This is a genomic window from Salinarchaeum sp. Harcht-Bsk1 (genome assembly GCF_000403645.1).
Classification (GTDB): domain Archaea; phylum Halobacteriota; class Halobacteria; order Halobacteriales; family Salinarchaeaceae; genus Salinarchaeum.
Genome location: NC_021313.1, coordinates 1,475,388 through 1,706,073, shown reverse-complemented (window position 1 = coordinate 1,706,073; position 230,686 = coordinate 1,475,388). Strand labels below are relative to the sequence as shown.

At 68.0% G+C, this 230,686-nt stretch carries 201 protein-coding genes and 2 tRNA genes (2 of these 203 only partly in view); 101 read left to right on the top strand and 102 right to left on the bottom strand.

Translation table 11 applies throughout. From position 1 onward, the window contains the following. The 4 genes from L593_RS07675 to L593_RS07660 form a co-directional block, all read right to left on the bottom strand. Positions 1-639, bottom strand: the beginning of a protein-coding gene (locus tag L593_RS07675) for an Hvo_1808 family surface protein (protein WP_144060728.1). It extends 1,023 nt beyond the left edge of the window; 639 of the gene's 1,662 nt are visible here — the first part of the coding sequence; it begins with the start codon at positions 637-639; its stop codon lies off the left edge, out of view. Positions 640-1,115: 476 nt separating this feature from the next. Beyond that, positions 1,116-1,856 carry a GNAT family N-acetyltransferase gene (locus L593_RS07670; protein WP_020446377.1) on the bottom strand — a complete coding sequence of 247 codons (741 nt, stop codon included), beginning with the start codon at positions 1,854-1,856 and terminating at the stop codon, positions 1,116-1,118. A 58-nt stretch (positions 1,857-1,914) separates the two neighbouring features. Next, positions 1,915-4,911 (bottom strand): hypothetical protein, encoded by a 2,997-nt coding sequence (locus L593_RS07665; RefSeq protein WP_020446376.1) that lies wholly within the window; start codon positions 4,909-4,911, stop codon positions 1,915-1,917. 185 nt (positions 4,912-5,096) lie between these two features. Continuing rightward, entirely contained in the window at positions 5,097-8,195 is a 3,099-nt protein-coding gene (locus L593_RS07660) for a hypothetical protein (RefSeq protein ID WP_020446375.1), read from the bottom strand. 216 nt (positions 8,196-8,411) lie between these two features. Between L593_RS07660 and L593_RS15955 the strand changes: the two genes are divergently transcribed. Further along, positions 8,412-8,576, top strand: a complete 165-nt coding sequence (locus tag L593_RS15955; RefSeq protein ID WP_020446374.1) for a hypothetical protein — start codon at positions 8,412-8,414, stop codon at positions 8,574-8,576. A 27-nt stretch (positions 8,577-8,603) separates the two neighbouring features. Here the strand turns inward: L593_RS15955 and L593_RS16145 are convergent, their stop codons facing one another. The 8 genes from L593_RS16145 to L593_RS07620 all read right to left on the bottom strand — a co-directional run bounded on the left by L593_RS16145 (position 8,604) and on the right by L593_RS07620 (position 17,601). After that, the gene (locus tag L593_RS16145) at positions 8,604-9,131 is read right to left on the bottom strand and encodes a hypothetical protein (protein WP_020446373.1); all 528 of its coding nucleotides are present in this window, start codon (positions 9,129-9,131) and stop codon (positions 8,604-8,606) included. Next, positions 9,128-10,789 (bottom strand): FAD-dependent monooxygenase, encoded by a 1,662-nt coding sequence (locus L593_RS07650; protein ID WP_049894389.1) that lies wholly within the window; start codon positions 10,787-10,789, stop codon positions 9,128-9,130. The genes L593_RS16145 and L593_RS07650 overlap by 4 nt, the downstream gene beginning before the upstream one ends. 76 nt (positions 10,790-10,865) lie before the next feature. Next, on the bottom strand, positions 10,866-12,545 hold the full coding sequence (locus L593_RS07645; protein WP_020446371.1) for an electron transfer flavoprotein subunit alpha/FixB family protein: 1,680 nt from the start codon (positions 12,543-12,545) through the stop codon (positions 10,866-10,868). 2 nt (positions 12,546-12,547) lie between these two features. Beyond that, on the bottom strand, positions 12,548-13,405 hold the full coding sequence (locus L593_RS07640) for an electron transfer flavoprotein subunit beta (RefSeq protein ID WP_020446370.1): 858 nt from the start codon (positions 13,403-13,405) through the stop codon (positions 12,548-12,550). A gap of 106 nt (positions 13,406-13,511) precedes the next feature. After that, entirely contained in the window at positions 13,512-13,841 is a 330-nt protein-coding gene (locus tag L593_RS07635; RefSeq protein WP_020446369.1) for a ferredoxin family protein, read from the bottom strand. Between the two features lie 404 nt (positions 13,842-14,245). After that, on the bottom strand, positions 14,246-15,496 hold the full coding sequence (locus tag L593_RS07630) for an LEA type 2 family protein (RefSeq protein WP_020446368.1): 1,251 nt from the start codon (positions 15,494-15,496) through the stop codon (positions 14,246-14,248). A 251-nt stretch (positions 15,497-15,747) separates the two neighbouring features. Next, entirely contained in the window at positions 15,748-16,170 is a 423-nt protein-coding gene (locus L593_RS07625) for a CBS domain-containing protein (protein ID WP_020446367.1), read from the bottom strand. Between the two features lie 207 nt (positions 16,171-16,377). Beyond that, a complete protein-coding gene (locus L593_RS07620) occupies positions 16,378-17,601 on the bottom strand; it encodes a CBS domain-containing protein (protein WP_020446366.1) in 1,224 nt (407 codons plus the stop codon). A 401-nt stretch (positions 17,602-18,002) separates the two neighbouring features. Here L593_RS07620 and L593_RS07610 point away from each other — a divergent pair, with 401 nt between their 5' ends. Further along, positions 18,003-20,231: a hypothetical protein gene (locus L593_RS07610; protein ID WP_020446364.1), complete on the top strand. Its 2,229-nt coding sequence runs from the start codon at positions 18,003-18,005 to the stop codon at positions 20,229-20,231. Between the two features lie 260 nt (positions 20,232-20,491). On the opposite strand, the gene L593_RS16405 is transcribed toward L593_RS07610, so the two are convergent. Next, positions 20,492-20,626 carry a hypothetical protein gene (locus L593_RS16405; protein WP_255347045.1) on the bottom strand — a complete coding sequence of 45 codons (135 nt, stop codon included), beginning with the start codon at positions 20,624-20,626 and terminating at the stop codon, positions 20,492-20,494. A 269-nt stretch (positions 20,627-20,895) separates the two neighbouring features. Then, complete coding sequence (locus L593_RS07605) at positions 20,896-21,756, bottom strand: polymer-forming cytoskeletal protein (protein WP_020446362.1); 861 nt, start codon at positions 21,754-21,756, stop codon at positions 20,896-20,898. A gap of 423 nt (positions 21,757-22,179) precedes the next feature. Between L593_RS07605 and L593_RS07600 the strand changes: the two genes are divergently transcribed. Next, complete coding sequence (locus L593_RS07600; RefSeq protein ID WP_020446361.1) at positions 22,180-23,589, top strand: Na+/Ca2+-exchanging protein; 1,410 nt, start codon at positions 22,180-22,182, stop codon at positions 23,587-23,589. A 30-nt stretch (positions 23,590-23,619) separates the two neighbouring features. Here L593_RS07600 and L593_RS07595 read toward each other — a convergent pair whose 3' ends face one another. After that, a complete protein-coding gene (locus L593_RS07595; RefSeq protein WP_020446360.1) occupies positions 23,620-24,819 on the bottom strand; it encodes a PQQ-binding-like beta-propeller repeat protein in 1,200 nt (399 codons plus the stop codon). Positions 24,820-24,935: 116 nt separating this feature from the next. Then, on the bottom strand, positions 24,936-27,032 hold the full coding sequence (uvrB, locus tag L593_RS07590) for an excinuclease ABC subunit UvrB (RefSeq protein ID WP_020446359.1): 2,097 nt from the start codon (positions 27,030-27,032) through the stop codon (positions 24,936-24,938). A 248-nt stretch (positions 27,033-27,280) separates the two neighbouring features. Here uvrB and L593_RS07585 point away from each other — a divergent pair, with 248 nt between their 5' ends. Further along, the gene (locus tag L593_RS07585; protein WP_020446358.1) at positions 27,281-28,444 is read left to right on the top strand and encodes a Fic family protein; all 1,164 of its coding nucleotides are present in this window, start codon (positions 27,281-27,283) and stop codon (positions 28,442-28,444) included. Positions 28,445-28,468: 24 nt separating this feature from the next. On the opposite strand, the gene L593_RS07580 is transcribed toward L593_RS07585, so the two are convergent. Both L593_RS07580 and L593_RS07575 read right to left on the bottom strand, forming a co-directional pair. Beyond that, positions 28,469-29,488, bottom strand: coding sequence for an AI-2E family transporter (locus tag L593_RS07580; protein WP_049893961.1), 1,020 nt, complete (start codon positions 29,486-29,488; stop codon positions 28,469-28,471). 130 nt (positions 29,489-29,618) lie between these two features. Continuing rightward, complete coding sequence (locus L593_RS07575; RefSeq protein WP_020446356.1) at positions 29,619-32,099, bottom strand: ATP-dependent DNA helicase; 2,481 nt, start codon at positions 32,097-32,099, stop codon at positions 29,619-29,621. Between the two features lie 126 nt (positions 32,100-32,225). On the opposite strand from L593_RS07575, the gene L593_RS07570 reads away from it, so the two are divergent. The 4 genes from L593_RS07570 (at position 32,226) to L593_RS15310 (ending at position 35,156) form a co-directional block, all read left to right on the top strand. Next, positions 32,226-33,176, top strand: coding sequence for a polysaccharide deacetylase family protein (locus L593_RS07570; RefSeq protein WP_020446355.1), 951 nt, complete (start codon positions 32,226-32,228; stop codon positions 33,174-33,176). Next, a complete protein-coding gene (locus L593_RS07565) occupies positions 33,169-33,996 on the top strand; it encodes a formyltransferase family protein (protein ID WP_049893959.1) in 828 nt (275 codons plus the stop codon). Before L593_RS07570 ends, L593_RS07565 begins: the two co-directional genes overlap by 8 nt. Positions 33,997-34,101: 105 nt before the next feature. After that, positions 34,102-34,548, top strand: coding sequence for a DUF2085 domain-containing protein (locus L593_RS07560; protein ID WP_020446353.1), 447 nt, complete (start codon positions 34,102-34,104; stop codon positions 34,546-34,548). Between the two features lie 98 nt (positions 34,549-34,646). Continuing rightward, entirely contained in the window at positions 34,647-35,156 is a 510-nt protein-coding gene (locus L593_RS15310; RefSeq protein ID WP_020446352.1) for a TM2 domain-containing protein, read from the top strand. A gap of 10 nt (positions 35,157-35,166) precedes the next feature. On the opposite strand, the gene L593_RS07550 is transcribed toward L593_RS15310, so the two are convergent. The 6 genes from L593_RS07550 to L593_RS07525 all read right to left on the bottom strand — a co-directional run bounded on the left by L593_RS07550 (position 35,167) and on the right by L593_RS07525 (position 40,793). Then, positions 35,167-36,834, bottom strand: coding sequence for an MATE family efflux transporter (locus L593_RS07550; RefSeq protein WP_020446351.1), 1,668 nt, complete (start codon positions 36,832-36,834; stop codon positions 35,167-35,169). Further along, on the bottom strand, positions 36,831-37,445 hold the full coding sequence (locus L593_RS07545; RefSeq protein WP_020446350.1) for a TetR/AcrR family transcriptional regulator: 615 nt from the start codon (positions 37,443-37,445) through the stop codon (positions 36,831-36,833). The genes L593_RS07550 and L593_RS07545 overlap by 4 nt, the downstream gene beginning before the upstream one ends. A gap of 664 nt (positions 37,446-38,109) precedes the next feature. Then, entirely contained in the window at positions 38,110-38,712 is a 603-nt protein-coding gene (locus tag L593_RS07540; RefSeq protein WP_020446349.1) for a YIP1 family protein, read from the bottom strand. A gap of 251 nt (positions 38,713-38,963) precedes the next feature. Further along, complete coding sequence (locus L593_RS07535; protein ID WP_020446348.1) at positions 38,964-39,737, bottom strand: Zn-ribbon containing protein; 774 nt, start codon at positions 39,735-39,737, stop codon at positions 38,964-38,966. An 18-nt stretch (positions 39,738-39,755) separates the two neighbouring features. Beyond that, positions 39,756-40,148, bottom strand: a complete 393-nt coding sequence (locus L593_RS07530; protein ID WP_020446347.1) for a DUF2073 domain-containing protein — start codon at positions 40,146-40,148, stop codon at positions 39,756-39,758. Between the two features lie 3 nt (positions 40,149-40,151). Next, positions 40,152-40,793 (bottom strand): Era-like GTP-binding protein, encoded by a 642-nt coding sequence (locus L593_RS07525; protein WP_020446346.1) that lies wholly within the window; start codon positions 40,791-40,793, stop codon positions 40,152-40,154. Between the two features lie 319 nt (positions 40,794-41,112). On the opposite strand from L593_RS07525, the gene L593_RS07520 reads away from it, so the two are divergent. Next, complete coding sequence (locus tag L593_RS07520; protein ID WP_020446345.1) at positions 41,113-42,264, top strand: DNA primase large subunit PriL; 1,152 nt, start codon at positions 41,113-41,115, stop codon at positions 42,262-42,264. A gap of 78 nt (positions 42,265-42,342) precedes the next feature. Here the strand turns inward: L593_RS07520 and L593_RS07515 are convergent, their stop codons facing one another. Together L593_RS07515 and msrA are read right to left on the bottom strand one after the other, a co-directional pair. Beyond that, positions 42,343-42,603 (bottom strand): hypothetical protein, encoded by a 261-nt coding sequence (locus tag L593_RS07515; protein ID WP_020446344.1) that lies wholly within the window; start codon positions 42,601-42,603, stop codon positions 42,343-42,345. 221 nt (positions 42,604-42,824) lie between these two features. After that, positions 42,825-43,358: a peptide-methionine (S)-S-oxide reductase MsrA gene (msrA, locus tag L593_RS07510; protein ID WP_020446343.1), complete on the bottom strand. Its 534-nt coding sequence runs from the start codon at positions 43,356-43,358 to the stop codon at positions 42,825-42,827. Positions 43,359-44,063: 705 nt separating this feature from the next. On the opposite strand from msrA, the gene L593_RS07505 reads away from it, so the two are divergent. Continuing rightward, positions 44,064-45,620 carry a Cdc6/Cdc18 family protein gene (locus L593_RS07505; protein ID WP_020446342.1) on the top strand — a complete coding sequence of 519 codons (1,557 nt, stop codon included), beginning with the start codon at positions 44,064-44,066 and terminating at the stop codon, positions 45,618-45,620. Between the two features lie 51 nt (positions 45,621-45,671). Here L593_RS07505 and L593_RS07500 read toward each other — a convergent pair whose 3' ends face one another. Then, positions 45,672-46,469: a S26 family signal peptidase gene (locus L593_RS07500; RefSeq protein ID WP_020446341.1), complete on the bottom strand. Its 798-nt coding sequence runs from the start codon at positions 46,467-46,469 to the stop codon at positions 45,672-45,674. Between the two features lie 145 nt (positions 46,470-46,614). Here L593_RS07500 and L593_RS07495 point away from each other — a divergent pair, with 145 nt between their 5' ends. The 5 genes from L593_RS07495 to L593_RS07480 all read left to right on the top strand — a co-directional run bounded on the left by L593_RS07495 (position 46,615) and on the right by L593_RS07480 (position 51,600). Further along, positions 46,615-48,198 carry a DNA-directed DNA polymerase II small subunit gene (locus L593_RS07495; RefSeq protein WP_020446340.1) on the top strand — a complete coding sequence of 528 codons (1,584 nt, stop codon included), beginning with the start codon at positions 46,615-46,617 and terminating at the stop codon, positions 48,196-48,198. A 107-nt stretch (positions 48,199-48,305) separates the two neighbouring features. Then, on the top strand, positions 48,306-48,434 hold the full coding sequence (locus L593_RS16400) for a hypothetical protein (protein WP_255347044.1): 129 nt from the start codon (positions 48,306-48,308) through the stop codon (positions 48,432-48,434). Between the two features lie 59 nt (positions 48,435-48,493). Continuing rightward, a complete protein-coding gene (gene rnhB, locus L593_RS07490) occupies positions 48,494-49,171 on the top strand; it encodes a ribonuclease HII (protein ID WP_020446339.1) in 678 nt (225 codons plus the stop codon). Positions 49,172-49,325: 154 nt separating this feature from the next. Further along, positions 49,326-50,645 (top strand): amidohydrolase, encoded by a 1,320-nt coding sequence (locus L593_RS07485; RefSeq protein WP_020446338.1) that lies wholly within the window; start codon positions 49,326-49,328, stop codon positions 50,643-50,645. A 160-nt stretch (positions 50,646-50,805) separates the two neighbouring features. Then, entirely contained in the window at positions 50,806-51,600 is a 795-nt protein-coding gene (locus tag L593_RS07480) for a hypothetical protein (protein WP_020446337.1), read from the top strand. A 659-nt stretch (positions 51,601-52,259) separates the two neighbouring features. Here L593_RS07480 and L593_RS07475 read toward each other — a convergent pair. Further along, complete coding sequence (locus L593_RS07475) at positions 52,260-59,405, bottom strand: CARDB domain-containing protein (protein ID WP_020446336.1); 7,146 nt, start codon at positions 59,403-59,405, stop codon at positions 52,260-52,262. A 322-nt stretch (positions 59,406-59,727) separates the two neighbouring features. Here L593_RS07475 and L593_RS07470 point away from each other — a divergent pair, with 322 nt between their 5' ends. Further along, the gene (locus L593_RS07470; protein WP_020446335.1) at positions 59,728-61,029 is read left to right on the top strand and encodes an adenosylhomocysteinase; all 1,302 of its coding nucleotides are present in this window, start codon (positions 59,728-59,730) and stop codon (positions 61,027-61,029) included. 547 nt (positions 61,030-61,576) lie between these two features. Here the strand turns inward: L593_RS07470 and L593_RS07465 are convergent. From L593_RS07465 to glyA, 4 genes are all read right to left on the bottom strand, one after another. Then, the gene (locus L593_RS07465; RefSeq protein ID WP_020446334.1) at positions 61,577-62,446 is read right to left on the bottom strand and encodes an alpha/beta fold hydrolase; all 870 of its coding nucleotides are present in this window, start codon (positions 62,444-62,446) and stop codon (positions 61,577-61,579) included. A gap of 64 nt (positions 62,447-62,510) precedes the next feature. After that, on the bottom strand, positions 62,511-63,356 hold the full coding sequence (locus L593_RS07460) for an alpha/beta fold hydrolase (RefSeq protein ID WP_020446333.1): 846 nt from the start codon (positions 63,354-63,356) through the stop codon (positions 62,511-62,513). Between the two features lie 159 nt (positions 63,357-63,515). Beyond that, complete coding sequence (locus L593_RS07455) at positions 63,516-64,076, bottom strand: bifunctional 2-polyprenyl-6-hydroxyphenol methylase/3-demethylubiquinol 3-O-methyltransferase UbiG (RefSeq protein ID WP_020446332.1); 561 nt, start codon at positions 64,074-64,076, stop codon at positions 63,516-63,518. Next, positions 64,073-65,536: a serine hydroxymethyltransferase gene (glyA, locus tag L593_RS07450; RefSeq protein WP_020446331.1), complete on the bottom strand. Its 1,464-nt coding sequence runs from the start codon at positions 65,534-65,536 to the stop codon at positions 64,073-64,075. Before glyA ends, L593_RS07455 begins: the two co-directional genes overlap by 4 nt. Positions 65,537-65,583: 47 nt before the next feature. Here glyA and L593_RS07445 point away from each other — a divergent pair, with 47 nt between their 5' ends. The 5 genes from L593_RS07445 (at position 65,584) to L593_RS07425 (ending at position 70,398) form a co-directional block, all read left to right on the top strand. Next, on the top strand, positions 65,584-66,354 hold the full coding sequence (locus tag L593_RS07445) for a DUF6293 family protein (protein WP_020446330.1): 771 nt from the start codon (positions 65,584-65,586) through the stop codon (positions 66,352-66,354). Positions 66,355-66,472: 118 nt separating this feature from the next. After that, positions 66,473-67,483 carry a hypothetical protein gene (locus tag L593_RS07440; RefSeq protein ID WP_020446329.1) on the top strand — a complete coding sequence of 337 codons (1,011 nt, stop codon included), beginning with the start codon at positions 66,473-66,475 and terminating at the stop codon, positions 67,481-67,483. Position 67,484: 1 nt separating this feature from the next. Then, a complete protein-coding gene (locus L593_RS07435) occupies positions 67,485-68,552 on the top strand; it encodes an ABC transporter permease (RefSeq protein ID WP_020446328.1) in 1,068 nt (355 codons plus the stop codon). Continuing rightward, the gene (locus L593_RS07430) at positions 68,552-69,307 is read left to right on the top strand and encodes an ABC transporter ATP-binding protein (RefSeq protein WP_020446327.1); all 756 of its coding nucleotides are present in this window, start codon (positions 68,552-68,554) and stop codon (positions 69,305-69,307) included. The genes L593_RS07435 and L593_RS07430 overlap by 1 nt, the downstream gene beginning before the upstream one ends. A 221-nt stretch (positions 69,308-69,528) precedes the next feature. After that, entirely contained in the window at positions 69,529-70,398 is an 870-nt protein-coding gene (locus L593_RS07425; RefSeq protein WP_020446326.1) for a hypothetical protein, read from the top strand. 21 nt (positions 70,399-70,419) lie between these two features. Here L593_RS07425 and L593_RS07420 read toward each other — a convergent pair whose 3' ends face one another. Both L593_RS07420 and L593_RS07415 read right to left on the bottom strand, forming a co-directional pair. Next, the gene (locus L593_RS07420; RefSeq protein ID WP_020446325.1) at positions 70,420-70,770 is read right to left on the bottom strand and encodes a hypothetical protein; all 351 of its coding nucleotides are present in this window, start codon (positions 70,768-70,770) and stop codon (positions 70,420-70,422) included. Between the two features lie 374 nt (positions 70,771-71,144). Continuing rightward, entirely contained in the window at positions 71,145-72,023 is an 879-nt protein-coding gene (locus L593_RS07415) for a DUF4097 family beta strand repeat-containing protein (RefSeq protein ID WP_020446324.1), read from the bottom strand. Between the two features lie 260 nt (positions 72,024-72,283). Between L593_RS07415 and L593_RS16285 the strand changes: the two genes are divergently transcribed. The 3 genes from L593_RS16285 to L593_RS07400 all read left to right on the top strand — a co-directional run bounded on the left by L593_RS16285 (position 72,284) and on the right by L593_RS07400 (position 76,131). Further along, positions 72,284-74,362: a DEAD/DEAH box helicase gene (locus L593_RS16285; protein WP_020446323.1), complete on the top strand. Its 2,079-nt coding sequence runs from the start codon at positions 72,284-72,286 to the stop codon at positions 74,360-74,362. A 104-nt stretch (positions 74,363-74,466) separates the two neighbouring features. Next, positions 74,467-74,919 (top strand): N-acetyltransferase, encoded by a 453-nt coding sequence (locus L593_RS07405; RefSeq protein ID WP_020446322.1) that lies wholly within the window; start codon positions 74,467-74,469, stop codon positions 74,917-74,919. 102 nt (positions 74,920-75,021) lie between these two features. Further along, entirely contained in the window at positions 75,022-76,131 is a 1,110-nt protein-coding gene (locus L593_RS07400; RefSeq protein ID WP_020446321.1) for an AI-2E family transporter, read from the top strand. 147 nt (positions 76,132-76,278) lie between these two features. On the opposite strand, the gene L593_RS07395 is transcribed toward L593_RS07400, so the two are convergent. After that, positions 76,279-76,485, bottom strand: coding sequence for a hypothetical protein (locus tag L593_RS07395; RefSeq protein WP_020446320.1), 207 nt, complete (start codon positions 76,483-76,485; stop codon positions 76,279-76,281). Between the two features lie 187 nt (positions 76,486-76,672). Then, complete coding sequence (locus tag L593_RS07390) at positions 76,673-77,215, bottom strand: CDP-2,3-bis-(O-geranylgeranyl)-sn-glycerol synthase (RefSeq protein ID WP_020446319.1); 543 nt, start codon at positions 77,213-77,215, stop codon at positions 76,673-76,675. 158 nt (positions 77,216-77,373) lie between these two features. Here L593_RS07390 and L593_RS07385 point away from each other — a divergent pair, with 158 nt between their 5' ends. Further along, positions 77,374-78,207: a proline dehydrogenase family protein gene (locus L593_RS07385; RefSeq protein WP_020446318.1), complete on the top strand. Its 834-nt coding sequence runs from the start codon at positions 77,374-77,376 to the stop codon at positions 78,205-78,207. 13 nt (positions 78,208-78,220) lie between these two features. Here L593_RS07385 and L593_RS15615 read toward each other — a convergent pair whose 3' ends face one another. Next, complete coding sequence (locus L593_RS15615) at positions 78,221-79,507, bottom strand: hypothetical protein (protein WP_049893953.1); 1,287 nt, start codon at positions 79,505-79,507, stop codon at positions 78,221-78,223. Continuing rightward, positions 79,504-80,919, bottom strand: a complete 1,416-nt coding sequence (locus tag L593_RS07375) for a tail fiber domain-containing protein (protein WP_020446316.1) — start codon at positions 80,917-80,919, stop codon at positions 79,504-79,506. The genes L593_RS15615 and L593_RS07375 overlap by 4 nt, the downstream gene beginning before the upstream one ends. A gap of 377 nt (positions 80,920-81,296) precedes the next feature. Between L593_RS07375 and L593_RS07370 the strand changes: the two genes are divergently transcribed. Further along, on the top strand, positions 81,297-82,031 hold the full coding sequence (locus tag L593_RS07370; RefSeq protein ID WP_020446315.1) for a DUF502 domain-containing protein: 735 nt from the start codon (positions 81,297-81,299) through the stop codon (positions 82,029-82,031). A gap of 151 nt (positions 82,032-82,182) precedes the next feature. Here the strand turns inward: L593_RS07370 and L593_RS07365 are convergent, their stop codons facing one another. Both L593_RS07365 and L593_RS07360 read right to left on the bottom strand, forming a co-directional pair. Continuing rightward, entirely contained in the window at positions 82,183-83,112 is a 930-nt protein-coding gene (locus tag L593_RS07365) for a branched-chain amino acid transaminase (RefSeq protein WP_020446314.1), read from the bottom strand. Between the two features lie 122 nt (positions 83,113-83,234). Further along, positions 83,235-84,854, bottom strand: coding sequence for an ATP-binding protein (locus tag L593_RS07360; protein ID WP_081638672.1), 1,620 nt, complete (start codon positions 84,852-84,854; stop codon positions 83,235-83,237). An 86-nt stretch (positions 84,855-84,940) separates the two neighbouring features. Between L593_RS07360 and L593_RS07355 the strand changes: the two genes are divergently transcribed. From L593_RS07355 to L593_RS07345, 3 genes are all read left to right on the top strand, one after another. Further along, positions 84,941-85,684 (top strand): TrmB family transcriptional regulator sugar-binding domain-containing protein, encoded by a 744-nt coding sequence (locus L593_RS07355; protein ID WP_020446312.1) that lies wholly within the window; start codon positions 84,941-84,943, stop codon positions 85,682-85,684. Between the two features lie 97 nt (positions 85,685-85,781). Then, positions 85,782-85,865 (top strand) — tRNA-Leu (locus L593_RS07350). Between the two features lie 340 nt (positions 85,866-86,205). Beyond that, a complete protein-coding gene (locus tag L593_RS07345; protein WP_020446311.1) occupies positions 86,206-87,342 on the top strand; it encodes a DUF63 family protein in 1,137 nt (378 codons plus the stop codon). Positions 87,343-87,370: 28 nt separating this feature from the next. On the opposite strand, the gene L593_RS07340 is transcribed toward L593_RS07345, so the two are convergent. Continuing rightward, the gene (locus L593_RS07340) at positions 87,371-87,556 is read right to left on the bottom strand and encodes a hypothetical protein (RefSeq protein WP_020446310.1); all 186 of its coding nucleotides are present in this window, start codon (positions 87,554-87,556) and stop codon (positions 87,371-87,373) included. A gap of 298 nt (positions 87,557-87,854) precedes the next feature. Here L593_RS07340 and L593_RS07335 point away from each other — a divergent pair, with 298 nt between their 5' ends. Further along, positions 87,855-88,283: a hypothetical protein gene (locus L593_RS07335; protein WP_020446309.1), complete on the top strand. Its 429-nt coding sequence runs from the start codon at positions 87,855-87,857 to the stop codon at positions 88,281-88,283. A gap of 143 nt (positions 88,284-88,426) precedes the next feature. Here L593_RS07335 and L593_RS07330 read toward each other — a convergent pair. Together L593_RS07330 and L593_RS07325 are read right to left on the bottom strand one after the other, a co-directional pair. After that, positions 88,427-88,499: transfer RNA gene (locus tag L593_RS07330), tRNA-Gln, on the bottom strand. A 113-nt stretch (positions 88,500-88,612) separates the two neighbouring features. Next, entirely contained in the window at positions 88,613-90,949 is a 2,337-nt protein-coding gene (locus tag L593_RS07325) for a glycoside hydrolase family 3 C-terminal domain-containing protein (RefSeq protein ID WP_020446308.1), read from the bottom strand. Positions 90,950-91,193: 244 nt separating this feature from the next. Between L593_RS07325 and L593_RS07320 the strand changes: the two genes are divergently transcribed. Next, a complete protein-coding gene (locus tag L593_RS07320; RefSeq protein WP_049893950.1) occupies positions 91,194-91,439 on the top strand; it encodes a hypothetical protein in 246 nt (81 codons plus the stop codon). Positions 91,440-91,664: 225 nt separating this feature from the next. Here the strand turns inward: L593_RS07320 and L593_RS07315 are convergent, their stop codons facing one another. After that, on the bottom strand, positions 91,665-92,519 hold the full coding sequence (locus tag L593_RS07315; protein WP_020446306.1) for a hypothetical protein: 855 nt from the start codon (positions 92,517-92,519) through the stop codon (positions 91,665-91,667). Between the two features lie 319 nt (positions 92,520-92,838). Next, a complete protein-coding gene (locus L593_RS07310; RefSeq protein WP_020446305.1) occupies positions 92,839-93,609 on the bottom strand; it encodes an RraA family protein in 771 nt (256 codons plus the stop codon). Between the two features lie 665 nt (positions 93,610-94,274). Between L593_RS07310 and L593_RS15950 the strand changes: the two genes are divergently transcribed. The 3 genes from L593_RS15950 to L593_RS07300 all read left to right on the top strand — a co-directional run bounded on the left by L593_RS15950 (position 94,275) and on the right by L593_RS07300 (position 96,757). After that, positions 94,275-94,439 carry a hypothetical protein gene (locus tag L593_RS15950; RefSeq protein ID WP_020446304.1) on the top strand — a complete coding sequence of 55 codons (165 nt, stop codon included), beginning with the start codon at positions 94,275-94,277 and terminating at the stop codon, positions 94,437-94,439. 113 nt (positions 94,440-94,552) lie between these two features. Beyond that, positions 94,553-95,758, top strand: a complete 1,206-nt coding sequence (locus tag L593_RS07305; protein ID WP_020446303.1) for a mandelate racemase/muconate lactonizing enzyme family protein — start codon at positions 94,553-94,555, stop codon at positions 95,756-95,758. Between the two features lie 66 nt (positions 95,759-95,824). Further along, positions 95,825-96,757: a VOC family protein gene (locus tag L593_RS07300; protein ID WP_020446302.1), complete on the top strand. Its 933-nt coding sequence runs from the start codon at positions 95,825-95,827 to the stop codon at positions 96,755-96,757. 102 nt (positions 96,758-96,859) lie between these two features. Here L593_RS07300 and L593_RS07295 read toward each other — a convergent pair whose 3' ends face one another. After that, entirely contained in the window at positions 96,860-97,168 is a 309-nt protein-coding gene (locus L593_RS07295) for a hypothetical protein (RefSeq protein ID WP_020446301.1), read from the bottom strand. A gap of 807 nt (positions 97,169-97,975) precedes the next feature. Here L593_RS07295 and L593_RS07290 point away from each other — a divergent pair. After that, complete coding sequence (locus L593_RS07290; RefSeq protein WP_020446300.1) at positions 97,976-98,722, top strand: TrmB family transcriptional regulator sugar-binding domain-containing protein; 747 nt, start codon at positions 97,976-97,978, stop codon at positions 98,720-98,722. A 39-nt stretch (positions 98,723-98,761) separates the two neighbouring features. On the opposite strand, the gene L593_RS16280 is transcribed toward L593_RS07290, so the two are convergent. From L593_RS16280 to L593_RS07280, 3 genes are all read right to left on the bottom strand, one after another. Beyond that, positions 98,762-98,980 (bottom strand): hypothetical protein, encoded by a 219-nt coding sequence (locus tag L593_RS16280; protein WP_236608605.1) that lies wholly within the window; start codon positions 98,978-98,980, stop codon positions 98,762-98,764. A 12-nt stretch (positions 98,981-98,992) separates the two neighbouring features. Further along, positions 98,993-99,253 carry a hypothetical protein gene (locus L593_RS16275; protein ID WP_236608604.1) on the bottom strand — a complete coding sequence of 87 codons (261 nt, stop codon included), beginning with the start codon at positions 99,251-99,253 and terminating at the stop codon, positions 98,993-98,995. A gap of 129 nt (positions 99,254-99,382) precedes the next feature. Next, positions 99,383-99,703, bottom strand: coding sequence for a hypothetical protein (locus L593_RS07280; protein WP_020446299.1), 321 nt, complete (start codon positions 99,701-99,703; stop codon positions 99,383-99,385). Positions 99,704-99,793: 90 nt separating this feature from the next. Here L593_RS07280 and thiC point away from each other — a divergent pair, with 90 nt between their 5' ends. The 4 genes from thiC to L593_RS07260 all read left to right on the top strand — a co-directional run bounded on the left by thiC (position 99,794) and on the right by L593_RS07260 (position 109,088). Beyond that, complete coding sequence (gene thiC, locus L593_RS07275) at positions 99,794-101,245, top strand: phosphomethylpyrimidine synthase ThiC (protein WP_020446298.1); 1,452 nt, start codon at positions 99,794-99,796, stop codon at positions 101,243-101,245. Between the two features lie 669 nt (positions 101,246-101,914). Next, complete coding sequence (gene ileS, locus L593_RS07270) at positions 101,915-105,193, top strand: isoleucine--tRNA ligase (protein WP_020446297.1); 3,279 nt, start codon at positions 101,915-101,917, stop codon at positions 105,191-105,193. Positions 105,194-105,384: 191 nt separating this feature from the next. Next, positions 105,385-107,514, top strand: coding sequence for a hypothetical protein (locus tag L593_RS07265; RefSeq protein ID WP_020446296.1), 2,130 nt, complete (start codon positions 105,385-105,387; stop codon positions 107,512-107,514). Between the two features lie 212 nt (positions 107,515-107,726). Continuing rightward, complete coding sequence (locus L593_RS07260; protein ID WP_020446295.1) at positions 107,727-109,088, top strand: PGF-CTERM protein-sorting signal; 1,362 nt, start codon at positions 107,727-107,729, stop codon at positions 109,086-109,088. A 47-nt stretch (positions 109,089-109,135) separates the two neighbouring features. On the opposite strand, the gene prs is transcribed toward L593_RS07260, so the two are convergent. After that, the gene (gene prs / locus L593_RS07255; protein ID WP_020446294.1) at positions 109,136-110,014 is read right to left on the bottom strand and encodes a ribose-phosphate diphosphokinase; all 879 of its coding nucleotides are present in this window, start codon (positions 110,012-110,014) and stop codon (positions 109,136-109,138) included. A 615-nt stretch (positions 110,015-110,629) separates the two neighbouring features. Here prs and L593_RS07250 point away from each other — a divergent pair. The 3 genes from L593_RS07250 (at position 110,630) to L593_RS07240 (ending at position 114,079) form a co-directional block, all read left to right on the top strand. Beyond that, on the top strand, positions 110,630-110,926 hold the full coding sequence (locus tag L593_RS07250) for a hypothetical protein (protein ID WP_020446293.1): 297 nt from the start codon (positions 110,630-110,632) through the stop codon (positions 110,924-110,926). A 46-nt stretch (positions 110,927-110,972) separates the two neighbouring features. Further along, on the top strand, positions 110,973-111,947 hold the full coding sequence (locus tag L593_RS07245) for a TRC40/GET3/ArsA family transport-energizing ATPase (protein ID WP_020446292.1): 975 nt from the start codon (positions 110,973-110,975) through the stop codon (positions 111,945-111,947). Between the two features lie 236 nt (positions 111,948-112,183). Further along, positions 112,184-114,079: a carbon starvation protein A gene (locus L593_RS07240; protein WP_020446291.1), complete on the top strand. Its 1,896-nt coding sequence runs from the start codon at positions 112,184-112,186 to the stop codon at positions 114,077-114,079. A gap of 115 nt (positions 114,080-114,194) precedes the next feature. Here L593_RS07240 and L593_RS07235 read toward each other — a convergent pair whose 3' ends face one another. Together L593_RS07235 and L593_RS07230 are read right to left on the bottom strand one after the other, a co-directional pair. Next, a complete protein-coding gene (locus L593_RS07235) occupies positions 114,195-114,827 on the bottom strand; it encodes a hypothetical protein (RefSeq protein ID WP_020446290.1) in 633 nt (210 codons plus the stop codon). Next, positions 114,824-115,198: a cupin domain-containing protein gene (locus tag L593_RS07230; RefSeq protein WP_020446289.1), complete on the bottom strand. Its 375-nt coding sequence runs from the start codon at positions 115,196-115,198 to the stop codon at positions 114,824-114,826. Before L593_RS07230 ends, L593_RS07235 begins: the two co-directional genes overlap by 4 nt. Before the next feature lie 609 nt (positions 115,199-115,807). On the opposite strand from L593_RS07230, the gene L593_RS07225 reads away from it, so the two are divergent. From L593_RS07225 to L593_RS07215, 3 genes are all read left to right on the top strand, one after another. Next, positions 115,808-116,896 (top strand): DUF4397 domain-containing protein, encoded by a 1,089-nt coding sequence (locus tag L593_RS07225; protein WP_020446288.1) that lies wholly within the window; start codon positions 115,808-115,810, stop codon positions 116,894-116,896. A 239-nt stretch (positions 116,897-117,135) separates the two neighbouring features. Then, positions 117,136-117,369, top strand: a complete 234-nt coding sequence (locus tag L593_RS07220; RefSeq protein ID WP_020446287.1) for a hypothetical protein — start codon at positions 117,136-117,138, stop codon at positions 117,367-117,369. A 59-nt stretch (positions 117,370-117,428) separates the two neighbouring features. After that, entirely contained in the window at positions 117,429-118,133 is a 705-nt protein-coding gene (locus L593_RS07215) for a DUF5828 family protein (protein ID WP_020446286.1), read from the top strand. A gap of 42 nt (positions 118,134-118,175) precedes the next feature. Here L593_RS07215 and L593_RS07210 read toward each other — a convergent pair whose 3' ends face one another. Then, a complete protein-coding gene (locus tag L593_RS07210; protein WP_020446285.1) occupies positions 118,176-118,592 on the bottom strand; it encodes a hypothetical protein in 417 nt (138 codons plus the stop codon). A gap of 142 nt (positions 118,593-118,734) precedes the next feature. Here L593_RS07210 and L593_RS07205 point away from each other — a divergent pair, with 142 nt between their 5' ends. After that, on the top strand, positions 118,735-119,925 hold the full coding sequence (locus L593_RS07205; RefSeq protein WP_020446284.1) for an inorganic phosphate transporter: 1,191 nt from the start codon (positions 118,735-118,737) through the stop codon (positions 119,923-119,925). A gap of 128 nt (positions 119,926-120,053) precedes the next feature. On the opposite strand, the gene L593_RS07200 is transcribed toward L593_RS07205, so the two are convergent. Continuing rightward, on the bottom strand, positions 120,054-121,415 hold the full coding sequence (locus tag L593_RS07200) for a hemolysin family protein (RefSeq protein WP_020446283.1): 1,362 nt from the start codon (positions 121,413-121,415) through the stop codon (positions 120,054-120,056). Positions 121,416-121,541: 126 nt separating this feature from the next. Next, positions 121,542-121,901: a DUF4260 domain-containing protein gene (locus L593_RS07195; RefSeq protein ID WP_020446282.1), complete on the bottom strand. Its 360-nt coding sequence runs from the start codon at positions 121,899-121,901 to the stop codon at positions 121,542-121,544. A gap of 100 nt (positions 121,902-122,001) precedes the next feature. Between L593_RS07195 and L593_RS07190 the strand changes: the two genes are divergently transcribed. Then, positions 122,002-122,946 (top strand): hypothetical protein, encoded by a 945-nt coding sequence (locus L593_RS07190; RefSeq protein ID WP_020446281.1) that lies wholly within the window; start codon positions 122,002-122,004, stop codon positions 122,944-122,946. A gap of 57 nt (positions 122,947-123,003) precedes the next feature. Here L593_RS07190 and L593_RS07185 read toward each other — a convergent pair whose 3' ends face one another. Next, on the bottom strand, positions 123,004-123,852 hold the full coding sequence (locus tag L593_RS07185) for a phosphatase PAP2 family protein (RefSeq protein ID WP_020446280.1): 849 nt from the start codon (positions 123,850-123,852) through the stop codon (positions 123,004-123,006). A gap of 105 nt (positions 123,853-123,957) precedes the next feature. Here L593_RS07185 and L593_RS07180 point away from each other — a divergent pair, with 105 nt between their 5' ends. From L593_RS07180 to L593_RS07165, 4 genes are all read left to right on the top strand, one after another. Further along, the gene (locus tag L593_RS07180) at positions 123,958-124,197 is read left to right on the top strand and encodes a hypothetical protein (protein WP_020446279.1); all 240 of its coding nucleotides are present in this window, start codon (positions 123,958-123,960) and stop codon (positions 124,195-124,197) included. 103 nt (positions 124,198-124,300) lie between these two features. Beyond that, the gene (locus L593_RS07175; RefSeq protein WP_020446278.1) at positions 124,301-124,681 is read left to right on the top strand and encodes a helix-turn-helix domain-containing protein; all 381 of its coding nucleotides are present in this window, start codon (positions 124,301-124,303) and stop codon (positions 124,679-124,681) included. A 620-nt stretch (positions 124,682-125,301) separates the two neighbouring features. Continuing rightward, on the top strand, positions 125,302-126,561 hold the full coding sequence (thrC, locus tag L593_RS07170; protein WP_020446277.1) for a threonine synthase: 1,260 nt from the start codon (positions 125,302-125,304) through the stop codon (positions 126,559-126,561). 146 nt (positions 126,562-126,707) lie between these two features. Further along, positions 126,708-126,974 carry a hypothetical protein gene (locus L593_RS07165; protein WP_020446276.1) on the top strand — a complete coding sequence of 89 codons (267 nt, stop codon included), beginning with the start codon at positions 126,708-126,710 and terminating at the stop codon, positions 126,972-126,974. A gap of 109 nt (positions 126,975-127,083) precedes the next feature. On the opposite strand, the gene serA is transcribed toward L593_RS07165, so the two are convergent. Further along, positions 127,084-128,673, bottom strand: a complete 1,590-nt coding sequence (gene serA, locus L593_RS07160; protein WP_020446275.1) for a phosphoglycerate dehydrogenase — start codon at positions 128,671-128,673, stop codon at positions 127,084-127,086. Between the two features lie 125 nt (positions 128,674-128,798). Between serA and L593_RS07155 the strand changes: the two genes are divergently transcribed. After that, positions 128,799-129,605: an N-acyl homoserine lactonase family protein gene (locus tag L593_RS07155; RefSeq protein ID WP_020446274.1), complete on the top strand. Its 807-nt coding sequence runs from the start codon at positions 128,799-128,801 to the stop codon at positions 129,603-129,605. A 40-nt stretch (positions 129,606-129,645) separates the two neighbouring features. Here L593_RS07155 and L593_RS07150 read toward each other — a convergent pair whose 3' ends face one another. Beyond that, entirely contained in the window at positions 129,646-129,930 is a 285-nt protein-coding gene (locus L593_RS07150) for an amphi-Trp domain-containing protein (RefSeq protein WP_020446273.1), read from the bottom strand. Positions 129,931-130,053: 123 nt separating this feature from the next. After that, entirely contained in the window at positions 130,054-130,473 is a 420-nt protein-coding gene (locus tag L593_RS07145) for a deoxycytidine triphosphate deaminase (protein ID WP_020446272.1), read from the bottom strand. A gap of 111 nt (positions 130,474-130,584) precedes the next feature. Between L593_RS07145 and L593_RS07140 the strand changes: the two genes are divergently transcribed. Together L593_RS07140 and L593_RS07135 are read left to right on the top strand one after the other, a co-directional pair. Further along, positions 130,585-130,788 carry a DUF5800 family protein gene (locus L593_RS07140; RefSeq protein ID WP_020446271.1) on the top strand — a complete coding sequence of 68 codons (204 nt, stop codon included), beginning with the start codon at positions 130,585-130,587 and terminating at the stop codon, positions 130,786-130,788. A gap of 71 nt (positions 130,789-130,859) precedes the next feature. Then, positions 130,860-131,774, top strand: a complete 915-nt coding sequence (locus L593_RS07135; protein ID WP_020446270.1) for a DMT family transporter — start codon at positions 130,860-130,862, stop codon at positions 131,772-131,774. A 76-nt stretch (positions 131,775-131,850) separates the two neighbouring features. Here the strand turns inward: L593_RS07135 and L593_RS07130 are convergent, their stop codons facing one another. Next, on the bottom strand, positions 131,851-132,519 hold the full coding sequence (locus L593_RS07130; protein WP_020446269.1) for a hypothetical protein: 669 nt from the start codon (positions 132,517-132,519) through the stop codon (positions 131,851-131,853). A gap of 163 nt (positions 132,520-132,682) precedes the next feature. On the opposite strand from L593_RS07130, the gene L593_RS07125 reads away from it, so the two are divergent. After that, positions 132,683-133,393 (top strand): 2,5-diamino-6-(ribosylamino)-4(3H)-pyrimidinone 5'-phosphate reductase, encoded by a 711-nt coding sequence (locus tag L593_RS07125; RefSeq protein ID WP_020446268.1) that lies wholly within the window; start codon positions 132,683-132,685, stop codon positions 133,391-133,393. A gap of 46 nt (positions 133,394-133,439) precedes the next feature. Here the strand turns inward: L593_RS07125 and L593_RS07120 are convergent, their stop codons facing one another. Continuing rightward, complete coding sequence (locus L593_RS07120; protein ID WP_020446267.1) at positions 133,440-133,673, bottom strand: hypothetical protein; 234 nt, start codon at positions 133,671-133,673, stop codon at positions 133,440-133,442. Between the two features lie 359 nt (positions 133,674-134,032). On the opposite strand from L593_RS07120, the gene guaB reads away from it, so the two are divergent. The 3 genes from guaB (at position 134,033) to L593_RS07105 (ending at position 137,214) form a co-directional block, all read left to right on the top strand. Then, on the top strand, positions 134,033-135,541 hold the full coding sequence (guaB, locus tag L593_RS07115) for an IMP dehydrogenase (RefSeq protein ID WP_020446266.1): 1,509 nt from the start codon (positions 134,033-134,035) through the stop codon (positions 135,539-135,541). Positions 135,542-135,655: 114 nt separating this feature from the next. Beyond that, positions 135,656-136,378 carry a helix-turn-helix domain-containing protein gene (locus L593_RS07110; RefSeq protein ID WP_020446265.1) on the top strand — a complete coding sequence of 241 codons (723 nt, stop codon included), beginning with the start codon at positions 135,656-135,658 and terminating at the stop codon, positions 136,376-136,378. Between the two features lie 41 nt (positions 136,379-136,419). Continuing rightward, entirely contained in the window at positions 136,420-137,214 is a 795-nt protein-coding gene (locus L593_RS07105; protein WP_020446264.1) for an alpha/beta fold hydrolase, read from the top strand. A 19-nt stretch (positions 137,215-137,233) separates the two neighbouring features. On the opposite strand, the gene L593_RS16395 is transcribed toward L593_RS07105, so the two are convergent. After that, the gene (locus L593_RS16395; RefSeq protein ID WP_020446263.1) at positions 137,234-137,359 is read right to left on the bottom strand and encodes a hypothetical protein; all 126 of its coding nucleotides are present in this window, start codon (positions 137,357-137,359) and stop codon (positions 137,234-137,236) included. A 362-nt stretch (positions 137,360-137,721) separates the two neighbouring features. Between L593_RS16395 and L593_RS07100 the strand changes: the two genes are divergently transcribed. The 3 genes from L593_RS07100 (at position 137,722) to L593_RS07090 (ending at position 140,732) form a co-directional block, all read left to right on the top strand. After that, positions 137,722-138,891: an ABC transporter ATP-binding protein gene (locus tag L593_RS07100; protein ID WP_020446262.1), complete on the top strand. Its 1,170-nt coding sequence runs from the start codon at positions 137,722-137,724 to the stop codon at positions 138,889-138,891. Next, positions 138,888-139,841, top strand: coding sequence for an ABC transporter permease (locus L593_RS07095; protein ID WP_020446261.1), 954 nt, complete (start codon positions 138,888-138,890; stop codon positions 139,839-139,841). The genes L593_RS07100 and L593_RS07095 overlap by 4 nt, the downstream gene beginning before the upstream one ends. 117 nt (positions 139,842-139,958) lie before the next feature. Next, entirely contained in the window at positions 139,959-140,732 is a 774-nt protein-coding gene (locus L593_RS07090; protein WP_020446260.1) for a TMEM165/GDT1 family protein, read from the top strand. A gap of 47 nt (positions 140,733-140,779) precedes the next feature. On the opposite strand, the gene L593_RS07085 is transcribed toward L593_RS07090, so the two are convergent. Then, positions 140,780-141,421: a helix-turn-helix domain-containing protein gene (locus L593_RS07085; RefSeq protein ID WP_020446259.1), complete on the bottom strand. Its 642-nt coding sequence runs from the start codon at positions 141,419-141,421 to the stop codon at positions 140,780-140,782. A 267-nt stretch (positions 141,422-141,688) separates the two neighbouring features. On the opposite strand from L593_RS07085, the gene L593_RS07080 reads away from it, so the two are divergent. Then, positions 141,689-144,253: an RND family transporter gene (locus L593_RS07080; protein WP_020446258.1), complete on the top strand. Its 2,565-nt coding sequence runs from the start codon at positions 141,689-141,691 to the stop codon at positions 144,251-144,253. 153 nt (positions 144,254-144,406) lie between these two features. Here the strand turns inward: L593_RS07080 and L593_RS07075 are convergent, their stop codons facing one another. Beyond that, positions 144,407-145,714, bottom strand: coding sequence for an MFS transporter (locus tag L593_RS07075; RefSeq protein WP_020446257.1), 1,308 nt, complete (start codon positions 145,712-145,714; stop codon positions 144,407-144,409). 3 nt (positions 145,715-145,717) lie between these two features. Further along, a complete protein-coding gene (locus L593_RS07070; protein WP_020446256.1) occupies positions 145,718-146,830 on the bottom strand; it encodes an MBL fold metallo-hydrolase in 1,113 nt (370 codons plus the stop codon). A 91-nt stretch (positions 146,831-146,921) separates the two neighbouring features. Here L593_RS07070 and L593_RS07065 point away from each other — a divergent pair, with 91 nt between their 5' ends. Further along, entirely contained in the window at positions 146,922-147,656 is a 735-nt protein-coding gene (locus tag L593_RS07065) for a helix-turn-helix domain-containing protein (RefSeq protein WP_020446255.1), read from the top strand. 33 nt (positions 147,657-147,689) lie between these two features. Here the strand turns inward: L593_RS07065 and L593_RS07060 are convergent, their stop codons facing one another. Continuing rightward, positions 147,690-148,013, bottom strand: a complete 324-nt coding sequence (locus tag L593_RS07060; RefSeq protein ID WP_020446254.1) for a DsrE family protein — start codon at positions 148,011-148,013, stop codon at positions 147,690-147,692. 258 nt (positions 148,014-148,271) lie between these two features. Between L593_RS07060 and L593_RS07055 the strand changes: the two genes are divergently transcribed. From L593_RS07055 to L593_RS07040, 4 genes are all read left to right on the top strand, one after another. Next, positions 148,272-148,664: a transcriptional regulator gene (locus tag L593_RS07055; protein WP_020446253.1), complete on the top strand. Its 393-nt coding sequence runs from the start codon at positions 148,272-148,274 to the stop codon at positions 148,662-148,664. A 286-nt stretch (positions 148,665-148,950) separates the two neighbouring features. After that, positions 148,951-150,081, top strand: a complete 1,131-nt coding sequence (locus tag L593_RS07050) for a sulfatase-like hydrolase/transferase (protein WP_020446252.1) — start codon at positions 148,951-148,953, stop codon at positions 150,079-150,081. Next, positions 150,081-151,550: a polysaccharide biosynthesis C-terminal domain-containing protein gene (locus L593_RS07045; RefSeq protein WP_020446251.1), complete on the top strand. Its 1,470-nt coding sequence runs from the start codon at positions 150,081-150,083 to the stop codon at positions 151,548-151,550. The genes L593_RS07050 and L593_RS07045 overlap by 1 nt, the downstream gene beginning before the upstream one ends. A 176-nt stretch (positions 151,551-151,726) precedes the next feature. After that, complete coding sequence (locus L593_RS07040) at positions 151,727-154,351, top strand: PAS domain S-box protein (protein WP_020446250.1); 2,625 nt, start codon at positions 151,727-151,729, stop codon at positions 154,349-154,351. Positions 154,352-154,453: 102 nt separating this feature from the next. Here L593_RS07040 and L593_RS07035 read toward each other — a convergent pair whose 3' ends face one another. Continuing rightward, a complete protein-coding gene (locus L593_RS07035; RefSeq protein WP_020446249.1) occupies positions 154,454-154,714 on the bottom strand; it encodes a hypothetical protein in 261 nt (86 codons plus the stop codon). Positions 154,715-154,822: 108 nt separating this feature from the next. Further along, positions 154,823-156,169 (bottom strand): sulfatase, encoded by a 1,347-nt coding sequence (locus L593_RS07030; RefSeq protein ID WP_020446248.1) that lies wholly within the window; start codon positions 156,167-156,169, stop codon positions 154,823-154,825. A 523-nt stretch (positions 156,170-156,692) separates the two neighbouring features. Between L593_RS07030 and L593_RS07025 the strand changes: the two genes are divergently transcribed. Continuing rightward, positions 156,693-157,754 (top strand): glycosyltransferase family 2 protein, encoded by a 1,062-nt coding sequence (locus tag L593_RS07025; protein WP_020446247.1) that lies wholly within the window; start codon positions 156,693-156,695, stop codon positions 157,752-157,754. Between the two features lie 22 nt (positions 157,755-157,776). Here L593_RS07025 and L593_RS07020 read toward each other — a convergent pair whose 3' ends face one another. Beyond that, on the bottom strand, positions 157,777-158,730 hold the full coding sequence (locus tag L593_RS07020) for a hypothetical protein (RefSeq protein ID WP_144060726.1): 954 nt from the start codon (positions 158,728-158,730) through the stop codon (positions 157,777-157,779). 2 nt (positions 158,731-158,732) lie between these two features. After that, positions 158,733-159,356, bottom strand: coding sequence for a hypothetical protein (locus L593_RS07015; RefSeq protein WP_020446245.1), 624 nt, complete (start codon positions 159,354-159,356; stop codon positions 158,733-158,735). Between the two features lie 140 nt (positions 159,357-159,496). Here L593_RS07015 and L593_RS07010 point away from each other — a divergent pair, with 140 nt between their 5' ends. Continuing rightward, positions 159,497-161,299 carry a glycosyltransferase family 39 protein gene (locus L593_RS07010; protein WP_020446244.1) on the top strand — a complete coding sequence of 601 codons (1,803 nt, stop codon included), beginning with the start codon at positions 159,497-159,499 and terminating at the stop codon, positions 161,297-161,299. A 15-nt stretch (positions 161,300-161,314) separates the two neighbouring features. Here the strand turns inward: L593_RS07010 and L593_RS07005 are convergent, their stop codons facing one another. Then, positions 161,315-162,319 carry a hypothetical protein gene (locus L593_RS07005; protein ID WP_020446243.1) on the bottom strand — a complete coding sequence of 335 codons (1,005 nt, stop codon included), beginning with the start codon at positions 162,317-162,319 and terminating at the stop codon, positions 161,315-161,317. Between the two features lie 261 nt (positions 162,320-162,580). Continuing rightward, a complete protein-coding gene (locus L593_RS07000) occupies positions 162,581-163,639 on the bottom strand; it encodes a lysylphosphatidylglycerol synthase transmembrane domain-containing protein (RefSeq protein ID WP_020446242.1) in 1,059 nt (352 codons plus the stop codon). Positions 163,640-163,943: 304 nt separating this feature from the next. Here L593_RS07000 and L593_RS06995 point away from each other — a divergent pair, with 304 nt between their 5' ends. The 6 genes from L593_RS06995 to L593_RS06970 all read left to right on the top strand — a co-directional run bounded on the left by L593_RS06995 (position 163,944) and on the right by L593_RS06970 (position 169,432). Then, the gene (locus L593_RS06995) at positions 163,944-165,053 is read left to right on the top strand and encodes a glycosyltransferase (RefSeq protein WP_020446241.1); all 1,110 of its coding nucleotides are present in this window, start codon (positions 163,944-163,946) and stop codon (positions 165,051-165,053) included. Positions 165,054-165,184: 131 nt separating this feature from the next. Beyond that, positions 165,185-165,379, top strand: coding sequence for a hypothetical protein (locus L593_RS06990; RefSeq protein WP_020446240.1), 195 nt, complete (start codon positions 165,185-165,187; stop codon positions 165,377-165,379). 48 nt (positions 165,380-165,427) lie between these two features. After that, entirely contained in the window at positions 165,428-166,204 is a 777-nt protein-coding gene (locus tag L593_RS06985; RefSeq protein ID WP_020446239.1) for a DUF2797 domain-containing protein, read from the top strand. 831 nt (positions 166,205-167,035) lie between these two features. Continuing rightward, positions 167,036-167,338, top strand: a complete 303-nt coding sequence (locus L593_RS06980) for a hypothetical protein (RefSeq protein ID WP_020446238.1) — start codon at positions 167,036-167,038, stop codon at positions 167,336-167,338. 290 nt (positions 167,339-167,628) lie between these two features. Further along, positions 167,629-168,126: a cation:proton antiporter regulatory subunit gene (locus L593_RS06975; protein WP_020446237.1), complete on the top strand. Its 498-nt coding sequence runs from the start codon at positions 167,629-167,631 to the stop codon at positions 168,124-168,126. Positions 168,127-168,220: 94 nt separating this feature from the next. Continuing rightward, entirely contained in the window at positions 168,221-169,432 is a 1,212-nt protein-coding gene (locus L593_RS06970) for a cation:proton antiporter (RefSeq protein WP_020446236.1), read from the top strand. Positions 169,433-169,468: 36 nt separating this feature from the next. Here L593_RS06970 and L593_RS06965 read toward each other — a convergent pair whose 3' ends face one another. The 3 genes from L593_RS06965 to L593_RS06955 all read right to left on the bottom strand — a co-directional run bounded on the left by L593_RS06965 (position 169,469) and on the right by L593_RS06955 (position 173,976). After that, entirely contained in the window at positions 169,469-170,305 is an 837-nt protein-coding gene (locus L593_RS06965; protein WP_187292652.1) for a PKD domain-containing protein, read from the bottom strand. A gap of 6 nt (positions 170,306-170,311) precedes the next feature. Then, the gene (locus tag L593_RS06960) at positions 170,312-172,543 is read right to left on the bottom strand and encodes a choice-of-anchor D domain-containing protein (protein ID WP_144060725.1); all 2,232 of its coding nucleotides are present in this window, start codon (positions 172,541-172,543) and stop codon (positions 170,312-170,314) included. 347 nt (positions 172,544-172,890) lie between these two features. After that, positions 172,891-173,976 (bottom strand): S1C family serine protease, encoded by a 1,086-nt coding sequence (locus tag L593_RS06955; RefSeq protein WP_049893941.1) that lies wholly within the window; start codon positions 173,974-173,976, stop codon positions 172,891-172,893. A gap of 330 nt (positions 173,977-174,306) precedes the next feature. On the opposite strand from L593_RS06955, the gene L593_RS06950 reads away from it, so the two are divergent. From L593_RS06950 to L593_RS06940, 3 genes are all read left to right on the top strand, one after another. Next, the gene (locus tag L593_RS06950) at positions 174,307-174,663 is read left to right on the top strand and encodes a hypothetical protein (protein WP_020446232.1); all 357 of its coding nucleotides are present in this window, start codon (positions 174,307-174,309) and stop codon (positions 174,661-174,663) included. Positions 174,664-174,835: 172 nt separating this feature from the next. After that, complete coding sequence (locus L593_RS06945; protein ID WP_020446231.1) at positions 174,836-176,287, top strand: ATP-binding protein; 1,452 nt, start codon at positions 174,836-174,838, stop codon at positions 176,285-176,287. A 78-nt stretch (positions 176,288-176,365) separates the two neighbouring features. After that, the gene (locus tag L593_RS06940) at positions 176,366-177,037 is read left to right on the top strand and encodes a glycerophosphodiester phosphodiesterase family protein (RefSeq protein ID WP_020446230.1); all 672 of its coding nucleotides are present in this window, start codon (positions 176,366-176,368) and stop codon (positions 177,035-177,037) included. 51 nt (positions 177,038-177,088) lie between these two features. On the opposite strand, the gene L593_RS06935 is transcribed toward L593_RS06940, so the two are convergent. The 3 genes from L593_RS06935 to L593_RS15945 form a co-directional block, all read right to left on the bottom strand. Beyond that, the gene (locus L593_RS06935) at positions 177,089-178,720 is read right to left on the bottom strand and encodes an HVO_2922 family protein (protein ID WP_020446229.1); all 1,632 of its coding nucleotides are present in this window, start codon (positions 178,718-178,720) and stop codon (positions 177,089-177,091) included. Between the two features lie 173 nt (positions 178,721-178,893). Further along, positions 178,894-179,394 carry a DUF371 domain-containing protein gene (locus L593_RS06930; RefSeq protein ID WP_020446228.1) on the bottom strand — a complete coding sequence of 167 codons (501 nt, stop codon included), beginning with the start codon at positions 179,392-179,394 and terminating at the stop codon, positions 178,894-178,896. 63 nt (positions 179,395-179,457) lie between these two features. Continuing rightward, a complete protein-coding gene (locus L593_RS15945; RefSeq protein WP_020446227.1) occupies positions 179,458-179,634 on the bottom strand; it encodes a hypothetical protein in 177 nt (58 codons plus the stop codon). 290 nt (positions 179,635-179,924) lie between these two features. Here L593_RS15945 and L593_RS06925 point away from each other — a divergent pair, with 290 nt between their 5' ends. Next, positions 179,925-181,037 (top strand): mandelate racemase/muconate lactonizing enzyme family protein, encoded by a 1,113-nt coding sequence (locus L593_RS06925; RefSeq protein WP_020446226.1) that lies wholly within the window; start codon positions 179,925-179,927, stop codon positions 181,035-181,037. Positions 181,038-181,078: 41 nt separating this feature from the next. On the opposite strand, the gene L593_RS06920 is transcribed toward L593_RS06925, so the two are convergent. The 4 genes from L593_RS06920 to L593_RS06905 form a co-directional block, all read right to left on the bottom strand. Continuing rightward, on the bottom strand, positions 181,079-181,579 hold the full coding sequence (locus tag L593_RS06920) for a DNA-binding protein (protein WP_187292650.1): 501 nt from the start codon (positions 181,577-181,579) through the stop codon (positions 181,079-181,081). A gap of 92 nt (positions 181,580-181,671) precedes the next feature. Beyond that, on the bottom strand, positions 181,672-182,358 hold the full coding sequence (locus L593_RS06915) for a nucleotidyltransferase domain-containing protein (RefSeq protein ID WP_020446224.1): 687 nt from the start codon (positions 182,356-182,358) through the stop codon (positions 181,672-181,674). Positions 182,359-182,455: 97 nt separating this feature from the next. After that, positions 182,456-182,944, bottom strand: a complete 489-nt coding sequence (locus L593_RS06910) for a cupin domain-containing protein (protein ID WP_020446223.1) — start codon at positions 182,942-182,944, stop codon at positions 182,456-182,458. A 52-nt stretch (positions 182,945-182,996) separates the two neighbouring features. Then, the gene (locus tag L593_RS06905; protein WP_020446222.1) at positions 182,997-183,494 is read right to left on the bottom strand and encodes a hypothetical protein; all 498 of its coding nucleotides are present in this window, start codon (positions 183,492-183,494) and stop codon (positions 182,997-182,999) included. Positions 183,495-183,675: 181 nt separating this feature from the next. Between L593_RS06905 and L593_RS06900 the strand changes: the two genes are divergently transcribed. The 11 genes from L593_RS06900 to L593_RS06845 all read left to right on the top strand — a co-directional run bounded on the left by L593_RS06900 (position 183,676) and on the right by L593_RS06845 (position 198,639). Continuing rightward, on the top strand, positions 183,676-186,018 hold the full coding sequence (locus tag L593_RS06900) for a type II/IV secretion system ATPase subunit (RefSeq protein ID WP_020446221.1): 2,343 nt from the start codon (positions 183,676-183,678) through the stop codon (positions 186,016-186,018). A gap of 134 nt (positions 186,019-186,152) precedes the next feature. Beyond that, a complete protein-coding gene (locus tag L593_RS06895) occupies positions 186,153-188,075 on the top strand; it encodes a type II secretion system F family protein (protein WP_049894369.1) in 1,923 nt (640 codons plus the stop codon). Further along, positions 188,072-188,911 (top strand): hypothetical protein, encoded by an 840-nt coding sequence (locus L593_RS06890; RefSeq protein WP_144060724.1) that lies wholly within the window; start codon positions 188,072-188,074, stop codon positions 188,909-188,911. The genes L593_RS06895 and L593_RS06890 overlap by 4 nt, the downstream gene beginning before the upstream one ends. Next, on the top strand, positions 188,908-189,405 hold the full coding sequence (locus L593_RS06885) for a hypothetical protein (RefSeq protein WP_020446218.1): 498 nt from the start codon (positions 188,908-188,910) through the stop codon (positions 189,403-189,405). Before L593_RS06890 ends, L593_RS06885 begins: the two co-directional genes overlap by 4 nt. 50 nt (positions 189,406-189,455) lie before the next feature. Beyond that, positions 189,456-190,154, top strand: a complete 699-nt coding sequence (locus L593_RS06880; protein WP_020446217.1) for a hypothetical protein — start codon at positions 189,456-189,458, stop codon at positions 190,152-190,154. Then, positions 190,151-190,597: a hypothetical protein gene (locus L593_RS06875; RefSeq protein WP_020446216.1), complete on the top strand. Its 447-nt coding sequence runs from the start codon at positions 190,151-190,153 to the stop codon at positions 190,595-190,597. The genes L593_RS06880 and L593_RS06875 overlap by 4 nt, the downstream gene beginning before the upstream one ends. Further along, positions 190,585-191,181 (top strand): hypothetical protein, encoded by a 597-nt coding sequence (locus tag L593_RS06870; protein WP_020446215.1) that lies wholly within the window; start codon positions 190,585-190,587, stop codon positions 191,179-191,181. Before L593_RS06875 ends, L593_RS06870 begins: the two co-directional genes overlap by 13 nt. Before the next feature lie 194 nt (positions 191,182-191,375). After that, the gene (locus L593_RS06865; RefSeq protein WP_020446214.1) at positions 191,376-192,536 is read left to right on the top strand and encodes an ATP-grasp domain-containing protein; all 1,161 of its coding nucleotides are present in this window, start codon (positions 191,376-191,378) and stop codon (positions 192,534-192,536) included. Positions 192,537-193,012: 476 nt separating this feature from the next. Beyond that, complete coding sequence (locus L593_RS06855; RefSeq protein ID WP_020446212.1) at positions 193,013-194,527, top strand: NosD domain-containing protein; 1,515 nt, start codon at positions 193,013-193,015, stop codon at positions 194,525-194,527. 455 nt (positions 194,528-194,982) lie between these two features. Further along, the gene (locus L593_RS06850; protein ID WP_020446211.1) at positions 194,983-197,496 is read left to right on the top strand and encodes an RND family transporter; all 2,514 of its coding nucleotides are present in this window, start codon (positions 194,983-194,985) and stop codon (positions 197,494-197,496) included. 84 nt (positions 197,497-197,580) lie between these two features. Next, entirely contained in the window at positions 197,581-198,639 is a 1,059-nt protein-coding gene (locus L593_RS06845; RefSeq protein WP_020446210.1) for a Gfo/Idh/MocA family protein, read from the top strand. Between the two features lie 24 nt (positions 198,640-198,663). Here the strand turns inward: L593_RS06845 and L593_RS06840 are convergent, their stop codons facing one another. Then, a complete protein-coding gene (locus L593_RS06840; RefSeq protein WP_020446209.1) occupies positions 198,664-199,173 on the bottom strand; it encodes a hypothetical protein in 510 nt (169 codons plus the stop codon). Between the two features lie 62 nt (positions 199,174-199,235). Further along, complete coding sequence (locus tag L593_RS06835) at positions 199,236-200,060, bottom strand: MBL fold metallo-hydrolase (RefSeq protein WP_020446208.1); 825 nt, start codon at positions 200,058-200,060, stop codon at positions 199,236-199,238. Between the two features lie 342 nt (positions 200,061-200,402). On the opposite strand from L593_RS06835, the gene L593_RS06825 reads away from it, so the two are divergent. Next, positions 200,403-201,107, top strand: a complete 705-nt coding sequence (locus L593_RS06825; protein WP_020446206.1) for an SDR family NAD(P)-dependent oxidoreductase — start codon at positions 200,403-200,405, stop codon at positions 201,105-201,107. 85 nt (positions 201,108-201,192) lie between these two features. Next, positions 201,193-202,542: an ABC transporter substrate-binding protein gene (locus L593_RS06820; RefSeq protein ID WP_020446205.1), complete on the top strand. Its 1,350-nt coding sequence runs from the start codon at positions 201,193-201,195 to the stop codon at positions 202,540-202,542. A gap of 43 nt (positions 202,543-202,585) precedes the next feature. Here the strand turns inward: L593_RS06820 and L593_RS06815 are convergent, their stop codons facing one another. Genes L593_RS06815 through L593_RS06800 form a run of 4 tightly spaced genes read right to left on the bottom strand, consistent with a single transcriptional unit; the run spans position 202,586 to position 206,781 of the window. Next, the gene (locus tag L593_RS06815) at positions 202,586-203,299 is read right to left on the bottom strand and encodes an ABC transporter ATP-binding protein (protein WP_020446204.1); all 714 of its coding nucleotides are present in this window, start codon (positions 203,297-203,299) and stop codon (positions 202,586-202,588) included. Beyond that, positions 203,299-204,234: an ABC transporter ATP-binding protein gene (locus L593_RS06810; RefSeq protein WP_020446203.1), complete on the bottom strand. Its 936-nt coding sequence runs from the start codon at positions 204,232-204,234 to the stop codon at positions 203,299-203,301. Before L593_RS06810 ends, L593_RS06815 begins: the two co-directional genes overlap by 1 nt. Next, on the bottom strand, positions 204,227-205,678 hold the full coding sequence (locus L593_RS06805) for a branched-chain amino acid ABC transporter permease (protein ID WP_020446202.1): 1,452 nt from the start codon (positions 205,676-205,678) through the stop codon (positions 204,227-204,229). The genes L593_RS06810 and L593_RS06805 overlap by 8 nt, the downstream gene beginning before the upstream one ends. Next, on the bottom strand, positions 205,675-206,781 hold the full coding sequence (locus L593_RS06800; protein WP_020446201.1) for a branched-chain amino acid ABC transporter permease: 1,107 nt from the start codon (positions 206,779-206,781) through the stop codon (positions 205,675-205,677). The genes L593_RS06805 and L593_RS06800 overlap by 4 nt, the downstream gene beginning before the upstream one ends. A gap of 107 nt (positions 206,782-206,888) precedes the next feature. Between L593_RS06800 and glp the strand changes: the two genes are divergently transcribed. Continuing rightward, positions 206,889-208,154, top strand: coding sequence for a gephyrin-like molybdotransferase Glp (gene glp, locus L593_RS06795; RefSeq protein WP_020446200.1), 1,266 nt, complete (start codon positions 206,889-206,891; stop codon positions 208,152-208,154). Next, complete coding sequence (locus L593_RS06790) at positions 208,151-210,076, top strand: molybdopterin biosynthesis protein (protein WP_049894364.1); 1,926 nt, start codon at positions 208,151-208,153, stop codon at positions 210,074-210,076. Before glp ends, L593_RS06790 begins: the two co-directional genes overlap by 4 nt. Positions 210,077-210,183: 107 nt before the next feature. Here the strand turns inward: L593_RS06790 and L593_RS06785 are convergent, their stop codons facing one another. The 3 genes from L593_RS06785 to L593_RS06775 form a co-directional block, all read right to left on the bottom strand. Further along, the gene (locus L593_RS06785) at positions 210,184-210,921 is read right to left on the bottom strand and encodes an HAD family hydrolase (protein ID WP_020446198.1); all 738 of its coding nucleotides are present in this window, start codon (positions 210,919-210,921) and stop codon (positions 210,184-210,186) included. A 95-nt stretch (positions 210,922-211,016) separates the two neighbouring features. Continuing rightward, positions 211,017-212,114: a histone deacetylase gene (locus tag L593_RS06780; RefSeq protein ID WP_020446197.1), complete on the bottom strand. Its 1,098-nt coding sequence runs from the start codon at positions 212,112-212,114 to the stop codon at positions 211,017-211,019. A gap of 105 nt (positions 212,115-212,219) precedes the next feature. After that, positions 212,220-212,501 (bottom strand): 4a-hydroxytetrahydrobiopterin dehydratase, encoded by a 282-nt coding sequence (locus L593_RS06775; protein ID WP_020446196.1) that lies wholly within the window; start codon positions 212,499-212,501, stop codon positions 212,220-212,222. Between the two features lie 738 nt (positions 212,502-213,239). Here L593_RS06775 and L593_RS06770 point away from each other — a divergent pair. Further along, positions 213,240-213,800 (top strand): KH domain-containing protein, encoded by a 561-nt coding sequence (locus L593_RS06770; protein WP_020446195.1) that lies wholly within the window; start codon positions 213,240-213,242, stop codon positions 213,798-213,800. A 113-nt stretch (positions 213,801-213,913) separates the two neighbouring features. Here L593_RS06770 and L593_RS06765 read toward each other — a convergent pair whose 3' ends face one another. Next, the gene (locus tag L593_RS06765) at positions 213,914-214,615 is read right to left on the bottom strand and encodes a PIG-L deacetylase family protein (RefSeq protein WP_020446194.1); all 702 of its coding nucleotides are present in this window, start codon (positions 214,613-214,615) and stop codon (positions 213,914-213,916) included. Positions 214,616-214,827: 212 nt separating this feature from the next. Here L593_RS06765 and L593_RS06760 point away from each other — a divergent pair, with 212 nt between their 5' ends. The 4 genes from L593_RS06760 (at position 214,828) to L593_RS06745 (ending at position 218,726) form a co-directional block, all read left to right on the top strand. Next, the gene (locus L593_RS06760; protein ID WP_020446193.1) at positions 214,828-216,036 is read left to right on the top strand and encodes a PLP-dependent transferase; all 1,209 of its coding nucleotides are present in this window, start codon (positions 214,828-214,830) and stop codon (positions 216,034-216,036) included. A 167-nt stretch (positions 216,037-216,203) separates the two neighbouring features. Continuing rightward, positions 216,204-216,584: a Rid family detoxifying hydrolase gene (locus L593_RS06755; RefSeq protein ID WP_020446192.1), complete on the top strand. Its 381-nt coding sequence runs from the start codon at positions 216,204-216,206 to the stop codon at positions 216,582-216,584. Between the two features lie 612 nt (positions 216,585-217,196). After that, positions 217,197-218,312 carry an ATP-binding protein gene (locus L593_RS06750; RefSeq protein ID WP_020446191.1) on the top strand — a complete coding sequence of 372 codons (1,116 nt, stop codon included), beginning with the start codon at positions 217,197-217,199 and terminating at the stop codon, positions 218,310-218,312. A gap of 96 nt (positions 218,313-218,408) precedes the next feature. Further along, entirely contained in the window at positions 218,409-218,726 is a 318-nt protein-coding gene (locus L593_RS06745; protein ID WP_020446190.1) for an RPA12/RPB9/RPC11 RNA polymerase family protein, read from the top strand. Between the two features lie 72 nt (positions 218,727-218,798). Here the strand turns inward: L593_RS06745 and L593_RS06740 are convergent, their stop codons facing one another. Beyond that, the gene (locus L593_RS06740) at positions 218,799-219,116 is read right to left on the bottom strand and encodes a DUF5783 family protein (RefSeq protein WP_020446189.1); all 318 of its coding nucleotides are present in this window, start codon (positions 219,114-219,116) and stop codon (positions 218,799-218,801) included. A gap of 133 nt (positions 219,117-219,249) precedes the next feature. Here L593_RS06740 and L593_RS06735 point away from each other — a divergent pair, with 133 nt between their 5' ends. Together L593_RS06735 and L593_RS06730 are read left to right on the top strand one after the other, a co-directional pair. Further along, on the top strand, positions 219,250-219,471 hold the full coding sequence (locus L593_RS06735) for a hypothetical protein (protein ID WP_020446188.1): 222 nt from the start codon (positions 219,250-219,252) through the stop codon (positions 219,469-219,471). A 197-nt stretch (positions 219,472-219,668) separates the two neighbouring features. Beyond that, a complete protein-coding gene (locus L593_RS06730; protein WP_020446187.1) occupies positions 219,669-220,805 on the top strand; it encodes a thiolase family protein in 1,137 nt (378 codons plus the stop codon). 626 nt (positions 220,806-221,431) lie between these two features. Here the strand turns inward: L593_RS06730 and L593_RS06725 are convergent. The 9 genes from L593_RS06725 to L593_RS06685 all read right to left on the bottom strand — a co-directional run. After that, positions 221,432-222,472, bottom strand: coding sequence for an MBL fold metallo-hydrolase (locus tag L593_RS06725; protein WP_020446186.1), 1,041 nt, complete (start codon positions 222,470-222,472; stop codon positions 221,432-221,434). Positions 222,473-222,594: 122 nt separating this feature from the next. Next, positions 222,595-223,011: an RDD family protein gene (locus L593_RS06720; protein ID WP_020446185.1), complete on the bottom strand. Its 417-nt coding sequence runs from the start codon at positions 223,009-223,011 to the stop codon at positions 222,595-222,597. A gap of 191 nt (positions 223,012-223,202) precedes the next feature. After that, a complete protein-coding gene (locus L593_RS06715; RefSeq protein ID WP_020446184.1) occupies positions 223,203-224,267 on the bottom strand; it encodes a 3-oxoacyl-ACP synthase in 1,065 nt (354 codons plus the stop codon). Positions 224,268-224,325: 58 nt separating this feature from the next. After that, positions 224,326-225,675 carry a branched-chain amino acid ABC transporter permease gene (locus tag L593_RS06710; protein WP_020446183.1) on the bottom strand — a complete coding sequence of 450 codons (1,350 nt, stop codon included), beginning with the start codon at positions 225,673-225,675 and terminating at the stop codon, positions 224,326-224,328. Continuing rightward, complete coding sequence (locus L593_RS06705; protein ID WP_020446182.1) at positions 225,665-226,750, bottom strand: branched-chain amino acid ABC transporter permease; 1,086 nt, start codon at positions 226,748-226,750, stop codon at positions 225,665-225,667. The genes L593_RS06710 and L593_RS06705 overlap by 11 nt, the downstream gene beginning before the upstream one ends. After that, entirely contained in the window at positions 226,747-227,445 is a 699-nt protein-coding gene (locus L593_RS06700) for an ABC transporter ATP-binding protein (RefSeq protein WP_020446181.1), read from the bottom strand. The genes L593_RS06705 and L593_RS06700 overlap by 4 nt, the downstream gene beginning before the upstream one ends. After that, a complete protein-coding gene (locus L593_RS06695; protein ID WP_020446180.1) occupies positions 227,442-228,440 on the bottom strand; it encodes an ABC transporter ATP-binding protein in 999 nt (332 codons plus the stop codon). Before L593_RS06695 ends, L593_RS06700 begins: the two co-directional genes overlap by 4 nt. Further along, complete coding sequence (locus tag L593_RS06690) at positions 228,440-229,891, bottom strand: ABC transporter substrate-binding protein (RefSeq protein ID WP_020446179.1); 1,452 nt, start codon at positions 229,889-229,891, stop codon at positions 228,440-228,442. The genes L593_RS06695 and L593_RS06690 overlap by 1 nt, the downstream gene beginning before the upstream one ends. Before the next feature lie 165 nt (positions 229,892-230,056). Continuing rightward, positions 230,057-230,686, bottom strand: the 3' portion of a protein-coding gene (locus L593_RS06685; RefSeq protein WP_144060722.1) for an SDR family oxidoreductase. 222 nt of this gene lie beyond the right edge of the window; the window shows 630 of its 852 coding nt (coding positions 223-852); the start codon falls outside the window, past its right edge; its stop codon occupies positions 230,057-230,059.

The window sequence follows — 230,686 nt, the reverse complement described above, 5'->3', positions numbered from 1 at the left end:
CGCGTGGCCGACCTCGTGGACGAGTACGGTCTCGTCGACGGCCGAGCCCGTTCCCTCCTGCTCGATCACGACGATCCGATCGTCCTCGATACTGTAGTAGCCGGCGACGGTCTGAGAGCGGGAATCCTCGCGGACGCCGACGGAGTCGTTCGTCTGCCCGACGAGCAACATCGTCGAGAGCATGGCGTTGTCGAACCGGCGGGCGTCGGCGGAGACGTTCGCGAACTGTTCGCCGGTCGTGTTCGCGTACTCCTCGCGGGAGACGACCTCGACCGGTGGGACCTCCTCGAAAGTAAGACAGCGCAACGCCTCGGCGCGGGCGGACGTTCGGGCAGTCAGCCGCTCGAGTTCGGCTTCTGAGAGCCCGTCGCTCGCGGTGACGTCGATCGGTTCGTCGTACCAGTAGCCGTCGACCCAGCCGATCGTCCCGGACGTGCCGCCCGCGGGGTCGGCGTAGTCCGATGGCATCTCGGCGGCGCAGGAGGCCACGAGCGGATCCTCGCCGTCCTGTGTCGCTTCTGCTGTCGTGACGCCCGTGGCAGCGTCACTCGCCGCGACGCCCCCACCGAGCAATCCGATGGCAGCGACCGCGAGCACGGCGATCAGTAGCCAGCGAACGTGCGTCGTTTGGAAGGGCACGTTGTACATGTAGAAACGCTGGAGGAAATAGCCGTCGCCAAGTTGCGGACAAGTAGTCACCCGACTTTCACTCACACGAGGGGCGGGAAAGTAAACAATACTATCATTCAAATATAGAAAGATATAAGTATTTAATTCATGGATACTGAAGTGCATGGAACCGGCAATGTACGACAGCCTGGCGCATATGGCAGAAATCATTCCCCCTGCAATCGAATTTATTCCGATCAAGCTCGAGGGGAATCCCGGAATGTGCGGGCCGATGATTCTACTTTGTGGGTAGCCACGTGTAGCATTCAGCCAGCACAGGTATCTTATTGCTTCAATCCACTCGGGGGGTAGTCGTATCTGTCAGTGCGGTTTCAGCGCCACCAGGCGGTGCGGAGATATCGGCAGTAATTCGAGTACCCTGGTTACAATGGTATGTTCTGGTTCACAAAAGAGTGTGAGCCAAGGATGACACAACTCCTCCCTTCTCAGAGCTCCACCGCCAGCATCGTCTCGTCGACGTACTCCCCGTCGATGACGTAGTGGTCCTCCCGCACCGCCTCGATCGCCCAGCCGTGCTCCTCCAGGAACGCGATCGCCTCCTCGTTCGTCGCCGGCAGCGACTGGTACACCTTCTCGTACCCGCGACTCGCCGCCCACTGCAGCCCGCGCTGGAGGAGGTGGCTGCCGATACCGTTACCGCGGTACTCCTCGAGGACGCCGAGGGTCAGCTCGGCCGTGTGAGCGAGTTTCTCCAGTTCCGGGGAGCGAAGGTGGACCCATCCGACGACCTCGTCGTCGACGGTCGCGACGAAGAACATCCGTGACTCGATCTCGTTGTGCCGGAGCAGTGCCTGGTCGTGATCGACCTCCTGGGCCACCGACTCCGCGACGATGTACCTGCCGTCCTCGACGACCTGGCGCATCGCACCGACGATCCCGGTGAGGTCGGCCTGGCGTGCGGGCCGCACCCGGAAGGAGAGGTCCTCGCGGTCGTACTCCTCCTCGGTCTCGTCGGAGTCCACGGCGACCTCGAGGTGGCCGTCGTCGGTCCGCGCGAGGTAGCCGTTGCGCCGGAGGATCGCGACGTGGTGCCGGAACCCGCCGGCGTCGTGCGGCAGACAGTCGGTCTGCGCTACGTCGGGATCGACCGCGCCGTGTTCCTCGACGTACTCGTAGATCGACTTGCGATCGTCGTGGTCGAACTCAAGGGGCCGGCGAAGCGTCATGACCGTGTGATAGCGTCACACGCACATATAGGTTGGTGACGATTAGCACAGTTCGAGGTCAACCCAGCGTAACCACGTCGACCGAGACGTCGACGTCCTCAGGCGGCGTCGGGCCGCCGGGGAGCGTTCCGTTCGCCCCGGGGGCGTAGACGTCCGGCGCCCCCGAACTCGAACTGTTCGTGATGCTCCCCGGCGATATCGTCGTGTTCGACGGGGCGGTGACCGAGGGCGAACCGATCACGAGTCCGGTGCCGTCGTCCGTGACCTCCATATCGACGGGGACGGCACCGTCGGGCGTCTCGAACTCGACGATCGCGATGACGTCGTTGTAATCGGGGTCCTCCCCCGGGTCGTCGTCTGCCTCCGCCCAGGTCGCCGTCCGATCGGACAGTTCGAAGAGGAACACGGCCTCGTTGGGCCCGAGGTCGAGCGTTCCGTCGTCGTCCACCCTGTCGGCTGCACCCTGGTTGAGGATCTCCGCGGCGCTGCGTTGCTGGTCGCCAGCCGCGTGGACCCCCGGGACGTCGTCGCCGTCGAGCAGGACGCGGACGTTCGACGGGTTGTCACCGGAACTCGCGTTGACCTCGTTGTACGCGTCGTCGTAGGCCGAGGCCTCCGCCTGGTAGTCCTCCCACGTCTCGCCACCGTAGGTCCGCGTGTTGGCGTACTCCCACGGGCCCGACCGGGACCAGAGCGTCGAGGCGACCGTGAGCGTCGAGGTTTCTCCTGCCTCCTGGGTCCAGTCGTACGAGTAGGTCGCGTTCTGCGTGTCGTAGGAGTTGAGGTTGGTGAGCGTGTGGAGGCTGCCCGGATCCTCGGTCTCGTCGTTGGTGAAGGTGTGGTGGGACTGGCTCCCGTCGACGGTCAGGACCGAGGTCACGCTGATCGGGGCCCAGTACTTCCTGTCGTACCAGTCGTTGGTGCCGGAGACTTCGGTTCCGAGGACGCGCACGGTGCCGTTCCCGGCGCCGCTGATCGCCACGTCCCCGTCGCCCCCCTCGAGCGCGCCGAGGTTCACCACGTCGCTCCCCGTCTCGTTGCCGTAGTCGACGGAGATCGTGTAATTGCCACCGAGGGAACTCCCGTCGAACTGGAAGCTGACGGTCTTCGTCGCGCCCCAGCGAACCGAGACCGTCCGCGTCGGCGTCTCGGCGAACGTTACCTGATCGCCGGAGCCGTTCGCCTCGTACATCGTCAGCGTCGCGTTGTCGGTAGCGTTCGCGAGGCCGTCGTTGTCGAGCGTGGCGTCGACCGTGACGGTGCCGTCGTCCTGCGTCGCGTTCAGTGCCTCGACGCCGAGCGCGCTCCCGGACTCGCCGAGGTAGAACGCGCCCGTCACCGTCTCGGTGTCGTTGCCCGAGGCGAGTTCGATCTCGTACTCGTGCGTCTCGCCGGTCTCCAGTGCCGACACCTGACTCGGCGAGAGGGAGAATGAGTTGCTTCCCAGCTCGCCTGGGTCGAGACTGACCGGGACGTTCGCGTTGGGGCCGCCCTCGAGTCGGAACGCCACCCCGCCGTTCGTGGGGTCGCCGCCGACGTTTTCCACGGTCGTATCGACGGTGAAGGCGTCGTCCTCGGTGACGGTCGTGCCGGCGGTCGAGACGTTTCGCAGGCGGAGGTCGCCCGCGATCGGCGTCGTTTCCGTGCGGTTGCCGATCACGAACGCCGAGTGCAGCGTCCCGTTGGGGCCGTGGACCGCGTACTCGTAGTGGCCGACGGGGAGTGAACCCACGTCGAGTTGGAAGCCCACCGTCGTCGTCCCGGTGCCGTTGACGCGGATACCACTCGCCGTCCGGTTCGGTGCCGCGACGACCGGATCGGTGAACTCGAGTGTGACCGATCCCGTGCCGTTCTGGAGCCCGTAGTTCCGGAGGGCCGCCCCGATCGTGAGCTGTTGCTCACTTGTGTCCATCGTCTCGTTCAGCCTCGTGAGCCGGACCATCGGGCCGTGGGTGCCGGCCACGAACGAGCCGTTCCTGGCGTCGACGGTCGTTCCAGTGTCGTTCCGAACGGCGACGGTGTAGTTGTAGGTCTCGCCGACGGTCAACGACGCGTTGATCGTACTCGAGGAGACGTTGAAGCTCGTGCTCCGGTTGACGTCGAAGGCGTCGACGGAGACGGGCCGAGTTCGGGTTATCGACGTGCCGTCGATCCGAAGTTCGACGGTGCCGGTCGTGGCGGAGTAGTTGCCGTTCGCGACGTGGACCTCCGGCGTAAAGTGTTCGCCGGGCGACACTGCAACGGCCGCTCCGACGTACGGGATCGCGAGTCCATCGAAGTCGCGGGGCTCGGTGGCGTTCTCGATCGTGGCCTGGACGGTGTCGTCGTCCAGGCGAGTGACGGTGACGTTCGACGTCGTGTTGACCCGTTGCTCGAAGTGACGCTCCCAGCCGTCACTGTAGGGGCTGGAGACGGTGATGCGGAGGTCCGTGTAGTCCCGGGCGGGACACACCGTCAGGAGCGAGGACGTCTCCTCTGCGAGCCGCCGACGCGCCGATTCGTTCGGTCGCGCGACGAGCTGCCCGTCGTCGGTCGTCGTGGCCGCCGACACGGAGAGCACCGAGATGCGCGTCGTCCCACCGTCGTAGCTGATCGGCGGTGCGCGATCGACCGCGAGCCCAGCCTCGGTCTCCGCCCAGATCGCACCGCCCTCGTAGATCACCGCACGATCGCCACCCTGGTACCGGAGCGCGCCGAGCTCTTCGCGAACCGCTCTCGAACAGGTGTCCGGCCCGTCGTGCATCGAGATCGTGAGCGTGCCACCGTCGACGAGCCGACCGTCGACCGGGCCCTCGCCCATCGGGATCGCCTGGGGATCGCCAGTGACCGCCGCCTCGGAGAGCGCCGCGTGCGCCTGCTGGGCGGTGTCCTGCGTGAGCCCTCCCTGTGCGTTCTCCTGGACCGACTGGAGCGCCATGCCGCCGATCGCGATCGTCAGGAAGGCCCCGATGAGGATCGCACCGAGCAGCAGGACCAGCCCGATGATCTCGGACTGGCCCCGGTGCCGGGCGGTTCGCGCTTCGGTCCCGCCGCCCGCACCTGATCTCCTACTCATGGGACTGCAATTTAGGACTCAGGGCGTATAACTGTATTGTACGGGCCGAGACAGTTCGAATGAAAATAGTCTTCAGCGGCAATTTTGGATGGAAAATGAGGAATACGTGGTCTCGATACCGACGGCAATTGACCCACTCCAGTTTGACTACAACTTCTTCGCCAGCGAGGCCGATCCAGCGGGGGTTACCCGATCACGATCCCGCCGACGTCAACGTCGACCTCGTCAGGTTCGGACGGACTACCGGGGTCGGGGTTCTGTGGCTGCGGTGGCGAGGGTGCGCCGCCAGATCCGGGGCCTTGCGTGGTTCCGTTGACGTTGACCTGTTGTTCTCCCGTGTCGTTGACGTTCTGGGGATCGTCCGGCGCCGGTCCGATCGAGAGCGAGTGATCGCCGATGTGGAACTGAACGTCGCCGGGGTTGTCGGGGTTGAAACTCACCAGTGTGATGACGTCGTTGTAGTCCGGGTCCCCGTTCGTGTTGTGTGCAGCCTGCCACATGTCGCCGTAGTTGGCGGGGTCGTCGGTCATCTCGAAGAGGAAGATGGCCTCGTTGGGGCCGAGGTCGAGCGTTCCGTTGGGGTGGACGCGATCCGCAGCACCCTGGTTGAGCACCTCGGCGGCGCTGCGCTGGTCGTCGGAGGCGGCGTTGACGTTCGGCACCGCGTCACCGTTTCCGAGGACGCGGACCGATTCGACGTTGGAGCCCTGGCTGGCGTCGACCACCCGTGCCGGGGAGTCCCACGCACTCTCCGGCGGGTGTTCGTCGTGGATGTCGGGCGTCGACGGGTCGTTGTCGCTCCGCGTGTGCACGTGCTGGTAGCCGCCGGTCGTGAGCGACCAGATACGCGAGCGGACGGTGAGATTCGCGGTCTCGCCCTCGTCGAGCGACCAATCGTACGTGAACGTGTCCGTCTGGGTGTCGAACGTGTTGAGATTGTGCTCGTCGTGGGTGTACTGGTCGTCGTTCGCGTGATTGACGAACTGGTTCGCGTTCTCGGTGCCGTTGATCTCGAGAACGGTCGAGACCGTAATCGGAGACCACTGCTTCTCCGAGGGGGTACAGTCCCAGTTGCCGAACCAATCCTGCCAGCAGTACCCGTCGTCGTAGCCAGACACCTCCGTCCCGAGCACGGTGACCGAACCGTTCCCAGGCGTGGTGATCGAGACGTTACCGTTGCCGAGGTTCGTCCCGTCAACGGTGAATTCGCCGGTGGCGACGCCACGCGGATTGGAGCCGTACACGACCTCGTACTCGTAGGATCCACCGAGTTTGGATTCGTTCAGACGGAACGGAAGTACCGTGGCGTTCGCGCGACCCAGACTGATCTCGTCGGTGACCGTGCTGCCGAGCAGGTCGCCGGTGTCGGCGTCGTACAGTGAGAACGTCACGTTGTCGCCGTTCGGTTGCATACCGTGGTTGGCGAGCGTGACGTTGATCCAGCGGTCGTCGCCGATCCGCGTCGTGGAGTTCTCCTCGATCAGCAAGTGTGAGCCGGGGTAGAGCAGTACGAAGCTTCCAGGGAACCCCTGCTCGTCGTTGCCGTGCTCGATGGTGACGTTGTAGTCGTGGCTCTGTCGGGTCGGGAGATCGTCCACGTCATTGGCGGGGATCTCGAGCGTGACCGTGCGGCGGTCACCGCCGGGGATCTGTACGGACTGTTGCTGGCTCAGACTTGCGTCGCCCGGCAGATCGAGCGAGACGTCGGCGGTCGTCGCGTTCTGCGCGGTATTGTACAGCTGGAGGCTGACGTTGAACGGATCGCCGACGGTGACGTACTCCGCGGATGGGTCGATCGACTCCACCCGGAGGTCGCCGACGACAGTCCCGCTGCCCGAGAGGGTCGAGATGGTGAACGTCCGGTTGAGCGTAACGCCGCGATGACGGAGCTGGTAGTCGTAGGTGCCCGCTGGAAGACTCGAGACGTTGACGTCGAAGGAGATCTCCTTGGTGCCGCCGTACGCGGGAACGTCGAGGGGCGCAGTGACCGGCGACGGCATGTCGACGTCCTCGTCGGTGATCTGGAACTCGACGGTCTCGCCCGTCGCGTTCGAGGGGAACGTGTTGATGAGCGTTGCGTTCACGCTGAGGGTCCGCTCGCCGTTCGAGAGCGTGTGACTGTCGTCGAAGAACGTCACGTTGCCGCCCCCACCGTCCTCGAGGAAGAACCGTCCCGTGGTCGTACTGACCACGTCATCGTCGTCGTCCAGCAATCGGACGGTGTAGGGATGGCTCTGGCTGGGCTGGAGTCCCAGTAGGTTGACGAGATCGGCCTGCCGGTGGAGCGGCGATGCTGGCAGGCTCGTGGTTACGTTGCCGGTCGTCGGGACCTCGAACTCGCTGCTCGTCCAGACGTTTCCGTCTATCACGAGTTCGACGGTCGCGTTGCGTGGGCGGAAGTCGTCGTTCGTGACGGACGCAGTGACGTTGAAGTGATTGGGCAACGGCGCCGGACCGTTCGGCCCGACGACACGTGGAGCGTGGAAGCCGTCGAACCGGAGTCCTCGAGAGGCGTGGGCCGTCGTCGCGTTCTCGATCGTTGCGAAGACGGTGTCGCCCCTCGTCGAGACAGTGACGTTCGGTGTCGTGTCGACCTGCCGGTGGAAGTGCTGGGCCCAGAGCTCGTGGTACGGACTCGTGAGCGAGATGTTCACCTCGGTGAACCCGTTGCTGGGGCACTCCCGGAGCATCCGCGTCGTGTTCCGGGCCAGCGCCCGCTGGAGCCGCTCGTCGGGTCGTGCGATCTCGCCATCGAGGGAGGTGGCGTTGGTTGAAACACTCTGCACCGCGATGCGCGCCGTGTCACCGTCGTAGCTGATCGATGGGCTCCGCCGCACCGACAACCCGGCATCGGTCCGTTCCCAGACTGCGCCACCCTCGTAGATTACTTCCCCCTCTGGCGTGTCGTAGACGATCGATCCGAGATCCGTCTCGACGGGGTTGACGTTCGAAACCGTGCCCGAGCACGCCGCGCCGGCAGCGTTACGCATCTCGACCCGCATCGAACCGGTCGTCCTGACCTGGACGTCGACCGCGTCGGTAACCGAAAGTCGTCTCGCCTCGCCACTCGCCAGCGCCTCCGCGATCTGCTGGTGCGTCTGGACTGCACTGTCGACGGCGAGGTCGTGGCGTGACTGATCCTGCACGCTTTCGACCATGAAGCCGCCCATCAGGATCACGGCCGTCGCGCTGATGAAGATCATGCCGAGCAAGAGGACGATCGCGATGACGTCGGACTGCCCCCGCAGCCGATCGCCAGACGAATCGGCGTTCGTTGGTTCCAACGTGCGGGGGCGTTTATTCATGTTCGAAGTGCTTGTTCAGCCGTTAACTTAATATTAGCCAAATAATACCTACTTGTTACCACTTACATCATGGCCATTTTCACTATAATTTCATTATATTCCTATGCGTTCCAACTTCCGTTCGGAGGGGCTGGTGAGGAGTAAAAACCGGCTGCCGTCGAAAGGGTCGTGGTCGCGGACCCGATGTGTACCAGTATGGCCCGGTGTGCGGAAGCAGACTGCGACCGCCCGGCCGCAGTACGCGTCCACGTTCCGTGGGCCGAGGACAGAGACGTCTGTGCCGCCCACGCCCGGACGATCGCCTCGAAGGACGGCGTGGTCGCTGCGCCACTCGAGGACGCCGAAGACGAGTTCCCTTGAGAAGCGGATCCGGACAGCCCCGCCGACCTAGCGCTCCGGCACGTCCGTCAACAGTTGTGCGACGTCGAGCACGTTGTGGGTCGAGACGAACAGTTCCGCGGCTTCGCGGACGCTGAAGTCGAACGAGTGATCCCCGCCGTAGCTCCGCGCGTACAGTTCGAGCCAGGTGTTCAACGCTACCTCCAGCCGGTCGTGGTGGGGCTGGCCGAGCGCGGCACCGGCGCCGCGACGGTCGACGTACACCGCCAGCACCGGCCAGAGGCCGTGGCGGCAGTACGCGAGCGCACGCTCGGCGGCGTCCTCGGGCGGTTCGAAGGCCTCGCGAGCGTCCTGTGCAACGTCGTGGAGGTCGTCGACCCGCTCCTCCAGGCCGTCGGCGTCGCCGCGGAGGACGTCTGCACCGATCTCGGTGGCGTCGGGGACGCCTGGCGGCGGTGGTGGAGCGTCGGCGCTGCTCGCCGCGTCGGCAGCGTCGGTCGCCGCGTCCGCAACGCCGTTCGCCGCTGCGGCGCGCCTGCCGTCGGCACCCGTCGACCCACCGCCGTCGTCGGTCATCCCTGCTTGTACTCGACGCCCTTGCCGCCCGCGGGGTGTTCCCAGTGGGTGTCCGCGACGACGGCACAGGTCCCACACTCGACGCAGGGCTGGGTGTCGAGGCTGACGACCCGTTCGGTGTCGCCGTTTGTCTCGATCGTCTCCGAGCGGTAACAGCCGCCGCCGAACTCCTCCGCGGAGACCGGGCAGGCGGTGACCGCCGTGCCGCTGGCCTCGTAGGAGTTGTCGAGCACTTCGATGTGGGGGTCGCCCACGTCGTAGGTGAGGTCGCCGATGCGATCCGCGAGGTCCGGCGGCTCGATCTCGTGCTCGGCGGAGACCGGCTCCCCGAGCACGTCGCCGATTACGGTCGGCACCGTGACGTAGGAGATCTTCGTGTCGGGGATCATCCCGAGCACGAACGGCGAGTTGAAGGACTTCTCGAGCAGGCCGTCGAACGTCTTCACGCCGAACCGGCCGACCGGCGAGTTCAGCACGGCCGAACCGATCGAGGTCATGACGGAACTCTCCGACAGCCAGCTCGTCGCCTCGTAGCGCGTGGGGCGGAGCTTGTCCATCACGCCCTCGTCGTTCAGTTTCTGCTCGTAGAGCTGCCCCGCCGCGCTGGGATCGCCGCGAGTCTTGGCGTCCTGGAACGCCTCAGCGGCGAGTCCGCCGGCGGAGACGGCGTGGTTCATCCCTTTGATGATCGGGCCCTGGGCCTGCATCTGCCCGGCGGCGTCGCCGACGAGGAGCAGGCGCCCCTGGTGTGGCGAGGGGTTCGCGACCTTCTTCGAGTCGGGTACGAGCTTCGCGGAGTACTCAAGTTCGTCGTACTCGCCCTGGAACCACTGGTCGAGTAGCGGGTGGGTCAGCAGGGCGTCCAGCAGGTCCTGGGGCTCCGCGCGCTCGTCGGCGATCGAGTCGAGGTGGAAGACGGTCCCGATCGACAGCGAGTCCTCGTTCGTGTAGAGGAAGCCACCGCCCCGGACGCCCTCGAAGAGGTCGCCGGAGAACAGGTGGGCGGCGCCGTCGTCGGGGCCGTCGAGGTCGAAGCGCTCCTCGATCGTCTCCCGATCCATGTCGACGACGGCCTTGACGCCCTGGAACCAGTCGTCGGGCTCCTCCCAGTCCATCAGGCCCGCGTCGCGGGCGAGTTCGGAGTTGACGCCGTCGGCCGCGACGATCAGGTCCGCGGTGATCGGGTCGAGTTCGTCGCAGGTGACGCCGACGATCTCGCCGTTCTCGCGGAGGAGACCGTTCACGCGGACGTCGGTGAGCAGGCCGCCGCCGGTCTCGCGCGTGCGCTCGTGGACCTGCTCTGCGAGCCAGGAGTCCATGTGCCGACGGAGGACGGCGTCACACCACTCCGTGCCCTTGTTGTGGATCGACTCGAGGTCGAAGGTCGCGACCTTCTCCTCAGAGCAGTTGTGCATCTTGTACTCGACGGCGGGCCGTTCCGTGGCTTCCTCGCGGAAGTCGGGGAACAGGTCGTCGATCGTGTACGGCGCCGACTCCTCGGCGTAGATCAGCCCGCCGGAGACGTTCTTCGAACCGGCGTCGACGCCCCGTTCGAGCACGAGCGTCTCGACGTCGTTCGCTGCCAGTGCCGCTGCCGCCGCGGCGCCGCCGGGGCCACAGCCCACGACGATCGCCTCGTAGTGTTCGTGCTCGTCCATGGATCCTCCGTCCGTCGCGACGCGCTGCGTCGCGGTCCCGCCGTCCGTACGCACGTCGTCGTCCGCAGCCGCTCGCTCAGTCATCGTCACCACCCGCGGCCGGCACCGCACCGAACTCCTCGAGCGCCGAGTCCACGCTCCCGGATTCGACCGCCTCGGTGAACGCGGGCAGCACGTCGAAAAGGTCGCCGTGGATGTAGTAGTCCGACCAGTCGCGGATGTCCGCGTGCTCGTCGGTGTTGATCGCGACGATCGTGTCCGACTCCTCGCAGCCGACCTTGTGCTGGATCGCCCCGGAGACGCCCGCGGCGATGTAGAGGTCCGGTTCGACCTCCTGCCCGGACTCGCCGATCTGGCGGTCCTCGCCGGTGTACTGCTCGACGTGGCCGGCGAACTGGAAGGAGGAGGTGATCACGCCGCGCGTGAGGCCGAAGGCGCCGTCCTCGAACGCTTCGGAGAGTTCGACGCCGAGTTCGATCCCCTCGGTCGGATTGCGGTCGATCCCGCGACCGACGCAGACGACGACCTCGTGGTCGGTGAGGTCGACGCCGCCCTCGAGGCGGTCGTGGTCGGTGACCTCGACGTCGAGCCAGGCGTCGTCGAGGTCGAAGCTGTGCTCGACGACCTCGCCCTCGCGCTCGGGGTCGGGGTCGGGCAGTTCGAACTTGCCCGGGATCACCGACGCGCCCTGCGGGTGGAACTCCCGTCGCGGGGAGTCCAGACAGAGGATCGTCGAGTACTCGAACCCGGAGAAGTCCGGGCGGGGCATGTGGAGCACGCGCTCGAACTCCACCTTGTCCTTCGCGCCGGTCTTGACGGGGTTCGAGATGACCTCGTTCTCGATGTAGAGGTCCGAACAGTCCGAGGCGAGCCCGGAGTCGAGTTCGGCCTGGACCAGCGCGGAGAGGTCCCGACCGTTGTGCGTCGCCGGGAAGATGGCGTAGCGTGGCTCGTCGTAGTCGTGCCAGTCTTCGTCGGGGCGGTCCTCGCGGCCGTAGGGGTGGCCGGCGCCCCGCGCCATGTCGCAGAAGACCTCGGAATAGGGCTTGTGTCGGAACCGGTCGAGGCGCTCGTCATCGTAGTAGACCGCGAGGTCGGCACCGTACTCGATGGTGTCCTCGGCGATCGGCTCGGCGTCGTCGCCGATGACGACCGCGACGACCTTCTCCGCCTCGTCGTAGTCCTCGTTGTACCCGTCCATCAGCTCGCGGGCCTTCCCGAGCATCTCCTTCGAGACGTCGAGGAGTTCGCCGTGCTGGGTCTCACAGTAGACCCACATGTCGCGGTACTCGCCGTCCTCGAGGGCGCGGACGTGGCGCTTGTCCGCCGTCGGGTGGTCGAGGTCGGGGTGGGCCTCCTCCGGCGGGAGGATCTCTTCCTCCTCGCCGTCGTCGTCGCTGCCCTGGACGGAGTCGATGCGCTGGTTGATCAGGCGCTTCACCGAGTCGCGGTCCTCGCCGCTCTCCTCCTGTTCGAGCAGCGCTTCGAGGTCCTCGACCTCGTCGACGTCCCGGATGAGGTTCCCGACGTCGGCGGTGGTCTTCTCGCTCAGGTCGACCTCGCCGGCGTCTTCGGGCTCCTCGTCCTCGGCTTCGAGCGTCTCGATCCGGCTCTCGATGAGGGTCTTGACCGGGGTGCGGTCCTCGCCGCCCTCCTCCAGTTCGAGCATCTCCTGGAGTTCGTCGACGTCCTCGACCTGGTTCACTTTCGGGCCGAGTTCGGAAATCTCGTGCTCGGTGGGGTCGATCTCGGGCATCGTCAGTCACCCCCCGCAGCGAACTGCGTGATCTCCTCGACGACCTCGCGCATCCCCTCCTGGTCGTCCTGTTCGATCACGGTCGCCTCGCGCTCGTCCGGTGCCTTGGGGATCGGGTCGACGCCGGAGACGATCGTCGGCGAGCCGTCGAGCCCGATGTAGTCGGGGTCGAGGTTGAGGTCCTCGTGGTCCCAGACCGTGAGGTGCTCCTCGGCGTTCTCGACGCGCTCCTGGGTCTCGGCGCGGAGGTCCTTGTGCTTCAGGCGGTGCTCGGCCTTGCGGTAGACCGGTTCGAACTCGGGGTCGGTCACGATCGCACACGGCATCGGCGCCTCGACGGTCTCGATCTCGGAGACGTCGCCCTTGACGAGTCGCTTCGCGCGGACGATCTCCTCGTCGGGGTCGACGTCCAGCGAGATCACGTGCGTGATCAGCGGCCGTTCGAGCGCCCAGCAGGTCTGTGGGCCAGTGTGACCGGTCTCCCCGTCGGCAGTCTTGAAGCCCGCGAACACGATGTCGGGCTCCTCCTCCATCTGCTCGATCCCGGTCGCGACGGTGATCGCCGTCGCCCAGGTGTCTGCGGCGGCCATCTCCCGGTCGGAGAGGAGGTACAGTTCGTCGGCGTAGACCGACCGCATTCCCTCTTCGAGGATGTCCTGATACCCCGGCGGCCCCATGCTCATGAGGCCGACGGTGCCGTCGTGGCGGACCTTGGTCTGCAGGGCCGCCTCGAGTGCCTGTTCGTCGTTCGGATTCATCACGGTGGGTGTGTCCCCCCGCTCGAGGTGGCCGTCCTCGTCGAAAGAGACGGCGCCCTCGCTGAAGTCCGGTACGCCCTTGGTGAGTGCGAGTAGCTTCATCTGTCAGTCAGCGTCGGTGCGTTCGTACTCGGTGCCTCCGTCGTGATCGAGCGCTCGCGACCCCGCTGCGACGGGTCGCGAACGCCCGACGCGCTCCCCCGACCGCTCACTTGCGACCCGCTCGACCTGCGTCGACGTCGATCGCGTCCACGGGGCAGACGTCGACGCAGAGCATGCAGTCGATGCACTGCTCCTCGTGGGTGGGATCGGCCTTGATTTCGCTCTCGGGGTGGTCCGGCGAGTCGACCCACTCGAAGACGTCCACGGGACAGTCTTCCAGGCAAGCGCCATCGGCGATGCAGATGTCGAAGTCCACGGCGACGTGGGTGCCGTGAATCCCGAGTTCCTCGGGCTCGTCGACTGGCCCCCACACGTCGTGGCCTTCGTGCTCGTCGACGACCTCGCGGTTCTCCTCGAAGTTCGGGTCTATCGCCATTGGTGGCTAGGACGGGGTTCAGCGACCACTTAAATCGCTCGCTGTGACATCTCATACCAAGGGCTCGCCGCCCCCGATACCGCGGCCACGCGTTCCGATTTCGAGACGCGTCACGATGGCGATTCAGTCCCCAGGAAACTGGCGGGGGCGCTGCCCGACGATTCACGTCGATTGCCTGGAAATGAATCACCGTCGCGGGCTGCGTGAGTCGCGCGCGACGCAGGATTGATATAGCAGCGAAGGATCGATCGGGGGATCTCGACGCCCCGGTACGAGCGCAGGGACCGATTTATCGATTCGAGCGCGGATCTCGAAGCAACGGTCTCAGCGGGTAATCGCGAATCGACGATTGGAGATGCGGATCCCGCACGCAGTGACGCGAACTCGTCCCTGCACCGGGTCGCCTAGCCGAGGAAACCGCCGTCGTCGGAATCGTTGCCACCGGAGCCGTCGGTCGTGTTGCCGTCGTCGGTGGTACCGTCGTCGGACGTATTCCCGCCCTCGGAGCCGCTCCCGTCGCCCGACTGCTCGCTCGGCGGCACGCCGACCGACCCGCCCTCGTCGAAGAGGTCGGTCGTGATCCAGTCCTCGTACGCGAGGTCGTCGAGCGGGACGACCACCGTCTCGCCGGTTGGGAGTTCGACGACCGCGGTGAAGTCGATCCGGAACTGGCTGACCTGGTGGCCGTAGACAGACTCGTCGAGGTGGGACACCCACCACTCGTCGAGGCGCTGGTTCTGGATCGCCGTCGTCGCGTGGAGCGTGTTGCGCGTCCCGCCCGGGATAACGAAGGGATCCTCCGTCGCACCCTGGCTCACGAGCACGTCGTTCATCGTGACGTTGTACCGGAGTTCGGAGATGGCGATCGGCTGCGTGTTGGGGTTGTACATCGCGAACGACATGTCGATCGGCGTCTCCTCGCGGGAGACCGTCCCCCAGCTAGCGTCGGTCTCCTCGACCACCAGGACAGGGTCCGAGATCAGCGGCTGGTTCGCGTCGATCGGCCGATCCTGGGTGGAGGAGAAGGAGCCGAGGATGTCGGTATCGATTTCGCGCTGCTGGCTGATCGACCGGGTGAACCCGTACGCGTCGATGGTCGCGTCGATGTTCACGGCGGTCCGCTCGTCGTTGCGGACGTGGCTCGCGAACCACGGCGGGATCCGATCGTTGTAGAGCGTCGTCTCGAGACGCATCGTCGAGTTCCCGCTCCCCATCGAGACGCCGTTCTTCGTCCCGTTCGCGACCCGAACGTCGTTCATCGAGACCTGGTAGTCGATGGTGACGCCGCCCAGCGACAGGCCGATCGGGTTCGGGTTCTGGACGGACACGTTCGTAAGGATGGTCGTCTCGTCCTCGGTGACGTTCCCGAAGTCGTTCTGCACCCCGTTGACCGCCGGTGCGCCGAGCACGCCCAGTGCGAAGCCACCGCCGAGGAGCCCGCCGGTCGCGACGAGGAACAGGAGGAAGATCCGGAGCTTCGAGGCGACGAGCGGGGCGAGCGCTGCCTTCGCGGTCCCTGCGGCAGCACCGAGCGCACTCTCGCTCGACGCACCGGCCGCCTGGCTCGCTGCCCCGGCGTCCGTTCCGGTTCCACCTCCCGCGAGGGGGTCGTCCGCGGCGTCAGCGCCCTCTCCGGGCGATCCGTTATCGGACATTGATTACCGAATAGATCCGCTCGGGTAGGATAAGGCTGCGGGCTTTGTATCGAGCGGTAGGCACCGCTTCAACAGCGGCCTCGGGCGGTTGGCGGCAGCAGCCGCGTCGGGCGGCCGAGGTCAGCAACGACGTCGGGCGGTACAACGGAAGTGAGAGATCGGGCGGGGTGGTTCGCCTGCCGCGGCCAGCGATGCTTCGGCGGAAGCGGCGGACGAAAACGGGGCTCGATCCGTGCGATGGCGATCCCGCGTCAGTACGAGGGGCGCTGGGCCTGGAGCACTGTCGAGAGCTCCTGGTGTTCGTCCGCGAGCAGTTCGTTGAGGTCGTCGGACGTGATGATCCCCACGAGCGAACCGTCGTCGTCACAGAGCGGGAGTCGTCGGATGCCGTTCGCGCGCATCTCCTCGGCAGCCTGGTAGAAGCCCGTGTCGGGCGTGGCGGTGTGGAGATCCGTCGACATGACGTCCGCCGCCGTGTGATCGGCCGGGTTGGCCGACTCCGCGACGACGCGAAGTGCGAGGTCGCGGTCGGTGATGATGCCGACCGGCTGGTCGCCTTCGGTGACGACGACGCTACCGACCGTCTCTTCGTCCATCATCCGAGCGACGTCCGGTACTGGCGTCTCTGGTCCTGTGGTTACGACGTCCTCGCGAGCGAGGTCCTGAATTGGCATTTGAAGATCCTCCACCACGGCATAGGGAACACCCCGCTATTGTTAGCGAGCCGTTGTCCACCGACAACCCGAACGTGTCCCGTGGTATCAGGGTTTTTCGGTGCTGCGAAGTCGGCGAAAAGCGGCTCCAACGAGACGGCCGGGGTCGATTCGGGTGACGGCGTCTCCTCCGGCGTCGCTCGACGAACGATGGGCCCGTCGGGCGTCTCAGGGCGCTTCCTCGAGCAGCCAGCCGAAGCGCTTCTCCCAGAACGCCTCGTCGCGGTGCTTCTTGCTCTTCCCGTGGGTCTTCTGGTCGCGAATCTGGCGCTCGACGACGTCCTGCGCCTCGTTGAGCGCCTGGCTCGCACCGTAGCCCTCCCCCGACGCGACGAAGAGGCCGCGGTCGGTGTGCAGCCGGATGCGGGCGAGCAGGAGCGGCGTACCCCGGTGTTTCTCGTCGTGTTCGTGGAGGTGGACCTTGGCCTCGAGGACGTTCATGTCGTCGTCGCGGCTGTCGAACGTGTCGATCATCGCCACGACGTCGTCGTAGCTCACGTCGTCGATTAGCTCCGTGCCGTAGACCTGAACGCCCCTGTTGCCCCCGGCCTCCCACGTCAGCGATTCGAGGACGTCGGTCTTGGTGACGATGCCGTGCGGGCTCCCGTTCCTGGTGACGACGAGCGAGGAGCCGCCGACGTCGAACATCTCCTCGACTGCCTCCTCGAGCGTCGCCTCGGGGTGGATAGTCCGGACGGGCGAGACCATGAGGTCACGGACCGGGAGGTCGAGCAGCCGTGCGGACTCGCCCTCTCTGGCCCCGAAACCGCCGCGTCCCGAACGGCCGCTGCTCGCGGAGATCTCGCCGCCGAACGCGTCGGTACCGCCCGCGTCGCCGCCCTGGCTCTGGGTCACCGCCCGGACCGTGACGTCGGTCACGTCGTAGAGACTCAGGATGCCGATCGCCTCGTCGGCCTCGACGACCGGCAGGTGCGTGATCCGGCGGTCGCGGAACTCGTGGATGGCCTCGCCGACGGTGGCGTCGGGGTCGAGCGAGACGAGGTCGGCACTCTGGGCCTCGGCAACGGTCGCGGCGTCGAGGAACTCCTGGACGGCCTCGAGGATGCCGTCGACGTCGACCACGCCGATCAGGTCTCTGCCCTCGAACACGGGGAGGACGCGAGAGTCGCTGTCGATCATGAGCTGGGCGACCTTTCGGACGTCTTCGTTGGGGGCGAGCTTGGGGACGTGCCACACTAGCGAGCCGACGGTCTCGTTGGGCTGGAGGTGCGAGGTGGCGAGCTGTCGGCGGGTCACGACGCCCTCGAACTGGTCGCCCCGCACGACGACGCCCTTGACGCCGGGATCGTCGAACGTGCCAGCGAGTTTCGAAACGGTGGTATCCGGAGTGAACTCGACGAAGTCGTCGGAAACGATAGATGCGATGTCCATGGATTGTGAGCGGCCTGTGGCCGTGTCCGCGTGGTCGTGGTTCGGCCAACGGAGGTCCGCCGACGCTGAGGCGTCGGGCGATCTCGCGAACGAACGCCCGACGGCGAGCGCGACCGATCGCCACCGTGGCCGGACGATAACCGCCGACTGCAGTATCGACGTCGGGCACGGGCCGACGTCGTGGCTGACGCACTGTGCGGCCGAGATGTGATAGTAGGCCCTCCAGGCCAAAGTGTTCGTGGGTCGTTCCCGCGGTGTGGGAAGGAACGCGTCGCCGGACGGGGTGGATTTGCGGCACCGAGAGGCAGCGCTCGAGCGCCCGAGACGGGTGCCGAGGCTCCGACCGACCGTGCCGTAGCCGGCACCCTTTTGCTGTCGGCGGGCCATCTCCAAAGTCACCGATGGCACTGCCGGAGCACCAGCACGAAGCCGGCTTCACCGCCGTCTTCGAGTCGCTGGATTCGACGCCCGGCGTCGAGATCATCGACCCGATCGAGCGTCGCAGGCGGTCGCTCCACACGCCCTCGCAGGTCTCCCCGGAGCCGCTGGATCCCGGGGCCTTTCCGATCCCCGTCGAGACCGCGGTCGCGGTCGAGACCGCGTCCGTGACGACGCCCACCGCCGAGCAGGTCATCGTCCGGGACGCAGACGGGCAGATGCTCGCCGAGGTCGACCACGGCGAGACCGCCTCGTTTTCGGCCGACGCCTACGTCCTCGAACCGACCGGCATCCTCCGAACGTACCTCCGCGTCGAGGGGCCGGTCTCGATCGCCCCCGACGGACACGGGACCGCGATCGACTTCGGCTCGCCGGCCCGCGTCGGGATCGGCTGTCGATCGGCCCACGAACGGCCGGCAGCGACGGTCACGACGACGTCGGATCCCGAAGACGTCCTCGCGGCGATCTCGACGTTCGGGTCGGCGCTCAAGACGACCTCTCCCGAGCGAGCGTTCGGCAGCTTTCGAGGCCACCCGCCCGCTGTCGAGGTCGGGTCCGAGCTTTCGATTCCCGAGGGGCTCGAACCGCCCGCCGACGACCTGCGGATCGAAGTGCCACCCGAGTACCGCTACGCGTTCCCGGTCGCGCCGCTTGCGTACTACCTCGGCGCGCCGGTGGAGCCGGGCCCGGAGCCGCGGCTCCTCGGCGACGGGCTCGACCACCGCCTCGAGCACGCCGGCTCCTTCGAGGACGGCGTCGAGCGCACACTCGAACGGATCTTCCTCCTCGAGTGCGTCACGCGGACGGAGGGGCTCTACCGCGTCGACCTCCACGAGCGCGATCTGCTCGAGGAGCGCCTCGATGCCCGCGGGATCGAGCTGCCGTTCGCCGACCTGTACGACGCGCCCCAGGCCGAGCGGATCGCCGCGTTCCTCGACGTCCCCCACGACCTGATCGCGGACCTCCTGCCGGACTGGCGCAACGCGGCACAGCTCGCCCCGTCCGCCGACGGCGTCGAGACGCTCCCGTACCTCGTCGACGACCTCGCCGTGCTCTCCGTCGGCGAACCGGAACGCGTCTCCGCCGCCGTCGTCGAGTCCGGTGGCGTCCAGGGGCTCCTCCGTGGCGGCGACGGGGGCGAACCGACTGCTCCCGCACTCGAGACGGCCGGCGCTGCGCTCGCGGACGCCGCGGTCGCTCACGACGAGAGGGTACGTGACGAGGGAGCACACGACGGGGAGGCACGCGACGAGGGCGCGTTCGTCCGTGGCTCCGCGGCCGCCGATACGACGTTCGTGAATCCGACCGGACTCGACGCACTCGAGCGGACCTGGGTCGGCGGCGGCACCCCGATCGGTGCGACGAAGGCCGTTCCCGAGGCCTACGAGAACCGCATCGGCCGGACGCCCACGACCGGCGACGTCGACATCGCCGTCGTCTGCAACGCCGACGAGATGGCCGCGGAGGGCGACCTCGTCGACGAGGTCTACGGCTCCCGGGCGAACCTGCCGTTCGACGTCACCGTCCACCGTGACCTCACGACCGACGAACTCGCCGACGTCCTCGCCGAGGAGCGGGAGTTCCTCCACTACGTCGGCCACATCAGGGCTGACGGCTTCGAGTGCGCCGACGGGCTGCTCGACGTCGCGACGCTGGACTCGGTCGGCACGGACGCGTTCTTCCTCAACGCCTGCCAGTCCTACGACCAGGGGATGGGGCTGGTCGAACAGGGAGCGATCGGCGGCATCGTCACGATTCGCGACGTCGTCAACCACGGCGCGGTCCGCATCGGTCGGGCCGTCGCCAAACTGCTCAACTACGGATTCCCGCTGCGCCCGGCGCTGGAGCTCGCACGCGAGGAGAGCGTCGTCGGCGCGCTCTACATCGCGCTCGGTGACGGTAGCCTCTCGATCGTCCAGACCGCCGGCGGGACGCCGATGTTGATCGACGTCGAGCGCCGCGGCGACGAGTACGCCGTCACGCTCGACATGTACGGTGCCGAGACCGGGATCGGCGGCCTCACCATCCCGCACGTCGAGGGGATCGACGAGTACTACCTCGCCTCCGGTCGCTCGAAGGAGATCCGCCTCGACGGGGAGTCGCTCAAGGCGTTCCTCGCGCTGGACGACGGTCCCGTTCGCTTCGACGGGCAGCTCACCTGGCGCGACGAGATCGACCTCGACGCCGGCTGAGTGACCGCGGCGACGGAACTGGCTGCTCGCGGTTTCACCGCTGCCGATGCTGCAGCCATCGACGAGTCTGCAGGCGTCGCCGAGGCTCGCGGGTTCTCACCACGAGTCGCCGGTCGACGAGGCCTCGGCTACTCCGGTAGTTCAGTCAGCTAGCCGCGTTACTCGAGACCGTTGCGTGCCCCGTCGGCGTGGCTCCAGGGGCGACCGCTGCCGAAAAATCCGAGCGGCCGCGAACGATGCAACCGTCGCTAGTCGCTCGATCACCCGATCGTCGAGTTCTGGTTGGCAGCGACGCTGCCGACCTGGGAGAGGAGCAGGAGGATCGTGAACAGTGCGCCGACCATTCGGGGGTGCTCTGCGAGGTACGCCGCCATTCGGCCATTGGTTTCGGACATGGCGAATGGCTATTGATTGGGCACAAAAGTATTATTATCTAAAACTTTCAGAGACTATAACATTAGCCGCAATAAGCATTCATATTTGGTACTTCTGGTAGTGAAGCTACAAATTCGTAGACAGCGCCGGGGTAGCGGTGCGGCGGCACCCGGTCGGGCTGTCGATACCTGTGAATCCTACCAGCAGCGGCGGAGCGCACTGCCCGCTGGCACCACGGTCGCGCCGCTCGGGGCGGTGGAGTCCTCGACGAATCGACGACGGACGCCGCTCAGTCGCTGAGGTGGGGCATCGCCGCGCCCTCGAGAATCTTGACCTCGCCGCTGGCGCGCATCGTGCCGTCGACGTCCGCGCCACGGCTCACCGCGAGATCCGAGCAGGCGACGTCGCCGAGCACGCGGGCGTCACCCTCCAGCGAGACTGTGCCGTTCCGCGTCGAGAGGTCGCCGTGGATCGTCGTGCCGTCGCCGACGACGACGTCGCCCTTCGCGCGGAGGCTCCCGAACACGTCGTTATCCTCGCCGACGGTGATCTCCGTCGCTCGGACGTTGCCGTGGAGTCGGCAATCGTCGCCGATCCGGGCCGGCGTGTCGGTCTGCCAGGTCTCGTCACCGACGCGGGCGCCCCGCGGGATGACCAGGGGCTCGGCGTCCATGCTGTCGCTCTCCGTGAGGTTGCCGACGAGTTCCTGGGCGGCGTCCTCCTCACCCATCCGCAATAGCTGGGAGAGGTAGACGAACAGGAAGACGATCGTCGGCATCGGGTTCCGGATGACGATCCAGCCGTTTGCCTCGAATCCCTCCTCGATCTCGACGTCGTCGCCGATGTCGAGGTCGCCAGCGACCTTCAACTCGCCGTCAACGTGCACCCGCTCGCCGAGGTAGGCGTCGCGACCGACGAGGACGTTGCCGGCCACGTCGGACCACATGTCCAGCCGGCAGTCCGCCTCGGCTTCGATGTCGCCGCCGAACTCGGTGCCCTCGCCGGCCAGCACGTTCCTGCCCCGGACGCCGAACTCGACGGTGCCCCGTCCACCGACGACCACGTCGCCCTCGGTGACCAGGTCGTGCTCCTCGACGGTCGTCTCGTCGGGAATCACGAGTTCGTCGAGCGGCCGATTCCGGAGCGTCATACCACCTACGTGGGCATCTATAGTAATAAACGGCCGTCAGACATCCGTATGACAGAGGGCGATTTCGAGGCGAAATCGGCCGGGTCGATCCGCCCCGATCGGCGCTGCACTGGGGAGCCTCCACCGGTCCAGCGTGCGCGACGATCCACAAGGAATCGGTCGATTCGGCATTCTTCATCGGGTGGGGACTGGAAGGGGCCGACCGCTCGCCCGCTTAGGCGAAGAAAAGCACCGCAGGCGGGAGGCGGAGCCGTCCGCCGAGGAGCGCAGCGAGCGTAAGCGGGCGAGCGGTCGGGGGCTTTCAAGCGGTCGGCTGTCATCGCAACTCCAGCGGTCGCGGTTCGGCAAATGCACCCCGAAGCAACGCAGTTCGATCGACCGGCTTCAAAAGAGTAAGGACCCTCCGCGGGGTCACCCCGGATAGTGGTATTCGATCGTCTGCGGCATCCCATCTGGGCGCTCGTCTTCGCACTCGGACTGACCGTTCCCTGGGTGCTCATCTACCTCACGGGCTCCGTCCACGCCATCGGCGTCGGCCCACGCGTCGCGCTCAGCGGGATCGCGGTGCTGGGCGCCTCCTTCCTGCTCGCGTGGGGTGCCGAGACCGCCGAGAAAGACGTCCCGAGAGCGTTCGCGATCGCCGTCCTCGCGGTGCTCGCCGTCGCGCCGGAGTACGCCGTCGACGCACTCTACGCGTGGCAAGCGGGGAGCGGCGGGGCGACCGCGGAGGCCTGTAGTGGCGTCTCGAAGTCCGCGATGGAACAGGGGTCGACCGAACTCGCCCGGGCCTGTCACGACGCGAACCTCGCCGTGGCGAACATGACCGGGGCGAACCGGATCCTCATCGGCCTCGGGTGGTCCGGTATCGCCCTCTTCACCGTCTGGAAGGCCTGGCAGGGCCGCGCGGACGCCAACGTCGCCGACACCGACCGCTTCCGCGACGGCGCCGTCAGCATCGATCCGGACCTCTCCCTCGAGATCCTCTTTCTCCTCCTCGCGACCGCCGTCGCCTTCACCGTCCCGTTCATGGGCGGCATCGACGCCCTCGACACGATCGTCCTCGTCGGGCTCTACGTCGTCTACATCTCCGTCGTCATCCGGGGCGACGTAGAGGAGCACGACGAGCAGGTCGGCGTTCCGCTCTACCTCCAGCGCAAGTCCTTCCCCGTCCGCTCCGCCGCCTCGATCTCCCTCTTCCTCTACTCCGGGATCATGATCTTCACCGCCGTCGAGCCCTTCGCTCACGGCCTCGAGGAGATCGGTCTCCAGTACGGCGTCCCCGAGTTCTTCATGATCCAGTGGATCGCGCCGCTGGCCAGCGAGAGCCCCGAACTGATCGTCGTCGCCTACCTCGTCAACAAGGCCCGCTCCACGGCGGCGTTCAACGCGCTCATCTCCTCGAAGCTCAACCAGTGGACGCTGCTGATCGGGACGCTCGCGGTGGTCTACTCCATCGCCCTGGGCCAGTACGGCACCCTGCCCTTCGACTCCAAGCAGGCCGCCGAGATCTGGATCACCGCCGCCCAGAGCCTCTTCGCCATCGCAATTCTCGTGAACTTCCGGATCTCGGTGAAGGAGGCCGTCGGGCTGTTCGCACTGTTCTTCTCCCAGGTCGTGATCGAGTTTGGCATTATCCGGCTCGTCGGCGAGCCCGAGGCGACGGAGTACTCGATCCTGCTGCTGGAGGGGTACACCGTCGTGTATCTCCTGCTGTCGGCCTGGCTGTTCTACCGCCGGCGCGGCGCGCTCCGGGAAATTGCCGGGCGCTCGAAGCGGACGATCGCGGACGCGTACGGGTTCGGCGGGACGGGCGAGGAGACGGCAACAGACTGAGCCGGCGACCGCGAGTTCGTCGCTCCCCCCTCACTCTAGGCGAATCAACGTCCCTTCAGCCGTGCCGACGAACACGGCGCCGTCGGCGACGGTCGGCCCGGTCACCACGTCGCCCTCGGCGTTCCAGCTCCAACGAATCGCGCCGTCGGAGCGGTCCAGCGCCACGACGTCGTCTTCGGCCCGCGTCACGTAGACCGTCGACTCGGTGAGCGCGGGTGCGGCGGTCGGGCGGCCCCCGACCGCCGTGAACCAGTCCGGGCCGGGGCCGACCAGTTCGTTCGGGAAGACGTACCGACCGGTCGTCCCGGTGTAGTAGAGCTCCCCGTCGGTTGCCGGCGAGCCGATCACGTGGCCGCTGAAGGAGTTCCGCGCACGCAGCCGTCCGGTGTGGCCGTACACCCTGGGGCTGAGATGGGGCGCGAGGACGAAGTCCTCGGTCGCCGTCGGTGGCTGCATCCGAGCACCCTCTCGGTGCCACTGCTCGGTGCCGTCGGCGGGGTCGAGCGCGTGGAGGTGGCCCTGGAGCCCCGCGGTCCACTCCGCGCCGAAATAGACGTTGCCGCCTGCGACCGCCGGGTAGTCCACAGCGTTCTCCGCGATCTCGACGGACCACGCGAGCTCGCCACTCTCGAGGGGCACCGCGCAGGCGTGAGGAGTTGTCCCCGTCTCTTCGTCCGCTGCGGTCCCGACGAACACCGTGTCGCCGGCGATGGTCGGCCCCGAGACGGGGCCCGGGAGATCGGCGCTCCACTCGGAGTCGCCGGAGTCGAGGACGAGCGCGTAGAGGGTGCCTGCGTCGGTCCCTACGACGACGAGGCCCTGCGCTACCGCTGGACACTGCCCGCTGGCGCCGTCGAGTTCTCGGGACCAGACGTCCTCACCCGACGCCGCGTCGAGGGCGTGGACAGTCCCTTCCTCCGTGACCGCGATCGCGAGCCGGCTGTCGGGCGCGTCGACGACGGCGGGCTGGTCGCTGAGGCCGCCGGAGAGCGAGCGATTCCAGGACGCGGCAGGCTCGCTGGTGGGCCTCGCCTCGTCCTCGACGAAGCCGCTGTTAGTGATCGTGCGTTGGAAGCCGGGCCACTCGTCGGGGGCAACGTCGTTCTCGAGGCTCGAGGGGCCGGAGTCGGAGTCGTCGCCGAGCAGCGGGACCGCGTCCGTGCAGCCGGCGAGCGTCCCGATGCCGAGGGTGCCGGTGGTAGCGAGAAGATCCCGGCGGGTGTAGTTCATTGGAATCAGTGACCGCAGGTCGTACAAAGAATCGTTCGGTGTCCAACCGCCGTCAACTGCCGGCGCTTCATGAGCTGGGCCCACGCCGCAAGACCCGACGAGTAGCTGCGGACTGCTCAGAACTCCGCGTCCGGCTCCGGCGCGATGCCCTCCCCCGCCGACGCGTCTAATTCGAAATCCTCCCGGATCTCGCGAATCCGATCCCGAATGTCCGCCGCCAGCTCGAACTCCAGGTTCTCCGCGGCCTCGGCCATCCGCCGTTCCAGCTCCTCGACGTGGCGCTCGGCCTCGTCCATGTCCTCCGGCCCGACGCCCGCGACGGAGCTCGTGTCGGTCTCCGCGCCGGGCAGATTCGTCTCGCCGATCGGCTTGTCGATGGTCGTCGGCTCGAAACCGTGCTCCTCGTTGAACTCCCGCTGGATCTCGCGACGGCGGCGGGTCTCGTCGATCGCGCGATCCATCGAGTCCGTGACCTCGTCGGCGTAGAGCACGACCTCGCCGTTGACGTTCCGGGCGGCCCGGCCCATCGTCTGGACGAGCGTGGTCTCGGATCGGAGGAACCCCTCTTGATCGGCGTCGAGGATCGCGACGAGCGAGACCTCGGGGATGTCGAGGCCCTCCCGGAGCAGGTTGATCCCGATCAGCACGTCGATCTCGCCGAGGCGAAGCGAGCGGATCAGCTCGTGGCGTTCCAGGGTGTCCGTCTCGTCGTGCATGTACGCGACGTCGTAGCCCGCGCCCTCGAGGTACTCCGTGAGGTCCTCGGCCATGCGCTTGGTGAGCGTCGTGACGAGCACGCGCTCGCCGGTGGCGTCGCCGGCCTCGTCGGTGGTCGTCCCCTCGGCGTTCACTCGCTGATCGATCCGATCGATGAGGTCGTCGACCTGGCCTTCCGCGGGCGAGACCTCGATCGCGGGATCGACGAGGTGGGTCGGACGGACGATCTGCTCGACGACCTGCCCGCTGTGCTCGCGCTCGTAGTCGCTGGGCGTCGCGGAGACGTAGAGCGTCCTTCCGGTCTTCTCCTCGAACTCCTCGAAGGTCAGTGGGCGGTTGTCGAAGCTGGTGGGCAGGCGGAACCCGTTCTCGACGAGGGACTGCTTCCGGGAGCGGTCGCCCTCGTACTGGCCCTTGATCTGGGGGACGGTCCGGTGGGACTCGTCGATGACGGTGAGGAAGTCGTCGGGGAAGTAATCGAGCAGGCAGTTCGGGGCGTCGCCCGACTCGCGATCGGAGAGGTAGACCGAGTAGTTCTCGATCCCGGAGCAGTAGCCCGCCTCGCGCATCATCTCGAGGTCGAAGGTGGTGCGCTCCTCGATGCGCTGGGCTGCGACGTGGTTGCCCTGGCGCTCGAAGTACGAAATCCGGTCCTGCAGGTCCGACTCGATCTCCTCGATCGCCTGCTCCAGCTGGGTCTTCGGGATCGAGTAGTGCTCCGCGGGGTGGAGCAGTGCCACGGATTCTTCCCCGACCACCTCGCCGTCGAGGGGATCCACGCGGACGATCCGGTCGATCTCGTCGCCCCAGAGCTCGACCCGCATCGCGTAGCGGTCGTACATCGGGAAGATCTCGACCGTGTCCCCGCGCACCCGGAACGTGCCCTGGGTGAAGTCCACGTCGTTGCGGTCGTAGTTCAGGTCGACGAGCCGCGCCAGGAGGTCCTCGCGGTCGATCTGCTGGCCCTCCTCGACCTGCAGGCTCATGTCCCGGTAATTCGCGGGGTCACCGAGTCCGTAGATCGCCGACACGGAGGCGACGACGATGACGTCGTCTCGGGTTAGCAGCGAGCGGGTCGCGGAGTGGCGCAGCTTGTCGATCTCGTCGTTGACGGAAGCGTCCTTGTCGATGTAGGTGTCCGTCTGCTCGACGTAGGCCTCGGGCTGGTAGTAGTCGTAGTAGGAGACGAAGTACTCGACGGCGTTGTCGGGGAACAGCTCCCGGAACTCCTCGTAAAGCTGTGCCGCGAGAGTCTTGTTGTGGGCGATGACGAGCGTGGGCTGCTGGAGCTCCTCGATCGCCCACGAGACGGTGTTGGTCTTCCCGGAGCCAGTGACGCCCAGGAGGGTCTGGTCGTCGTAGCCGTGGGTCTCGTAGCCCTCGACGAGCTGGCGGATGGCGGCGGGCTGGTCGCCTGCCGGCTCGAAGGGTGCGTCGACCCGGAAGGGGCTCTCGGCGTCAGGGCGGTCGGCGGAGAGGGGACCGCTGTCGCTCATTGACGGTCGCAGGGGAGGGAGTCACCTGAGGGTGTCGGTCGCGGGTACGGGGACGAATCGCCGCGAAGGCGCCGGTCCCCTGCTCGGTCAGTCACGCTGCCATGCTGCGCGAACTGTCGAAGCCGGTTTTCCGCCCACAGGCAACGAATCGCCGTCTATGGCTACTACTGCGTCCAAAACCGGCGACATAGTTAGATATTCTATCTTCCGCTAACTTGAAGGCCCCTCCACCCCACGCGTAGTTCACCGTGGACACCACCGACTTCGCCGACGGGCCGGGCTCCTTCGACGACTACGACGGCCTGGCCTGTCACCGCCCGCCGACGCTCCCGCCCGATCTCACCTACACGGACGACCTCTTCGACGTGTACGGCGACGCCCAGTACGCGCTCGGGCGCCTCGCCACGCTCCACCGGGATCTCGACAACCCCACGCTGCTCATCGCCCCGTTCGTCCACCGCGAGGCGGCGATGAGCTCCCAGGTCGAGGGGACGAACGTCACCATCTCCGACATCTACCAGCACGAGGTCGACGCCGAGCCGGCCCGCTCCGCGGCCGAGCACGCCGACGTGCGAGAGGCCTACAACTACGTCGACGCGATCTCCGCGGGGTTCGACCATCTCGACGGGGCGGACGAGGGCCGCGGGGACGGCGGCGGTTCGATCGACGTCGACCTCGTCCGGGAGCTCCACGAGCGCCTCCTCGGCGGCGTGCGGGGCGAGGCCGACGCTCCGGGCGAACTCCGCGACGTCCCCGTCTACATCGGCTCGCCCGACGGGACGCCAGAGACGGCAGCGTTCATCCCGGCCAGTCCGGACGTCGTCGAGATCCTCCTCGACCAGCTACTGGCCTACGTTCGGCGCGGTGAGTACCCGCCGGTCGTCGACGTCGCAATCGCGCACTACCAGTTCGAGGCGATCCACCCGTTCCGCGACGGCAACGGCCGGCTCGGCCGGCTGCTGATGATGCTCCAGCTCTACGACGCCGGCCTGCTGCCGGGCCCGTACCTCTACCTCAGCGCGTACTTCAAACGGCACGGCGACGAGTACCGCGACCGCCTCCTGGCGGTGAGCCAGGAGGGCGACTGGGAGGGCTGGTGCACCTTCGTCCTCGACGCCATCGCCGAACAGGCCATCGACGCGCACGACTGCGGGATCGAACTGACCGACCTCCGCGAGGACTACCGCTCCCGCTTCCCCGCCTCGCCGGTCGCCCGGGAGCTCGTGGACTACGTGTTCGAACAGCCGTACCTGACGGGACCGCGCGCCGTCGAGGCGACCGACCGCTCGAAGCCCGCCGTCTACGACGCGATCGAAGCGCTCGAAGCCGAGGGGATCGTGACGGAGACGACCGGCAAGCAGCGGAACAAGGTCTACGAGGCGTCGGCGGTGCTGGACGTGGTGCGGTCCTGATCGAGTGGCGGCGGACGGCAGGAGCTACTGCGGCGGGTCGGCCGAGTCCGGCAGCTCCGACTGCTGGCCGTTCCGTAGCTCCTCGGCGAGTAGCTCGACGGCCTCCGCGAGCAGCGCCACCACGAGCGGCCCGGCGATCACGCCAACGGGCCCGAGGCTCAACAGGCCGCCGATGAAGCCGACGAAGTACAGCGTCGCGGGCATGTCCGCCGCCGCGCGGGCGAGGTACGGCCGCACGACGGCGTCGGGGAGGATCGCGATGAGCACGCCGCCCAGGCCGATGATGGCGATCGCGTCGGCGACGTCGCCGTGGGCGAGGTGGTAGCCAGCGAGCACCGCGAGGACGACGCTGGGGCCGATGATCGGGAAGAACTGCAAGAGGCCACAGATCACGGCCAGGGTGACGTAGTACTCGTAGCCGAGGACGTAGAACACCGGCACCGCGACGACGAACGTCGCGATGCCCGTCGCGAGCTGGAGGACGTAGATCGCCTGGAGCGTGTGGACGGTCCGCTGTTTGAGCGCGGCGTAGACGCGTTCGTAGCCGGCCGGGACGATCGCGTCGACAGCCTTGCCGACCTGGCGCTGGCCGAGCAGGACGCCGAAGACGACCACGGTGAACAGCGTCAGCAGGAGGACGAGTTGCGGCGCGTTGCCGAGGACTTCGATTGCGACGTCGCTGACGATATCGGTGAGGTAGGTCTGCACGTCGGCGGTCTCGACGGTGTAGCTCGCACCGCCGTACGCGAGCGTGAGGTCGTCGGGCAACGTCTCGATCGCGTCCTCGATGTCGCCGCGCCGGGCGTAGAGGATGAACCCGATCGGCGCGGCGACGACCACCACCGCCACGAACACCGCCAGGGTGGTGATCGCACTCGCGACGTGGCGCTGGATGCCCAGGTTCAGGAGCCGGCGGTAGAGCGGGCGGGCCACGACGACGACGGTCAGCGCGAGGAAGATCGTCGTCAGCACCTGCCGGAGGACGAGCGCCGCGAGCAGCGCCGTCGCGACGAGCACTCCGGCGAGAACGGTCGTTCGACGCACTGGGCGGTGAGAATGCGTCTGCGGGCAAAAGCGTGTTCCCCGGACAGGGACGTCGTGGCGGGGCAATCTCCACTCGAAATGGAGGGGTCGTAGGAGCCGTCTTCGGCTGGTAGGAGGCTGCTATCGACGCTCAGGAACGGTGCCGATCCCAGAACCGATCCAGGCCGAGGTCGAGCATGTCCGGCGACACGGCGTCGAACTCCACGGGGAGGTACTGGCGGACGCTGTCCCAGTCCTCGCGCGCGTACCGCTCGTCGACGAGTACCCGGACGCCGACCTCCTCGGGGCCGCGGATCACCCGACCGATCGCCTGCCTGGCCTTCCGGACCGCTGGGATCGTCAGCGAGTACTCGAAGCCGACGGAGCGCTCGCCACCGCCGAAGGCCCGATCGTAGGCCGCCCGGATCGCCCGTGTGCGGGGGCTGGATGTGTCGACGATCGGCACGCCACAGACGACCGCCGCCGCGAGCCGGTCGCCCCGGTAGTCGACGCCTTCCGTCAGGGTGCCTCGGAGGCTCGTGACGAGCACCTTCGACGGTCCCGCGAAGAACTCGTCCTTGAGGGCCTGCGTCTCGGACTCGGCGCTCGATTCGTCGAGCAGGACCGGTTTGTCGACCCGGGTATCGCCATCGATGGCGGCCGCCGCCCACTCCGCTTCGGCGTAGCTGGGCATGCCGACGAGGACGTTCCCGGGCGCGTCGGCGACCGTCGAGATCGCGTCGAGGTACGCCCGGCGGACCGCGCGGGTCCCCTCGTCGCCGACGCCGTCGAAGCCGTCCGACGACGTCGCGCCGCTGCCGGTCGCCGCCCGACTGCCGTCCGCCGCCGCGTCGCCAGCCGCGCCGTCGGGCGGTCCGCCGAGCCCACCACGAGCGGGTGGCGGGCCGCGGTTGTCGTAGGTGAACTTCGGGGCAGCGACGGCGTAGCTCTCGCGGTTCTCGACGGGGAAGTCGAGCCCGTACTGCCGGGTCTCGACGGGGCGGTCGTACTCGGCCTGGAGGTGCGCGAGGCCGGAGACCTCCGCGAAGACGTCGAGTGGCGCGAGGGTCGCGCTCATCAGGACGCCGCCGCCGAAGTCCGCGAGACGGTCGCCGATGGCGTCGCCGGGGACGCAGTTGTGGAGGTTGAGCCGGCCGTTGTACGCGCGTCGCCAGGATTCGGGCGGGTGGGTGGCGTCCCAGGTCCGCTCGAGTGCAAGCGACCGGAAGTAGTGCTCGTGGTCGCAGCGGGCCCAGGCGGCCAGCGTCCGGCCCGCCGCGGGCGCGGCGCGCTCGCGTTCCTCGTCCTCGTGCTCGTCGAGGAGTCGGCCGACGAACGCGCCGACCGCCTCCGCGCGGTACCACGCCTCCTCGTGGCCGTTCCGACTCGCCCACTCGGTGATCTCGTCGGTCTGGGGCGATTCCGGCGGCCGCAGGGGGATCTCCTCGTCGGGGAGCCCCTCCAGCGAGTCGCGCCAGCCCGGGTGCTCGCGGTTGAGGTGGTCGACGACGCGCCGATCGAGGGACTCGCGAAGATCGCGGACGAAGGAGCGGACCGACTCGAGGTCCGACCGGGTGAGGTCGACGGACGCCAGCTCGTTCTTCACGAGCTGCTCGTCGGCGCCACCCTCGGTCCGGCCCTCACGCAGTGGCTCGATCACGCGGGTGAGCTCCGCCTCCGCGTCGCGCAGCGTTGCGTCCGCGACGCCGTCGGAGACGAGGTCACGGACGCGGGGTTCGAGCATGTGGGCCTCGTCGCAGATCACGAACGTCTCGGAGTCCAGGATCGGGGCCGTGAACGCCGTCGACGTCGTCGGGTCGAACGCGTGGTAGTAGTTCCCGAGCACGACCTCGACCTCCCCGAGCAACGCCCCCATCATCGAGTGCGGGCAGGTGCCGTGCTCGACGGAGAGGCCGACGAGGTCCTCGGTGTCCATGAGGCCGCGCTCCCGGAACTCGAAGGGGATCGCCTCCGCGGGGTCGCTGTCGGCGCCGTCGGGAAGTTCGTCGAGGAACTGCGCGTAGAACGGGCAGTACTCGACCTCGTCGTCGTGCTCGGGAAGCTCCCGTGGATAGGGCGCCGGTTCACCGGCCGTTTCGAGGTAGGTCGCTGCCGCCGCACCGCGGGTCGCGCCGTCGTCGAGGCCGATCTGCTGGCGGCGAGCAGCGCTGACGAGCTGGCTCGCCGACGTCTCGCCGTCCTCGCCGGTCAGCCCGCGGGTGCGATCCCGGAGACCCTCACAGCGATCGTAGACGTTCTCCTCGTCGATGCCGCCGGCGTGCTCGCGGCTGTAGGGGCAGACGTCGGCCTTGCCGACGAGCGTGAGCCCGGAGTAGGGCCGGAATTCCTCGGGCAACTCCTCGTTGATCAGTCGCAGGTCGTCCTCGAACTGGCGAAGTTGCTGTTTGACGCTCGTGAGCACGAGGACCCGCGAAAAGTCGCTCTCGGGGTCGCGAACGAGGTGCAGGCCCGCGGTGAGCGCGAGCATCGTCTTGCCCGTCCCGCAGGCGCCCTCCAGCGCGAGATAGCCGCCCTCGCGCGCGGTTGCGAGCGCGGTCTCGACGCCGTCGACCTGGGGCTCGTAGGGCTCCTCGTGCCCGAAGATCGCCCGCCAGTCCGACGGCTCGGTCATGGACGTGACTGACGCGCGATCGGGTAAAGGGCTGTGGAGTCGTGGCCGGCTGTAGTACTGTCCTACTCCGGGCCGTTCCGAGGGAAACTGCCACGTTCTAAAGAGGGGCAATGGTCTTCCTGGGGCATGGCAGGCGTCGTCACGCTGAGCATCGAAATCGAACTCGGGTGGGGCGTCCACGACATCGACGAGTTCGCTCACCTGAGCGATCGTGGGCGATCGGAACGTCGGTACCTCACTCGGCTGCTGGACCTGACGGAGACGCTCGACCTCCCCATCTCCTTCGACGTCGTGGGGCACCTCTGTCGGGTCACCTGTGACGGCGTCCACGACGGTCCGCACGAGCCGGGGTGGTTCGAGTCCGATCCCGGCACCGACGTCGCAACGAACCCACTGTTCTACGCGCCCGACGCCATCGACGACGTCGCCGCCAGCGCGGTCGACCACGAACTCTGCACGCACACCTACTCCCACGTGCCCTGCCACTCGGTGGCGCGGGAGACGCTGGCGTGGGAACTCGAGCAGGCCCAGTCCCAGTTGCAGGAGTTCGCCGGATCCAGGACCGTCTCGATCGTCCCGCCGCGACACTACCGACCGCCAGCCGACGCGCTCCGCGAGGCCGGCATCGAGACGATGCGGATCTGCCGGGACACCAGCGACCGCAGTCGGCCAGCGCGAGCGAAAGAACTGGTCCTGGGCCCGCATCCGGTGTTCGAGCCCCGCGTCGTCGACGGCGTCGTCGAGACCTACTGCACCAGCTACCCGTCGCTCACGTCCGCGGCGCTCCCCGCTGGCCAGCGACGCGCGGCCCGGCCCTTCTCCGCCATGCCCGTTCGGACGCGCCAGTATCTCCAGCGGCGCTACCTCCGGCGGGCCGTCGACGACGCCGCGGCGAACGACCATTACACCCATCTCTGGTGTCACCTCTACGACCTCTCGAACCCGTACCAGTGGGAGCCCATCGCCGCCTTCCTCCGACACCTCGCTTCGCTGCGCGAGCAGGGCGAGATCGAAGTGCTGACGATGGCGGCGCTCAACGAGCACGTCCGCGATCGAGGGGTGGCGATGCGTGCCTGAGTCGTCGACCGCGGTGGCACTGTTGACGCCCGGACCGACGCTGCCAGCCTGGGCGGCGACGGCCGTCCAGACGATGATCGATGAGACGGACGCCGAGATCGCGCTCGTCGTCCAGGACGGCTCGTCCGACGATCGGGGAGCCGTAGAGACGGTACGCCGGCTCGTCGAACTCCGGGAGTGGGGGCTCGTCGCCGGGTCGCGAGAGCTGTTCGGCGACGACCTCGACCACCAGTCGCGAACGCCGGTGACGGCGATCGACGGCCTCGTCGAGGCCGAGCGGTTCGTCTGCGAGCCCCGGCAGGTCGACGGATGGAAACACGCGCTGCCGTCCCGCGCCGTCGACCGACTCGGAGCGACCGACGTCGCGGTCCGCATGGGGTTCGGCTTCCTCGTCGGCGACGCGCTGACCGCCCCGACGCACGGCGTGCTGAGCTACCACCACGGCGACTTCCGCGAGTACCGCGGCCAGCCTGCGGGCTTCTGGGAGTACGTCCACGGACGGGATATCGCCGGCGTGACGCTCCAGCGGATCAACGAGACGCTCGACGGCGGCGAGGTCGTCGCCGAGCGCGACGTCGTGATCGCCGACGCGCCGACGTGGGACGAGGTGCGCCGGCGGCTGTTCGACGCCTCGACCGATCTGCTCGCCGAGGGCGTCACGCGGCTGGAGCGAGAGTCGTTCGAACCAGAACGACTCTCCCAGGAGGAACTCGGCGACCTCTACTCGCTCCCGCGCGGACGGCCGGTGCTGACCTACCTCGAGAAGAGCGTCCGCGGGAAGCTGCGCAGGTGGGAGTCCCTCGGCGAGAAGGGGCAGTGAGACGACGGGGTCTCGGTAACGCCACCGCCAACCGTGTGCTTCGTGCCACGTCCGCCGCCGCTCTCCACGGGAACAGCTACCTGTGCGCAGCCGTTTGGCCGCACCATGGTGGACTGGGCGGAGCTTCGGGCGGGGCTGGCCGAGACCCGCATGTACCTCCTCTCCCACCACGAGCCCTCGGACTACGATCGAACGTACGCGGTGACCGTTCTGGGCCGACGGGAGCGCCTCTGTGCCCGCTGTACCGGGATCTATCCGGGGATCGCGGCTGGGCTCCTCGCACGTGGGCTGGGCGTCGGCCCGCTGACGGAAGTGTGGCTCCTGCTCGTCTTGCCGCTGCCCGCGCTGCTGGACTGGACAGTGACGCGCGTGGGGGATCGGTCCGGTTCGAACTCGGTCCGTACCGCGACCGGTGCGCTGCTCGGCTACGCCTATGGGGTCGGCCTCGTCGCGCTCTTCCTCGACGGCGACCTCCGGGTGTCCGCGATTGGCGCTGGGTACGGACTGCTCGCCGGTGCGTTGCTCTGGCGTCGCGAGCGATCGGCTCCATAGCGGTACGTCCGACTCCAGGACCGGTGCGCTCCTGCGTCGGTGCGCTCGAACGGAGCGCCGAAGCCACTTATTAGGCGATCGCCGGAGAACCGTACGGTATGTCGAACGAGGACGGTCCAGAGGATTCCAGCGGCGATGAGACCGGCCCGGAAACGGGTGACGCCGGTGGCCGAGACGACGACGCCGGCGGAACTGACGACGGCGGCGAGGCGGCGGGCGCGAGTGCCGTCAACGGGGGCGACGGGGATACACCCGGCGCCGACGACGCGGGAACAGACGACGATCGGGAGACCCCGGGACCGGACGAACAGTACTGCGCAAGCTGTGGGGAGATCATCGAGCGACGCGCCGAGATCTGCCCGCACTGTGGCGTCCGGAACCGAAACGCCCCGTCGACCGCCCGAACGGACCGGACGACGGCCGGCATCCTCGCGATCCTGCTCGGCGGGATCGGCGCTCACAAGTTCTACCTCGGCGAGACCGGGCTGGGCATCCTCTATCTGTGTTTTGTCTGGACAGGCATCCCCGTGGTGATCGGGATCATCGAAGGCATCCTCTACCTCACCAAGACCGACGAGGAGTTCGAGCGCAAGTACCTCGACGAGTAGGGCCGCTCCGTCACTCCGCAGGCTCGGCGGTTGCCCCCGTTCCCGCCTGCTCGGGATCCGCGTTCGCCTCCGGGTCGGCGTCGACGACGCTGTCGAGCCAGCCACCCCAGGCGAACACCGCGGTCCCCGCGAGCGCGGCGATGACGTTCGCGGCGGCGACGCCGATCCAGGCCCCGGTCGCGCCCATGCCGACCCAGACGATGAGCACGGCAGCGATGACGGTCTGGGCGCCCCAGAGCGCGAAGAGGCCGAGGCCCATCGAGAGTCGCGTTGCGCCGGCGCCGTGGAGCCCGCCGTTGATCATGTGGAAGATCGCCATGATCGCGTAGGTCGGCGCGACCCAGCGGAGGTAGTCCGCGCCGTGGCCGACGATCGCGGCGTCGTCGCCGGTGACGAAGAGCCCGGTAATCGGCGCGGCGTAGACCGCGATGACCGCGCCGACGACGACGAACGCCGCGACGAGGATCGCACTCGCGTACAGCACGACGCGTTTCGCGCGGTCCGGCCGGCCGGCGCCGACGTTCTGGCCGGCGACGGTCTCGACGGCCATCCCCATGCCGACGAGCGGAAACCAGACCAGCGTGGTGACCCGGTTCGCGATCCCGAAGCCGCCGACTGCGTCCGCGCTGACCAGGCCGAGCAGGGCAGTCATGATCGTGATCGCGAGCGCCTGGGTACTCTGTTCGACGCTGATCGGCGCGCCGACCCGGACGATCTTCCGGACCGACGCGAACTCCGGTCGGAGATCCGAGAGTGCGACGGTGATCCCGACGTGATCGCCGAAGAGGAGCCACATCCCGACGGCCGCTGCGAGGCCACGGGAGAGGATCGTCGCGACCGCCGCGCCGACGACGCCCCAGCCGGAGAAGCCGGTCGCGGCATGGAGCGTTTCCCCGAGTCCGCCGAGTCCCACCCAGAGCAAGAGCGGGTTGTCCGCGAACCCGAGGATGAAGAAGGGGTCGAGCACGAGGTTCAGTCCGACCGACCCGATCGTGAGGTACATCGGTGTCTTCGTGTCGCCCCAGCCACGCAGCAGCGCCTGAAACACGAAGAACCCGAACATCGCCCAGAGGCCGAGGAACGTGACGCGGGTGTAGTCCGTCGCCATCGCGTGGACGGCGCCGTCGGGATCGGCGCCGAGTAGCGTGATGAGGTGGGGAGCGGACACGATGCCGACGATCGAGATGCCCAGCGAGAGCAGGGCGACGAACCCCAGCGTCTGGCCGGCGACGTGCCCGACCGCCTCGTCGTCCCGGGCGCCGGTGTACTGCGAGACGAGGATCGTGCCGGCGGCTGTCATCCCGCCGCCGACGCTGATCAGGAGGAAGACGATCGGCCACGCGAAGGAGACCGCGGTGATCGCGTCGGCGCTCACCTGGCCGACCCAGAACGCGTCCGCGAGGTTGTAGAGGGTCTGGAGGATCTGCGTCGCGACGAGCGGACCGGCGAGCGTGAGGAGCGGCCAGACGAGCGTCCCCTCGGTGAACCGCTCGGCTTGCTCGTCGGCGTCGGTCCGATCCGCTGCTTCGGATTCGGTGGCTCCGTCGCCGCCGGTCCGGTCTGCCGGTTCGGCGTCGGTCACCTCGTCGGCATTGGTCGTCTCCTCGGCGTCGATGACATCGTCGCCGTCGGTCCCACCAGTCGGTTCGGCGGGCGATGACTCGTCGCCGTCGCTCATGCGACCAGCCACTCCTGGATCAGCGTCTCCATCGCCTCGACGACGAGCTGGTCGCGAGCCTCCTCGCCGTAGATCGCGGCCCACGTCTGCGCGCCGCCGACCGCCGCGACGAGCAACGCCGCCGTCGCCTCCGGGTCGATCGAGGCACGGAAGCGCCCACGTTCGATGCCCTCGCGGATCGTCGACTCGACGGCGTCCCAGAAGTACCGGCGGTCGGCGTCCATCGCCGCCCGGAGGTCCTCGTCCGTGAGGGCCTGGGCTTCGAGCCAGAGCAGGCCCCGCTTGAACGCGATCGCGTCCTCGAGGGTGTCCTCGCCGTCCGTCGCGTCGGGATCGGCCCAGACGAGGTAGGTGAGGAGCGCCTCGAGGCGGTCCGCTGGGTCCTCGGCGTCGGCTGCGGCAGCCAGGTGCTCGTCGGCGATCTCGTGGAGGTAATCGAACAGGGCGAGCACGAGGTCGCGCTTCGTGTCGAAGTAGTAGTGTACGAGCGACTGGTTCCGGCCGGCGGCTTCGGCGACCGCTGCGGTCGTGAATCCCTCGTACTCGGGGCTCACGAGCACCTCGTAAGCGGCGTCGAGCAGCTCCTCGCGGGTCGAACGGTCGTCGCTCACATTTTGATTGATCGATCAATCAACTGTAAGCGTTGTGGTTCGGGGCAGCGTTACGGGTCGAGAAGACTGACTGGGACAGTCCTCGTGTAGAGCGGCGACTGGGCAGTCGCTGCTGGGTGCTCGGCGATTTGTGGACCGCTTGGAATGCCAGTAGGGTATCGAGCGAGCGTGGCACGGGCGCAGTCGCTCGCCGCCCACGCAGAACACTCCTCGAGATAGCGGTCAGAACCGATCGCAGTGACCCGATCCTCCCCACGGCGGCCGCATCAGTCGGCCACGGATTCGGGCGGTCGTTCCACGCTGTAACTCCCGCATTCGGGGCAGGTGTAGTACTGGACGGCGAACGCCCGCCCGCAGCCCCGACACTCGTACTCGGCCGGCGGTGTCGTCCCGACCAGCCGTTTCAGTCTGCTGATTGCTCCCACGGGGGACCCACTCCAGTTGTTTGCACGTTCCATGCGTACATAATGGGGGTCAATCGTTCAATCGTACGACTGAACCGGCTGATCGGCGATCGTCGTACCTGTCTGAATGGCTGAAATCGACGGCGATCGACACGTCGCATCGCGGAGACTGTCCGACCGCAGCACTGATCGTCCCGGTGCCGTCTGGCACATTTGGTCGGATCAGGTGTGCCGAGTGTCGATCGTGAGCCGGGCCACGGTCACAGGAAGCCGAGGTCGTGAGCCAGCGTCTCGGCCGCAGCGATGGTTCGGAACGCGTAGCCGTATGCTACGACCGCCGGAATCGCGCCGAGAAGCAGCGCTCGCGACGGAGCGAAGTCGTGGACGGCGGCGAGACCGACGAAGTAGAGGGCGCCTGCCCACAGCCCCACGACCACCTGCAGCGGAGGAAAGGGGACGCCCGCGAGAACGCACGGCGCGCTCGCGTACGCGAGGATCTGGACCGTCTCGCTCACGCCGCCGCGGTCCTCGGCACCCGCCGCGAGGATGACGGTCTGGAGCGCTCCGACGACGTGCAGGACGACCGGTGCGATCAGGACGGCCACGGCGACGAGCCAGAACGCACCGGAGAGTATCGGCCGGCCATCGACGACCGGGTACGGATCCGTACCGAAGGCGAAGCGCGTGCCCTGGGCGACCAGGACGACCGCGATCGCGAACGTGAGCCCTGGACCCTGGTCGCCGGGGGCGATCCCCTCCGCGAAGAAGCGCCGCGGACGGACGAGGACCTCGACCCAGGCTTTCGCGAGCCCGCGGAGCCCGCGCTGGCGGCCGCCCTCGACGTCCTCGACCCACTGCGTCACCGCTGCTCGACCCCCTGCATCTCGTGAGGTCTTCGGACAGCGGACCTATGGGCGTGTCCATTCGCGCTGGCTTCGCCGTCGCTCGAACAGGGCTGGCCGGTCGTCGGTGCAAGCGGCGGTCGGAAGCGTCGCCGCAGAACGAAACGCGTGGCAGTATCGACGGTGAATGAAGTGTGCGGTAGCCGCGGCGGAGAACGAGACTCGGGAGAGCGTTGACGAAGAACGAGGCGTGCGGGAGCGTTCAGAACCGATCAGGAGTCGCCGCGCCAGGTCTCGGGCACTTCGATCGCGTAGCGACCGTCCTCCATCAGGGAGATGATGTACTCCTCGCGGTCGTAGAGCTCCATCAGGTTGAGTTCGTACTGGCCGCGCTCGACGATCTTGATGCTCTCGAACTGGTCGTTGAGTTCGGCCCGGAGCTCCGAGAGGTCGGGTGTCTCCTTCTCGCGATCGCCCGAGCCGGTGAACGGGGCGCTGCCGGGTTCCTCGGCGTCTGCCGCCTCGGAAGCGGTCGCGGAGAGGGCCCCTTCCTCGGCCGTCGACGCCGGCTCGGGGGCCTCGGAGTCCGCGAGCTTGCTGTCGACGACGTCGTGATCGGGCAGCTCGTCGGGCGAGACGGTGGCGGAGCGGGCGCCAGCCTGGGCAGCGTCCTCACTGGGCTGCTTCGGGGTGGCGTCCTCCCGGCCGACGGCCGGCCACTCGTGGTCCGACGGCCCGTCTCCGGTCGCGCCGGCACTCGCACGCTCGGGCTCGGAGTTGCCAGAACCGACCATGTTCTTGACACTCTGGGCGGCACCGGCGACGGTTTCGGCGACGCTGCCGCCGGGGCTCGGCGGCTCCGGTGGCTCTGGGGGTTCCTCGCTCGGCGCGGCGCCAGCGTCCGCTCCACCTGCAGGATCCCCACCGCCGGTCGCGCTGCTGGGCTGGAACTGGAACTTGTTACCGCCACAGTCCGGGCACCCCGAGAGCATCTCCTTGGAGCCGTCGGGGAACACGTGCCCGCAGCCGGTACACTGGTGTGGCATTGATGCTGTGGCGATTGGTTACTTCCGGGAGACCAGCGCGCTGATCAGGGTCTCGTCCTTGTGCAGCGTCTCGATCTGGTTGGCCGGTCCGATGACGGTGAGTTTCGCGGTGTCCTCCTGGCCCATGATGCGGCCCAGGAGGCTCGTGTCGCGAGCGTCGTTCTGCGGATAGGTCTCGATCTCGATCCCGTTGAACCCGTCCGGATCGATCTCGGCCATGGTGACCTCGATCAACCGGCTCTCCTCCTCGGGCGAGAGCCCCTCCTCGAGGATCACGATGTTGCCGTCGTGGACGCCGTCGAGGATGATCCGGATCTTCTCCATCGAGGCCAGACCGTCCATCCGCTCGCCGCTGATCAGGTCGATCTGGACCCCGTTGCCGTCGTCGGTTGGTGCGGTTGCTTCAGGCATGGTTCACCCGAAGTACTCCGCGATCTTGTCGTACACTTCGTCCATGTTCTCTCCCTCGAGTGCCGACAGCGGCACGGTCTCGTGCTGGGGGAACGCCGAGGAGACGCGCTGGATGTTCGACTCCTCGAGGTCGATTTTGTTCCCGAAGATGAGGACCGGCAGGTCGCGGCTCTCGATGATCCCGACGAGCATCGTGTTGACCTGCGTGAAGGGGTCCTCCGTCGAGTCGAGCACGTAGATCACGCCGTCGACGTCCTCGCGGAGCCAGTGCATGGCCTCCGCGACGCCCTCGGTGGCCTCGCGGGACCGACGCACGGCGTCCTCCTCCTCGATGTCGAACTCGAGGAACTCCTCGTAGTCGACCTTCGTCGTCACGCCCGGCGTGTCCACGATGTCGATCGTCACGGACTTGCCGTTGCGCTCGATCTCGACGTTCTCTTTGCGGCGTGCGCGACGGGTCTCGTGGGGCACGTGGCTCTCCGGGCCGATGGCGTCCCCCGTCCAGTCGCGTGCGATGCGATTCGCGAGCGTCGTCTTGCCAGCGTTCGGCGGGCCGTAGATCCCGATCCGCTTGGGGTCCTCCTCCGAGAAGAGGCGGTCCGTAGCCCGCGTAATGCTTGCTTTGAGTCCTGTGAGCAGTCCCATCCTTGCTCCCGCACCTGGTGGTGCTATGCAACTCGCCGTCCCGCGTTCACTTAATCCTACGTCAGACACATGTTTCAGAACGGAGTAGTTTCGCCTGCAGATAGCTGCAGATTCGGGGTTCGAGGCGTCGTGTGGTTCCACGATGTTCGTGATTCGGTGGTTCCGGCGGTCTGTGAGGTCCACCCGAAACGGAGGGGTGCCCGAACGGCACCCCCACGGTGTACTATCTGTTACCGACGCGTTACCCTGTCTGGTACGGACACGTACCCAAGGATAGCCACCGCGCGATTTAACCGCACACGCCCGAAACCCACGGCCGATGAATCGGCGCCACGCTCGCTACCCGTTCTTCGAAAGCGCCCGCGAGGCCGTCGAGGCCGCGGGCGTGGACCTCGGCGAGCTGGTCGGCGCTGGCGACGTCGAGGAGACGGACGAGGAGGGAGCAACGGCCGACGATGGGGGAGCGGCGGTCGACGAGGGAGACGCGATGGTCGTCGCCCGTGCACGCGAGCGCGTGGAGACCGCACTCTCCGAAGGCCACATCGGGACAAACGGCGAGACGGGGATGCACCGCTCGACGCGGATCGAGCTCCTCTCCTACCCGATCGCCCGAATTCTCGTCTCCCTGCTCGACGAGCCGATGGCGATCGAGGCGTACGCGAGAGCCGAGGCGTCGACGGCTCGCCAGCGGCTCGCTGCGGATTTGCCGGAGTCGGCACCAGCCGACGGTTTCACGGGCGGCGGGCTCGGCGAAGAACTCGGCAGCCGAGGTGGCACGGCCGGAGCCGACGACCGACTCAGCGTGCACGACCTGCTGGGCGAATTCGGACTCGGCGACGCGATCGAGGGACGCGACCCCTTCCTCGTCGACGTCTCCGTGTACCTCGAACTCGCCCGCGACCTCGAGGGGCAGGACTGGGCGCTCGTCGAGCGATCGCTGTCGGCCGGTCGGGTGCCCGTCGATCGGAGCGAACTCTACGCGCTCCTGGAGCGGGCAGTCGCGGACCGCGTCGCGGACGGGCTACCGCTGTCCGTCCCCGAGCCGATCGCCGACGGACTGGCCGAGCCCCGCGACGACATCGAGGGAATGCTCGCCGACGAGGAGATCCCGCTCGCGTTCGATCGGGTCGAGCCCGCGCAGTTCCCGCCCTGCGTCGACGCCCTGCTGGAGCGCGCTCGCGACGGCGAGTCGTTGCCCCCGCACTCCCTGTACGCGCTCGTCGGCTTTCTCGGCGCGACGGGGATGGACGCCGCGGCGATCGCCGACCTCGCGGGCGGTGGGCTCGACCGCGAGACGGTCGAGTACCAGCTCGCACACGTTCGCGACGATCGCGGCCTCGAGTACGCGCCGCCCTCCTGTGCGACGATGGACGCCTACGGCGACTGCGTGAACACGGACGAGCGCTGTGACACGGTCAACCACCCGCTCTCGTACTACGAAGCAGCGCTCGAGGACGTCGGTGGCGACTGAGGAGCGGACTTCGCTGCAGAGCGAACCGAACTGGACTGAGAAGCGGACTGTACGACGGAGACGATCGAACTGCGTCGGTCAGGCGCCGCTGGAATCGCCGTCGTCCGCCCTGGCTTCCGGCACCGTCACCGTCTGGATCAGCACGACGCCGACGATCGCCATCAGCACGATGAACGCGATGATGCTGTAGACGACCAGCTCGCCGCCGGAGGGGCTGAGGACCTGGTGGCCGTTGGCCTCGCTCGTGTGCGTCGAACCGATGTAGTAAAGCAGGGCGACCATGACGCCGACGCCACCGACCGAGACGGCGATCTCGATCAGGCGTTCGCGCTCGAGCATGGTCGTGATCGGCGAGTGGCGGCCAAAAGCGTGTCGGAGGGCGCCGAAGCGTCGAATTCCGGAGTGCGCGCCGGGTGATTCCCCGAGCACTGGTTAGAACCGCAGCCACAGGCCGGCCACGGACCACCCCCTCGTTTCTGGTGGAGAATCGGTAGCAAGCGACGAGGTAATTCGTTTTGTACCGTCGATACGAGACGGAGGCTACTCGGCGTAGCAGGTGCCTATCGCGCCGTCAATGCGTCGAACTCGGTGCGAACCTTCTCGACCTTCGGGAGCACCTGCGCTGCGCAGTAGGGCTTGTCCGGGTTCTTCTCGAAGTAGTTCTGGTGGTACTCCTCGGCGACGTAGAACGTCTCGACGGGTTCGATCTCCGTGACGATGGGATCGTCGTAGACGCCCGCGTCCTCGAGGTCGGCGACGAAGGCTTCGACGATCTCCCGCTGGGTCTCGTCGTGGTAGTAGACCGCCGAGCGGTACTGCGATCCCACGTCCGGGCCCTGTCGGTCCTTCGTCGTCGGATCGTGAATGCTGAAGAAGACTTCGAGGAGGTCTGCGTACTCGACGCGATCCGGATCGTACTCGACGCGCACCGCCTCCGCGTGGCCGGTCGTCTCCCGACAGACTTCCTCGTAACTCGGATCCTCCACGTGCCCGCCCGTGTACCCCGAGGTCGTCGACTCGACGCCGTCGAGTTCCTCGAGCGCCGCGTCGATACACCAGAAGCAACCGCCGGCGAACGTGGCTTGCGCTGTCATGGGCGTGATTGGCGCCGGATCCGGTTAAGCCTGCGGCGTCGATTCGGCAGTCACGGTTGGCCCAACGACGAGATCCAGCGTCCCAGGTACCCCTCGTCGTGGACGGAATCAGTCCGACGCTGTGGCTGCGTCTCGCTCAAGTCCCGTGAAGTATCTCACCACGCCGGCTGAGGGGCCAACCCCTCCGTTTCAACTGGAGCGGTCCGGCGTTGCGGTCGGAACGATGGTGGAACGAAGCCGACCTGCTAGATTACCTAACAACAAAACCGCGCAGCCCCAGCTATATACGGGACTGTAGTGGATTACGGGTATGGTTTCTCAGTATATGTGATAAAGCTATCCCTATTCATTTGTCGGTTCACCGCCCCTGCCGTCTTCGCGTTCCAGTTGAAACGAAGGGGTGCCCCGCCGAGATTACGCTGCGTCGCACCGCCGTGCTTGTTACCGTTCCACATGGTTTTCAAACGCGAACGATCCCATCGACCTGGATCTCGACGATCCAGTCCAAAATCGCGTCGGTGATCCAAACTTCGACGTTCGTTGAAGGAAGCGTTTAAGTCACTGGTCTACCTCGGATTCCGCTGCACCGACGACGCTGGGGCGACTACACGTGGACGGAGAAATTCGGCGATCTGACGGGCCTACCTGCGTTCCACGAGCGATTGCCCCGCCAATTCCAGGCGAAATAGGGGGGTCGATTCACCAGTGAGCGACGATCCCGACGCCGAGCCAGAGCCGCTGACCGACGTGGACGGCTCCTCCGAGTTCGAGTTCGACGTCGCCCAGACGGTTCTGGGCGAACACGAATCCGAGGCCGCTACGGACGGTTCGGCGAGTGATCCCGCCGACGATGCTGGCAGCGACGATCCCGCAGAGGAGGGGCTGTTCGACGACCTCCTCGCCGGCGATCCGATCTTCGTGAGCAAAGAGGTCCTCCGCCCGTCCTACACGCCCCGCGATCTGCCCCACCGGAACGAGCAGATCAACAAGATGGCGACGATCCTCGTCTCCGCACTTCGCGGCGACACGCCCTCGAACATCCTGATCTACGGCAAGACTGGAACCGGCAAGACCGCGAGTGCCAAGTACGTCAGCCAGGAGCTAGAGCGCACCTCACAGAAGTACGAGGTACCGTGCGACGTCGAGTACATCAACTGTGAGGTCACCGACACGCAGTACCGCGTGCTCGCACAGCTCGCCAACCAGTTCAACGACCAGAACAGGGACGCGATCGCCGCACAGCTCGACGACCTCGAATCGCTTCGCGACCGCGCCGAGGCGGATCCAACCGTCCTCGCCGAGAGCGATTTCGACGTGTCCTCGATCGACGACGTCGACGACCGCATAGAGGAACTTGAGGCCGACCGCGACGACATCGAGGAGGTCCCGATGACCGGGTGGCCGACGGATCGCGTCTACAACGTGTTCTTCGACGCCGTCGACTACCGCGAGCGCGTGGTCGTTATCATGCTCGACGAGATCGACAAACTCGTCGAGAAGTCCGGCGACGACACCCTCTACAATCTCTCGCGGATGAACTCCGACCTCGAGAACTCGCGGGTGTCGATCATCGGCATCTCGAACGACCTCAAGTTCACCGACCTCCTCGACCCCCGCGTGCGATCCTCGCTGGGCGAGGAGGAGATCGTCTTCCCGCCCTACGACGCCACGCAGCTCCAGGACATCCTCGAACACCGCTCGGAGGAGGCGTTCGAACCCGACGCGCTCTCCGACGACGTCATTCCACTGTGTGCGGCTTTCGCCGCGCAGGAACACGGCGACGCCCGCCGAGCGCTCGACCTGCTCCGCACGGCGGGAGAGCTCGCAGAGCGCGATCAGGTCGAACAGATCGAGGGCGACCACGTTCGCAAGGCCCAGGAGAAGATCGAACTCGACCGCGTCGTCGAGGTCGTTCGCACCCTGCCGATGCAGTCCAAACTCGTCCTCTACGCCATCATCCTCCTCGAGAAGCGTGGCGTCGCAGCGATCAACACCGGCGAAGTCTACAACGTCTACGACCAGCTCTGTACCGAGATCGACGCGGATCCGCTCACGCAGCGCCGCGTGACCGACCTCATCTCCGAACTCGACATGCTGGGGATCGTCAACGCCGTCGTCGTCTCGAAGGGGCGGTACGGCCGGACGAAGGAGATCAACCTCTCCGTGCCACGCGAGGAGACCGAGGCCGTCCTCACCTCGGACTCGCGGCTCGGCGAAATCGAGGGCACGCAGCCCTACGTCCAGTCGCGATTCGACGGGTAGTGCGCTGGCTGGCGAGTATTCGATCCCTCGAGAAGCAGCAGTTCTCGACGCTCAGGCTCCACAGACCCCGCCTTCGGAGAGCGCGAGCCGGATGCAGCCGAGATACGGCGTCCGCGAGACCGCCCGGCCGCGGATCCATCCCGGTTTGACGACAGTGCTCTGGCCGGCGACCTGGTCGTACTGGGCGTTCGCGTCACCGCGCGTGATGTAGCCGTCGTAGTCGGCCGGACAACTCGCGACGTCGGTACACTCGTCGACGTTGCCGAGGTGGGCCGAATCCGCCATCGCGACCCAGTTGTCGCCCTCGTCGACGGCGAACGCGACGCGGTGGATGATCGGCGTACCGCCCTCGCCGTTCGGCCGATAGACGATCACGCTCCCCGGCTCCCCGAACTGTTCGTGTTCCGTGCCACTCGCTGCTGCCGCGGTGACGATCCCGTGCTCGTCGGCCAATCTTGAGCTGAATCGATCCTCCTCGACGACGAGGACCAGATCGCCGCGTTGCATGTTCGGCTCCATGCTACCGCTCTCGACGGCGACGAGCGGTGGCCAGACCCCGCTGACGGCGAACAGCGCGAGTCCGAGGATCGTGACCAGCAGGACGCTCGAAAGGATGTCCCTTGAGGCGACGACGAGCGGCCGCTCCGTCTTGAGGTACCACAGGATCGGCCGCTCGGATGGATCCGGGACAGTTGCTGCCCTTCCAGCGCGGGGCGGCGGCCCCGCGTCCGGGGGTTGCGCACTCGCTCCGTCGCCTTTGGGTGCGACGCTCGCGGCGTCGTCTGCGTCTTGAGCGTCGGAACTCACGTCGTCGCCCCGGTGGGGGTCTGGGCCCCCGGAGTCACTCATCGCTCGCGGCTTGCTCCCCGAGCGGAATCAACGTTTCCGTTGCTTCGGTGAGGCCTGCCCCTGCCCCAGCGACGGGGCCTCGCTCGACGGTCGCACGTCGAAATCGTCCGGCACGCTTTTGCGCACCGACCGGGGAGTGAGTGACGTGCCACTGGAGACGTCGGCCAGGATCGTTCGCGAGCTGGCCGGCCACGGCTACAACGTCGAACGCGAGGCCGTAACCCTCATTGCCAGTGCGCCGGACCCCGCGGCGACGCTCGCCGCCGCCGTCGAGGCGACGCCCGACGACGAGCCCGTTGTCGAAACAGACGTCGTTCGGGCGGTACGGGACGATGCACGGGAAGATTCCGGGAGTTCGACGGGACTTGACGACCCCAACGTTTCCACTGGAGATCACACCACCGGTCATCAGGTCCAGGGGGAAGTTGCACCCGAAACGGAGGGGTCCGCGCCCCCGTCCACGACTGGTACCGCGGCGACTGCCCAGTCGACGCCCACAGGCGACGCCGATCGCTCGACCACTGGTCGCTCCCTCGAGATTGCTGGCGACATCACTGGTGAGAGCACGGGGACTGGCGACTACGCGGACTTCGTCTCACTGTTTCGCGATCGCTACGACAAGCTCTCGAAGCAGCTCAGGGGACGGGTGAACCACCGCCCGACGGACACCCTCGAGTCGATGCCGGGCGGGAGCGAGGCCGCGATCGTCGGGATGGTCGACGACGTTCGCTCGACGGCGAACGGCCACCACTTGCTCGACCTCGAGGACGCCAACGGCACCTTCCCCGTCCTGATCACCAAGGACCGGGACATCGCCGAGCACGTCGACGAGATCCTCACGGACGAGGTGATCGCCGTCGAGGGGACGATCTCCGACGACGGCGGGATCCTCTTCGTCGACGACCTCTACTTCCCGGAGATCCCGCGTACGTTCGAGCCGACGACGGCCGATCGGCACGTCCAGGCCGCGCTCATCAGCGACGTCCACGTCGGCAGCCAGGAGTTCGAGGCCGACGCCTGGAACCGCTTCGCCGACTGGCTCCACACGGCCGAGGCGGAAGCCATCGAGTACCTCCTCATCGCCGGCGACATGGTCGAGGGCGTCGGCGTGTACCCCGATCAAGACGAGGAACTCGACGTCATCGACGTGTACGAGCAGTACGAGACGTTCGCGGAGCACCTCAAGGCCGTCCCGGGGGACGTCGAGATCGTGATGATCCCCGGCAACCACGACGCCGTCCGACTCGCAGAGCCCCAGCCTGCCTTCGACGAGGAACTCCGGGACATCATGTCTGCCCACGACGCGCGAATCACGGGTAACCCCTCGATGGTCACCATCGAGGGCGTCTCCGTCCTCATGTACCACGGCGTCTCCCTCGACGAGATGATCGCCGAGTTGCCCGAGGAGAAGGCCAACTACGACGAGCCACAGAAGCCGATGTACCAGCTCCTGAAGAAGCGCCACGTCGCGCCGAAGTACGGCGGTCACATGCGCCTCGCGCCCGAGAAGGAGGACTACCTCGTCATCGACGAGGTGCCCGATATCTTTCACACCGGCCACGTCCACAAACTCGGCTACGGCAAGTACCGAAACGTCCTCGCGATCAACTCCGGGTGCTGGCAGGCCCAGACCGACTTCCAGCGCAGCGTCAACATCGATCCCGACGTCGCCTACGCCCCGATCGTCGACCTCGACACCCTCGACGTGACGATCCGGAAGTTCATCTGAGCGGCCGTTCCCGCACTCCTAGCGCGGTACCGGTCCGACGCGGGTTCCGAACGCGCCCAGATTTTATGATCTGCCGTGCGGTACTGTACCATGGAGGGGATACCCCCATGTGCCACCACTATGAGAGGGAGCAACTGACCACCACGGAGCCGATCGGTGCCGAGGACGTCGACGAGGACCGGGACGACGAACTCGACGAGCGCACGGCCGAGGTCCCGCCCGCAGCCGACGACTGAGTACACCCACACTCATTCTTCGGAAAGGCATTTGCTCCCGGCAGTTGCATCTCGACAGTATGCACGTCGGGATCGACGAGGCCGGCAAGGGGCCGGTGCTCGGACCGATGGTCTGCGCCGCGGTGGGCGTCGCCGACCGGTCCGTCCTTCCCGACGGCGTCGCGGACTCGAAACGCCTCTCCCCCGACCGACGGGAGGCCCTCGACGCGGAACTCCGCGACGACGACCGCGTCGCCGTCGGCGTCGCAGCGATCGACGTCGAGCGCATCGACGATCCCGAGACCGACATGAATCGGCTGACCGTCGCGGGGCAGGCCGAGGCCGCGGTAGGACTGCTCGGCGACGCACCCGATTCGACCGCGGAGTGCGCCGTCCTCGCCGACGCTGGCGACACCAGCGAAACGCGATTCGCCCGCCGACTCGCCGACGCCGTCGACGAACGCTATTCGGGGGATCTCGACCGCTCTGTGGATGCTCGTCACGGCGCGGACGACGACGATCCGGTCGTCGCGGCCGCATCGATCGTCGCAAAAGTCGAGCGCGACGCGAGGGTCGCCGAGATCGCGGCGGAGTACGGCGACGTCGGGAGCGGCTATCCCAGCGATCCGACCACGCGAGAGTTCCTCGAAGCGTTCGTTCGGGAGCAGGGCGCCCTCCCCGGCTGTGCCCGAACGAGCTGGCAGACGTGTGACGACGTGCTCGCGGATGTCGAGCAGGCCAGTCTCGGTGAGTACTAGTGAGAATATGGTATCACTCAGTGGAAACCACCAGGTCCCCGTTCTCACCCTGGCCACGTGCTGGGATCACGATCGCCGCGGCGCTCGATAGCGATACGTCCCATACGATGACCCCATCGGCGGACTGAAGGCGTCCCACTCCACAGCAACGAACATGACCACGCTTCGCATCACGGGTGGACAGGTCCTCCGCCCCGACATGACGATCGAGGAAGCCGACGTGCTCGTCGATGAGGACGAGGGTACGATCCTCGCGGTCGACGATCCGGCCGCGATCGACGACGTCGAGGGCGCCGACGTCGCGGCGGAACTCGACGCCGAGGGTGACCTCGTGATCCCGGGGCTGATCAACGCACACACGCACGTCGCAATGACGCTCCTCCGCGGCCTGGCCGACGACAAGCCCCTCGACGCCTGGCTCCAGGAGGACATCTGGCCCGTCGAGGCCGAACTGACACCCGGGGACGTCCGCGTCGGCGCCGAGCTCGGCATCCTCGAGATGATTCGGTCGGGGACGACCACGTTCTCCGACATGTACTTCGAGGTCGACCGGATCGCCGAGGCCGTCGAGGCGGCCGGCGTGCGCGCAGTGCTCGGCCACACCGCGATCACCGTCGGGAAGGACGACGACGCGGCTGCGGCGGACGTCGAGGAGAGCGTCGCCGTCGCGAAGGCCCTCGACGGTGCCGCAGACGGTCGCATCTCGACGACGATCCAGCCCCACAGCCTCACGACGGTGAGCGAAGACGCACTCGGGGAACTCGCGGAGGCCGCGGCCCAGGCCGATCTCCCCCTACACTTCCACGCCAACGAAACCGCGGACGAGGTCCATCCCTTCGTCCGCGAGCACGACGAGCGACCGCTCTCGGTCGCCGACGACCTCGGCTTGCTCGGTGAGAACTCCGCGCTCGCCCACTGCGTTCACGTGGATACCACCGAGATTGAGCTGCTCGCGGAGACCGGGAGCGGCGTCGTCCACTGCCCAGCCTCGAACATGAAGCTCGCGAGCGGCATGGCCCCGATCCAGCTACTGCTCGACCACGACGTCCCCGTCGCGATCGGCACCGACGGCGCCGCGTCGAACAACGATCTCGACGTGTTCGACGAACTCCGCGACGCGGCGATGATCGGCAAGCTGGCGGCGAACGACGCTTCGGCCGTCGCCGCCGAGGCTGCGGTGGCAATGGCGACCACCGGGGGCGCCGACGTCCTTGGGATCGACGCCGGTCGGATCGAGCCTGGCGCGGCAGCCGACCTGGCAGTGATCGATCTCGACGCCGCCCACCTCACGCCTGCCCACGACCTGGTGAGCCACCTCGCGTACGCCGCCCGCGGCAGCGACGTTCGCCACACCGTCTGCGACGGTCAGGTGCTGATGGAGGATCGCGAGGTGACGACGCTCGATGCGGCCGGCGTGCGCGAGCGGGCGGCCGAGCACGCGGCCGCACTGGTCGATCGCGCTGGCGACGATTGAGCGGCCGGCGTCGCTGTGTGCGATCGCGAACTACTCCCGATTGAACGCTCAGAACGTCGTATAAACGCTACAAACGATTCTGGAGGGATAATCCAGTCCGGTTCACTTTGGTAAACGAGCTGCCGGGTTTATGCTCTAATCGTGGCGTGGATCGGGTAGCATGACGCGAACGTCAACGCTCCTCCTCGTGACGGCGATGGCGATCCTGGGACTCGCGGTCGCCCCTGGTGCGGTCGCTGCCGACGGGGAGCTCGAACTCGAGGTCGAACAGGCCGACGACGGCTCGGCCACCGTAACGGTCACTCACGACGACGCCGCTGCCGCGAACGCTTCGGTCGCCGTCGGTACGGTCGACGAAAACGCGAGTTACGACGGCACCGGCGAGTACACCACCGACGCGAACGGGGCGGTCTCGCTGGTCGCGCCAAACGAATCCGTCGGGATCGTCCTGAACGCCACGGCCGCGAACCACTCGACGTCCACGACTGCGACCCTCGAACTCCCGGAGGACGAGGATGCCAACGAGACCGAGGAGGACGAGGATGTTAACGAGACCGACGAGGACGAAGATGCCAACGAGACCGACGAGGACGAGGCTGCAAACGGCACGGAGTCCGGCTTCGGCCAGCTCGTGTCGGATTTCGTGAACAGTCTCGACGCAAACGAGAGCGAGGGCGGCATCGGGTACGCCGTCGCGGCGTTCGTGCTCGATAATAACCCCGCAGCCGATCACATTCCGGACTTCGCCGGCCCGCCAGCGAATGCGAGCGAGCGAGGCGGTCCCGGTGAGAACGGCCCCGACCACGCAGGCCCGCCGGCGAACGCGAGCGATTCCGCTGGGAACCAGACCGCTGGCGGACCGCCCGAGGGTGCCGGCGAAACCGGTGACGGCGGCCCGCCCACCAACGCGGGCCCCGGCGATGACGACGGTGGCACCGAAACCGAATCGGACTAGCGAATACTGCGACCGTAGCGTCCAGTTGTTCACGTTGTCGCGTCGGGAGACCTCCGGCTATCGGCTCGTTCTCGCCCGTCCGGCGAGGAGCAGCCCACCGACGATACCCAGCAGCGCAACGATAGGCCCGGAGCCGGGCATGCCGCCACCACCGCTCCCGCCGTTACCCGACGAGTCGTTGGAACCAGTCTCGGATGCGACCATGACCGCCCCGCAGTCTCGCCCCCGACTGCGACGAGTTGCTCGCCAGCCGTGTCGAACGGGTGCCCCAAGGTCGCGGTCTAGGAGCTGTCGGCCGCTACCGTGACCGACGAACTCGTCACGTGATCGCCGTCGACGACCAGTCTGCGGTCCGTCGACCAACCGGCAGAGCCGTCGTTCGCGGGAGTGGCGGTCACCAGGACGCCCTCTCCGGGTGAAACGTCGGTCTCGTCAGCGACACGTCAGTGACGTCGAGATCGGGCTCGCCGGTCACCGTGCGGGTGCCTGCGGACTCACCGTCGCCCCGAGTTGGTAGGCTCGGGCTCGTCGAAGCTGGCCGAGAGCCCCGGCAGTGTCGTGCTCGGTCACGACCGTTTCCACAGGTCCGAACTGAGTCGCTGGCACCGACACCTGGAGGGTTCGGGCCGACGGCGAGGAGACCGACCGAACTGCGACCGTTACTCGCCGAGCAGTTCGGCCAGTTCGTCGCCGTAGACGAAGAAGCCGATCGAGCCTGCGGCGACGAGCACGCCGAGCACACCCAACACGAGCAGAACCGGGAATCCGCCGTCGTCTCCCCCGCCGTCACCGCCTGCACCGCCATCGCCGTCACCGCTCCCGTCGTCGGCCTGAGACTCGGAGACCTCGACGGTCTGGAGCTGTTCGCCACCGAGACTGACGTCGTAGCTGCCCGACTCGGCGAAGGTGTGCTCGAGGGTGACCGTGGCGGACTCCCCGGGCGCGAGCGTGACCGTCTCGGAGGCGACGGTTTCGCCCCCGACCACGAGTTCGACCGTCCGACTCCCCTCGCCGCTCCCCTCGTTCGACACGATCGTGGTCACGGTCACCGACTGGCCGGCGTCGACCTCGGTGGCGTCGATACGCCGATCCGTGACCACGAGGTCGGCAGCGCCAGTCACCGTGACGGTACCTGCAGACTCGCCGTCGATCGCGAGCTGGTAGGTGCCCGCCTCGTCGAAGGTCGCCGAGAGCGTGAACGTCTCGTGCCAGTTGGCGTTGATCGACAGGGTCTCGCTGTCGACCGTTTGACCGTCGGCGGTGAGCGTGGCGGTGTACTCGCCGTCCTCGTTGCCGTCGTTGTCGACGCGTACGTCCACGCTGACGGACTCGCCGACGCCGACCTCGTCGCTGGCAAGATCGATCGACGTGATCGTGAACGACGGGCCGCCGTCGTCGCTCGGCGGCGGGAGGAAGACGCCGCCTCCGCCGCCACCGCCACCGCCGCTGCTCTCGGCGTTCACGGTCAGATTTGCGGTCGCGACGGTCTCGTTCGCGGTCCGGATCGCCTGGGTGTACTCGCCGGGCGTGCCGTTGGTCGCGGAGAACGTGACCTCGACCCTCTCGCTCGCGTTGAGGCTCACGTTCGTCTCGGTCGTCTGCACCGTGCCACCCAGCAGGTAGGAGACGTTCTGGGTGGCGTTCGCCGAACCGACGTTCGTCACGTTGGCCGTGACCGTGTAGCTGTCGCCCTCGGTGATCGATCCCGGCGCGGAGACGTTCGAGACCTCGAAGTAGACGGCCGCGTCCTGGATCTCGACGGCCACGGTGTCGTTGCCGTCGTCGGAGGCCACTGTCGCGGTGTAGTTGCCGGCGTCCCGTCCGTCGGTCGTCCAGTTCAGTGCGATCGCAATCGCGTTGCCGCCGTCGAGCGTGACGTTCTGCGACGCGACGTCGCCGGTTCCATTCAGTTCCAGCGTGACGTTCTGGGTGGCGGCCACGTCGCCGGTGTTGTTCACCGTCGCGTTGACCTGCAGGGTGTCGCCCTCGGTCACTGGCGAGTTCGACCCGGTGACGTTCACCGTGAAGTTCGCTGGCGCGAGCACCTCGACGGGGCTCGAAGCGCTGGCGTTCGCCGAGTTTACGGTGGCGGTGTAGTTGCCGTTGTCACCGCTGCCGGTCGTCCAGTTGAACGTGTGCGTCGTCGATTCGCCGACGTCCAGCGTGATGGTCTGGTTGTCAACCTCGCCCACGCTGCCGTTGATCGAGAGGTTGACCGTCTGGCTGCCGTTTCGGTCCCCCACGTTCTGGATCGTCGCGTTCACCTGCAGCGTGTCGTTCTCGACGACTGGCGAGTTCGTGCTGTCGACGGTGACGCTGAAGTTCGCGGGCTCGTCGACGCGGACGGACGTCGACGTGGACTCGTTCGAGGAGTTCACCGAAGCAGTGTAGTCTCCCACGTCCCCGTCGGCGGTGGTCCAGTTCAGCGCGATGGTGGTCTGACTCTCGGCGCCGAGCGAGACGGACTGATTGTCGACGACCCCGACCGACCCGTTGAGTTCGAGCGTGACGTTCTGGGTCGCGCTCAGGTCGCCGGTGTTGTTGATCGTCGCGTTCACCTGCAGGGTCTCGCCTTCGACGACCGGCGCGTTCGGTGACGTGACGCTCTCGACCGCGAAGTAGGCTGGCGCGTCGACCCGGACGCTCGTCGCGTTGCTGTCGTCGCTCGCGTTCACCGTCGCGTTGTAGTCACCGGCGTCGCCCCCGGCGGTCGTCCAGTTCAGGGTCAGCGTCGTCTGGTTCCCGGCGCCCAGTGACACCGACTGGTAGTCCTGGACCCCCACGCTGTCGTTGAGTGCGAGTGTGATGTTTCGCGTCCCGCTCACGTCGCCGACGTTCTGGATCGTGGCGTCGACGGTCAGGTTCGCTCCCTCCGTCACGGGCGCGTTCGAACTGATCGCCGTCACGGAGAAGTTTGCGGGCTCCTGGACGGTGACGCTCGTCGTCGCGGAGTCGTTCGAGGTGTTCACGGCGGCGGTGTAGTCTCCTGCGTCGCCGTCGGTGGTACTCCAGTTCAGCGTCACCGATTGGTTCTCGCCCCCGTTCAGCGAAACCGACTCAGAGTCTTCCTGCGTGCCGTTCAGCGCGAGCGTGACGTTCTGGGTCGCAGTCGTCCCCCCGGTGTTGTTCACCGTCGCGTTCACCTGCAGGGTGTCCCCCTCGACGACGGCCGAATTCGTGTCGTCGATCTGGACCGAGAAGTTCGCCGGCGTCTGGACCGTCACGGTCGTCGAGGCGGAGTCGTTCTCGGAGTTGATCGCGACGGTATGCGTGCCGTTGTCCCCGGCGGTCGTCGTCCACGAGAGCGTCTCCGTCGAGGACTCGCCGGCGTTGAGCGTGAGCGACTGGGTGGTCTCCTCCGTGCCATCGACGGTGAGATTGATCGTCTGGGTCCCCTCGACGTCGCCGACGTTCTCGATCGTGGCGCTCACGTCGAGCGTCTCGCCCTCCGTTACCGGAGCGTTCGTCGTGACGTTCGTGACCGAGAAGTTCGCGGGCTCCTGGACGGTGACGCTCGCTCCGTCGGTGTCGTTCTCGGAGCTGACGTTGGCGGTGTAGTCGCCAGCGTCACCGTCGGTGGTGGCCCACTGGAGCGTGACGTGCTTCGACTCGGTGGCGTTCACCGTCAGCGACTGGCTGTCGCGCTGCGTGCCGCCGGCGGTGAGGTTCACCGTCTGGGTGGCGTTCCGGTCACCGACGTTCTCGATCGTCGCGTTCACGTCGAGGGTCTCGCCTTCCTGCACTGGCGAGTTCGACCCCGTGACGTTCACCGAGAAGTTCGCCGGCGCATCGACCCGCACGGCCGTCGAGTTGGTGTCCTGCGCCGTGGTGACCGTCGCGTCGTAGTCGCCGGCCTGCCCGGACTGGGTCGTCCAGTTCAGCGACACCGTCGTTTCGTTGCCGGGATCGAGCGTGACGTTCTCGTGATCGACGGTGCCGACCGAACCGTTGACGTCCAGTGTGACGTTCTGCGTCCCGGATCGGTCGCCGGTGTTGTTGATCGTCGCGTTCACCTGGACCGTCTCGCCCTCGAGAACGGTCGAGGCGTTGGACTCGACGCTGGTGACGTTGAAGGTCCCCTGCGTTTCCTCAGCGAGTGGTGCGAAGGTGCTGAAGCTGGTTACCGAGGCCCAGACGTCGTTCGTTGCGGTGTCGACGCCGGTGGTGGAGACAGTCTCCCAGCCCGTGCCGTTGTACCGGTGGACTTCGAGGGTGTCCTCGCGGAGCCCCGAGGCGTCGGCGTCGTCGTAGGTGACGTTGACGTCGATCTGCGAGCCGGGGCCCTCCTCGCTCAGGTTCAGGAACGCCCCGATGTCGCCATAGTCCGCCGGGAACGTGCTGTTGGAGGGATCCTGACCGAGCTCCAGGCTCGCGTTGTGTCCCGAGGCGTCGACCCTGGTCCCGTCGGCCAGCGAGAGGTTCGTGACGTCGACGTCCTCCGCTGGAACGTCGGCGATGTGGACCGTTCCATTCGCCGTCGTCACGTTCGCGTCAGCGAATGTCACGTTGGTCGGTGTGTATCCAAACAACGAGGACGTCTGGAATACGAGACCGACGTCGGTGAACGTGGAGTGTTCCGATCGAACGTTGCTACTATTTCTGGTGACGTCGAATCCGACCGGGGCGTTGGTAACGGTGTTCCGGCGGGCGGTGACGTTCGCGCCGCTTTCGACGCGGATTCGCCCATCAGAGACGTTGTTGTCGACGATCTCTGCGTTGCCCAGTTGGAACACCAACACGGCCCGGGACGTGTGGCCGCCCGACGGGTCGACGTTCACGATGGTATTGTTAGAGATCGTCACGTTGCTGTCGGACGTGGGGCCGTTATCCCTAATTTCGATCCCGAACTGGCCAACTCCATCGATCGTGTTGTTGTGGAAGACGGTGTTGATGGAGGGATCAGAGACGATTCCTTGCAAGTCCACGTTCCGGATGTCGTTCTCCGCGACGGTCGCGCTGGACCGGTAGGTCCAGCCGACCGAAATCCCGCGCCACTGGGTGTCAGAGATCGAATTGTTTCGAATGACGTCTGCGCCGGGGTCTCCGACCTCGATGCCGACGTACCCACCCGAAATCACGTTGTCCGCGATCGTCACCGTCCCAGTGCTCTCGGGTGCACCGCCTGTAGCGATTCCGTCCGCTGACGAGCCGTTCAGGGTGATCTGGTTGCCGGAAATCGACGAGACGTTCGTCGAGGCGTTAATTCCGGCGGTGGCCCCGCTGTCGATCGTCAGGTCGTTGTCGGCTATTGTGGTGTTCGGCGTCCACGAGTCCGGGAGATGGATGCCATGGTCCGCGATTCCAGTCGCAGTGTTGTTGTCGACCGATCGGACGTCGCCGCCGTCGGCGTACACCCCGTTCAGGAGGTTCTGGAACCTGTTGTTACTGATCGCATCCGTGACACCGGTTCCGAGGTAGATCCCGTCGGCGCCGTCGCGGATCGTCGCATTGCGGATCTCCGCGCCGGTCGCCTCGACGTCGAGCACGCCGGTGGCGCCGTTTCCATCGAACGTAATTCCGGTGACAGACGTGTCGGGCTCGGAGACGAGGAGGCCGATGTCGACGAGGTGCGTGACATCCGTGAAGTTCACTAGCGGATCGGCACCGTTGGCTGCTGCCAACGAGACCCGATTGCGCAGTATGATCGCCGTGTAGGTGCCACTACCGAGGTAGGTACCGATCTGCTCCTCGTACGTCGTGGTGTCGTTGAGGACGAGCGTCGTGTTCTTCTCGACGTAGTCTATCGGGGTCTGAAGTGCCGAGGGGTTGAGGTCTTCCGGAATCTCCACCGGATCGTCGTGGTAGGTACTCGGTCCAATCGTGTCAGCAACCACGCCCGATCCACCTTCTCCGTAGAAGGACTGCTCCAAGCTGAGGATCCCGAAGTAGCCGTCGTTGGTCGTCACACTGATGTTAACAGTCGTCGGCCCGTCGATTCCCAGCGAGACGTTTTGGCCGAACGACACGGCATTTCCGTCAACGCGCAACGTTGCAGTGCTCGGCGTGGGGAGCGGATTGTGGTAGAAGAGACTGGAGTTGTAGTTCCCAACGTTCGCCACCCTGTAGCTCACGTTCAATCCAGCCGAGGAGTTCGTGTAGCGAGCCTGTCGCTCGACGATTCGGGCCTCGACGATCTCAGTGGACACCGTAATGTTCTGCTGGACGGACGCCTGGCCGGTCGCGTTGACCGCGGTGCCGTTCGCCTCGAAGCCCAGCGGATCCGCGGTGATCGTCTGGTTGTTGCTCGGAACTTCGAACTCGTAGTAGCCCGTCGCGTTCGTCCGCGTCCGGAGGCCGTACTCCGTTTCCACGAGTGCGTCCGCGATGCCCGCTCCGGAAGTTGCGTTCGTCACCCAGCCGGAGACGGTCGTGTTCCGGGTGACGCTCGCGGTGGCGTTGAGCGCGTCCACGACCCCGGTGCCGTAGCGATGGTCAGGCTCCTCGTAGTTGTGGGGTTCGAACGCAGTCTCGGAGATCGTTCGTTCGACCTCGCTGTCGTTCAGCGTTCCGTTCACAGAGAGGACGAGTGCCGCAACGCCAGCGACGTGTGGCGTCGCCATACTCGTCCCGTTAAATTGTTCGTACGCACCGCTCGATCCGTTGATGCTCAGAACATCGACCCCGGGGGCCACGACGTCCGGGACCGTGTATCGACTCGGCCATGAGTCGGGTGCGTCACCGTCCCACGCTACACTCGTGTCGATCCATTCGCCGTTGGAGAAACCAGCTACGTCGAGGCTGGAGTCGACGGCGCCCACGCTGATGCTCTCGTAGACGTTCCCCGGTGAGTCGCTGTTCCACTCTCCCACGTTTCCGGTTGCGACGAAGAGTGGAATGCCCGCATCACGGACGTTTCTGACCGGCGCGATCAGTTCGGAGTGGTAGCCAGTCGCGCCCAGACTCATCGTGATCACGTCGCTATCGGTGTCGTTCGTAGCCCACTCCATCCCGCCAACGATCTGTGCGAAGCTCCCGCCACCGCCGGGAATCACCTGCCCGTGCTTCAGCGTCGCGTTCGGGGCGACACCGATGTATTGTCCGCTCGCATTGCCCCCAGCTACGGTACCCGACACGTGGGTCCCGTGTCCGTCGGAATCCGTCGCGTTCGAAACGTTCGTATCGACCACGTTTCCGTACCCATCGACTTCGGCCCAGGCCGAGATGTCGATGTCAGTACTCGTCGTGTTGACGCCGGTATCGAGAACGGTTACGTTGACCCCACCGCCCATCGTACCGAACTCTTCCCACGTACGCGTAGCATTCACGACGTGGAGACCGTAGGTCCCGTTGTACGGAGCGGTTCCACCGTGTGCCGTCGCCGACGGCTGGTCGGTACTCGACGGCAACGGGTCTGCCTCCGTGGAAAGTGCACGAACCTCGAAGTTTCGGTGGACCCGCTCGACGTTCTGGAACTGCAGCAACTGCCCCGGCGGCAGCTCGCTGGCATTCATCTGCACCAGCATCGCATTCGTGATCCAGAAGGAGCGCTGGATCTCGACGGCGTCGGTAGTCCGTGCGTACCGCTCGAAGCTACTCTGTGTCTGCTCTGCGTGATTTTGGAGCTCCGACACGGAGTTCGCCGACGCGCCTGGCGTGTTCCGGGCCTCCTCGAAGCGGACGATCACTTCAGTCTCGCCGGTCGCGTTCTCGAGCGCTGGATCGACCGGCGGCCCACCGGCGCCGTCTCCACCGGCCAGGTCTTCACGACTGGTGGTCCCCGACTCCACGCCTGCGTCGCTTCCGACTTCGGCGGTCGCGTCGACCGCCGATCGAAGGCCTGTACTCCCCTCCTCCAGGGTCGGCACTGCGTCCCCCGGGTCCCCCGGTCCACCCGCGACCGCGCCAGCGGGCGCAACCACCGCCAGCAGCGCGAGTAAGGCCAGTATACCCGCAGTCGTTCCCCCCGATCTCCACCCTATAACGTTCGGAACTTCTCAGCACATCTACCTAAACGATTATTAATAATTCAATCAGGAATAGATCGAATTAAGACGTGATTACCGCTCTTACCCCCGTAACTAAGGAATACGATATTGCCAACTCCGGTGGAGATCCGTTCGGCAGCGGCAGATCACGAATCGTCTCGCCATCGCTACCGTTTAGGGCCCCGTCGCCGTCGCATCGGCCATGACCGCGTATCCGCCGATCCGAGAGCAACTCGCCGAATCCGGCGACGACCCTGCGCCGGACGAGGCCGTCGAATCGGGCGAGCGAAAGCTCGAGTGGGCCCGCCAGCACATGCCGATCCTCGCCGAACTCCGCGAGGACGTCCGGGCGAACCAGCCCTTCGCCGGCCAGACCATCGGGATGGCGATGCACGTCGAGGCCTCGACGGGCGTCCTCGTCGAACTGCTCGCGCTGGGCGGCGCCGAGGTCGCCGTCACCGGCTGTAACCCGCTCTCGACCCACGACGACGTCTCCGCCGCGCTCGACGCCATCGACGGGATCAGCAGCTACGCCCGCCGCGGCGTCGACGACGAGGAGTACTACGCTGCGATCGAGGCCGTGCTCGCCCACGAGCCGACGATCACCGTCGACGACGGGATGGACATGGTCGCGGCCGTCCACGAGGACTACCCCGAACTGATCGAGACCATCGTCGGTGGCGCGGAGGAGACGACCACCGGCGTCCACCGCCTCCGCGCGATGGCCGACGACGGCGCGCTCGACTACCCCGTCTTCGCCGTCAACGACACGCCGATGAAGCGCCTCTTCGACAACGTCCACGGCACGGGCGAGTCCTCGCTGGCCAACATCGCGATGACGACGAACCTTTCCTTCGCGGGCAAGACGGTCGTCGTCGCCGGCTACGGCTACTGCGGCAAGGGCGTCGCGAAGAAGGCCGCCGGGCAGAACGCCGACGTGATCGTCACCGAGGTCGAGCCCCGCCGTGCCCTGGAGGCGCACATGGAGGGCTACGACGTCATGCCGATGGCCGAGGCCGCCGCGGAGGGCGACGTGTTCGTCACCGCGACCGGGAACCGCGACGTGATCACCGCCGAGTCCTTCGAGGCGATGGACGACGGCGTCGTGCTCGCCAACGCCGGCCACTTCGACGTCGAGATCGACCTCGAGGGCCTCGAGGACATGGCCGTCGACACCTACGAGGCTCGCGACGGCGTCCAGGCCTACGAGATGGCCGATGGCCGCCGGATCAACGTCCTGGCGGAGGGCCGCCTCGTCAACCTGGCCGCGCCCAACGCCCAGGGCCATCCGATCGAGGTCATGGACCAGAGCTTCGGCATCCAGGCCGTCGTCGTCCGCGAACTGGTGGAGAACGGTGATTCCTACGACGCCGGCGTCCACGACGTCCCCGACGAACTCGATGAGGAAGTCGCGGAGATCAAGCTGGCTGCCGAAGGAGTGGAGCTGGACGCGATTTCGGAGGCGCAGGCCGACTACATGGGCTCCTGGGACCACGGAACGTAGACGCTGAAAGTTGGGAATTCGTCTCGGCTCGATTCGGAGCGATCTCGCCAGCTAACCGCTTGGAAGCCCCCGACCGCTGGCCGCAGCTAACTCGCTGCGCTCCTCGCTCGGTCACTCCGTTCCCTCGCTGTGGTGCTTACTTCGTTACCAACGGCCAGCGGTCGGCCCCTTCCAGTCCCTCCCTCATGATGTTCTACCGATCACGAAACCCCGGTGGACCACGTCGGCGCGCGCTGCCGCTGACTGCGAGCCCCGGAGCGGGCGAGCAGTCAGTCGCGCGAAACCGTGCGAGGGCCGAGCAGCACAGTGGTGAGCGAAGCGAACCCGAGCAGCGCAGAAGGCTGGGGAGGATTGAGGCTGCGGGCGGTGGGACTGGAAGGGGCCGACCGCTCGACGATATCTGACGAAGCAAGCACTGGACCGAGCGTAGCGAGGGAAGCGCGCAGCGAGTCAGGATCGCCGAGCGGGAGGGGGCTTCCAAGCGGGATGCTGTGCGGGTCGACCCCTGCAGAATTCCCTCTTCGCCCGTCGAAACCGTGCTCGAATTTCACTCCCGCAGATACGCGACGAGCAATTTCTCCAGCCGGTCGGGCCGGTCCCGCGGGAGCCAGTGGGCGGCGTCCTCGAAGACTTCGACCTCGCCCTGCGGGGCGATTCCAGCCGCTCGCTCGGCCCACCGTGCTGGGAACACGTCGTCCTGCCCGCCGTGGACGAACAGCGCCGGACACGTCAGGTCGTCCAGCCGGGTGTAGTAGTAGGTGTTCCAGCCGCCGTAACCGACCTCCTGCTTTCGCCAGCTCCGATACGCCTTCCCCGCTTTCGGGCGCTGCAACTCACGGAAGAACGCGTCGACCAGCTCCTCGGGCAGCGCGTCGGGATCGCTCACCACGCTGTCCAGGCTCGATGTTGCGATCGAGCGGTTCTTCGAGGCGAGCCAGAGCCCAATCCGGTTGAGAAAGCCCAGCTGCGAGAGGAGCCAGGTCCGGCGACCGTTCGGGAGCTCGGTTCCGAGCCCGAACGCGCTGACCGGCACCAGCTTCTCGACCTTTTCGGGCTGCTCCAGCGCGAGCTGGATCCCGATCCCGCCGCCCAGCGAGGTCCCGACGAGGTGGGCCGAATCGAGGCCGACGACGTCCATGAATCCCGCGACGGTCTCGACGTGACGGTCCATCGTGTAGGGAACGTCCGGCGCGTCGCTCAGACCGTAGCCCAGCAGGTCCAGCGCGTAGACGTCGTGGTCGGCGGCGAGCGGGCCGATCGCGGAGCCCCAGGAGAGGTGGGCGGCGTCGACGATACCGCCGTGGAGCAGGAGGACTGGGTCGCCGTTCCCCTCGCCAGTCCGGATGTAGCGGAGTTCGTTGCCGCCGACGTAGACCCCCGATCCGGTGACGTCGTCGTGCTCGACAGCGGGGCGCATAGCGACGGGGTTTGCGGGGCTCCTTCAAAGTGGTATCGGGCGAGGCGGCCGGCGCGCGTGCACCTCACTCCACGAGTCCGTCGAGAAACGCTCGCAGCTCTTTGGTGGCCGTCTCCCGATCGTCACGGAACACGGTGTGACCCGTCCCGTCGACGTGGACCAGTTCGACGTCGGGGAGGTGACTCGCGTGCTCGCGATTGCGCTCCCGTTCGGCGTCGTCCCCATCCGCCTTCAGGATCAGCGTCGGCACCCGAATCTCGGAGTATGTTTCGCCGGTATCCACCCAACCACTCGCGAACACCGCCGAAATACGGGCGCTCACGCGGAGCCGTGCGTCTGCGAGGCGCCGCGCCAACTCCGCACGCCCGTCGGCGACGTAGCTGCTGATCTCCTCGTCCGCATCGAGCAGCTCCGCCTTCGAGTGGCCGTGCCAGAATTCGATCCGATCGCTGGCCCACGCGGCCAGTTCTTCCGGACTCTCCTCGTGGGCGAGCATCCCCGCGGGATCCTCCATGACGACCGCCCGCGGCAGATCGGGGTGGGCCGCTGCCGTCGCCGCGACCGTATCTCCGCCCATCGAGTGGCCGAACAGGATCGGGTCCGCAAGCTCCAACGCCTCGATCACGCCTCCGAGGTCCGCGACGCGCTCGGCCATCGCGTACCCCTCCGCCGGCGCGTCCGAGCGGCCGTGGCCACGGGCGTCCACGAGCACCACGTCGAACTCGTCGGCGAATTCCCTGGCCAGCGGCGTCCGGCAGGGGCCGTCGTCGAAGACGCCGTGGCAGATCACGAACGGCGGATCGTCACTCGTCCCGTCGTTCGTCCGCGTGTAGTGCACGTCGATGCCGTTGCTCCGGACCGTACCTTCGGTCCAGCCCTCGGGGAGTGGCTCGGGTTCCTCGGGATCCATTGGGCTGGAATCACGCGGCTGTCGCAAAAGGCCCGTGAAACGGGCCGCCCATGCCGGGAGCAAGCCGCAGCGGCGATCCCCTCGAAGCCACTCTGTCCGCGTTCGTCCGGGCCGTCCAGTCAGCATTCGACCGGGCTGTCCAGTCTGCCTCCGTCCGAGCTACTCCCGTGGCGTTCGACCGCGCAAACAGAGCACGTCAGGCGGCCGCTGTACGTAGGACTCGTACGCGTCCGGCCACCGCTCCCGGAATACCTCGTCGGGGGCTGGTTCCTCGATGCCGTCGATCGCGAACCCGGCGTCGAGTAGCGCCGAGACCAGCGCGTCGAGCACCGGACCGAGTTCCCGAACGTGGGAGAGCACCATCTGACAGCAGACGACGCCGAAGCACCCGTCCTCGAAGGGAAGGCCATCCAGCAAATTCGCTCGCTCGAAGGCGAGCGAGTCGGCGCCGGCGCCGCCGAACTGTCGGTCGCCGAACTGCTCGCGCGCGGTCTCGAGCATCCCCTCGCTGGCGTCGAGGCCGACGACGTTGGCGCCTTCCTCCGCCAAATCGGCGGAATGCTCGCCGGTGCCACAGCCGGCGTCGAGGAGTCGCTCTCCCGCGACGTCGCCCAGCAGCGACCGCGTCGCCGGCCAGACGACGTGCTGGCGAAGCGGAAATCTCGCGATCTCGGTGTAGAACTCGGCGAGGTCGTCGTAGTAGGCGAGGATCTCGCTCATCGATCCGCCTCCGGCGCGTCGTCGAGGCCGTCACTCGGGCCCTCGACCGACGCTGCCGACGTCGCCGGCGTCCAGCCGTCGTCGTAGATCGGGTGCTCGAGGCAGCATTCCCTGACCTTCGCCCGCGTGCCGGCGATCACGGCCTCGTTCTCGGGCGCATCGAGGACGTCCGCGATCCAGTCGGCGACCTGTCGCACCTCCGGGACGCCGAGGCCCCGCGAGACGAGCGCCGGCGTGCCGAGGCGAATCCCGCTCCCGACGTGGGTCGGGCGCTCGTCGCCCGGCACCGCCGAGCGGCTGACCACGAGGCCGGCACGCTCCAGCGCGTCCTCGGCCGCCGTCCCCGGCAGGTCGGGATCCGTTGGGCGGAGGTCCACAAGCGCGAAGTGACAGTCCGTGCCCTCCGAGACGAGCGCGTAGCCCCGCTTTTGGAGCCGTTCCGCGAGGGCGTCCGCCGTGTCGAGGACTCGCTCGGCGTACCCCTCGAACTCGCCGCGCAGGGCTTCGCCGAAACCCACTGCCTTGCCGGCCATATTGTGGACGAGCGGGCCGCCCTGGACGCCGGGAAAGACGGCGGCGTCGAGGTCGTCCGCCAGCGAGTCGTCGTCGGTCATGACGATGCCGCCCCGCCCCGCGCGGATCGTCTTGTGCGTCGAACCAGTGACGACGTCCGCGACGCCGACGGGCGAGGGATACTCGTCGGCGGCGATCAGCCCCGTGAGGTGCGCGATGTCCGCGAGGAGCCACGCGTCGACGGCGTCGGCGATCTCGCGGAAGCGCTCCCAGTCGACGGTTCTGGGGTACGCGGAGTAGCCCGCGACCACGAGATCCGGGTCGGTGTCGCGGACCGTCGCCTCGACGGCGTCGTAGTCCAGATAGCCGGTCTCGGGATCGACATCGTAGGTGGCGACGTCGTAGTGGCTACCGACGAGCGTGGCGGGGTGGCCGTGACTGAGGTGACCGCCGTCGCCGATCCCCAGCGAGCAGATCCGGTCGCCGGGTTCGAGCAGCGCCTCGTACGCAGCGACGTTCGCCTGCGTGCCGGCGTGGGGCTGGACGTTCGCGTGTGCGACGTCGAACAATTCCTCGGCGCGGCGCGTCGCGAGCCGTTCGAGGTCGTCGACGTGTTCGCAACCGGCGTAGTAACGGTCGCCCGGTTCGCCTTCGGCGTACTTGTTGGTGAGACACGAGCCCTGGGCCGCCATGACGGCCCGCGAGGCGCAGTTCTCGCTGGCGATCAGCGACAGCGTCGATTCCTGCCGTCGGCGCTCCTCGCCGACGATCGAGGCGACGTCGGGATCGGCGTCCGCGAGTGCCGAGGCGGTGCGGTCTGCGGCGCACTCGGAGGCACGGTCGGATTCGGGGGAAGGGTCCCGCATACTCGAACCGTCTGGATCGCCGGTCATCAGTCCGATCACGTCGGAAACGACCCGATCGACACTGTGACGATAGAACCGCATCGAACTGACTAACTGGCTGGCCCGAAACTGCTCTACCGACTGCACCCATGGACGACCTCGCCGTTCCGGATCGGATCCACGTCGCGCCGGTGGGTTACGAGAACGACAGGATCGTACTGCCCGCCGCGGAACTCGCCGCGGACCGCCTCGTCCTCCTCGTGTACGACGACGAGACCGATCACCCCTCCTACCTCCCGGAGGTCCGCGAGCGTCTGGACGACCGGGGAATCCCACACGAATCGATCCCGTGTGACATCTTCGACTTCTACGACTCTATCGGTACCGTGGGGCAGGTCGTCAGCGAGTTCGCCGACGCGGACGTCTACGTCAACCTCGCGACGGGGACGAAGATCACTGCCATCGGCGGGATGATCGCCTGCATGGCGACCGGCGCGACCCCCTACTACGTCCGGGCGGAAGCCTACGGCCCGCTGACGGAGGCCGACGTCGCGGAGGGCGTTCGATCGCTCGTCGAACTACCGACCTATCCGATGGAGTACCCCGACCCACAGCAGGTCGCGACACTGCGCCACCTCGCTGCGGAGGGCGCCGCGACGAAGAAGCAGCTGATTCGGTTCGCCGAATCCGCGGACCTGCCGGCGCTCGCCGATCACGAAGCCCGGAATCGCAAGGGGAAGTACCGACGACTCGACGCTCGCGTGCTCGACGACCTCGACGACAACGGGTACGTCTCGCTCGACCGGAGCGGTCGATCGACCCGCGTCTCGATCACGGACGCCGGCCGCGACGCGCTACGGGCCTTCGCGTATCTCGACCCGACGGGATCCGTGGACGATCGTAGCGACGCATCGGGGTGAACGGCGCCGGGCGAGTGCGTCGTTCGTCCGGGGGTACCACGACGGTGAATTATCGGGACTGATTCCACGCCAGTCGGACACCAAACTTACATAGGTTGCCCTCGTTTATCCGCCGATTATGAGCCTAGGCAAGGCGATCACCCCCGAGCGGACGACGCTTCGGAAACTCGGCATCGTGCTGCTCGCGCTCGCCCTCGTGGCCGGCGCCGGTTGTTCCGGCGCGGTCCTGGGCGGCGACGGCGGCGGATCGAGTGACGAAGCCCTGATCGAGTACGTCCCCCAGGACCAGACGATCGTGATGTCCTTCGACATGGACGTTATGCAGGACCAGACCACGATGGAGCTCCTCGCGTCCAGCGAGAACGACGAGGCCAGCCAGGAGGACCTTCAGGAAGGCTTCTCCGAGTTCGAGTCCGAGACCGGCCTCGATCCCTCCGGCTTCAACTCGATGCTGATCTACGGGCAGGACACCGGCATGAGCGCCTCCGTCGGTGACACGTCCCAGGAGGACGTCGGAATTCTCGTCGACACGGACTGGTCGACCGAGGACCTCGTGTCCGCCATCGAGTCCAACGACTCGGTGAGCCTCCAGGAGCAGGACTACTCCGAGAGCGGCGTCTTCTACAAACTCGTCGACGAGACCTCCCAGTCCGACGAGGAGACCTACGTCGGCGTCCACGGGAACGGCGTCTACGTCATGGGCACCGAGGGGCCGGTGCGGAACTCCCTCGACGTCACGTACGGCGACGGCGAGGCCCTCAGCGGCACCCTTCGCGATGCCTACGACGACACCCGCGACGGCTACATGTCCTTCGCGATGACGATGCCCGAGGACACCGGCACGGGCGGCGGCATGGGGTCCTCGATGACCCAGGACATCCAGGCCATGACCGGCGTCTACTACACGAGCGGCGACACGGTCGGGCTCGAGGGTCGGATCATCATGTCGAACGAGCAGTCTGCAGAGCAGTTCAGTAGCACCGTCCAGATGGTCTTGACGAGCTACGGTCAGGACCCCCAGATGAGCCAGTTCGTCGAGAACCTCGATGTCGGCCAGGACGGCTCCGACGTCACGTTCACCTACGAGTCCGACGTCCAGACGCTGATCGAGGCATCCGAGTCGCAGTAGCGTGGACCTGATCGCCCTGCTGTACAAGGAGGCGATCACCGTCCGGCGGAATCTCGCGCCGATTCTCCTGCTGGTCGTCCTGTTGCCCAGCGCGTTCGCGCTCGGGACCGTCGTCTACCAGAACACCGTCCCGCAGGACGTCCCGGTGGCCGTCGTCGCGGAGGACGACTCGACGACCGAGCACGACATGCAGATCGTCCGCGAGGGCGTCCGGATCTTCGGCGAGCCCCGCGAGTACGAGCGTACGGAGGCCGCCGTCGACGCCCTCACACGCGAACAGGTGTACCTCGTGATCGAGGTGCCGGGCGGCCTCGACGATCCGAACGCGACGGCGAACTTCACCGTCCACGCCGACCGGGGAATCGTCCCCTTCCACGAGCCCTCCGAGGTGGCGACCGACATCCTGAACGAGGAACTCGACGCGCTCCTGGCAGCCGACGTCAATGCTCGCCTCGAGCGGGTGGGCCGCGATCCCTCGCTCTCGGAGTACCTCGTCCCCACCGCGACGATGTTCTTCGTCGTCCTCTACTCGCTGGTCTTCCTCCCGCGGCAAGTCCGCTCGGAGCGACAGGTGTTCGATCGCTTGCGGACGGACTCCTCGCTGGAAGCGGTCCTCGCGAGCAAGTTGATCGTCTGGGGGCTGTTGCTCGGGGTGGGGATCGCCTCGATCGGTCTCGTCACGGGCTATTTGGGGTACTCCGTTGCCGTGTTCTCCCCACTGGTGTTCGGCTCGGTTGCCCTGAGTTTCGTCTACCTCGCTGCGACGGGGCTCGCGGTGTTGTTCGCGATGGACTGCTCGGAGTCGGCGATCTACGTCAACTTCACCATCGCGGGCGTGACCTTCGCGGCGTCGAGTCTCTTCTTCCCGGTGGGCTTCTTCTCGTCGCTCCGGGCCACGATCGCCCGACTCCTCCCGACCCACTACTCGACGGTGACGATGCGCAGCGGGATGCTCAAGTCCGTCGATCCAACGCTGTACCTCGATTACTTCGGGTACATGCTCGTCGCCTCGATCGTCGCGCTCGCGTTGCTCGAACTGTCCCTGGTGCGGTACCGGAGGGCAGCCTGATGCCCGCCGTCACCGTCGAGGACGTCGTGAAGCGGTACGGCGGCGGCCGCTTCCCGCGTCTCGGTGGATCGTCGCGAGGCGATGCATCCGGGGACCGAACCGCCGGAGACGACGCGTCGGACCGCGACGGTGCCGGCGCGGTCGTCGCACTCGACGGCGTCTCCCTGACGCTCGAACGTGGCGAGTTCCGCGGACTCCTCGGCCCGAACGGCTCGGGCAAGACCACGCTGTTCCGGCTGATCGCCGGCCTCGAACGCCCGACGGCGGGAACGATCTCCCGGCCGGACGCCACCGTCGGCTACAGCTTCCAGCGCCCATGCTTCTTCGCGGACCTCACGGTCAGCGAGAACCTCCGGGTGTTCCACTCGCTGCAGGACGACCCGCCCGGCTGGGACTGGGTCGAGGACCTGATCGACGGGCTCCGACTCGATCCCGCCGTCCACCGCGTCGCGGCCGACCTCTCCGGTGGCTTCTCGACGAAACTCGACCTCGCGCTCGGGCTGTTGTCCCGCCCGGACGTCCTGCTCCTCGACGAGCCCTTCACAGACGTCGACGACTACTCCCGCCGGCGGATCCGGGCGTTTCTCGAGGACTACCAGCGCGACGACCGCACGATCCTCGTCTCGACGCACAACGTCGAGGACTTCGCACCGGTGCTCGACCGCGTGACCGTGATCCTCGACGGCACCGTCCGCTTCGACGGCGAACCCGCCGAGGACGTCCTCGACCAGTACCGCGACATCCTGGACGGCTGAGGCGGATTCGCGGCTCGTCTGTGAGCACATCGATCTTTCCGGCGCGGTACGATCAGATAATGAGCCGCCGTCCCGGAGTTTCGGCGCTGTAGGCACGACGACGGTAAGCTCGGCGTCGGTCGTCGCTTCGACGAGGTTACCGAACTGGACGCCATCGGCGGGGTCCGCCCGCAACAGGTAACGAGGTGCTGCTATTGGGATACCGCGTACTCGGTGCGGGTATGGTTCGCACGATTTCCACTCCGGGGTCCGAGCGATCGGTGCGGCGGCCCTGGTGGCGGCGCCTGGCGACGGTCGCTGCCCTCGCCATCGTGGTCGTCGCCGTCGCGGTCGCCACGACCGGATCGGCCGCCGGCGCGGCGCAGGCGGACGCCAACGAGTCGACGACCAACGAATCGATCGAGACGACCGAACTGGTCCCGCTAAATCTGACCGCCGCGGCGGCCAACGACTCGACCGCCGTGACGATTTCCGGAGAGGGCCAGACTGTCACCGACCCGTTCGTGCTCGAGGGCGGCCTGCTGCTCGTCGGGTACGACCACGCTGGCGAGTCGAACTTCCAGCTCGTCCTCTGGAACGAGAGCGCCGACGAGGAGGTCGCCTACCTCGCGAACCGGATCGGCACCGTCGACGGCGTCGGGGCGACCGGGCTCCCCGCGGGCGAGTACTCCATGGCCGTCACCGCCGATGGGCCCTGGAATCTGACGCTGCTCCAGCCGAACGCGACAGCGACCGCGTCGGCTGCTCCAGCGAACGCGACCGACGGCGGCGCGACTACAACGGACGGGCGTTCGAACGCCACGCCCGTCTACCCGAACGCCACCGAAGCGCCGGCGACCGCGAGCGGCGAGGGACAGGCCGTCCTCGGCCCCGTGAACTTCACCGAGAGCGTGATCCTGACCGCCAATCACACCGGCGAGTCGAACTTCCAGGTCACAATCTGGAGCGAGAACGCGACCTCCTTCCTCGACGCGTCCTACGCGTTCAACGAGATCGGGCGCGTCGACGGCGCCGAAACCCGACTCAGGCACACCGGCACCGCCTGGATCGTCGTCAACGCCGACGGGGCCTGGGAGCTGTCGATCGAGTGAGCGCGACGCGGCGCTCTCGGCTCAGAGCTTGCCCTTCCCGTCCCAGATCGCGGTGAGCATGTCCGCGAACGCCGCAGTCCGCTTGGGGTAGCCGTCCTCGTCGTCCTCGTCGAGTGGCGCGTTCGCGATCGCCTCGACGAATTCGCTGTCGAACGTCGTGTCGCGGATGGTCTCCCGGACCTCGAAGCTGAGTCGGCCGTCCTCGTCGGTGTCGAGCCAGCCGACCTGGCGCTGGCGGTTGTCGTACTCGAGCGTGTACGTCTCGCCGCCGATCAGTTCGCAGATCGCGTCCATCTCGCCGACCTCGAGCCACCCGCCCGGCGTCTCGAGGTGGAGGACGCCCTCGCGCACGTCGGTCTCGTAACGCTTCACGACCGAGGGGAGTGGCCTGGCCGGCCTAAACCTTGCGTGCTGGGCTAGAAATCCCCGTTTTCGTGAGTGCAATCGCTTCCCTGAAAGCCCTCGGCGCGCTCGCGGCCGCTCGGCGACATATCGCGCCGCTCTCCGCACCGTCCGCGGCGCGATAGGGGTCGCCGAGCGACCGAACGGTGCGCGAGCGGGGCGGTCGGCAGCGCCGACCGCCTGAAACGTGGCGGCGGAGCCGCCACGCACGCCTCGCCCTTTCATTCCACCAGGAATACTGGCTGGTCGATCGGTCGGATCCCGGCGGCTTCTTGCCATGCTTCGTCGTGGTGGGCCGCGCTTCTGTGGTCGTTGGAGAGACGGCCGGCGGACGCCGTCGTCTCTCAACCGAGCGTCGTGATCGAGCAGTCCCCCGTGTCGACGTCGACCTCGAGGCGCCTGGAGCCGTCCCCGAGGACGATCCGCGTCGAGTCCGCGGCCTCCCGAACGGTATCGAGGCCGTCGCCGTGGACGGTCACCTCGCCGGCGTCGACCGACGCCGAAATCGTGACGTCCAGGGACCTGGCGATCGCGAGGGAGACGTCGCCCGCTGTGCCCCGGATTTCGGGTTCGCCAGCGAGCCCACGGACCGTTGCCCTGACCGCGCCCGTCTCGGTCGCCAGCCGCTCGATCTCGCCGTCCGCGGAGACGTCGCCCGTGTCGGTCCGCGCGGCGATCGGCCCCGTTACGTCGCGGACGGTCACGTCGCCGGTGCCGTTCCGTGCGTCGACGGCCCCATCGACGTTCGCCACGTACACGTCGCCGACGTCGGCGCTGGCGAGCACCGACCCTGTGACGTCCTCGACGTCCAGGTCGCCGGTCTCGGTCGTCGCTCGATCGAGCGCGACGCCAGCGGGGACCTCTATTCGAAGGTCGAGCGTCGGGGTTCGCAACCACCCCGTCAGTTCGGGGGCGTCGCCGAGTTCGGTGCCGATTACGAGCCGATCGCCGTCGCGGCGCTGCGTGACCGAGAGTGCGTCGATGCCGTCCTCACTGGCGGCCACCTTCTCGCCGTGGATCCGAATCTCGTCGCCGTCGTGCCCGCGAACGGCGAGGTCGCCGGTGTCGCTGTCGACCGCCACCGAGTCGACGTCGCTGGCGTCGACGGACTGGCTGACGGTCGCCTGCTCGTCTCGATCGACCAGACTACAGCCCGCGACGGCGGCGAGGGCGGCGCTGCAGGCTCCGGCGAGCGCGCGTCGCCGGGTCGTGGAGGGGACCATACACCCGGCTAGCCGCCACCACCTCAAAAACCCGGATCGACAGTTGCAGGCTCTGCAACGCCGCTATCGTGGCGTGTTGCCGTATCACAATGGCCGCAGCGGCGAACTCCTCCACACCCAGGCACCCCTTCGTTTCAGGTGGAGATCACGGCCGGTTCGCTCGGCGGACCGCCCGCCGCCCGCCTGCGATTCCCGGCCCCGTTCGACCTGTCGGTCCCGAGGCGACGCGTACTTTGGCGCTCGCCGGCTAGGCGGGTCCAGTGACAGAGGACGACGCTGCAGACGCCGGTGCAGCCGAGTCGGACGTCGAGGCGGCGGAACCGACCGTCGAACTCGGCGAGGGCGAGGACGCCGTCGATCTCGCCGTCGACGACGTCCAGACCGCCCTGCAGGCCATCGGCCAGCCCTTCGCGACCGCCGACCAGCTCTCCCGGGAACTCGACGTCTCGCAGGCCGCCGCCAGCGACGCCCTCGACCTGCTCGCCGAACGCACGACGGCGCTCGAACGCGACGACGTCTCCCACGATCCGGTCGTCTACTACCCCCACGCCGTCGCCGACCTCGCGAAGACCGAACGCGTGGTGCCCTTCCCCTCGCGCAAGGAGATCGTCGTGGACCGTCCGCGGCAGTTTACCCGCGCCAGGCTCTCGCAGTTCGCCCGGCTCGTCGAGGCCGACGACGGCCGCTACCTCTACGAACTTCGCCCCGAGGACGTCTGGGCGGCGCCCTACGACAGCCTCGACGCCCTGATCGGCTCCCTCCGGGCCGTCCTTCCCGACCCCGAACCCGCACTTGAGGGGTGGATCGCCGACCAGTGGGCTCGCGCCGGGAAGTTCCGGCTCTACACCCACGATGACGGCTACGAGGTGCTGGAAGCCGAGTCGGCGTCGCTGTTGAGCAACGTCGCCGAGCCGAAGCTCGAGGACGGACAGCTCCGCGCCCGCATCTCCGACACCGGGGCGTGGGTCGCCGAGGAGGCGATCGCCGCCGTCAAGCGCACGCTCTACGAGGCGGGCTACCCCGTCAAGGACGAGCGCGACCTCGAATCCGGCGAGCCCGTCGAGTTCGACCTGAACCTCCAGCTCCGGGACTACCAGCAGGACTGGGTCGAGCGCTTCGAGGACGCTGGCGCCGGCGTGCTCGTCGGGCCGCCCGGCTCGGGCAAGACCGTCGCCGCGATGGGGATCATGAGCGCGATCGGCGGGGAGACGCTGCTGCTCGTCCCGAGCCGCGAACTCGTCTCGCAGTGGCGCGAGGAGCTGCTGACCCACACCACCCTGGAGCCCGAGCAGGTCGGCGAGTACCACGGCGGCACGAAGCAGGTCCGCCCGATCACGATCGCGACCTACCACGTCGCGGGAATGGACCGCCACCGGGAACTCTTCGAGTCCCGCGAGTGGGGCCTCCTCCTGTTCGACGAGGCCCACCACGTCCCGGCGCCGGTCTACCGCCGCAGCGCGGACCTCCAGTCCCGACACCGCCTCGGCCTCTCCGCCACGCCCGTCCGCGAGGGCGACGACGAGGCCGACATCTACACGTTGATCGGCCCGCCGATCGGCACCGACTGGGACCAGCTCTTCGACGCCGGCTACGTCGCCGAGCCCGAACTGGAGCTGCACTTCGTCCCCTGGCCCGAGCGGGCGGAGGCGGCGGAGTCCGCAGACACGGAGCCGGATGCGACAGATTCGGCGGCTGCCGGTGACGAGACAGCCACCGGAACCGACCCCGATGCTGGACCCACCGACGCGAGCGTCCCGACGAAACCGCCAGAATCGGGCCCCGACGCCGCAACGGTCACCGCCCAGGACGAGTACGCCGCCAGCCACGGTCACGAGCGCCGGCAGGCGGCAGCCACGAACCCCGCGAAGATCGCCCACGTCGAGGCGCTGCTCGCCGAGCACCCGACCCAGCAGTCGCTCGTGTTCGTGGACTACCTCGACCAGGGCGAGGCGATCGCCGACGCCATCGACGCACCCTTCCTCTCCGGTGAGACCCGCCACGCCGAACGCGAGCGGCTCCTGTCGTCGTTCCGCGCCGGCGACCTCGGCACGCTCGTCGTCTCCCGGGTCGGCGACGAGGGCATCGACCTCCCGGAGGCCGAGGTCGCCATCGTCGCCTCCGGGCTCGGCGGCTCCCGCCGCCAGGGCGCCCAGCGCGCGGGCCGCACGATGCGCCCCGCCGGGAAGGCCCAGGTCTACGTGCTCGCGACGACCGGCACCGAGGAAGAGGAGTTCGCCCGCCAGCGCACTCGCCACCTCGCGGGCAAGGGCGTCGACGTCCGGGAGGTCCACGTCGACGCGCCCGGGGAGCTGGCATCGAGCGACTGGGCCGCGGAGTGACGGCGTCTCGCTGCCGAGGTCCGGCCTGCAGCCGTCGACTCCCGCTGGCACTGCCTGGCACACCGTACGGAGGATTTTCACCGTAGCTCCCGCATCGTCGCTCGATGGCCGAACTCCGGGAACTGACGACCGACGCCGAGTGGGAGCGCGCCGTCCCGATCCTTCGCCAGCTCTGGAGCTACGTCGACGAGGCGTTCGTGCGATCCTGGCGGGACGAGGACGACTACCGGCTCCTGGGCTGGTTCGCCAAAGCGACCGGCGGGGATGCCGACGCCCGCGGCGCAAGCGCCGAATCGCTCGTCGCGGTCGCCGGCGTCTACGTCCAGACCGTCGTCCACCACGAGCGGAGCCTGTGGATTCACGACCTCGTGGTCGACGAGGCCCACCGTGGCGAGGGCCACGGCGAAGCGCTGCTCGACGCGCTGGAGACCTGGGGCGAGACGCGGGATTGCGACCACGTCGCGCTCGTCTGTGCCGCGGACAACGACGAGGCTGCGGCCTTCTACGAGCACGTCGGCATGGAGCCGTTCGGGACGGTGTACGAACGCGAGCTGTGACCGACTGGCCCGAGTGCGGCATCGCGCTGGCTGCATCGACGCGACTTCTCCGTCTGTGACGGCGCACCTGGTTTTAAGCCACCACTCCACGCACGGATCCACATGAATCGAGAGCAGGCGTTCCTCCTCGTGCTCCTCGTCGCCACGGCGGTGGCGAGCTTCTACGTCCTGCTACCGTTCCTGAACTACGTCCTCGGCGCACTCCTGCTGGGCTACGTCCTCCGGCCACTCCACACCCGGCTGGCGCCCCACGTCGGCGAGCGGCCGGCCGCGATCACCGTCATCGCGACGGCGGCCGTCGCGATCATCGCTCCGCTCGTCTACATCGGCTACGTGGTCTATCAGGACGCCCAGGACCTCGCCGCCGGTGAGTCGTCGCTGAACTTCCAGGCGATCGAAACGGAGCTCGAATCGACCACGGGCGAGAGCGTCGATCTCGCCAGCGTGACCGGTGATTTCGGGACGCTGCTCGGCGACTTCCTCTACGGCAACGGCGTCGAGATCTTCTCCTACGTCACGACGGTCCTGCTCGGGTTCACGCTCGTGCTCTTCCTCGTGTACTACGTGCTGCTCGACGGCCCCGACTTCGTCCAGTGGACCGTCTCGACGGCGCCGCTCGACGACGCCGTCGCCCACGAGATCGCTTCCCGGATGGACCGGATGGCCTGGGGCGTGGTCGCCGGCCACATCTTCGTGGCCTTCGTCCAGGGGATCGTCGGCGGCGTCGGCCTCTTCGTCGCCGGGGTCCCCAGCCCGATCTTCTGGTCGGCCGTGATGGTGATCACGGCGCTCCTGCCGGTCGTCGGTGCCTTCCTCGTGTGGGGCCCGGCTGCCGGCTACCTCTACCTCGTCGGCGAGCCGCGCATGGCGGCGTTTCTCTTCCTCTGGGGCCTCGTCGTGGTGAGTCTCGTCGACAACTACCTGCGCTCGATCGCCATCGACCAGTCGGCGGACGTGAACCCCGGCGTCATCCTCGTCGGCGTCATCGGCGGCATCTACAGCCTCGGCGCGGTGGGCCTGTTCGTCGGCCCGCTCGTGGTCGGCCTGTTCGCCGCGATGATTCGCGCGTTCGACGCCCACTACGACGCGCTCGGCCGGGACACGCCGCCGCCGGAGCCGCCACAGGACGGCCGATTGAGCTGGCTCGAGACCCAACCTGCCGCGACTCGGGAGGACTACGGCGGCCACGCGAACCCGGACGACGGGGAGTGACGGCGAGGGGTCTCGCTCGGCGTTTCCGTTTCAAGTCGGACCCACCTCGCGAACGGTTCCGGTAGCGCCCGGTGGTCCGATCGCTGCCCGGACGGGTACCCTACCTATTGCCGTCGCTGTTCGGCCGTGATCCCCCGACGAGAATCCTCACGCTGTCTGCCAGTTGTCGATGCAATCGCCGCCGCAGAAGTCGTGATAGACGATCCGGCCACCAGTCCGGACCGCTGCAACTTTGAACCGTTCGCCCCCTTCGATGCTCCCGCCGCAGGCCTCGCACTCGCCCGATCCGCCGTCGAGTCGGATCCGCGTCGACACCGACTGGATCGGTCCCTCATCCACGCTACTCTCTGCCATACCAACAGAAAAACATGTGTACACTTATAGGCGTCGGCTCGCGGCTAAATCTTCACGACCGTGAGGAACACGCCGATCCGACCGACGTTGTCCGCCGACGCGACCGTGCCACCGATCCCACGCTCGCCGGCGTGGAGATGTCTGGAAGTGAACGCTCCGCAGAAACAGGTCCGGACGGGTCGCTCCGCTACCAGGGCTCGTCCTTGAACCCGAGCTGGTAGGCGATCACGTTCGTCCCCACGTGGAGGACGGGCGTGAGCACCAGCACCGCGAGAAGCACTGGCGGCTCGAACACGTCGCCGAACCAGTCCCGGGCGGCAAGGGCAGTCAGCCCGAGCGCACCCACGACGAAGTCCAGCTGGTCGACGCCGGGGAACGCCGCGCCGCGTTCGCGGCCAGTCCGTCGCTTGAGGAAGGACGCGCCGACGTCGCCGAGCATCGCGCCGGCCGGGAGCGCGAGCGCCGCGGTGATCGGGAACCCCGGGAGGTCGACGCCGAGCGTGCTGCCGGCGTCGCCAGCGATCGCGTCGAGTGCGAGTGCGAGCGCCAGCCCCGCTGCGATCCCGAACGCCGTCCCGCGCCAGGTCTTGCCGTCGCCGAGGACCCGCTTCCCGCCCCAGGTCCGGCCGCCGTCGATCGGGCGGCCCCCGCCGGCGAGCACGGCGACGTTGTTCGGCACGTACGCCGGCAGCATCGCCCAGACTGCGATCGCGACGACCTCGAGCACCATATGCCCGAGCGTGCGGGCCGGCCACATAATGGGTGGCGATCCGGCAGCGACGGGCGGCGCGAGCCCACGTGCCTCGCGGTCCGCTGGATCCCGCATCCCGGCGCCGTCCGTCACGAACGATCATCGGACATTTACCGGGCGACTGCGAAGCAGTGGCCATGATCCCGCCGATCGCGAGTCGCTTCGTCGGGGGCGAAACCCCTGCAGAGGCCGTCGATACCGCCTGGGACCTCCAGGACCGGCAGGTGGGTGCGATTCTCAATCTCCTCGGGGAACACTACACCGACCCCGAGGACGCCGCCGGGGACCGCGACGCCTACCGCGACCTCCTCGCGGACATCGAAGACCCCGAACTCAGGGCCTGCGTCTCCGTCAAGCCCTCCCAACTGGGTCTCGACGTCGGGGCCGACACCTTCCGCGAGAACGCTAGGCTCGTCGTCGAGGCCGCCGCCGAGCACGACGGCTTCGTCTGGTTCGACATGGAGGACCACGAGACGACCGACGTCACGCTCGACGCCGTCGAGGCCTTCGCAACCGACGGCCACGACGTCGGCGTCTGCATGCAGGCGAACCTCCGGCGCACCGAGGCCGACGTCGAGCGGTTCGCCGACGTGCCGGCGAAGGTCCGCCTCGTGAAGGGCGCCTACGACGAACCCGAGGCGATCGCTTACACCGACCGCGCCGCCGTCAACGACGCCTACCGCGACCTGCTCACCCAGGCGTTCGAGACCTACGACGGCGGCGTCGCCGTCGGCTCCCACGACGAGCAGATGATCGAGCACGCCATCGAGTGTCACGAGGCGACGGGCACCGACTTCGAGTTCCAGTTCCTCGCGGGCGTGCGCGAGGATCGACTCTTCGACCTCGCGGAGACCTACGAGTGCTGGCAGTACGTGCCCTACGGCGGCAAGTGGTTCTCCTACTTCTCGCGGCGGGTCCTCGAGCGCAAGGAGAACGCGCTGTTCGCGCTCCGGGCGATCCTCAACCGCTGATCGCACTCGCCCGTCACTCGTCGGCCGTCTCGTTCTCACCTGCTTCGCCGCCTTCGTCTCCCTCCCGGGCTTCAGCGGTGGATCCGTCGTTGGGGTCGTCGACGGGGTCGTCGTCGGCAGGCCGATCCATCTCCTCGTTCGCCGCGTCGTCCACCGCCGTCGACTCGGCCGCTGCCGGTGCCCCCGCGTCGGCTCCGGCGTCCTGTGGCCCTGTCTCCCCCTGTCCGGCGGACTCCGTCCCGGCGTCGTCTGCTGCGGCCGTCGCGCCGTTGCCCGCCGCGACGTCGGCAGCCGGCCCGTCAGTCGAGCCACCTCCGCCGTCGGCGCCGGTCGCGTCGCCACGCCCGCCGCTGTTCAGGAAGTAGCCGGCGCCGCCGGCGACCAGGACGGCGGCAACGCCACCGCCGATGAGCGGCCAGGGCAGCCCGCTGTCGCTCTCGCCGCCGTCGCCATCGCCGCTCGCCCCGTCGCTGCCGCCGTCAGTGCCACTTGCGGACCCGCCGTCAGTGTCGCTCGACCCATCGCTGCCACTGCCGTCAGTGTCGTTCGTTGACCCGCCGTCACCGTCGTTCGTGGATCCGCCGTCAGTGGCGTCGTCGGTCGCGTTCCCGTCGGTGGTACCGTCCCCGCTGCCGTCGCCGTCATCTCCACTGCCGCTCCCACCGTCCGTTCCGCCATCCGATTGGTTCCCGCTCTCCGCTCGGAGTGCGACCTCGTTCGTTCCCGCCGGGAGCGTGAGACCCAGGGCACCGGAGCTGTCGACGGTGCCGGTAGCGAGCGTGCTCCCGCTGGCGTCCACGGCCTCTATCGTGGTCCCGCCGCCGAACCCGGTGTCGGTGACCTCGATCGTCCAGTCGCTCGTTGCGTCGTACGCGAAGTCGGCCGCGCCGTCGCCGAACTGCGCGTCCGCGACCGAGAGCGCCCGCACCTGCCCCGCGACGCGCACTGCTTGCTCGCCGTCGGGGTCGATCACGATCGGGGCCGCCGTGGCGTCGATCCCACCGAGGCAGGTCTCCGGACCCGTCCCGTCCTCGAGCACGAGTTCGGTGGCACCCCCGGAGGACAGCGTGACGTTCCGGAACCGGAGGGTCTGGTCGTCGACGAACGGCCCGCTGCCGGGCATCGGCTCGCTGTCGTTGTACCAGACCGTGAAGCCGCCGTCCGTCTGGAAGGGCGTCCCCCGTTCGGTGCCGACGCACCCGGCGTCCGGGTCGGCGGCCGCGACGCCGCCGAGTGAACCGATCGCGACCGCGAGGAGCGCGGCGATCGCGACCGCCGCGATCACGCCGCGGGTCCTCACTGCCCTTCGCCTCCGCTCTCCGGATCGCCGGCGTCTCCCTCCCCGGTGGTGACCGTCGACTCCTTCGGCATTCCACCGTCGGCGGCGACCATCGCATTCTGGACGAACTCGACTTCGGCACGGAGTTCCTGGAGCTCCGAGCGGAGTGCCTCGTTCTCGGCTTCGAGTTCGTCGATCCGATCGCTGGTCGTTTCTACACGTTCGGTGGTCTCTTCGTTGCGCTCCGCGAGGCCCTGGATGGCGGCGAACGCGACGCCGTCGGCGTCGACGGTGCTGATCTGCTCCTCGTCGTCGCCGAGCCCAAAGGCCTCGTGGAACTCCTCGGACATCGGGCCCATGTGCCGGACGCCGGGCTGGCTGTCGTAACTCCACCGGGAGATCTCGAGGTCGGTCACCCGCTCGAGGACGTCCTCGCCGGCGACCGGTTCGACGTCGGACTTCAGCGTCCGCGAGGACGCCGAGGACCACGAGCCCGACCCCGAGGACAGCTCGACGCCCGTCGTCGCTCCTGCGTTCGAGAAGAAGAACGTGCCGCCGGAGGCCAGCACGGCGAACTCGTCCGGGTTCAGCGTGGTGAGCCCACCGCTCGAAGTGTCGGACCAGATGAACGCCCCCTCGTGCGTCGCGGACGCGTGCGTCCCGCCGGCGAAGGAGTGGGGCGCCGCCGCACTGTTTGCCTCTCCGCCCGGCACGACCGCGTAGTCGCCACTGGCCTCGTTCAGGACGCCCCCGCCGACCGTCGCCCCCTCGCCGCTGGCGGTGTTGTCCCTGCCGCCGCTGATCGTGGCTTGCAGCGAGTTCGCGGTGTTACCGTTGCCACCCCCGATGGCGGTCTGCCTGCCGCTCGCGTCGTTGGTGATGCCGCCGGCGATCGTTGCGGCGTTCCCCGTCGCCTCGTTGCCCGTGCCGCCACCGACCGCCGCCCTGCGGCCCGCATCGTGTGGCGCGCCGGCCCGGCCGCCGCCGCTGATCGTGGCGCACGGGCCCGATGCGCCGTTGTTCGAGTGCCCGAGGACGACCGAGCCGGCAAGCGATTGCGTCTGCTCCTCCTGACCGAGGTGGAGGGCACGGCTCCCGCCGACGGAGAGTTCGAACTGCGTCGACGCGAGACCGGCGTTGATCGTCTCGACGTTCAGCGCCCGTAGCGGGTCGTTCGACGTCCCGATCTGGCCCTGCGGATCGCCGGCTGCAGTGGTCGCGCCCAGGCCCGCCAGGCCGGCGAGCCCCAGCGCTCCGAGCACCGACCGCCGCGAGACGACCCCGCCGCCGCTGGCTGTGGCGGCGCGCTCGGTCTCCAGTTCGACGACCCGCTCGGCGAGCGTCTCGACCGTCCGTTCGAGTCGTTCGATGCGATCCGGTTCCGCTCCATCGTTCGCGGCGTCGTCCGCCGCGGTGGTGTCATCTCCAGTCATGGTGCTCTCTCGCAGTCACGAGCGGCGCAGTCCCGTCGCCGGGCGGGTACGACCTCCCGTCCCCAATCGCGCCCCGCGATCCGGTGGGCCGGATCGCGTGGACCCGCGGCGGCGGACGGCCCCCGACTGCGTGCTCGCTCGAACGTCGACGGTGGCCCGAGCGCGGTGCGCCCGGAGCCGAGACCGTCGACCGTGGTGTCGGGAAGCCCCCGTTACCCCATCAAACGGGACTCTAGGTGCTTGGGGTCGCCTCGAGGCCCCGAACGAGCCGTAGCGCCGACGAGGGGCCGGGAGTTCGATGACTCGGAGAATTTCGATCCGCGACACGTGCTCGAAACGAACACGCTCATTACCCCCGGGACCTCACGTTCAGGCGAATGGCGACCTGGAAACGGGACTTCGCGAGCGGCCTCGTCGTCCTCGTCCCGATCATCGTCACGATCTGGGTCGTGCTCTGGGTGTACGGCATCATCGCCAACGCGCCCTTCCTCGCCGCCGTCGACGCGAGCCTGCTCGAGTCCTTCGGGATCGAGAACGTGCCCGTCGAACTCGTCCGGGTGGTGGTCACGCTCGTCGTCTTTACCCTGCTCGTCCTCGGGGTCGGCTACCTGATGCGGACTGCCGTGGGCAACCTCTTCGAGTCCGCGCTCGACCGCCTCGTGAACCAGGTGCCCGGACTCCGCGTCGTCTACAACGCCTCGAAGATGGCCGCCGAGACCGCCCTCACCGGCACCCAGTCCCTCCAGACGCCCGTGAAGGTCGAGCCCTGGGACGGGATGCGCCTCACGGCGTTCAAGACGGGCAAGCAGACGCCCGACGGTCGCGAACTGCTCTTCATGCCGACCGCGCCGAACATCACCACCGGGTTCGTCGTCGAGGTCGCCCCCGAAGACATCACCGAGACCGACGAGGGCGTCGAGACCGCGCTCACTCGACTGCTCAGCGCCGGGTTCGGCGACGAGGAGGAGGCCAGTTCGCGGGTGCTCCCCTCCGGCGTCACCGAGGAGGACGTCTCCGAAGCGCTCGACGACGCGGACGCCGAGGAGGAGATCGGGATCGAGCGGTCGGCGGAGCGCCGCGCCGGCGAGGTCGACGCGACGCCCGACGAGTAGGCGGCGTCGCCGTCGCTGTCGATCAGCGCTACTGTACCGAACCGGTCTGGGAAGTGAACGAACAGCGTCAGCGATCGGAACGTCGTGACCGCGCGGATCGACGGCGGCCGCTTCGATCGCGTCGGTCGGCTGGCGGTTGCGAGCCCCGACCTCAGACGTAGGAGAACCAGTCGTCGTACTCGTCGGTGCGCCGTTCGACCACGTCGAAGAACGTCTGCTGGAGCTCCTCGGTGACGGGGCCGCGGGTGCCAGAGCCGATCTCGACGTCGTCGACGGTGCGGATCGGCGTGACCTCGGCGGCGGTGCCGGTGAAGAAGAGCTCGTCGGCGGTGTAGAGCTCCCCGCGGCTGATCGACGCCTGGTCGTGGACGGTGTAGCCGAGGTCGCGAGCGATCTGAATGATCGACTCCCGGGTGATCCCCTCGAGGATGCTCTCTGAGAGGCCGGGGGTGAAGATCTCGCCGTCCCGGACGAGGAACAGGTTCTCGCCGGGGCCCTCCGCGACCTGGCCGTCCTTGTTGAGGACGATGGCCTCGACGTAGCCGTTGCGACGGGCCTCCTCGCCAGCGAGCATGCTGTTGATGTAGGGACCGGTCGCCTTGACGTTCGTCGGGATCTGGCTCGGGTGGTGCTTGCGCCAGCTGGAGATCATCACGTCGACGCCGTTCTCGAGGGCGTCCTCGCCGAGGTAGGCGCCCCACGGCCAGGCCGCGATCGCGGTCCGCGTCGGGCAGTCTTTCGGGCTGACCCCGAGGCTGTCGTAGCCGTAGAAGACGATCGGCCGGATGTAACAGGAGGGCAAGTCCTGGTCGCGGATGAGTTGCTCCGTTGCCTCCCGAAGCTCCTCGGGCTCGTGCTGGATGTCCAGCTCGAGTGGCTTTGCCGACTCGTAGAGGCGGTCCACGTGTGAATCCCACCGGAAGATCGCCGGTCCCTCCTCGGTGTCGTAACAGCGGATCCCCTCGAAGACGGCGGTGCCGTAGTGGAGACTGTGCGTGAGGACGTGGATCTGGGCCTCGTCCCAGTCCACGAACTCACCGTCGAGCCAGATCGTGTCCACGTCCATGTCCTCGAATCCCATGCGCGGTGGGACGGCCCCGTGCCTACTAAGTCTGTGCGATCCACGCCCCGCGACACCGGTCCGCACACGCCAGAACGCTACATCGTGGCACAATACTGATCCCGACGTCCGGTACCTCGCGGTCACTCCAGCGGCTTGATACCGCCGATTCGGAAGCAGGCGCCGCCGGATGGTCCGTTCTCCGCGGTGACGGTCCAGCCGTGGCGTTCGAGCAGATCGCCGACGATCGCGAGTCCGATGCCGGTGCCATCCCGGCTGCCAGTCTCGCCGAGCTCGAAGAGTGCAGCGGTCGCGCCGTCGGGGAAGCCGACGCCGTCGTCGGCGACGACGAGTTCGCCGTCCTCGGCGTCGAAGGTCACGTGGACGGTCAGCGTCACCGCTTCGGCATCTTCCCCCTCGTCCGGCCGCCCGTGCTCGATCGCGTTCCGGAACAGATTCTCGAAAACGCGTTGCAGCTGGGAAGCGTCGGCCTCGACGCGCGGGAGGCCACCGTCCTCGCTCGCCCCCTTGGCGATCTCGAGCGTCGCGTTCGGCGTGTCGACCGCTGCCCAGGCGTCGGACACCACTACCGTGAGCTCCGTCGGCGCGAGCGTGAGCTCCTGCTCGGCACGGGTCAACGCCAGGATGTCCGAGATGATCGCCTCGATCCGATCCAGCGACTGCGCGATCTCCTCGATCGCCGGGTCGTCACTTCGCTCCTCGAGGAGGTCGACGTACCCCTGCGCGACGTTGAGCGGGTTCCGAACGTCGTGGGAGACGAGGCTCGCGAATCTCTCAAGCTGTTCGGTCCGTCGTTCGAGTTCCGTCTCGCGCTGCTCGAGTGCGTCCCGCGTTTCGACGGCGTTCAGCGCGTGGCCGATCGCCTCGCCGAGCTCCGCGAGGACGGCGGTTTCGCTCTCGTAGACGGCGTGCTCGGGATCGGTCTCGAGGACGAGGACGCCGAAGCGCTCGTCCTCGTAGCCGATCGGCACGGCCACGCGAAGCAGCGTCTCACAGGCTTTCGCGGCCGGGTCGGTCGCCCCGGCGTCCGTCTCCGAATCGTCACCTACAAGCCGTCGCAGTCTTGCGGTTTCGACCGTCCCCCGTTCCACGCAGCGCCGGGCCAACCCGGTATCGCTCGTCTCGCCCGACGCGCTTCCGGCCGCGCTGTCAGGTTCGGGATCGACCCCCGTCTCCCTGCGTTCGTGGTACGCCGCGTATCGGTAGACGGCCTGTTCGGTCAGCTCCGAACAGAGGGCTGCCAGCATCTCGCCGCGATCCTCCTCGAGCACGAGCGTCTGGGTCACGCCGCGCATCAGGTGGTTGATCCGGTCCTGTTCGGCGGCGCGACGCTCCGCGAGCTGGCCGCGGATCGCCGAATCCACGTGATAGCGTAGCTGGCCGACGGCATCCTCACCGGGTTGGTCCCGAACGTACGCCCGGACGCCGTTCGCGGCGGCGAGTCGGAGGCTATCCTCGTTCACGACGTCCGTGAAGATCACGACCGGCAGGTCGCCGTGTTCCTCGCGCACGGCTTCGAGGAGCCGGAGCCCACCCATGTAGGTCCGGCCCCGCTCGTCGGGCACGTCGTAGCCGGTGATCACGCAGTCGATCCGCTGGCGGTCGAGTGTGGTCAGCGCCGCTTCCCGACTCGCGACGGTGACGACCTCGGAATCGAACTCGCTCCCGGCAAGGGCCTCGGCGATGGCACCGCTCTCTGGATCGTGCCCGAACACGAGCAGTCGCGGCACCAGCCTATGCACGCCTGCCTCAACGATCTGGGACGATTAATCGGTTCGGGCCGAGCACCGCCGACAGATATTCGCCACCGGCTCCCGACGTGCAGACGATGCGCGAGCAGCACTACCGGAACCTCGAGGACCGGGCGGCCGCGCTGTCGTCGCTCCGCGACCTGCTCGCCACGGCGACGGACCTGGTCATTTGCTCGGCACCGTCGCCACTCGTCGGGGAACTGACGCCGGAACTGGATGCTGCACTCGCCGACGACGTCCTCGTCCTCCTGCTCGTCGGCGGAGAGGTCGAGACATCGACCGGCGAGCGACCCTATCCCGCGACGCTGGTTCGCCACTGGGAGCGCCCGATCGACTTCGTCACCGCCGCGAGCGTCGATTACGATCGGGGGTTCTACACGGAGGCGGAGCTGCACGACTCCGACGGCCAGGCGGGGCGCGCCCTCCGCTACCGGGATCAGTTCTTCGGCGACCTCCAGCTCAACACGATGTTGTTCGCGTGGTGGCAACGAAGTTCCGAGCTCTACGCCGCCGATCCGGCGCCGCTGCCCACCACCCACGACAGCTTCTTCCGCGCGGTGATCGACGCGGCGCGATTCCTGCGGGAGGACCAGCCGCTGGCCGCCCGTATCGAGGGCCGGACGACCGATACGAACGAGCCTGCAACCGTCGACGGCGAGGTCATCAACGTCCGCCAGAGCATCATCTCGCCAGCGACGAACTCGTTTCCGATCGAGCAGAGCATCTTCGTGGCCAGCACGGACGGCGTCGTCTCGGCCGGTAGCCAGAGCGCGCAGGTCGAGGACCTCCGGGCAGACCGCGTCGAGTTCTACGAACCGTGAGCGCGACAGCAGTGGATGCCGTCACACCGGGCGACCACCTGGAACGAGCTGCCATCGACGCGCGTAAGTCCCCCACCGACCAACAGCCGATCCGCGTGCGAGGGTAGCCAAGCCCGGAAACGGCGGCGGACTCAAGATCCGCTCCCGAAGGGGTCCGAGGGTTCAAATCCCTTCCCTCGCATGTGGTGCGCGAGCGACACCGCGAGCGCACGACTGCACGGCGGAAGGGATTTGAACCAGACCAGATCGCAGCCCGGAACGGTCGAGCGCGAGCGAGACCGCAGCCCGGACCGTCTGGCCCGTGGTTCAAATCCCTTCCCTCGCATGACGGGCGCTCCCGTTCGGGATCGCTCGAAATGCGGCAAGACGGAGCGTCTTGCCCTCGCATATGGCTTCCACAGTTCGCGAGCGGCTGCGCCGCCTCGTCGATCGGTACTCCGGCCGACTCGATTCCCAGCGGAAATGCACGACGGACGCCCCGTACCGGAACGCTGAAGCGCCAGCCCTTCCGGAAACCGCCCATGGACGATCTGTTCGACCGGATCGACCCGGAGAAGGCCTGGGCGCTGGTGGTCGCCGGTCTGGCCCTCGCCGGGACGCTCGGCTCCCTGCTGTTCCCGAAGCAGGTCTACGACCAGTGGATCTGGAAGTACTACTGGGGGCCCGTCGCCGCCGACGGCAACGGGGCGAAGTGTGCCGTTCGGGAGAGTGGGGACGTGACGTACTACTCTGACAGCGCGCAGTGTGCCGGCGCCTCCGGGATCGTCGCCGAGCCGGGATACACCGTGATCTCGACGATCAGCTACGCGCTCCTCCTCGTCCTCCTGCTCGCGGGCGTCTACTTCCTGGTCGAACGACTCGACATCGACGCGAAGGTCACCGCCCTCTACGCGCTGTTCCCGTGGGTGCTCTTCGGCGGGGCGCTCCGCACCGTCGAGGACGCGAGCGTCGCCCTGCTCTCGGCGACTGGCGATCCCGCGATTCCCTTCCCCTGGACCGCGGCGATCATCAGCCCGTTCATCTACGTGACCGTCTTCCTGCTGGCGGTGATCGCGATCACGGCGAGCGTCTGGCTCGAACGCGACGGCCGCGTCGACCGGTGGGAACGGCCCTTCGGCGCGGCGGGCGCTGTACTCTTCCTGCTCGCGCTCGGATCGCTCGTCTACCTCTCGGTGACGACCGACGCCGTCGGCTTCAACCTCGGCGTACTGGTGGTGACGGTCCTCGGCGCGACCCTGGCCACGGCGCTCGCCTGGACGCTCACCGAGGAGTACTGGCCCGAGGTGAACGTCGGTACGGGCACCGTCGGGCTGCTCGTCGTCTGGGGCCACTCGATCGACGGGTTCGCGAACGTCATCAGTCTCGACTGGTCCGACGAGTTCGGTCTCGCCTACGACTACGATCCGAAGCACGTCGTCAACTCGGGGATCCAGGACGCTACCCGGGCGATCCAGCCCGAGTCGGTCAGCGACGCGATCGGCGTCACCTGGCCGTTCATCCCGGTGAAGGTCGTGGCCGCCGTCCTGGTGCTGTGGCTGTTCAACGACGAGATTCTGGAGGAGAGTCCGCGCTACGCCGTGCTCATGCTGCTCGCGGTGCTCGCGGTCGGCCTCGGTCCGGGAACCAGGGACGTACTCCGCGCGACGTTCGGGGTCTAGGCCGCCCGACGCTCGTCTGCTCGTCCGCTTACGTTCGCTTCCGGCCGCCGATCCGGTGGAGCGTCTGCTCCGGGACGTACCGGTCGCCACACTCCGGGCACTCCGCGACGGGCACCGTGCCCTCGCCGCCGACGCCGAGGCTCTCGGCGTCGACGGATCGTTCCTGCAGCGCGCCGCCGCAGGTCGCACACCCGAGGTCGAACTCGGTCGTCATGGTCGCCTCGTCGCTATCCGCGGTGTGTTACTCTCCCCCATAGCACGTAATTGCATGGTCCCCCACAGTATAAATATATTCGAAGCAACCTGATGGATCCGGGCTGCGCGCCAGCGACCGGCGCGCGATTCGGGGCGGCTCTCGGACAGCACGTGCCCCGACGGTCCCGGCACTCGCGGCCGCCTGCGCGTGCGAGTGGGCGCGGTCGGCTACGCGTAATAATCACGCGCCTTTGGGTTATTTCCACGCCCGGGCCGTGGCCGATGTATTTATCCGGTCCCTTCCACTCGATGTGCCCATGCAACGACGACAGTTCATCACCAGCGCATCGGCGACCGTCGCGGCGGCGAGTATCGCGGGCTGTTCGGGAATCCTTGGCGGCGGCGGTGGCGGCAACTCCGGCCCCGACGGCCCAGTCAAGGCGTACGCCAGCGCGGTCAGCAACAACAACGCAGACGAACTGCAGTCCCTCGCCCACCCCGACGCGAACGAGAGCACCGGCGAGCTCTCGGACTCCGACCTCGAGGGCATCAGCATGAACGTCAAGTCCACGGAGGTCCTCGAGCAGTCCGACGGACAGGCCACTGTCGAGGCCGAGATCGAGACGACGGTCACGATGATGGGCGAGGAGCAGTCGCAGACCCAGACCATCGAGTTCGACGTGCGCAAACACGACGGCGAGTGGCTGATCTACGACTCCGAGACGGTCTCGACCGGCGGCAACTGACCGCTCCGGTTCGCCGTTTTCGGGGCTCGCTTCCGATCATCGAGCAGCACCGCCGCCCCGGTTTCGGGCCGTCCCTGGTTCCGGATTCGTAATCGATCGAGACTCGTCAGGTGCTCCTATCTCTCACTCACTGCGTTCGAGAATAGTCCCACCTGGATTCGAACCAGGGTCGCGAGCCCCAGAAGCTCGCAGGATTGGCCACTACCCCACGGGACTGTGCAGGCTTCCGTAGCCGGTGGCGTCTTGTAAGCGTTGCGCGTTCGGAATCGACGTGGGACGGCGTGACACGCCGCGGCTGATCCGCCGCCCCAGCGCGTTCACTCCCCGGTTCACTCGCCGAGCGTGACGGTCGCGCTCGCCCGGCGGTCGCGCGAGGATCGGCCGACGGACAGCGTGTGCTCGCCGTCCTCGATCGCCCATTCGGCGGCGTCCTCGTCGTAGTAGGCGAACGCTCGCCGGTCGACGGGCAACTCGACGGTGCGGGACTCGCCGGCGTCGAGCGGCACGGACTCGAACGCCACGAGTTCTCGTGGTGGTCGGTCGATCGCGTCGCCCGGCGGCGACAGGTAGCACTGGACGACTTCCCAGCCGCCGCGGTCGGCCACGTTCTCGACGGTCGCGGAAACGGTGGCGATCGAGCCGTCGGCAGCGCTGGCGTCGTTGGGGCTGGCATCGTCTGCGCTGGCATCGGCCTCTGCAATCGTGCTACCGTCGAGCGACGCGGTGACGTCGCCGTACTCGAACTCGGCGTAGCTCTCGCCGTGGCCGAAGGGGTACAGCGGCTCGACGTCGGCGTCGTCGAAGTGGCGGTACCCGACGAACACGCCCTCCGAGTACTCGACCGTGAGGTCGCGACCGGGGTAGCGCTCTTCGGTGTTCGCCGGATAGTCCTCGGTCGCCGCGCCGAAGGTGACGGGCAGGCGGCCCGAGGGATCGACGTTCCCACAGAGGACGTTCGCGACCGCGCCGCCGTCGGCCTGCCCCGGGTACCACGCCTCGACGATCGCGTCGACGTGCTCGCGCCAGGGCATGGCGACGGCGCCGGAGGTCTTCAGGACCACGACGGTCCGCTCCGCGGCTGCCGCGACCCGTTCGATCAGTTCGTCCTGCTCGCCGGGGAGCCCGAACGCCCGATCAGCGCCCTCCGTGGCGGCGTCCTGGACCATCACCACCGCGACGTTGGCCTCGCTGGCTGCCCGCTCCGCGTCCGCCAGCGAGGGTCCGGTAGCCTCGAAGGAGGGGAGGTCCGGGAAGGGGCTCTCGGTGAACGCGTCCATCTCGATGCGGTCGACGCCGCGCTCGACGGTCACGTCGACGCCGTCGCCGAGACACTCCCGGAGGCCGCGGGGCGGCGTGACGGTGCCGACGGCGTCGACCTCCGAGCTACCGCCACCGCCGACCTTCGCCTCGTCGGCGTGGGGACCGATCAGCGCGACCGAATCGAGGTCCTCGGCGTCGAGCGGCAGCACGCCGGCGTTCTCCAGCAGGACGATCCCCCGCTCGGCGATTTCGATCGCCAGGTCGCGGTGTTCGTCGGCGTCGATCACGCCCGGGGGACGCGGGTCGGCGTCGTTCGCGTCCGAACTCCCCGTTCCCGCCTGGTCTGCCGCCGCAGCATCGAGCAGCCCGAAGCGCTCGTACTGGCCGAGGATGCGTTCGACCATCTGGTCGAGGTCGGCCTCACTCACGCGTCCGTCCTCGATCGCGGCGGTCAACTCGCTCCCGAAGTGGCTCTCCTCGAGGACGTGGGGGTTCGAGTTCTCGGGCTGCCACGGCTCGGTCAGTAGCTCCGCGATCCGCTGTTTCGGGAACCACGCACCGTCGGGCAGCGCGTCGAGCACGTCGAGCAGCTTCACGTCGGGTTCGTGCCACTCGTAGACGGGCATTCCCGGCATGTCCAGGTCCAGCCCCGCTTCGACTGCCGCCGGGCCGTCCGTCGTCGCCCACCAGTCCGAGACGGTGAATCCCGAAAAGCCCCACTCCTCGCGCAGAATCCCCGTGAGCAACCGCGGATGTTCGGTCGCGTGCGTCCCGTTGACCCGGTTGTAAGCCGCCATTACCGAGGCGACCTCCGCGTCCGTCACCGCCGCCTCGAAGGCGGGGAGGTACAGCTCCCGGAGCGCGCGCTCTGGAATCTCCGCGCTGACCTCGTGACGGTCGGTCTCCTGATTGTTCGCGGCGTAGTGCTTGACGCAGGCCATCACGCCAGCGGACTGGACGCCCTCGATCATCGGGGTCGAGAGTGCGCTCGTCAGCTCGGGATCCTCGCTGTAGTACTCGAAGTTGCGGCCGCACTGCGGGACGCGAGCGATGTTGACGCCCGGCGCGAGCAACACGTCCTGGTCGGCACCGCGGGCCTCCCGCCCAATCGTCTCGCCGAAGCGCTCCGCGAGGTCGGGGTCCCAGCTCGCGGCGAGCGAGACCGTCGCCGGGAACGCCGTCGACGTGACCGCCCGAATCCCCATCGGCCCGTCGACGAGCGAGCAGTCCGGAATGCCGAGCCGCTCGATCGGCGGGACGTAGCCAGTCGCGATGCCCTCGGGGTCGATCCCGCCCTTGACCAGGACGCGTTTCTCGCCCACCGTCAGCTCCTCCAGCAGCGCCGCGACGCGCTCGCTCCTCGCAGCCCCGTCGAATTCGTCTGCTGTCGACGCCGTGTCAGCCATACGCACCCTGGGTGCTCGGCTCACTAGTAAGCTCGGCCGTCCCAGCGCCCTCCGCGGGTACGTGCTGTATAACAATCATCGACCGAGCGCTCGTGTCGTGATGGCTGGTGCGACGCGGAGTTCGGCCAGCCACTCGGTTCCCCGCTCCCCAGGGTTCCGGACCGCCGCTGCCCGACCCCCCGGCGGCGGTCTCCACCCGCCTTCGAATCGTGGGTCGAGTCGAGAACTCCGCGGAGTCCCCACCATGACAATGCACACGTTTACCGAAACCGACGAAGGAAAGCGGGTCGTGAACGCGTCGGGCGACAAGATCGGCGTCGTCAGCGGCGTCCGCAACGACAACGTCTACGTCGACGCCGACCCGAGCATCAGCGACCGAATTCGGGCGACGCTCGGCTGGGAACACGTCGACGAGGACGACTACGTCCTCGATCAGGACAAGATCAACACCGTCACCGAGGACGAGATCCGACTCAAACGCGACATGTAGGCCGGCGTCGCGCCCAGCGTTCGCAAACGTTCCGCTGCCGCCCACCGGTGGGCGTTCGTTTCGCCCGCGACAGCTCGCGGTCACCCGGGTTCCACTGTACGCAGTGCGGTTCCGTCCGCACCCCGCGGTTCCATTCGCACCCAACGGCTCCACTCCCAGCCGATTTTTTGCTAACTCGTCGGACGCTCAGCGTCGCGACGCACTCGTCTGAGGCCGGTCACCGGATCACTGCTCTTCCAGCAACGTCGCGACGCCGGCGAGGTGATCGATCCCCAGCACGGCGACGACGTCGTCGCCGTCCGCCGCGAACGACGCGAGCCGTGCTGCCATGTGGGATTCTCTGGGCTCGTCCCGCACCGCGACGCTCCGTTCCTCACCGAACGCCGCCGCGATCGACCGGGCCAACCGCACCTGCCGCCGTTCGTCCTCGGCCTGCGTCGCTGGCGGATCGCCCGGGGTGACCGCGTGCTCCCGCGGCGCCGACGGCACGGGAATCTGCTCCGTCAGGGTCGCTCTCGCGGCCGCGAGCCGGCAGCGAATCGCGTGCCCAGAGGCCCTCGCGAACCGCGCGACGGCAGCCCGAGCCGTCGAGAACGAGCTGTCCTCGGCGAGGAGGTGCCGCGCAAGTACCACCGCAAAACCCGGCGTCGGTCCGTCGATGCCGGCGACGCGATCTGCCTTCGCGGCGCGGATCGCCGCGCTCATCTCGCCGCCGCGCTCCGGCGGCGTCCACCGGTCGCCTTCCCACGCCTCGTCGTCAGGCTCCTGCCCATCCTCGGCGGAGGCGTCGCCCGGCTCCGCGTCGCTCCCCGCTGCGTAGTGCTCGAAAAGTGGCACCGCCAGGGGTGGCAGTTCCAGCGCGAGCACGTCCGGCGCTTGCCTCTGGACGACCGTCCGGGCGCGGAACGCACTCGCTGGGTGGTCGTGGACCACGCCGACGAGCGTGACGGTCCCCCGCCCGGAGCCGTCCTCGTTCCCGGCGCTGTCTGCCTCGATAGTCCGTACGTACTCCGCGGAGAGTCGCGGGTCCCCGCCGCCGACTCCCTCGCGGTCCGTCTCCGCGTCGAAATCGCCAGCCATCGGTTCGTTCGTAATCGCTCCCTATCAGTGAGTAGCTAGCTGACTACTTGGGGCTTGGCGCTATATGCATTCACGGCCACTGTCGGAGGCGTTAGGAGTGTCCTGGCAGACCACCTTTCGAAGTGCAACTCCGGAGGGGTAGTTCCGCAGGAGGATAGTATTGGAGGGCGGCAGTTCCGGAGAGTGGCAGTTCGGATACAGTGCAACTCCGGACCAGAGCAGCCACGGAGCAACGTAGTTCCACAGCAGACAGTTCCACAGCGGACCGCTCCGAAGCGGACCGCTCGGGAGCGAACCACTCCTCCGCACGACCGTCCGTTCAGAGCACGCCGTATTCTTCGTAGACCTCGTCGATCGGCATGCCCTCCTCGATCTTGCGGCGCTCCTCGGTCTCCTCCTCGTAGATGTCCTCGACGCGGAGCAGCACCTCGTCGACGACCTCCCGCGGGATCAACTGGACGCCGTCGAGGTCGCCGAACACCCAGTCGCCGGGGCGGACGGTGACGTAGTGGCTGAGGTGCCCCGGAACGTGGATCGGCTGTGCGACCTCGACGATCTCCCAGCCGCCGTGCCAGTTCGGCGTCGTACCGAGGGTGTAGACGGGGAACTCCTCGAGTTGTTGGACGTAGCGGGTGTCCCGGACGTTGCCGGCACAGAGCATCCCCCGGGCGCCGTGGGCCTTCGCGAGCGTACAGCTCATCTCGCCGAAGTGCGCCGGCTGCATATCACCGCCGGTGTCGAAGACGAGCACGGAGCCGTCCTCGTCGGCCTCGACCCGACGCATCAGCCGTTTCTGCGGGTGGACGCCGTCGTGCTCGTGCTCCCACTTGGCTTCGAGGTAGTCCTCCACGTCGTCGGTCTTCGGGTAGGTGTGGAGCTTCACCGGTAGCGCCCTGCCGACGAGCGTCTGGCCACGATTGATCCCAAAGAACTCCTGGTCGAAGACGGTCCGCCGGAGGCCGACGTCGTAGAGCGCGTCGGCGACGCTGCCGCCGTAGCCCGCTTCTCTGAACCGCTCGATGCGTTCGAGGTCGGACACGTCGAGTTCGCGGGGCTCCCCGTCGAGGTCGAAGCTGTAGTCGGGATCCATGGCGATTCCGTCGGCGAGTGGCCATTTGGTTCTGTGGGGGTCGGCAGAACGGGGAGGAGTATGAGCGAATCAGAAGTTGGGTTTCGGCGACCTTCGAAAGCCCCCGATCGCTCCAGTCGCGCGGCTCGTTGCGCGCTTCATTCGCTCACTCCGTTCGCTCATTCCAGTGCTTACTCCGCCGGGCTTCCCGGAGCGATCGGCCCCTTTCGATGCCCACCCAGACGCCTCATACCTCCCCAACCTTCTGCGCTGCTCGGGTTCGCTTCGCTCACCGCTGCGTTGCCTGAGGCGAAGCCTCAGACTTGCTGGACCTCCGGTCCAGCATCGCTCGGCCCTCGCACGATGTCTGCGATTGGCTGCTCGCCCGTTTCGGGGCTCGCAGCCATCGGTTAGCGCGCGCCGACGTGATCCACCGAAGTTTCGCGAACCTGTGGAAAATCAACGGGGTGGGACTGGAAGGGGCCGACCGCTCGCCCGTTTAGACGAAGCAAGCACTGCAGCGAGGGAGCGCTAGCGACTGAGTGAAGCGCGCAGCGAGTGTAATCGGGCGAGCGGGAGGGGGCTTCCAAGCAGTTCGATGCTCCTGCCGATCCCCGGCCTCCGATTATTCCGGCCAAATCCGGTTCCGATACTACTACCACTCACCCGCGAAATCCTCCGTTCGCATGACGACGCTCGGCCAGAAGGCCCTCGCGATCGCCGTCGTCGCGGGGATCAGCCTCGTCTTCGTCGCGATCAGCCTCGCGCTCGGCAGCGGCTTCCTCCTCTTCGTCGCCGTCGGCTTCGCCACGCTCTCTGCGATGTTCGTCCTCCGTCTCCTCCGCGTGTAGGCCAGGTCGCTCCACGGAATCCGCGCTTCTCCGCTCACTTCGTGCCTCCCCGCCCACACCGCGCTTCTCCGCTGCCCGGAGCTTCAAGCCACTCCTCCCGAAACGCACGCGGCATGACCGGCGCCGAACGCGCTAGCGACGTCGAGATCACGGACGTGCAGACGACGCAGGTCGACGCCGACTGGTCCTGGACCTTCGTCCGGCTCTACACCGACGCCGGCCTCGTCGGCGATGGCGAGTGCTACTGGGGGCCGGGTATCGGCGACGTCGTCGAGCACCTCGCGGACCGCCTGGTCGGCGAGGATCCCCGCGACGTCGATATGCTGGTCGATCGGTGCTTCGAGTCCAGCCAGCACCTCGGCTCGGAGGCCGGGGTCACGGCCTCGGCGATCTCCGGGCTCGACCTCGCGCTGTACGACCTCGCTGGGAAGGTGATCGAGGAACCGGCTCACCGGCTGCTCGGCGGCCAGTACCGCGAGGAAGCCAGAGTCTACGCCGACTGCCACGCCGGCATTCACCAGACCGCCGCCCAGCGCGGGGAGGGCAAGGACGCCGAGGCGGACCTGTACGCCCCGGAGGCCTACGCGCGGTCCGCCGAGGCAGCCGTCGCCGACGGGTTCGACGCGCTCAAGTTCGACCTCGACGCGGACCACCGCTTCGAGCGCGACCAGCGAAACCGCCAGCTCGATTCCCGCGCCGTCGAGTACCGCCGCCAGGTCGTCGAAGCGGTCGACGAGGCGGTCCCCGAGGACGTCAACGTCGCCTACGACTGCCACTGGCGCTACGACCGCGACTCCGCGATCCGGCTCGCGAACGCCATCGAACCCTACGACGTCTGGTGGCTGGAGGACGTGGTGCCGCCCGAAAACCTCGACGTCCAGCGCGAACTCACCCGGGCGACGGACACGACGATCTGCGCCGGCGAGAACCGCTACCGGACCTTCGGCGTCCGCCAGTTGATCGAGGAGCAGGCCGTCGACGTGCTCCAGCCCGACGTCCCGAAGTTCGGCGGCATGCGCGAGTCCGTCGACGCCGCGCGGCTGGCCGACGACTACTACCTCCCCGTCGCGATGCACAACGTCTCCTCGCCGCTGGGGACCGTCGCGGGCGCTCACGTCGCGGCGGCCATCCCGACGTTCCTCGCGATCGAGTTCCACGGCCGCGACGACGAGCACTGGGCGGACTTCGTCGAGGAGGACGGCATCATCGAGGACGGCGCGATCCCGGTACCCGAGGCGCCCGGGCTCGGCGTCACGCTGGATCTGGACGCCGTGGAGGCGCACATGGCCGCAGGCGAGACGCTGCTGGATCCTGCCTGATCGGAATTGCGAGTCCGTGGGGCCGCCGGCCCGATCGGTTTTCCGCGTCCGGGCCCTCCGTCCGATATGGACTCCGACGCCCTCCCCGCTGCGACCGGCATCGGTCGCGTCGCCCTTCGCGTCGCTGATCTCGCGGATACGACGGCCTTCTACGTGGACGTCCTCGGATTCGAGCGACTCGATCCGGCGGCCGTCCCGGACGTCGTGCCCGCTCCCGAGGGCGACCGAGCGGTTCTCGGCGCCGGCGGCGACGCGCTGCTCGTCCTCGAGGAAGCCCCCGACGCACCCTCGCGATCCCCCGACGAAGCGGGGCTCTACCACGTCGCGATCCGCGTTCCGAACCGACCGTCACTCGGCGCTGCGATCGTCCGCTGTCGCGAGCGAGACCTGCTCGACGGCGCCGCGGACCACGGCGTCAGCGAGGCGGTCTACCTGCGCGATCCCGAGGGAAACGGCCTCGAACTCTACGCAGATCGCCCGAAGGCGGAGTGGCCGCTCGCACCCGACGGCCGGGTCGAGATGGTGACCGACCCGCTGGACCTCGACGCGCTGGTCGCGCTCGCCGGCGACGACCCCGCCGACGCGCCGCTGCCTGCCGGCACGACGATCGGCCACGTCCACCTGGAGGTGACCGACCTCGACGCGACGAACGACTTCTACGCCGACGCGCTCGGCACGAATCTCCGGCAGCGCATGGGCGAGCAGGCGCTGTTCCTCGCGGCGGGCGACTACCACCACCACGTCGGCGCGAACACCTGGCGCCGCCGCTCGGCGCCCGCGAGTCCGGATTCGCCCGGACTCGGGTGGTTCGAGGTGGTCGTGCCCGACGACGCGGCGCTCGACGCCGCGGCCGATCGGCTCGAAGCGTCAGGAGTCGCCGTCGATCGATTCGGTGACGGGGAGGCGACGGCGTCCGGCCTCGTCGTCGCGTCCGATCCCGACGGCGTCGTCGTTCGCCTCCGCGTCGACGGTGCGATCGCAGCACCGACCGGGGAGTAACCACGTCGCCGCCGCTCGCTCGTGGGAATCCCGCTGCGCCGATCGATTGGCGAAAACCCCGATCCGTCGCCCTCTCGGCTTACATCCTGCCGCGTCGCCCGATCAGCGTTGCACTGCCACCTCCGAGACGTCCACGCCGAAGCCGTCAGCGAGCCGCTGTCTGACGAGTTCGTCGGGGGGCTCGTCGTCCCGACGCCGCTCGTCGACGACGCGGACCCTGGCCTGGACGTCGACTGCGAGGTCGTTGAGCCGTGGCGTCAGACCCGCGACGTCGACGGGTTCGACGACCTCGACGCCCTCGACGCGGGCGAGCTGTGTCTCGGCGCCGTCGGCGAGCGTGCCGTCGGCGTCGCGCGCTACTCTGACCGTGCAATCGACGCGTGCGTCGACCGCTTGCTGGCTGCATGCCATAGGCCCCCAGCGCGAGTCGAACGCGCGCCAGCCGGGCACGGCCCGGGGATCCGAACAGCAGGGGCAGTTCCGGACGCGAAGCAGGAGCGGCTCCGGAACGGGTGCTCGTGGAAGCGTCGCCATCGGAGTGCGGCCCCGTTGCACCGGTCGGCAAACCGGCCGCAGGTGATCCAGACGAACGGCCGGCGACCGACCGGCTGGGCCGGAGGGCCCAGCACGGACCGCTGGCTCGGGAGTGGCGACGCGCGTCGGCGAGGACCGAATGGGTGGCTGCCGAGCGGACTATGGGACTCGGCGGCTGGTCGGTCGGACCGACGCGGAGAAGTCGTCAGCGCTCGCCCGCTCCGGGGCGAACGTGGGTCCCGTCACGCCGCGGGCGTGACGACCGTGGCGACGCGATTGCGGGACCGAAGATGGGTGTGCCAGGCAATCGGGGCAAGATTCCCCGAGTGAATAGCCGGCGCAGCACCCTTGTGAGATGCGACCCCGGTTGGGACGACTGCCCCAGCATACCCGCCGGCAAATAGTGGCGTGCCTGCGGCTGCCATGGCAGCGTGCCGGCCACAGCGGGTCTGGGGTACGGTCGTCATGTGGGACACCTCGGACGCCCGCTCGGCGCAGGCGTCGAAGCTATGCATCACTGTTATCGGTGTAATATTAAAATTTGTGATAGATTGGGGCGCGTTCACACGGCACACGTCGGTCGATGAACCGGGCGATTCGGTGGATCGAGCGACTCCGACCGGCCGCTCACCGCCCTGTCCAACTGGTACGTACGTTCAAAGGCCGGTCCGCCCTACGCGGGGTATGTTCCCCGGGGAGTCCACCGAACTGTCGTGCGTGTCCGATCCCGGGGACGCCCTGGATCGCGTGCGTTCGCTCCTCGACGGGGCGGAGCACTCGGCAGTCGTGTCGATCCACGAAGCGTACCTCGACGCGATCCGTCCGGAACTCGAGGCCGCCCGGGACCGGGACGCGCTGGTGGTACTCCTGGTGTACGACTGCCACACGGTGGTCGACCCCGTCACCGACTTCGAACCGATCGCCTCGATCGCGAGACAGACCGAACGCATCGTTCCGATGTACTGCGTCGTCGACGACCTCCACGGGCTGTACGGGGATCCAGAACTCCTGGTCGCGGACGATCCGGCCCTCCGCGCGTCGATCGTCCACAACCGCGACATCGCGTACGCACTCTACGGCCACCTGGTGGGCAACTACTGGCGGGCTGGCGTCGAGACGCACAGCCCCGAGCCGCCGGCGCTGCCGGTCTCCTCGGACGACGTTCGCGGGCTGGTGATCGACGCGGCCGTTCACCTCCGGCAGGCGACGCCGATCGTCGCGACCGTCGAACCTGTCCCGTCGGAGGACCGGGACGAGATCGAAGGGCCGGTCATCGACGCCACGCAGGCCCTGCTCTCACCGGCCGATAGCGCGGTGTCGCTCCAGAGCACCCTGGTGTTGCGGACCGACACCGGACGGACCACCGTCGGCGGTCCAGGTGCCTATCTCGAAGACGTCAAGGCGGTTTCGGGGACGCTCCGGGCGATGTGAGACGGCGTACGGCGTCCACGCTGACCGTGCCGCGCTCGCTTACAGTCGCTGGGCTTCGTCGTAGGCGGCTCCGCCGGCGATCAGGAAGCCAGTGATCGCCGTGACCACCGCGACGGCACCGATCGCGACGGCGCCGACCTGCAAGGTCGCCCCCTCCAGCTGCCAGGACGCAGTCAGCAGAAAGATCGCCGTGACGACGGCGATGAGCGTCAGGATCCGGGCGAGGCGGCCGACGTCGAAAGCGGGTTCGTCGCTCATGATCGACCCACCTCAGCGCCCCCGCTCCCGCAACGTCTGGATGACGCCCTGGTACTCGCCGCCTGCGTAGGCGTTGCCCAGCGAGTGGATCGACTGGCAGATCCAGACGCCTGCGGTGAAGTTCACGAACGCGACGAACGAGACGAGCCCGACCTCGCCCTCGAGGACGAACGCCGAGACGACCGCGCCGAGCAGCGTCACGACCATGATCGCGTGGGTCACCAGCGATCGCGTGCCGAAGTCCGCGAGCGGCCGCAGACCGTCGTATGCCATGTGCTCGAACACCGGGTTGGGAGGGCAATTGTTAGGAGGCGCGAACCAGACGTGCAGCGCTGCTCCGGCGGTCCTCCGAACGACGTCGATACCGTGAGACGCGAGAGCCAGGCCGCTTCGCTGTCCCGCTCAGACGCCCGTGAGAAGAACGTAGACGAACACGCCGGCGACCAGCGCCCCGAAGCCGATGGTCACCGCGACGAGGATCCGTCCTTCGTCCTGATCGGCCTCCCACTCCGCGCGGTCGCTGTGGAGCGCTTCCCAGGCGCTGGTCGTCGCGAGAACGAGTCCGCCCACCGCGAGGACGGCCGCGAGCGGCGAGACGTCGCTGGGACTCGACGCCGCGAGCAGTGCCGGGAACTGGCCGGCGAGGATGGAGAGGCCGACGAGGACCAGCGAGCCGTAGTACAACCCGAACCTGTGGCGATCGAAGACGGTCTGGAGGGACACGTTGTCCGTCTGCCCACGGTCCGGTCGGGTAAACGTGACGACAGCACCGGAGAATCAGGTTTATCACCTAGTAATACAACCTAGTGATTCATGCCCCGAACCCAGCTGCAGCGTGCCCGCGACGGCGAGAGTACACCGGCGATGGAGCGCGTCGCCGAGCGCGAGAACCGCGATCCCGAGTTCGTCCGCGAGCAGGTCGCCGAGGGCCAGGCCGTCATCCCGAGCAACCACGGCCACGACTCGCTCGACCCGATGATCATCGGCCGCGAATTTTCGACGAAGGTCAACGCCAACATCGGGAACTCGGAGACGACGAGCGACCTCCAGGGCGAACTCCGCAAGCTCCACACCGCCGTCCACTACGGTGCGGACACGGTGATGGACCTCTCGACCGGCTCCAACCTCGACGAGATCCGCGAGACGAACGTCGAGTACTCACCGGTGCCCGTCGGGACCGTTCCGATCTACGAGGCGGTAAAGGAGGCCGGCAGTCCCGAGGAGATGACCCACGAACTCCTCCTCGACGTGATCGAGAAGCACGCCGAGCAGGGCGTCGACTACATGACGATCCACGCGGGCGTGCTGATGGAGCACCTCCCGCTCACCGACGGCCGCACGACCGGGATCGTCTCGCGCGGCGGCTCGATCCTCGCGCAGTGGATCGAGGAGAACGGGATGCAGAATCCGCTCTACGCGAAGTTCGAGGAGATTTGCGAGATTTTCGCCGAGCACGACGTGACGTTCTCGCTCGGAGACGGGCTGCGGCCAGGCAGTTTGGCCGACGCCAGCGACGAGGCGCAGTTCGCGGAGCTGGAGACGCTCGGCGAGCTCACGCGGACGGCGTGGGACCACGGCGTGCAAGTGATGGTCGAGGGCCCCGGCCACGTCCCGATGCACGAGATCGCCGACAACGTCGAGCGCCAGCAGGAGGTCTGCGACGGCGCGCCGTTCTACGTCCTCGGCCCGCTGGTCACCGACGTCGCGCCGGGATACGACCACGTCACGAGTGCTATCGGCGCGACGGAAGCGGGGCGGGCCGGCGCGGCAATGCTCTGCTACGTCACGCCGAAGGAGCACCTCGGATTGCCCGACGAGGAGGACGTCCGCGAGGGGCTCGCGGCGTATCGGATCGCCGCGCACGCGGCGGACGTCGCGAACGGGCTTCCTGGTGCCAGAGACTGGGACGACGCCCTCTCGGAGGCCCGCTACGAGTTCGACTGGCGCCGGCAGTTCGACCTCGCCCTCGACCCGAAGCGCGCGCAGGACTACCACGACCAGACATTGCCCGGTGACAACTACAAGGAAGCGCGCTTCTGCTCGATGTGCGGCGTCGAGTTCTGCTCGATGCGGATCGATCAGGACGCGCGGGACGTCGCGGACGGGGAGATGGACGCGATCGAGAATCGGACCGATCTGGACGCCTCTGCCGCTGCGGAGGTGAATCTGCCGCCTGCGGGGACCCACGACACGAGTTCCGTTCCCGATCTGCCCGAGTTCGTGGATTCTGAGGGCGTGCACCCCGAGGAGCCCGCTGACGACTGAGATTCGAGTTCGGTTCCAGTATTCACTGGGTTGACTCCTCGGCTTTCGGATCCCCGAAAGCCCCCGGACGCTCGACATTCCGGGGCTCACTGCCTCCTCGGCTTCGCGACGCTCGCCTGCGGTGCTTACGTCGCCCGGGAACGACCAACCGCCGGGAGAGCGAAGCTCTCCCGAGCAGACGGGCGTAGCCCGTCAACGCCCGGCCCCTTTCGAAGTCCCCCCGCAACCGCACCTCAGTCCTCCCCAACCTCCTCCCTCGCGCCGCAAGACGTTCCTGCTCGCTTCGCTCGCGGGCTGCGACTTCCGGGCCCTCGTTCGCTTCGCTCACGAGGACTACGCTCGGTCGTCCCTCGCACGCTACGCGACGGACCTCCGGTCCGCCGCGAAACGCGCGCCACTGCACCCCGCCGAGGTATCGGGAGATCCGACATATTCTCCGGGTGGGGCTCCGGAAGAGGCCGACCGCTCGCGGCACGTCACGACGTAAGCACCACAGCGAGCGATTGCGAGCGAGGAGCGCAACGAGTGAGGTGCCGCGAGCGGGAGGGGGCTTCCGAAGGCGGCTGCTGATGCGGTCGCAACCCCAACCGACCGTACCCACCTCATCTCCATGCCACTCTCCACCAACACTCCGATTGTCCTTTATCCCCGGAGGGGCACCGTACCCGTATGAGCGACGCCGAGGACCTCTCCGACCAGTACGATCCCCACGCGGTCGAGGATCGCGTGGCGGATCGCTGGGACGAACGAAACGCCTACGAACGAACGGTCGAGCACCGCGCCGACGGCGAGGACTTCTTCTTCGTCGACGGTCCGCCGTACACCTCCGGGGCGGCCCACATGGGCACGACCTGGAACAAGACGCTGAAGGACGCCTACATCCGCTACTTGCGGATGTCCGGCTACGACGTGACGGACCGGCCGGGCTACGACATGCACGGGCTGCCGATCGAGACGAAGGTCGAGGAGAAGCTGGACTTCGAGAACAAGAAGGACATCGAGAACTTCGGCGAGGAGGCGTTCATCGAGGAGTGCAAGGCCTTCGCCGAGGAGCAACTCGACGGCCTCCAGGAGGACTTCCAGTCCTTCGGCGTCTGGATGGACTGGGACGACCCGTACAAGACGGTCGATCCGGAGTACATGGAGGCCGCCTGGTGGGGCTTTTCACGCGCCAACGAGCGCGGCCTCGTCGAGCAGGGCCAGCGCTCCATCTCGCAGTGTCCCCGGTGTGAGACCGCGATCGCCAACAACGAGGTCGAGTACGAGCAGGTCGAGGACCCCTCGATCTACGTGAAGTTCGACCTCAGCGACCGCGAGGGCAGCCTCGTCATCTGGACGACGACGCCGTGGACGATCCCGGCGAACACCTTCGTCGCCGTCGATCCGGAGGTGGAGTACGCCGCCGTCGACGCGACGAAGGACGGTGAGGAGGAGCGCCTCTACGTCGCCGAAGACTGCGTCGAGGAGGTCCTCAAGGAGGGTCGCTACGACGACTACGAGGTCGCGAAGACCCTGTCTGGCGAGGACATGCTCGGCTGGGAGTACGAGCATCCCCTCGACGACGAGGTGCCCGACCACCCCAGCGGCGAGGACGCGCTGCAGGTCTACGCCGCGGACTACGTCGAGGTCGACCGGACCGGCCTCGTCCACTCCGCGCCGGGCCACGGTGAGGAGGACTTCGAGCGCGGCCGCGAACTCGGCCTCGACATCTTCTGTCCCGTCGGCGGCGACGGCGTCTACGGATCGGCCGCGGGGGAGTATGCCGGCGAGTTCGTCAAGGACGCTGACGCGGACATCGTCGCGGACCTCCAGGACGACGGCGCCCTGCTCGCGCACGGTACGACCACCCACAGCTACGGCCACTGCTGGCGGTGTGACACCGGCATCCTCCAGATCGTCACCGACCAGTGGTTCATCACGATCACGGACATCAAGGACGAACTCCTCGACAACATCGAGGACAGCGAGTGGCATCCCCAGTGGGCCCGGGATAACCGCTTCCGGGACTTCGTGGAGGAGGCGCCGGACTGGAACGTCTCCCGGCAGCGCTACTGGGGCATCCCGATCCCGATCTGGCTGCCGAGCGAGGCGCGAAGCGCCTCGGACGAGTCGAGCGGGCAGAGCCCGCGAGACGGCGGCGACGACTGGAACGGGTCGATGGACGACGCGATCGTGATCGGCGACCGCGAGGAACTCGCCGAGCGCGTCGACCAGGACGTCGACCCCGAGACCGTCGACCTCCACAAGGGCACCGTCGACGACCTCACCATCACCGAAAATGGCACGACCTACGAGCGCGTCCCCGACGTGTTCGACGTCTGGCTCGACTCCTCGGTCGCGACCTGGGGCACCATCGGCTACCCCTCCAACACGGAGGCGTTCGAGGAACTCTGGCCCGCCGACCTCATCATGGAGGCCCACGACCAGACGCGGGGCTGGTTCTGGTCACAGCTGGGGATGGGCACCGCCGCCCTCGGCGAGATCCCCTACGAGGAGGTGCTGATGCACGGCTACGCGAACATGCCCGACGGCCGCGGCATGAGCAAGTCCAAGGGGATCACCGTCGAGCCCGGCGAGGTCATCGAGAAGCACGGCGCCGACCCGATGCGGATGTTCCTGCTCTCGGTCAATCCGCAGGGCGAGGACATGCGCTTCTCCTGGGAGGGGACCGAGACGATGCAGCGGGACCTCAACATCCTCTGGAACGTGTTCCGGTTCCCGCTGCCGTACATGGAACTCGACGGCTACGACCCCGCGAGCTACGACCTCGACGCGCTCGCCGACCTCGATGAGCAGGGCGCGCTCACCACGATCGATCGCTGGCTGCTCGCCCGCCTCCAGTCGACCGCCGCGGACGCCCAGGCCGCCTGGGACGACTTCCGGCAGGACGAGGCCGTCGAGGCCGTCCGCGAGTTCGTCGTCGAGGACCTCTCGCGGTTCTACGTCCAGGTCGTCCGCGAGCGGATGTGGGACGAGGCCGACAGCCCGGAGAAGCAGGCGGCCTACGAGACGCTGACCTACGCGCTCCACCAGGTCGTCGCGATGCTCGCCCCGTTCGCACCTTACCTCACCGACGAGATCTACGACCAGCTCACCGGCGACGAGGGCCACCCGACGGTCCACATGCTCGACTACCCCGAACCCGCGGAGCGCTGGGTCGACGAGCAGCTCGAAGCGGACCTCGACGTCCTCCGCGAGGTCGAGGAGGCTGGCTCGAACGCCCGACAGCAGGCCGAGCGCAAGCTTCGCTGGCCGGTCAGCCGCGTGGTCGTCGCGCCGGACGACGCCGCGGTGTACGACGCCATCGACCGCCACCGAAACCTGCTCGCCGACCGCCTCAACGCTCGCGAGATCGAACTGCTCGACGCCGAAACCGAGTGGGGCGAACTCCAGTACAGCGCCGACGCCGACATGGGCGAACTCGGTCCCGCCTTCGGCGACCGCGCCCACGAGGTCATGACGGCGCTCAACGAGGCCCGCGTCGAGGAGCCGACCGTCGACGCCTTCGCCGACGCGCTCGTCGCCGGCGACGTCCTCGAGTCCGCCGACGAACTCACCGAGGCGATGATCGACCCCGTCACCGAGTCCCCCGACGACGTCTCCGGCACGCCGATCGTCGACGAGGGCGAGGAGCTCGGCGTCGTCTACGTCGACACCACGCTCGACGACGACATCGAGAGCGAGGGCTACGCTCGCGAGGTCATCCGCCGGGTGCAGGAGATGCGGAAAGAGATGGAACTCGACGTCGAGGAGCCGATCCGGCTCGAGTACGCGATCGCGGACGACCGCGTGGCGGACCTGGTCGCCGACCACGACGACCTGATCGCCGAGGAAGTTCGCGCGGACTCGACCGGTGTCGTCGAGGACGGCCACCGGAAGGAGTGGGAGGTCGAGGGTGTGACGGTCGAAATCGCGATCGCGCCGCTGGCGGCTGGGGCGGCGGAGTAGCCCACTCACACGCCCGTCTGATTGCAGCGACGTCGCCACCACTGGGATGCGGTGCGGTTTTTTCGCCCACGTTTTTGGAGAGCGGTCGACGGAGGGAGCGAAGCGACCGAGGAGACCGCTCCTCGAAAACGGTGGGAGGCAAAAAGGTGGTGGCGGTGCGGTTATAGCCGTCGCCTACCCAGACACGACGAATGCAGCGGCGCGCCGAGTCCCTCGATAGGCGCTTGTTAGCCCTCTGTCTCCTGACGATGGCGCTGGTCGGTGGGCTGGCCGTCGGCACGACGGCCGGCGCTCCAGTCGCCGGCATCGCCGGTGGACCCGACGCCGGCCCGCCGACGCCGGTTCGGCCAGCGTCCGACGCCGCGACCGCGTCGAGCCTCGATGCGGGTGGCGCACTGTCGACGAGCGAGGTGGGCGAGAGCACCTCGATCGCGAACGCCAGCGCAGCGCAGTCGTCGGATCCGATCGTCGAGCGGGTCGAGTACGACCTGCTGCCCGCACAGCCGGACACCGTCGAGGCCCGGATCACCTACGAGATTCCCGACGAGGTCGGTTCGCTCACGTTCTCGATCGCACAGGGGCAGTACGACGTCGTGGGTACCGACGGGTTCACCCGAAACGACGGGACCTTCGAGTGGGACGAGTCGGGCGGCGGCGGGACGGTCACGATCCGGCACCCCGTCACCGAAAGCTTCCGGGCAGAGGGCCCAGATCAGCGCTTCGTCGGCGGGACGGGCGAGTGGGCGATCGTCACGCGTCCCCAGACGAGCACCCAGTGGAACTACCGCTTCGAGAACCCCGGGCTCGAGTACCGGCTCACCACGGCCGGCGAGGGATACGCTGGGAAGCGGTTCGCCTTCCTCGGGCCGCATTCGACGCGATCCCGGACCGTCGGCGGCGAGGTTCTCACGCTCGTCGTGCCCGACGCTGCCGACCCGGCCTCGGCGCCCACGGAGATCCTCGACTCCGTCGCGTACGCGAGCGATCGTCTTCGCTTCGGTAATCGCAACCAGGAGGTCGTGCTGATCGCGGCACCGACCGGCGAGTTCGACTGGGGGCCGCCGGGGCTCGCGATCGGCGCGGACACCCGCGTTGCGGCAGACCAGCCCGTCGACGCGGCCGTCAACGTCTGGGTCCACGAGTACGTCCACACGCGGCAGTACCGCGACGCCGACACTGTCGACGGCGACGCCGTCGCTGACGACGCCCACTGGCTCGTCGAGGGAAGCGCGGACTACTACGCCGCGCTGCTGAGTCTCGAGGAGGGGCGGATCGACTACGCGACCTTCCGGAACGTGCTCGAACGGGGCACCATGCGGCCCGCGACCGACGCCGTCCTCACGGACCGATCGACCTGGGCGGACACCGACGCCGAGTACGAGAAAGGGGCGCTCGTCGTCGGGGCGATCGATCGCGAACTCCGCGTTGCGAGCAACGGCTCGGAGACCTTCCAGTCGATCATGTCGGACTGGAACAGCGCGGAGACGTTCAGAGCCGACGACCTCGAAGCAGCGGCCGAACGGCTCGGCGACGAGTCGGTCCGCGAGTTCGTCAGCGCCTACACCCGGACCGATGCCACGCCCTCGACCTGGGACCGGACGACTCACAGCCGGCTCTTTGGCAGCGACCTTCCCCGCTTCGACTATCGCGTGGTCTCGGAGCCGGCGCTGTCCGTGATCGGTCCCTACCGCGACGGCGAACTGCCCGAGACGACCGTCGTGGGCGAGGCCGTCGCGGCGGAGGTCGAGGTCGCGAACGTCGGCAACGTTTCCGGCCAGTACCGGTCGACGTTGTTCGTCGGTGGCAGCGAGCGGGCAGTCTCGTCCGGCAGTCTCGAACCGGGCGAGACGACGACCGTCTCCCTCTCCCACCGTTTCGGAACGGCTGGCGACGTTCGGATCGTCGTCGGTGACGTCTCGCGCACGGTCCGGGTTCGCGAGCCCGCCGATCCCGTCGTGACGTCACTCCGGGTGAGCCCCAGGTCGCCCTCGACCGGCGACGCCGTCGACGTCAGGATGTCAGTGTCGAACCCGACGAGCAGACCGGCCGACGGGAACGTCACCGTCTTCGCCGACGGCGAGCCCGTCGGCACCGAGCGCGTGCAGCTGACGCCCGGTGCCAATCGCACGGTCGAGATCTCGACCGGGTTCGACCGAGCCGGTCGGCACAACGTGTCCGCGGGATCGCTCACCATCCAGCTCGACGTTCAGGAGGGGAGCGTGCTGGAGTCGATCGACGAGATTCCCCCTGTCGCGCTCGCCACCGGTCTGATCGCACTGCTGGCGGGCGCCACTCTCCTCCTGTTCGCCCGGAGCCGGTAACCCGGGGCTCTCGCGACGGCTGCTGTACGTCGCCCCGGAACGCCACAGAACGCCCGAAGTGCTACACCGCGTCCGTTGCCGACGGTCGAGAGGACTGCCAGCCCTGCTGGCGATGGAACGCGTGACCTACTGTCTGGCGACAGCGCATAGCAACAGCGTACCCGATCGCATGCGCTCCATTACAATGCGAAAATCGACCGAAGCCGTGGCCCATGGCAGGGCGATCCGGCCCCGGTCGAGCGATCGCCCGACCGGCGGCCGCGGGGACCGAGTCCGTGGGCGACGCGGTGCCCCGGGTCGTCGAGCGGGTCGTCTACCGCGACGGCGACGTCGACGGTGCAGTGGACGTCGCGATCGTCTACGAGATCCCAGACGCAGTCTCGAAACTCGCGTTCTGGATCGAGCGGCCGACGGTCTCCGTGGTCGCGACCGACGGGTTCGACCGCTCCGACGTCGGCGGCTACACCTGGCAGGGGAGCGTCGACGGCCCCGCCTTCGAGTGGGACGGCTCGGGCGACCGCGCGACGGTGATCTGCCGCCAGCCGCTCACCGCCGACGATCCGTCGACCTACGGCGCCGGCACCGACGACTGGGCGCTCTGCTTGCGGCCGCGGACGCACACGCGCTGGCGCTACCGTGGCACCGAGCCACGGATCGACCGCCGCGCGGCCGTTCGGGGCGTCGGCATCGCCGGCGAGCAGTTCGTCTGTCTGGGCGAGCACGCGATCGCGAAACGGCGGGTTGACGCCGAGACCGTGCGGCTCGTCGTTCCCGCTGCTGCGACGCCCTCGACCGCTCCCGACCGGATCCTCGACTCGCTCGCCGCGGCGAGCGAGCACCTCGATGTCGGCGGCCGGAGCGACCTCGTCACGGTGTTCGTCGCGCCGACCGACGGCGCGTGCTGGGCCCACCGCGGGCTCTCCCTCGGTCCGGACGCCCGCGTCAACGACGACGCCGCGCTCGCCGCGCCGACGAACATCTGGGTCCACGAGTACGTCCACACCCGGCAGGATCGAACGGCGACCACGGCCGCGACCGAGTGGCTCCTCGAGGCCACCGCCGAGTACTACGCCCTCACGCAGGCCTTCGAGCGCGGCGCGATCGACTTCCCGACCTACCGACAGGTCCTGGAGCGCGGGGTCGGGGAGGACTCGCCCGAGGTCGTCCTCGCCGATCCGTCGACCTGGGCCGACGACGCGCAGTACCGGACCGGCGCGCTCGTCGTGGCGGCGCTCGACCGGCGGATCCGCGCGGCCTCCGGCGGTGAGACGACGTTCCAGGCCGTCCTCCGGACGTGGAACGCGGCCGCTCCCGCGCCCTTCGACGCGACTGCCTTCGCCGACGCCGTCGAGCGCGCGGGCGGTCCGGCGGCTCGCGCGGCGGCGATCGCCTACACCGAGACGCCGACGACGCCGCGTCCCTGGAGTGCGAGCACCCACGCCGCGACGTTCGACGTCTCGCCGGCTGACTGCGAGGCCGCCGGGAGCCCACTCGACGCCGACCAGTCGGGCTGGACGACCGCCGACCGGGTCGGCGACGTCGCGATCGATCGCGCCGCGCCTCGGCATCGCTGAGCGACGAGCGGCTGGCGGCGACGCCCGCGGTGGGCGCGAGCGTCAGCTTACAGTTCCTCGGCGATCGCCGGCGCGGCCGAGACCGTGCTGACGAGTCGTTCGATCGTGTCGGTCGCGTGGATCGCTTCGACGCCGGCGCGGGCGAGTTTCGAGCGGGCGTCCCGCGCGAGCAGCGGGTGGACGCAGCCGACGAACACGCGGCCCACGTCCCGGTCCTGGAGCACCTCGATCGACTGGCTCATCGTCGACCCCGTCGCGACGATGTCGTCGACGACCACGACGTCCCGGCCCGCGATCTCGGCGTTGCCCGGCTCGATCGTGACCTCCGTGCCCGAGGTCCGGGTCTTCTCGAAGTGGTCCACCTCGCCGCTGCCGAAGGCGTCCCTGACGGTCTCGGCGACGTCGATGGCCCCCGCGTCCGGCGAGAGGAAGAGCGGCTCATCGAGCGCGGGGTCGGGGTCGCTCCGGAGCGGCTCCGCGAGCAGCGCTTCCGCGTCGATCTGGGTCGCCGGCGGGTCGAAAAAGTCGCAGACTGCGGGCTCGTGGGGCGTTACGGTAAGGACCCGGTCCGTGCCTGGCGAGAGCGCCCGGGCGATCGCTCGCGCGGTGACGGGTTCGCCTGTCTCGAAGGCCCGATCCTGGCGCCCGTAGCCCATGTACGGCAGGACCGTGACGACCTCGTCGATGCCGGCCTCCCGCGCCGCGTCCTGGAGCTGGAGCACCTCGAGGTGGGCGTCCGCGGTCGTCGTCGAGGCGACGATCACCGCCCGGTCGACGTCCGCGAGCGTTCGCTCCCCGGGCGCGTCGATGGCGAACTTCGACTCGCCGTCCGGGAAGGCTGTCTGCTCGACGACGGCGAGGGGTTCGTCCAGTTCCGTGGCCAGGGTCGCGGCCAGCGACTGCGACGTGGACCCGCTGACGATCATGGTCCGTGGTGCGCTCGGCCCGTGAAAACGTGTTTCGGTCCCGCGAGGAGATCGTTCGGTCCTGGGTTCGGGTTATTGTAGACGGGCCGCTTTCCAAACCGCTGCAGACGCCTTGGAAGCCCCCGACCGCTCGTCGATCCTAACTCGTTGCGCGCTTCGCTCGTTCGCGGTGCTCACTCGCTGCAGTGCTTGCTTCGTTACGATCGACGAGCGGTCGGCCCCTTCCAGTCCCACCCGGTGGATCTTCGGGAGGTTCGCGAAACCCCGGTTGGCCCCACCGGCGCGCGCTCGCGTCGGCTGCGAGCCCCTTGCGGGCGAGCAGCCAGTCGCGCGACACCGTGCGAGGGCCGAGCAACGCAGCCCGGAGGGCGAGTAGCGCAGAAGGCTGGGGAGGTATGAGGCTGTTTGGGTGGGCTTCGAAAGGGGCCGAGCGCTCGACGGTGCGAGGCGAAGTAAGCACCGCAAGGAGCACTGCGAACTGAGGAGCGCAGCGAGCCGCAGCCCTCGAGCGCTCGGGGGCTTTCGGGGGTCTGCGTTGAATGCCTCGTTCGTCTCCCACCGACCGAGTCCCTTAGCGGCGACACGCTTTTAGAATGCCACACGATACCACTGTCCATGACGCTCGCAGAGCGCATCGACGAGTTTCTGGACACCCTGAAGCTGTGGGCGAGAGGGCTCTACCACGGCATGCTCACCCATCCGGCCTACGAGACGCTGGAAAAGGAGGCCGAGGACCTGGAGGACGCGTTCATGCTGGCGTGTTTCCCGGACGCCTTCGGGATCCCGAGCCCGGTGTCGTACTACACGGCCGAGTTCCTGCCCTACCTCGCCGACGAGTTCGAGGCCTGGCAACGCCGGATGTGGGACCGGGACTCGCTGATCGAGCGCAAGGGCCAGCAGTACCACTTCTGATGGCGGGATCGTACTCGCGACCGGCGACGACGGAGGGCCGGTACTGATGGCTCGCTTTCGCTTCTTCGGCGGCAAGGGCGGCGTCGGCAAGACGACCGTCTCCTCCGCCTACGGACTGAAGTGTGCGAACGCGGGCCTCGAGACGCTGGTCGTCTCGACGGACCCGGCCCACAGCACTTCCGACGTGTTCGACCAGCAGTTCACCGACGAACCGGAGCCGGTCGAGGCCTACGACGACCTCCACGCGATGGAGATCGATCCCGAAGAGGAGGTCCAGAACCACCTCCAGGGCCTCCGCCGACAGCTCGGCGAGCAGCTCAGCCCGGCGATGGTCAACGAGGTCTCCTTACAACTGGAGATGGCCCACCAGACGCCGGGCGCCTACGAGGCCGCGCTGTTCGACCGGTTCATCGAGGTGATGCAGCAGTCCGATCCCTACGACCGGGTCGTCTTCGACACGTCGCCGACTGGCGGCACGCTCCGGCTCCTCGCGCTGCCGGAGTACCTCGAACAGTGGATCGACCGCCTGCTTCACAAGCGCGAGAAGTCCATCGACTACTACGAGAAAGCCGCCGTCGGGAAGCAGCAGGCTCGCCGGATGAAGGAGGGCGATCCGATCCTCCAGCGCCTCCACGAACGCAAGGAGCGGTTCGCGTACGCTGGTGAGACGCTGCGCGAGCAGGCGACGTTCACGTTCGTCCTGAACCCCGACGAGCTGTCGATGCGGGAGACCACTCGTGCGATCGGTGGGCTTGAGGACACCGAACTCACCGTCGACGGCCTGGTCGTCAACAAGCTCACCCCCGAACCCGATCCCGACGAGCAGGGCCGCGGCGGCACCTTCCTCCGGGATCGGGTCGAGACCGAGCGCGAACGCCTCGCGGACATCCGGAGCGACTTCACCGTCCCGGTGGTCGCAGAGATAGAGACCCGCGTGCGGGAGGTCAAGGGCTCGCTGCTCGCCGACGTCGCCGAGGAGATCGATATCGATCCGACGGCGGAGATCGCCGCCGGGGATTGACAGATTCCCGCCGGTCCGCCACGATATCGGTCTGCCGCACCCGGTTCGTTCTCTGCCGATCGATGGTTAGACGACTGTCACGACACCGCCGCGCGTGCCACGGTGGCCCGTCACACGCCATCGCGCGCCACTCCGATCGACACCCCGAAGCCGTCTCGTCTTTCGACTGAATAGCTATCAATTTAAATGGATTATATTTATGAGCATGATCCTCATGATCGTACCTGTGGTATGCCATGGCAGGGGTAATTTGGATCGTGGCGCTGGTACTCGCGTCATTTACCGTCGCGTACTTCACGTACGGACGGTATCTGTCCCAGTTCGTCGAACTGGACGACAGCCGCGAGACGCCAGCCCACAAGTACGAAGACGGTCAGGAGTACGTACCGGCAAAGAAACCCGTGTTGCTCGGGCACCACTACTCGAGCATCGCGGGCGGCGCACCCATCGTCGGCCCGATCACGGCCGCGATGATCTGGGGGTGGGTTCCGGCATTCCTGTGGGTCGCGATCGGTAACCCACTGCTGGGATCCGTCCACGACTTCACGTCGCTGTCGAGCAGCCTTCGGCACGAGGGGAAGTCGATCGGCTACATCATCGGCGAGTACGTGGGTGAACGGGGGAAGGACATGCTGTTGTGGTTCGCCTTCCTCCTGATCATCCTCGTCGTCGCCGTGTTCGCACTGGTGATCGGCGTCGCGTTCAACGCCTATCCGTCGGCAGCGATGGCCAGCCTGATCTACGTCACGCTGGCGTTGCTGTTCGGGTTCTGGCTCTACCAGTTCGACCTTCCGTTCGCGGCGGGCACCGTGTTGTTCGTCGCGGGCGTGTTCGGGTCGGTCTGGGTCGGGGTCAACTACCCGCTGGCGCTCTTTGGCACGCAGGGCGCGTTCGCGACGGACGAGAGCGTGATCATCCTTCTGGGAGATTCGGCACCGAGCTTCCTCCCGAAGGTCCTGGGCAGCGCCAACATCGGCGCGTGGCTGCTCGTGATCCTCGTCTACGGCGGGGTCGCGAGCGTCCTCCCGGTGTGGATGCTGCTCCAGCCGCGTGACTACCTGTCCTCGTTCCTGCTGTACACCGGGGTCGGGGGCGCGCTGCTGGCGGTGATCGTCGGCACGCTCATCACGGGCGTCGACGCCACCAACCCCAACACGGGCGCGGAGATCACGCTCAACATCCAGCTCGACATGTGGTACGGCTTCATGGGCGACGGCGGGCCGTTCGCCGACACGCTACCGCTCATGCCGCTGTTCCCACTGCTGTTCGTCACCATCGCCTGCGGGACGATCAGCGGGTTCCACTCGCTGGTCTCCTCGGGGACCACGGCGAAACAGCTGGACCAGGAGACCGACGCCAAACTGATCGGCTACGGCGGGATGCTCGGCGAAGGGCTCCTCGCTGCAGTCTCGATCGCCACGGTCGCGATCATCGCGATCCCGGCAGCGTCCGGCGGTATCGGGCTCGCGCTCCCGAACTTCGCGACCGGCGGTGGTGCGATCCTCACTGCGCTCGGCGTTCCGATGGAGTACGCGGCGCCGTTCATGGCGCTCGTGCTCGCGAGCTTCCTCCTGACGAGCATGGACACGGCCTGCCGCCTGGGCCGGTACATGATGGAGGAGATCGTCGGCACGCCAGAGACGACCGCAGAGGAGTTCGCGGCGAACCGCTACGCCAACACGAGCGTTATCGTCGTCGCCGCCTTCCTGCTGGTTTACACCGGCAACTGGGAGGACCTCTGGACGCTCTTCGGCGGCGCCAACCAGCTGCTGGCCGCGATGGCACTGCTGACGGCCACGGTCTGGATCGCCAACTGGGACGAGACGAAGCAGCTCGTCTCGACCGGCGTCCCGATGGCGCTGATGGCGGTGGTCACGATCTGTGGGCTGCTCTGGACGACGCTGTACACGGTGCTCGGTGGACGGTTGCTCGGCGAGACCGCCGACGCCGAAACCGAGTTGCTCGCGCAGCTATCGGCAATCGCACAGCTGGTCATCGGGTTGACGCTCGTCGGCCTCGCGGTCGGCCTCATCTGGATGGGCTACAACAACATCCAGGACGTCCGGGGCTTCGGTGCGGGCGAGCAGGTCGCAGCCGACGGTGGAGAACCCGATCAACCGAGTGACGACTGAGGGTCGTCACTACTGACGCGGGCGGTTTTTTTTTCGAGCGCTTCGGCCACGAGCCGGTAGCTCGGAACGGCGAGTACTGCGAAAAGGGGTCCTGCCATTCCCGCGAACCGGATCGCTAGATCTGCAACCGCCGCGAGATCAGACCGAGCAGCCCCGGCTCCTCGCGCTCGATGGGCTCCCAGAGCGCCAGCGCCTCGGCGACGTCGGCGTCTTCACTGACGACCAGGCGTTCCTGCTCGGGTGCGACCACGGCCACGTGGACGTCGTAGTGGCCGTTGTAGCCGTACTTGAGCAACGTGCGCTCGTCGACGGCCGCCACGCGCTCGTCGACGTCGTCCGGGACCTCGGGGGCGACCAGGACGAACGTGAAGTCCGTGCTGTAGTGCTCTTCGTCAGCCTCGACCCACTCGTCGGCGAGGTCGTGGCCGAGCGCGACCAGCCGGTCGATCTCCGCGACCGTCGCGTGCTCGACGCGTCGGAGGAACAGGTGCTCGTGAGACTCGTGGTGGGCGAAGGAGATGGAGGGATGGATGATGTGCTTCTGGCTGTGGATCTCCATCGCGCCGTACAGGTCGAAGGATTCGCCCTCCACGGTGCGGTCCTGCTCGAGGTCGTAGTTGTGGACGAGTCGTCCCGCGACCTCGTCGACGTACTCGTCGTCCCAGTCGGGCACGTCGGCGAGGGGATCCTCGTCGGTCGGCGCGTCGGTACCAGTCTCGGCGTCGCTGTGATCTCCTGCTTCGCTCATGGCTCGTATGGCTGTGCGTCGTCGACGTTCGGCGCGCCGATCGCCAGCACCTGGACCGGCTCCGTGGCGTTCGGGGCGTTGAACGCGCGCTGTGGACTGTTCGGCTCGACGGCGAGCACCTCGCCCGCCTCGACGGTCAGCGTCTCCTCGGGGGTCTCGACCGTCAACGTCCCGGACTGGACGACGAACAGCTCCTCCTGCTCCTCGTGGAAGTGGTAGGCCAGCGGAATCGTCTCCCCGGGACCAGCCTCGTAGACGTGCGCGCCGAGGTTGCGGAGTCCGACCTCGCCGCTGATCGATCGCCTGCTCGCCTCCCGCGCCTCGTCGCCAGCGACGGGGAGGTCCTCCGGATCGACCACTGCGTATCCCATGTGTGTGAGACTGTCACCCGGTGCGTACATAGCTTTCGCCGCTCGGGGCGTCTCCTGGACCGTCGATCGATCCCGTGCGTACCAGTTGCTGGGCGTCCGTATTCGGTAGGAGGCCACAGTGCTGTCTTTCCGCCCCGGTTGCTCCCGACACTTGTGGTCGCGTGGTGGCCCGTTCGTCCATCCTACGCTCGTGCCGGTTGCTGTTCGCTCGCGGACTCCGATCGCGGTACGGCGACGGTATGCAGGTAGTGTTGGCGACCCCGCTCGTGCAGCTCCGACCCGGCCTCCGCCGGCCGGCCGGCGGCGGCGGGCGAGACCTGTCGGCGACACAGTGCCTCCAGCTACCAGCCGATAAAACTGTTCCGTTATCTGAGATTACTCGCGAGTTCGGTCGCGTTTCTCCAGTCGGCCGCTCGGGCGTTCCGACGTCTCGCCGTCGCGCTGTCTCTCGTTTTTCAGTGCTCTACCGAGCCGTGATCACCCCGCCAGCCCCAGCAGTTGGGGGCCGAGAACTGAACATCAGATAAGTAAACATTATTCGATCTGGCGTCTGCAGCCGCGAGAATTATCAGATGATAACAAAGACGTGCCATCACGAAGGATGCGAGCGTGGCATCAACGATACCATACACACGGCTGATCGTCGTACTGCTCTCGGTTGCACTGGTCGGCAGCGTCGTCGCCCTCGGCGGCGTCGCGGCCGTCGACCAGCACACCGACGACAACGGCACCGACGGCGACATGGCCGACGGCGAGGCTGACGAGAACGCCACCGACGGCGATATGGCCGACGACGAGGCTGACGAGAACGCCACCGACGACGAGGCAGCGGCTGCTGCCGATCCACAGCAGACGACCTACCTCAGAGTCGTACACGCGTCGCCCGACGCGCCGGCGGTGGACGTGCTGATCGAGAACGACACGGTCCTCTCGAACGTCTCGTTCGGCGACGTCAGTGACTACCTCCCCGGCCCGGCCGGCACGTACAACGTGACGATCGCGGCCGCCGAGGACCCCGACACCGTCGTGTTCGACGACGAGGTGACTCTCGAGGCACGCACGGTGACGACGATCGCTGCCAGCGGTGAGATCAGCGAGAACGGGACGGCACCCTTCGCACCGGTCGCGTTCAACGACAACGCGTGGACGCCTGAAGACGACATGAGCGCCCTCCGCGTCGTGCACCTCTCGCCCGACGCACCTGCCGTCGACATCACGGCCGGTAACGGGAGCGTCGTGATCGCCGACGACGTCGAGTTCGGCAACGCCTCGGACTACGTGACCGTGCCCGCCGGTGACTACACGGCCGAGATCCGTCCCGCGACGGAGGGCAACAACGGGACGGTCGTCACGACCGTCGACGTTTCCCTCGAGGGCGAAACTGCCTACTCGGCCTGGGCACTCGGGTACCTGAACCCCGACGAGGCGCCCGCCGACACGCCGTTCCAGGTCGTCGCGACGGAGGACGCCACGATGAGCGTGGAACTCCCGGGCGACGGCGAGATGGACGAAGATGACGAGATGGAGGACGAGAACGAGACGGACGCCGACGCTGACGACGAGATGGAAGACGACGAATCCGACGCCGCGGACGACGCCGATGCTGACGACGATGGGGAGAACGAGACGGCTACCGACGACGGTGCCGGGGCAGCGGACGACGCAGCGAACGACGACGAGTGCGAGGACGACTCGTAAGCGCCCCGACGCTGCGGTAGCGGTTCGTTGCGGCAGCGAGATTTTTTCGCGAGTCCCGGAGGAACGTGATCTGACGGTGTCCGGAGCGCCGCCAGCGATGGCGCTCACCGGAGCGATTCGACGACGACCGCGGCGCCACACGGACACGCCGTTGCGCCCCGCCCCGTTTCCCACCCGGTCTGCCCCGCCGGACAACCTTTATCCGGCCGCTCCCCGTACCATGTCACCGAGAACCACCCATGGGAGGGAAACAGACCGAGGCCTGCGGTCGCTGTAGCGTCACCGCGGTCCTCGACGCCAAGGAGGCCGTCGACGACGAGGACGCCGAGTCGGGCGGCCAGAACCCATTCGACGGCGAGCGCATCGAACTCGGCGAGCGCGAGCTGACCTCGGTCGTCCGTCACGAGGTAGCGGCCGGGAAACTCAAGTCGAAACTCGACGCGTTCGCCACGCGAGTTATTTACGGCCGCTGACCGCGAGGAGCGAGCCAGAACGCCTTTGCCGTCCCCCCACCGACCGAGAGTCTCACCAGATGGAAGAGCGCGTCTCCGGCTTCCGCGTGACCGGCGACTGGCCAGCGATCGTCGAGCACGGCGAGCGCGTCACCCGAGCACTCCGCGACCTCGACGTCAACGGCGACAGCCCCTACGCCGCCGATTTCGAGGAGTGGGAGGAGTGGCGCCCGAAGGCCCACGAGCGCATCGAAGAGGACGTTCCAGAGAAGACCGCCGAACAGGCGAGCGTCGGCGAGGGTGAGGGCGAGAAGGCCGGCTCGACGCCCGGTGAGGACGTCAAGACCGCCGGCGACAAGCTCTCGGAGTCCTACGAGAAACTGGAGGACGACGGCGACGCCGCGGGCGCCCGCGAGGCCTGGGGCGAGTCTATCGACTACGTCGCCCGTGCGGCCGACTCCGCGGGCCGCAAGGCGCTTCGCGTCGTCGAGGACACCGTCTACCAGCGCGTCATGACACAGCTCGCGCCGTACTACTTCGACAACGCGCTGATCTCCGCCAACCTCCAGCAGTCCGGGCGCGACGACGACACCTTCGTGTTCGAGGTCAACGTCAACGACGACGAACTCAAATCCGAGGTCGGTGATCGGCTCCGGGACTACGAGGACGAGGTCGATCGCTGGCACGTCGATACCGAGAAAGAGACCGCGCACGTCGAGGCCGCCGAGGGCGTCGAGACCCCGACCGAGAACGAGAACGGCCGCTCGAAACACACCACGAACTGAGTCGCGTCTCCACGACCCGTCGCCGGGCCAGTCCATCCTCCCTCAGCGGCGCCAGTCCCGCCAGGCGGCGTCCACGTCGGTCGGGGTCGTTCGTTCCCAGGCGTACGCGAATCCTCCGTAGAGGAGCGCCGCGGCGCCCCACGCGACCGCGGCGACCAGGCGACCGCTCCCGCCGCCGAGGAGCCAGCCGCCACCGGTCAGGAGCACGAGGCTCAGCGCGAACAGGTGCGCACCCATCCCACCGTACACGGCGAGCACGTCGCCGCTGGCGCGGCTGCCCGCGATCCGAAGGCCGATCGCCCCAATGGCGAGCCCGGTCGGCGGCCACAGGAGACCGAGCAACGGGGCGATCCTCCAGCCGCCGATCTGAAGCGTTCCCAGGGTCGCGAGCACGAGGCCGAGGACGCAGATACCTCCGCCACCGAGACCGAGAATCCTCCCCACCGAGTACCGGGGCATACGTCCGCCGAACCGATCCAGCGGCAACAGCGTTCCGCTCCGGTCACGACGCGGAATGGGCTCGTCGCCCCGTCACTCCACAGGGTCACCCGGATCCCCATCCCGGCAGGCACTAGTAGCACCCCGGCGAACCCAGCGACGAATGGTCGGCATCGCGACGGTCGCGACGGTGCTCGTCGCGGGACTGGCCAGCCTGTTCATGGCGTGGGCAATCGGCGCGGGGTCCTCGGGTTCGACGCCCTTCGCGCCCGCCGTCGGCGCGAACGCCATCTCGGTCATGCGCGCCGGCTTCGTCGTCGGCCTGCTGGGCTTGGGCGGCGCGGTGATCCAGGGCGCCAACGTCTCGGAGGCCGTCGGCCGGGAACTGATCGTCGGCGATCCGCTCTCCGCGCAGGCCGCCGCGCTCGCGCTGACGATCGCCGCTGCGCTCGTCGCGGTGGGGATCTTCGCCGGCTACCCGATCGCGACGGCGTTCACCGTCACCGGTGCCGTCGTCGGCGTGGGGCTGGCGATGGGCGGCGATCCCGCGTGGCCGAAGTACGTCGAGATCGCCACGCTGTGGGTGCTCGTGCCGTTCGTCGGCGGCGGCATCGCGTACGTCACCGCCCGGTTCCTGCGAAGCGAGGCCACGTCGGAACGGCTCACACTGCCGGTGCTCGCAGCCGTCGTCGGCGCACTGATCGCCAACGTCGACGTCGCGTTGCTGGGCGAAAACGGCGCCTCGATCGCGGCATCGGCGGGCGTCGCGCTCGCCGACGCTGCCGCCGTCCCCTCGATTGCGGGCCACCTCCTCGCGACTGCCGCCTTCGCGCTGGCGTTCGCCGGCACGCTCTACCGAGAGCTCGTGATCGATCCGGCACAGGGCCAGCGCCGGTTTCTCCTCGCGCTCGGCGGTCTCGTGGCCTTCTCCGCGGGCGGGAGTCAGGTCGGACTCGCGATCGGCCCGCTGTTGCCGCTGCTCGATCCCTACGACGTCAACCTCTTCGCCGTGCTGGCGGGCGGCGGCCTCGGGCTCCTCGTCGGCTCCTGGACCGGCGCCCCGCGGATGATCAAGGCGATCGCCCAGGACTACTCCTCGCTCGGTCCGCGGCGCTCGATCGCGGCGCTCATCCCTTCCTTCGCGATCGCGCAGGCGGCCGTCCTCTTCGGGATTCCCGTCTCCTTCAACGAGATCATCGTTTCCTCGATCGTCGGCGCGGGGTACGCGAGCGGCGAGGGCGTCTCCGCCGAGAAGGTCGGCTACACCGTCCTCGCGTGGGTCGCGTCGCTCGCGATCGCGCTGGGCTCCGGGTTCGGCATCTACGCGGCGCTGGCGGCGCTGTTCGGTGCGTGAGTGCACGGAGAAGTCGCGATCCACCGCGGTTGGGGCCCGAGGCGATCGCTTCGCAGGTGGTCAGTGCTCGGCAGTCCCGGCGGTTCGTTCGTGCGAACGCGATGCTCGGCCGCTCAGTTACCGGCCACTCAGTTCTCGGCCGCTTCCTCGGACGCCTCGTCGTCGCTCGCCTCCAGCTCCTCGTGTTTGTGGAGGCGGGCCTCGAGGATGCGGGTGTTCTCGACGCGCTCGACGCGGATGTCGATGTTCTCGTAGCTGATCTCCTCGCCGGCCTCGACGAGTCGGCCCGCCCGGTTGAAGATGAAACCGGCGATCGTCTCGAACTCCTCCCCTTCGGGAATCTCCACGTCGAACGCCTCGTTGACGTCCTCGATGTTGACCTCGCCGCGCACGACGACGGTGTCGTCGTCGACGCGCTCGATCGGTTCGTCCTCCTCGCCCTCCAGGATCTCCCCGACGATCTCCTCGACCATGTCCTCCATCGTGATCAGCCCCTCCGTGGTGCCGAACTCGTCGATCACGACGACCATGTGGACGCGCTCGTCGCGCATCTCGGAGAGCAGTTCGTCGGCGTTCTTGGACTCGGGGACGTGCAGCGTCGGGTTGATGAGGTCGCGGACGTCGACGTCGTTCTCGCCGTACTGCGTGTCCCGGACGAGGTCCCGGATGTGCACGACGCCGATCACGTTGTCGAGGCTGCCCTCGTAGACGGGGACCCGGGCGTGGCCGCTCTGGACGCAGGTGGTGAGCGCCTCGTCGACGCTGGCGTCGACCGAGACGGCGGTCATATCGAGGCGCGGCGTCATGACCTCCTTCGCGATGGTGTTGTTGAACCGGAAGATCCGCTGGAGCATCTCGTGTTCGTCCTCCTCGAGGACGCCGGCGCGCTCGCCGGTCTCGATCATGTCCTTGATCTCCGAGCGGGTGACGTACGTGCTCTCGATGGCGGAGCGACCCCCGGTCACCCTGTTGAGGATCCGTGTGAGGTAGTCGACGACGACGACCATCGGCAGCAGGAAGTACTCCGAGAGCTTCAGCGGGCGGGCGATCCGGAGCGCCCAGGACTCGGTGTTCTCGACGGCGTAGGACTTCGGCGCCGCCTCGCCGAACATGAGGACGAGCATCGTGATCCCGACGGTCGCGATCACGACGGACTGCCCCTGCGTGACGTAGTAGGCGAGCAGCCCCGTCGCGATCGAGGACATCGCGATGTTGACGATGTTGTTCCCGACGAGGATGGTGATGAGCAGGCGGTGGGGATCGTCCTTCAGCGCCTTCAGCGTCGCCGCGCCGGCGACGCCCTCCTCGACGAGGTTGTCGATCTTGTGCGCCGGCAGCGAGAACATCGCGATCTCCGAGGACGAGAAGAAAGCGGAGAGTCCCAGCAAGACGACGATCGAGACCGCGCCTGCGATCGTGACGGTGGACGTAGAGAGGTCTGCCGACTGCAGGACCGACACGGACGTCGTCAGGGCGGACAGCCAGTGCATCGGAACGGGACTTGCTCGGGTACTGAGGTAAGTCTGTTGACCTGGGCCGCCGGAACGGGCAGTTCTGGCCGGTGATTCGTCCGTACCGTCGGGAACCTGTCGAGCCGCGCAGTTCGCCGAACCGGTTCAGCCCGACCGTCCAATTCGCCCGAGGTGGGTCTCCCGGAAGCTCCCGGCTTTGAGCCCGTAGCCGATCGAGCGGTCCATCGCGACGTGGAACGTCCAGATCAGCCCGCCGCTGACGGCCAGCCCCGAACCGCTCCAGAGCCCCACCCCCACGAGTCCGAGTGGCCAGACGTAGACGTGCGCGAGGTTGTAGGTGACCGCGCCGATGTCGTCGCCGAGCAAGTAGCCGACCGCGGCGACGTCGGGGGCGAACAGGAGGAGCACGAACAGCAGGAGTCCGCCGCCGAACTGCTGGTATGCGGCGATCGTCGCGACCGCGATCCCGACCGCCTCGAACCGCAGGTACAGCCTCGTGTCCATGTGCCCGGATCGCCTGCCCCCGAGATAAGCGTGTACGTCGGGCTCCCGGCTCCTGCCGCCCAACGGAACGCTTTCCTCCTCCCTGCCACGATCGACGTGCATGGACATCGCCGAGAAGCGCGTCTACGAGACCAGCGCCGGCCGGAGCAGACTCGCCGTCGCCACGGCCCAGGGACTCGCGGTGGTCGGCATCTCGGCGGACGTGATCGGCGAGTTCGGACTGGCGCTCCGCGACCCGGTGCGGGACGTCGCCGCACTCGGCGACGGCCGGGTACTCGCCGCGACGCCCGAGGACCTCCTCGTCGTCGCCCTCGGCGCCGACCGCGTCGCGGAGACGGTTGGAACCGTGCCGACGGACGCCGGCCCGACGGATGCGGTCACGATCACCGGGGACGCCGTCATCGCCGCCGGAGCCGACGGGGCGGTTCGGCGCGCACCGATGGCCTCGGTGCTCGACGCCGCCCCAGCGGCCGATTCGGGATCCGCGACGGCAGTCGCCTGGCGTGCGATCGGCGAGGCGGACGTCCGCGCCGCCGGGGGCCGACTCCTCGCTGCCGCGGACGGCGTCTACCGGGTCGACACGGACGCGATCGAACACGTCGGCCTCGACGACGTGCGCGACGTCGCTGCTCCTGGTGGCGTCGAGGCGGTCGGTCCCTTCGCCGCGACTGCAGATGGGCTCTTCCGCCTCGGTCCGGGGTGGGTCGAGGAGCGCGAGGGGCCGTTCGACGTCGTCGCTGCCGCCGGCGAATCGGCGTCCGCGGCCGGCGAACCCACGGCCGACGGCGAGCAGCGCGTCCACGCCGCCAGCGGCAAGGACCTCTTGGCCCGGACCGACGACGGCTGGACCTCGACCGACTGGCCCGCGCGAGCGCCGGTCGCCGGGATCGCCTACGGCACCGGGGACGACGCTGCTGGTGCCGAGGGGACGCCGCCCACCTTCGCCGTCGCAGCCGACGGCACGGTGCTCGCCGACGCTGGCGACGGCTGGCGGACCCGCTCGATCGGGCTCCCGGACGTGGCGGCCTGTGCGATCGTGCGCTGACCGGCGACTCATCGCCGATCGGCGCCGCTCGCGCCGTGGGCGTCGCGCCGTACCGACTCAGAGCCGCACCGGATCGAGCGGCCGGCGATCGTCGTCGACCTCGCCGCGGACTCGCGGGACGATCCACTGCGCCGCGCCGACGCTGAACACCGCGAGTGCGACGCCGGCGATGACGTCGGTGAACCAGTGAATCCCGAGCGCCATCGTCGCGAGCACGACGCTCGGCGCCAGGATCGAGGCGATCACCGTCCAGATCGGGTACTCCTCGCGGGTGAACCACGCGAAGATGAGCACCGTCACCGCCATCGAGGTGTGCAGCGACGGGAACGCGTTCGAGTTCGTGTTGATCGCGCTCGTGAGGTACATGATGTCGGGGAACTCCTCGAACAGCGGCGCCTCGACGCGGCCGACCTGGAGGTTTCGCGGCCCATACACGGCGAAGACGACGTACAGCAGGGCGCCGGTGAAGTAGTTCACCGCGTAGGCCACGAACAACATCGCGGGCTTGAGCAGGTCGTCGATCACCACGTAGGCGATCGGCGGGTACAGTAACAGGGCGCCGTAGCCGACGACGTACACCGCCGAGAAGTACAGGAACATCGGTTCGGGAATCGCGTCCTGCAGGAGTGCGACGAAGTTGCCCTCGAACCCCTGGATGTTGTCGGTGAAGGCGATCGCGAACGCCGAGGAGAACTCGTCGACGCGCGGTCGAACGAACGCGTTTAACAGCAGGACCAGCACGAGGACACCCGCGTAGGGCGACAACTCGATGGCGCGGCCCCGGAGGTCCCCCGCCATCGCAGTCTTCGCGTGCCGGTGCCACCCGGTCAGGACCGCGAAAACGACGACGACGGCGATGGTCGGCCCGAGGGTGTACCCGATGACCTCCCACGGAACGACCGGCATACCGTTCACGTCCGTCACCGCCGAGTAAAAGTGCGCCGATTCGCGAGCGGGACGCCACGGCCACAACGGGAGGAACGAAGTACCGGCCCCACGAACGGTTCGTCCATGGCAGGGCCACTCCGCGTCGAGGCGGGAGAGATCACCGCCGACGAGATCCTCGACGCACTTCGGGAGGGTCGTCGCGTCGTCGTCAGCACGGAGGTGCTCGGGGCCGACCACGAGGTCACTTTGCGCCACGACGGCTCACAGTACTACTGCGACACGCCGACGACGCTCCACACCCACGAGTCCGAGGATGAGATGCGCCAGTGCATCCACAACCAGGGGTACGCGAGCGCCGACTGACGGTCGTTGCTGCATTCCGCGGCGTGGATCGCTCGCTGCGATGACTCGTTTCGATCGCCCTCGGGGAACACGCTTAGGACCTCCCCCGCCCAAACCGCGACCGATGAGCGAGCCCGATCACGACATGCGTTCGCTGATGGAGGCCGCGGATCCGTCGTTCGACGCGGTGATGACCTGCGTGTTCGGGATCCAGCAACACGAGACGCGGACGTATCTCACCCTGCTCGACCACCCCGGTACGACCGCCGAGGAACTCGCGGACGTCCTCGACCGCGACCGCTCGAACGTCAACCGGTCGCTGACCGCGCTGCTCGACAAGGGGCTCGTGAAACGGGACCGCCGGCTGCTCGACCCCGGCGGCTACGTCTACCAGTACACCGCAGTGCCGCTGCCAGACGCCAAGGCGATGCTCCACGACGCGCTCGACGCCTGGACGGAGACCGTTCACGGCGTCATCGACGAGTTCGAGGCCGAATCGGAGTGAGAGTTGGCTTAATTTGCAATCCTCTATCGTCGATTGCACACCAACGACCGCCTTGGAAGCCCCCTCCCGCTCGCCGATTCTAACTCGCTGCGCGCTTCCCTCGCTCCGCTCGGTCCAGTGCTTGCTTCGTTTCAATCGGCGAGCGGTCGGCCCCTTCCAGTCCCGCCCGGATGGTTTTCCGAAGTGCGCTATACCACGTGGACCACGCCGGCGCGCGCTCGCGATGGTGAGCCGAGCAGCGCGAGGCGAACCTCGTCGGAGCTTGCTCCGACGGTGGCTGCGAGCCCCGAAGCGGGCGAGCAGCCAATCGCAGACATCGTGCGAGGGCCGAGCAGCGGAGCGAGGGAGCGTCAGCGACTGAGTGAGCAGCGCAGAAGGCTGGGGAGGTGTGAGGCGGGCGGGACTGAAAGGGGCCGACCGCTCGTGTTCGGTCACGACGGTAGCACGGCCGAGCGATAGCGAGGCCGCGCGCAGCGAGTGAGCGGGCACGAGCGGCCGGGGGCTTTCGAGGATGCTGTGCCCGCGGTAGCGGTTCACGACACGACAACCGTTCCTACATCGACACCATCCCAAAGCCGCGAACCGCCTCGCTTTTGCCCGCGGCCCGCAATTCCCTGCCAATGAGCCTGTCTCTCACGGAGCCCGCGTCCGCGACGCCCGACGTCGCCGACGACGGCGTCTGGCTGGCCTGCATCGAGTGCGGCGAGACCCTCGCGCCGTTCGACGACGTGGTGTACACCTGCCCCGACTGCGACGGCCTGCTGGAAGCGCGCTACGCCGAGCCGCCGACCTTCGACGACTTCTCGGGCAGCGGCGTCTGGCGCTACGAGGACGCCCTGCCGGTCCCCAAGCACGTCTCCATCGAGGAGGGGAACACGCCGCTGTACACCGTCCCGCGCCTGGAGGAGTCGGTCGGCGTCGACTCGCTCCAGATCAAGCACGAGGGGATGAACGGCACCGGATCGTTCAAGGACCGGGGGATGACCGTCGGCGTCGGCGCCGCGAAGGAGCTCGGCGTGGGCCGCCTCGCCTGCGCGTCGACGGGGAACACCTCCGCCGCGCTGGCAGCCTACGGCGCCCGCGGCGGGATGGAGACGCTCGTCCTCCTCCCGGCGGGGAAGGTCGCCGCCGGGAAGGTCGCGCAGGCGAGCCTCCACGGCGCCCGGATTCTCGAGGTCGACGGCAACTTCGACGTCTGTCTCGACATCGTCCAGGACCTCGCCGAGCGCGGGGAGGCCTACCTCCTCAACTCGCTCAACCCGTTCCGCCTGGAGGGCCAGAAGACGATCGGCCTCGAGATCCTCGAAACCCACCACGAGCGTCTCGGCGAGTACCCCGACCGGATCGTCCTCCCCGTCGGCAACGCCGGCAACACCGCGGCGCTGTACAAGTGTTTCCGCGAACTCGTCCAGGCCGGCGAGCTCGACCCCGAGCAAGTGCCGAAGCTCACCGGCGTCCAGGCCAGCGGCGCTGCGCCGATGGTCGAAGCCATCGAGAACGGCTGGGACCACGTCGAGCGCTGGGACGAGGTCGAGACGATCGCCACCGCGATCCGGATCGGCAACCCCGTCAACGCGCCGAAGGCGCTGCCGGGGATCCGCGAGACCGGCGGCACCGCGGTCGCCGTCGACGACGAGGCGATCACCGCCGCGCAGCGCGACCTCGCCGAGGAGGGCGTCGGCGTCGAGCCCGCCTCTGCGGCGTCGCTGGCCGGCCTCCGGGAACTTCGCGACCGTGGCGTCGTGGGCGACGACGAGCAGGTCGTTTGCCTCACGACCGGCCACCTGCTGAAGGACCCCGACGCGGCCGCGGCGGCCGGCGCGGATCCGGAGCCTGTACCCGGGAACACGGAAGGCGTCCTGGAGCACCTGGGCGAGTAGCCGCGAGCGACGAGTCGGACTCGCTGGCGCTCGCATAGATCGCCGAACGACCCCCACTTTTCGCCGCCGAATCGCCCGCGGGCAGCGCCGTGTGACGATCGTCTGACAAACCCTTTTGACGGATCGCCCCCTGGACGTGTGTCGCCATGTCCGCACCTCCCGAGGACGGCACGACCGCAAGCGGGAGCGGCGATCCCCCCGCTGCCGCACAGGCTGCCGAGGAAATCAACGGGTCGGGCGAGGTCAGCCGCCTCCGCTCGCGTGTCAGCCAGCTAGAAACAGAACTCGAACGCAAGGACGCCGAGATCGAGGCGGTTCGCCGCCAGTACGAGGCGATCCTGGATCGGGAGTCCTACGACGTCCCTGCCGAGCGTCAGAATGATCGGTCCGGGCTGTTCGGGCTGTTAGGATAGACGCGTTCGAACTGTCGCGCTGCCGTCGCTGCTTCCTTCCTCCTGCTCTCTGGGACCCGCGGCGGTCCGCTCGAAGCAACCTGCCGAAGTCGGTCCCGGCCGTCGAAATTCAGTCCCGGCCGTCGAGCGTGATCTCGCGCACGTCCGTGATCCGGTCGTCGGCGTGCAGTTCTTCGGCGACCTCGTCCGGCACCGGGTCGTCGAGGTTGTAGACCGTCAGCGCCTCGCCGCCGATCGTCTCGCGAGCGTTGAACATCCCGGCGATGTTGACGTCGTGCTGGCCGAGCGTCGTGCCGATCAGGCCGATGACGCCGGGTTCGTCGCGGTTCCGGGCAACGAGCATCGTGCCGTATGGAATAGCGTCGACGCGGTAACCGTCGATGCGGACGATCCGCGGGTCGTCGCCGGCGAAGAGCGTGCCGTCGACGCTGATCTCGTCGCCGTTGTTGGCGACGGTGACGCGGACGACGCTCTGGAAGTCCTCGGTCTGGTGGGACTTGGACTCGGTCACGTCGACGCCACGATCCTCCGCGACCTGCGGCGCATTGACGGCGTTGACCTGCCACTCCAGGGGCTCGAAGACGCCCTTGAGCGCCGAGGCCGTGACGAGGTCCACGTCCTCCTCGGCGATGTCGCCCTCGTAGCGGACTTCGACGGACTCGACGCGGCCGTCGAACAGCTGGGCGGCGATCTTGCCGGCGGTGTCCGCGAGGTCGATGTACGGCTCGATGCGCGGGAACGCGCTCTCGTCGACGGAGGGCGCGTTCAGGGCGTTGAGGACTGGCTCGCCCTCGAAGGCGGCGAGGACCTGGTCGGCGGTGAGTGTCGCGACGCCGGTCTGGGCCGCCGCGGTGCTCGCGCCGAGGTGGGGCGTCGTGACGATCTCGTCGACGTCGAGCAGCGGGGAGTCCTCGGCGAGCGGCTCGGACTCGTAGACGTCGAGTGCGGCGCCCGCCATGACGCCGTCGCCGACGGCCGCCGCGAGCGCGTCCTCGTCGAGGATGCCGCCGCGGGCGCAGTTGATCACGTAGCCGTCCTCGAGCTGTGCGAACTCCTCCTCGCCGAGCAGGCCCTCGGTGTCGGGCGTCAGCGGCGTGTGGACCGTCGCGACGTCGGTCTCGGCGAGCGCATCCTGGAGGTCCTCGTAGAGCTCCGCGCCGATCTGCTCGGCGCGCTCCGCGGAGATGTAGGGGTCGAACGCGACGACGTCCATCCCGAGCGAGTCGAGCTTCTTCGCGACCTGCTGGCCGACGCGGCCGAGGCCGACGACGCCGAGCGTCTTGCCGTTGAGCTCGGTGCCGAGGTACTCGCTCTTCGCCCACTCACCGTCCTGGAGGCGGCTGTGGGCCTGCGGGATCGACCGCGCGGCGGCGAAGATCATGCCGACCGTGTGCTCTGCGGTCGCGCGGACGTTCGGATCCGGCGCGTTCGCGACGATGACGCCGTGGTCCGTCGCCGCGTCGATGTCGATGTTGTCGACGCCGATGCCCGCGCGGCCGACGATGATCAGTTCCTCGGCGGCGTCGAACACCGCCTCGTCGACGTCGGTGCCCGAGCGGACGATCAGCGCGTTGGCGTCCGCGATTGCCTCGAGGAGGGCGTCGCCCTCCACGTCGTAGGCCGTCTCGACCTCGTGGCCCGCCTCGCGGAGCTTTGCGATACCCTCGTCCGCGATCGGGTCCGTGACGAGTACCTTCATACCTCCCGGATGCCGTGGGGGACCGTTAACGGTTGCTATGTGGGCGTCGCGGGCCGTGCTGCTGCGAGCCCGGAACCGCGCTCCCGGACACCGACAGTTACCTCGCTGGCCCCACCAGTGCCTGCATGGTCGACGCGACGATCCGGGGCATCCACCGCGGGACGATCCATAGCGACGTGAACTTCCACCTCGAGGCCGAGACGGTCGCGACCGTCGAGGAGCCGTCTCCCGGCGCCGAGCGCATCGCGACGCCGGTCTACAACCTCGTGATCGAGCACCCGGAGGCCACGATCCTCTGGGACACCGGCTCCCATCCCGAGGCTGGCGACGGCCACTGGCCCGAGGCGACCTACCAGGCGTTCGAGCACCGTGACGCCGCGGAACACGAACTCGCCGAGGACCTCGCCGACGCCGGCTACGCCCTCGAGGACGTCGACGCCGTGGTCTGTTCGCACCTCCACGTCGACCACGCCGGCGGCCTCCACACCTTCGCCGGCACGGACACCCCCATCTACGTCCACGAGCAGGAGCTCCAGTTCGCGTACTACAGCGCCTGCACGCCCGGCGGCGACGGTGGCGGCTACGTTCGCGCGGACTTCGACCACGATCTGCACTGGCGGATCGTCCACCGCGACCGGACGAGTTTCTTCGAGGACGTCGAGTTCGTCCGGCTGCCCGGCCACTCGCCGGGCCTCCTGGGCATGCTCGTCCACCTCGACGACCACGGGTCGCTCCTCTTCGGGAGCGACGTCGCCGAACTCGAAGCGAACTACGAGCAGGAGCGGCCGCTCGGCGCCGGGCTCCTCCGCGATCGGCAGGCCTGGCAGGAGAGCATCGGGCTTCTGCAGGACATCGAACGCCGCCACGACGCCGACGTGATCTACGGCCACGATCCCGACCAGCACGAGCGGGTGCTGGACGGCTGGCACTGACAGTCGAATAGCGGGCGCCGTCAGCAGACCGCGTCAAGCGCTACTCGATCGACAGATCGCCACCGGCCGCCGCCTCGCCTTCCTCGGCCTCGTCCCACTCCAGTTCGAACTCGATCGAGCGCTCGGTCATCGCGCCCTCCGGTCCCTCGTGCTCGACCTGGACCTCGAACGTCGGCTCGGCCGGGACCTCCAGCGTCACCGATTCGTCGCCCTCCGTGAGCGTGATCGACGCGCCCCGATCGAGCGACTCGGCGACGGCGCGCAGGTACTCGGCGATCTCCTCGCGGGCCATCCGTCCTGACGAGACGAAGACTTTCTCTTCCATACCGTTCCGTAGGGCGGCCGACGAGATAAAGCCGCGTTCCCGCGACCGGTCCGGCGCAGTGTTCCGGAGCTTCGGAGGGCGAGGAGAAGCGGCTGCATTCGAGCGAGGGCCACCGTGCGGCCCTCAGGGAGCGAGCAACGTCGAGACCCGCGCGTTCTCCTTGAGCCGCAGCCCCGCGCCGCCGACGGCGAGGGGAATCCGCTCCACGGACTCGACGTGGAGCGTCGGGTGGCTCGCACCCCGCTCCAGGATCGCGTCGCGGGGCTGGAGCACGAGTCGATCGTCGGCAACGACGGTCTCGTTGAACTCGAGCAGGTACTGGCCCGCGTCGAGGTGCCACCACTGGTAGTCGTCCGCCTCGTTGCGCCAGACGCGGTCGTGCGGCTGGAGGTCGGCGGGTTCGAGTTCGCCGCCGCCGAAGTCCACCCGTCCCGGTTCGGCGATCTCGTAGATCTCCGTCGCGGTGAGGTCGATCGCTGCCTCGCCCCGGTGGACCTGCGTCTCCTCGTGGACGATGTCCTCGACGTGGTCGGTGATGGACATGCCCGGACCGACGGCTGCCGGCGGCAAAAGCGGTGGGTCGAGGCCCGTCCGCCCGCGGTCGGATCGACGGCGTGCCGGATTGTTTTTGCCACCTCGGTGCGAACACAGCCTATGACGTCGCTTGCTTTCGACGAGCAGGGCGTTGACGTTGTCTACCAGGGCACCGAGTTCCGCCTCGAGAAGGAACTCATCGAGGAGGCCACACAGAAGAACTACTGGGAGGTCACGGACCACGAGGTCCTCAAACTCGTCGAGAAGGGCCCCGACCTCGGCGGCGAACCCCGTCGCGTCGGCGACATTCTGCAAGCTCACTGAACCGTCCGCCGGGACGGCGTCGGTATCTGCCGATTACTTTAGGCGCTGTGCCGTGGCGCTTCTGCCCACGCGTGTCTCGCGTCCGAACGCTGCTCCTGTTCGCGCTCGTGACCCTGATCTTCGGCACTGCGTTCCCGGCCGTCAAGGCTGGTCTCGCCTACTTCCCGCCACTGCTGTTCGCGTCGATCCGGAACTACGTCGCCGGTCTCCTGCTCCTCGCCTACGTCGGCGCGACCGCGACCTATCGCGTCCCCGTCTCTCGGGCGGACTGGACGGCCGTGATCGCGGGCGGCGCGTTCCTGATCGGCGGCGTCGGCTTCGGCTTCGTCGGCCAGCAGTACATCACGAGCGGCGTCGCCGCCGTCATCTTCAGCCTCTCGCCGATCGTGATCGCGGTGCTCGCCTGGGTGCTCCTGCCCGCAGAGCGACTGACGGGCCGCGACTACGTCGGCGTCGTCCTCGGCTTCCTCGGCGTGGCGATCGTCGTCCGCCCGGATCCGGCGGCGCTCCTGGATCCGGAACTGGTCGGGAAGCTCCTGGTGTTCACCGGAGTCGTCGTGATCGCCCTCGGCACGGTGCTCGTCAGGCGGAGCGAGCCAGCGCTCCCGGTCCCGGCGCTGACCGGCTGGGCGATGCTCCTCGGGGCGACGCTCCAGTTCTGCGCCGCCCTCGCCGTGGGCGAGTCGATCGCTGCGATCGACGTCACGCCCGCTGCCTTGCTCACGATCGGGTATCTGGGCCTGTTCGTCGGTGCGATCGGGTTCGTCTCGTACCTCACCCTGATGGGCACGGTCGGGGCGCTGAATGCGAACCTCACGACCTACCTCACGCCGGTCGTGGCGCTGGTCGTCGGCTGGGCGGCGCTGGGCGAGGACGTGGCGGTGCTGACGCTCCTGGGCTTCGGCGTCATCGCCGCGGGGTTCGCCGTCCTCCAGCGTCGCGAACTCTACGCCGAACTCGCGAGCTACCGCGGATTGTATCGGTGACTGGGCGCCGCCAGCGACGCCGCTTCGACGTGCCGTTCGCGAACGTGCCGATTCCTGCCCGACGGACAGCCCCGTCTCAGCCGCCGTCGCCGAACCGCTCGGCAGCGGTCTCGAAACTCGCCTCTTCGAACTCCTTCCCGCGCCGTTCCTCCCGCGCGGCGATCGCCTCGGGATCGGGCGAGACGTCGTCGTCGATCCGGGCCCAGGACTTGTGCACCTTCGTGTGGCACCATCGACAGAGCGCGACGGTGATCTCGTGGTCACCGCCGTTCGGATCGTCCTCGCCCTCGGGCGCTTCGCCGTCTCGCGGCTCTCCGCCGTCGCCGTCTTCTCGCGGGCTCTGCCCGCTCGAATGGTCCGCGGAACTGCGTTCCGCGATACTCGACTGTTCCGAGGCGCTTCGCGCCTCGTTTTCAGCGTACGAGAGGTGGTGCTCTTCGATGAGCGGCCGATCGTGCGAGTGGGCCATCCGACGCTCCTCGATGCCGCAGCGCCGGCACTCCTTCCCGTCGGTCGTCGAACGGAAGTTCGGACACTCCGCGGACTCCCACTCGCGATCCGCGTCGGGGTTGACGACCGGGCACCGAAACTCGTCGTCGCGTCGTTCCTCGGCGAACGTCGGATCGTCGGTGAAGCGCTCGAAGGCGAACCGGCAGGTTCCCTCGTCGGTGCAGTGATCGCAGCGGTCGACGTGCTCGTAGGGATCGTCGACCCCGACCGGGGTGCCCGTCGGCGTCTCCTCCATCGTGCTCTCGGTCCGGTGCCAGGCGAGTTAAACGCCGCGGGAGCGCCGACCGACGGCCTGCCCGGACACCGTCGGTCGGCCCCGTCAGTCCCGCCATCGTGGCCCGGACAGCCGTGCGCACGGAACCGAAACGCCGTTGCATTCCCCGCGACAATCCCGCTCCGTGCACGTCCGCGTCAACGCCGCCGTCAGCGCCGACGGCAAGCTCTCGAATCGGCACCGGGAGCAGGTGCCGATCAGCGGCCCCGCGGACTTCGAGCGCGTCGATCGGATCCGCGCCGAGTTCGACGCCGTGCTGGTCGGCGTCGGAACGGTGCTCGCGGACGACCCAAGCCTCACCGTCGACGACCCCGATCTCCGGGCCGAACGGGAGGGCCACGGCGAGCCAGTGAATCCCGCTCGCGTCGTCGCGGACTCCCGCGCCCGGACGCCGACGGACGCCCGGATTCTCGACGACGAAGCGACGACCTACGTCCTCGTGAGTGAGGCTGCGCCCGCCGACCGCCGCCGCGGCCTCGAAGCCGCGGGCGCGGAGCTGGTCGTCGCCGACGCCAGCGGGGCCGGCGACGACGCCGATGCGGGCGACCAGCGCGTCGACCTCCCCGCCGCCTTCGAGCAGCTCGAATCGGTCCACGGCGTCGACTCGCTCATGATCGAAGGCGGCGGTGAGCTGCTCTATTCCTGTTTCGAGGCCGGGCTCGTCGACGAACTCACCCTCTACGTCGGCTCGACGATCATCGGCGGCCGCGATGCGCCGACGCTCGTCGACGGCGAGGGGTTCGTGGCGGAGTTCGTGGACCTGGAACTGCGGGACGTCGAGCGGGTCGACGACGGCGTGCTGGTGACGTGGGCTGTCAGTTCGCCGGCCGAGTGATCTCTTCGAGCAGCGCCCCGTCTTCCTGCCCTACGGTCGCCTGGCACTACTCGTTCGGCCGGGCGTACGTGTACCGACGAGCGAGGAAGAAGGCCGGAAGCGGAAGCAGGAGTGCGGTCAGTCGCAACCGTCCGCGAGCAACCGTGTAGCCGACCAGGGCCGTGGCGAGCACCATCCCCACGTGGACGTAGACCCACGCCCAGCGCTGGAGGGAATCCCAGTCCCCCGCGAGATAGCGGTGGTACGTCCGTTCGATCGCGTCCGCCGGGCAGGCCGTCATGGCTGCCGGGTTCGACGGGGTGGGTGGTAGTTCTTGGGTCGAGTTGTCGGCGTTCACGTGGCGGCGTATTTCTGTGAAGGATTGCTTCCGCTCCGCAACCGCCGCACCGCTTCCGTTCTGCAACCGCCGCGCCGCTTCCGTTCTGCAACCGCCGCGCCGCTTCCGTTCTGCAACCGCCGCACCGCTTCCGTTCTGCAACCGCCGCACCGCTTCCGTTCTGCAACCGCCGCACCGCTTCCGCTCCGCAGCCGCTGCCGTACCGCGGAGTGTGCTAGTGACTTCCGCCCTCGCTCCCTCGCTTCGCTCGGTCGCTCGGGCGGTCTCGCAACGTTTTTCCCCAACCCAATCGGACCGACTACATGGCGAACGACGTTCCTCACGAGGAGCCCTTCACCGAGAAGCTCCGCGTCCCCGAGGCCCTGACATTCGACGACGTTCTACTGCGACCCAAGGAGAGTACGGTCGAGCCCGACGAGGCCGACCTCTCGACGCGCGTCTCTACCAACGTCGAGCTGAACGTGCCCGTCCTCTCGGCGGCGATGGACACCGTCACCGAGGCCGACCTCGCGACCGCGCTGGCCCGACAGGGCGGCCTCGGCGTCCTTCACCGGAACATGGACGTCGACGACACCGTCGAGCACGTAGAGGCCGTCAAGACCGCCGACGAACTCGTGATCGACCGCGAGAACGTCGTGACGGCCCGCGCCGACCAGACCGTCCGCTCCGTCGACGACATGATGGACGAGCAGGGCGTCTCCGGCGCTCCGGTCGTCGACGAGGACGACCAGGTGCTCGGGATCATCTCTGCGACGGACCTACGACCCTACCTCGAGGTCGGCGAGCGCGACGAGGTCAGCGAGGCGATGACCGACGAGGTCATCACCGCCGGCGAGGACGTCGGCGCTCGGGAAGCGCTCGAACTGATGTACGAGCACAAGATCGAGCGCGTCCCGATCGTCGACGAGGAGAACCGGCTGACCGGCCTCATCACGATGCAGGGGATCCTCCAGCGCCGCGAGCACACGAACGCCGTGCGCGACGGCGAAGGTCGCCTGCGCGTCGGCGTCGCCGTCGGTCCCTTCGAGGAGGAGCGCGCGACCCGCGCCGACGACGCCGGCGCGGACGTCCTCTTCATCGACACCGCCCACGCCCACAACCGGAACGTCATCGAGGGCTCCCGCGACATCGCGAGCCGGGTCGACGCCGACGTCGTCGTCGGCAACGTCGGCACCAGAGAAGCGGCCCGCGAACTCGTCGACTTCGCGGACGGCATCAAGGTCGGCATCGGTCCGGGCTCGATCTGCACGACGCGGATCGTCTCCGGCTCCGGTATGCCCCAGATCACCGCCGTCGCGCAGGTCGCCGACGTGGCGAGCCAGCACGACGTGCCCGTGATCGCCGACGGCGGCATCCGCTACTCCGGCGACGCGATCAAGGCGATCGCAGCGGGTGCCGACGCGATCATGATGGGGAGCTACTTCGCGGGCACCGACGAGGCGCCAGGTCGCATCATCACGATGAACGGCAAGCGCTACAAGCAGTACCGCGGCATGGGCTCCGTCGGCGCGATGTCCGCCGACGAGACCGACGACAACCGCTACCTCAAGGAAGAGCCCGACGACGGGGACGAGTACGTCCCCGAGGGCGTCGAGGCCGCGACGCCGTACAAGGGCAGTCTCGAGAGCGAGCTCCACCAGCTCACCGGCGGGATGCAGTCCGGGATGGGCTACGTCGGCGCCGAGTCGATCCCCGAGTTCAAGCAGCGCTCGGAGTTCGTGCGGGTCAGCTCCGCGGGCCAGGCCGAGAGCCACGCCCACGACGTCGTGATCACTGACGAGGCGCCCAACTACAGCCCCGGCGACGAGTAGACGGCGTTCTCTCGGGCGGATTTGGTCCCTGTCACGGTGGCGTACGGCAACTTCTCACGTCCGCAATCTTCCTTCGGGGAATTTTTGGAATCCCGGTAGGTACGATGCTGATCCATGGGATATCTCGCCGAGTACACCGTCCACTGCGATAGCCTGCCGCTCGTCGACGTCGCGAGGCGGGTGCCGGAGGCCACCCTGACGGTCCAGGTCGGCCAGCCCAATCAGGGCGGCCCGCCGCCGTTCGCGGTTACGGTCCGGGGCCCTGCCCCGGACGAGGCCGAGGCTGCCCTCGACGCCTCGCCGTTCGTCGCCGAGAAGGTCCGCCTCGCTGCCGACGCGGACGCTCGCCGGTACCGGATCGTCCCCGCGACGACGATGGAGGAACAGCTCGGGCCGGCGGTCTCCGACGTCGAGCGCCTGCGGGACCTCGCGGCGACCGAGGCCGTCCTCGAACACGTCGAGGTCGTCCGCGACGGCTGGCGCCAGCGACGGCGCTGCGTCGACCGCGCAGCCTTCGAGAACTACTGGTCGTTCTGGCGCGAGGAGCACAGCGTCACGATCCACCGCCTCGTCGAGTCGCCCGAGTGCGAGACTGGCACGCCCGCGACGGACGCGCTCTCGGATCGCCAGCGCGAGGCGCTGCTGATGGCCTTCGAGCTGGGGTACTTCGAGGTGCCACGTGGCGCGACGCTCGCCGACGTCGCCGCAGAACTCGGAATCTCGGCAGCCTCCGCGTCCGAGCGGCTGCGCCGGGCACAGCGCGCCCTGATCGCCGCCAACCTGGACGCGCCCGGTGCCGGGGTGCAGAGGGATTTAATAAAGCGCCATACGGTTTAGTGCGGCATTGAGGGCGGAGAAGCGGCGAGCGCTTCTCGTACATGCAGACCACGAAATTCACCGACGGTACGACGATCAGCTTCGAAACGCACGGTGCCCAGGAGCGGGATACGCAGCGGGCGGCCCCCGCGTGCGATCGAGGTCCCGAACCGCTGATCCTCGTCCACGGCTCGACAGGTTCACGAGAGAGCTGGCTGCCGCACCTCCGGGAAGCGGGCCCACTGGTCGCGATGGATCGACGCGGTCGCGGCGAGAGCGGGGATGCGCCCGATTCGTACGCGCTCGAACGAGAGGTCGGGGACGTCGAGGCAGTACTCGAGACTACGGGCGCGATGCGCTTGTTCGGCCACTCCTTCGGTGGGCTCTGTGCCCTGAACGTCGCGACCCGCGACGCCGTCGACCTCGAGAAAATCGTCCTGTTCGAGCCGGCGATCCTCGTCGGAGAGCATCGCGCCTACGACGCCGCGGATCGCATGGCCGACCTGCTCGACGACGGCGACCGGGAGGGCGCGATGCGACTGGCTTTCCGCGAGATGACGGGAATCGAGGACGTCGAGGCGTTGCCCCACTGGCCCGAGGTGATCGAACTCGCCGAGGTCACCCAGCGCGAGTTCGAGGCGGTGGAGTTCTACGAACTCCCTGGGCCGCTGGACGTCGATCCGGTGGTCCTCTTGCTCACGGGCGAGCACAGTCCCGATTTCCTCACGGACGCCGTCCGTGAAGTCCACGACCGGCTGCCGGAGAGTCGGCTCGTGGAGGTCGAGGGCGTGGGGCACACCGGCCTCGAGGATCCCGCGCGGACGATGTCGCCCGTCGTCGACTTCCTGACGAACTGACGGTTCGCGGTCTGTGGCCTCACACGGCCAGTTGCGCCGTCTCGCAGGCCGGACTGCAGAGGCGTTTCGTCCCGGCGTTTGCTTCGGGGAGGGCGACGAACGACTTGCCGCAGTTCCGGCACTCGAAGGTCTCGAACTGGGACATTGCAACCGTGACGTTGGCTCGCCAGCGACAAAAAGATTCGACGGCTGCTGGTCGCGGCTGCCCGGCTGCTGCGTCGTGAGTTCTCCCAGTTTGCGAGCGTGTTCGAGCACCGAAGTTTGCAGCTACTCCTCCTGAATCTCCGAAATCGACGGTTTCGGGTCCTCCGAACTCGAATTTCGCTGTCCGCGAATCGAGGTTCGAGATGAGTACAAATCACATTTCGCGATACAGAATTCTGGCCGCACTTCTCGTCCGACACCGATCGTTTCCCGTTCGTGGCTGGCTCGGGCTGGTGGGGTTTATAAATGGCCTCACGGCTGAGAGTGGGGATTTCCCGGGGGAAGGCGTGGAGGTTCGACTCCATGCAGTCACAGCATGCACCATCCGAGAGCACCGGCCAGGCCGCCGCCACGGCCGCCAGCGCGGCGGACAGCGACGACGGCCCCGCAGCGATCCGAGCCGAGGACGTCCACGTCACCTACGCCGACGGCACCGAGGCGATCAGCGGCGTCGACCTCGCCGTCGAACCCGGGGAGTGCTTCGGCTTCCTCGGGCCCAACGGCGCCGGGAAGTCGACGACGATACAGACGCTCGTGTCGCTGTTGCATCCGACACGGGGCTCGGTGACCGTCCACGGCCACGACGTCGTCGAGGACGCGCAGGCCGTCCGCGAGTACGTCGGCTACATGCCCCAGGAGACCAGCGTCGATCCCGAACTGACCGCGCGGGAGAACGTCCGCTTCGCGGCCCGGATCCACGGCGTGCCGGCGGCCGAGCGCGAGGAGCGCGTCGAGGAACTCCTCGACGTCGTCGACCTCACCACTGTGGCCGACGACCTCGCCGAGACGTTCTCCGGCGGGATGGCCAAGCGCCTCGACGCGGCGAACGCCCTCGTCCACCGGCCGCCCGTCGTCTTCCTCGACGAGCCGACGACGGGGCTCGACCCCGAAGCCCGCATGGAGCTGTGGGACTACTTCGAGGCGATCAACGACGCCGGGACAACGGTCTTCCTCACGACGCAGTACCTCGAGGAGGTCGACCGGCTCTGCGACCGGATCGCCCTGCTCCAGGACGGGGAGGTCGTCGCGACCGACACGCCGGCGGCGCTGAAAGCTGCCGTGGGCGGCGACGTACTGGAGCTGACGCTCGCCGGCGTCGACGATACCCTCGCCGAGGATCGCACCGGGGAGTCCGGTGCCGCTGGAAGCATCGACGAGTCCGGGGGCGTCGGCGGGACGGAACTCCGCGATCACGCGGCGTCGGTCGTCCGCTCGGCCAACGCGTTCGACGATCCCACCGTCGAGCGAACCGACGAGGGCCTCGCGATCACCGCCGACGACGTTCGGACCGGCGTGATGGAACTGTTCGTCGCATTCCACGACGCGGGCCTCACGGTCACCGGCGTCGACGTGCGATCGCCGACGCTCGACGACGTCTTCCTCTCGCTGACCGGGGAACAGATCGACGAAGCCGAGACCGCGACGGGAAGTGAGCCACGCAGCGGTGCCGACGTGGAGGAGGTGGCTCGATGAGCGCCGACTCCACTGCTGCCTCATCTGCTGGCGGCACGGACGTCGTGGAGAACCGCTCTCCCGCGATCGAGGAGCGGCCCCAGCGTGCGCCGGGGGCCGGCGCCCTCGGCGACACCTGGATCAGCGTGAAGCGCTGGCTGGTCAAGACCTCGCGGAACCCGTTCGTGACGTTCACGTCCCTCGTCCAGCCGGTGATCTTCTTCGTGCTGATGGCGGAGGTGTTCGGCGCCGTCGCGGGCGGCGCGCTCGCCAGCGCCGTCGGCACCGACGTCAACTACGTCACGTACCTCACGCCAGCGATCGTCGTCCAGTCCGCGCTCGCTGCGGCATCGATCTCGGGCATCGGCCTCGTTATCGACATGGACTCGGGGATGTTCGAGAAGACGCTCGCCTCGCCGATGGGTCGTGGCGCGATGTTCCTCGGGAAGGTGTTCGCCGAGGTCGTGCGGATCGTGGTCCAGACGACGATCATCCTCGGCTGTGGCGCCGTCCTCCTGTTCCTCGAGACCGGTGACGGGCCGGGAACGTTCCTCGAAACGGGCGTGGCGGGCTTCCTCGGCGTGCTCGCGATCACGATCCTCTTCGCCGGCGCGTTCATGGCGTTCTCGAACATCGTGGCGCTGGTCACCCGGGACAAGGAGGCGACGATCCTCATCGCGAACTCGCTGACGTTCCCGCTGCTGTTCGTCTCCAGCGCGTTCCTGCCCCTGCAGGTCCTGCCCGACTGGATCAATACCGTCGCGACGGTGAACCCGATCACCTACGGCGTCGACGGCGTCCGCGCGGCCATGCTCGGCGAGGACGTGATGACCGTGGTCGACGTGGCTGCCTTCGGCGGGGTCTGGAACACGATCGTCCCGGCGATCGTCGTGCTCGTCGCGTTCAACGTCGTCCTCGGCGCGATCGCGGTTCGACTCCTCCACCGCGCGTCGCGGGCAGCCGTGCAGTAGGCTCCCTGCCACCGGACCCCTGCTATCGGGGGAGGCCACTCCAGGAGCGGGTTCGCCAGGCGTAACTCATACATTCGACGCGTCTAATTCTTTAGCAACCCGGTCGATCAAGTAGCGATGGCAGGTTTCGTCGAGATCGTCGTGATCGCAGCCCTCGCCCAGTTGACGGTCTTGCCCGGCGAGAAGGTGCAGTTCATCATCGCCGGCCTCTCGACGCGCTACCACCCGCTGGTGGTCGTGGGTGCAGCAGGGTCGGCGTTCGCGGGCTGGACCGCCCTCGAGATCGCATTCGGCGAGGCGATCCAGCGTGCCCTCCCACCGATCGTCCTCGACGGGTTCACGGTGGCCCTGTTTCTGCTGTTCGCCGTGATGCTCGTCCGCTCGGCGCCGGAGCCGGACGCAGATTGGGGCGCTGCCACGGCCAGCGACGGTCCGGCCAGCGACGACGCTGCCGGCTCGGCCGTTGGCGCCAAAACCGACGGCGGGATCGGCGCTACGCGGCGGATCGCCCCCGACGTCGCCGGCGAGTTCTCGATCTTCGGCTACTCCGTCGGTGGCCGGATCGGCTCCTTCGGCTCGATCTTCGCGCTGATGGCCGCCGGGGAGTTCGGCGACAAGACCCAGCTCGTCACGATTAGCCTCGCCGCGACCTACGGCGCGACGCCGGCGATCTGGCTCGGCGAGATGCTCGTGATCGTCCCCGTGAGCCTCGTGAACGCTTACGCCTTCCACAAGTTCGCCCACCGGATCAATCTCCGTCTGGCACACTTCGTCGGCGCGGGGATCTTCGCCTTCTTCGCCGCCGACACTGTGCTCGCGATGACGACCGGGTTCTCGGTGTGGGAGACGGTCGTCGAGTGGCTCTCGGCGGTCGTGCTCGCGGCAGTGTGACCAACGCCTTCTGACGCTCGCCCTTTCGCTGCCGAGAGCGTCCGGTGCTACCCGTCCACGTGCTCCTCGACGAACCAGTGGACGACGTGCCCTTCGGCCCGGTGGAGCACGTCGCTGCACGTCGCCGTCGCGATCCCGAGCAGGTCCGCCACCTCGCCGAGGGTTGCCTCGCGCGGCGACCGGTAGTAGCCCGCGTCCACGGCAGTGGTGAGCACCTCCAGTTGGCGGTCCGTGAGGAGCCGATCGGCCTGGCTCGCTTCGATCGCCTGGACGTACTCGACCGTGAACCCGATCCCGACGTCGTCGAGCGCCGTCTGGAGCGTCGAGAGCCGTCCTCGTGAGGTCGTCACCTCCCACGTCGCGTGCCCGTCCTGGATGTCGAACGGCATCCGGAGGGGCACGCCCGCCCGCCAGATGGGAACGAGCGGGAGCGGGTTCGTCGTCTCGATCTGGAGGAGCGCTTCGTCGTCGTGTTTCCAGAGCAACTCGACCGTCTCGACGTCGTCCCGGGCCTGGATCTCCGTGATCACCGGCAGGGGATCGTCTGCACCGAGTCGGACGAGTGCGATGCCGACGTCCTCGCCGGAGATGGCGGTGAGTACCTCGAAGACGAGATCGGGGTGTCTGGCCGACAGTTCGCCGATCCAGACTGTCTCCGGGACGTCGATCGTGAGTCGTGCGTGGGGCATGGTGGTCGGCGGCGTCCTGCGACCGCCTGAATGCTAATATGTTAGCCTACTACTCGAATCTTCGCACTATCTCATAACCAGACTAGGCTGTTAGGATGATTCCATGTCAGAAGGCCTGGATCCGGACCGCGACAGGTGCGGACGACTCGTGACCGCTGGCTCGCCCGACCGAGCACTACACGCCGAGCAACCGGGCCCCACTCCAGGTGACCCGCACCGGCGAGTGCTACCCCGCGGCGACCGACGTTCGATACGGGGACTGCTCCGATGAGCCCCGCACTCGCGACCTGGCTCACCGAACACGCCCGCGTGGCGATCGCAGCGTTGCTCCTCGCGACGCTCCTCGTCGGTGCCGGCGTCCCGATGGTGGAGCGGTCGACGTCCCTCGATCAGTTCCAGGCCGACGACCCCGCGGCCGACGCGCTCGACTACGCGGGCGAGAACTTCTCGTCGGGCCAGAGCGACGCGACCACCGCGCAGGTCGTGGTCCGCGACGAGAACGTCCTCGATCGCGAGTCCCTGATCGCGACGCTCGAGTACCAGCAGCGACTCCAAACGGACGATCGGGTCGGCGACACGCTGGTCGAGGACGGTGGAACCCGGAGCGTCGCCAACGTGATCGCGACCGCGGCGATCCGCGAGCACGGGGCGCCGGCGAATGGGACGGCCCCCGGCGCTCCGAGCGGATCGAGCGAGTCCGATCCGACGTTGCAGGCCCAGATCGACGCGCTCGAATCGCTCTCCGAGGCGGAGATCGACGCCATCGTCGCGGAGACGCTCTCCACCGAGTCGGAGCGGTCGGGGCGCGACGGGGCGACGCCCCTCGCGTTCATGCCGCACGACTACGAGCCCGGATCGACGGAAGCCAACGCGACGCTGCTCGTCGTCACCCACGACTCGGCCGGTGGCTCGTTCGCTCCGGGCGACGCTCCCGCCGAGATCGAAGCCGCTCAGACCGCGATCGCGGCCCTCGCCCCCGAGGACGGCTCACTGTCGGTCCTCGTCTACGGCGACGGCGTCGTGTCGACGGAGATCACGAACTCGATGGTCGACAGCGTGCTCCTGCTGGGGCCGCTGGCGGCGGCGTTCGTCCTGGTGGTCCTGCTCGTCGTCTACCGCGACCTGCTCGACGTCGCGCTCGGGCTCCTCGGGATCGCGCTCGTCCTCGTCTGGACGTTCGGCGCGATGGGCTGGATCGGCATCGCGTTCAGCCAGCCGTTCGTCGTCGTGCTCGTCCTCCTGATCGGGCTCTCGATCGACTACGGGCTCCACGTCGTGATGCGCTATCGCGAGGCCCGCGAGTCCAGTACGACCCCGCCGCGCCGGGCGATGGCCGTCGGCCTGGGCAGCGTCGGGGTCGCGCTCGCGTACGTGACCACGACTACCGTGATCGGGTTCCTCTCGAACCTCGCGAGTCCCCTCGCCGTGTTCCGCCAGCTCGGCGTCGTCAGCGCGATCGGCATCCTCGCCGCATTCGTCGTGTTCGGCGCGCTGGTGCCGGCGCTGAAGGTCGAACTCGATTCCGCCCTCGAGGCTCGTGGGATCGACCGCCTGCAACCGGCGGTCGGGACCGACGCCGGCGGCGCGAACCGTGTCCTCGTGATGGGGGCGACGCTCGCCAGGCGGGCGCCCGTCACCGTGCTCGCGATCGCGCTCCTCGTCAGCGGGGTCGGTGCCGTGGGTGCCACCACCATCGACGCCAGCTTCGAGCAGTCGGACTTCCTCGCGGAGGATCCCGCCGACTGGCTGAAGGACCTGCCCGGGCCGATCGCACCGGGGACGTACACCGCCGAGTCTGCGATCGACGCGCTGGACAGCGACTTCGTGCGTCGAGACACGACGGCGTCGGTGCTGGTCCGGGGGAACGTCACCGATCCGGCGACCCTCGATCGACTCGACGCCGCTCGGACCGACGCACGCGGGATGTCCGCGACGGAGACCTACGCGGACGGCGATCCGGCCGTCACGGACCCGCTCACCGTCATGGATCGGGTCGCTGCGCGCAACGACTCCTTCGCGGCCACGCTCGACGCATCGGACGTGGACGGTGACGGCGTTCCCGACCGGAACGTCGCTGGCGTCTACGACGAGCTCTACCGGGTCGCCCCCGACGACGCCTCGGCCGTCGTCCACCGATCCGACGGGGAGTACCGGGCGCTCCAGATGGTCGTCACCCTCGACGGCGCCGCGAGCGACGCGGCGATCACGGAGCAGATGGAGGACCTCGCCGGGACCGCCGACGGCGAGAGCGTCACCGCGATCGCGACCGGCGACGTGATCGTCAACCAGCTGACGGCCGACCAGCTCGCCCGGACGGCGATGACCAGCCTCGTCGTCGCCCTGGTCGCGGTACTGCTCGTCCTCGCGGTGGCCTACCGCGTCACCGAGGGGAGTGCGTCGCTGGGCGTCGTCACCGTCGTCCCGGTCGCCTTCACGCTGACGTGGGTGCTCGGGACGATGGCCGCGCTCGACATCCCCTTCAACGTCGTCACCGGGATGATCACCGGTCTCACGATCGGGCTCGGCGTCGACTACAGCCTCCACGTCAGCGAACGGTTCAACCAGGCGATCGAAACGACCGACGACGTCGGAGAGGCGCTGGAAACGACCGTCACGGGCACCGGTGGTGCGTTGCTGGCGAGCGCGACGACTACCGCCAGCGGGTTCGCGGTGTTGCTCGTTGCGATCCTGCCCTTCCTCCAGTCCTTCGGGCTGATCACCGCGCTCACCATCGTGTACGCGTTCGTTGCGAGCGTGTTCGTGCTCCCGAGCCTGCTGGCGCTCTGGGCGCGATTCGTCGACGTCGGACCGCGGTCGAGCGGGGCGAACTGACGGCCGGGTGCTCATCGGTGGCCTGCGGATGCTGTCAGCAGGCGCACCGCTCTCAGCCGGCGCATTCCTGCCGGCCGACGTGCTCCTGTCTGCCGGCGTGGCCCGGTCCGTCGGGGCCCCTGTCGGTGGGGTGGCGCGGTCGCCCTGCCCCGCTCAGTCGTCGGAGGTCGCCGCCACGCCTCCGTCGTCCGCCGGCGCCGGCGGCTCGTGCGTGCCGAACTCCGGGTGGGTCTCCTCCATCCAGGCGTAGACGACCGCCCCCGACGCGAACATGAGGATCGCGGTCAGGTAGAAGGCGGCCTCGGCGCTCGCGAACTGCATCGCGAGCCCGATCGCGATCGCGCCGACGGCGTAGCCCGAGTCCCGCCACATGCGGTAGACGCCCATGCCCGCCGAGCGCCAGCTCGGATGGGCGGCGTCGCCGGGGACGGTCATCAGGTTCGGGTAGAGCAGCGCCATGCCGAGCCCCGAGACCGCAGCGAAGAGGGCCCACGGCAGGTAGCCCTCGACGAGCACCATCGCGAGCACGCCGCCGCCGGCGAGGAACATGCCGGCCACGACGGGCGGCCGCCGGCCGATCCGATCGGCCAGTCCGCCGGTCGCGATCTGGAGGAAGTACATCGCGCTGTGAACGCCCACGACCACGCCGACGGCGGCGATGCCCAGCCCCTCGCTCGTGAGGTACAGCGGGACGGCGATCCAGAACAGCGTGTCGACGAAGTTCTCGACGTGGCCGGCCTGTGCGGCGGCGAAGAGCGTCCGGTCGCCGTAGGTCGCCCGGCGAAGGACCGCGGCGAAGGGCAGGTTGGCGTCGTGGTGATCCTCGTCGCCTTCAGCGCGGGCGTACTGCACGGTCTCCTTTATCAGGAAGATCGAGATGAGGAACGCCAGTACCACGACGATTCCGAGGAAGTAGAATGGTTCGGGCCGCAGGCTCGTCTGCGCGGCGATCAGGCCGGTGATCCACGCACCGGCGGCGACGCCGGTGTACCCGAAGGCCTCGTCGATGCCCACAGCGAGCCCGCGCTGGTCGGGACCGGCGAGGTCGATCTTCGCGTTGATCGCCATGCTCCAGGTCAGCGCCTGGTTGATCCCCAGGAGAACGTTACCCAGCGTGATCCAGGCCCAGCTCGGCGCGACGATCAACACGATCGGCAGCGGCAGCGCCGTCGCCCACCCCAGGATCAGGACGGGTTTCCGCCCGTACGTCTCGCCCCACTTCCCCGCGTAGAGGTTCAGGATCGACTTGACGATCCCGAAGGAGACGACGAACGAGCCGATCACGAACAGCGACTGGACGCCGAGGACGTCCCGCCCGAGGACGGGGACGACGGCGCGCTCGGAGCCGATCGTCAGCCCGGTCGCGAACACGAGCAGGACGTGCAGCGAGAACTGGCCGAGGTGTTCGCGGATGCCCTGCTGGAGCCCTTGCGACCCGTCGATGGATGCAGTGTCGGTCATCGATTACTCCGCGGCACAGCGGTTTGGACCGAGTTCGAGGTCGCTCAGTTCCTCGTCGGGGACTGACTCCTGGCCGACGTTGGTTCGCTTGACTCGCTCGAAGTTCGGCGGGTGGTCGGGTACGTCGGCCGCGAGCGTCTCGACGAACGCCCCTCGGTCGCGCCGGAGATCGGCGTTCCGCTCGGGGAGGTCGCCCAGTCGCGCGGTTACTGGCGGTCGGGGCGATCCCGGGTCGTGTGCAGGGAGGACGAGCGCGTCGTCGGGGCGGTCGAGCAACCGCTCGAGGCTCTCGTAGAGCGTCGCGGCGTTCGACTCGACGTCGGAATCCTCGATGCCCGCTTCGACGCCCAGCTTGACGCGGCCGACGCTGTCGTGGAACAGGGTGTCGCCGGTGAGCAACGCTGCCCCGACGAGGTCGAAGGTGACGCTGCCCTCGCTGTGGCCGGGCGTGTGGACGACCTCGATTTCGACGTCGCCGACGGCGACACGCCTGCCGTCCTCGACCGGCGTCGCGTCGATCGCGAGCGCGTCCTGCGGATGGAGGTAGTAGGGAACGTCGTGTCGGTCCGCGAGGTCGCGGCCGCCGGAGACGTGGTCGGCGTGGGCATGCGAGTCGAAGACGCCGACGAGATCTGCGTCGTGAGCGTCGACGACGTCGTCGTAGACGTCGAGGTAGTGCGACGGGTCGAAGATCGCCGCGTCGCCGTCGGAGACCAGCACGTGGGAGAGACAGCCTTTCCCGGGTCGAGCGACCTGGAGCAGCTGCCCGTCGAGGTCGGCCGACACGGCCGCGTGCTCGTGGACGCGGCTCCAGCCGCTCATGCCGTCGGTGAGCGTGAGCGCGTCGTAGCCCAGGTCCTCGAGGACCTCGGTCGCGGTCTGTGAGACGACGCCTTCGGCGCAGACCGTGACGATCGGTTCGTCGTCGGGGAGCTCGGCCAGCGGTTCCTTCGCGGTCTCGGGGTCGTCGACCAGCTCCTCGTAGACGTCGACGTTGACGCTCGTCGGTACGTGCCAGTCCTCGAAGTCTTCCTGATGACGAACGTCCAGGACGAGGGGGTCGTCCTCCTCGGCCTGGAGTCGTTCGGCGAGTTCGTCCGGTGCGATGTCCGTCATGGGTGTTGCTTCGTACCGGGAGACGTACCATATGGGTGGTGCCGGACATGACCGGCATTCTTAATTCCATGCCGGTGCAAGTCGGGGGCAGATGAGCCTCCACGAAGCCTCCTTCCGGGTCAAACACGAGTGTCCCTACCGGGAGATCTCCGAGCGCCACCCGGATCTGACGATCAAGGAGTGGTACCTCGACGAGTGCCAGGTGGTCGAGGTGACCGCCCCCGAGCCGCCGACCGAGGCGCTCCGCGAGGAGATCCGCTCGCTCGGGACGGTCCTCCACGAGTCCGTCGACGAAAGCGGCCTCCACGTGGTCACGCAGTCCTGCCTGTGCTCGCTCGAGGACTCGATCGTCCAGCGCTTCGAGGACCACAACGCGCTCTACCAGCCGCCGACGATCCACCGGCAGGGCTGGGAGCACTACAGCGTGATCGCTTTCGACGAGGCCGACGTCCGGGCGCTGCTGGCCGACCTCGAGGCCGACCGTGACGTCGAGGTGCTCTCGAAGACGGCCATCGCGGAGCAACAGCTCCCACACAGCATGCTCGCGCCGGTCGACCAGCTCTTCGAGACCCTGACCGACCGCCAGCTCGCGGCGCTCCGATTCGCCCTCGAACGCGGCTACTACGAACAGCCCCGCGGCACCTCGCTGCGGGAGCTGGCCGACGCGACCGAGGTCGCCCGCTCGACGTTCGAGGAGCACCTCCGGAAGGCCGAGAACAAGCTGCTGACGAACGCGGGGCAGTTCTTGCGACTGGTGACGGCGTCGTCGGGTGGGGATCCGCTCGGCGTGCAGTCCGCGGACGCGGTCGAGCAGCCCGCGGACTGACCGATCCGAGTTCGCTCGTCCGCTCCCGACCCGTCAGCCGATCGTGAGCACTTCGTCCGCGTCCTCGACGATCCGGAGGCAGTCGCCCATCGTCGAGTGGGGCCGGAGGTCGTCCGGTTCGATCTCCCGGGACTCCATGCAGGTCCCGCAGGCGAACAGCTCGCCGCCAGCCCGATCGTACTTCACCATGACGCCGTGGGGGTTGAACGTCTCCGCCTCGAGGTCCGGCGCCTCCACGCCGTCGCCGAGGAGGAAGACCTCGACCTCGTGGTCGGCGTCGAGGGCGGTGTTCGCGAGCCGGAACGCGTTCCAGACGCGCTCGGGGTCGTTCGTCTCGAGGATGATGCCGAGGTGCATATTCAAATCTACGCGCTCGCGGCCTTCAGTACTGGCTCCGATTCCCCCGTGGCGGGAACGGTTCGTAGTCGTGCCCCCGTGTGCCAGACCTGGGGAAGCGCGGAGACTGTCCTGCAGCCCTCGACGTGGGTTGCCCAACAGTCTATGGTAGGATTGTCCCTATGTTTTTCACAGACGATCGCATACCTCCGGATACGGACGGGCGACAATGTCGCCACGGCCTATCACTGGTAACACGAACGGACTGGTGATCGAGCCATGACCCGGACACTCCACGTCACGATCCAGCCGGTCTCCGACCGCGACGACCTCGAGGCGGATCTCGCTGCACTCGACGCCGGCGAGGATATCGACTCGCAGGACCCCACACTCGCCATCGAGGATTTAGAGACGTTCGGACGGATCTTCCGGGGGACGAACCTCGAACTCCTCGAAGCGATCGTCCAGACGGAACCGGCGAGCATCAGGGAACTCGCCGACGCCGTCGACCGTCACCCGCCGGACGTGCTCGCGAACGTCCGCGAACTCGAGGACTACGGCCTGCTCGAACTGGAGCAGGACGGCCGGGCGAAACGCCCCGTCGTCTGGTACGACGAAATCGACGTGGACATTCCACTCGGCGATCGCTCCGTGGATCCGGCGCACGCGTAGCGAACTGGAAGATCCACCGCATCTCGCGACACTGGCATGACCCTGGGTGGGACTGGAAGGGGCCGACCGCTCGTCGATCGTACCGACGCAAGCACTGGACCGAGCGACCGAAGGGAGCGAGGGAAGCGCGCAGCGAGGTAGGATCGTCGAGCGGGAGGGGGCTTCCGAGGTGTTTGCTGCAGTGGTCACTGCTGCAGGGGCACCCTGAACGGCGAATCCCACATCCCAGCCGACTTCGGCCTCCAGAGCGCAGGACTCAAGTGACGTTCCCGCACTCATTCACCCAATGCGCGACGTCATCCTCGTCTCTGCGGACTCTGTACGCCACGATTTCCTCGACGCGATGCCGTACGTCTCCTCCACGCTCACCAACCACGAGACGATCACCGGCGCCCACTACACCCGACCCTCTCTCGCGAGCCTCCTCACGTCGAACTACCAGGGCGCGGTCGAGTCCCGCGTCGTCGAGCCCTCCGTCGCGGAGGCGTTCTCCGACGCCGGCTACACGACGATCGGCCTCTCCTCCTCGCCGCACACCGACGCCCGGTTCGGGTTCGACCAGGGGTTCGACGTCTACCACCACTTCTCCGAGGCGGGCAACCGCGGGAACCCGATCCGGCAGTTCGCCTCGCAGTTCGACCTCATCCGGAAGGTGTACCACCGGTTCAAACCGCCGCACGCGAAGCTCTCGAACCGGCTCCCCGACGACGAACTGATCGACGAGTCCATCGAGGCGTTCAACGCCGAAGACGGCCCGCGGTTCATGTGGCTGCACCTGATGGGCACCCACCGGCCCTACGGTCTCGGCGACGACGCGGTGCCCAAGGACGTCGATCGGAAGGCGCTGTTCAAGCCCGAGAAACTGACCGACGCCGAGCGCGAGACGATCGAGGAGAAGTACCGCGCAACCCTGCAGCGTGCCGACGCCGAAATCGAACGCCTCGTCGAGTCCGTCGACGCCGAGGACCCCATCGTCGTCTTCACCTCCGACCACGGCGACGAGTTCGGCGAGGAGGGCGTCTGGTTCCACCAGCCCCAGCGGGGCCGCGTGGCGGACGCGCTGATCACGGTGCCGGCGGCGACGAACGACCTCGACCTCGAGGCGCCGCTGTCCTCGCTGGACATCGCGCCCTCGATTCTCGCCGACCAGGCCGGCCCTGACGCGATTCCGCCGGAGTGGCACGGGAAGGACGTCCGCCCGGAGGCGAACGGCGGCCAGGGCGCCCGGAATCACACGCTGACGGTCGCGCCGTGGCACGGCTCCGCGACGCTCGCCTGGCAGGACTTCGAGACGAAGGTCGTCGCACAGCACGCCGACCTCGAACTCTCGCGTGACGGCGAGACGATCGAAGCCGAGCGCAGCGACGTCGACGAGGACCTCAAACAGCAGATGCGGGACCTCGGGTACGTCGAGTAATGGCCGACGACGGCGCGATCTTCAAGGGCTACCTCTCGGTCTTCGCGGGAGACCTCGGGCGGCTCTTGATCTTCGCGGCGTTCATTCCCTTGCTCGTCCGGACCGTCGGCGAGAGCGGCTTCGGCCGCTACGCGCTCGTGATGGCGATCTTCCTGCCGAGCCGGAAGATCCTGAATCTCGGATTGTTCGAGGCGACGAAGACCTACGCCAGCCGCGAGGAGGGCGAGGACCGGAGCCGGGTGATCGCAACGTCGTTCGCGCTGCACGCTGGGATGCTCCTTGTCGGCATTCCGCTGCTCGCGGCGGCCTTTTTCTTGTTCACCGACGGGCCGCTCCAGCAGGCGCTCTACCTGATGCTCGGCGCGGTGGTGGGCGAACAGCTCTACTACTTCGGCCGCGGCGTGCTCCACGCCTACAAGCGCGAGGCGATCGTCGAGCCGCTCATTCCCGTTCGATCGATCGTCATGGCCGTCGTCGGGCTCACGCTCGCCGCGGAGGGCTACGGCGTCCCCGGCGTCTTCGCTGGCTTCGCGACCGGCTTCCTGCTGACCGGCGTGCTCTCGACGCTGCTGGCGTTCCGGGAGGCGGGGTTCGTCCCGTCGCCGAAGCGGCTCGCCTTCTCGATCTACGGCCGCCCGCTGCTGCGCTTCGGCGTCCAGACGATGGCCCTTGTGTTGCTCCTGACGAGCATGTTCAAGGTCGACATTCTGCTCGTGAGCTACTTCGAGGACGCGGCGACGACGGGCCACTACCGCGCCGCCCTCCAGGTCTCGGAGTTCATGTGGGTCGTCTCCGTGGCGATGGAGCAGGTGATGATCCAGTCGACGGCGGTCATGTGGGAGGAAGACGCCACAGGGGAGCTGACGGCACTGCTCTCCCGGATGCTGCGCTACGTCGTCGTGATCACCGTGCTGCTCGTCGCCGGTGTGTTCGTCCTCAGCGAGCAGTTCCTGACGCTGTACTTCGGGCCGGCCTACGAGGCGAGCGTGCTGCCGCTCAGGGTGCTCCTGCCCGGCGTGCTCGGCTTCGCGATCGCGCGGGTCATCTGGCCGGTGCTCCAGGCCGGCGGCCACCTCCGGACGCTGCTGCTCGCGACCGGGACGGCGGTGGTCCTGAACGTCGTCCTCAACCTCGTCCTGATCCCCGAGTTCGGGATCGTCGGCGCGGCGATCGCGACGTCGATCGCATACGGCTCGATGGCGGTGACCCACGTCCTCGCCGCGCGGACGGTCGATATCCAGCCGACGGACGGGCTGCCGATCCTGCGGGTCGCCGTCCTCGGGCTGGCGACGATCGGGATTCTGTGGGTGCTGGTGCCACTCGGTCCGTGGTGGGTGGATCTCTTCGTCCTCCCGTGGATCGGCCTGGCGTTCTACGCGGTCGGGAGTCAGGTGCTCGACGTGCTGACGGTGGGAGAGCTCAGGGGGCTCGTGGCGGAGTTCACGCCCTCCGAACCTGCGTCCGAGTAGTGACCGCGAGGGGCAGATCGGTGTGGCCAGGGGCAGGGTCGCGACGCTCGATTCGCCGGTGGGACCGCCGTGGCGGCGCTGGCGGATCGTCACCGCGCAGACAATCGGCACGGGCTGCCGCTCCACCGCTGAAATCGCCGGAAGCGGTATATCTCCCCCGCCGAAAGAACCAGGGAATGTCGTCTTCGGTTGACGTCGCAGACTGCAGCGTCCTCGTCGTCGCGGCCGACGACGGCCTCGCGGCAACGTGCCGGGACAGACTCGAGGGATGGGGTTCCTTCCAGATCACGACAGCGGCCTCGATCAGGGCTGCGATCGAGCACCTCGACGCAGCGGGCGGCGTCGACTGCGTCGTCACCGACCACGACGCGCCCGACGTCGACGGCATCGCGCTGCTGGAGGCGGTCCGTGCCCGGTCGCCGGAGCTCCCCGTCGTGCTGTTCACCGACGCGGGGAGCGAGACGGTCGCGAGCCGCGCGATTTCCGCCGGCGTCACGGAGTACGTCGTCAGGGGCGAGCACGCCGACGAGTGGGATCGCCTCGCGACCGTGATCGACGACGCCGTTCGGTACTACCGCGAGCACGCGACGGTCGCCGACCCCGAGGCGCAGGTGACGACGTTGCTGGACGCGGCCCGGGACACGATCGCCCTCGTGCGGGACGGTCGCATCGAGTACTGTAACCAGGCGGGTACGGCCCTCTTCGGCCTTGAATCGACCGAAGCGGCGATCGGCGTTCACGTGGGGGAGCTACTCTCGCTCGACGACGCTGCTTCCGCCGATGGCCGTGACCTCGTGGATCGCATCGCCGCGGTCCAGGCAGGGGAGGACCGTCTGGACGGCGTCGACGCGACACTGGCCGTCGACGCCGGGCTGGACGTGGGTGCTTCCAGCGTTACGGCAGCCGAGGCCGCCCTCGAGGTGACCGCCACGAAAGTCTCGTGGCTCGATCCGCCGGCGGCGGCGCTCGTGGTCCGGGACGTCACGGACCGGCGCGTGCTCGCGGACGACCTCGCGCTGAAGGAGCGGGCGATGGACGACGCGCCCGTCGGCATCACGATCGCCGACGCCACGCGGCCGGACGAACCGCTGGTCTACGTGAACGAGGCGTTCGAGCGGATTACCGGCGTTCCTGTCGAGGAGGCCGTCGGGCGCAACTGCCGGTTCCTCCAGGGCGAGGGGACCCGGGAAGAGCCGGTCGCGGCGCTGCGCGAGGCGATCGAGGCGGAGGAGCCCGTCACCGTCGAACTCCGCAACTACCGGCGCGACGGTACCGAGTTCTGGAACCGGGTCACCATCGCACCCCTCTTCGACGACGAGGGGTCGGTGAGCCACTACGTCGGCTTCCAGCAGGACGTCACCGAGCGTAAAACGACCGAACGCTCGCTCGAGCGGTTCCGTCGCGCAGTCGAGGCCGCCGGTCACGCCGTCTACATGACCGATCCCGATGGCACGATCACCTACGTCAACCCGGCCTTCGAGGAGATCACCGGCTACGACGCCGAGGCGGCGATCGGCCGGACGCCGGAGATCCTGAATTCCGGCGAGATGCCGTCGTCGTACTTCGAGGCGCTCTGGGAGAGCATCCTCGACGGCGAGGTCTGGTCGGAGGAGGTCGTCAACCGGCGGGCGTCGGGGGAGCTGTACTACGGTCAGCAGACGATCGCACCGATCACCGACGCCGACGGCGAGGTCTCGGCGTTCGTCGCCGTGCAGATTGACGTCACCGAGCAGAAGGAACGGGAGGAACGGCTCCGCCACTACGAGCGAGCGATCGAGGGCGCCTCCGACCTCATCGCCGCCGTCGACACCGACCTCGAGTACCTCTTCGCGAACGAGGCCTATCGGACCTTCCACGGCCTCGAGGGCGTCGACCTGCGGGGGGTCGGCCTCGAAACAGTCCTCCCCGACGTCCTCGACGCCGACGAAAAGGAGGACGTTCTCCGTCACGTCCGGGCCGTGCTCGACGGCGAGACGGTGCACTACCAGATGACGCGCACCGACGCCACGGACACCGCCAAGACGTTCGAGATTCACTACTATCCACTGGAGCCACTCGGGGCGGACGAGATCGTCGGCGTCGTCGCCACGATGCGGGACGTCACGGCCCAGCGCGAGCGCGAACAGCAACTCGTCGTGCTCGATCGGCTGTTGCGACACAACCTCCACAACGACCTGAACGTGGTCCTGGGCTACGCGGAGACGATCGCCGCCGAGACGAGCGGGGACCTCGAACACGGGGCCGAGCAGATCGTGGTCTCGGCCCGCCGACTGCTCGACCAGGCGGACAAGCAACGCGAAATCGTCGACCTCCTCGCGGATCCCCCGTCGCACGAGGCGGTCGACGTCGTCAGCGCCGTCCGGCGCGTCGTGGCAAATGCGTCGGCGGACCACCCCGAGGCGACGCTCGCGGTCGAGGCTCCCGACGAGGTCGTGCTACGGACGGTCCCCGCGCTCGAACGGGCGATCGAGGAACTCGTCGAGAACGCGCTCGTCCACGACGACGGCGACGCGGCCACGGTTCGCGTGAGCGTCGTCGACGCGGAGGACGCCGTCGAAGTCAGGGTCGCGGACGACGGTCCGGGCATCCCCGAGGCCGAGCGAGCGATTCTCGACGGCGAGGAGGAGATCGATCCCCTGTTGCACGGCAGCGGCATGGGCCTCTGGCTCGTCGACCGCATCGCCGGTCGCGCGGGCGGCTCCGTGCAGTTCGAGGCGTGCGATTCCACCGGGAGCGTCGTGACGATCGTGCTGCCGCGTTCGGAGGACGAGGCACTCCCCCGCGAGATCGCAGACCGTTGATCGGGCTGGCCGTCCACGCCGTCGGGAGCCAGCTGCACGACGCGGGGACGATCGACGAGCGTCCCGGGCTGGTGACTGGCGTCCACTCCCGGAGTGCGTCCGTCAGACGAGCCCGAGATCCTGCTCCGTGGGGACGCGCTCGAGCGAGTTGCCACACTGCGAACAGGCGTCGAGATCGTCGCTCACGTAGGTGGTGCCACATGGCTCGCAGTGATAGAGGTTCGTCGTCCTCGTGTCGGTCCCGTCGTCCGATTCCGGCCCTCGTAGATCGGGGTCCCCCGACTGGTCTCGATCGGTCGCACCCGATCGCTCGCGATTCCGTTCACCGGACAGGACGTTGCGTACCCGCTGGACCACTCCCATACGGACTGTTCCTCGTACCCTCGGGCGAAAAGCGGTCGCCCTGGTCTGCCATGGCCGAGCGCGCGTCGATGGGGCTCGCGAGCCCGCGGTTCGCCTCGCAGCCGGCACTTACTCCATGTAGCCGAGGTCGGCGAGCATCTCCTCGGTGTCCTCGTCGACCTCCTGGCGCTCGATCTCGCCGAACGTCGCGAGCCACGAATCGAGGTCGCCCGCGAGCGCCTCCCGTCGCTGGCCGTGCTCGTCGACGAGGTCGTCCCGCTCGTCGGGATCCGATTCGAGGTCGTAGAGCTCCTCGACGTCGTCCTCGCGATCCCGGATCAGCTTCCAGTCGGGCGTCCGCGTGGCGACGGCGTCGCCGAACGTCGGGTAGGCCATCGTGAACAGCTGACGGCTTTCTTCGGCGGGATCGTCGTCCGGAGCGGTGACGATCGGCTCCCCCGCGGCGTCGAGCGGGTCGGCGTCGACGAGCGAGAGGAGGGTCGGCAGGATGTCGATCGTCCGGACCTGCGTGTCGATCTGCTCGTCGGGGAGTGCGTCGTGATCGAACGCGAGCGGGACGTTCAGCTCCTCGTCGTAGAGCGTGCGACCGTGACCCTCGTAGCCGTGCTCGCCCAGCGCCTCGCCGTGGTCGCCGGTGAAGACGACGAGCGTCTCGTCGGCGATGCCGCGGGCCTCGAGTTCGTCCTGGAGCTCCCCGACGTGGTCGTCGACGCGCATCATCGCCGCCGTGTACTCGTCGTGGTCCTCGAGGAGATTCCTGGGCGCGTTCCGGGGCTCGTGGACGTCGAAGTAGTGGACCCAGCCGAAGAAGCCCGACTCCTCGTCGTCGGTGCCGCTGGCGTCCTCGCCGTTGGCGTCTGCGCCGTCGCCATTCGCGGCGAATTTCGGCGCGACGTCGTCGAGACACGCGATCGCGTCGTCCGTGACGCTCCGGGCCGAGCGGCAGTGCAGCGAGATCAGCCCGAGGTCGCGTAGGAGGTTCTTGACGGTGTACCGGCCGATCCCGAGGTTCTTCACCGCGCCGAAGACCGTGTTGAACGTCTTGGTGTCGTAGATCCGCGAGAGGATCGGGTAGAGCTTCCCGTAGGCCTGGCCGTCCTCGTACCGGTCGAACCCGCGATCCAGTTTGGAGTGGTCAGCGGCGAGGTGGTCGACGCTCACGACCCCGAATGTGTCCATGCCGGCGGCCTGGAAGTTCTCGCCGGCGGTGTCGTGGGTCTCGTCGAGTCCCCAGCCGTTCTCGACGACGCCGTGCTCGAAGGGGTACTTCGCCGTCATGAACGCGGTGAGACTCGGGTCGGTGGTGTTGGCGACCGTGTACGTCTCCGTGAACTCGAGTGCGCCGTCGTAGAGGGCCGCACAGTTCGGGAAGAGGCCCTCCTCGAGCCCCGCTTTGAACACGTCCTCGCGCAGACAGTCCACGCTGACCAGCAGGACGTTCCGGATCTCGTTCATTATCGCTCGCGTACCGGGGTTCGGGAGTTAACGGTGTCGTTCGGCTGTCGAATTCGAGCGTCTGGGGGTTTTGAACGATCTGTGGCTGCAGCGCGGCCCGAAAGCCCCTGGACGCTCGGAGACCCGGGGCTTGCTGCGGTCCTCGTCTCCCTCTGGTCGGCTGCGGTCCTTACTTCGCCCGGGGACCGCCGAGAGTCCGGCCCCTTTCGATGTACCGGAAGATCGGAGATCTTCCGTAGATCGCGAAATCGAAGATTTCGCTCACCCCCGCCCACCGCACCTCATTCCTCCCCAACCTCCTGCGTTGCTCACTTCGCTGCGCTACTCGTCCCTCGCACGCTACGCGGCTGCTCCGCAGCCGCGAAACGCGCGCCACAGCACCTCTCCGGAGTTTCGGCCAGTCTACACAGACAACGGGTGGGGCTTCCGTGGGTGTTTGCGGTGCACTCTCCGACCGAGTGACTCGTGATCTACCAATTTCATAGCAACATCGCTAAGTGAGGCCGCATCCGAGCACGCGCCAATGGAGCCGGAGATGGAGGCCGAGGCGTCCACAGCACCCGACACGGGCCAGTCTCCGGAGATCGCCGAGTCGATCGCCGCGGACGCGCCCGAGGACGTCGTCACCTCGATCGTCCTCCCGGCGTACAACGAGGTGGGCAACCTCCGGCCGCTCGTCGAGGAGATCGTCGCGGTCGTCGAGTCCGAGGAAATGGCGGCCTACCGCCCGGTCGAGATCCTGATCGTCGACGACGGCTCGACCGATGGCACCGCAGAGACGATCCGCGAGCTGACCGACGAGTTCGACGCGGTCGCGGGCGTGTTCCTCCGCCGGAACTTCGGGCAGAGCGCGGCCCTGTGTGCCGGCTTCGACACGGCGTCGGGCGAGTACGTCGTGCCGATGGACGCCGACGGGCAGAACAACCCGGTGGACGTCCCGATGCTCCTCGATCGCCTCGAGGACGGCTACGACTGCGTCTCCGGCTGGCGGAAGGACCGCGACGACCCGATCACGAAGACGATCCCCTCGGGCATCCAGACCTACCTCGCGCGCTTCACCGGCCCGGACATCCACGACTTCGGCTGCACGCTGAAGGCCTACCGCCGCGAGGCCGTCGACGAACTCAACCTCCGCGGCGAGGGCCACCGCTACATCCCGGCGAAGCTCTACGATCGCGGCTACAAGATCACCGAGGAGCCCGTCGACCACCGCCCGCGGACCCACGGCTCGACGAAGTACGGCGCGGGTCGCCTCGTCCGCGGGTTCGTCGACCTCGCGTTCAACATCTTCTGGAACAAGTACTCGATGCGCCCGATGCACCTGATGGGCGGCCTCGGGCTCTTCCTGCTGGCGATCGGCGGCGTCGTCGGGACCCACGCGCTGTTCATGAAGTACGTGCTCGGCGACTCGCTGCTGCCCCACCTGCCCCGCCTGATCTTCGCCGTCGCGCTGATCATCTTCGGCTTCCAGCTGTTGATGTTCGGCATCATGGCGGAGATGCTGACGAAGATCCACTACAAGGGCGAGGTGCCGTATCGGATCCAGTCGGTCGAGCGGGGCGAGAAACAGAATTTAAACGAGTGATCGCATCGGCTATTGTCCCTGATTAGACTGGCTGTGCGGCCAAATCTCCGTAGATCTCTGGATTCGACTTGTAGAACTCCCCCTCTGTTTCCAGTACACCAACTTTCGCTAGGTCATCCAACTTCTGTTGGACCTTGATTTCGTGTACTGACTCTTCGTGAAGCATCTCGAGATTGTCGTGGGCCGATTCCACATCGAGTTTTAGGTTCGGCTGTCCACGCTGCAGTGCGCTGAAATAATATGAGTTTGCGTATTTCGGATAGTGTGCTAGTAGGGTAAGATTCAATTCGTCTCGCAGGGTGCTGAATGCTCGGTTAACTACCTGTCCAAGCACGATTTCGCTGAACTCCCTTGTCCCTACTTCGAGCTCGTCGTGGACATCGAGATTTGAATCAGACCGGAGGGTATCATCGTCGATTTGAATGAAGTCGGTGTCCTCGAGCAGTCGGAGATATCGACTGGTCTGTTCTTCGTTGCTAGGTCCTCGGATTTCGTATATTGTATCGACGGGCAGCGGTGCATGCTCACGGACAGTGCGAAGAATCTCTTTGATCGCCCCTAGCTGATTCTCAACCGGGGTGAACTCAATTAGTTTGCTGTAGATTGTCTGGGCCATATTTCGATCAAGTCGTCTGGCCAAGTCCCTCCGACTTGAGCGGAAGCCATCGTACAACTCGTCTCTATCTGGCAACTCGATGAGGTATCCTTTAGCGAGCGACTCCGCTTTTAGCGTATATATGTCGTCAAATTCTATAAATTTCAATACTCTGTCGTGGTCCCTACAGTCGCTCACGTCTTTTGGGACCGTGTTGCCGAGTTGAATGAACAACGTCCCATCTTTCGATCTTCGGACATTTCCGACGTAAATTCCTCTGCCGTACTTCCTCTTTAGTTGACTCTCTACAGTCCCCTCAATAACTTCCTCCGGGTCGTCAAATCGAAGTTTGCTCTCTGCGCCTGGTGAGCTCGTTGCCATTGTTATGTCTCAAATTGGGCGAGTGGTTGCTGTTCACTACGGTCTAGCCAAAGTGTCCATCGTTCCTCGAATCTCCCACTCCAGAGCTCGAAGAACTCAGTTTTGGGCCATGTGCAGGGTGCTTCTTCAATGCGTGAGGAACTCTCGAAGAATTTCTCGTATGGGTCGTAATAGAGGACTTGTTCGTCGTTGATTTGGAAAACGATGACCGTGTGAGACGGCATGTTCTCTGCCTCTTGAACGCGATATCCTTCCACGTCAAGGAAGTATTCTGGATCTAGTTCAACAATTGGAAGAGAAGCATCCTCTCTGTCGATGATGGATTGTAGATATTCAAAATCCATCTGATGCCCAGTCGCCTCGACAGCCTCGTAGCCGTACTCGGAAACTTCGTGCGTCAACTGTTCCGGAATGATTTCTTCCTGTGAGTAGAAGCCTTCACGATACTCACAAAGATCATTGACATCGCTCTGACTCATAGAGAGCCCACTGATGTCTCGTCTCTCCGCGAGATCGTCGAGGATATTTTTGATTGCAGTTGGCAGGCAAGCATCCTCGGTTATCTGGGGCTGAAAGTCCGAAACCGTGCTTTGATAGGTTTCTTGGTCCGATTCTGTGATGGTCACTGGTATCTGCCCCTGGCTATCTTCAACTTCTTTTCTTGATGACTAATAAAGTAATGGGTGGACTGACACATGATGGATCTCTTGGTCCGCATAGCTGAACCACGACAGTAATGGGGTTGCTCCGGATAGCCCATGCCACTGTGTCGACGTCCCTGGATCGATTTACTGCGCTCTCCCGCCGCCTCCCGGCCGGTCTCACCGCCGCCCACGCGCTGTTCGCGGCGGTGATCGCCGTCTGGGCCGCCCTCTACGTCTACGGCCTCGGCGACCTCTCGCTTCGCGTCTGGGACGAATCTCGCTACGCCACGCCCGCCCGGATCATGGCCGAGGGCGGTAGCTGGCTCGATCCGATGATCCGGGTGCCGACCCACGAGGCGGACCTCGGGGAATCGCTCCGCCTGAACAAGCCGCCGCTCGGCTACTGGCTCCAGGCGATTGCCATGTCGATTTTCGGCGTCTCGGAGTTTGCCGCGCGCCTCCCCACGTCGCTCGCCACCCTGGGCTGCGCCGCCCTCGTCTACCACGTCGCGACGGTCACCTACGACCGCCGCGCTGGCTTTGCCGGCGCCCTCGGCTTCCTCGTCTTCCCTGGGATGCTCCTGGGCAGCCACGGCGGCGCAGCGGCAGTGGTGGACACTCCGCTCGCGCTCTTCGGCAGCCTGTTCGTCTGGTGGACCTGGCGCGGCAGGGACGACCCGCGGCTCCTCCTGCCCGCGGGGATCGCTGCCGGCCTCGCGGTGATGGTCAAGGGACTCGCCGCTGGCGTGTTCGTGATCGTGCTGCTGCCGGTCGGTGTCCTCTACCTTCGGGACTACCTGAACCGCTGGACCGTCGCCGCCGTCGCGAGCACCGTGACGGTCGCGCTGCCCTGGCACCTCTACGCCTACCTCGAGCACGGCGACCTGTTCGTCGAGGAGTACTTTCTGACCAGCGTGGGCCAGCGCGTCTCCGGGCAGGCCACCGAACCGCCCGCGGAACCGCTGCTCCCGTTCCTCAACTACCCGTGGTTCAAGCTGGCCGCGGGGACCCTCCTCCCACCCTACCAGTACGCGATCCCCGTCTTCGGCACCGGCGTCGTGCTCGCGCTCGCCTTCGCCTGGTGGCGACTCCGTGCAGACGGACTCCGCCTGCGGCCAGGCAGCGGCGGTCGCACGGGCGCGCTCTCGCAGTTCCTTCCCGCAGCGCCAGTCCAGGACACCACGCTCCTGCTGCTCCTCTGGTGGACCCTCGCCGTCCCGCTGACGTTCATGCTCGGCGGCGGCAACCACGCCTGGTACCTCCTGCCGATGTACCTGCCGGGCGCCGTCCTGCTCGGGCACCTGGTCGCCGGCATCGCCGACGGCAGCTTCGGGGCTGCCTTCGACGACGCGAAAGCTGGCACGCGTTTCGGGCGATCGGCTCCGACCGACGCCGGCGATGCAACCCCCGAAACGGCTGGCGATACGGGCCCCGAAACGGCCGGCGACGGCGGCCGTCGCGGCCGCCTCGCCCGCCTCCGCGACGCGATTCCCTCGACGCAACGGGCCCGCAGGGCCGTCACGGAGCGCTGGGGCGAGGCCGCTGGCGCCGCCGTCTACCCCGCGACCTGCGTGTTGCTCGTCGTCCTGCTGCTCGGGACCTACGGCGCACCGCTTCACGAACCCTACAACGACGAGCAGAGAGCACTCGGCACGACGATCGCCGAGGAGGTGCCGGAGGGCGAGACCGTCCACGTCTGGCTCGGCGAGGACGGCGATACGGAGTCGATCATGAGCGTCTCGTGGTACGCCGACCGACCGCTCGAACGTGCGGATCGGGCCGCGATCGAGGGCGATCCGTCGGTCCGCTACGCGATCGTGCCACTCGGCAACGCGAGTGAGATCGACCGCTCCCACCGCGTGCTCGCCGAGAGTCCGCTGAACGGGATCGCGTTCGTCGCGTTCGAGGGCGAGAGCGGCGGATAGGGCACCGAGGCGGCGCTAACGAGCAGTCTCGATCGCGTCCACGACGGCGTCGGCGATTTCCTCGGCGCCATTCGCCTGGGGTTCGGGTGCGTCGAGCGTCCCGAGCAGCGCCACGACCTCCTCGATCGTCTCGGCGGTCGCGAAGCCCCGCGTCCCCTCCATCGCTGCTGCCACCCCGCGCTGCTCGGAGGTCGCCGGCATCACGACGCAGGCCGTCCCGGCCACCGCCGCTTCCATCACCGTCGAGTAGCCGCTGCAGACGACGAGGTCCGCGGCGCGGACGTAGGGCTGGAGGGAGGGCTTGAGCGTCCAGTCCTCGCCGCCGACGATCGTCGCGGTGCGGCCCGCGTCGGCGAGCGCGGCGTCGAGGTCGTCTTCGTCGACGGAGAACGCGCTCGGCACGACGAGCACGTCGACGTCGGGGAGGTCGGCTTCCGGCGTGTCGTCGGCCGGCGCGATCGGTCCGACCGGCGTCGCCGTCTCGATCCAGGGGTCGCCCTCCCAGGCCTTCGGGAAGCAGAACGATTCGGCGGTCACCGCTGGAATCCGGTTCCGGATCCACGCGCTCGCCCGCTCCGGTGGCGAATCGTAGAAGGCAGCGGGGTCGTGGGAGACGTAGACGTAGCGCTGGCGAGCGACGCTCGCGGCGAAGCAGCCACAGATGTCGTCGGTCAGGAACACCGGTGGCTCGACCTCGTTCAGCCAGGCCACGTAGGCCCGGACCCGGCGAATGAAGTTCGGGAGCCCGTCGAAGACCACGTGGGAGCCGTTGTCGGACTGGTAGCCGCCAACGAAGTCGACCTCCGGGAGCGGGCGCTCGGTGTAGCCGTTGGCCTCGACGAACGGCTCGCCGGGGCCGCCGCCCGCGATCTCGAAGTCGTAGCCACGGTCGGCGAGGGCCTCGGCCACGGCGAGCATCCTGGTCGCGTGGCCGGCGCCCTCACAGTAGTGTCCGACGGCGATCGGCTCGCCGTCTGGCTCGTCGGATCCCCCGCTCGCCCGCTCCCCAGCGGTCGTCACGATTGCGCGTGGCTTGTCGGGACCGAGGGATAAGTGTGTACACCTGCGGCTGAATGTCGTATCGACCGCTTTGCTAGTCGCCTCGAAAGCCCTCGGCCCGCTCGCGCACGCTCAGCCGGATATCCTCAGTCGCTACGCTCCTTCGGATAGGGCCGGCTGAGGCGCACGCCAGCCCGCCTCGCCCTTTCTGTCCGCCAGGAACGGCGGAGTATTGACCCGGCTGGAAATCGGCGGCTGACCGATCGGCTCCGCCGCGGTGGCTCAGGCTCCTTCGCCGCCGCGGTCCCCGCCCCCGGCGATAGATTTCGGCCGGAGCCCGAGCACGACGGCCGCGCCAGCCCCGACGGTGCCGCTCAGGAGGTAGCCGCCGACGCTGTGGAGGGTGACGGCGACGGCCGCGTCCGCGCCGGCGACGCCGGTGACGAGCGTCATCAGCGTGACCGTGACGGCCTCGATGCCGCCGAGGCCGCCGGGTGTCGGCAGGACGCTCGCCATCGTGCCGATCGGGACGACGAAGAAGGGGACGTAGAGCGGCACGTCGACGCCGATCGCCTGGAACGCGATCCAGAGCCCGATTGCCTGGATCGCCCAGCCGCCGCCCGAGCATCCTATCGCGGCGAGGACGCGCCGGCGATCGCTCGCGACGACCTCCAGCGATTCGACGTAGCCCGCGATCCCGGCGGCCACGTCGTCGGCGTCCTCGCGGGAAACGAGCGGGAGGACGGGTGCACCGATTTCGATCGCGCGGGTCACGAATCGGACCAGCCCGCGCTCGATCCAGGCGCGCTTGCGCCAGATCGCGAACCCGGCGACCGGTGCGCCGACGATCACGATCGCGGCGCCGCCGAGCAGCAGGCCGAGCTGGGAGCCGACGGCGCTCGTCGCCGCGAAGTAGCCGATGCCGAGCGCGGCGAAGGTCAGGGAGGGGACGACGTTTACGGCGTCGAAGCTCGTGATCGACGCGAGGCTCACGTCGTAGTTCGCGTCGGTCCGGCGGGAGAGGAGCGCCGCCGTGATCGGCTCGCCACCGGCCTGCCCGAACGGGGTGACGTGGTTGACGAAGATGCCGGCAGCCGTGACGAGCAATGCGTCGCGGACGGGCACGGTCACGTCGAGGGCGCCAAGGACGTTCCAGAGCGCGAGGCCCCAGAAGCAGACCCAGCAGATCGTCGTGACGCCGACGAGCGCGACGAGTCGGAGGTCCGCCCGCTCGACGGCAGCGACGACGCCGTCGGTGTCGACGAGGGTGAACATGACCGCGAACATCGCGACGGCTGCGAGAAACCCGGCGAGCGTCGTCGCGACGGCACGTCGGTCCACTGTTGGCGTCGTCGACCAGCGGGCCTAAACCCGTTGCGGAACGGGTGTCAGGGGCGCGACCGCCTTCGGTTCCACGCGCCGAACGTGCCTGCTCACGCCGGATACGGAACATTGATGTGCATTCTGTCTGATTTGTTTCGGTACAGCCAGCATGACAGGGAGCCAGCAGCCATCGGTCCGCGGCGCGGGAGCCCACCTCGCCCATTGCCGACTGGCTGGCCCGAATTCGGGCGATTCGCCCGTGAACGGCTCCGCCTGTCAGCACCGGACGCACCCGTCGCCCGCGACGGGGGAGGGCAGCTAGATGCGGATCGGCTTCTTCACGGACAGCTACTTCCCCGAAATTGACGGCGTCACCTACACCATCAAACTCTGGCGGGAGCGCCTCGAGGCCGCGGGCCACGAGGTGTACGTGGTCTACCCGGACGGCGACTACGACCCCGACGACCGGGAGATCCCCGTCAGATCCCTGCCGAACCCGTTCTACGCGGGCTATCGCCTTCCCACGTTCCGCCGCCCCTCGACGCTACCCGACCTCGACGTGGTCCACTGTCACGGGCCGGCGTCGGTCGGCCTGCTCGGCCGGTACTACGCCCGCAAACGCGACCTGCCGTCCATCTACACGCACCACACGCCCGTCGAGGAGTACTTCCACCAGGCGACCCGGTCCGAGCGACTCGGGGACCTGCTCGGGAAGGTCTACGTCCCCTACGAGAACGCCTTCCTCGGGACCTTCGACGTCGTCACCGCCTCCACCGGCCGTATCGACCGCGACGTCGAGCACGTGGAACTCCCCGTCGGCATCGACATGGACTTCTTCCAGCCACGGGAGGGCGACTGGTTCGACGGCGAACCCGTGATCGGTTACAGCGGCCGCATCTCCAACGAGAAGAACGTCGGCGAGTTGCTTCGCCTCGCGGACGCCATGCCCGACTACCGGTTCGTCATCGTCGGCGAGGGTCCGTTCCGACGGCGGCTTGAGGAACGTGCACCCGACGCCGTGGAGTTCCGGGACTTCCTCCCCCGCGAGCAGCTACCGGGCTTCCTCTCCTCACTCTCCGTCTTCGTCACCGCCTCGACGGCCGACACGCTCGGGCTCTCGACGCTCGAGGCCAACGCCTGCGGCACGCCGGTCGCCGCCGCGGACGTCCCGCCATTCGCCGACACGATCGGTCCCGAGAACGGCCGCCGGTTCCCCTACGGCGACGTCGACGCCATGGTCGACGCGGTCGAGACCTGCCTCGACGCCGAGTGGGACACTCGCGGGGCCGTCGAGCGCTTCGCGGTCTCGCAGACGATGGCCCAGCTGGAGCGCATCTATCGCGAGGCCGCAGGCGCCGAACCGCCAGCCACGACGCCCACGGCGGCCGACTCGCCCACTGCGTCCGGCGTCGCCGAGCCCGGTACCGACTGACGTCCCCCCGAGCGACCCACGTCGACGCAACGGCGCGTCCCGCCGTTCGTACGCCGCCGCCCGATTCGTCCCCTCGGCACCTGCATAACGAGGGACATCGTTCATTGCCAGCCTCCTCGTTAGTGGCTGGCATGGACGCCGTCGTCAACGAGACCACGAAGACCGTGCACAGACGCGCAGACGAGACCGCCTCGAAGGAGACGGCGTGTGGTGCCACCAGTCACGTCGACCCGGAGCACCTTTCTCGCACCTCCCTGGAGCGAGCCCGGTCGGCCCACGAGGCGAGCAAGTGCGGCCGCTGTTTCGAAGACGGCGGGAGCTACTGACTGCCGCGGACCGGCACGACTTTTCGTTCCGGTCACCAATCCGGGGACGTGCAGGTCGTCGACTACGTCCGGACGGGCCACGAGGGCGGCCCAGCACTGCTGCTCGCCGACGAGTCCGGCGACCTCGAACGCCTCGCGCTCGACCACGGCACCGAACTCGCCTACACGCTCGACGAGCGCCACTGTGCGGGCACGCTCGCCGACGGCACCCACGAGGCCTGCGACGCCCCCGCAACGCCCTACTGCGACGCTCACACCCACACCTGGGTCTGCGCCCGGTGTACCGGCGACTGTCTGAAACCAGAGATGGACTGCCACGGCGAGCACGCCATCTACGTCGCCGCGTTCGCCCCGGACGTCCACAAGGTGGGCGTCACCTACCTGGATCGGCTCCCCACGCGCCTGCAGGAGCAGGGCGCCGATCGCGCGGCCCACGTCCGCACCGTCGCGAACGGCCGGATCGCCCGCGAACTGGAAGCGGCGATCGCCGAGCGCATCCCTGATCGCGTCCGCGTGCCGACGAAGATCGCCGGCCTTCACGACGACGTCGACGTTCCGGCCTTCGAGGCGACCCTCGAAACCGAGCTCCCACCGGACTTCGAGGTCCACGAGCAGTTCGACTTCGACTACGGTCTCGACCTCAACGCCGCTCCCGTCCCGGAGACCACGGCGACCGGGACTGTCCGGGGCGTGAAAGGTCGGATACTCGTCCTCGAAGAGCACGGCACCAACTACGCCGTCGACCTGCGCGACCTGCTCGGCTACGAACTCGCCGAGGGCGCCAGCGATCGCGAGAAACAGGCGAGTTTCGGGGCCTTCTCCTGAAGTCGACCGGGCACCCTTCCGCTCTCCTCCCGACTCGCGACGCCGACCGACAGCGGGCGCTCCACTCGCGGCTGCCAACGGCGGCCCCATTCGCGTGGCCGCACTTCGAGTCGCCAGCTCGCACCGTCGCGGTCTACGTCAGACCAGGCGTGCCCCTCAGTGAGTACCACGGAGCCTCGCCTCGACCTCTCTCATTTCATATAGCGTTATAGTATTCATTACTTACGTTGGCGTCCCATTTGCCGTCGTACTCGCTGAACGACGACTCGGCAATTCCACGCGAGGGGCGACGGGCGTCGCCGGCGACGTGCCCGAGCGGCGAGCAGCCAGTTCTGTGCCGCGCACCCCGGTCGGGCACCGGGATGGGTCGGGTGGCTCCGGCACGTGAACTACCGAAACGGTACTCGGGGTCTCGGCACTGCGATCTCTGGCCTGTGTCGCCTACGTCGTCGCGGTCGGGGGACGATCCGATCGCAGATTCGTAGGCGCGCTCCGTTCGCGGTCTCGGTCGTTGCCACCTCCGTCTTCGTCTACTGGCTGGAACTCCTCGCCGCGACGCTCTACTCTGGGCCCGTGGTCGGGGTGCGTCGACGTCCCGCGCTTGGGAGCGCCCATGCCGACGTGCCACATTTCGCTGGTCGTGATCGGCGTGCGGGTGGCGTACGACACCGCCGCGGACGGGCCATCCTCGCTGCGGTCCTGACGAGGGCCATCGGACTCGTCCTCTTCTTGCCGTTCGTTCGGTGAAGGGGTGGTCCGTCGTCGCAACCCCTGGCCTTCGCGCGTGGATAAGCGGTTCCTAACAACCCGCTTCCGGGCCGGACTGCCTGCATGGAGTTGAACGACCTACCAGACCACTTCGCGGCCGAACTCGACTTTCCGGTGGAGAAGGAGACCGCGCGGGAGGCGGTCGGGGACGTCGAGGTCGAAGCGCCCGACGCCGATCACTCGGTGCCCGTCGAGTCGCTGCTCGAGGACCTCGGCGAGGACAGTTACGAGTCTGCGGACATGCTCTACCAGACGCTCTCGGGGCAGCTGCCGGACGAGTTCATCGGCAGGAAGTTCTACGACGACCGGGGGCCGAACGTCGAACACGACGAGTCACCGAAAGACGGCGGCGACGAGTCGTTCTGACGCTCCGGATTCCGTTGTGCTCGTAGACTGGATCGGGAACTGATCGCCGTTGCGCCGGAAACGGACCGACTGACGGGCAACTATATAAATAGTGTATCGTATAACGCTATACAAAATCTCGTTTCGGTTCCACCAGCCAACCGCTCCACCTGCCAAACCGGCGTCCGGCCGTTGTACTGCGATTTTCGACGCGTATCCGCCCGGTTCTGGCGCCGAGTGCGCGTTTCCGCTCCCGGGAGTCCCCGAGAAACCGGGGCCATCGTTATGGGTCCTGCACCGAACACACGGTCATGGACGTCATCGAGAGCGACCTTCCCGGCGTGGGGAAGAAGCACGAGGTGGAGCTTGGCGACGGCCAGGTCCTCGTGATCGTGACCCACAACACCGGCCAGCGGGAGCTGTACCTCAAACCCGACGCGGACGCGGATTCGGAGAAGCTCCTCGAGCTCTCCGACCGCATGGCGCGAATGGTCGGGACGATCCTCGAGGGGGCGTACTTCCAGCCCGTCGAATCCGAGCACGTCGAGACGATGCTCACGGAGGGGACCCTGCTGGAGTGGTACGCCGTCGACGACTCGTCGCCGCTCGTCGGCGAGACGCTGGCGAGCGCACAGGTCGGTCGAGAGACCGGCGTGACGGTCGTCGCCATCCAGCGCGGCGAGGACGTGCTCTCTGCACCCGATTCGGGCACCGAACTCCAGGCCGGCGACACCCTCGTCGTCGTGGGCGACCGAGAGAGCTGCAACGCCTTCGAGACGCTGCTCACTGGTGAGGAAACCGAGGAGTAGATGGCTGGGAGGACGCGAGTCGGCGCTCCGATCGGGAGGATCGACGCCTCGACGATGTGTTTCGGCCCGTCCGCCGCGCGCGGGAGGTCGATCAGTGGCTGACCTGCTCACCGTCGGTGCGCTGTTCGCTGCGATCGCGCTGGGGAGCGTCCTCGCCGCCCGCCTCGGGACCTCCGTCATTCCGCTGTACATCCTCACCGGCATGCTCGTCTCGCCGGCCGTGGCTGGCGAACTGGTCGTCGCTGGCTACGACGTGCCGGCGATCCAGGGCGGGGAGTTCGTCGAGATCGGCGCGGAACTCGGGATCGTTTTCTTGCTGTTCTTTCTCGGCCTGGAGTTCAACCTCGAGCGACTCGTCGCCGATCGCGGCCGCATCGTCACTGCGGGAACGATCGACCTCGCCGTCAACTTCGGCGCGGGGCTCGTCGTCGGCTTCCTCCTCTTCGAATCGCTGCTGGCCGCGTTCCTGCTCGCCGGCATCGTCTACATCTCCTCCTCGGCGATCATCACGAAGTCGCTGATCGACTTCGGCTGGATCGCCAACGACGAGGCCGGACCGATGCTCGGGACGCTGGTCTTCGAGGATCTCGCGATCGCGGTCTACCTGGCGATCGCCGTCGCGCTCGTCGCGGGTGGCAACGGCGTTGCAGGGCTCGCAACCGCCGTCGGTCTCGCCATGGGCTTCATCGTCCTCTTGCTCCTCGTCGTGCAGTTCGGAAGCGGTGCCTTCGAGCGCCTGCTCGCTGGGGCCTCCAACGAGTTCCTCGTTCTCAGGGTCGTCGGCGTGACCGTCCTCGTGGCGGGTGTCGCGCTCGCGATCGGGGTCAGCGAAGCCGTCGCGGCCTTCTTCGTCGGGATGGCGTTCGCGTCGACCTCCCACGTGGAGCGACTGGAACGATTGCTCGAACCTGTCCGCGACGTGTTTGCAGCCGTGTTCTTCGTCTGGATCGGCCTCGAGACCGATCCGGTGCTCGTCGCGGAGGTCGCGGCGCTCGTCGCGATCGCCGTCGCCGCGACGACGCCGACCAAGCTATTCTCCGGCTATCTCGGCGGTCGCGCGTACGGCCTCAGCCCGAGACGATCGACGCGGGTCGGCCTGGGGATGGTCACCCGCGGCGAGTTTTCGCTGATCATCGCCGCCGTCGCGATCGAGGGCGCGGGCGGGACGCTCTCCGCGGCGGTTGCCAGCGACATCTACGCTTTCGCCGTCGGCTACGTCCTCGCGATGAGCGTGCTCGGCACCGTGTTGATGCAGTACTCCGGACCGTTCGAGCGGTTCGCTGTCGGGCGGTTCGGGATGGAGTGATCGGAGCAGGAGTGGATCTGCACGCCGGCTCTCTCGTCACCGGGCCGACCGGCGCACCACCGCCGTCCCGAGCACGACGCCCACGAGCGCGACGGCCACGCCGAAGCCCGGCGAGCCGTCGTCGGCTCCGCCGCCGGTCTCGCTGTCGTCAGTACCGTCCTCGCTCGCTCCGTCGTCCGCGTCGACCTCCGTTCCTCCGTCAGTATCGCTCTCGTCCGACCCGTCGCCGTCGCCCGGACCGCTTCCGTCGTCGTCGGACTCGCCATCGCTGCCGCCATCTGACCCCGTCCCGTCGGCTGGTTCGACGACGACGGCGACGTCGTCGCTGTCCGTGTTTCCGTTTCGGTCGCTGACGGTCAACGTGACGTCGTAGGTGCCCGAGTTCTGGAACCGGTACGTCGGTTCGGGTCCCGTCAACTCGGTCGCACCGTCGCCATCGACGTCCCACAGATAGGCGGTGATCTCGACGTCGTCAGTGGAGTTGGTCCCGTCGAAGCTGAAAGCGGTGCCCGTTGTGACGGTGCGATCCCTCCCTGCGTCCGCCGTCGGATCGGTCGTATCCGGCAACGGGCGGAATCCGCCACCGCCGGTGTTCTCCGGAACGTCTTCGACGGTCACGGTCAGGTTCGTCGCGTTCGCGTTGCCGGCCACGTCCGTCGCGGTCAGCGTCACGGTGTAGGTGCCCGGATCCGCGAAGGCGTGTGAGACGGTCTCACCGGTCGCCGTCGCCCCGTCACCGAAGACCCACGAGTAGTTCGCGACGCCCACGCCGTCCGTGGAGTTGGTGCCGTCGAACGCGACCGCGGTGTCCTCGTCGACGGTGCGGTTCCCGCGCACCGTGGCAACCGTCGGGGGAGTGCGGTCGACGGTCACGTTCACCTAGATCGGCGCGGACACGTGACTCACGTCGTCCGTCGCGCGGACTCGGTACGTGTGCGCCCCCGCCGAGAGGTTCGTGATCGTGGCGTTCCAGGTGCCGGCACCCCGGTCGAAGCCGACGTCGGTCCATCCGGTGCCGTCGTCGAAGGCGACCGACTGGACGCCTGCGAACTGGTCGCTGACGGTGCCGGTGACCGTGAGATTCGAGCCGTTCAACGCGTAGCCCTCCATCGGCGTCGTGATCGAAACGGACGGCGCCGTGGTGTCGAGCGTGACAGAGCCGGCCGCGGTGTCGTTCGCGTTGCCGGCCGCGTCGCTCGCGTTCACGTCCAGCTGGTGGACGCCGTCGGCCGACGCGTTCGCTGCGTCCACGACGACCGTCGCGTCGTAGAATTCGCCGCTGCTACCGTTCGACAGGGTGACGGTACCAGCACCGAACGCCGAGGCGTTCACCGAGACGTCGCTCACGCCGGTGACTCCGTCCGAGACGTTCGCACCGATCGTGATTGCGTCGCCGTCGGTCACGATTCCGTCGCCGTCCGTGGCGTCGACCGCGCTCAGGTTCGCGATCTGTGGCGGTCTGAGGTCAGCGCCGGTTCCCCGAAGTGTGAGGGTGACGGTCGCGCGATTCGAAACGTTGTGCGCTATCTCTAGCGTGGCCGACTTGGTGCCGAGCGAGGCCGGGAGCAATTCCACCTCGAACGCGACCTGATCGCCCGGCGCGAGCAGGTGTGGCGTCGGATCGCCGTCCGTGTGAAAATCGAACGCCGTTGCGTTTTCCCCCGTTATCGTCGCATCTGGGAGGTCGAGCGGCGCGCTGCCGTTGTTCTCGACGACGATCGTTCGCCCCCGGCTCGGCGTGCCGACGTGGACTTCGCCGAAATCGACGGTCGGCCCTGTCGTCACGTTCACGTTCGGCGCGACGCTCCGGCCGGTCAGCGAGACGTTCGCGAACTCGCTGGACCCGTCGTGTGCGGCGACGAACGTCGCGTTCAGCTGGCCTCGTTCGGTCGTTGGGTCGAACTCGACGTCGAAGCTCGCGTTCTCGCCGGGCTGGAGCGTCAGATTCCCGATCAGGGGTGGGACGTAGAACGCGCTCGCGTTCTCGCCGGTGGCGCCAACCACGACCACGGTTAGCGGCGCCTGCCCGTCGTTCGCGACGGTCACGGCCCGCGTCGTCGCTGGATCCGTCATATGCACCGTGCCGAAGTCGAGGGACGCGGGCGTGGCGTTCGCGATCGGCTCCTCGTCTGCGAGTAGCGCGTAGCTCCCGGCAGCGTCGATCGATGCGTTGACCGTGTCGTTCACGGTGTCGATTGCGTTCGATCCACCGTTGATCGACCAGTTCCCCTCGTAGCGCCAGAGCGTAGTCGAACCCTCGTCGTGGCCCGGCAGCAGCGACGAGCCGTCGTAGCCGAGTTCGAGCCACGCGCCGGCGCTCTCGTTGGTGGCGTTCAGTACGGGACCGAGCTGGTGCTTCCAGGCTGGAAGGGCCGGCGGGGTTTCGTTGGCGCGAAGGGAGACGTCGTGCGCCGAGAAGTCGACAGACTGCCCGCCGGTGAGCGTGTAGTTGGTGGCCGAGGAAACCGTCGATCCGTTGGTAGCCGTCATTGCCCAGCGGCTGTTGTTGGCGGTGAGGGTGTCCTGTATCGTGACGTTCCTCACCGCGTCGAGCGAGACGCCACGCCCGGCATTGTCCGTCACGGTTGCGTTTCGAAGTGACAGGTTCGCCGTATTCACGGCGAACACGCCGGCCGAACCACTTCCGTCGACGGCCGAGTCGGTCACCCTCACCCCGGAGCCGCCGTCGATCACGACGCCGTGGTCGCGGCTCGCGGTCGCGGTGAGGTTCCGGAACGTTACGTCGCTGGCTTTCTCGACGGTGCCGGCGTGATAGAAGTTCGTGACCGTGAGGTTTCGAACGGTGACGTTCGAGACCGACGATCCGACTGCGGACACGCCGTATCCAGTCAGGTCGTCCACGCCGTCTACGGTGTGGCCGTTCCCATCGATTGTGACGTTGCTCGTCGCGACCTGGAGGCAGTAGTCGTCGCTGCTGTTCGTCACGTTCCCGGCTAGTTCGTAGCCGCCAGGCTGGTCGATCGTCCCGCAGTCCGTGATGGTTCCGTTCGCGTGGACACCGGCGGCAGCCGCTGGCCCTGTCGTCAGTGCGACGGCCAGCAGGACGCCCACGAGCACGAGGGCGACGCCATCGCGTCGTCGATCCGTCACGGCGACCACCTCGATCGGCGCCGATCGCCCCAGGACGTCCACGATTCGATCCGTTCCCAGCGTGCCCCGTGGTCACGCACGCGGCAACGACGGCTCCCCATGACCCCCTTTTCTCCCCACGCATCCTTATATGGTTGCCATTTCTGGACGAAATCTTCCGTTCTCTGCCGCTTCAGGGCGTGATGTCTTCGAATCGAAATCCGCGGACGGAATCACTGCCGACGATCTGGATCTGGAGGGATCGACCGCGTTGTTGATTTAGTATCGCGATATACGGTGTATTGCCGCCGAACGTGGCGCGGTCGCTCCAGGGGCAGCGAACGATCTCGAACCGTCGACAGCGGATGCTACTCCGGGCGCTGTCCGAACGTCATCTCCACTGTTCGCTCCTCGCCGTCCCGGAGCACGGTGATCTCGACGGTATCGCCCGGCGCGGTCTCCAGCGCGAGATACGTCGAGAGGTCGTGGCGCGTGGGGAGTCGGGTCCCGTCGATAGCGACGATGACGTCGCCGCCGATCGGGATCCGCCGTGCGTTCCGCGTCTCCCACTCCTCGACGCCCTGGAGGGTCCCGTCGGCGGGCCCGCCGCCAACGACCTCCGAAACCATGACGCCCCGGACCTCGTCGAGGTCGTTTGCCTCCGCGACGCGCCGATCGACCGGGTAGGTCCGGATCCCGACGTAGGTGTGGGCGACGTCGCCCTCCTCGATGAGGGTGGGGACGATCCAGCGGGTGACCGCCGCGGAGATGCCGAAGCCGACGTTGTCTCCGCCGCCGGAGTTGATCACTGCGACCACGTTCGCGTCCATGTCGACGAGCGGGCCGCCGCTATTGCCCGGGTTCACGGAGGCCGTCGTCTGGACGGCGTTAGGGATCGAGAAGCCGGTCGGCGCGGAGAGCGTCCGGTTCCGGCCGCTGACGATCCCGACGGAGATCGAGGAGTCGAACCCGAGTGGGTTCCCGAGCGCCATCACTTCCTGGCCGACGACGGGCCGTTCCTCCGCGAGCGGGAGCTCGGTGGCGTACGCCGGGCGCTCGTCGACCTCGATCACGCCGAGATCTGTGTGGGCGTCGGTCGCGACGACCTCCGCACCGGTCCAGTCGTTGTCGGCGTACTGGACGTCGATCGTGTCGGCACCCTCGACGACGTGGTGGTTCGTCACGAGATAGTCGCCGTCGAAGACGAACGCCGAGCCCTGGCCGGCCTGCCCGCCGTACACCTGCAACAGTGCGACCGAGTCGATCGCCTCCTGGTAGACCTCGGTGTACTCCGTCCCCTGGGCTTCCTGGGACGGGAGTCCAGCCGCGCGCGTGAGGCCAACTGGCTCGTCGTCGCTCGCCTCCTCGAACGTCTGGCTACAGCCAGCGACCGCGGCGAGCGTGCCGGTTCCGAGCGTGGTCAGCACCTGCCGGCGCGAGTATCCGTCGGACACGCACGTCGGTTTGGCGCGGTCGGGGTTAAGCGCATGGACCACTGCTGCGGCAGTATCGCGGTCGGGGTCCGCCGCCGACCGGCCGTGACCGGACCCGGGGCCGCTGTTCGTGCCATTTCGCCGCATCCACCCGGAGAGCGTCGCTGGATCCGAAACTGTGTCGGGAACGGTTCCACGCTGGAGCCGCATATATTACTTATCGCTATACGAAATCCTGGTAGATCGGGCGATCGGGCCGGCCGGTCCGGGCCGTTCCTCCGTCGCACGTTCCCGCTGGACGACGCACCGCGGTCCAAAGAGCTACACCGGATCGGCGCCCTGCTCCACCACATGGGACCGACGCCGGACGCCACTGTCGTCCTCCAGCGGGTCGGTGCCGGACTGATCGCAGGCGCGTTCACGCTCGTCCTCCTCGCAGCCCTCCTGCTCGCGGAGATCGCTGCCCTGGTCGTCATCGGGGCGGGCCTCGCGGTCTACGCGTTCGAACACCAGCGGGGGCTGCCACGTGGACTGGCGACCGGACTCGTGATCGCAGCGATCCTCCCGATCCTCGATCGGCAGTTCGATCCGGTCGGGGCGACGCTGCTCCGCTCGACGGTGGTGACGGTGGTGATCGGGATCGGCCTCCTCTTCGGTGCGTTCGTGATCGACAGGTACGGCCAGCAGTTGTTCGACGGCCACTCATAGGCCCCGACCGGGAAGTCCGACCGATCGAAGGTCCCAACCACTGGCGGCCGCAGTCCCCGAATGTATCCACCTGCCCGGTGCCCGACGTCCCCCTGAGAGCCCGTGGGACCGGCTCGCAGGCGGGGTCGGACTTCGACGCCCTTTTCGCCCGGGGTTCCCAACGTAGCGGGGAATGAGCAATCCGGAGCTGGACGTCGTCGAGTTCCTCCTCACGGCGAAGGTGTACGGCGACGACCGGGACCTCGACGAGAACGATCTGCCACCGCGCTACCGGAGCGTCTTCTGGAGCGATGGAACCATCGAGCGACCGCTCGCGACCACGAACGAGACCGCGCGCGCCGCGACCGGGCTCGACCGTCCCTGGGAGGCCGTCCAGGGGCTGATGTTCACCGATCGCGACGACTTCTCGGGCTCGATCTCCTTCACCGACCGTGACCTCGCCGAGGAGTGGTTCATCGAGCGGGCCGACGTGGATCGGCTCAACTCGAACCCGACGCTCGCGGCGTACTTCGAGGGCCACGAAGACGCGCCTGATGCGGTCGACTACGAGGTCGCACTCGAGGCGAACCGGCCGATCCAGGCCGACCGCGTCTGGATCGACTCGCTGCTGGAGGAGTACTTCGGCGCCGACGACGAGGACGACCAGGAGATGCTCGACCTCGTCGACATCCGGGCGCCCGAGGAGATCGAGACGACGCTCGACGACCTCGTGCTCACGCCCGACCAGGAGGGCGAGATCGACAAGATCGTCACCGCGATCGAGCACCGCGACTACCTCGCCCGGATCGGCCTGCGCGAGATCGGGAAACTGCTGTTCGTCGGTCCGCCCGGGACCGGCAAGACCTCCACTGCGCGGGGGCTCGCCCACGAACTCGACCTGCCGTTCGTCGAGGTCAAACTCTCGATGATCACGAGCCAGTACCTCGGCGAGACCGCCAAGAACGTCGAGAAGGTCTTCGAGGTCGCCAAGCGCCTCTCCCCGTGTATCCTCTTCATCGACGAGTTCGACTTCGTCGCGAAGACGCGCTCCTCCGACGAGCACGCCGCGATCAAGCGCGCGGTCAACACCCTCCTGAAATCCATCGACGAGATCAGCCTCGTTCGCGACGACGTCCTGCTCATCGGCGCGACGAACCACCCCGACGACCTCGATGCCGCGGCCTGGCGCCGCTTCGACGAGATCGTCAACTTCCCGAAGCCCGACTCGGGGATGCGTGCGGACATTTTCGAGATCATCACCCGGGAGATGGTGATCGACGACTTCGACCCTGGTGCGCTTGCCGGGGAGACCGAGGGGCTCACGGGCAGTGACCTCCGCCTCGTCATGCGCGAGGCCGTCCTCTCCGCGCTGACGGAAGGTCGCACGGAACTCAACCAGGACGACCTGCTCGCGGCGATCCAGGACTTCGAGGAGCGGGACAACCTGAAGAACATGGACATGATCGAGGGCGACCACGACGCGCTCGTGGCTGGTGGTGACATCAGCGGCGGCGACGAGGAAGAAGACGCCGCTGCTGACGGTGGTGAGGCGAGGGACTCGAGCCGAGCCTCGTCGGACCACGGGTCCGACGGTGGCCACGAGCACGACCACGATCACGCCGACCACGACCACGCAGACGACTGAGCGAGCCCGTTCGGTCGCCGCGCCGTTGGACGACGCGTCTCCAGAACCACTTTCTCCCCGCCCGCACGATTCGATTTCGTGCAGTTGATCGCCCACCGCGGGTTCGCCGACGAGCGCGCGGAGAACACGATTCCCGCCCTCCAGCGCGGCGCCGCCATCGCCGACGCCGTGGAGTTCGACGTCCGCCGGTGTGCCTCCGGCGAGCCGGTGGTGATCCACGACGAAACGGTCGATCGCGTCACCGATTCGAGCGGACCGGTCGCGGAGTACGACGCCGACGCGCTCGCCGCGATGGACGTCCTCGGCTCCGGCGATGGCGTCCCGACGCTCGCCGAGGCGGTCGCAGCGATTCCGACGGAGACGCCGTTGCTCGTCGAGCTCAAGGAGCGCGGGCTCGCGGAGCCGGTGCTCGACGCGCTGTCCGACCGCGACGGGCGGGTCCTGGTCGCGTCCTTCGACGAAGCGGCCCTGCGGGAGCTTCGTGCGGCCGATTCGAGCGCCGAACTGGCGACGATCGCCGGCGACCTCCGGGATCGACCGATCGCGACCGCCGTCGAACTCGACTGCTCGGCGGTGATGGTGCGGGCCCGGCTGGCGGCGCTGCCGACCGTGCGCCGCGCGGCTAGGGACCTCGACCTCGACGTGTTCGTCTGGACGGTCCAGCGGCGGCCGGTCGCAGGAGGGCTCGCGTGGCTGGGCGTCGACGGCGTCATCATCGACCGCTCGGACGTGGTTCCAGGGCGATCGTAGGGAGAACCGTTCAGCAGCGGTGAGGCGGCGCCTCGGCGGCGTCTGAGGCGACTATTCGAGCTCCTCGATCTCGGCGGCTGGTGCGTTGTTCATCACGCTGTGCATCCCCTGTCGGGCCTTCTGCTTGGAGGCGTACCCCTCGCCGGAGTCCGCGAGGATCTGGCCGTTGCGGTGGCGGAGCCGCCAGCGCCACTCCTCGGCGTTGTCCTGGAAGACCTCGTACGCGGCGGGTTCGTAGTCGAGGGTGTCCGCTTCCGGCGCGTACTCGGAGACCCGCTCCACGGCGTCCTGGGCGCGGGACTCGCGGCTGTAGCCCTGGCCGCTGTCGGCGATCAACTCGCCGTTGCTCGCGGTGAGTCGCCACCGGTAGTCGCCCGCGTTGTCCTCGTAGACCTCGACGTTCTCGGGGTCGGCGACGTGCTTCCGAACGCTCTCGACGCCGTCCTTGGCGTTCCGTCGGGAGGCGTAGCCTTCACCGGAATCCGCGAGGATGCGGCCGTTGCGGTGGCGGAGTCGCCAGCGCCACTCGTCGGCCGCGTCGGCGTACAGTTCGAAGGCCGCGGGCTCGTACTCCAGCGTGTCGGCCTCGCTGGCGACGCGCTTGATGCGCTCGACGGCCTCGTTCACGGCGCTGCGACGTGAGTACCCCTCGCCCGGGTCGGCGATGACGTTCCCGTTGCTGTGACGGAGTCGCCAGCGGTACTCGCCGACGTTGTCCTCGTAGACTTCGAACGTCGCGTCGGCGCTGGCGTCGTCCGTCGCCTCGTCGTTCACCGCTGCTTCGTCAGTCGCCGTGTCGTCTGACGCTGCGTCGTCGGTGGGCCCGAACTCGAAGGCAGTGCCGTCGTCATCGGCATCGTCGTCGCCCGCGTCGTCGGTCGCCGCGGTCGGACTGGCAGCGTCCTCGCCGCCGTCCTCTGCGACCATCGCCGGTTCGCTCGCAGTCGCCTCGGCTGGCGCGTCCTCGGGCACCCGCTCGAGGATCTCCTCCTCGGCACCGGGGGCGTTCTGCTTCACGCTGCTCATGCCCTGGCGAGCCTTCTGCCGGGAAGCGTAGCCCTCGCCGGAGTCGGCGATGACGTTCCCGTTGTCGTGAACGAGTCGCCAGCGATGCTCGCTCGCGCGGTCCTCGTACAGCTGGAAGGTCGCCTTGCTCGTGTCGGCGGCGCTGGCTGCCGCGGCAGCCTCCGCACCGTCGTCGGCCTCGCTCGCCGGCAGCACGTCGGGCTGTGCCGTCCCCGAGGACACCAGTGGGTAGAGGAAGATGGTCAGGATCTGGAGGGCGATGCCCGCGCCGTAGCCGCCCATGATGACCGGGCTCATGTCGCCGGCCCAGTTCCAGTCGTCGGGGTAGTAGACGTTGAAAGCGATCGCGGCGCCGACGCAGAGCAAGAGTCCGAGCGTCGCCAGCCAGGCCGCCCTGGCCTGCAGGGGCAGCAAATAGACGATCGAGAGGACGACGATCGGCCCGGCGACGAGCGCCAGCGTGAACGCGACCCTGCGGAACAGCCAGAAGTTGTCCGACCCCCGTTCGTAGCCGGCTGCTACGAGGAACAGTACCAGGCCGACCAGGGCCAGGAACGCCCCGAAGAGGAACGCCCAGTACCCGTTCACGTGGTCCGGTTCCAGTGGCTCGCCCAGGTGTGTGCGATACCAGCCGCCGAAGACGCCGTCGTTCGCCATAATGGATCCCTCGTGTGAACACACCGCAAGCAAGATGGTAAAGGTATGGGACAGTTTTCGAGCAGAATCGCCAGCGGGTGGCGGGCCGATCCGACGGCGGATCGGCGGTGTCACCCCGATATCGGCGGGAGCCGTGGCGAACTCCCAGGTCGTGAAACCGCGGTAGCAGGTTCCTACGCTGGCGCTTCGACCACGATCGTCACCTCGAGTTCCGCTCCAGCCGCGAGAGCGGTGACGAGGTCGCGATCGAGGTCGGCAGCGGCGTGATCGGCCTCGACCGCGACCGTCCGGTCGTCGACGTACTCGCTCGTCCGCCAGACTGCGCTCCGGTCGTTCTCGAAGGAGAGGTCGGGGTCCCCGCGGGCGACGATTCGCTGGGTGGCCGGTCCGTCGGCGCTGTCTTCGCCTTCGTCACCGGCGACGGATAACTCGGTCACGATCGTGGCGTCGGGGTCCTGGCAGGCTGCGACGAACGCGTCGTCGAATGACGCCGGGGCGCGATCGGCCTCGATGCCGACGATACAGTCCCCGGCGGGCGTCAGGAAGTCGTCCGTCGTCACCTCGAACGTCGAGGCGTGGGTCCCCTGGACGTGCTCGTGGCCCGTCGCACGGAGCACTTCCTCGTACCGGACCTGCTCGGCGTCGCTCGCCAGCGCGTCGGTGTCCTCACTCATCGATCGATACTGGCCGCCCGAAGCCGAAGAGTGCCGCGATCGTCGGTCCGCGATCGCTGGGCGTTACTGTTGCTCTCGAATCGTCTCGTCGCTGAGCACCGTGACGGTCACCGCCCCGCACTCGCACTCGTAGGCGCGTCGGACGCCGTCGGGCGTCTGCATCGTGAGCATGCGTCGGTCCTCCGAGAGCGTCCGCTCGCAGTCGGGGGCCGAACACTCGCTCGCGAGGTGTTCGAGCATACGTCACTCCACCGACCGGCCGCACCTTAACCCGACCCTGCACCGAGGCGAAAGTGAAAGTGGGCGACAGCGGCGACGAGTCTCCCATTTTCCCGATCGTTCGCCAGCGAGTGTCACTCCACAGCCACCGCTCAGCGGAAACCCGCCGCTGGGAGGGTTCCAGGCAATCCCGTCTGCAGCTCTCGCGAACACGCAGCCATACGAGCATTCACTCGCCCACGAGTCATTTTCGACCGAACCGGTTTGCCGCGCAGGAAAGACGTAACCGCGCTCGGGAACGAAATTTCAGCATGAAGGTCACCGACGTGGAGGCGATCCCGGTCGCGATGGAGGTCCTCCCGGAGTCCGACCCGAACGGCCTCGCGCCGTACGTCACGAACCACGGGCAGGTCGAGACGATGGAGCGGATGTTGATTCGCCTCGAAACGGACTCGGGCGTCACTGGCTGGGGCGAGATGCGCTCCTCGCTCGCGCTCGAGACCACCGCGAGCGTGATCGAGAACGACGTCGCGCCGGAACTCGTCGGCCGCTCGGTCGCGGAGGCCGAGGCGTTCGCGGACGAGTTCTTCTACGAGTACCTGGACGTCGGGCCGTTCGTCGGGGGCGTCGAGATGGCGATGCACGACGCGCTGGGCAAGATTCGTGGCGTCCCGGTCCACGAACTGCTCGGGGGCAAGACCCGCGACAGCGTCGAGTTCGCGTACTGCGTCGGCATCCTCGACGAGGAGGACTCTCGCGAGCACGCCCGTCGCGCACTCGACGGGGGCTACTCCGTCCTGAAGACGAAGGCCGGCCGGGACTGGACGGAGGACGTCCGCCGGATCCTCGCGATGGACGACGAGGCAGACGGCGAACTCTCCTTCCGGCTCGACCCGAACCAGGGCTGGACGCCCGACCAGGCCGTCCGCGTCGGCGCCGCCCTCGGGGACAACGGCGTCTACTGCCAGTACCTCGAACAGCCCGTTCGCATCGACAGCGTCGGGACCTACGAGTCGCTGCGCAACCGCCTGCGCACCCCGATCGCCGTCAACGAGGACACCTACTTCGACCGGAACCTCTTCCAGCACGGCGCCGCCGGTGCAATCGACTGCGCCGTCATCGACGTCGTCCCCGCGGGCGGGTTCCGCGCCGCGAAGCGGCTCGCGGGGGTGGCCGACGACGCCGGCATCTCGCTGGCCCACCACAACGCGTTCGACCTCGGGGTCAAGACCGCGGCCGTGTTGCACCTCACCGCGAGCACGCCAGCGATCAATCTGCCCCCGGACACCATCTACTACGCCTGGGCCGACGACGTGATCGCGGAGCCGTTCGAGGTGGACGACGCGGAAATCGAGGTGCCCGACGGACCGGGGCTGGGGGTGGACGTGGACGAGGGGAAGCTGGAGCAGTACCGGATCGACTGAGGCTCGCTCGAGCAGCTCGGGCGATTACAACGTCGGGCACTTCAGGGGCACTGGCACACGGGTTCGTCCTCCAACAGCCCAGTCACGTAGCTGTGGACCTGTCCGGCGAGTTCGAACATCGCCGCTTCCTTGGCTTGCGTCGGAACCAACCCGCCATAGTAGTGTTCGGTTCGGTTTCTTCGATACAGGCGCGCTAGCCGCTCGGCAGTCTCACGCTCGAAGACGCCATGCTCGGCGGCTCGCTCGTAGACCGTCTCGTGGTCTCGATACGACGCGAGACTGTCAGCGGTGTGCCGCAAGAGGTACGCCTCGATCGTGCGCTCGATGGCGCTGAAACAGAGCTCGACGACCGCACCGTTGAACCCGTCCTTCGCTCGGAGTGCCCGGCAACTCGCGAGATAGCGACAGGCCTTGGTGAGCTGCGTTCGCCACTCCTCGTCCCGGGCAACGTCTCGCTCGAACTCGGGTGGGCCAGTACCGACGTACTCGAAGGCGTCGCAGGCGGAATCGATTGCTGCCACGAGTGGGCGCGGATCGCTCACAGTAGGATACCCGTCGCCGCGGTATCGGTGAAAAGGGTGTTTCTGACTCGATCCCCGACGTGCTCGCTGCAGCCGTGGCGTCCGAGCCGTCGCTACTCCTGCTCACGGCGCAGCAGTTCGTGGAGTTGCTGATACTCGTCGGTCTCGTGCAGAACGATCCCGGCGCGAAGGATCGCACGCACGTCCTCGGTGAACGCAGGGAGTGATTCCGTCGACTCGACGGCGACGTGGAACGCGTATCGCTCGCCGTCGAAGCGTTGGGCTTCGAGGTCGGCGACGATCTCGTTTGCAGCACGCTGGTTCGCCGCACGGTTCGACCGAACGACGACCCAGAGGTCGACGTCACTCCGCCGATCTGCCGTACCGTTGGCAACGCTGCCGTAGAGTACGATACCGACGACCTGATCCAGTTCCGATCGAAGCCGCCCGACAGCAGCTCGCACCGGTGCCTGAAACTCCGCCTGTGGAATCTCGAGATACGGGTCGTCGGGCACGTCGAGTCGGCTGCGGTTGATGCGAACGAGCTTCCGATTCCCCTCGTACCTGACCTCGACGAGGTCGTTCGCAGCGAGCACGTCCACGGCTCGCTGCACGGACGATTCAGGGCTATCGATCCGGTCCGCGAGATCGGTCTGGGCGATCGACTCGGTCCGATTTCGCGCGAGGTACTCGATCACTGCGTCGGTGCTCGCGAGCCCGAAGAGCGAATCGTCGGGGAGCGGGACCGGGAGGGTGACCGACAGTCCTCGTTCGGCATCCGCTCCTGTATCCCGGGACACGTACTATCTTATGGGATGTATGTATATATAATTTATACTGCGAGATCGGCAGGAGACGAGACGTCAGTTGTTGACACCAGGGCTCGTGGGACCGCCGTTACATCTGGAACGTGGTCCCGCACTCCGTACACGTGAACTCGAACCGGCCCTCCTCGTTGATCCGCGTTCCGTGCGCCCGTTCTTCCTCGCACACACGGCAGTAGACCACCGATTCGATCTCGTCCCAGTCGTGGCGAGCGCCCGGTGCGCCGATCGCCCAGCCGACGACGTCCTCCTCGGCGTCCTCGGGGTTGTACCCTTTCTGGAACTCGCCGGGCGGGAAGCGGATGACCTCGCCAGCCTCGACCGTCTCGATCTCGCGATCGCGCCCGACCTCGAACTCGGCGGTCCCCGACTCGACGTAGAATAGCTCCTCCTGATCGTGGTGGGTGTGGAGGCCGCCCGAGAAGGAGTCGCCCGGGGCGAGTTCGAAGTAGTTCATCGCGACGTGGTCGGCGTCCAGTGCTTTCGTGACGGGTCGGCGAACGTCGTGGACCTGCAGCGGATTGACCTCGATTTCTACCTCGTCGATCGTGACTTTCTCCATAAACTATCCGGGCGTCGCGAGTTGAAAATCCTACCGGCGAGCCAGTCCCGGATCAGCCACGAAGCCGTCCGAGGACCGTCGAGAGGAGGTTCCCGAGACTCAGGACCGTCACGACGAGGGTTCCGGCGATCGCTGCGTACAGGCCGATCCCGGGCGTCGCCGACGCCGCGACCGGTTCGCCGCCGACCAGGGCGGCGTCCTGATCGCCACCGTGGAGCATGAGCGCACTGTACCCGAACAGCAGCGCGTCGAAGGCCCCGACGAGGAATACTGGGAGCGAGGACTTCCAGTCCCAGCCCCGCAGGAGCGGGAGCCCGATCGCGATCGCGGCGAGGACGAGCGCGAACAGGAACGTCTCGGAGGAGGCGACCGTCGCGGTGCCGGCGGACATCCCGTTCGAGAGGACGACCTCCATCTTCCCGTCCTGGAGCAACGAGGCAGACCCGCCCGAGTACGACATGTAGGGCAACACGGTGCCGAGAGCGACCAGTGCGCCACCGGTCACTGTCGCCTTCCCGGTTCGTGAAACGCCCTCCCAGTCTGCGTCCATACCGTCGATCCCGCTGCTGATCGAATAAACGCAGCGTTAGACGAACTCTTCCCTGCGATTCCAAGGGTACTTTGCGCTGGTGTCGGCCGACGATAGTTCGGCCGACGACTGCCGACCTCGGGAACTGTTCGATGTACGTTCCGAAGGTTTAAATTAAATAGGGATACCATCGGCCATTAGCATGGCAACCACGGGATCGGCGACGACCGCCACAGCGAATCCAGCGCCACCCGTCCCGGCACCCGTCCCGCCGGACGATCCCGACGCGTGGTACGCGCCGGACGTGCGCGAGCAGACCGAACTGTGCCCCGGCGTCGTCGCCACGATCGAGGCGGTCGACGAGAGCTTCGCCTACCGGATTCGCGAGCCTGCGCTCTCGCCGGGCGACGAGGAGCGCCTCGCGACGATCCTCGACCACTTCGGCGACGCGACGCTCTCCCGGCCGCTCACGCGGGAGGGCACCCGCGAGCAGATCGCCGCTGGGTTCGACGAGAAGTACCGGCGCGCGATCGAGCGCCTCGTGGACGCGACGAACGAGGGGCTGCGACGCGTCGGCTACTACGCTCTCCGGGATCTGCGTTGTCTCGGCGAACTCACGCCGCTCGCGCTCGACCAGTCCATCGAGGTCGCCGACGCCGCGGAGGACGCACTGATCGTCCACACCGAACACTACGCCCCTGCGGTCACGGACCTGCCCGGCGATCCCGACTTCCTCGACCGGTTCGTCTCCGAGCGGCTGGACACGTACACCGTCGCCTTCCGCGAGTTCGAGATCCCGGTCGTCGTCTACCAGGAGCACCTCATCGGTTCGGACGCGTTCACGACGAAGTACGCCGTCCGGGAGCCGGACCTCTTGCCCGGCGACGAGGCGCTCGTCGAGGAGTGCAAGACGAAGGTCTGGGAGACGAACGTCGACGGCGTCGTCGAGGACCGTGGCGCCTTCGTCCGGGAGCGCGCCCGGCTCGTCCTCTCCCGCCTGCTCACCGCCAGAAACACGCGAGCCTGGTTCGACGCCACCCGCTATCGGGTCCGCTCGGCGCTCGCGACCTACGACCTCGCGATCCCGCCGATCGACGATCGCTTCGCCGAGGACCGCCTCGAGGACCTCGTCTACTACGTCCTCCGGGACTACGTCGGCGAGGGGAAACTGACGATCCCGATCCGGGACGTGCATTTGGAGGACATCGAGGCCAATCGCGTCGGCGAGCGCGTGAAGGTGGTCCCACGTTCGACCGTCTCGCACGACCGCCGGATGCCGACGAACCTCGTGTTCGAGGACGAGACGGCGTTCGTCAACGTCGTTCGCCAGCTCGCCGCCGCCGACGGCGTCGAACTCAACGCCGCGAACCCGAGCGCGAAGGTCAACCTCGCGCCGGAGGGCGTGGACGACGACGTGACGATCCGGTGTGCCGTGGCCCTGCCGGTCATCAGCGAGGACGGGCCGCACGTCTCGATCCGGAAGCAGGCACCCGAAGCCCTGACCCCGGTCGACCTCATGGCCGCCGATTCGATCTCGCCCGAACTCGTCGCCCTGCTCTGGCAGCTCTACGAGCACCGCTGCGTCGTGCTGTTTTCCGGGCCGACCGGCGCCGGGAAGACGACGCTGATGAACGCGCACATGCCGTTCGTCCGCTTCGAGGACCGCCCGATCTCGATCGACGAGGGATCCCGCGAGGTCCGCCTCCCTCACGAGACCGGCGTCTCGCTCACCACGCGCGACCACGAGGACGACTACAAGCGCGTCACGATGGCGGACCTCATGACCGAATGCAACTACCTCAATCCGGACATCGAGGTCATCGCCGAGATCAACACGCCCGCCTCCTTCGAGACCTTCGGCGAGACGCTCAACACCGGGCACGGCCTCGTCGGGACCACCCACGCCGAGGACGTCGAGAAGCTCGTCAACCGCGTCGTCGAACAGGGGCTTCCGCCCTATCTCCTCCGGGAGATCGACCTCGTCGCCTTCCCGAAACACGTCGACGGCGAGCGCTACGTCGGCGAGGTGATCGAGTTCCTGGGGCCGTCGGAGTACGTGCAGGTCGGTGGCGTCTGCGGCGCCATCGAGAAGGGCGGCTCGACGATCTACTGGAACAGGGTCGCCGAACGCGATCCGACGGGCACGTTCCACCTCAACTACGATCATCCGGAGCTACCGACGGACGAGCGGGCGTCCGCCGACCTGGCGCCGGGGGAACGTCTCGAACGCTCGGCGTTCGATCCTCCCGACAACGAGGCGGCGGTCGCCGAGGAAACGGACGCAGCGACTGGGGCGGCGGGCACCGCTTCCGACGCCACCGATCCCGCTCCGAGCTGTGACATGCGCGTCTTCCACCGGATCGCCGACCGGACGGATCGCCCCGTCCAGACCGTCGAAGCGGAGTTCCACCGCAAGCTCCGCTACGTGCGCTACCTCCAGCGCGAGGGCCTGGACGACTTCGAGGAGCTGTTCGCGTTCGTCGCAGACCTCGAGACGAACGAGGCCGCGACCGTCGAGCGGCTCCGGCGGCGGGGTGTATCGTGACGCAGCCTCACGATGGCCAGAGCGCTCCGGCCGCCGAAGGCGGCGCAGCCCCGGCGCACGCCGACGGTGCGACACCGCTCCGCGACGGGGGGTCCGCCCCGTCCCGCGAGGCGGATGCCACGGCCGGCCCAGCGCTGACGGATGGCGGCGTCGGCGAGCCCTCCGACGCGGTCAACGCCGCCCACGCCGCCGCGGCGACTGAAGCCGAGGACGCCACCACCGACGACGTCGGCCTCTCCGTCCTCGACCGAGCGCTCTACGCTCTCTTCTCGCGACACGCAGACAGCGGCCGCCACGACGCGGACCGGTCGACTTACCGTGGCACGGATGTCACCACGAGCTTCGGCGTCTACGTCGCACGGCTCTATGGGCTCTCTTGGATCGCCTTCCTCGCAGTGGTCGGACTCGCGACGGTCGTCGTGGCCGCACTGCTGCCGGGCCAGATCACCACGACCCAGCAGGCGCTGCCGACGGGTGGCCGCGGAGTTGCGGCGGTGGTGCTCGCGCTGCCAGCCGGTGCGCTCGCCAAGCGCGGTTCGCTCCGGCTCGGCGGCCGGTACCTGACGATGCGCGCCGCGGCCCGCACCTCGAATATCGAGCGCACGCTGCCGGGCGCAGTGCGCTACCTCCGCGTGCTCTCCACGGGAAGCGACGACCTCCGTGGGATGCTCCGGAAGGTCGCGCGGAACGACGAGGCCTACGGCCACACCGCCGTCGCCTTCCGCACGGCACTCAACAAGGCGACGCTCACCGGAAGCCTCGGGGAGGGCCTGCGGATCGTCGCGCGAGACACGCCCTCCCGGGACACGCTCGCACCCTTCCTCCTCAAATTCCGCGAGCACGCTAGCCAGGGGCAGGAGGAGCTGACCTCCTACCTCCGGATGGAGGCGAGGATGCTCTCCCACCGCCAGTCGCGGGCCCGGGAACGCCGCCAGGACTTCCTCGAACTGCTCGCCGAACTGTTCATCGTGATGCTCGTGCTGCCGGCCCTCCTGGTGATCGTCGTTTCCGTACTGAGCGTGCTCTCCTCGGGTCTGTCGGGCACCGTCTCGACCCCGCTCGGCTCGATCACGCTCCGCGCGCTCGTCATCTACTCGAGCGCCGTCCTCGTTTTGCTCGTCGGTCTCGGCGCGTCGATGGCAGTCCAGAGTCTCCGCCCGCCCGGCCAGACCCGGCGATACCGCCGGCCCGACACGATGGCTGAGACGCTCGCGACCGCGACGACGAACCCCGCGTGCACGGTCGTCTTCGCGATCCCGCTGGCGATCTGGGTCGGCGCACTGCTCCTGTTCGCCGGCCTCAGTCCGCTCAACGCGGGCTTGCTCGCCTACGCCGCCGGTACGATCCCCGTGGGCGTCGTCTCGGTCCGTCGGTCGCGGATCGACGACGCGAAAGACCGGGAGATCAAGGACTTCGTGCACGCAGTCTCCGGTCACGTTGCATTGGGTCGACCCTTCTCACAGGCCGTCGCCGTGGTCGCGAAGGAGGTCGACCTCGGCCCGCTCGACCCCGACGTCGCCGACCTCGCCTTCAACTCCCGGCTCACCACCCACGACGGCGACCTCCGGACCGAGGCCCTCGATCGGTTCGTCGAGCGCGTCGGCACTCCGCTCGCCGAGCAGACCATCGGCCTGGTCACCGGCGCGCTCGACTCCGGCGGCGACGTCGAGGACGTGTTCGACGCCCTCCAGACGGAGATCGGCCGACTGCACCACGAGAAGCAGGCACTCCGATCCTCGATGCAGGTCTACGTCGCGGTGGGGTGGACGACGGCGCTGCTCATCGTCGGCATCACCATCGCCGTCAACGCGTACGTGATCGACGGCTTCACGCAGCTCTCGGCGGTCTCTGCGGCCGACGGCTCGATCGGGTTCTCCGCGAACGCTGTCGACCTCGACGCGATGCGGTTTCGGTTCTACGTCGTCACCCAGTGCACGCTCGTCTCCTGTGGCTGGTTCGCCGGCGTCGCGAATCGCGGGCGCTACGAGGGGATGCTCCACTCCGGGCTGCTCGTGCTGCTGGGGTACCTGATCTTCCGCGGGGTGGGGATGGCGTGAGCCGTCGTCGCAGCGATCGGCGACGCCGGCGGGGCACGGGACCGACTGCGGGCTCGCAGCGCCGGCAGCGCCGTCGCCAGGACGCCGGATCACGGCGCTGGAACCGCGCCCAGTCCCACGTCGTCGGCGTCAGCCTGATGGTCGGCCTGACGGTGCTCGCGCTGGGCGGACTGACTGTCGCGATCGGCACCGTCGTCGACTCTAGCGCATCGAACGCCGAAGCGAACCGCGTCGCCGATGCGATGACGGTCGTCGCGGAACCGGGCGACGTCGTCGGCACCGCAGAGGCGGAACTGCGCTTCGGCGACGGCAGCCTGCGGACCGAGAACCGTACGATCCGGATCCTCGACGCTGCGAACGGCACGGTGATCGAGCGCGTCGATTCGGCAGTGCTGGTCTACACCGTCGGCGACTGGACCGTGATCGGCGGGAACGGGGCCGTGCTCCGGGCCGGGAGCGGCGGTGCGTCGATGGTCGAGTCGCCCTCGATCGTCGCCGATCCGGATCCGAACGGCCCGCTCCTGCTCGGCGTGCCCGCGATCGACGCCGAGGCCCTCTCGATCGACACCGACGCGGCGGCCCGGGTGACGTTCCGGGCGAGCGTGACCCACGACCGCCGGGACCTCGGCAGTCGTCGGATTCGGGTGGTCGTCGAGACCGCTTACCCCGATGCATGGCAGCGGTACTTCGAGCGAAACGGCGCGACCGTGATCGACCGATCCAGGTCGTTCCCGAGCGACGGCGCGGACGCCGAGACGAGCATCGTCGCGGAGTACGCCGGGCCGCGCCAGACGTACCTCGTGCTGCACCGGACCGACCTCGAGGTGGTGTCGTGAGGGGGTCCGCTCGATCGCGCGGCGACGGCACCCACCTCCGACGAGGCGGAACCGACCGCGCGCTCTCGGCCGTCGTCGGGAAGACGCTCGAGGCCGGCATCGTGGTGCTCTACATCTCGATGCTGATCGGCGTGCTCTACGGCGGCGTCGTGCCGGAGTACCAGCAGACGACGGGCGCAGAACTCGGCGAACGCGTCCTCGCCGAGAGCGTGCTCGAAGTGCAGTCCGCGGTCCCGGCCGATCCCGACGCCACGGCGACCGTTCGCGGCGACCTCCCGCGGTCGATCGACAACGATCCCTACCGAATCGTCGCCAGCAACGCCTCGATCGAACTCGTCCACGAGGATCCGGCGATCGGCGGCGAGGTGCCACTCGCAATGCCCTCGGACGTGATCCGCGTCGAAGGCGAGTGGGAGAGCACCGCGTCGGCGGTCGTCCGGGTCGAGACGACGCCAGCGGGCCGGGTCGTCCGGCTGGAGGCGGGATCGGCATGAGTGCTCGACCGCCCAGCACCTCTGTCGGATCGACCCGTGACGACCGCGGGATGTCGACGCTCATCGCGCTCGTCGCGGCGATCACCGTCGTCACGATCACGCTCGGCGGGACCATGGTCATCGTCGAGGACGCGTTCCGGGAGACTCAGCGCGGCGACGCCGAGCGTGCGGTCGCGATCCAGGCGAGCGACCGGCTGGTCGCGGCTGACGGGCCGATCGCCGACGCCCCGAACGTCGTGAACGAGAGCGAGCTCGCGAACCTCTCCACGGCCGATCTCCGTCGCGTCGGTGCCACGAATCGGTTCGCGATGGCGGTCGCCCTCGACGGCGAACGGATTGCGGCGCTCGGCGATCCCGACGGCGGCCACGTCGTCCGGCGGATCGTCCTCGTCCAGTCGAGTGAGCGTGCCGTCCGGACGCCGACGATCGTCGGCGGCGAGGACCCGGAACTGACGGTGCCGGTGCGGACCGACGCCGTCGAGGTGACGATCTCGCCGCCGCCAGGCACCACGGTCACGGAGGTCCGCTCTGGCGGTCGCGTCGTGCTGGCCGACCCCGGCGGTCTCTCGGGCACGTTCGACGTCGAGACGTCGCCGTACCGCACCCTCGCGTTCGCCTTCGACACGACGGGACCACTCGCGACCGGCGACGTGGAGATCGCCTACCGGTCCACCGACCGCGACCGGGCGATCCTGGCAGTGACGGTCGACGACCGCGACACCGCGGGCGGTGGAGGTGAGTCCGTGTGAGTCGGCGCCGTGAACGACCAGAGGGATCGTCGATCGCTGCCGATCGCGGCCAGCTCTCGATGCCGATCGTCGAGGCCGGGATCGGCGTCGTCCTGATCCTCTCGCTGGCGGGGCTGCTGGCGCTCGGGACGCCGGCGCCGCAGGCCGACGATCCTCAGCTCGAGGTCTACGCGGAGGACGTTGCAGTGGTGCTCGCCGAGGAGCCACCGCGCCACGGCGGGACGACGCGACTCGACGAACTGACCCGCTCGCGGGACAGCTTCGAACGCGAGGCCCCCGCCCTCGAACGGCGCGTCGAAGCCCTGCTGCCGGAGAACCTGCTCTATCGTATCGAGACGCCACACGGTGCGGTCGGCTTTGAGCGCCCCGGCGGCGCGGTGACGGGGGCGGCGACGGTGACGACCCAGCACGGCGTGGTGCGGGTGGAGGTGTGGCACCCGTGACCAGCGGCGCGTCCGGCGGGAGCGAGGGTGACGAGCGACGGCGGCTGGTATCCCGGCGAAGTCAACTCGTCCTCGTCGCCGCGGGCGTCATCGCGATGGGCCTCCTCCCGATCGTGCTCGCCTACACGCAGTTGGGCTACGCGGGGATGGCGGCGACGGAGCCCAGCGCCACGACCGCGACTGCGGACGCTCACCGTGCGATCGAGCGAGCGGCCTTCGACGCGAGCGAACCGTCGCAGGGCGTACGACCGTGGGCGGCGCGGAGTGGGGTCGCGGACGAGGTCGCTAGCCGGTTCGACGATCGAGTGGCGTCGATCGAGACCGGCCGAATCGAGCGTGGGATCCACCACGCGATCGAGCGCAACACCTCCGCGGCGTCTGCGTGGGCGAGTGCGAACTGTCCCGGGGGATCGAGTCGGCAGTTCGGCCCCTGCGAGGCTCGGGAGGGAATCGTGCTGCAGGAGCGCGGCGGCGACACCCAGGTGTTGGCAATCGCGGTGGATCTCCGCACGCTGACGGAGGACGCGACGTATACCGGGACGTACCTGCTGGACGCCGAGACAGGAACGGGACGCGGCCAGTAGCTGTGCAGACCGATCGCCGACCGCCACGACTGGGATGGCGCTGTATCGGGCGTCGTGGTGGGCTCCAGGCTGTACATCAGGGACGCCCTGCGATGATCCCGCGACCGTCCGCTGCCCGGCGGGTCCGTCGTGTCTCACGGATAAGTTGCTCCTACCAAACCGGACCGATCGCCTACGAGCAAGGGCACAGCCTCATGCCCGACGTTCTTGTGCTCGATTGCCACACCACGCACAGCCTCGCGGCGATCCGGGCCCTCGGGCGACGCGGCCTGACGACTACCGTCGCGAGCCACCGTGCGTGGAATCCGGGGAGACTATCGCGGCACGCCGGGACCTTCCTCCGGCTCCCCGATCCGGCGGTGGCTCAGGCGGCGTACCTCGACGCCGTCGAAGCCGAACTCCAGGCCCGCACGTACGACGTCGTCGTACCCGTCACGGAGTCGACTGTCGACCTGGTCGTCCGGAACCGTGATCGCGTCGAGCCACACGCCGCGTTGCCGTTTCCGCCGTACGAGACGCTCGAGGTGGGTCTGGACAAGGGCCAGACGATCGAGGCGGCCCGGGCACTCGACGTCGCGCATCCCCGAACCATGACCGCCACAGAGGTGGATCTCGACGCGGTCGGGGACGAACTCGGTTTCCCAGTCGTCGTGAAGCCCCACTACGGGAGCGGCCGGGAGGGCGTGGCGACGGCCGCGTCGCCGACGGAGCTGGAGCCCCTCTACGAGCGAACCGTCGCCGCCCACGGTCCGACGCTCGTCCAGGAATACGTCCCGGATGGCGGCGAGCGCGGGGTCTATACGATCTACGACCGGGAGGGAACGCTCGCAGGCGTCACGGTTCAGGAGCGGCTCCGCTCGAGGCACCCCGACGGGGGCGCGAGCACGCTCCGAGAGACAGTCGTCGACCCCGACCTGATCCGGAGGGCGGACCGGCTGCTGGCGGGGCTGGGCTGGTTCGGCGTCGCGATGGTCGAGTTCCGGATCGATCCTCGCGACGGTGCGGCGAAGCTCCTGGAACTCAATCCCCGTTTCTGGGGTAGCCTCCCGCTGTCGATCGCGGCGGGCGTGGACTTCCCGGGCCTGCTATACCGCCTCGGGATCGGCGAGCCCCTGGACCGAGACCTCTCCTACACGGCCGGCGTCCGGGCCCGGTGTCTGTTCGCCGACTTGCTGCAGGTCTTCGAGCGCGAGGATGTCCTGCGGGCGCTCTGTAAGTACGTGGTGCCCTCGCGGACGCGGACCCACCACGACGTCGTCCGGCTGTCGGATCCGCTGCCGACGGTCGGAAAACTCGCGCTACTGGGCGCCGATCTCCGGGCGGCCGTGACGGAGCGGGTGGGTGCGGCGGGCTGAGCGGAAGCGTCGGCTGTGAGGCGTCGTCGGCCACGGTCGTGGCACCCGACGGGCGAGGTCGACGGCGACGTCGGCGAGGAGAGTCCAGACGGCCTGGAACCCGCCAACTACGCAGACTACGCCCTTCACTACGTGCCGGATCGCTTCGCCTACTACGAACGCGGTGATGGCTGCCTGCCGACCCTGGCGGGCGCCTGCTGCGTTCCGCCCCGACCCCTTGCGACGGTCGTGGTGCTGTATCTGGAACCGCTCACCGACCGAATGGGAGAATGCATCGTCCCGTCCACCTCGACGCCCACGCCTCCGGCAGCCGATCGGGTTGCGTTCGTAGTCGGTAGCCGGTAACTGCCTGGATGGCAGCATCCTTCAACTGGCTGTAGAAGCTCTCTATATTGCGAACAGTCTGCTGGCTTCATGCAAGTGGACGACCATCGAATGGCTATCTCGCAGTTCGCTGCAGGGATGCACTCGAAACCATGACCGACCACGCAGACGTGCCGACGACGGCCTGTAACCGGCGTACCGCAGCGCGACTACTCCTCGGTGGCTCCCTCGTGGGTCTCGCGGCCGGCGTCGGGAGCGCCAGCGCCGATTCGGGCACCGGCCCGGCCACGCTCGCCTTCCACACCCAGTCCGGCCGTCGCGTCGACTACGCCTTCGAGGCTACCGGTGACGTGCGGCCGCTGGACCACGCCCCACACCTCGACGTTCCCGACGACAGCGTCTCGACCGATCGCGGGACGACAATCGAGAACGGCGTCGTAACGGGCGCGATCGACGGTGGCTACGACGTCTTCGCATACGAGGGCCACCTGGCAGCGTTCGCGATCATCGATGGAAACTGTGCCGCGCTCCGGCTGTGGGATTCGGGCGAATCCGTCGCCCCGTGCGAACTCGAGGATCGTCTCCCGAGTCCGCACTGGGGCACTCGCGGCGACCCGACGGTCGTCGAGGGGTGCACGACCATCGACGAGCCTGGCTACTACGTGCTCGGTCGCGACGTCTCGACGTGCGATCGGGAGGTCTGCATCGAGATTACGGCCGACGACGTGCTCCTCGACGGCCGGGGCCACGCCGTCGAGGGGGACTTCGAGGGCGTCGGCGTCCGGGTGACCGGCGACGACGCCGTCGTCCGCGACCTCGCAGTCGTGGAGTGGGACGTCTGCCTGCAGGTTCGAGGCGACCACGCACTGATTCAGGGGGTCTCCCTCGCGAACGGAGACCGGGTCTTCGAGGACGAACCGGGCGACGATCGGACGATCGGTCTGGCGGTCGAGGGAGCCACAGGCTGTACCGTCCGGAACGTCGAAATCTACGCTGGCCGTGAGGGGGCGAAACTGACGTCGTCGCCGGACGCGATCGTCGTCGACAGTTCGATAGAGGGCGGCGGCATCGAAGCGACGACGGGTGACGACGACCGCACCGAGGCCGTGGTCCTGCGCGAGTCCCCAGACGCGATCCTCGCCGGCACCGAGTGCATCGGGTTTCTGTTTGGCTGCCTCGTCGACGGATCCGACCGGGTCGTCCTCCGGGACAGCCGGTTCCAATCCGCAGACTTCGGTCTCAGTGGACTACGGCTCCTGGACTGCGGGGATCCTACCCTGCTCGACAACTTCTCTAGCGGCTTTCAACCGATCGACCTCGTGGACGTCACCGATGGCGTCCTTCGTGGGAACCGGGTGAGGAGCACGGAACGATACGGCATCCAGATCGAGCGGGGGTCGAACAACGTGCTGTTCCAGAACGACGCCAGCGATAATCAGGAGGGTCCCGGGATCCAACTGGTCGACACGGCAGAGAACGTACTCGTCGGGAACACGATCCGCGGGAACAACGTTCTCGGCCCTGGTGGTGGGCTCGTGCTGATCGACGCCGTCGATAACGTGGCCGTGCGGAACGAGATCTGTGAGAACGGTGGCGAGCAAATCCTCGTCGAGGGCGCCTCGTCGGGGAACCTGTTCATCGAGAACGACACCACCTGCTCGTCCTGACGGCGACGCGCCGCAGGTCGGGATTCCATGGCCGGGGCCTCATGTTGCACCCGTGCGCCAGCGCGTGGCGACACTCGCAATTCCGATCGCCTGGAGCGGCCACTTGTGGAACCGTCGTCAGTAGCGGACTACCGCCTGGAAGTCCGTGCTTCCCACCGGTCGGTAGCCCTGTCTACTGTACGAGCAAGCTGCCTGTTTCGTCCAGCCATCAGGCATCTATCTACCTTCCGGGGCCTCTGATACAGGGACCCACTCGGAACCCGTGCCTGCGTACCCAGATTTGCCGACGACTGCCTGCAACCGACGTACCGTAGCGCGACTCCGCCTCGGCGGCTCGGTTGCGGGGGCGACGACGGTGACGACCCAGCGCGGCGACGTTCGCGTCGAGGTGTGGCACCCGTGACAACGACTTTGTGACCAGGAATTGTTACGCTGACACGTACCGAGGGGCCGCCATGTTCGACTCACTGCTGGACCGGACGGTCGCGGTGGTGACCACTCACAGCAAGGTGACGATTGCAGTCGTCCTGCTGGCCAGCGTCGTGGTCGGGGCGGGAGCAGCCGACATCCCCGGACCGACGGAGGACGACCTCGCCTCCGACAGCGTCGAGCAGGAGAAGCTCGAGTATATACAGACGAACTACGGCGAGAACACCGAGGACGTGGTGTCGGTGCCCGTGTACGTCCAGAACGAGGGCGGAAACGTGCTCTCGAAGGCGTCGCTGCTCCGGTCGCTCCGTTTCCAGCGGGACGTGGTGGGCGAGGAAACCGTCCGGGAGGCTGCACACCCCGAGCAACCGGTCGTCGGCGTCTCGAACCGCGTCGCCGTTCGGCTCGCCGGGGATCCGCAGGCCGACCTCCAGACGCAGATCGAGGCGCTCGAAGGGGCCGAGGAGGCCGAGGTCCGCGAGATCGTCGTCCGCGTCCTCCAGGAGGAACAGCAGACGCTCGCGCTGCTTCCACGGACCTACGACGGCGGGACAGCTACCGCGGAGTCGCGCCAGATGGTGTTCCTCCTCGAGGGCGAGCCCGAGGAGGCGTTCGCGCTAACGGGGCCGGTCGCCGACGCCCAGCAGGTGGTGTTCGAGCGGACGGACGAGGAGACCGAAGACGACTACTTCATGCTCACGGGGCCGGCGCTTCAGGAGCTCCAGGCCCAGGCGACGACCGACACGCTGTTGTTCATCGGACCGATCGCGCTGCTGTTGATCCTCGTCGCATTGAGCTTCGCGTACCGGGACGTCCTCGACGTCGTGGTCGGGATGTTCGGCGTCGTGCTGACGCTCGTGTGGATGTTCGGCCTCCTCGGATGGTTGAACGTCCCCTTCGGGAACGCCTCGATCATCGCGCCGATCCTGTTGATCGGCTTGAGCATCGACTACGGCCTCCACGTCTTCATGCGGTACCGCGAGGAGCGAGGCGGCGAGGAACGGACGCTCGCGGAGGCGGGCGAGCGCATCGATCGTGACGTGCGGCCGTCGATGGACCGGGCACTCTCCGGCGTGGGGGTCGCGCTATTGCTCGTGACCGTCACGACGGCGATCGGCTTCCTGTCGAACGCGACGAGTCCGCTCTCGGACATCAGGGTGCTGGTGGTGGCCACCGCGCTCGGCGTCGTGGCCGCGTTCCTGGTGTTCGTGACGATCGTCCCGGCGTTGAAGGTCGAGATCGACAGTCTCGCCGAACGGTACGGCCGAGATCGCCGGAAACCGGCGCTCGGCAACGACGCTGGCCGGGTCCGCGACTTCCTGACCCTCGGCGTGTCGGCGGCCAATCGATCCGCGGTCACCGTGGTCGTGGTCGCTCTCCTGCTCACGGCCGGCGGCGTCCTCGCCTTCGGCGCGCTCGACACCAGTCTGGCGTACGAGCCGGACCAGCCGGCACAGTGGCAACAGGACGTGCCGGAGCCGTTCGGCATGGAGGAGTTCGAGTACCTGCACAACCAGCGCTACGTCGAGCAGAACTTCGCCCGGGCCGGTCCCGGCGTGAGTTCGGGGCAGATCCTGATCGAGGGCAACGTCACCGCACCCGAGACGCAGTTGCGGATGGCACGCGCCCAGCAGCGATTCGCCGAGTCCGGCGTCGCCTTCGAGCGATCGGACGGGGCGACGGGCGTCCAGAGCCCCATCACCGTGATGCAGGCGGCGGCCGCGGAGAACGCGACGTTCGCGGCGACCTTCGAGCAGGCGGACGCCACCGGCGACGGCGTGCCCGACAGGAACGTTCGCGAGGTGTACCACGCGCTGTTCGAGGTCGCGCCGGACCGGGCCGCCGCGGTGATCGAGCGACACGACGGGGAGTACCGGTCTGCCCGCGTCGTCATGCCCGTCCGCCAGGATGCGGACTTCCGCGAGTCAGCCGATGCCATCCGGCGGAGTGCCAGGACCGTCGACGGCGCCCCGGGGGTGACGGCGACGCCCACCGGAGAGGACGTCATCCTGCTCGTCGAGATGGACGTGCTCACCGACAACGTGCTGCAAACGCTGTACCTCGCACTCGGGGTCATCCTCCTGTTGATCATGGCCGTGTACCGACGCACGAAGGGGAGCGCGAGCCTGGGAGCCGTCACCGTCCTCCCGATCGGGATGGTCGTCACCTGGGTGTTCGGCGCGATGTGGGTGTTCGGCGTGCCGCTGACGCTGCTGACTGCACTGTTGATGAGTCTCGCGATCGGGCTGGGAACGGACTACACCGTCCACATCAGCGAACGGTTCGCCCAGGAGATGGAGCGGACGTCCGACGCCACCGAGGCACTCGAGCGGGCGACTGCGGGCACCGGCGGAGCGCTCCTGGGGAGCACGGCGACCACGGTCGCAGCGTTCGGGACGCTGGCGCTGTCGACCTTCCCCGACGTCCGCCAGATCGGATTCCTGGTGGCGTTCGCACTCCTCTGCTCGTTCGTGGTCGCCGTGTTCGTACTGCCGAGTATCCTGCTCGTCTGGACGCGGCTGGGCGGTCGGATCCGGTGACGGACCTCGACGCCGACGGGTGCAGTCGGGCGAACTGATTGCCGCGAGCCTGACGGTTTTCACCCTGCCACGGAACCCACCGCCATGAGTGAGCCACCAGCGAGCGACTCATTCCACGTCGGCGTCATCGGCTGTGGCGCACTGGGCCGACACATCGCCGAACAGTTCCGCGCGGAGCCGACCGCCTCGATCGCCGCCATCGCGGACGTCAGCGACGCCGCACGATCCGAGGCCGGTGAGGCGCTCGACGTCCAGCCCGCCGATCGGTACGAGGACTACGCAGCGATGCTCGAGTCCGCCGACCTCGACGGCGTGGTGATCGCGACGCCCCACGCACTCCACCACGAGCAGGTCGCGGCGGCGCTGGACGCCGGACTCCACGTCCTCTGTGAGAAGCCGCTCGTGCTGACCGTCGAGGACGCCGTCGACCTCCGGGATCGCGCGGCCGCTGCCGACCGGACGCTGATGGTCGGCTACCAGCGCCACCTCGACCAGGCCTTCGTGCGAGCACGGGAGCGCTACCAGGGCGGCGCTGCCGACGACGGTGCCGCTGTCGACTCGCCGGAGATCGGGCACGTCACAGCGGAAATCACGCAGCCCTGGTTCGACATCGCGCCGGGAACCTGGCGCGCCGACCCGGACCTCTCGGGCGGCGGGTTCACCGTCGACACCGGGCGGCACGTGATCGACGCGCTGCTGTGGGTCACCGGGCTCGACCCGGTGGCGGTCGACGCCGAGATGGCGTTCCGGTCGCCGGGCATCGACGAGCGCGCGGAGATCCGGATCGAGTTCGAGGGCGGCGCGACGGCCCACGTGTCCTTCTACGGCGACGCGCAAACGGTGCGGGAGGCCCACCACGTCGTCGACAGCGAGGGAGCCGTCGAGATCGACGGGCTCGGCTGGGGAAGCCGGGATATGCGCACGATCGACGACGAGGAGACCGTCCACGAGCCGCTGCTCGATCGGGGCGCGGAGCCGACCAAGGCCGAAGCCTTCCTCGACGCTGTTCGATCGGGTGACGCTCCCCCGGCGACCGTCGAGGACGCGATCCGGGCGACCGCGGTCGTCGAGGCGGCCTACGAGTCGGCAGAATCGGGCGAGGCGGTCGCCGTTTCGCTACCTGCTTCCCCCGACGAGGACTGACCGCTCGGCAGGAACTGCCGGTCCTCAGCCGACCTGCAGCGCGAAGAGCACGTTGTCGGTGCCGTCGACGAAGACGTGCAGCGGCGCCTGCTCGGCCGTCGGGTCGGTCCACACGTAGCGCTCGCGAGGTCCCCTCTCGACGTCCACGAGCACGGCGAGATCGTCGCCCAGTCGCACGTTCCGGCCCTCGGGCAGCCGGACGACCTCGCCCGGCGCGAGCGAGAGCGACCGGTCGGCGACGGTGGTCGGCGAGTCCGTTTCGCGGGTGACTTCGATCGAGATCCGCTTGCGCTCGTCGGAATCGTTGTGGAGGTGGATCTGGGAGGCACCGGCGTGGTTCCGCCCGCCGTCGGTCGATTCACTGCCGTCGTTCCCGTCGCCGAGCGCTGCACAGCCAGCCGAGATGCCAGCAGCACCGACCGCTCCGATCGAGTGGAGGACAGTCCGACGGCTCGGGGTGCGTCCAGCCGGGGTCGGTTCGGGACCGTCGGCGCGGCGGGGCGAATCCGCCTCGCGATCGCTGGAGGAGGGCACACGAGGGCCTTCGAAGAACTACCCCGTAAATCCACCTTCCGCGAGCGGCGGGAGATCGAGTGCTACAGTTCGAAACGCTCCCCGTCCACCGCCAGCGGCGTCTCGAACGCCTCCTCGGGATCGAACCGGTGCGAGCAGTGGACGAGCCGCACCGTCGCGGCGTCCAGTTCGTCGGCCATCGACAGTGCGCCGGCCCTGGTCATGTGCTTCGTGCCGAACGTTCGGGGGACGCCGTTTTCGTCGAAGTGGTCGCCGCCCTTGGGGTGGATCTCGCAGGACTCGGCGGGGACGATCGCCTCGGCGAGCAGCAGATCGGCGCCGCGGAGGACGGCCTTCGAGCGCTCCGGAATCCCGTAGCTCGTGTCGCCGGTCGTCGCGAAGACGGCACCCGTCTCGGGATCCTCGATCCGGAGGCCGTAGCAGACCAGCGGCGGGTGGTCGACCGGGACGAAGGTGACCTCGAAGCCGCAGCTCTCCACGGGTTCGAACGGCGTGGCGTCGCGAACCGTGACGGTGTCGAGGTAGTCGTAGCGCCGGCGGGCGGTCTCGGCGACGGACTCGCCGGTGACGGGGTCGGTCTCGTTCGCGGCGTAGACCGGCATGTCGCGGACCAGTCGGTAGGCGTTGCCCAGGCCGTCGAGGTGGTCGAAGTGGACGTGGGTGACGATCCCCGCGTCGGGGAGGGCGACGTCGTTGTCGAGGAACTGCTGGCGAAAGTCCGGGCTGAAGTCGACGAGCAGGGACTCGTCGGTGCGCTCGTTGTAGACGTGGACGGAGAAGCGGGTGCGCTCGACGCCCAGTTCCTCGGCGCGGGCGCAGGTGTCACAGTCACAGCCCGGGGCCGGCGTCCCGATCGTGTCGCCCGTGCCCAACAGCGTGACCTCCATTGCTCGCCTGAAGCCTGGAGCGGGAGCGCCCTAACGCTCGCGGTTCGAGGTCCACCGCACCGAACCGGGCGGCGGCGAATGTCGCCCTACCGTCGGTCGTCCCGCTGTCGGCCGGACGGTCTTCGACGTCCACCTGTCGATCGTGCCGCCTTCGAAGTTCCGCTGTCGGCCGTTCCGCCGACGGTCGTCCCGCTGTCGGCCGTTCCACCGACGGTCGTCCCGCTGTCGGCCGTTCCGCCGACGGTCGTCCCGCTGTCGGCCGTTCCACCGACGATCCGTGCACCCGGTACAGGCATCAGGTCCGTAACCAGACTTTTCTCCGAACGCGCCGTCGGTCGAGGCATGTCCGTCAGTTTCGACTTCGAGGACACGGTCGCGTTGGTCACGGGCGCCAGCGGTGCCCTCGGCAGCGCCGTCGTCGAGCAGTTCCGTGCCACCGGCGCGGCCGTCGCAGCGATCGACGTGATCGCCCCCGACGACGAGGACTCGCTGCTCGACCCCGACGAGGGGACGACCTTCTACGAGGCCGACCTGACGAACGAGGACTCCGTCGCGGAGACGATCGATGCCGTCGTCGAGGATCACGGCCGTATCGACCACCTCGCCAACATCGCGGGCACCTGGCGCGGCGGCGACCCGATCGAGGAGACCGACCTATCGACCTTCGAACTCGTCTTCGACGTGAACCTCAAGACGATGTTCCTCACCTCCAAGCACGCGCTGCCTCACCTCCAGGAGTCCGGCGGCGCGATCGTCTCCGTCAGCGCGCGGTCCTCCCTGGAGGGCGGCGAGGGCGACGGTCCCTACCGCGCCTCGAAGGCCGGCGTTCGACTGCTCACCGAGACGATCGCGGAGGAGAATCGCGGGACAGTCCGTGCGAACGCCGTCATGCCGAGCGTGCTCGACACGCCGATGAACCGCGAGATGATGGAGCCGAGCGACGACTGGGTCGATCCGGGGAACGTCGCCGCGACGATCGCCGTGCTCTGTTCGGACGCGACGGTGGTGACGAGCGGCGCAGCAGTCCCCGTTTACGGCGAGGCATAACGGCGCCGTCTGGCGAGTTCCGGTCCGGCAGCGGCCGACATATAAGCTGATCGTAACAAAATACGCGGATCGGCCTCTAGGGGCCATGGCGAGACGCTACGATCGCCGGACGATCCTGAAGGGAACCGCAGCGGGCATCACGATCACCCTTGCTGGCTGCCTCGGCGACGACGGCGGAGACGACGAAGACGGCGATGCGGACGGTGCCGACGGAGGTGATGGCGACGGTAACATGACCGACGGTGACGGCACCGACGGAGACGGTGACGGCGACGATACCGCGGTCCCCGGAAGCGAGGCCGGCCGCACCGTCAGCGTGGGCGTGCTCCAGCCGGTCACCGGCGACCTGGGCGACCTCGGCGGGCCGATCCGGGACGCGGCGATCCTCCCTGGCGCCCAGCTCGAGGGCGAGACCGACTTCGAGATCGACATCCGCGACGAGGACACCGAGTCCACACCGGAGGCCGGGATCAGCGCCGCGGAGTCGCTGGCGAACGCCGGGTATCCCGCGGTTACCGGCGCCGCCTCGTCTGCGGTCACCCAGAACGTGGCCCAGAGCGTGTTCATCCCGCAGGGGATCGTCGGCTGTTCGCCAGCGTCGACGTCGCCGGCGATCACGAACCTCGACGACGACGATCTGATCTTCCGGACCGCACCCAGCGACGCGCTCCAGGGCGAGGTCATGGCGCAGGTCGCCTACGAGGACCGGGACCTCCAGAGCGCGGCAGTGTTCCACCTGAACAACGAGTACGGCGAGCTACTCGCGGAATCCTTCGCCAGCGCGTTCGAGGAAATCGGCGGCTCCGTCCAGACGCAGACGGCGTTCGAGGCCGAGCAGCCGTCCTACACGTCGGCGCTCGACAGCACGCTCTCGGACGACCCGGACCTGCTGGTGGTCATCGGCTACCCGGCGAGCGGGACGCAGATCTTCCGTGACTACTACTCGGACTTCGACGCCGAGCGGACCGTGATGGTGACCGACGGCCTGCAGTCCTCGGACCTCCCCGGGAACGTCGACAACCCGATGGAGAACGTGCTGGGGACCGCACCGCTGGCGAGCGGGCCGAACGTCGACGCGTTCAACCAGCTGTACGAGGACGAGTACGGCCAGGCGCCCGGCGTGTTCAACGCCCAGGCCTACGACGCGACCGCCATCCTGCTCCTGGCCAACGTCGCCGCTGGCGAGAACGACGGGATCGCGATCCGCGACCAGATGCGAGCGGTCGCGAACCCCGAGGGCATGGAGGTCGGCCCGAGCAACCTCGCGGAGGGCATCGCGACCGTCGCCGGCGGCGAGGCAGTGAACTACCAGGGCGCCTCGAGCCCGGTCACCTTCGACGAGAACGGCGACGTCGTCGCGGTGACCTACTCCATCTGGGAGTTCGGCGAGGGCGGCGCGATCGAACAGATCGAGACGGTCGACTTCGGGCCGTAGGATCGGACGCGCGGTCCCCTGCGGCAGTCACGCTCGCCCCCGACTATCCGCCCAGGAAGTCCTCGCGCACCTGTTGATCGGCCAGCAGCGCCTCGCCGCTGTCCTCGTGGCGGTTCTGGCCCTGGACGAGCACGTAGCCGCGGTCGCAGCGCCGGAGCGCCTCCTTGGCGTTCTGCTCGACCATCAGGATGGCCGTGCCGTCGTCGTTGATCTGATCGACCCGATCGAAGAGGTCGTCGACGAGGTCGGGAGCGAGGCCGGCGCTCGGTTCGTCGAGTAGCAGGAGGTCGGGGTCGAGCATGAGCGCCCGACCCATCGCGACCATCTGCTGTTGGCCGCCGCTCATCGAGCCGGCGGTCTGGCCGGCACGCTCCTCGAGGACGGGGAAGCGATCGTAGACGGCCTGGATGCGCTCGGCGGGGATGGAGTCGAGAATGTACGCGCCCATCTCGAGGTTCTCCCGGACGGAGAGCGAGCCGAACACGTTGTTCGACTGGGGGACGTAGCCGACGCCCTTGCGGATGATCTGGTCGGGGCGGAGCCCGCTGATCTCCTCGCCGTCGAACTCGACGGAGCCGCCCATGTAGGTCGTCAGCCCGAAGACCGTCTTCATCACGGTCGACTTGCCGGCGCCGTTCGGGCCGACGATCGTGACGTACTCGCCGTCGTCGACGTCGAGGTCGACCGAATCGAGGATCTGGAGGTCGCCGTAGCCGGCGTCGAGGTCCGACACCGTGAGGAGTCCGTTCGCTGCCATCAGACGTTCCCCCCGAGGTAGGCCTCGATGACCGCCTCGTTCTCCCGGATCGTCTCGGGCTCGCCCTCCGCGAGCACCTGGCCCTGGTGCATCACGATCACCCGGTCGCAGTGCTCCATGATGAGGTCCATGTCGTGCTCGACGAGCAGGAACGAGTAGCCCTCGGCCCGGAGGTCGTGGATCCGTTCGAGGAGCTTCTCCTCCAGCGACGGGTTGACGCCCGCCATCGGCTCGTCGAGCAGGAGCAACTCCGGCTCGGTGAGGAGCGCCCGCGCCAGCTCGAGCAGCTTGCGCTGCCCGCCCGAGAGCGAGCGGGCGTACTCGTCGGCGAGGTGGTCGATCTCGAAGGTGTCGAGCACCTCCCAGATCTCGCCGACCAGCTCCCGTTCCTGCGCGACGACTGCCCCGCGGGCGCCGGGCAGGACGGAGCGGGACAGCGACTCGCCGCGCTGCCCCTTCGGAGCGACCATCAGGTTCTCGAGGACGGTCATGTCGGGGAACTCGCGGGTGATCTGGAACGTCCGAACGAGTCCCGCCTGCGCGATCTGGTGGGGCGCCAGCCCGGTGATCGACCGGCCGTCGAAGGTGACCTCCCCGCCGTTGGGCCGCGTGAACCCGGTCACGAGGTCGAACGTCGTGGACTTCCCGGCGCCGTTGGGGCCGATCAGGCCGGTGATTGTCCCCCGCTCGACCGCGAAGCTGGCGTCGTCGACGGCGGTGATCCCGCCGAAGGTCTTGCGGAGCCCGTCGATCTGCAGGATCGCGTCGCCCTCGCCGTCGCCCCACCCGGGCGGTTCGGGTTCGGGCACGGTGCGCACGCTGGCCGGTGCGGGGTCCGGCGTGCTGGCACCGCCGGTCCTCCCGCCGCCGGTCCCCCCGTTGCCAGTTTCCCCGGGGTCGGCGCCGGCGTCGCTCCCTGCCGGTGCGTCACTCATCGCCACCACCCCCAGCGGTCGCGGCGCTGCCGGAGCCCCTGCCCTCGGCTGGACGCGAGAGGTCCGTCGCCGCGGCGATCTCCTTGCGGTGCCCGAGGATGCCGTCGGGTCGTCTGAGCATGAGCACGATCAGGACGAGGCCGACGAACAGCCGCTGAAGTAAGTCGATGTTGCCGATCGCGTAGCCCACGAACGGCATCACGTCGAAGCTCGCGAACGCGGTCACGGCCTCGTAGATCGTGTCGGTGCTGGAGACGTCGGTGTGTTCGCTGATCACCCGCTGGAGCATCCGCGGTCCCTGAAGGAGGAGGCCGACGAACGCGATCCCGCCGACGATGCTGCCTGCGTTCGACCCCGAGCCCCCGACGATCAGTGCGACGAACACGTAGAAGGTGAGGATCGGCACGAACGCGTCCGCCCCGACGGTAAAGCGGCTGGCCTGCCAGAGCATCCCCGCCAGCCCCATGATGGCACAGCCGAGCACGAAGCTGTAGATCTTGATCCGGCTGGTCGGCTTCCCCAGCGCCTGGGCGGCGCCCTCGTCCTCGCGGATCGCCTTGAGGATCCGCCCGAACGGCGAGTAGGCGATCCGCGAGAGCAGGAGGTAGGCGAACACGACGAAGAGGGCGACGAAGACGGCGTATCCCCACGCCATCACGGTCGTCCGCTCGAGGCCGAACCACTCGCCGATGACGAAGAACTGCGTGCCGAGGTAGGTGGGATCGCTCCGCGGGCTGCCGTCGACCGTGAACAGCTTGTAGACGTACTCCTGGGCGCTCGGAACCTGCACCGGTGCGCTCCCCTGCAGCCCGATCTCGTTGCCGAACACGTGGTGCTGGGCCAGCCACTGGGACTTCATGAGGAACCGGACGATCTCGGCGATGCCGAGAGTCACGATCGCGAAGTAGTCTGCTCGCAGCCGGAGCGCGGGCAGCGCGGCGATCGCACCGAGCGCCGCGGCGGCGAGCATGCCCGCGATCATGCCGGCCCAGATCGGCAGGCCGAACCCGACGCCCTCGCCGCCGGAGACGATCGCGAGCGTGAACACGGCGACCGACATGAACCCAGCGACGCCGATGTTGAACAGGCCCGCGTAGCCCCAGTGGAGGTTGAGCGCGAGCACGAGCAGGGCGTAGGCCGCCGCGAGGAAGGTCAGGCGAGCGAGCGTGTTGGCCGTCCCATTGGCGTCGAGACCCTGTCCCCAGGAGAGCACCACGAAGAGCACGTAGACCAGCGCCAGCGTCGTGAGGACGACGACGGCGTCGGCCTTCCAGCGCGGCATGGCCGTCATCCGCGACCGAATGCCGTCGGCGTACGGAGCCGCTCGTCCCCGGAGGCCGCCCCGCGTGGCCCCGGTCTCGGCCGTCCCGGCGCCAGCGTCGCCACCGCCGTCCTCGCGGATTTCCTCACGCCCACCGTCGCCACTCGTGTCGTCTCCACTCATGCCGTCTCCACCCCGCCGAGGAGGCCCTGGGGCCGGAAGATCAGGATCAGGATCATCAGGAGGAACGCGGCCGCCGTGGTCAGCCGGTTGGGCACCCAGATGATCGCGACCTGATCGACGATCCCGATGACGAGGCCGCCGAGGATCGCGCCGTAGATCGAACCGATGCCGCCGAGGATGACGCCCGCGAAGATCGGGAGCAGCAGCGTCCAGCCGCGGGTGTAGGTGATCGTCCCGGTGTTGAGCACGATGAGGTAGCCGGCGACGCCGGCGAGCGCGGCGCCGATCACCCACGTCGCGAGCACGACGCGCTCGGTCGGGATGCCGGTGATCTTCGCGAGGTCGCGGTTGTCCGCCATCGCACGCATCGACTTCCCGAGCTTCGTGTACTGGAGCATCAGGTGGACCGCGACCATCAACACGACCGCGCTGGTGACGAGCGTGAGTTCGTGGAGGTCGACGGTCGTGCTGACGAAGCCGAGGTCGATCGTCTCCTCCGGCGCGCTGGCGGGCACGCTCCGGTTCGAGGTCGTGAAGACGAACGCGATGAGGTACCGGAGGACGAACGCCACGCCGACGCTCGCGATCAGTAGTGCGATCGCGGACTCGTTACGCAGCCGCCGGTAGACGAGTCGGTCGGCGGCGAGCGCGATCAGCACCGTGACGACCGCGGCGAACGCGATGCCGCCGAGGATCGCGATCGGCTCCTGATCGATCGCCATCCCGATCTGTCCGGGCGCGGGATCGTTGTTCGGCCGCACGAGCAGGAGGTCACCCAGGCCGTAGGCGCCGAAGCCGGCGATGACGTAGGCGCTCGCCCAGCCGGAAAAGGCGCCGGTCGTCAGCAGATCGCCGTGGGAGAAGTTCGCGAACCGGAGGATGCTGTAGGTCATCGAGAGGCCGATTCCCGCGAGGCCGTAGATCAGCCCCACGACGATCCCCTGCCACACGTACCGGCGCAACGTCGAGACGTCGAGGGCACCGGTCAGGAGCTGCCGGAACAGGTCGACCACGAGGAAGACCAGCAGCAGCCCGAGGATCGCCCCGAGCACCTGCTCGACGCGCAGTCTGGAGAGCGTCCGCCGAACGTCGCTCGCTTCCATATGGTAATGAGTAACACTCTGCCGACAAATACTTCACGTTGCCCACGGTGGGCGCTGCCGGCCCCTGGCGCACTACCCTTTTGCCCGCACCGCACGAACCGCCGTCCATGACGAAGGACGGCACCGACGCCACCGGGGACGGTGCGGATCGCCGGGTCGCCGGATTCCAGACCCGGACGCCCCTCGACGAGGCTCGGAAGCGCCTGGCCGAGCACGTCGAGCCACTCGCCGACGCCGAGCAGCTGGCGATCGGCCGCGCGGACGGCCGCGTGCTCGCAACGCCGGTCGGGTCCTCGCGGGACGTCCCGCACTACCGGCGCGCAGCGATGGACGGCTACGCGCTGCGGAGCGAGGACGCCGCGGGCGCCTCGGCCCGATCCCCGGCGGTCCTCGACGCGGTCGAACCGGACGAGCGCGAACCCTCGGAGCTACCCCCGGGCGCTGCACGCCGGGTCCACACCGGGAGTGCGATCCCCGACGCCGCGGACGCAGTGGTCCCGATCGAACGCGCCGCGGCGATCGGATCGGAGATCGAACTCACCGACCCCCTGGCACCGGGCGAGAACGTCGCGCCGGTCGGCGAGGACGTCTCGGCCGGCCAGGCGCTCTACGAGCCGGGCCACCGGCTGCGACCCTCCGACCTCGGGCTTCTCAAAGCCGCTGGCATCGAGGCGGTCTCGCTCCGTCGCCAACCCACGGTCGGCGTGGTCCCGACCGGCGTGGAACTCGTCCAGCACGATCCGGCGCCGGGACAGGCCGTCGAGACGAACGGCCTCACGGTCTCTCGGCTCGTCGGTCGCTGGGGTGCTCGCGCGGAGTACCGCAACGTCGTCACCGACGATCCCGACGCGCTCCGGGCGGCGATCCAGCGCGACCTCACCAAGGACGTCATCGTGACGACCGGCGGCACCTCCGTCGGCCAGCGCGACTTGCTGCCCGAGGTCCTCGACGACCTCGGCGAGGTGCTCGTCCACGGGGTCGCCCTCCAGCCCGGCCACCCGGTCTGTCTCGGCGTCGTGGAGGAGACGCCCGTGCTCTGCCTGCCGGGTTACCCCGTCTCCTGCATCGTGACCGCCGTCCAGTTCCTCCGGCCGGTCCTCCACTGGCTCACCGGCACCGAGCCCGAGCAGCCGCCGACGAAGCCGGCGACGCTCACACGGAAGATCGAGAGCGAGCCCGGCACCCGGACCTTCGCCCGCGCCGAACTCGACGCTGAGGACGGCCGGCAGGTCGCCCGCCCGACCAGGACGAAGGGCGCGGGCGTCCTCTCCTCGGTCGCGCTCGCGGACGGCTGGATCGAGATCGAACCGGACGTCGAGGGCCTGCCCGAGGGCGACCTCGTCGCCGTTCAGGACTGGGAGTGGCACCCGTGAGCGACCGCAAGACGTTCCGGGATCTCGCCGATCCCGACGCGGCGGCCGCGGCGATCGCCGACCTCCCGATCGCGCCCGAACCGCCGGTCGAAGCCGTCCCGCTCGACGACGCCGCGGGCCGGATCCTCGCCGAGCGGATCGACGCCGGCATCGACGTCCCCGGCTTCGATCGCGCGAGCCTCGACGGCTACGCACTCCGGGCCGGCGACACTGCCGGCGCCGACGAGGCCGACCCGGTACGGCTCGAGGTCGTCGGGACGCTGCACGCTGGCGAGGCGCCCGGTGCTGCCGAGGTCGACGACGGCGAGGCCGTCGAGGTATCGACGGGCGCCGTCATGCCGCCTGGCGCCGACGCGATGGTGCCTATCGAGCGCATCGACGAGATCGCGAGCGAATCTGGTGCAGTATCGGACGTCGACGTCCGCACCGCGGTCGCCCCCCGCGAGAACGTCATGCCCGCCGGTGCGGACCTCGCCGCGGGCCAGCGCGCGCTGGGGCCCGGCACCCGGCTCACGCCGCGGGAGGTCGGTCTGCTCGCGGCGCTCGGCGAGGAGTCCGTGCCGGTCCGCGCACGGCCGACCGTCGGGGTCCTCTCGACGGGCGCCGAACTCGTCCCGCCCGGCGAGCCCCTCGACCACGACAGCGGTCAGATCCACGACGTGAACGCCGCCTCGATCGCCGCAGCTGCGCGGGAGGCCGGCGCCGACGTCCAGCGGTATTCGACGGCCGACGACGACCCCGAAGCGCTCGCGGAATCGCTCCGCTCGGCGGCGCCGGCGTGCGACCTCCTGCTCACCTCCGGGTCGACCTCCGCCGGTGCGGTCGACGCGCTGCACTCGGTGCTCGAAGCCGAGGGTGAACTCCTGCTCCACGGCGTCGCCCTGAAACCCGGCAAGCCGACGCTCGTCGGCCGTCTCGGCGACTGCGGTTACGTCGGCCTCCCCGGCTATCCGGTCTCCGCGATGATGGTGTTCCGGACGCTCGTTGCGCCAGCGATTCGCGAGGCAGCGGGCCGCCCCGAGCCCGAGCGGGCCAGCGTCGAGGCCGAACTGCTCGAGGAGGCCCGTTTCGAGCCCGGCCGCCGCCGGCTCTTGCCGGTCGGGCTGGTCGAAGCGTGGAGCGACGCCACCACAGCCGCCGGCGATCCGGACGGCGATCGGACGCCGCTCACGTACCCGGTCGATCGCGGCTCCGGCGCCACGACGAGCCTCTCGCGGGCGGACGGCCTGGTGACGGTCCCCGCAGAAACGTCCTACGTCGCGCCCGGCGAGCGGGTGACCGTCGAGTTGTTCTCGCCGGCCGTTCGCCCGCCGTCGCTGCTCGCGATCGGCGAGGACGACCCAGGCGCGGCGGCGGTGATGGACGCGCTCGACCGGCCGCGCTACCTCCCCGACGGCACGGCCGCTGGCGTCCGGCGGCTCCGCGCCGGCGTGCCCGACGTCGCGGTGGTCGCCGGCGAGCCCCGCCGCGACGCCGAGGGTCCCGAAATCGCGGCCTGGGAGCGCGAATGGGGGCTCGCGGTGCCGGCCGGAACCCCCGAGGATGTCGCTACGATCGAGGACCTCGCCGGGTCGGATCTGCCCTTCGCGAATCTCGCGAGCGGCTCGGGGCTCCGTGCGGCGCTTGACGACCGACTCGACGCTGCGGGAATCGACCCTGCGACGATCGAGGGCTACGGCGTCGGGCTCCGCGGGCACGAGAGCCCTGCTCGTCGGGTGCTAACGGGCGACGCAGCCGCGGGACTCGGCCTCCGGGCGACGGCCGAGCGGCTGGACCTCGGCTTCGTTCCCTTCGGAACCCAGCGGGTCCGGCTGATCGGGAATCCGGACCGCTCGGACGCGGCGGGGCGGTCGGCGCTCCAGGGGGTCACCGACCGGCTTCCGGAGCTCCTCGCGTCGATTTCGGGCTACGAAGCCGCCTGAGAATCGATCGATGCAATCGGCCCCGGTCGTCGGTCCTCGGTCACCGGCGCTCAGTCGCCAGCCCTCGATCCGCCGGCCCACAGTCGCTGCCCCTCGGTCGCTAGCCCTCAGTCGCCAGCCATCGAGCGCAGCGGATCGACCCGGTCGATCGCGTCGACCCGATAGTCCGCGAGCACGCAGTGCTCCCGTCGGTCGTGGTCGAAGCGCTCGACGTGGACGGCGTCGAGGCCGGCGTTCCAGGCGGCGCCGACGTCGCCAGCGGTGTCGCCCACGTAGAGCGCGCGGGAGGGCGGTTCCGCCGCCGCGCCAGGCCCCGCGGTGATCGGCGTGCCGCCGTCCGCGGCGATCCGGCCGTCGCGCCTGTCGTCGACGAGGTGGTCCATCCCGATCTCGCCGAGCGCGTGCTCGATCGGTCCGGGATCGGGCTTCCAGCCGAGGTCGTCCGAGCAGGAGACGACGGCGTCGAACCACTCGCCGATGCCGTGGTGATCGAGGACGGCTGCAGTTGGTTTCGGCGGGCAGTGGGTCACGAGCGCGGTCGGCACGTCGAGGTCGGCGGCGATCGCGGCGTCGTCGAAGACCTCCATCGCGGCGGCGCGGTCCTGGGGATCCTCGGTGGCGTCGAAGACGCGCCAGAACTCGGCGACGTCGACGCCCAGTTCGCGAAGCTGCTCGTTCCGTGGGCCGCCGAGGCCGTGCCAAAGCCGGCTGGCGATCTCGTCGGAGAAGTGGTGATCGAGTTGTCGGCCGACGGCGTCGAACACGGAGCGGACGTGGTCGAACTCGGGGGCGACGAGCGTGCCGTCGAGGTCGAACAGCACGGCGTCGTAGGCGTGGCCGGCCATCTGGGCGGAGGTAGGCGGCGCTGGCGTATATGGATTTGGGCTCGCCGGCGGGGCGTCGCTGTCGGGCGGTTTATCGGACGATAGCGGCCTGGCGGTCAGTCGAGCGCCGGCCAGATCTCCGCGGCGCCCTCGATGACTCGGCGGGCTTCCTCGGTCGGTTCGCCCTCGGGGGCGGCCGGGGTGCCGTTCTCGATGGCCTCGGCTGCGGCGTCGACGCTCTCGGCGAGCAACCCTGGCTGGTAGCCGCCCTCGAGGACGATCGCGAGCGGGGCGTCGTGGGCCGCCGCGACGGCGCGGGCCCAGCCCGTGAGCCAGCCGTAGTTCTCGGTCGTGAGTTCGAGGTCGGAGATCGGGTCGTGCTCGTGGGCGTCGAAGCCCGCGCTGAGGACGACGAGATCCGGCTCCGCGGCGTCGAGGAACGGGTCGAGCAGCGCCTCGGTGGCCAGCCGGACGGCGGGGCCGCCGGCGCCCGCGGGGAGCGGCAGGTTGGCGGTCGCACCGATCGCGTCGCCGACGCCCGCCGCGTCGACGGAGCCCGTGCCGGGGTAGACGCCGTCCTGGTGGACCGAGACGTAGTGGACGTCGGTGCGGTCGACGAACTGTCGCTCCGTCCCGTTGCCGTGGTGGACGTCCCAGTCGAGGACGGCGACGGTGTCGACGCCGTCGAGTTCGAGGGCGCGCTCGGCGGCGACGGCGGCGTTGTTGACGAAACAGAAACCCATCGCGCGGTTCCGCAGGGCGTGATGTCCCGGCGGGCGGACGGGCGCGAACGTGACCGGCGTCTCGCCGGCCGAAGGTTCGCTGCCGGCCGAAGGTTCGCTGCCGGCCACCGATTCGTCGCCGGCCGTGAACTCGTCGGCGGTTCTCGTCGCTTCCTCGTGGGCTCGTTCGACCGCCCACTCCGCCGCGCCGGCCGCCGCCATGACGGCTGGCCAGGTACCAGCGGAGGTGACGGTGTCGTGGTCGACGCGCTTCTCGTCCTCGCAGGTCTCCTTCAGCCACCGGAGGTAGCCGGGCGTGTGGACCGCGCTGATGTCGTCCGGCTCGAGGGGCTCCGGCCGCTCGAACGTGGCGCCTCGTTCCTCGAGCGTCTCGACCACCCGTTCGACGCGCTTCGGTCGGTCGGTGTGGGTCGGTCCCGGATCGTGCTCCAGACAGGCGGGCGCGTGGCCCACGAGCAACGGCGAACCCATGCCAGTATCCCGTTTGGTGCCCACGTGCTTCAACTGCCTGCCCGGTTCTCGCGGCCTGGGGCTCGGAGGATGGAAACGCGTCGCAGACGTCGATCGGCTCCAGATTCAGGCGTCAGTCTCGGACTCGATGATCTCCGCCATGTCGAGGTCCTGCTGTGTCACGCCGCCCGCGTCGTGCGTCGTCAGCGAAATCTCGACCTCGCCGTAGCGGATGACGATTTCGGGATGGTGGAACTGCGCCTCCGCGATCTCGCCGACGAGCTGGGCGAACGCGACGCCGCGCAGGTACTCGTCGAACTCGTAGGTCCGGGTGATCTCGTCGTCCGCGTACTCCCAGCCCTCGGGGAGTCCCGCCTCGATGTCCGCCTCGTCAAGCACGTCTGCCATACCCTTCTGTCCGCTCCCGGTACTGTTGAAGGTTGGGGCCGGGTTCGAAGTCGAATGGGGCGTTCTTTCGTGGCAGCATCGTTGCTGTGAACCGCTCGGAAGCCCCCTCCCGCTCGTGCGCTTACACTCGCTGTCGTCCGAGAGAGCGAAGCCCTCTCGTGATCACGAAAGGCGCTTCGCGCCTTTCGAACGACGCTCCTCATCTCGCTCACTTCGTTCGCTCGATTGCGGTGCTGGCTTCGTCTAAGCGTACGAGCGCTCGGCCCCTTCCAGTCCCACCCGATCGGATTCTCCCGATCGCGAATCTCCGGTGGACCACGTCGGCGCACGCTGACGTGGCCGCGAGCCCCGTAGCGGGCGAGCGGCCGTCGTCAGCTAGCGTGCGAGGGCCGAGCAGCGGAGCGGTGAGCGAAGCGAACCCGAGCAGCGCAGACGGCTGGGGAGGAATGAGGCGTCTGGGCGGACTTCGAAAGCCCCCGATCGCTCGACGGTGCGAGGCGACGGTGAGCCGAACGCAGTGAGGCGAACGTCGATAGACGAGCGTAGCGAGTCTATCGGAACAAGCACTGCAGCGAACGAAGTGAGTGAAGCGCGCAGCGAACCGCAGCCCTCGAGCGATCGGGGGCTTTCGGACGACGGTTTACCCCTGGCCCTCCCACTCGACAGAGAGCCGATAACTGCGTTTCGCGAACCCAGTGCCGAACGCTTAACCGCAGCCACATCCTACCGCAGACAACAATGCAGCACGTGAAGATTCCGCAGGACCGCATCGGCGTGCTCATCGGCGATGGGGGCGAGACGCTGCGAGAGATCGAAGCGAAGGCGGACGTGCGACTCGACGTCGACTCCGAGAACGGCGCCGTCAAGATCGACCAGCAGGGCGACGCCGACCCCGTTCGGGCGTTGAAGGGCCCGGACATCGTGAAGGCGATCGGTCGCGGGTTCCACCCCGAGGACGCACTCGCCTTGCTCGACGACGAGATGATGATGTTCGACCTCGTCGACATCGACGCCGCGACGCGCAATCGCAACGACCTCACGCGAAAGAAGGGCCGCCTCATCGGCGAGGACGGCCGAACCCGGGAGCTGATGGAGGAGCTCACCGGCGCGAGCGTCGTCATCTACGGCTCGACGCTCGGCGCCATCGGGACGCCCCAGCAGGTCGACGCGGTGCGACAGGCGGCGGAGATGATCATCGACGGTGCACCCCACGGTACGGTGTACGCGTTCCTCGAGGACAAGCACCAGGAGATCAAGCGTGAGGGACTCGAGTACCACCGGTTCCCGGGCAGTAGCTGAGGAGGCTTCGCCGGCTGCGTTTGCTCGTCGTCTCGATCGCTCTCCGCTCCGCTGAACTGCGGTTCGACCGACACTGACGATCCCCTTGCTCAGCTACTCGACCGGTCCGGATCTCAGCCCAGGAACTCGATCGGCTGCTCGTGCAGCGGCGCGAACCCTTCGGCGGCAGGCGCGCTCGCCCGCGTGCCGAGCGAGCGGGCTTCCGCACGAAGACTGTCGAGGAGGTTGTCGAACTCCGCGTCGATGCCGCCGTGGTCCTGAAGGTACTCCAGCTGGGACTCGTGTTCGGCCACGGCCTCGATCTTCGTCTCGAGGTAGTCGCCGACGTCGACGAAGACGGTTGGCTCGAACGCGGAGGTCGGCTTGCCGAAGAAGTAGACGTTGTCCGGATCGGCGGGTTCCTGCCCGGTCTCGACCTTCGGGAGGCCGGCCATGTAGTAGGCGTCGGAGACCAGCTGCGAAGTGCGGCAGTGGTCGGGGTGCATGTCGTCGCCGAAGTGTGTGAGCACGAGGTCCGGTTCGTGCTCGCGCATGGCCTCGACGATCCGCATCCGGTTCTCGAGGCTGTACTCGATGCGACCGTCCTCGAAACCGAGGAAGTCGACCTCGTCGATCCCCATGACGTCGCCGGCGGCGAGGGCTTCCTCCGTCCGGGTTGCCGCGATCTCGTCCTCGCTCTGTTCGAAGCCGCCGTACTCGCCGCGGGTCATGTGCGCGACGGTGACTGAATCGCCACGATCGGCGTGCTTGGCGAGCGTGCCGCCACAGAAGATCCCCGCGTCGTCGGGGTGGGCCACGATGGCTAGCAGATCCATGAACACCGATCGGGACGACCGGGCGCCGGATAACTTTTTTCATCCATCCGTAATCGAGTTGTATTGCTCGGGAACACGTTCGGCGACGCGTCCATATCGCCCGCTTGCGGCTGGCGATTTTCGCTCTCGGCGGCCAGCCGGAGCCGCCGCCCCAGAATTGACCGACTTCCGTAACCGAATCGTTTTCACGCTGGTGGGTCCACGTGCGCCACATGGACGCCGACACGATCTACGAGGAGCTTGGCGCGCCGTCGGTGATCAACGCGACGGGGACGAAGACCCGCATCGGCGGCAGCCGGATCCGCCCGGCCGCCGTCGAGGCGATGTCGGAGGCCTCCCAGTCGTTCGTCCGCCTCTCGGATCTCCAGGCCGCGGCGAGCGACCGGATCGCCGAGTTGACCGGCGCCGACAAGGGATACGTCACGAGCGGCGCCGCCGCGGGCATGTATCTCGGCGCTGCCGCCGCGATCGCCGGCGACGACCTCGCCGCGATGGCCAGCCTGCCCGACACCGAGGGGCTCGCCGACGAGATCGTCATGTCCCGGACCCACCGCACCGGCTACGACCACGCGCTCCGCTCGGCGGGCGCGACGATCGTCGACGTCGGGAGCAACGACCGCCACCTCGGCACGGGCTCACGGAACGTCGAGCCCTGGGAGATCAAGCGCGCGATCGGCGAGAACACCGCCGCGATGGGCTACATCCAGAAGGAGTACACCGAGCCGGACCTCGACGTGGTCTGTGAGATCGCCCACGACCACGACGTGCCGGTGATCGTCGATGCGGCCGCCGAACTGCCCCCGACGACGAACTTCGAGCGCTTTATCGACGCCGGCGCGGACCTCGTGATCTTCAGCGGCGGGAAGGCCATCCGCGGCCCCCAGACCACCGGTATCGTCGCGGGCCGGGGTGACCTGATCGAGTCGATCGCCGCCCAGCACCTCGACATGCACGCCGCGGAGGCCGTCTACGAGCCCGCACCGGAACTCGTCGACGTGGAGGCCCTCGGCGGCGTCCCGCGGCAGGGCGTCGGCCGGCAGTGCAAGGTCGGCAAGGAGGAACTCGCCGGCATCCTCGTCGCCCTCGAGGAGTTCATCGCGGAGGACCAGGACGAGAAGGCCGCGGAGTGGACCGATATCTCGATGCGGATCGGCGACGCGCTGGGAGAGATCGAGGGAATCGACACCCGCGTCCCGACCGACTCGGCGGTGTCGGTGGCCCCGGAGGTAATCGTCAGCGTCGATCCCGAGGTCGCAGCGGGCTCCGCCACGGACGTCGTCCGCGGGCTGCGCCAGGAGGAGCCCCGCATCTTCGTCGGCGCCGACTCGCTGGAATCCGGCGCGTTCACGATCAACCCGATGTGTCTCGCCGAGGACGAGATCGACTACGTGATCCAGCGGATCAGGGCGCACGCGACCTGAGGAGCGACCTCCAGTGGTCTGATCTCCCCCGGTCTTATCTCTCCGGTCAGCGGCCCGTCTCAATCCTTACTCACCGTCGAGTAATCACTGGATAGCGGCCCGCTCTGCCGCGAAATCGGTGCTTCATCGAAACGTACTTCCTCGCGCCGCGGGACGGTTCGGTCGCTATGGAAGAAGTCTCCACCGACGAGGCACCGCCCAGCATCGGCCCGTTCTCCCAGGGCGTCATCGACGACGGCCAGGTCTTCGTCTCCGGCCAGGGTCCCATCGACCCCGACTCCGGCGAGATCGTCGGCGACGACATCCGTGAGGAGACCCACCAGACGATGCAGAACGTCGGCGCCGTGCTCGAGGCCGCGGGCTCCTCGCTCGACGACGTCGTCAAGGCGCAGGTGTTCGTCCGCGACATGGACAACTACGACGAGATCAACGACGTGTACGCCGAGTATCTGAGTGAGCCGTATCCGGCGCGGAGCGCGATGCAGGTCGAGCGGCTGCCCGTCGAGATCGGCGTCGAGATCGAGGTCATCGGTCGCGTCACGGAGTGAGGGTCCCTGAAGGCTGATCTTCGATTTTCTCTGCTCGTAGAGCTACTGCTTGCTCCGAAAGCCCCCGATCGCTCGACGCACCTCACTCGCTGCGCGCTTCCCTCGCTTCGCTCGGTCCAGTGCTTGCGTCGTGACGTACGTCGAGCCATCGGCCCCTTTCGAAGTCCACCCAGACCGCCCACGTCCTCCCCAACCGATTGCGTTGCTCGCTACGCTGCGCTACTCATCCCTCGCGCGCAGGCTGGCGGCGGCCACTCGCCGGCAAGCGGCTCGGACCGCCGCCAGCGCGCGCCGACGTGGCCACCGGGTTTTCGCGACTCCGGGAAAGACGAACCGGGTGGGACTGGAAGGGGCCGACCGGTCGGGCGTTTAGACGAAGCAAGCGATGCTGGATCGGAGATCCAGCAAGTCTGAGGCTTCGCCTCAGGCACCGCAATCGAGCGAACGAAGTGAGCGAGATGAGAAGCACAGCGAGTGTAAACGCCCGAGCGGGAGGGGGCTTCCAAGCGTTCCGTCGCTGCGCCAGTTGCACCGCTCAAACCCTAGAACCACCGATTCCGCCGCGATCACCCAGGCAAAAGAGCTAATCCTCTCGACTGCCAGTTCCGTCGTATGTCGAACGACTCGTCGGCGCCGACCGACACCGACGAGCGAGGCTCGTCGAGCCCTCGCTCGACTTCGTCTCGCGAGGACCCCGACGACGACCAGCCCGGGGAGCGGATCGGCGACGTCGTCGAGCGGATCCGCGCCCGCCGCGAGGAGGCCGAGGAGCGCGGCAAAGGGCAGAGCGACGGCGTCATCGCCGACCAGCTGGAGGTCGTCGAGGACCGCCTGCTCTCCTTCGCCCGCGAACTCGGCGGCGAGATCGACGAGGTCGCGGACCTGCCGTTCACGGAGGAGGCGGCCCAGGACGAGATGCCCTCCGCGCTGTACGTGCGCCACGACGAGATCCTGCTGAACCAGGTGACGAGCTGGCTGCTCCAGGACCAGCACATCGGCCTCGTCTCGCCCTACGGGACCGGCAAGACGGCCTTCCGCGAGGTCGTCCTGCGGGACCTCGGCGACCACGACGACTTCGTCGTCGCCCACGTCGAGAACCCGCGCGATACGACGCCCCGTCAGCTCTACGGCGAGGTGCTCGAGGCCGCCTACGACGCCGGCTTCGAGCTCGATACCGCGCAGTTCACGCAGGCCAGGGACGGCATCCCGTGGGCGACCGACGAGGCCCGCCAGGCCGTCCGGCAGATGACGGAGGAGATCCGCGAGGAGGGCAAGCGCCCGATCCTCCTCGTCGACGAGATCGAGGTGCTACCCGCCGAACTCCTCTCGCCGCTGCAGACGGCCGGCGACGCCGGCGTCCGCCTCTTCCTCCTCGGAACGCCGGAGGGCAAGGAGCGCGTCGCGAACCTTCGGGGCACGCTCGACTCCCGACTGCGCTACTACGAGGGGATCGAGCCCTTCGACGCCGACGCCGTCGAGGAGTACGTCGAGCGCTCGCTCGCGTTCATGCGTGGCGAGGGCTACGACGGCCAGCCCCAGTCGCTGTTCACGCGGGAGGCGATCGAGGACATCGCGGAACGGAGCGAAGGCAACGCTCGCGAGGTTCGCATCGAGTGTCGCGAACTCTTTACTCGGGCGGCGTTCGTCTGGGACAAGACCGGCCAGTCCATCGACCGGATCCAGATCACGCCCCAGTTGCGCCACCGGCGGTTCGGGATGGACGGCTGAGCGAGGCCGTCGGTGCACGCGGCAGATTGGTGCCCGCCAGCCACGACGGCTCGGAAGTGAACGCATATTTCTGCTACCCGAACGGACCTCCTGCAGATGCAGTTCTGTGACGCGTGCGGTTCGCTGATGCACACGGAGGGCGACACGTGGGTGTGTCGCTCCTGCGAGCACGAGGAGCCGCGAGACTCGCAGGCAGAAGCGGCGATGGCGACCCAGGACCGACAGCGTGACGACGGGGCACCGGACGTGGCAGACGCGACCCAGGACGCCCCCGAGACGATGCAGGAGCCCTGTCCCGCGACCGACTGCAACAGCGACCGGGCCTCCTACGAGATGATGCCGAAGCCGGGCGGCTCCTACGAGGTTCGACTGTTCACCTGCGTCGCGTGCGGCCACAAGTGGCGCGAGTCCTGACGGCGCACATCGCGAGTCGGCCCGCTACGTAATCGCTCGCACCTGTTGCTGCAGCATCGCTCGATCCGATCGCTACACCGAGAACGTCCGCGCGATCTCGTCTTTGAGCTCCTCGACGTACCGCTCCAGCGTGTCCTGGAAGGTCTCCTCGTCGACCAGCGTCCCCTCCAGCCGGTCGTAGGGGTCCTCGGGCAACTCGATCCGGAACTCGCCGTCGCCCTCGTAGAAGGGCTCGCTCTCGGCGAGCACCTGCTGGTCGATGGCGTGCACGAGTTCGGAGTTGTACGCGTCGTTCATCGTCTCGAACGCGTTCTTGTAGGCGCGCTGGAGCTTCGGGAAGTCCTCGACGTACTTGCGCTCGTCGAAGGTCTCGGGGTCGAGATCGCTCATACGCGGGGAGAACGGCGGCGCGGGGAAAAGTCGCGCGATCCGGGCGATCGCGATCGCTCGCTTCGGCCCCGACGAGATCGCCCCACCGGGTCACACAAGACGTATACCGCTCGCGTCGCCAGCCGCCAACGCAATGGACGAGATCCTCGACGTCGCGGAGCTGGTCGTCGACTCGGGGTTCGAAGAGGCGATCGCGTGGTTGTTAAGGATCGTCGGGATCCTGTGCATCCTCGCGGGCATCGGCATCTGGCTGTTCGTCGACGTCACGATCCTGGTGCCGATCGGCCTGATCGTGCTTGGGCTCCTGCTCGTGGCGATCCCGCAGGTCCTCCTGTTGTTCCTCGAGTTGGCCTGACCTGGTCTGATCTGGCCTGGCCTGATCTGATCTGGCCTGATCTGGCCCGACCCGCCTGACCGGCCGCTGGACCGCGTGCTACCGCGGCTGCGACCGAGGAATCGGGCCGCCGACCGCGTGCCGGCGGTCGCTGCAACTCCACGCGACGAGTGGGTAGTTTGTCAGGGTTTAACACGACGTATCCCCTGTTTTCCCCTATGGCAGCACAGACGCCCGTTATCGCTCGCGCGTACCGAACGGCCCAGGGGAAGGAGGACGGCGTCTACGCCGACGTCCGATCGGAGGACCTCTCGGTCCCGCTGATCGACGAGATCCTCGCCGAGACCGGCCTCGATCCCGACCTGATCGACGACCTGATGTGGGGCTGCGCCCAGCAACGCGGCGAGCAGGGCAACAACCTCGCTCGCGTCATCGCGCTGCTCTCCGAACTCGGCGAGTCCGTCCCCGCGACGACGATCAACCGCTGGTGTGCCTCCTCGATGCAGGCCGTGATCTCCGCGGCGGACGCGATCGCTGCGGGCAACCGCGACGCGATCATCGCCGGCGGCGTCGAGTCGATGAGCCGCGTGCCGATGGGCGAGAACACCCACAACGTCCACCCGCGCCTCGCCGAACTCTACAACATCGGCGAACTCCAGATGGGGATGACTGCCGAGGAGGTCGCCGAGCGCTACGAGGTCTCGCGGGAGGCCCAGGACGAGTACGCCCTCCAGAGCCACCAGCGCGCCGCCGCTGCGACGGAGGAGGGCCGCTTCGACGACGAGATCGTCCCGATCGAGACCGAGGACGGCACCGTCGACGAGGACGAAGGGATCCGCCCCGACACCGACCTCGAGACCATGGCCGGACTCCCGACCGTGTTCAAGAGCGACGGCACGGTCACGCCCGGCAACGCCTCCCAGGTCAGCGACGGCGCGTCGGCGCTGCTCGTCACGAGCGAGGCCTTCGCCGAGGAGCACGACCTCGAGATCATGGCCGAGGTCGGCACGAACAACGTCGCCGGCGTCGACCCCCGCGTCATGGGCATCGGTCCGGTCCCCGCGACGGAGGGCCTCCTCGAGCGCAACGGCCGCTCCATCGAGGACTACGATCTGGTGGAGCTGAACGAGGCCTTCGCCAGCCAGACGCTCTACGCCCGCGAACAGCTCGGCGTCGACCCCGAGATCTTCAACGTCAACGGCGGCGCCATCGCGATCGGGCATCCGCTCGGCGCCTCGGGTGCCAGGTTGCCCGTGACGCTCATCCACGAACTCCAGAAGCGGGGAGGTGGGCGCGGGCTCGCCACACTCTGCGTCGGCTTCGGCCAGGGCGCCGCGATCGAATTCGAGGTCTGATTCGCGCGTCTGCGGATTTCGTTTTTGCGGGAGAACAGTCGGGACAGCATCCCGCTCGGAAGCCCCCGACCGCTCGACGACCCTGACTCGCTGCGCTCCTCGGCTCACTCCGTTCGCCTGCGGTGCTTACTTCCTCAGATGCCGTCGAGCGGTCGGCCCCTTCCAGTCCCACCCTGTTGATTCCCCACCGATCACGAAACCCCGATGGTCCACCTCGGCGCGCGCTGCGCTCGGCTGCGAACCCCGAAGCGGGTGAGCAGCCGATCGCGCGACACCGTGCGAGGGATGAGTAGCGCAGCGAGCGAAGCGAAGCCGAGCAGCGTCCTGCCGAGCCCAGCGAGGGAGGGCTCGAGAGTCGCAGCCCGCGAGCGTAGCGAGCAGGAACGTCTCTCGGCGCAATCGGTTGGGGAGGACGTGGGCGGTCTGGGTGGGCTGAGCGAAATCTTCGATTTCGCGAGGGTCGGAAGATCTCCGATCTTCCGGGACTTCGAAAGGGGCCGATCGCTCCGGGAAGCACGGCGAAGTAAGCACTAAAGCGACTATAAGGAGCGAAGCGCGCAACGAGCCGCGCGACTGGAGCGATCGGGGGCTTTCGGACGAGAAAGATTCTCCCCAACCTTCCGCATTCAGTCCCGCACGTAGACCAGCCCGCCGTCCCGCACTTCACGAACGATCTCCCCACGCTCGACCAGCACGTCCAGATGCCCGAGCGCCTCGCTCATGCCCGGGAAGTAGTCGATCACTGCCAGGTCCGGGAACAGGCCGCGCATGACCTCGACGGCCGTGGTCGGGCCCTCGACGATCTCCAGCACGGCCTCGCTCCGCCGTTCGTGGGCGGCCCTAATCTCGTCGATGCGGCCCTGGGGGTCCTCGATGATCCCGCCGTGGCCGGGGAGGAACCGGTCGTGGCCGGCGGCCTGGAGTTCGTCCAGCGAGTCGTTGAACTCCGGGAGCGGACGGGGTCGCAGGTCGTCGAGCTCCAGGAGGTCCTCGTACTCGGGGGCCTCGATAGATCCGTCCTCACGCGCCGGTGGCTGGAGGAATGGATTGGGCGTCGTGTCGGGAAGCACGTTGTCGCCGACGATCGCGGTGAAACGGGGCTGTCCGCCGTCCGTCCCCTCGTCGTCGCTTTCACCTGGGGCTCCCGGCTCGTCGTCCCACTCGAAGGCGAGTTCGCCCTCGGAGTGACCGGCCAGCTCCCGCACCGCGAACTGCGTGCCGTCGATCGGGACCGTGTCGCCGGCGGTCAGCTCCCGATCGACCTCGACGTCGGGCGCGTACTCCACGAAGGCCTCGGGCAGTTGCGTCACGGTCTGGGTGGTCTCCGGCGCCATCCCGTGGGCCTGGAACAGCTCGGTGAAGTACGCCTGCTCGTAGTCGAGTCGCCCCTCGAAGTCGCGCATGATCGCCGCCGCCTCGGGACTCGCGAGCACGTCCGCGCCCTGCTCGCTGAGGTGGTGGGCGAGCCCGAAGTGGTCCGGGTGGGCGTGCGTGACGAGCACCTGCTCGACATCTGTCATCGCGAGGTCGCGCTCGGCGAGCTCGTCGCCGAGCGCGTTGCGGACGTCCTCGCCGTCGGGACCGGGATCGACGACGGTCTGCTCCGCGAGGTAGGCGTTGACCGGCCCGACCTGGAAGGGCGTCGGGAGCGCGAGCCGTTCGAACATGGGCGTTCTGGGGCCGCGAGCGTCTAAGGCGTTCTTGAACCGGCGACGCTACGGCGCTCCGTTGGTTTTCGGAGCGCTGCCGTAACTACCGCGGCTGGAGCGACGGCCGGGATCGGCTTCACCTACTGCGTCTTGACGACGTAGGTGTCGCCGACCCGGTCCCCGAGGCGCTGCCCCTCGTCGGAGATCCAGATGAGAATGGCGCCGACGAGGTAGAAGAAGAGGGCGTCGACGAACCGGAGCACGTTGCGGATCACCGAGGCCTGGTAGTCGATCGGTCCGCCGTCCTCCCCCACGACCTCGATGCCCACCAGCCGCTTCCCGGGCGTCTGGCCGTACTCCGCCTCGAGGACGATGTAGTACGCGAACCCGGCACCGAACCACAGGAGCGCCGGCAGCCCCTGTAGTGCGAAGCCAGACCCCGTCGTCGAACCGGTCGCCATCGCGATGAGGTACCCGACCACGAACAGCACGACCGTGTCGACGATGACGGCGACGGCTCTGCTCCCGATTCCCCCGAGTTCCCCGTCTTCTCTCATTGGTTATTTCCCTCCCAATCGAATATTATAATCAGAATGAGTTATAATCAGGCCCCCACTTCTCCGGTGTCGGCTTCGGGATGCCGAGACAGCTTCGTCGTGGTCGGTACCCAGTCCGACAGTCTTCGAGCGATCGCCGGTCACGGCAATCGAGGATCGCCACAGTCGGGACTATCGCTCCAGCAGGCCAGTCACCCCTCCCAGGTCAGCACGGTCGCCGCCCAGGTGTAGCCGGTCCCCGCGGCGAGGAACAGCACCACGTCGCCCGCTTCGAGCCGCCCGTCGTCCACCGCCTCGCCGACGGCGAGCAGCTGGTCGACGCTCTGGACGTGACCGTACTCGTCGAGGTAGTACCCGTCGGTCTCGTGGTCGACCCCGAGTTCCTCCAGCAGCGTCTCGTGGAAGGACCGCTTCATGTGCGTGACCGCGACGAAGTCGAGGTCCGACCGGTCGAATCCCGACCGCTCGAGCGCCTCGTCGGCGACCTCGAGGTAGTTCGGCAGGGAGACGGGCGCGAGCCGTTCCTTCATCCCCTCCTGGTCGGGCACGTCGAGGCTGTGGAGCCCCGCGTCGACGGAGGAATGCGAGGGCGGCTCGACCGAGCCGCCGGCGGGCATCACGACGTCCCGGGAGAACGAGCCGTCGGTGATCGCGGCGCTCTCCTGCACGGTCGCTCTCGCTCGATCGGCGACCGACGGGGCTGCGCCATCGTCGTCGCCGGCTCCGGGATCGGCTTCGAGCACCGCCGCGGACGCGCCGGAGCCGAAGTTGAACATGAACGAGGAGCGCTCGTTCGTGTAGTCGACCAGGTCCTCCTCGCGGCTCGCGCTCACGAGCAGTGCAGCGTCGATCGGGCCCGCGAGTAGCTGAGCGCGAACCTGCCGGAACGCGATCGGCGCGCCGGCACAGAGCGTGTAGCTCTCGGTCGCGTAGGCGTTCTCGGCACCGAGCCGATCGGCGACGTCCGCGGCGGCCGACCAGACGACGAAGTCCTTGTACTCGCTGCCGTGATACAGGACGAGGTCGAGGTCCGACGCGTCGATCCCGCTGTCGGCCAGCGCGAGTTCGCCAGCGTTCACGCACATGTCGCTGGCGTGGTCCTCGCCGGGCGGGCAGACCCGCTTCTCGCGGAGACCCATCTTCTCGACGACGACCGCCTCTGGAATGCCGCTCTCGGCGGCGATTGCCTCGCCGGTGACGACGTCGTCGGGGACGTACACGCCGTAGCCAGTGAGGGCGACGTCGTCCTCGGTCACCGGCGATCACCCGGGCGACCGCCGGTCGTCCGATCTGCCGGAGAGCGGGCCGCCCCGATCACTGGTTCCCACCCCGGTAGCGCTGGAGGCGCTCGGGCAGTTTCTCGGCGACCGTACCACCCAGTCGCGAGCGGAGCGTCCCGAGGATCCCCTCCGGGACGTAGAGCACGAACAGGATGAACACGATCCCGATGTACAGCTCCGCGCGGCCGTCGAGGAGGAGATCGATACCGTCGCCGACGGCGGAGTCCATCGTCGACTCCGAGAGCGTCCGCCGGAGGTACGGCGCGATGCCGTGGCCCTCTGTCGAGAGGATCCCCTCCAGGACGTCCTGGAAGAGGATGCCGTAGAGGGCGCCAGCGAGCGTCCCGAATCCGCCGATGATGGCGGCGAGCAGCGCGTCGGCGGTGACGAAGAGGTCGAACGTGTTCTCGGGGGCGACCGAACGCTGGTAGCCGGCGAAGAGGCCGCCCGCGATAGCGGCGAAGAAGCCGCTCATCGCGAACGCGCCCATCTTGTAGTAGAACGTGTTGTAGCCGACGGCGCGCGCCCGCTCCTCGTTCTCGCGGATCGCGATCATCACCTTGCCGTAGGGCGAGTGGATGACCCGTTGCATCGCGAAGTAACAGAGCAACACGACGACGCCGATGGCGTAGAAGGAGACGTCCGCCTTCGAGAGGTCGAACGCCGTGCCGAACACGTCCGTGTACTCGGTGCCGACGATCTGCCCGAGCTTCACTGAGTAGACGCCGGGGATTCCGAGCGAGAACGCCTCGACGAATCCGGCGCCGTCGCGTGGATTCGATCCCACGTAGTCCCAGTTCCGGATGAACACGTGGGCGACCTCCGCGAACCCGAGCGTGATCATCGCGAAGTAGACGCCGGAGAGTCTGAAGGAGACGGCGCCGACGAGCAGCGCGATCGCCGCCGCGAGCAACCCACCGACGACCAACAACAGGAGGAGCGGCGTCCCCTGCCCGACGAGTGGCACCTTGCCGTTCGCGGTGAGCACCACGAGGTACGCACCGATCCCGTAGAACATCGAGTGGCCGAAGGAGAGGTACCCGGTGTACCCCGAGATGAAGTCGAAGCTCATGGCGAACAGCCCGAAGTAGAGCACGACGATCATCGTCCGGGTTCGCGGGAGGATGATATTGAGCTCCTCGCCGAACGGCAGCGCCATCAGCTGGGTGTAGGCGAGCGGGTAGATCGCGAACAGGAAGACGATCCCGATGTGCACGACGTGATCGGAGACGATGGAGCCGATCGTGCCGAGCACACCCCGCTCCGCTGCGTCGGAGGTGGCGCCCCGGGTCGCGCCTTCGGGCTCGCCGCCGTCGGGAGTGGTCGGTCCGCTCCCGGGCGAGTCGTCGTCGGCCGGAACCGACGAATCAGGGCTAATGGCCACCCACCTCCTCGACGCCGAAGAGGCCCTGTGGACGGATCACCAGCACGCCGACGAGCACCAGGAAGATCACGAGTTCCGGCAGGCCGGCGAAGGTCACCACGTCGTTGGTCAGCATCCACGACGCCACCGCGTCGACGATGGCGACGATCGCCGCTGCGACGACCGTCCCCTTGAACGAGCCGAGCCCGCCGACGATGACGATCACGAACGCGATGAGTAGCGTTTCGACGCCGAGCCCGATGCTGGCGCCGTAACGGGGGTCCCACATCAGCATGACCCCCGCGAGCGCCGCGAGCCCCGCGCCGACGCCGAAGACGACCGTGAAGGAGCGCCGGACGTCGATGCCCAGCGCCTGCGCCATCTCGGCGTCTTCGCTTCCCGCGCGGATGTGGAGCCCGTAGCTCGTCCGCGTGAGGAACCACCACGTCGCGATGACGACGAGGACTCCCACGAGTGCCTCGAACTGGTAGATCCCGCGGGTCGTCACGCCCAGAATGTCGTGGAAGCCGAGGATATCGGGACGGGTCCCCGCGGCCTCCGTCCACTCGACGCTGGGCTGGATGTCCTGCACTTCCAGGACGATCCGGAGGGCCTCGTCGAGGACGAGTACGAGTCCGAAGGTCAGCAGGATCTGGAACAGCGGCGGTCGATCGTAGATCGGCCTGATCACGCCGACCTCCAGCACCGCACCGAAGGCCGTGACGATCGCGAAGACGAGCGCGAGCGCCAGGAAGAAAAAGGCGATCGTGACGAAGTCGCCCGTCGAAGACGAAACGAACGCCAACATGACTGCGCCGCCGAGGTACGCCCCGATCATGGTCAGGGAGCCGTGCGCGAAGTTGAGCACGCCCATCAGGCCGAAGATCAGGGAGAGGCCGGCGGCGATCGTGACGTAGACGCCGAACTTCGAGAGCGCGTTGAGGAAGATGCCAAAGAGCGCCGTTGGATCGGCGAGATCGGTGAGCTGGCCGAGGTTGGCGAGCGGCAGGACCGCGTCGACCCCGGCGAGCGCCGGCAGCAGGGCGGACGCGATGGCGACGATCTCGGTCGCGCCGTGAGCGACGAACCCGCTCATGCTGTGAGGTACCTCCGAATGCGATCGTCCTCGAGCGACGCGTCGGCGGAGTCGCCCTCCGCAACGACCTCACCGTGATCGAGGACGTAGAACCGGTCGGTCAGTGCCAGTGCCATCGGAACGTTCTGCTCGACGAGTACCAGCGTCTGGTCGTCGGGCAGGTCCTCGAGCGCTTCGACGACCTCCTCGACGATCAGCGGTGCGAGCCCCTCGCTGGGCTCGTCGACGAGCAGGACGTCGTTGTCGCCGACGAGCGCCCGGGCGATGGCGAGCATCTGCTGTTGCCCGCCGCTGAGACTGCCGGCCTCGTGTTCGCGGAGCTCCTCGAGGTCCGGGAACCGATCGAACGCACGCCGCATTCGCTCGGCCGGATCGGCCTCGGGCGGAATCGACGCGCGCACGTTCTCCGCCACCGTGAGGTGGGAGAACATCCGGCGCTCCTCTGGCACCCAGCCGACGCCGCGACGGGCCACCTCGTGCGTTGGCAGTCCGGTCACGTCCTCGTCGTGGACGCGAACGGTCCCCGAGCGGGGTGGCGTGAGCTGGAGAATCGACCGCAATGTCGTCGTCTTGCCGACGCCGTTGCGCCCGAGCAATGCGACGTTTTCGCCGTCTTCGACGGAGAGTGAGACGCCCTGGAGAATGTGGCTCTGGCCGTAGTACGTGTGGACGTCGTCGAGTTCGATCGCTGTCACGGTTCGTCCCCTCCGTCGTCCGTGGTACGTCCGGTCCCGTCCGTCGCGGGCTTCGACTGGGTCGCTGTCGAGCCAGCCTCGCCCGTCCGATCTCCCTCTCCGCCGTTCTCTTCGTAGCCACCGAGATAGGCCCGCTGGACTGCGGGATCGTTCCGCACCGCTTCCGGCTCGTCGTCGGCGATCAGCGAGCCCTGGTGCAAGACGGCGATGCGATCGCTGACGTCCATCACGACGTCCATGTTGTGCTCGACGAGCAGGATCGCGTGGTCGGCGGCGACGTCGTCGATCAGCGACACGATGCGGTCGACGCCGTCCCGCGAGACGCCCGCCGTCGGCTCGTCCATCAAGAGAACGTCGGGATCGCCAGCGAGCGCGATGGCGACCTCGAGGTGGCGCTTCTGGCCGTGGCTCAGGGTGTCGGCGACGAGCTCGGCCCTGTCGTCGAGGCCGACGCGTTCGAGGATCCGCCACGCTTCCTCCTCGTACTCCCCGAAGGCGCCGACGTTCCGCCAGAGTCGCCAGCTGTCGGCGCCGCCGTGTGCCTGTGCGGCGATCCGCACGTTCTCGAGCACCGTCGACGCCGGGAAGATATTCGTAATCTGGTACGATCGGTGGATGCCGAGCCGCGCCGTCTCGTCGGGCGAGGCGTCGGTGACGTCCTGCCAGCCGCCTGCACCCGCGTCTTCCCCAGGGCTGCCGCTCCCCTGGTCCGCGACCGCCCCGCCGTCGGCGATCGGTTTGCGGTCGGAACTCACAGTGCCACCGGCGTCTCCACGTCCGTCGGCGACTGCTCTGCCGCCGCCGGGGCGGTACTCGACGGTCCCCTCCGTCGGCGCGAGCGACCCCGTCAGCAGGTTGAAGAACGTCGTCTTGCCCGCGCCGTTGGGCCCGATCAGCGAGACGCACTCGTCGGCGCCGAGTCCGAAGTCGACCCCGTCGACCGCGGTGAGCCCGCCGAAGCGCTTGGTCAGGCCACGCGTTCGCAGCAGCGTCATTACAGACTGCAGCCCATGGAGTCGCTGTCTGCGGGCAGGGTGACCTCGTCGGCGCCCACGGTCGCGATCGGCTCACCGGGCATGATCGAGGCGTCCCAGTTGCTCGCCCACTCGTCCGTGGTCGGGACCGGGTAGGCGACGGTCATCGCGGAGCGCGCCTGGTTGTTGTACTCCTGGTAGGTGTATCCGTCCGTACCCTTCGGCGTGTCCGTGACGGTCATGCCCCGCATCGCCTCGGCGATGTCGGCGCCGCTCGTCGACCCGGACGCCTGGACGCCCTGGTGGATCGAGGAGGCGGCGGTGAACGTCCCGGAGGTAAACAGGTCCGGGAGCGTCCCGTAGACGTTGGCGTAGTTCTCGACGAACCAGTCGTTGATCTCGTTGTCGTACTGGTTCCAGTGGTACCGCGTCGTGAACGGTCCGAGCTTCGCGTCCTGGATCTTCTCGGCGGTGAGCGGCTCGCCGATCGCGTTCGCGGCCACCTGCCCGACGGCGTTGGCCGTGATCCGCGTGGCGAACCCGCCGAACATCCGGAGGCCGTAGCCGCCGGCCAGCCCCGTCGAGAGGAACGCCGGGAGCGTGACGACGGTGAACCCGCCGATCACGGCGTCCGCGCCCGCGTCGACGGCGTTCTGGAAGTGCCCCTCGAACTCGGAGTAGCCCCGCGGGACGAAGTCCGTGCCGGCGATCTCGATGCCGTTGGCCTCGAGCACCTCCGTGTAGTTGTTCGCGACGGCCCGCCCGAAGCTGTAGTCAGCCGCCATGATGTAGACGCTCTCGACGTCGGTCTCCTGGGCGACGTACCGCCCGCCGCTCCGGGCGTCCATCGCCGTGTTCTCGCTCGCGCGGAACACCATCTCGTTACAGTAGTCGCTGTTGGACGTGATGTCGGCTGCCGCTGCGGGTCCGACGACGATCGGCGTGCTCGAGGGCACCGCGACGTTCTGGATGACGCGGCGCGCCGACCCCGAACTCGCGGTGCCGAAGAGGACGTCGACCTCCTCGTCCTCGACCAGCGTCGTCGCGACAGACTGGGCCTGGTCCGGTGCGAACTGGCTGTCCTCGATGTGCAGTTCGTAGGTCAGGTCGCCGACGTCGATGCTCGTCGTGCCGGCGCTCGTGACGTTCGGCGGTGCGGAGTCGGCCTTGTAGGACAGCCCCGAGAGGAATCCCCAGAGGCTCTGGAGCCCGTAGTACTGGAGGTCCCCGCTCGTCGGCTGGATGACGCCGACCTTCACCGTCCCCGAGACCGTCTCGTCGCCGCCACCGCCGTCGCCGCTGCCGCCACCGTCGTCACCACCGCCACTCGTGTCGCCACCGTCGTCGCCGTCTCCCCCGTCGTCATCGTCGTCACTGTCCCCGGCGATACAGCCCGCGAGCCCGAAGCTCGCGGCCGTCGCCGCGCCACCCGTTGCCTTGAGCACGTCGCGCCGTTTGTAATGGTCTGCCATGCTAGTAGTGTACTAGGCTCCTTACTGGCAAAGAACGCGGGGTTGATATCTCAACCTCGGCTCGCTCGTTTCCGCTCCGCCTGCGAGCACCGTGCTGGTGGGCACCAGGATGGGCCGCACCCAGACCGTCGGCAGCGATCGTCCCGCCCTGTGGCGAGTGCGGCCCTACTCGTAGGTCAGCGTCATTCCGCCGTCGAACAGCAGGTCGCCGCCGTTGAGATGCTGGGCGAGGTGGGAGAAGCCGAGGACGAAGAGGTTCCCGACCTCTGCTGGCGTCATCATCTCCTTCGAACGCGCCTGCCCGAGCATCACGTCCTCGATCACCTCGTCGACCGAGATGCCCCGCTGCTCGGCGGTGTCCGCGAGCTGGTTCGTCACGAGCGGCGTCTCGACGTAGCCGGTGCTCACCGAGAACGACCGGAGGTCGCCGTCGCCCTCCGCCGCGATCGACTGGGTGAGCCCCCGGATCCCGAACTTGACGACGTTGTACGCCACCTTGTCCGAGGTGACGTAGTGGCCGTGCACGGAGGCCATGTTGCCGACGCAGCCGTCGTTCTCTTCGAGAGCGTCCCAGAGCTCGCGGGTGAGCAGGATGGGTGCCCGCAGCATGACGTTCTGGATCCGGTCGTAGGCCGGCGTCGGGAACTCGCCGATCGGGGCGACGTGCTGGAGGCCGGCGACGTTGGCCAGGAACGTGACGTCGCCGAGGTCGCGGGCGGCGTCGGCGATCGCCTCGATCTCGACTTCGTCCTGGAGGTCCGCCGCGAACGGTTCGATCGCGTCGGCCGGTTCGCC

What these genes read in the sequence shown, in the direction of transcription:
- L593_RS07320 (WP_049893950.1), top strand. Translation starts at nt 91,194, where the DNA reads ATGACAATGCACACGTTTACCGAAACCGACGAAGGAAAGCGGGTCGTG.
- L593_RS06780 (WP_020446197.1), bottom strand. Translation starts at nt 212,114, where the DNA reads ATGGGTTCGCCGTTGCTCGTGGGCCACGCGCCCGCCTGTCTGGAGCAC.
- L593_RS06945 (WP_020446231.1), top strand. Translation starts at nt 174,836, where the DNA reads ATGAGCAATCCGGAGCTGGACGTCGTCGAGTTCCTCCTCACGGCGAAG.
- L593_RS07305 (WP_020446303.1), top strand. Translation starts at nt 94,553, where the DNA reads ATGACCGGCGCCGAACGCGCTAGCGACGTCGAGATCACGGACGTGCAG.
- L593_RS07405 (WP_020446322.1), top strand. Translation starts at nt 74,467, where the DNA reads ATGGCCGAACTCCGGGAACTGACGACCGACGCCGAGTGGGAGCGCGCC.
- L593_RS07400 (WP_020446321.1), top strand. Translation starts at nt 75,022, where the DNA reads ATGAATCGAGAGCAGGCGTTCCTCCTCGTGCTCCTCGTCGCCACGGCG.
- L593_RS06845 (WP_020446210.1), top strand. Translation starts at nt 197,581, where the DNA reads ATGAGTGAGCCACCAGCGAGCGACTCATTCCACGTCGGCGTCATCGGC.
- L593_RS07425 (WP_020446326.1), top strand. Translation starts at nt 69,529, where the DNA reads ATGGTTCGCACGATTTCCACTCCGGGGTCCGAGCGATCGGTGCGGCGG.
- L593_RS07145 (WP_020446272.1), bottom strand. Translation starts at nt 130,473, where the DNA reads ATGTCCATCACCGACCACGTCGAGGACATCGTCCACGAGGAGACGCAG.
- L593_RS07445 (WP_020446330.1), top strand. Translation starts at nt 65,584, where the DNA reads ATGGACGACCTCGCCGTTCCGGATCGGATCCACGTCGCGCCGGTGGGT.
- L593_RS07460 (WP_020446333.1), bottom strand. Translation starts at nt 63,356, where the DNA reads ATGGATCCCGAGGAACCCGAGCCACTCCCCGAGGGCTGGACCGAAGGT.
- L593_RS07200 (WP_020446283.1), bottom strand. Translation starts at nt 121,415, where the DNA reads ATGCACTGGCTGTCCGCCCTGACGACGTCCGTGTCGGTCCTGCAGTCG.
- L593_RS07310 (WP_020446305.1), bottom strand. Translation starts at nt 93,609, where the DNA reads ATGGATCCCGACTACAGCTTCGACCTCGACGGGGAGCCCCGCGAACTC.
- L593_RS16280 (WP_236608605.1), bottom strand. Translation starts at nt 98,980, where the DNA reads ATGAGCGACGAACCCGCTTTCGACGTCGGCCGCCTCGCCCGGATCCTG.
- thiC (WP_020446298.1), top strand. Translation starts at nt 99,794, where the DNA reads ATGCCCCGAACCCAGCTGCAGCGTGCCCGCGACGGCGAGAGTACACCG.
- L593_RS07665 (WP_020446376.1), bottom strand. Translation starts at nt 4,911, where the DNA reads ATGAGTAGGAGATCAGGTGCGGGCGGCGGGACCGAAGCGCGAACCGCC.
- L593_RS07395 (WP_020446320.1), bottom strand. Translation starts at nt 76,485, where the DNA reads ATGGCAGAGAGTAGCGTGGATGAGGGACCGATCCAGTCGGTGTCGACG.
- L593_RS07570 (WP_020446355.1), top strand. Translation starts at nt 32,226, where the DNA reads ATGGCAGGCGTCGTCACGCTGAGCATCGAAATCGAACTCGGGTGGGGC.
- L593_RS07630 (WP_020446368.1), bottom strand. Translation starts at nt 15,496, where the DNA reads ATGTCCGATAACGGATCGCCCGGAGAGGGCGCTGACGCCGCGGACGAC.
- L593_RS07625 (WP_020446367.1), bottom strand. Translation starts at nt 16,170, where the DNA reads ATGCCAATTCAGGACCTCGCTCGCGAGGACGTCGTAACCACAGGACCA.
- L593_RS06760 (WP_020446193.1), top strand. Translation starts at nt 214,828, where the DNA reads ATGGACGCCGACACGATCTACGAGGAGCTTGGCGCGCCGTCGGTGATC.
- L593_RS07500 (WP_020446341.1), bottom strand. Translation starts at nt 46,469, where the DNA reads ATGAGTGACTCCGGGGGCCCAGACCCCCACCGGGGCGACGACGTGAGT.
- L593_RS07575 (WP_020446356.1), bottom strand. Translation starts at nt 32,099, where the DNA reads ATGACCGAGCCGTCGGACTGGCGGGCGATCTTCGGGCACGAGGAGCCC.
- L593_RS15955 (WP_020446374.1), top strand. Translation starts at nt 8,412, where the DNA reads ATGGCCCGGTGTGCGGAAGCAGACTGCGACCGCCCGGCCGCAGTACGC.
- L593_RS16405 (WP_255347045.1), bottom strand. Translation starts at nt 20,626, where the DNA reads ATGTCCGAAACCAATGGCCGAATGGCGGCGTACCTCGCAGAGCACCCC.
- L593_RS07370 (WP_020446315.1), top strand. Translation starts at nt 81,297, where the DNA reads ATGGCGACCTGGAAACGGGACTTCGCGAGCGGCCTCGTCGTCCTCGTC.
- L593_RS06825 (WP_020446206.1), top strand. Translation starts at nt 200,403, where the DNA reads ATGTCCGTCAGTTTCGACTTCGAGGACACGGTCGCGTTGGTCACGGGC.
- L593_RS07605 (WP_020446362.1), bottom strand. Translation starts at nt 21,756, where the DNA reads ATGACGCTCCGGAATCGGCCGCTCGACGAACTCGTGATTCCCGACGAG.
- L593_RS07480 (WP_020446337.1), top strand. Translation starts at nt 50,806, where the DNA reads ATGACGCGAACGTCAACGCTCCTCCTCGTGACGGCGATGGCGATCCTG.
- L593_RS07355 (WP_020446312.1), top strand. Translation starts at nt 84,941, where the DNA reads ATGCGCGAGCAGCACTACCGGAACCTCGAGGACCGGGCGGCCGCGCTG.
- L593_RS06980 (WP_020446238.1), top strand. Translation starts at nt 167,036, where the DNA reads ATGGAGTTGAACGACCTACCAGACCACTTCGCGGCCGAACTCGACTTT.
- L593_RS07120 (WP_020446267.1), bottom strand. Translation starts at nt 133,673, where the DNA reads ATGACGGCCTGCCCGGCGGACGCGATCGAACGGACGTACCACCGCTAT.
- L593_RS07520 (WP_020446345.1), top strand. Translation starts at nt 41,113, where the DNA reads ATGAATCGGCGCCACGCTCGCTACCCGTTCTTCGAAAGCGCCCGCGAG.
- L593_RS06800 (WP_020446201.1), bottom strand. Translation starts at nt 206,781, where the DNA reads ATGGAAGCGAGCGACGTTCGGCGGACGCTCTCCAGACTGCGCGTCGAG.
- L593_RS07180 (WP_020446279.1), top strand. Translation starts at nt 123,958, where the DNA reads ATGGCAGGGCCACTCCGCGTCGAGGCGGGAGAGATCACCGCCGACGAG.
- L593_RS07440 (WP_020446329.1), top strand. Translation starts at nt 66,473, where the DNA reads ATGAGCCTAGGCAAGGCGATCACCCCCGAGCGGACGACGCTTCGGAAA.
- L593_RS06950 (WP_020446232.1), top strand. Translation starts at nt 174,307, where the DNA reads ATGGGACCGACGCCGGACGCCACTGTCGTCCTCCAGCGGGTCGGTGCC.
- L593_RS06750 (WP_020446191.1), top strand. Translation starts at nt 217,197, where the DNA reads ATGTCGAACGACTCGTCGGCGCCGACCGACACCGACGAGCGAGGCTCG.
- L593_RS07525 (WP_020446346.1), bottom strand. Translation starts at nt 40,793, where the DNA reads ATGGGACTGCTCACAGGACTCAAAGCAAGCATTACGCGGGCTACGGAC.
- ileS (WP_020446297.1), top strand. Translation starts at nt 101,915, where the DNA reads ATGAGCGACGCCGAGGACCTCTCCGACCAGTACGATCCCCACGCGGTC.
- L593_RS07485 (WP_020446338.1), top strand. Translation starts at nt 49,326, where the DNA reads ATGACCACGCTTCGCATCACGGGTGGACAGGTCCTCCGCCCCGACATG.
- L593_RS07080 (WP_020446258.1), top strand. Translation starts at nt 141,689, where the DNA reads ATGAGCCCCGCACTCGCGACCTGGCTCACCGAACACGCCCGCGTGGCG.
- L593_RS07390 (WP_020446319.1), bottom strand. Translation starts at nt 77,215, where the DNA reads ATGGTGCTCGAGGTCGTCGCGATCGCAGTCTGGGCGATGCTGCCGGCG.
- L593_RS07635 (WP_020446369.1), bottom strand. Translation starts at nt 13,841, where the DNA reads ATGGCGATAGACCCGAACTTCGAGGAGAACCGCGAGGTCGTCGACGAG.
- L593_RS07325 (WP_020446308.1), bottom strand. Translation starts at nt 90,949, where the DNA reads ATGGCTGACACGGCGTCGACAGCAGACGAATTCGACGGGGCTGCGAGG.
- L593_RS06820 (WP_020446205.1), top strand. Translation starts at nt 201,193, where the DNA reads ATGGCGAGACGCTACGATCGCCGGACGATCCTGAAGGGAACCGCAGCG.
- L593_RS07640 (WP_020446370.1), bottom strand. Translation starts at nt 13,405, where the DNA reads ATGAAGCTACTCGCACTCACCAAGGGCGTACCGGACTTCAGCGAGGGC.
- L593_RS07150 (WP_020446273.1), bottom strand. Translation starts at nt 129,930, where the DNA reads ATGGAAGAGAAAGTCTTCGTCTCGTCAGGACGGATGGCCCGCGAGGAG.
- L593_RS07075 (WP_020446257.1), bottom strand. Translation starts at nt 145,714, where the DNA reads ATGACCGACACTGCATCCATCGACGGGTCGCAAGGGCTCCAGCAGGGC.
- thrC (WP_020446277.1), top strand. Translation starts at nt 125,302, where the DNA reads ATGAGCCTGTCTCTCACGGAGCCCGCGTCCGCGACGCCCGACGTCGCC.
- L593_RS07240 (WP_020446291.1), top strand. Translation starts at nt 112,184, where the DNA reads ATGGCAGGGGTAATTTGGATCGTGGCGCTGGTACTCGCGTCATTTACC.
- uvrB (WP_020446359.1), bottom strand. Translation starts at nt 27,032, where the DNA reads ATGAGCGACAGCGGTCCCCTCTCCGCCGACCGCCCTGACGCCGAGAGC.
- L593_RS07190 (WP_020446281.1), top strand. Translation starts at nt 122,002, where the DNA reads ATGGACATCGCCGAGAAGCGCGTCTACGAGACCAGCGCCGGCCGGAGC.
- L593_RS07110 (WP_020446265.1), top strand. Translation starts at nt 135,656, where the DNA reads ATGGGATATCTCGCCGAGTACACCGTCCACTGCGATAGCCTGCCGCTC.
- L593_RS06805 (WP_020446202.1), bottom strand. Translation starts at nt 205,678, where the DNA reads ATGAGTGGAGACGACACGAGTGGCGACGGTGGGCGTGAGGAAATCCGC.
- L593_RS07560 (WP_020446353.1), top strand. Translation starts at nt 34,102, where the DNA reads ATGGTGGACTGGGCGGAGCTTCGGGCGGGGCTGGCCGAGACCCGCATG.
- rnhB (WP_020446339.1), top strand. Translation starts at nt 48,494, where the DNA reads ATGCACGTCGGGATCGACGAGGCCGGCAAGGGGCCGGTGCTCGGACCG.
- L593_RS06755 (WP_020446192.1), top strand. Translation starts at nt 216,204, where the DNA reads ATGGAAGAAGTCTCCACCGACGAGGCACCGCCCAGCATCGGCCCGTTC.
- L593_RS06810 (WP_020446203.1), bottom strand. Translation starts at nt 204,234, where the DNA reads ATGAGTGACGCACCGGCAGGGAGCGACGCCGGCGCCGACCCCGGGGAA.
- L593_RS07205 (WP_020446284.1), top strand. Translation starts at nt 118,735, where the DNA reads ATGGTCGGCATCGCGACGGTCGCGACGGTGCTCGTCGCGGGACTGGCC.
- L593_RS06775 (WP_020446196.1), bottom strand. Translation starts at nt 212,501, where the DNA reads ATGGCAGACGTGCTTGACGAGGCGGACATCGAGGCGGGACTCCCCGAG.
- L593_RS07335 (WP_020446309.1), top strand. Translation starts at nt 87,855, where the DNA reads ATGCAACGACGACAGTTCATCACCAGCGCATCGGCGACCGTCGCGGCG.
- L593_RS07365 (WP_020446314.1), bottom strand. Translation starts at nt 83,112, where the DNA reads ATGGGATTCGAGGACATGGACGTGGACACGATCTGGCTCGACGGTGAG.
- L593_RS06850 (WP_020446211.1), top strand. Translation starts at nt 194,983, where the DNA reads ATGTTCGACTCACTGCTGGACCGGACGGTCGCGGTGGTGACCACTCAC.
- L593_RS07455 (WP_020446332.1), bottom strand. Translation starts at nt 64,076, where the DNA reads ATGAGCGAGATCCTCGCCTACTACGACGACCTCGCCGAGTTCTACACC.
- L593_RS07070 (WP_020446256.1), bottom strand. Translation starts at nt 146,830, where the DNA reads ATGACGGACATCGCACCGGACGAACTCGCCGAACGACTCCAGGCCGAG.
- L593_RS06725 (WP_020446186.1), bottom strand. Translation starts at nt 222,472, where the DNA reads ATGTTCGAACGGCTCGCGCTCCCGACGCCCTTCCAGGTCGGGCCGGTC.
- L593_RS07165 (WP_020446276.1), top strand. Translation starts at nt 126,708, where the DNA reads ATGTCCGCACCTCCCGAGGACGGCACGACCGCAAGCGGGAGCGGCGAT.
- L593_RS07250 (WP_020446293.1), top strand. Translation starts at nt 110,630, where the DNA reads ATGACGCTCGCAGAGCGCATCGACGAGTTTCTGGACACCCTGAAGCTG.
- L593_RS16400 (WP_255347044.1), top strand. Translation starts at nt 48,306, where the DNA reads ATGTGCCACCACTATGAGAGGGAGCAACTGACCACCACGGAGCCGATC.
- L593_RS07465 (WP_020446334.1), bottom strand. Translation starts at nt 62,446, where the DNA reads ATGCGCCCCGCTGTCGAGCACGACGACGTCACCGGATCGGGGGTCTAC.
- L593_RS07220 (WP_020446287.1), top strand. Translation starts at nt 117,136, where the DNA reads ATGGGAGGGAAACAGACCGAGGCCTGCGGTCGCTGTAGCGTCACCGCG.
- L593_RS07020 (WP_144060726.1), bottom strand. Translation starts at nt 158,730, where the DNA reads ATGGCAACGAGCTCACCAGGCGCAGAGAGCAAACTTCGATTTGACGAC.
- L593_RS06720 (WP_020446185.1), bottom strand. Translation starts at nt 223,011, where the DNA reads ATGAGAGAAGACGGGGAACTCGGGGGAATCGGGAGCAGAGCCGTCGCC.
- L593_RS16395 (WP_020446263.1), bottom strand. Translation starts at nt 137,359, where the DNA reads ATGTCCCAGTTCGAGACCTTCGAGTGCCGGAACTGCGGCAAGTCGTTC.
- L593_RS15945 (WP_020446227.1), bottom strand. Translation starts at nt 179,634, where the DNA reads ATGCTCGAACACCTCGCGAGCGAGTGTTCGGCCCCCGACTGCGAGCGG.
- L593_RS06910 (WP_020446223.1), bottom strand. Translation starts at nt 182,944, where the DNA reads ATGGAGAAAGTCACGATCGACGAGGTAGAAATCGAGGTCAATCCGCTG.
- L593_RS07045 (WP_020446251.1), top strand. Translation starts at nt 150,081, where the DNA reads ATGGCCGACGACGGCGCGATCTTCAAGGGCTACCTCTCGGTCTTCGCG.
- L593_RS07550 (WP_020446351.1), bottom strand. Translation starts at nt 36,834, where the DNA reads ATGAGCGACGGCGACGAGTCATCGCCCGCCGAACCGACTGGTGGGACC.
- L593_RS07030 (WP_020446248.1), bottom strand. Translation starts at nt 156,169, where the DNA reads ATGAACGAGATCCGGAACGTCCTGCTGGTCAGCGTGGACTGTCTGCGC.
- L593_RS06740 (WP_020446189.1), bottom strand. Translation starts at nt 219,116, where the DNA reads ATGAGCGATCTCGACCCCGAGACCTTCGACGAGCGCAAGTACGTCGAG.
- L593_RS06990 (WP_020446240.1), top strand. Translation starts at nt 165,185, where the DNA reads ATGGACGCCGTCGTCAACGAGACCACGAAGACCGTGCACAGACGCGCA.
- glyA (WP_020446331.1), bottom strand. Translation starts at nt 65,536, where the DNA reads ATGCGGTTCTATCGTCACAGTGTCGATCGGGTCGTTTCCGACGTGATC.
- L593_RS07610 (WP_020446364.1), top strand. Translation starts at nt 18,003, where the DNA reads ATGGCACTGCCGGAGCACCAGCACGAAGCCGGCTTCACCGCCGTCTTC.
- L593_RS07215 (WP_020446286.1), top strand. Translation starts at nt 117,429, where the DNA reads ATGGAAGAGCGCGTCTCCGGCTTCCGCGTGACCGGCGACTGGCCAGCG.
- L593_RS06745 (WP_020446190.1), top strand. Translation starts at nt 218,409, where the DNA reads ATGCAGTTCTGTGACGCGTGCGGTTCGCTGATGCACACGGAGGGCGAC.
- L593_RS06855 (WP_020446212.1), top strand. Translation starts at nt 193,013, where the DNA reads ATGACCGACCACGCAGACGTGCCGACGACGGCCTGTAACCGGCGTACC.
- L593_RS06705 (WP_020446182.1), bottom strand. Translation starts at nt 226,750, where the DNA reads ATGAGCGGGTTCGTCGCTCACGGCGCGACCGAGATCGTCGCCATCGCG.
- L593_RS06785 (WP_020446198.1), bottom strand. Translation starts at nt 210,921, where the DNA reads ATGGCCGGCCACGCCTACGACGCCGTGCTGTTCGACCTCGACGGCACG.
- L593_RS07085 (WP_020446259.1), bottom strand. Translation starts at nt 141,421, where the DNA reads ATGCCCCACGCACGACTCACGATCGACGTCCCGGAGACAGTCTGGATC.
- L593_RS07175 (WP_020446278.1), top strand. Translation starts at nt 124,301, where the DNA reads ATGAGCGAGCCCGATCACGACATGCGTTCGCTGATGGAGGCCGCGGAT.
- serA (WP_020446275.1), bottom strand. Translation starts at nt 128,673, where the DNA reads ATGAAGGTACTCGTCACGGACCCGATCGCGGACGAGGGTATCGCAAAG.
- L593_RS07095 (WP_020446261.1), top strand. Translation starts at nt 138,888, where the DNA reads ATGAGCGCCGACTCCACTGCTGCCTCATCTGCTGGCGGCACGGACGTC.
- L593_RS07035 (WP_020446249.1), bottom strand. Translation starts at nt 154,714, where the DNA reads ATGGGAGTGGTCCAGCGGGTACGCAACGTCCTGTCCGGTGAACGGAAT.
- L593_RS06695 (WP_020446180.1), bottom strand. Translation starts at nt 228,440, where the DNA reads ATGACGCTGCTGCGAACGCGTGGCCTGACCAAGCGCTTCGGCGGGCTC.
- L593_RS06995 (WP_020446241.1), top strand. Translation starts at nt 163,944, where the DNA reads ATGCGGATCGGCTTCTTCACGGACAGCTACTTCCCCGAAATTGACGGC.
- L593_RS06735 (WP_020446188.1), top strand. Translation starts at nt 219,250, where the DNA reads ATGGACGAGATCCTCGACGTCGCGGAGCTGGTCGTCGACTCGGGGTTC.
- glp (WP_020446200.1), top strand. Translation starts at nt 206,889, where the DNA reads ATGACGAAGGACGGCACCGACGCCACCGGGGACGGTGCGGATCGCCGG.
- L593_RS06905 (WP_020446222.1), bottom strand. Translation starts at nt 183,494, where the DNA reads ATGGACGCAGACTGGGAGGGCGTTTCACGAACCGGGAAGGCGACAGTG.
- L593_RS07065 (WP_020446255.1), top strand. Translation starts at nt 146,922, where the DNA reads ATGAGCCTCCACGAAGCCTCCTTCCGGGTCAAACACGAGTGTCCCTAC.
- L593_RS07185 (WP_020446280.1), bottom strand. Translation starts at nt 123,852, where the DNA reads ATGCCGGTCGTTCCGTGGGAGGTCATCGGGTACACCCTCGGGCCGACC.
- L593_RS07055 (WP_020446253.1), top strand. Translation starts at nt 148,272, where the DNA reads ATGACCCGGACACTCCACGTCACGATCCAGCCGGTCTCCGACCGCGAC.
- msrA (WP_020446343.1), bottom strand. Translation starts at nt 43,358, where the DNA reads ATGACAGCGCAAGCCACGTTCGCCGGCGGTTGCTTCTGGTGTATCGAC.
- L593_RS06770 (WP_020446195.1), top strand. Translation starts at nt 213,240, where the DNA reads ATGCAGCACGTGAAGATTCCGCAGGACCGCATCGGCGTGCTCATCGGC.
- L593_RS06935 (WP_020446229.1), bottom strand. Translation starts at nt 178,720, where the DNA reads ATGGCGAACGACGGCGTCTTCGGCGGCTGGTATCGCACACACCTGGGC.
- prs (WP_020446294.1), bottom strand. Translation starts at nt 110,014, where the DNA reads ATGATCGTCAGCGGGTCCACGTCGCAGTCGCTGGCCGCGACCCTGGCC.
- L593_RS06835 (WP_020446208.1), bottom strand. Translation starts at nt 200,060, where the DNA reads ATGGAGGTCACGCTGTTGGGCACGGGCGACACGATCGGGACGCCGGCC.
- L593_RS07100 (WP_020446262.1), top strand. Translation starts at nt 137,722, where the DNA reads ATGCAGTCACAGCATGCACCATCCGAGAGCACCGGCCAGGCCGCCGCC.
- L593_RS07260 (WP_020446295.1), top strand. Translation starts at nt 107,727, where the DNA reads ATGGCAGGGCGATCCGGCCCCGGTCGAGCGATCGCCCGACCGGCGGCC.
- L593_RS07195 (WP_020446282.1), bottom strand. Translation starts at nt 121,901, where the DNA reads ATGGACACGAGGCTGTACCTGCGGTTCGAGGCGGTCGGGATCGCGGTC.
- L593_RS06815 (WP_020446204.1), bottom strand. Translation starts at nt 203,299, where the DNA reads ATGGCAGCGAACGGACTCCTCACGGTGTCGGACCTCGACGCCGGCTAC.
- L593_RS07470 (WP_020446335.1), top strand. Translation starts at nt 59,728, where the DNA reads ATGACCGCGTATCCGCCGATCCGAGAGCAACTCGCCGAATCCGGCGAC.
- L593_RS07385 (WP_020446318.1), top strand. Translation starts at nt 77,374, where the DNA reads ATGATCCCGCCGATCGCGAGTCGCTTCGTCGGGGGCGAAACCCCTGCA.
- L593_RS07535 (WP_020446348.1), bottom strand. Translation starts at nt 39,737, where the DNA reads ATGCCACACCAGTGTACCGGCTGCGGGCACGTGTTCCCCGACGGCTCC.
- L593_RS16145 (WP_020446373.1), bottom strand. Translation starts at nt 9,131, where the DNA reads ATGACCGACGACGGCGGTGGGTCGACGGGTGCCGACGGCAGGCGCGCC.
- L593_RS07140 (WP_020446271.1), top strand. Translation starts at nt 130,585, where the DNA reads ATGACGTCGCTTGCTTTCGACGAGCAGGGCGTTGACGTTGTCTACCAG.
- L593_RS07245 (WP_020446292.1), top strand. Translation starts at nt 110,973, where the DNA reads ATGGCTCGCTTTCGCTTCTTCGGCGGCAAGGGCGGCGTCGGCAAGACG.
- L593_RS07650 (WP_049894389.1), bottom strand. Translation starts at nt 10,789, where the DNA reads ATGGACGAGCACGAACACTACGAGGCGATCGTCGTGGGCTGTGGCCCC.
- L593_RS06880 (WP_020446217.1), top strand. Translation starts at nt 189,456, where the DNA reads ATGTCGACGCTCATCGCGCTCGTCGCGGCGATCACCGTCGTCACGATC.
- L593_RS07670 (WP_020446377.1), bottom strand. Translation starts at nt 1,856, where the DNA reads ATGACGCTTCGCCGGCCCCTTGAGTTCGACCACGACGATCGCAAGTCG.
- L593_RS07315 (WP_020446306.1), bottom strand. Translation starts at nt 92,519, where the DNA reads ATGGCTGGCGATTTCGACGCGGAGACGGACCGCGAGGGAGTCGGCGGC.
- L593_RS07230 (WP_020446289.1), bottom strand. Translation starts at nt 115,198, where the DNA reads ATGGGATACGCAGTGGTCGATCCGGAGGACCTCCCCGTCGCTGGCGAC.
- L593_RS07040 (WP_020446250.1), top strand. Translation starts at nt 151,727, where the DNA reads ATGTCGTCTTCGGTTGACGTCGCAGACTGCAGCGTCCTCGTCGTCGCG.
- L593_RS07210 (WP_020446285.1), bottom strand. Translation starts at nt 118,592, where the DNA reads ATGCCCCGGTACTCGGTGGGGAGGATTCTCGGTCTCGGTGGCGGAGGT.
- L593_RS07155 (WP_020446274.1), top strand. Translation starts at nt 128,799, where the DNA reads ATGGTCGACGCGACGATCCGGGGCATCCACCGCGGGACGATCCATAGC.
- L593_RS06925 (WP_020446226.1), top strand. Translation starts at nt 179,925, where the DNA reads ATGAAGGTCACCGACGTGGAGGCGATCCCGGTCGCGATGGAGGTCCTC.
- L593_RS07415 (WP_020446324.1), bottom strand. Translation starts at nt 72,023, where the DNA reads ATGGTCCCCTCCACGACCCGGCGACGCGCGCTCGCCGGAGCCTGCAGC.
- L593_RS06730 (WP_020446187.1), top strand. Translation starts at nt 219,669, where the DNA reads ATGGCAGCACAGACGCCCGTTATCGCTCGCGCGTACCGAACGGCCCAG.
- L593_RS07645 (WP_020446371.1), bottom strand. Translation starts at nt 12,545, where the DNA reads ATGCCCGAGATCGACCCCACCGAGCACGAGATTTCCGAACTCGGCCCG.
- L593_RS06690 (WP_020446179.1), bottom strand. Translation starts at nt 229,891, where the DNA reads ATGGCAGACCATTACAAACGGCGCGACGTGCTCAAGGCAACGGGTGGC.
- L593_RS06975 (WP_020446237.1), top strand. Translation starts at nt 167,629, where the DNA reads ATGGACGTCATCGAGAGCGACCTTCCCGGCGTGGGGAAGAAGCACGAG.
- L593_RS07620 (WP_020446366.1), bottom strand. Translation starts at nt 17,601, where the DNA reads ATGGACATCGCATCTATCGTTTCCGACGACTTCGTCGAGTTCACTCCG.
- L593_RS07530 (WP_020446347.1), bottom strand. Translation starts at nt 40,148, where the DNA reads ATGCCTGAAGCAACCGCACCAACCGACGACGGCAACGGGGTCCAGATC.
- L593_RS07235 (WP_020446290.1), bottom strand. Translation starts at nt 114,827, where the DNA reads ATGAGCGAAGCAGGAGATCACAGCGACGCCGAGACTGGTACCGACGCG.
- L593_RS07295 (WP_020446301.1), bottom strand. Translation starts at nt 97,168, where the DNA reads ATGGCATGCAGCCAGCAAGCGGTCGACGCACGCGTCGATTGCACGGTC.
- L593_RS07025 (WP_020446247.1), top strand. Translation starts at nt 156,693, where the DNA reads ATGGAGCCGGAGATGGAGGCCGAGGCGTCCACAGCACCCGACACGGGC.
- L593_RS07595 (WP_020446360.1), bottom strand. Translation starts at nt 24,819, where the DNA reads ATGAACTACACCCGCCGGGATCTTCTCGCTACCACCGGCACCCTCGGC.
- L593_RS15310 (WP_020446352.1), top strand. Translation starts at nt 34,647, where the DNA reads ATGTCGAACGAGGACGGTCCAGAGGATTCCAGCGGCGATGAGACCGGC.
- L593_RS07300 (WP_020446302.1), top strand. Translation starts at nt 95,825, where the DNA reads ATGGACTCCGACGCCCTCCCCGCTGCGACCGGCATCGGTCGCGTCGCC.
- L593_RS07050 (WP_020446252.1), top strand. Translation starts at nt 148,951, where the DNA reads ATGCGCGACGTCATCCTCGTCTCTGCGGACTCTGTACGCCACGATTTC.
- L593_RS07265 (WP_020446296.1), top strand. Translation starts at nt 105,385, where the DNA reads ATGCAGCGGCGCGCCGAGTCCCTCGATAGGCGCTTGTTAGCCCTCTGT.
- L593_RS07060 (WP_020446254.1), bottom strand. Translation starts at nt 148,013, where the DNA reads ATGCACCTCGGCATCATCCTCGAGACGAACGACCCCGAGCGCGTCTGG.
- L593_RS06930 (WP_020446228.1), bottom strand. Translation starts at nt 179,394, where the DNA reads ATGAGTGAGGACACCGACGCGCTGGCGAGCGACGCCGAGCAGGTCCGG.
- guaB (WP_020446266.1), top strand. Translation starts at nt 134,033, where the DNA reads ATGGCGAACGACGTTCCTCACGAGGAGCCCTTCACCGAGAAGCTCCGC.
- L593_RS16275 (WP_236608604.1), bottom strand. Translation starts at nt 99,253, where the DNA reads ATGGCATACGACGGTCTGCGGCCGCTCGCGGACTTCGGCACGCGATCG.
- L593_RS07340 (WP_020446310.1), bottom strand. Translation starts at nt 87,556, where the DNA reads ATGACGACCGAGTTCGACCTCGGGTGTGCGACCTGCGGCGGCGCGCTG.
- L593_RS07430 (WP_020446327.1), top strand. Translation starts at nt 68,552, where the DNA reads ATGCCCGCCGTCACCGTCGAGGACGTCGTGAAGCGGTACGGCGGCGGC.
- L593_RS06900 (WP_020446221.1), top strand. Translation starts at nt 183,676, where the DNA reads ATGGCAACCACGGGATCGGCGACGACCGCCACAGCGAATCCAGCGCCA.
- L593_RS07090 (WP_020446260.1), top strand. Translation starts at nt 139,959, where the DNA reads ATGGCAGGTTTCGTCGAGATCGTCGTGATCGCAGCCCTCGCCCAGTTG.
- L593_RS07345 (WP_020446311.1), top strand. Translation starts at nt 86,206, where the DNA reads ATGGACGATCTGTTCGACCGGATCGACCCGGAGAAGGCCTGGGCGCTG.
- L593_RS07105 (WP_020446264.1), top strand. Translation starts at nt 136,420, where the DNA reads ATGCAGACCACGAAATTCACCGACGGTACGACGATCAGCTTCGAAACG.
- L593_RS07290 (WP_020446300.1), top strand. Translation starts at nt 97,976, where the DNA reads ATGTTCCCCGGGGAGTCCACCGAACTGTCGTGCGTGTCCGATCCCGGG.
- L593_RS07375 (WP_020446316.1), bottom strand. Translation starts at nt 80,919, where the DNA reads ATGACTGGAGATGACACCACCGCGGCGGACGACGCCGCGAACGATGGA.
- L593_RS06765 (WP_020446194.1), bottom strand. Translation starts at nt 214,615, where the DNA reads ATGGATCTGCTAGCCATCGTGGCCCACCCCGACGACGCGGGGATCTTC.
- L593_RS15950 (WP_020446304.1), top strand. Translation starts at nt 94,275, where the DNA reads ATGACGACGCTCGGCCAGAAGGCCCTCGCGATCGCCGTCGTCGCGGGG.
- L593_RS07130 (WP_020446269.1), bottom strand. Translation starts at nt 132,519, where the DNA reads ATGGAGGAGACGCCGACGGGCACCCCGGTCGGGGTCGACGATCCCTAC.
- L593_RS06865 (WP_020446214.1), top strand. Translation starts at nt 191,376, where the DNA reads ATGCCCGACGTTCTTGTGCTCGATTGCCACACCACGCACAGCCTCGCG.
- L593_RS07515 (WP_020446344.1), bottom strand. Translation starts at nt 42,603, where the DNA reads ATGCTCGAGCGCGAACGCCTGATCGAGATCGCCGTCTCGGTCGGTGGC.